At 62.6% G+C, this 226,411-nt stretch carries 222 protein-coding genes, 4 tRNA genes and 1 pseudogene (2 of these 227 cut by a window edge); 84 read left to right on the top strand and 143 right to left on the bottom strand.

Going from position 1 to position 226,411, the window contains the following annotated elements:
- Both O9Z70_RS07455 and dusB read right to left on the bottom strand, forming a co-directional pair.
- Positions 1–587, bottom strand: the 5' portion of a protein-coding gene (locus O9Z70_RS07455) for a two-component system sensor histidine kinase NtrB (RefSeq protein ID WP_286021833.1). 538 nt of this gene lie to the left of the window's left edge; only the first 587 of its 1,125 coding nucleotides appear in the window; its start codon is at positions 585–587; its stop codon lies off the left edge, out of view.
- Positions 584–1,585 carry a tRNA dihydrouridine synthase DusB gene (gene dusB / locus O9Z70_RS07450; protein ID WP_286021832.1) on the bottom strand — a complete coding sequence of 334 codons (1,002 nt, stop codon included), beginning with the start codon at positions 1,583–1,585 and terminating at the stop codon, positions 584–586. The genes O9Z70_RS07455 and dusB overlap by 4 nt, the downstream gene beginning before the upstream one ends.
- A gap of 170 nt (positions 1,586–1,755) precedes the next feature.
- Between dusB and O9Z70_RS07445 the strand changes: the two genes are divergently transcribed.
- Together O9Z70_RS07445 and O9Z70_RS07440 are read left to right on the top strand one after the other, a co-directional pair.
- Positions 1,756–2,952: a bifunctional 2-C-methyl-D-erythritol 4-phosphate cytidylyltransferase/2-C-methyl-D-erythritol 2,4-cyclodiphosphate synthase gene (locus O9Z70_RS07445; RefSeq protein ID WP_286021831.1), complete on the top strand. Its 1,197-nt coding sequence runs from the start codon at positions 1,756–1,758 to the stop codon at positions 2,950–2,952.
- Positions 2,952–3,455 (top strand): CinA family protein, encoded by a 504-nt coding sequence (locus O9Z70_RS07440; protein ID WP_286021830.1) that lies wholly within the window; start codon positions 2,952–2,954, stop codon positions 3,453–3,455. Before O9Z70_RS07445 ends, O9Z70_RS07440 begins: the two co-directional genes overlap by 1 nt.
- Before the next feature lie 8 nt (positions 3,456–3,463).
- On the opposite strand, the gene O9Z70_RS07435 is transcribed toward O9Z70_RS07440, so the two are convergent.
- The 12 genes from O9Z70_RS07435 to aspS all read right to left on the bottom strand — a co-directional run bounded on the left by O9Z70_RS07435 (position 3,464) and on the right by aspS (position 19,116).
- Positions 3,464–3,904 carry a type II toxin-antitoxin system RatA family toxin gene (locus O9Z70_RS07435; RefSeq protein WP_286021829.1) on the bottom strand — a complete coding sequence of 147 codons (441 nt, stop codon included), beginning with the start codon at positions 3,902–3,904 and terminating at the stop codon, positions 3,464–3,466.
- Positions 3,905–4,855 (bottom strand): lipoyl synthase, encoded by a 951-nt coding sequence (lipA, locus tag O9Z70_RS07430; protein WP_286021828.1) that lies wholly within the window; start codon positions 4,853–4,855, stop codon positions 3,905–3,907.
- Between the two features lie 88 nt (positions 4,856–4,943).
- Positions 4,944–5,984, bottom strand: a complete 1,041-nt coding sequence (locus O9Z70_RS07425) for a Gfo/Idh/MocA family protein (RefSeq protein WP_286021827.1) — start codon at positions 5,982–5,984, stop codon at positions 4,944–4,946.
- A 117-nt stretch (positions 5,985–6,101) separates the two neighbouring features.
- Complete coding sequence (lpdA, locus tag O9Z70_RS07420; RefSeq protein ID WP_286021826.1) at positions 6,102–7,541, bottom strand: dihydrolipoyl dehydrogenase; 1,440 nt, start codon at positions 7,539–7,541, stop codon at positions 6,102–6,104.
- Between the two features lie 24 nt (positions 7,542–7,565).
- Positions 7,566–8,213 (bottom strand): SGNH/GDSL hydrolase family protein, encoded by a 648-nt coding sequence (locus O9Z70_RS07415; protein WP_286021825.1) that lies wholly within the window; start codon positions 8,211–8,213, stop codon positions 7,566–7,568.
- Between the two features lie 10 nt (positions 8,214–8,223).
- Positions 8,224–9,564 carry a pyruvate dehydrogenase complex dihydrolipoamide acetyltransferase gene (locus tag O9Z70_RS07410; protein WP_286021824.1) on the bottom strand — a complete coding sequence of 447 codons (1,341 nt, stop codon included), beginning with the start codon at positions 9,562–9,564 and terminating at the stop codon, positions 8,224–8,226.
- 11 nt (positions 9,565–9,575) lie between these two features.
- On the bottom strand, positions 9,576–10,967 hold the full coding sequence (locus O9Z70_RS07405) for a pyruvate dehydrogenase complex E1 component subunit beta (RefSeq protein WP_286021823.1): 1,392 nt from the start codon (positions 10,965–10,967) through the stop codon (positions 9,576–9,578).
- Between the two features lie 88 nt (positions 10,968–11,055).
- Positions 11,056–12,075, bottom strand: a complete 1,020-nt coding sequence (gene pdhA / locus O9Z70_RS07400; protein ID WP_286021822.1) for a pyruvate dehydrogenase (acetyl-transferring) E1 component subunit alpha — start codon at positions 12,073–12,075, stop codon at positions 11,056–11,058.
- Positions 12,076–12,189: 114 nt separating this feature from the next.
- Entirely contained in the window at positions 12,190–12,588 is a 399-nt protein-coding gene (locus tag O9Z70_RS07395; protein ID WP_286021821.1) for an FtsB family cell division protein, read from the bottom strand.
- A 624-nt stretch (positions 12,589–13,212) separates the two neighbouring features.
- Positions 13,213–15,498, bottom strand: coding sequence for an NADP-dependent malic enzyme (locus O9Z70_RS07390; protein WP_286021820.1), 2,286 nt, complete (start codon positions 15,496–15,498; stop codon positions 13,213–13,215).
- Positions 15,499–15,604: 106 nt separating this feature from the next.
- Positions 15,605–17,206, bottom strand: coding sequence for an EAL domain-containing protein (locus O9Z70_RS07385; RefSeq protein ID WP_286021819.1), 1,602 nt, complete (start codon positions 17,204–17,206; stop codon positions 15,605–15,607).
- Positions 17,207–17,340: 134 nt separating this feature from the next.
- Positions 17,341–19,116 (bottom strand): aspartate--tRNA ligase, encoded by a 1,776-nt coding sequence (aspS, locus tag O9Z70_RS07380; RefSeq protein ID WP_286021818.1) that lies wholly within the window; start codon positions 19,114–19,116, stop codon positions 17,341–17,343.
- A 185-nt stretch (positions 19,117–19,301) separates the two neighbouring features.
- On the opposite strand from aspS, the gene rnd reads away from it, so the two are divergent.
- Positions 19,302–20,471: a ribonuclease D gene (rnd, locus tag O9Z70_RS07375; protein WP_286021817.1), complete on the top strand. Its 1,170-nt coding sequence runs from the start codon at positions 19,302–19,304 to the stop codon at positions 20,469–20,471.
- Between the two features lie 99 nt (positions 20,472–20,570).
- Here rnd and O9Z70_RS07370 read toward each other — a convergent pair whose 3' ends face one another.
- The 4 genes from O9Z70_RS07370 to O9Z70_RS07355 are packed head-to-tail and all read right to left on the bottom strand — an operon-like array spanning position 20,571 to position 26,072.
- Positions 20,571–22,112 (bottom strand): Ppx/GppA phosphatase family protein, encoded by a 1,542-nt coding sequence (locus tag O9Z70_RS07370; RefSeq protein ID WP_286021816.1) that lies wholly within the window; start codon positions 22,110–22,112, stop codon positions 20,571–20,573.
- Positions 22,109–24,274, bottom strand: coding sequence for an RNA degradosome polyphosphate kinase (locus O9Z70_RS07365; RefSeq protein WP_286021815.1), 2,166 nt, complete (start codon positions 24,272–24,274; stop codon positions 22,109–22,111). Before O9Z70_RS07365 ends, O9Z70_RS07370 begins: the two co-directional genes overlap by 4 nt.
- Positions 24,275–24,286: 12 nt before the next feature.
- Positions 24,287–24,997: a P-loop NTPase family protein gene (locus O9Z70_RS07360; protein ID WP_286021814.1), complete on the bottom strand. Its 711-nt coding sequence runs from the start codon at positions 24,995–24,997 to the stop codon at positions 24,287–24,289.
- On the bottom strand, positions 24,981–26,072 hold the full coding sequence (locus tag O9Z70_RS07355) for an AI-2E family transporter (RefSeq protein ID WP_286021813.1): 1,092 nt from the start codon (positions 26,070–26,072) through the stop codon (positions 24,981–24,983). Before O9Z70_RS07355 ends, O9Z70_RS07360 begins: the two co-directional genes overlap by 17 nt.
- Positions 26,073–26,207: 135 nt before the next feature.
- Between O9Z70_RS07355 and purM the strand changes: the two genes are divergently transcribed.
- The 6 genes from purM (at position 26,208) to O9Z70_RS07325 (ending at position 29,350) form a co-directional block, all read left to right on the top strand.
- Positions 26,208–27,284 carry a phosphoribosylformylglycinamidine cyclo-ligase gene (purM, locus tag O9Z70_RS07350; RefSeq protein ID WP_286021812.1) on the top strand — a complete coding sequence of 359 codons (1,077 nt, stop codon included), beginning with the start codon at positions 26,208–26,210 and terminating at the stop codon, positions 27,282–27,284.
- Complete coding sequence (gene purN / locus O9Z70_RS07345) at positions 27,281–27,865, top strand: phosphoribosylglycinamide formyltransferase (RefSeq protein ID WP_286021811.1); 585 nt, start codon at positions 27,281–27,283, stop codon at positions 27,863–27,865. Before purM ends, purN begins: the two co-directional genes overlap by 4 nt.
- A gap of 142 nt (positions 27,866–28,007) precedes the next feature.
- Complete coding sequence (locus O9Z70_RS07340) at positions 28,008–28,310, top strand: EamA family transporter (RefSeq protein ID WP_286021810.1); 303 nt, start codon at positions 28,008–28,010, stop codon at positions 28,308–28,310.
- Between the two features lie 5 nt (positions 28,311–28,315).
- Positions 28,316–28,900, top strand: coding sequence for a DMT family transporter (locus tag O9Z70_RS07335; RefSeq protein ID WP_286021809.1), 585 nt, complete (start codon positions 28,316–28,318; stop codon positions 28,898–28,900).
- Positions 28,901–28,945: 45 nt separating this feature from the next.
- Complete coding sequence (locus tag O9Z70_RS07330) at positions 28,946–29,152, top strand: hypothetical protein (protein WP_286021808.1); 207 nt, start codon at positions 28,946–28,948, stop codon at positions 29,150–29,152.
- The gene (locus O9Z70_RS07325) at positions 29,153–29,350 is read left to right on the top strand and encodes a hypothetical protein (protein WP_286021807.1); all 198 of its coding nucleotides are present in this window, start codon (positions 29,153–29,155) and stop codon (positions 29,348–29,350) included. It begins immediately after the preceding gene.
- Between the two features lie 128 nt (positions 29,351–29,478).
- Here the strand turns inward: O9Z70_RS07325 and gatB are convergent, their stop codons facing one another.
- The 4 genes from gatB to tpiA form a co-directional block, all read right to left on the bottom strand.
- Positions 29,479–30,978 carry an Asp-tRNA(Asn)/Glu-tRNA(Gln) amidotransferase subunit GatB gene (gene gatB / locus O9Z70_RS07320; protein ID WP_286021806.1) on the bottom strand — a complete coding sequence of 500 codons (1,500 nt, stop codon included), beginning with the start codon at positions 30,976–30,978 and terminating at the stop codon, positions 29,479–29,481.
- 74 nt (positions 30,979–31,052) lie between these two features.
- A complete protein-coding gene (gene pyrG, locus O9Z70_RS07315; RefSeq protein ID WP_286021805.1) occupies positions 31,053–32,681 on the bottom strand; it encodes a CTP synthase in 1,629 nt (542 codons plus the stop codon).
- 112 nt (positions 32,682–32,793) lie between these two features.
- Positions 32,794–33,297, bottom strand: coding sequence for a preprotein translocase subunit SecG (gene secG / locus O9Z70_RS07310; protein WP_286021804.1), 504 nt, complete (start codon positions 33,295–33,297; stop codon positions 32,794–32,796).
- Positions 33,298–33,442: 145 nt separating this feature from the next.
- On the bottom strand, positions 33,443–34,159 hold the full coding sequence (gene tpiA, locus O9Z70_RS07305; RefSeq protein WP_502870187.1) for a triose-phosphate isomerase: 717 nt from the start codon (positions 34,157–34,159) through the stop codon (positions 33,443–33,445).
- A 159-nt stretch (positions 34,160–34,318) separates the two neighbouring features.
- Between tpiA and O9Z70_RS07300 the strand changes: the two genes are divergently transcribed.
- From O9Z70_RS07300 to lexA, 8 genes are all read left to right on the top strand, one after another.
- On the top strand, positions 34,319–36,193 hold the full coding sequence (locus O9Z70_RS07300; RefSeq protein WP_286021802.1) for a peptidylprolyl isomerase: 1,875 nt from the start codon (positions 34,319–34,321) through the stop codon (positions 36,191–36,193).
- 30 nt (positions 36,194–36,223) lie between these two features.
- Complete coding sequence (gene trpE / locus O9Z70_RS07295) at positions 36,224–37,732, top strand: anthranilate synthase component I (protein WP_286021801.1); 1,509 nt, start codon at positions 36,224–36,226, stop codon at positions 37,730–37,732.
- Positions 37,733–37,930: 198 nt separating this feature from the next.
- Entirely contained in the window at positions 37,931–38,530 is a 600-nt protein-coding gene (locus O9Z70_RS07290; protein WP_286021800.1) for an anthranilate synthase component II, read from the top strand.
- Positions 38,527–39,546, top strand: a complete 1,020-nt coding sequence (trpD, locus tag O9Z70_RS07285) for an anthranilate phosphoribosyltransferase (protein ID WP_502870171.1) — start codon at positions 38,527–38,529, stop codon at positions 39,544–39,546. The genes O9Z70_RS07290 and trpD overlap by 4 nt, the downstream gene beginning before the upstream one ends.
- The gene (trpC, locus tag O9Z70_RS07280; RefSeq protein WP_286021799.1) at positions 39,546–40,358 is read left to right on the top strand and encodes an indole-3-glycerol phosphate synthase TrpC; all 813 of its coding nucleotides are present in this window, start codon (positions 39,546–39,548) and stop codon (positions 40,356–40,358) included. The genes trpD and trpC overlap by 1 nt, the downstream gene beginning before the upstream one ends.
- Positions 40,358–40,840, top strand: a complete 483-nt coding sequence (gene moaC / locus O9Z70_RS07275; RefSeq protein WP_286021798.1) for a cyclic pyranopterin monophosphate synthase MoaC — start codon at positions 40,358–40,360, stop codon at positions 40,838–40,840. The genes trpC and moaC overlap by 1 nt, the downstream gene beginning before the upstream one ends.
- Positions 40,837–42,039 carry a molybdopterin molybdotransferase MoeA gene (locus O9Z70_RS07270; protein WP_286021797.1) on the top strand — a complete coding sequence of 401 codons (1,203 nt, stop codon included), beginning with the start codon at positions 40,837–40,839 and terminating at the stop codon, positions 42,037–42,039. Before moaC ends, O9Z70_RS07270 begins: the two co-directional genes overlap by 4 nt.
- A gap of 92 nt (positions 42,040–42,131) precedes the next feature.
- Positions 42,132–42,845: a transcriptional repressor LexA gene (lexA, locus tag O9Z70_RS07265; RefSeq protein ID WP_286021796.1), complete on the top strand. Its 714-nt coding sequence runs from the start codon at positions 42,132–42,134 to the stop codon at positions 42,843–42,845.
- A 1,196-nt stretch (positions 42,846–44,041) separates the two neighbouring features.
- Here lexA and O9Z70_RS07260 read toward each other — a convergent pair.
- Complete coding sequence (locus O9Z70_RS07260) at positions 44,042–45,850, bottom strand: IlvD/Edd family dehydratase (protein ID WP_286021973.1); 1,809 nt, start codon at positions 45,848–45,850, stop codon at positions 44,042–44,044.
- A gap of 201 nt (positions 45,851–46,051) precedes the next feature.
- Here O9Z70_RS07260 and O9Z70_RS07255 point away from each other — a divergent pair, with 201 nt between their 5' ends.
- Genes O9Z70_RS07255 through O9Z70_RS07245 form a run of 3 tightly spaced genes read left to right on the top strand, consistent with a single transcriptional unit; the run spans position 46,052 to position 48,466 of the window.
- Positions 46,052–46,969, top strand: coding sequence for a 2-dehydro-3-deoxygalactonokinase (locus O9Z70_RS07255; RefSeq protein WP_286021795.1), 918 nt, complete (start codon positions 46,052–46,054; stop codon positions 46,967–46,969).
- Positions 46,970–46,982: 13 nt separating this feature from the next.
- The gene (locus tag O9Z70_RS07250) at positions 46,983–47,594 is read left to right on the top strand and encodes a 2-dehydro-3-deoxy-6-phosphogalactonate aldolase (protein ID WP_286021794.1); all 612 of its coding nucleotides are present in this window, start codon (positions 46,983–46,985) and stop codon (positions 47,592–47,594) included.
- The gene (locus O9Z70_RS07245; RefSeq protein ID WP_286021793.1) at positions 47,591–48,466 is read left to right on the top strand and encodes an SMP-30/gluconolactonase/LRE family protein; all 876 of its coding nucleotides are present in this window, start codon (positions 47,591–47,593) and stop codon (positions 48,464–48,466) included. The genes O9Z70_RS07250 and O9Z70_RS07245 overlap by 4 nt, the downstream gene beginning before the upstream one ends.
- Here the strand turns inward: O9Z70_RS07245 and O9Z70_RS07240 are convergent.
- Positions 48,463–50,571: a ComEC/Rec2 family competence protein gene (locus O9Z70_RS07240; RefSeq protein ID WP_286021792.1), complete on the bottom strand. Its 2,109-nt coding sequence runs from the start codon at positions 50,569–50,571 to the stop codon at positions 48,463–48,465. The two genes, O9Z70_RS07245 and O9Z70_RS07240, sit on opposite strands and share 4 nt — an antisense overlap.
- Positions 50,572–50,671: 100 nt before the next feature.
- Here O9Z70_RS07240 and gltX point away from each other — a divergent pair, with 100 nt between their 5' ends.
- Both gltX and gltA read left to right on the top strand, forming a co-directional pair.
- Positions 50,672–52,087 (top strand): glutamate--tRNA ligase, encoded by a 1,416-nt coding sequence (gene gltX, locus O9Z70_RS07235; RefSeq protein ID WP_286021791.1) that lies wholly within the window; start codon positions 50,672–50,674, stop codon positions 52,085–52,087.
- Between the two features lie 182 nt (positions 52,088–52,269).
- Positions 52,270–53,559 (top strand): citrate synthase, encoded by a 1,290-nt coding sequence (gene gltA, locus O9Z70_RS07230; protein WP_286021790.1) that lies wholly within the window; start codon positions 52,270–52,272, stop codon positions 53,557–53,559.
- On the opposite strand, the gene O9Z70_RS07225 is transcribed toward gltA, so the two are convergent.
- The 15 genes from O9Z70_RS07225 to O9Z70_RS07155 form a co-directional block, all read right to left on the bottom strand.
- Positions 53,535–54,683 carry a lipid-A-disaccharide synthase gene (locus O9Z70_RS07225; RefSeq protein WP_286021789.1) on the bottom strand — a complete coding sequence of 383 codons (1,149 nt, stop codon included), beginning with the start codon at positions 54,681–54,683 and terminating at the stop codon, positions 53,535–53,537. The genes gltA and O9Z70_RS07225 overlap by 25 nt on opposite strands.
- Before the next feature lie 16 nt (positions 54,684–54,699).
- Positions 54,700–55,509 (bottom strand): acyl-ACP--UDP-N-acetylglucosamine O-acyltransferase, encoded by an 810-nt coding sequence (gene lpxA, locus O9Z70_RS07220; protein ID WP_286021788.1) that lies wholly within the window; start codon positions 55,507–55,509, stop codon positions 54,700–54,702.
- A complete protein-coding gene (gene fabZ, locus O9Z70_RS07215; RefSeq protein ID WP_286021787.1) occupies positions 55,506–55,982 on the bottom strand; it encodes a 3-hydroxyacyl-ACP dehydratase FabZ in 477 nt (158 codons plus the stop codon). Before fabZ ends, lpxA begins: the two co-directional genes overlap by 4 nt.
- A complete protein-coding gene (lpxD, locus tag O9Z70_RS07210; RefSeq protein WP_286021786.1) occupies positions 55,979–57,007 on the bottom strand; it encodes a UDP-3-O-(3-hydroxymyristoyl)glucosamine N-acyltransferase in 1,029 nt (342 codons plus the stop codon). The genes fabZ and lpxD overlap by 4 nt, the downstream gene beginning before the upstream one ends.
- 72 nt (positions 57,008–57,079) lie before the next feature.
- Positions 57,080–59,284: an outer membrane protein assembly factor BamA gene (gene bamA, locus O9Z70_RS07205; protein ID WP_286021785.1), complete on the bottom strand. Its 2,205-nt coding sequence runs from the start codon at positions 59,282–59,284 to the stop codon at positions 57,080–57,082.
- A gap of 143 nt (positions 59,285–59,427) precedes the next feature.
- On the bottom strand, positions 59,428–60,564 hold the full coding sequence (gene rseP / locus O9Z70_RS07200) for an RIP metalloprotease RseP (protein ID WP_286021784.1): 1,137 nt from the start codon (positions 60,562–60,564) through the stop codon (positions 59,428–59,430).
- Between the two features lie 29 nt (positions 60,565–60,593).
- Positions 60,594–61,451 carry a phosphatidate cytidylyltransferase gene (locus O9Z70_RS07195; RefSeq protein ID WP_286021783.1) on the bottom strand — a complete coding sequence of 286 codons (858 nt, stop codon included), beginning with the start codon at positions 61,449–61,451 and terminating at the stop codon, positions 60,594–60,596.
- Entirely contained in the window at positions 61,448–62,209 is a 762-nt protein-coding gene (gene uppS, locus O9Z70_RS07190) for an undecaprenyl pyrophosphate synthase (RefSeq protein ID WP_286021782.1), read from the bottom strand. The genes O9Z70_RS07195 and uppS overlap by 4 nt, the downstream gene beginning before the upstream one ends.
- A 33-nt stretch (positions 62,210–62,242) precedes the next feature.
- The gene (frr, locus tag O9Z70_RS07185) at positions 62,243–62,800 is read right to left on the bottom strand and encodes a ribosome recycling factor (protein ID WP_286021781.1); all 558 of its coding nucleotides are present in this window, start codon (positions 62,798–62,800) and stop codon (positions 62,243–62,245) included.
- A 106-nt stretch (positions 62,801–62,906) separates the two neighbouring features.
- Positions 62,907–63,623, bottom strand: coding sequence for a UMP kinase (gene pyrH, locus O9Z70_RS07180; protein WP_286021780.1), 717 nt, complete (start codon positions 63,621–63,623; stop codon positions 62,907–62,909).
- Positions 63,624–63,803: 180 nt separating this feature from the next.
- Positions 63,804–64,730, bottom strand: a complete 927-nt coding sequence (tsf, locus tag O9Z70_RS07175; protein ID WP_286021779.1) for a translation elongation factor Ts — start codon at positions 64,728–64,730, stop codon at positions 63,804–63,806.
- Positions 64,731–64,859: 129 nt separating this feature from the next.
- Complete coding sequence (gene rpsB, locus O9Z70_RS07170; RefSeq protein WP_286021778.1) at positions 64,860–65,678, bottom strand: 30S ribosomal protein S2; 819 nt, start codon at positions 65,676–65,678, stop codon at positions 64,860–64,862.
- Positions 65,679–66,098: 420 nt separating this feature from the next.
- A tRNA-Leu gene (locus O9Z70_RS07165) sits at positions 66,099–66,182 on the bottom strand.
- Between the two features lie 71 nt (positions 66,183–66,253).
- Complete coding sequence (locus O9Z70_RS07160; RefSeq protein ID WP_353057822.1) at positions 66,254–68,731, bottom strand: penicillin-binding protein 1A; 2,478 nt, start codon at positions 68,729–68,731, stop codon at positions 66,254–66,256.
- A gap of 93 nt (positions 68,732–68,824) precedes the next feature.
- A complete protein-coding gene (locus O9Z70_RS07155) occupies positions 68,825–70,048 on the bottom strand; it encodes an N-acetylmuramoyl-L-alanine amidase (protein ID WP_286021777.1) in 1,224 nt (407 codons plus the stop codon).
- 599 nt (positions 70,049–70,647) lie between these two features.
- Between O9Z70_RS07155 and O9Z70_RS07150 the strand changes: the two genes are divergently transcribed.
- Entirely contained in the window at positions 70,648–73,290 is a 2,643-nt protein-coding gene (locus O9Z70_RS07150) for a ribonuclease E/G (RefSeq protein ID WP_286021776.1), read from the top strand.
- Between the two features lie 55 nt (positions 73,291–73,345).
- Here O9Z70_RS07150 and O9Z70_RS07145 read toward each other — a convergent pair whose 3' ends face one another.
- Positions 73,346–73,849, bottom strand: a complete 504-nt coding sequence (locus O9Z70_RS07145; protein WP_286021775.1) for a GNAT family N-acetyltransferase — start codon at positions 73,847–73,849, stop codon at positions 73,346–73,348.
- A 1-nt stretch (position 73,850) separates the two neighbouring features.
- A complete protein-coding gene (locus O9Z70_RS07140) occupies positions 73,851–75,005 on the bottom strand; it encodes a pyridoxal phosphate-dependent aminotransferase (RefSeq protein ID WP_286021774.1) in 1,155 nt (384 codons plus the stop codon).
- Between the two features lie 150 nt (positions 75,006–75,155).
- On the opposite strand from O9Z70_RS07140, the gene O9Z70_RS07135 reads away from it, so the two are divergent.
- From O9Z70_RS07135 to O9Z70_RS07110, 6 genes are all read left to right on the top strand, one after another.
- Positions 75,156–75,998, top strand: coding sequence for a DsbA family protein (locus O9Z70_RS07135; RefSeq protein ID WP_286021773.1), 843 nt, complete (start codon positions 75,156–75,158; stop codon positions 75,996–75,998).
- 84 nt (positions 75,999–76,082) lie between these two features.
- Complete coding sequence (gene aroQ / locus O9Z70_RS07130) at positions 76,083–76,520, top strand: type II 3-dehydroquinate dehydratase (protein WP_286021772.1); 438 nt, start codon at positions 76,083–76,085, stop codon at positions 76,518–76,520.
- 35 nt (positions 76,521–76,555) lie between these two features.
- The gene (accB, locus tag O9Z70_RS07125; protein WP_286021771.1) at positions 76,556–77,047 is read left to right on the top strand and encodes an acetyl-CoA carboxylase biotin carboxyl carrier protein; all 492 of its coding nucleotides are present in this window, start codon (positions 76,556–76,558) and stop codon (positions 77,045–77,047) included.
- A 12-nt stretch (positions 77,048–77,059) separates the two neighbouring features.
- Positions 77,060–78,406: an acetyl-CoA carboxylase biotin carboxylase subunit gene (gene accC / locus O9Z70_RS07120; protein WP_286021770.1), complete on the top strand. Its 1,347-nt coding sequence runs from the start codon at positions 77,060–77,062 to the stop codon at positions 78,404–78,406.
- Between the two features lie 119 nt (positions 78,407–78,525).
- On the top strand, positions 78,526–79,161 hold the full coding sequence (gene aat / locus O9Z70_RS07115) for a leucyl/phenylalanyl-tRNA--protein transferase (protein WP_286021769.1): 636 nt from the start codon (positions 78,526–78,528) through the stop codon (positions 79,159–79,161).
- Positions 79,158–79,934 carry an APH(3') family aminoglycoside O-phosphotransferase gene (locus tag O9Z70_RS07110; protein WP_286021768.1) on the top strand — a complete coding sequence of 259 codons (777 nt, stop codon included), beginning with the start codon at positions 79,158–79,160 and terminating at the stop codon, positions 79,932–79,934. The genes aat and O9Z70_RS07110 overlap by 4 nt, the downstream gene beginning before the upstream one ends.
- Positions 79,935–79,941: 7 nt before the next feature.
- On the opposite strand, the gene O9Z70_RS07105 is transcribed toward O9Z70_RS07110, so the two are convergent.
- The 3 genes from O9Z70_RS07105 to O9Z70_RS07095 all read right to left on the bottom strand — a co-directional run bounded on the left by O9Z70_RS07105 (position 79,942) and on the right by O9Z70_RS07095 (position 81,347).
- The gene (locus O9Z70_RS07105) at positions 79,942–80,439 is read right to left on the bottom strand and encodes a GyrI-like domain-containing protein (RefSeq protein ID WP_286021767.1); all 498 of its coding nucleotides are present in this window, start codon (positions 80,437–80,439) and stop codon (positions 79,942–79,944) included.
- An 83-nt stretch (positions 80,440–80,522) separates the two neighbouring features.
- Positions 80,523–80,879, bottom strand: coding sequence for a DUF2155 domain-containing protein (locus O9Z70_RS07100; RefSeq protein ID WP_286021766.1), 357 nt, complete (start codon positions 80,877–80,879; stop codon positions 80,523–80,525).
- An 81-nt stretch (positions 80,880–80,960) separates the two neighbouring features.
- Positions 80,961–81,347, bottom strand: coding sequence for an NADH:ubiquinone oxidoreductase subunit NDUFA12 (locus O9Z70_RS07095; protein WP_286021972.1), 387 nt, complete (start codon positions 81,345–81,347; stop codon positions 80,961–80,963).
- Positions 81,348–82,057: 710 nt separating this feature from the next.
- Between O9Z70_RS07095 and O9Z70_RS07090 the strand changes: the two genes are divergently transcribed.
- The gene (locus O9Z70_RS07090; protein WP_286021765.1) at positions 82,058–85,756 is read left to right on the top strand and encodes a vitamin B12-dependent ribonucleotide reductase; all 3,699 of its coding nucleotides are present in this window, start codon (positions 82,058–82,060) and stop codon (positions 85,754–85,756) included.
- Between the two features lie 53 nt (positions 85,757–85,809).
- Here O9Z70_RS07090 and greA read toward each other — a convergent pair whose 3' ends face one another.
- The 4 genes from greA to O9Z70_RS07070 all read right to left on the bottom strand — a co-directional run bounded on the left by greA (position 85,810) and on the right by O9Z70_RS07070 (position 88,665).
- Positions 85,810–86,292, bottom strand: a complete 483-nt coding sequence (gene greA, locus O9Z70_RS07085) for a transcription elongation factor GreA (protein ID WP_286021764.1) — start codon at positions 86,290–86,292, stop codon at positions 85,810–85,812.
- Between the two features lie 24 nt (positions 86,293–86,316).
- Positions 86,317–87,039 (bottom strand): J domain-containing protein, encoded by a 723-nt coding sequence (locus tag O9Z70_RS07080; protein WP_286021763.1) that lies wholly within the window; start codon positions 87,037–87,039, stop codon positions 86,317–86,319.
- Entirely contained in the window at positions 87,036–87,758 is a 723-nt protein-coding gene (locus O9Z70_RS07075) for a VWA domain-containing protein (RefSeq protein WP_286021762.1), read from the bottom strand. The genes O9Z70_RS07080 and O9Z70_RS07075 overlap by 4 nt, the downstream gene beginning before the upstream one ends.
- 88 nt (positions 87,759–87,846) lie before the next feature.
- Positions 87,847–88,665, bottom strand: a complete 819-nt coding sequence (locus O9Z70_RS07070) for a potassium channel family protein (RefSeq protein ID WP_286021761.1) — start codon at positions 88,663–88,665, stop codon at positions 87,847–87,849.
- A 162-nt stretch (positions 88,666–88,827) separates the two neighbouring features.
- Between O9Z70_RS07070 and O9Z70_RS07065 the strand changes: the two genes are divergently transcribed.
- The 3 genes from O9Z70_RS07065 to O9Z70_RS07055 all read left to right on the top strand — a co-directional run bounded on the left by O9Z70_RS07065 (position 88,828) and on the right by O9Z70_RS07055 (position 91,575).
- Positions 88,828–89,568, top strand: a complete 741-nt coding sequence (locus O9Z70_RS07065) for a glycosyltransferase family 2 protein (RefSeq protein WP_286021760.1) — start codon at positions 88,828–88,830, stop codon at positions 89,566–89,568.
- Between the two features lie 88 nt (positions 89,569–89,656).
- The gene (gene fliK, locus O9Z70_RS07060) at positions 89,657–91,297 is read left to right on the top strand and encodes a flagellar hook-length control protein FliK (RefSeq protein ID WP_286021759.1); all 1,641 of its coding nucleotides are present in this window, start codon (positions 89,657–89,659) and stop codon (positions 91,295–91,297) included.
- Positions 91,294–91,575 carry an EscU/YscU/HrcU family type III secretion system export apparatus switch protein gene (locus O9Z70_RS07055; RefSeq protein ID WP_286021758.1) on the top strand — a complete coding sequence of 94 codons (282 nt, stop codon included), beginning with the start codon at positions 91,294–91,296 and terminating at the stop codon, positions 91,573–91,575. Before fliK ends, O9Z70_RS07055 begins: the two co-directional genes overlap by 4 nt.
- On the opposite strand, the gene O9Z70_RS07050 is transcribed toward O9Z70_RS07055, so the two are convergent.
- Both O9Z70_RS07050 and O9Z70_RS07045 read right to left on the bottom strand, forming a co-directional pair.
- A complete protein-coding gene (locus O9Z70_RS07050) occupies positions 91,572–92,045 on the bottom strand; it encodes a cell wall hydrolase (protein ID WP_502870170.1) in 474 nt (157 codons plus the stop codon). The two genes, O9Z70_RS07055 and O9Z70_RS07050, sit on opposite strands and share 4 nt — an antisense overlap.
- A gap of 92 nt (positions 92,046–92,137) precedes the next feature.
- On the bottom strand, positions 92,138–92,455 hold the full coding sequence (locus tag O9Z70_RS07045; RefSeq protein ID WP_286021757.1) for a hypothetical protein: 318 nt from the start codon (positions 92,453–92,455) through the stop codon (positions 92,138–92,140).
- Between the two features lie 107 nt (positions 92,456–92,562).
- Between O9Z70_RS07045 and O9Z70_RS07040 the strand changes: the two genes are divergently transcribed.
- A complete protein-coding gene (locus tag O9Z70_RS07040) occupies positions 92,563–92,880 on the top strand; it encodes a hypothetical protein (protein WP_286021756.1) in 318 nt (105 codons plus the stop codon).
- Positions 92,881–92,898: 18 nt separating this feature from the next.
- On the opposite strand, the gene O9Z70_RS07035 is transcribed toward O9Z70_RS07040, so the two are convergent.
- The 8 genes from O9Z70_RS07035 to O9Z70_RS07000 form a co-directional block, all read right to left on the bottom strand.
- Positions 92,899–93,666: a LamB/YcsF family protein gene (locus tag O9Z70_RS07035; RefSeq protein ID WP_286021755.1), complete on the bottom strand. Its 768-nt coding sequence runs from the start codon at positions 93,664–93,666 to the stop codon at positions 92,899–92,901.
- Positions 93,663–94,565 carry a 5-oxoprolinase subunit C family protein gene (locus tag O9Z70_RS07030; protein WP_286021754.1) on the bottom strand — a complete coding sequence of 301 codons (903 nt, stop codon included), beginning with the start codon at positions 94,563–94,565 and terminating at the stop codon, positions 93,663–93,665. Before O9Z70_RS07030 ends, O9Z70_RS07035 begins: the two co-directional genes overlap by 4 nt.
- A complete protein-coding gene (locus O9Z70_RS07025) occupies positions 94,562–95,230 on the bottom strand; it encodes a 5-oxoprolinase subunit B family protein (protein WP_286021753.1) in 669 nt (222 codons plus the stop codon). Before O9Z70_RS07025 ends, O9Z70_RS07030 begins: the two co-directional genes overlap by 4 nt.
- Positions 95,231–95,350: 120 nt before the next feature.
- Positions 95,351–95,527 (bottom strand): hypothetical protein, encoded by a 177-nt coding sequence (locus tag O9Z70_RS07020; protein WP_286021752.1) that lies wholly within the window; start codon positions 95,525–95,527, stop codon positions 95,351–95,353.
- A 201-nt stretch (positions 95,528–95,728) separates the two neighbouring features.
- A complete protein-coding gene (locus O9Z70_RS07015) occupies positions 95,729–95,965 on the bottom strand; it encodes a hypothetical protein (protein ID WP_286021751.1) in 237 nt (78 codons plus the stop codon).
- A gap of 19 nt (positions 95,966–95,984) precedes the next feature.
- Positions 95,985–96,074, bottom strand: a tRNA-Ser gene (locus O9Z70_RS07010).
- Positions 96,075–96,175: 101 nt separating this feature from the next.
- Complete coding sequence (locus O9Z70_RS07005; protein WP_286021750.1) at positions 96,176–97,147, bottom strand: quinone oxidoreductase family protein; 972 nt, start codon at positions 97,145–97,147, stop codon at positions 96,176–96,178.
- Entirely contained in the window at positions 97,144–98,073 is a 930-nt protein-coding gene (locus O9Z70_RS07000) for a TerC family protein (RefSeq protein ID WP_353057821.1), read from the bottom strand. Before O9Z70_RS07000 ends, O9Z70_RS07005 begins: the two co-directional genes overlap by 4 nt.
- 227 nt (positions 98,074–98,300) lie before the next feature.
- Here O9Z70_RS07000 and O9Z70_RS06995 point away from each other — a divergent pair, with 227 nt between their 5' ends.
- Positions 98,301–99,458: an FAD-dependent monooxygenase gene (locus tag O9Z70_RS06995; protein WP_286021749.1), complete on the top strand. Its 1,158-nt coding sequence runs from the start codon at positions 98,301–98,303 to the stop codon at positions 99,456–99,458.
- Between the two features lie 277 nt (positions 99,459–99,735).
- On the opposite strand, the gene O9Z70_RS06990 is transcribed toward O9Z70_RS06995, so the two are convergent.
- The 3 genes from O9Z70_RS06990 to O9Z70_RS06980 all read right to left on the bottom strand — a co-directional run bounded on the left by O9Z70_RS06990 (position 99,736) and on the right by O9Z70_RS06980 (position 104,364).
- The gene (locus tag O9Z70_RS06990) at positions 99,736–100,455 is read right to left on the bottom strand and encodes an invasion associated locus B family protein (protein WP_286021748.1); all 720 of its coding nucleotides are present in this window, start codon (positions 100,453–100,455) and stop codon (positions 99,736–99,738) included.
- Positions 100,456–100,600: 145 nt separating this feature from the next.
- Positions 100,601–104,089 carry a transcription-repair coupling factor gene (mfd, locus tag O9Z70_RS06985; RefSeq protein ID WP_286021747.1) on the bottom strand — a complete coding sequence of 1,163 codons (3,489 nt, stop codon included), beginning with the start codon at positions 104,087–104,089 and terminating at the stop codon, positions 100,601–100,603.
- Positions 104,086–104,364 carry an FAD assembly factor SdhE gene (locus tag O9Z70_RS06980; RefSeq protein WP_286021746.1) on the bottom strand — a complete coding sequence of 93 codons (279 nt, stop codon included), beginning with the start codon at positions 104,362–104,364 and terminating at the stop codon, positions 104,086–104,088. The genes mfd and O9Z70_RS06980 overlap by 4 nt, the downstream gene beginning before the upstream one ends.
- A gap of 270 nt (positions 104,365–104,634) precedes the next feature.
- On the opposite strand from O9Z70_RS06980, the gene recG reads away from it, so the two are divergent.
- Entirely contained in the window at positions 104,635–106,743 is a 2,109-nt protein-coding gene (recG, locus tag O9Z70_RS06975) for an ATP-dependent DNA helicase RecG (RefSeq protein ID WP_286021745.1), read from the top strand.
- A gap of 104 nt (positions 106,744–106,847) precedes the next feature.
- Here the strand turns inward: recG and glmS are convergent, their stop codons facing one another.
- A complete protein-coding gene (gene glmS, locus O9Z70_RS06970) occupies positions 106,848–108,674 on the bottom strand; it encodes a glutamine--fructose-6-phosphate transaminase (isomerizing) (RefSeq protein ID WP_286021744.1) in 1,827 nt (608 codons plus the stop codon).
- A gap of 1 nt (position 108,675) precedes the next feature.
- Positions 108,676–110,028, bottom strand: a complete 1,353-nt coding sequence (gene glmU, locus O9Z70_RS06965; protein WP_286021743.1) for a bifunctional UDP-N-acetylglucosamine diphosphorylase/glucosamine-1-phosphate N-acetyltransferase GlmU — start codon at positions 110,026–110,028, stop codon at positions 108,676–108,678.
- Between the two features lie 141 nt (positions 110,029–110,169).
- On the opposite strand from glmU, the gene O9Z70_RS06960 reads away from it, so the two are divergent.
- The 4 genes from O9Z70_RS06960 (at position 110,170) to O9Z70_RS06945 (ending at position 111,993) form a co-directional block, all read left to right on the top strand.
- On the top strand, positions 110,170–110,958 hold the full coding sequence (locus O9Z70_RS06960) for a hypothetical protein (RefSeq protein WP_286021742.1): 789 nt from the start codon (positions 110,170–110,172) through the stop codon (positions 110,956–110,958).
- 172 nt (positions 110,959–111,130) lie between these two features.
- Positions 111,131–111,205 (top strand) — tRNA-Lys (locus O9Z70_RS06955).
- A gap of 40 nt (positions 111,206–111,245) precedes the next feature.
- Positions 111,246–111,413 (top strand): hypothetical protein, encoded by a 168-nt coding sequence (locus O9Z70_RS06950; protein WP_286021741.1) that lies wholly within the window; start codon positions 111,246–111,248, stop codon positions 111,411–111,413.
- Positions 111,414–111,465: 52 nt separating this feature from the next.
- Positions 111,466–111,993, top strand: coding sequence for a hypothetical protein (locus O9Z70_RS06945; RefSeq protein WP_286021740.1), 528 nt, complete (start codon positions 111,466–111,468; stop codon positions 111,991–111,993).
- Positions 111,994–112,007: 14 nt separating this feature from the next.
- On the opposite strand, the gene map is transcribed toward O9Z70_RS06945, so the two are convergent.
- The 9 genes from map to coaD form a co-directional block, all read right to left on the bottom strand.
- A complete protein-coding gene (gene map, locus O9Z70_RS06940; RefSeq protein ID WP_286021739.1) occupies positions 112,008–112,763 on the bottom strand; it encodes a type I methionyl aminopeptidase in 756 nt (251 codons plus the stop codon).
- Between the two features lie 5 nt (positions 112,764–112,768).
- Positions 112,769–114,409 carry a glucose-6-phosphate isomerase gene (pgi, locus tag O9Z70_RS06935; RefSeq protein WP_286021738.1) on the bottom strand — a complete coding sequence of 547 codons (1,641 nt, stop codon included), beginning with the start codon at positions 114,407–114,409 and terminating at the stop codon, positions 112,769–112,771.
- A gap of 11 nt (positions 114,410–114,420) precedes the next feature.
- Entirely contained in the window at positions 114,421–115,548 is a 1,128-nt protein-coding gene (gene tgt / locus O9Z70_RS06930) for a tRNA guanosine(34) transglycosylase Tgt (protein ID WP_286021737.1), read from the bottom strand.
- Between the two features lie 76 nt (positions 115,549–115,624).
- Positions 115,625–116,251, bottom strand: a complete 627-nt coding sequence (locus tag O9Z70_RS06925; protein WP_286021736.1) for an exopolysaccharide biosynthesis protein — start codon at positions 116,249–116,251, stop codon at positions 115,625–115,627.
- Positions 116,248–117,327 (bottom strand): tRNA preQ1(34) S-adenosylmethionine ribosyltransferase-isomerase QueA, encoded by a 1,080-nt coding sequence (gene queA / locus O9Z70_RS06920; protein WP_286021735.1) that lies wholly within the window; start codon positions 117,325–117,327, stop codon positions 116,248–116,250. The genes O9Z70_RS06925 and queA overlap by 4 nt, the downstream gene beginning before the upstream one ends.
- A gap of 1 nt (position 117,328) precedes the next feature.
- Positions 117,329–117,778, bottom strand: a complete 450-nt coding sequence (locus O9Z70_RS06915; protein WP_286021734.1) for a DMT family transporter — start codon at positions 117,776–117,778, stop codon at positions 117,329–117,331.
- A gap of 125 nt (positions 117,779–117,903) precedes the next feature.
- Positions 117,904–118,416 carry a peptidylprolyl isomerase gene (locus O9Z70_RS06910; RefSeq protein WP_286021733.1) on the bottom strand — a complete coding sequence of 171 codons (513 nt, stop codon included), beginning with the start codon at positions 118,414–118,416 and terminating at the stop codon, positions 117,904–117,906.
- Between the two features lie 189 nt (positions 118,417–118,605).
- A complete protein-coding gene (locus tag O9Z70_RS06905; RefSeq protein ID WP_353057820.1) occupies positions 118,606–119,190 on the bottom strand; it encodes a peptidylprolyl isomerase in 585 nt (194 codons plus the stop codon).
- Positions 119,187–119,681 (bottom strand): pantetheine-phosphate adenylyltransferase, encoded by a 495-nt coding sequence (gene coaD / locus O9Z70_RS06900; RefSeq protein ID WP_286021732.1) that lies wholly within the window; start codon positions 119,679–119,681, stop codon positions 119,187–119,189. The genes O9Z70_RS06905 and coaD overlap by 4 nt, the downstream gene beginning before the upstream one ends.
- 238 nt (positions 119,682–119,919) lie before the next feature.
- On the opposite strand from coaD, the gene O9Z70_RS06895 reads away from it, so the two are divergent.
- Positions 119,920–120,405: a DUF805 domain-containing protein gene (locus O9Z70_RS06895; RefSeq protein ID WP_286021731.1), complete on the top strand. Its 486-nt coding sequence runs from the start codon at positions 119,920–119,922 to the stop codon at positions 120,403–120,405.
- 29 nt (positions 120,406–120,434) lie between these two features.
- Here the strand turns inward: O9Z70_RS06895 and gyrA are convergent, their stop codons facing one another.
- Positions 120,435–123,185, bottom strand: a complete 2,751-nt coding sequence (gene gyrA, locus O9Z70_RS06890) for a DNA gyrase subunit A (RefSeq protein ID WP_286021730.1) — start codon at positions 123,183–123,185, stop codon at positions 120,435–120,437.
- Between the two features lie 306 nt (positions 123,186–123,491).
- On the opposite strand from gyrA, the gene O9Z70_RS06885 reads away from it, so the two are divergent.
- The 3 genes from O9Z70_RS06885 to O9Z70_RS06875 all read left to right on the top strand — a co-directional run bounded on the left by O9Z70_RS06885 (position 123,492) and on the right by O9Z70_RS06875 (position 124,988).
- Positions 123,492–124,025, top strand: coding sequence for a hypothetical protein (locus O9Z70_RS06885; protein WP_286021729.1), 534 nt, complete (start codon positions 123,492–123,494; stop codon positions 124,023–124,025).
- Between the two features lie 266 nt (positions 124,026–124,291).
- A complete protein-coding gene (locus O9Z70_RS06880; protein ID WP_286021728.1) occupies positions 124,292–124,768 on the top strand; it encodes a CAP domain-containing protein in 477 nt (158 codons plus the stop codon).
- Complete coding sequence (locus tag O9Z70_RS06875) at positions 124,758–124,988, top strand: sulfurtransferase TusA family protein (protein ID WP_286021727.1); 231 nt, start codon at positions 124,758–124,760, stop codon at positions 124,986–124,988. The genes O9Z70_RS06880 and O9Z70_RS06875 overlap by 11 nt, the downstream gene beginning before the upstream one ends.
- A gap of 36 nt (positions 124,989–125,024) precedes the next feature.
- On the opposite strand, the gene O9Z70_RS06870 is transcribed toward O9Z70_RS06875, so the two are convergent.
- Positions 125,025–126,188 (bottom strand): D-alanyl-D-alanine carboxypeptidase family protein, encoded by a 1,164-nt coding sequence (locus O9Z70_RS06870; protein ID WP_286021726.1) that lies wholly within the window; start codon positions 126,186–126,188, stop codon positions 125,025–125,027.
- 193 nt (positions 126,189–126,381) lie between these two features.
- On the opposite strand from O9Z70_RS06870, the gene O9Z70_RS06865 reads away from it, so the two are divergent.
- On the top strand, positions 126,382–126,798 hold the full coding sequence (locus O9Z70_RS06865; RefSeq protein WP_502870169.1) for a winged helix-turn-helix transcriptional regulator: 417 nt from the start codon (positions 126,382–126,384) through the stop codon (positions 126,796–126,798).
- Between the two features lie 18 nt (positions 126,799–126,816).
- On the opposite strand, the gene O9Z70_RS06860 is transcribed toward O9Z70_RS06865, so the two are convergent.
- Positions 126,817–127,713 carry a division plane positioning ATPase MipZ gene (locus O9Z70_RS06860; protein ID WP_286021725.1) on the bottom strand — a complete coding sequence of 299 codons (897 nt, stop codon included), beginning with the start codon at positions 127,711–127,713 and terminating at the stop codon, positions 126,817–126,819.
- 182 nt (positions 127,714–127,895) lie between these two features.
- Between O9Z70_RS06860 and O9Z70_RS06855 the strand changes: the two genes are divergently transcribed.
- From O9Z70_RS06855 to O9Z70_RS06845, 3 genes are all read left to right on the top strand, one after another.
- Positions 127,896–128,045 carry a DUF1127 domain-containing protein gene (locus O9Z70_RS06855; protein WP_286021724.1) on the top strand — a complete coding sequence of 50 codons (150 nt, stop codon included), beginning with the start codon at positions 127,896–127,898 and terminating at the stop codon, positions 128,043–128,045.
- Positions 128,046–128,219: 174 nt separating this feature from the next.
- Complete coding sequence (gene trmFO, locus O9Z70_RS06850) at positions 128,220–129,629, top strand: methylenetetrahydrofolate--tRNA-(uracil(54)-C(5))-methyltransferase (FADH(2)-oxidizing) TrmFO (RefSeq protein WP_286021723.1); 1,410 nt, start codon at positions 128,220–128,222, stop codon at positions 129,627–129,629.
- Positions 129,626–130,069 (top strand): YiiD C-terminal domain-containing protein, encoded by a 444-nt coding sequence (locus O9Z70_RS06845; protein ID WP_286021722.1) that lies wholly within the window; start codon positions 129,626–129,628, stop codon positions 130,067–130,069. The genes trmFO and O9Z70_RS06845 overlap by 4 nt, the downstream gene beginning before the upstream one ends.
- A 339-nt stretch (positions 130,070–130,408) precedes the next feature.
- Here O9Z70_RS06845 and O9Z70_RS06840 read toward each other — a convergent pair whose 3' ends face one another.
- The 4 genes from O9Z70_RS06840 to yajC form a co-directional block, all read right to left on the bottom strand.
- The gene (locus O9Z70_RS06840) at positions 130,409–131,251 is read right to left on the bottom strand and encodes a phytoene/squalene synthase family protein (RefSeq protein WP_286021721.1); all 843 of its coding nucleotides are present in this window, start codon (positions 131,249–131,251) and stop codon (positions 130,409–130,411) included.
- A gap of 258 nt (positions 131,252–131,509) precedes the next feature.
- Positions 131,510–131,893, bottom strand: a complete 384-nt coding sequence (locus tag O9Z70_RS06835; protein ID WP_286021970.1) for an Mth938-like domain-containing protein — start codon at positions 131,891–131,893, stop codon at positions 131,510–131,512.
- 112 nt (positions 131,894–132,005) lie between these two features.
- A complete protein-coding gene (gene secD / locus O9Z70_RS06830) occupies positions 132,006–134,561 on the bottom strand; it encodes a protein translocase subunit SecD (protein ID WP_286021720.1) in 2,556 nt (851 codons plus the stop codon).
- Between the two features lie 60 nt (positions 134,562–134,621).
- Positions 134,622–134,969, bottom strand: a complete 348-nt coding sequence (yajC, locus tag O9Z70_RS06825; RefSeq protein WP_286021719.1) for a preprotein translocase subunit YajC — start codon at positions 134,967–134,969, stop codon at positions 134,622–134,624.
- A gap of 202 nt (positions 134,970–135,171) precedes the next feature.
- On the opposite strand from yajC, the gene O9Z70_RS06820 reads away from it, so the two are divergent.
- Positions 135,172–136,035 carry an ATP-binding protein gene (locus O9Z70_RS06820; RefSeq protein WP_286021718.1) on the top strand — a complete coding sequence of 288 codons (864 nt, stop codon included), beginning with the start codon at positions 135,172–135,174 and terminating at the stop codon, positions 136,033–136,035.
- Positions 136,036–136,211: 176 nt separating this feature from the next.
- Here the strand turns inward: O9Z70_RS06820 and O9Z70_RS06815 are convergent, their stop codons facing one another.
- From O9Z70_RS06815 to O9Z70_RS06780, 8 genes are all read right to left on the bottom strand, one after another.
- The gene (locus O9Z70_RS06815; RefSeq protein WP_286021717.1) at positions 136,212–137,489 is read right to left on the bottom strand and encodes a peptidoglycan DD-metalloendopeptidase family protein; all 1,278 of its coding nucleotides are present in this window, start codon (positions 137,487–137,489) and stop codon (positions 136,212–136,214) included.
- A 477-nt stretch (positions 137,490–137,966) separates the two neighbouring features.
- On the bottom strand, positions 137,967–138,485 hold the full coding sequence (rfbC, locus tag O9Z70_RS06810; RefSeq protein ID WP_502870168.1) for a dTDP-4-dehydrorhamnose 3,5-epimerase: 519 nt from the start codon (positions 138,483–138,485) through the stop codon (positions 137,967–137,969).
- Between the two features lie 35 nt (positions 138,486–138,520).
- Positions 138,521–139,429 carry a dTDP-4-dehydrorhamnose reductase gene (rfbD, locus tag O9Z70_RS06805; RefSeq protein WP_286021715.1) on the bottom strand — a complete coding sequence of 303 codons (909 nt, stop codon included), beginning with the start codon at positions 139,427–139,429 and terminating at the stop codon, positions 138,521–138,523.
- A 29-nt stretch (positions 139,430–139,458) separates the two neighbouring features.
- Positions 139,459–140,136: a helix-turn-helix transcriptional regulator gene (locus O9Z70_RS06800; RefSeq protein WP_286021714.1), complete on the bottom strand. Its 678-nt coding sequence runs from the start codon at positions 140,134–140,136 to the stop codon at positions 139,459–139,461.
- Positions 140,137–140,357: 221 nt separating this feature from the next.
- Positions 140,358–141,584, bottom strand: coding sequence for a pyridoxal-dependent decarboxylase, exosortase A system-associated (locus O9Z70_RS06795; protein WP_286021713.1), 1,227 nt, complete (start codon positions 141,582–141,584; stop codon positions 140,358–140,360).
- Positions 141,581–143,143 (bottom strand): acyl-CoA ligase (AMP-forming), exosortase A system-associated, encoded by a 1,563-nt coding sequence (locus O9Z70_RS06790; protein ID WP_286021712.1) that lies wholly within the window; start codon positions 143,141–143,143, stop codon positions 141,581–141,583. The genes O9Z70_RS06795 and O9Z70_RS06790 overlap by 4 nt, the downstream gene beginning before the upstream one ends.
- Before the next feature lie 22 nt (positions 143,144–143,165).
- Positions 143,166–144,056, bottom strand: coding sequence for a hypothetical protein (locus O9Z70_RS06785; protein WP_286021711.1), 891 nt, complete (start codon positions 144,054–144,056; stop codon positions 143,166–143,168).
- A gap of 11 nt (positions 144,057–144,067) precedes the next feature.
- Positions 144,068–144,343 carry an acyl carrier protein gene (locus tag O9Z70_RS06780; protein ID WP_286021710.1) on the bottom strand — a complete coding sequence of 92 codons (276 nt, stop codon included), beginning with the start codon at positions 144,341–144,343 and terminating at the stop codon, positions 144,068–144,070.
- Positions 144,344–144,557: 214 nt separating this feature from the next.
- On the opposite strand from O9Z70_RS06780, the gene O9Z70_RS06775 reads away from it, so the two are divergent.
- From O9Z70_RS06775 to O9Z70_RS06750, 6 genes are read left to right on the top strand one after another with little or no spacing between them, the layout of a single operon-like run.
- Positions 144,558–145,061 carry an acyltransferase gene (locus tag O9Z70_RS06775; protein WP_286021709.1) on the top strand — a complete coding sequence of 168 codons (504 nt, stop codon included), beginning with the start codon at positions 144,558–144,560 and terminating at the stop codon, positions 145,059–145,061.
- Positions 145,058–146,095, top strand: coding sequence for a Gfo/Idh/MocA family protein (locus O9Z70_RS06770; RefSeq protein WP_286021708.1), 1,038 nt, complete (start codon positions 145,058–145,060; stop codon positions 146,093–146,095). The genes O9Z70_RS06775 and O9Z70_RS06770 overlap by 4 nt, the downstream gene beginning before the upstream one ends.
- Positions 146,092–147,198, top strand: a complete 1,107-nt coding sequence (locus O9Z70_RS06765; RefSeq protein WP_286021707.1) for a DegT/DnrJ/EryC1/StrS family aminotransferase — start codon at positions 146,092–146,094, stop codon at positions 147,196–147,198. The genes O9Z70_RS06770 and O9Z70_RS06765 overlap by 4 nt, the downstream gene beginning before the upstream one ends.
- Positions 147,188–147,904: an acyltransferase gene (locus O9Z70_RS06760; RefSeq protein ID WP_286021706.1), complete on the top strand. Its 717-nt coding sequence runs from the start codon at positions 147,188–147,190 to the stop codon at positions 147,902–147,904. The genes O9Z70_RS06765 and O9Z70_RS06760 overlap by 11 nt, the downstream gene beginning before the upstream one ends.
- Entirely contained in the window at positions 147,897–148,901 is a 1,005-nt protein-coding gene (locus O9Z70_RS06755; RefSeq protein WP_286021705.1) for an NAD-dependent epimerase/dehydratase family protein, read from the top strand. The genes O9Z70_RS06760 and O9Z70_RS06755 overlap by 8 nt, the downstream gene beginning before the upstream one ends.
- On the top strand, positions 148,898–150,085 hold the full coding sequence (locus O9Z70_RS06750) for a DegT/DnrJ/EryC1/StrS family aminotransferase (protein WP_286021704.1): 1,188 nt from the start codon (positions 148,898–148,900) through the stop codon (positions 150,083–150,085). Before O9Z70_RS06755 ends, O9Z70_RS06750 begins: the two co-directional genes overlap by 4 nt.
- On the opposite strand, the gene O9Z70_RS06745 is transcribed toward O9Z70_RS06750, so the two are convergent.
- Positions 150,001–151,698 carry an FAD-dependent oxidoreductase gene (locus tag O9Z70_RS06745; RefSeq protein ID WP_286021703.1) on the bottom strand — a complete coding sequence of 566 codons (1,698 nt, stop codon included), beginning with the start codon at positions 151,696–151,698 and terminating at the stop codon, positions 150,001–150,003. The two genes, O9Z70_RS06750 and O9Z70_RS06745, sit on opposite strands and share 85 nt — an antisense overlap.
- A 31-nt stretch (positions 151,699–151,729) precedes the next feature.
- Positions 151,730–151,891, bottom strand: a complete 162-nt coding sequence (locus O9Z70_RS06740) for a hypothetical protein (RefSeq protein ID WP_286021702.1) — start codon at positions 151,889–151,891, stop codon at positions 151,730–151,732.
- Here O9Z70_RS06740 and O9Z70_RS06735 point away from each other — a divergent pair, their 5' ends adjacent.
- From O9Z70_RS06735 to O9Z70_RS06720, 4 genes are read left to right on the top strand one after another with little or no spacing between them, the layout of a single operon-like run.
- A complete protein-coding gene (locus tag O9Z70_RS06735) occupies positions 151,892–153,079 on the top strand; it encodes a glycosyltransferase family 4 protein (RefSeq protein ID WP_286021701.1) in 1,188 nt (395 codons plus the stop codon).
- Entirely contained in the window at positions 153,076–153,978 is a 903-nt protein-coding gene (locus tag O9Z70_RS06730) for a glycosyltransferase family 2 protein (RefSeq protein ID WP_286021700.1), read from the top strand. The genes O9Z70_RS06735 and O9Z70_RS06730 overlap by 4 nt, the downstream gene beginning before the upstream one ends.
- A gap of 23 nt (positions 153,979–154,001) precedes the next feature.
- Entirely contained in the window at positions 154,002–154,916 is a 915-nt protein-coding gene (locus O9Z70_RS06725) for a glycosyltransferase (RefSeq protein ID WP_286021699.1), read from the top strand.
- The gene (locus tag O9Z70_RS06720) at positions 154,916–155,611 is read left to right on the top strand and encodes a polysaccharide deacetylase family protein (RefSeq protein ID WP_286021698.1); all 696 of its coding nucleotides are present in this window, start codon (positions 154,916–154,918) and stop codon (positions 155,609–155,611) included. The genes O9Z70_RS06725 and O9Z70_RS06720 overlap by 1 nt, the downstream gene beginning before the upstream one ends.
- Here the strand turns inward: O9Z70_RS06720 and O9Z70_RS06715 are convergent.
- Positions 155,583–156,830, bottom strand: coding sequence for a glycosyltransferase family 4 protein (locus O9Z70_RS06715; RefSeq protein ID WP_286021697.1), 1,248 nt, complete (start codon positions 156,828–156,830; stop codon positions 155,583–155,585). The two genes, O9Z70_RS06720 and O9Z70_RS06715, sit on opposite strands and share 29 nt — an antisense overlap.
- A 4-nt stretch (positions 156,831–156,834) precedes the next feature.
- Positions 156,835–158,217 (bottom strand): O-antigen ligase family protein, encoded by a 1,383-nt coding sequence (locus O9Z70_RS06710; RefSeq protein ID WP_286021696.1) that lies wholly within the window; start codon positions 158,215–158,217, stop codon positions 156,835–156,837.
- A gap of 163 nt (positions 158,218–158,380) precedes the next feature.
- On the opposite strand from O9Z70_RS06710, the gene O9Z70_RS06705 reads away from it, so the two are divergent.
- From O9Z70_RS06705 to O9Z70_RS06695, 3 genes are all read left to right on the top strand, one after another.
- Positions 158,381–159,487 carry a glycosyltransferase family 4 protein gene (locus O9Z70_RS06705; protein WP_286021695.1) on the top strand — a complete coding sequence of 369 codons (1,107 nt, stop codon included), beginning with the start codon at positions 158,381–158,383 and terminating at the stop codon, positions 159,485–159,487.
- 65 nt (positions 159,488–159,552) lie between these two features.
- On the top strand, positions 159,553–160,584 hold the full coding sequence (locus O9Z70_RS06700) for a glycosyltransferase family 2 protein (RefSeq protein ID WP_286021694.1): 1,032 nt from the start codon (positions 159,553–159,555) through the stop codon (positions 160,582–160,584).
- A gap of 3 nt (positions 160,585–160,587) precedes the next feature.
- Positions 160,588–161,766 (top strand): glycosyltransferase, encoded by a 1,179-nt coding sequence (locus O9Z70_RS06695; protein ID WP_286021693.1) that lies wholly within the window; start codon positions 160,588–160,590, stop codon positions 161,764–161,766.
- 94 nt (positions 161,767–161,860) lie between these two features.
- On the opposite strand, the gene O9Z70_RS06690 is transcribed toward O9Z70_RS06695, so the two are convergent.
- Positions 161,861–163,423, bottom strand: coding sequence for an O-antigen translocase (locus tag O9Z70_RS06690; RefSeq protein ID WP_286021692.1), 1,563 nt, complete (start codon positions 163,421–163,423; stop codon positions 161,861–161,863).
- A gap of 130 nt (positions 163,424–163,553) precedes the next feature.
- Here O9Z70_RS06690 and O9Z70_RS06685 point away from each other — a divergent pair, with 130 nt between their 5' ends.
- Positions 163,554–164,231, top strand: a complete 678-nt coding sequence (locus O9Z70_RS06685; protein WP_286021691.1) for a sugar transferase — start codon at positions 163,554–163,556, stop codon at positions 164,229–164,231.
- 87 nt (positions 164,232–164,318) lie between these two features.
- On the opposite strand, the gene O9Z70_RS06680 is transcribed toward O9Z70_RS06685, so the two are convergent.
- Entirely contained in the window at positions 164,319–165,620 is a 1,302-nt protein-coding gene (locus tag O9Z70_RS06680; protein ID WP_286021690.1) for a polysaccharide biosynthesis/export family protein, read from the bottom strand.
- Positions 165,621–165,776: 156 nt separating this feature from the next.
- Between O9Z70_RS06680 and O9Z70_RS06675 the strand changes: the two genes are divergently transcribed.
- The 6 genes from O9Z70_RS06675 (at position 165,777) to O9Z70_RS06650 (ending at position 171,837) form a co-directional block, all read left to right on the top strand.
- Positions 165,777–167,222, top strand: a complete 1,446-nt coding sequence (locus O9Z70_RS06675) for a GumC family protein (RefSeq protein ID WP_286021689.1) — start codon at positions 165,777–165,779, stop codon at positions 167,220–167,222.
- A 167-nt stretch (positions 167,223–167,389) separates the two neighbouring features.
- Entirely contained in the window at positions 167,390–168,058 is a 669-nt protein-coding gene (locus O9Z70_RS06670) for a CpsD/CapB family tyrosine-protein kinase (RefSeq protein WP_286021688.1), read from the top strand.
- A gap of 28 nt (positions 168,059–168,086) precedes the next feature.
- Positions 168,087–168,986, top strand: coding sequence for a glucose-1-phosphate thymidylyltransferase RfbA (gene rfbA / locus O9Z70_RS06665; RefSeq protein ID WP_286021687.1), 900 nt, complete (start codon positions 168,087–168,089; stop codon positions 168,984–168,986).
- A gap of 14 nt (positions 168,987–169,000) precedes the next feature.
- A complete protein-coding gene (gene rfbB, locus O9Z70_RS06660; protein ID WP_286021686.1) occupies positions 169,001–170,131 on the top strand; it encodes a dTDP-glucose 4,6-dehydratase in 1,131 nt (376 codons plus the stop codon).
- 124 nt (positions 170,132–170,255) lie between these two features.
- The gene (locus O9Z70_RS06655) at positions 170,256–170,930 is read left to right on the top strand and encodes a LuxR C-terminal-related transcriptional regulator (protein WP_286021685.1); all 675 of its coding nucleotides are present in this window, start codon (positions 170,256–170,258) and stop codon (positions 170,928–170,930) included.
- A gap of 205 nt (positions 170,931–171,135) precedes the next feature.
- The gene (locus O9Z70_RS06650) at positions 171,136–171,837 is read left to right on the top strand and encodes a response regulator transcription factor (protein ID WP_286021684.1); all 702 of its coding nucleotides are present in this window, start codon (positions 171,136–171,138) and stop codon (positions 171,835–171,837) included.
- A 282-nt stretch (positions 171,838–172,119) separates the two neighbouring features.
- On the opposite strand, the gene surE is transcribed toward O9Z70_RS06650, so the two are convergent.
- The 10 genes from surE to O9Z70_RS06600 all read right to left on the bottom strand — a co-directional run bounded on the left by surE (position 172,120) and on the right by O9Z70_RS06600 (position 183,082).
- On the bottom strand, positions 172,120–172,893 hold the full coding sequence (gene surE / locus O9Z70_RS06645; RefSeq protein ID WP_286021683.1) for a 5'/3'-nucleotidase SurE: 774 nt from the start codon (positions 172,891–172,893) through the stop codon (positions 172,120–172,122).
- Position 172,894: 1 nt separating this feature from the next.
- On the bottom strand, positions 172,895–174,223 hold the full coding sequence (gene serS / locus O9Z70_RS06640; protein WP_286021682.1) for a serine--tRNA ligase: 1,329 nt from the start codon (positions 174,221–174,223) through the stop codon (positions 172,895–172,897).
- Positions 174,224–174,317: 94 nt separating this feature from the next.
- Complete coding sequence (tatC, locus tag O9Z70_RS06635; RefSeq protein ID WP_286021681.1) at positions 174,318–175,133, bottom strand: twin-arginine translocase subunit TatC; 816 nt, start codon at positions 175,131–175,133, stop codon at positions 174,318–174,320.
- 3 nt (positions 175,134–175,136) lie between these two features.
- A complete protein-coding gene (gene tatB, locus O9Z70_RS06630; RefSeq protein ID WP_286021680.1) occupies positions 175,137–175,778 on the bottom strand; it encodes a Sec-independent protein translocase protein TatB in 642 nt (213 codons plus the stop codon).
- 65 nt (positions 175,779–175,843) lie between these two features.
- The gene (locus O9Z70_RS06625) at positions 175,844–176,056 is read right to left on the bottom strand and encodes a twin-arginine translocase TatA/TatE family subunit (protein ID WP_286021679.1); all 213 of its coding nucleotides are present in this window, start codon (positions 176,054–176,056) and stop codon (positions 175,844–175,846) included.
- Between the two features lie 143 nt (positions 176,057–176,199).
- Positions 176,200–176,865 (bottom strand): SMC-Scp complex subunit ScpB, encoded by a 666-nt coding sequence (scpB, locus tag O9Z70_RS06620; protein WP_286021678.1) that lies wholly within the window; start codon positions 176,863–176,865, stop codon positions 176,200–176,202.
- On the bottom strand, positions 176,862–177,650 hold the full coding sequence (locus tag O9Z70_RS06615) for a segregation and condensation protein A (RefSeq protein ID WP_286021677.1): 789 nt from the start codon (positions 177,648–177,650) through the stop codon (positions 176,862–176,864). Before O9Z70_RS06615 ends, scpB begins: the two co-directional genes overlap by 4 nt.
- Before the next feature lie 358 nt (positions 177,651–178,008).
- Entirely contained in the window at positions 178,009–180,018 is a 2,010-nt protein-coding gene (locus O9Z70_RS06610) for an SPOR domain-containing protein (protein WP_286021676.1), read from the bottom strand.
- A 96-nt stretch (positions 180,019–180,114) separates the two neighbouring features.
- Positions 180,115–181,860, bottom strand: a complete 1,746-nt coding sequence (gene argS, locus O9Z70_RS06605; RefSeq protein ID WP_286021675.1) for an arginine--tRNA ligase — start codon at positions 181,858–181,860, stop codon at positions 180,115–180,117.
- Positions 181,861–181,891: 31 nt separating this feature from the next.
- A complete protein-coding gene (locus O9Z70_RS06600; RefSeq protein ID WP_286021674.1) occupies positions 181,892–183,082 on the bottom strand; it encodes a deoxyguanosinetriphosphate triphosphohydrolase in 1,191 nt (396 codons plus the stop codon).
- Positions 183,083–183,166: 84 nt separating this feature from the next.
- Here O9Z70_RS06600 and O9Z70_RS06595 point away from each other — a divergent pair, with 84 nt between their 5' ends.
- Complete coding sequence (locus O9Z70_RS06595; protein WP_286021673.1) at positions 183,167–183,520, top strand: HesB/IscA family protein; 354 nt, start codon at positions 183,167–183,169, stop codon at positions 183,518–183,520.
- A gap of 68 nt (positions 183,521–183,588) precedes the next feature.
- On the top strand, positions 183,589–184,368 hold the full coding sequence (gene xth, locus O9Z70_RS06590; RefSeq protein ID WP_286021969.1) for an exodeoxyribonuclease III: 780 nt from the start codon (positions 183,589–183,591) through the stop codon (positions 184,366–184,368).
- Between the two features lie 344 nt (positions 184,369–184,712).
- Here the strand turns inward: xth and O9Z70_RS06585 are convergent, their stop codons facing one another.
- From O9Z70_RS06585 to O9Z70_RS06550, 8 genes are all read right to left on the bottom strand, one after another.
- Positions 184,713–185,516 carry a tetratricopeptide repeat protein gene (locus tag O9Z70_RS06585; protein WP_286021672.1) on the bottom strand — a complete coding sequence of 268 codons (804 nt, stop codon included), beginning with the start codon at positions 185,514–185,516 and terminating at the stop codon, positions 184,713–184,715.
- 615 nt (positions 185,517–186,131) lie between these two features.
- Positions 186,132–188,885: a valine--tRNA ligase gene (locus O9Z70_RS06580; RefSeq protein ID WP_286021671.1), complete on the bottom strand. Its 2,754-nt coding sequence runs from the start codon at positions 188,883–188,885 to the stop codon at positions 186,132–186,134.
- 418 nt (positions 188,886–189,303) lie between these two features.
- Positions 189,304–190,047 (bottom strand): DUF2497 domain-containing protein, encoded by a 744-nt coding sequence (locus O9Z70_RS06575; RefSeq protein ID WP_286021670.1) that lies wholly within the window; start codon positions 190,045–190,047, stop codon positions 189,304–189,306.
- A 195-nt stretch (positions 190,048–190,242) separates the two neighbouring features.
- Positions 190,243–191,610 carry a TolC family outer membrane protein gene (locus O9Z70_RS06570; protein WP_286021669.1) on the bottom strand — a complete coding sequence of 456 codons (1,368 nt, stop codon included), beginning with the start codon at positions 191,608–191,610 and terminating at the stop codon, positions 190,243–190,245.
- A 140-nt stretch (positions 191,611–191,750) separates the two neighbouring features.
- Positions 191,751–191,906: a hypothetical protein gene (locus tag O9Z70_RS06565; protein WP_286021668.1), complete on the bottom strand. Its 156-nt coding sequence runs from the start codon at positions 191,904–191,906 to the stop codon at positions 191,751–191,753.
- A gap of 99 nt (positions 191,907–192,005) precedes the next feature.
- On the bottom strand, positions 192,006–192,176 hold the full coding sequence (locus tag O9Z70_RS06560) for a hypothetical protein (RefSeq protein ID WP_286021667.1): 171 nt from the start codon (positions 192,174–192,176) through the stop codon (positions 192,006–192,008).
- Between the two features lie 110 nt (positions 192,177–192,286).
- Positions 192,287–192,360: transfer RNA gene (locus O9Z70_RS06555), tRNA-Cys, on the bottom strand.
- 81 nt (positions 192,361–192,441) lie between these two features.
- Positions 192,442–192,648, bottom strand: coding sequence for a hypothetical protein (locus O9Z70_RS06550; RefSeq protein ID WP_286021666.1), 207 nt, complete (start codon positions 192,646–192,648; stop codon positions 192,442–192,444).
- A 45-nt stretch (positions 192,649–192,693) separates the two neighbouring features.
- Between O9Z70_RS06550 and O9Z70_RS06545 the strand changes: the two genes are divergently transcribed.
- Together O9Z70_RS06545 and O9Z70_RS06540 are read left to right on the top strand one after the other, a co-directional pair.
- Positions 192,694–193,086, top strand: coding sequence for a hypothetical protein (locus O9Z70_RS06545; RefSeq protein WP_286021665.1), 393 nt, complete (start codon positions 192,694–192,696; stop codon positions 193,084–193,086).
- Positions 193,086–193,769 (top strand): SOS response-associated peptidase, encoded by a 684-nt coding sequence (locus tag O9Z70_RS06540; protein ID WP_286021664.1) that lies wholly within the window; start codon positions 193,086–193,088, stop codon positions 193,767–193,769. The genes O9Z70_RS06545 and O9Z70_RS06540 overlap by 1 nt, the downstream gene beginning before the upstream one ends.
- Here O9Z70_RS06540 and O9Z70_RS06535 read toward each other — a convergent pair.
- Positions 193,756–194,298 (bottom strand): hypothetical protein, encoded by a 543-nt coding sequence (locus O9Z70_RS06535; RefSeq protein WP_286021663.1) that lies wholly within the window; start codon positions 194,296–194,298, stop codon positions 193,756–193,758. The two genes, O9Z70_RS06540 and O9Z70_RS06535, sit on opposite strands and share 14 nt — an antisense overlap.
- A gap of 151 nt (positions 194,299–194,449) precedes the next feature.
- Here O9Z70_RS06535 and O9Z70_RS06530 point away from each other — a divergent pair, with 151 nt between their 5' ends.
- Both O9Z70_RS06530 and O9Z70_RS06525 read left to right on the top strand, forming a co-directional pair.
- Positions 194,450–194,929, top strand: a complete 480-nt coding sequence (locus tag O9Z70_RS06530; protein WP_286021662.1) for a thermonuclease family protein — start codon at positions 194,450–194,452, stop codon at positions 194,927–194,929.
- Between the two features lie 242 nt (positions 194,930–195,171).
- On the top strand, positions 195,172–196,296 hold the full coding sequence (locus O9Z70_RS06525) for a patatin-like phospholipase family protein (protein ID WP_286021661.1): 1,125 nt from the start codon (positions 195,172–195,174) through the stop codon (positions 196,294–196,296).
- Positions 196,297–196,347: 51 nt separating this feature from the next.
- Here the strand turns inward: O9Z70_RS06525 and O9Z70_RS06520 are convergent, their stop codons facing one another.
- From O9Z70_RS06520 to O9Z70_RS06510, 3 genes are read right to left on the bottom strand one after another with little or no spacing between them, the layout of a single operon-like run.
- Complete coding sequence (locus O9Z70_RS06520) at positions 196,348–196,584, bottom strand: hypothetical protein (RefSeq protein WP_286021660.1); 237 nt, start codon at positions 196,582–196,584, stop codon at positions 196,348–196,350.
- Between the two features lie 50 nt (positions 196,585–196,634).
- Positions 196,635–196,991 (bottom strand): hypothetical protein, encoded by a 357-nt coding sequence (locus O9Z70_RS06515; RefSeq protein ID WP_286021659.1) that lies wholly within the window; start codon positions 196,989–196,991, stop codon positions 196,635–196,637.
- 2 nt (positions 196,992–196,993) lie between these two features.
- The gene (locus O9Z70_RS06510; RefSeq protein ID WP_286021658.1) at positions 196,994–197,647 is read right to left on the bottom strand and encodes a glycoside hydrolase family 108 protein; all 654 of its coding nucleotides are present in this window, start codon (positions 197,645–197,647) and stop codon (positions 196,994–196,996) included.
- A 406-nt stretch (positions 197,648–198,053) separates the two neighbouring features.
- Here O9Z70_RS06510 and O9Z70_RS06505 point away from each other — a divergent pair, with 406 nt between their 5' ends.
- From O9Z70_RS06505 to O9Z70_RS06480, 6 genes and pseudogenes are all read left to right on the top strand, one after another.
- Positions 198,054–198,782 (top strand): outer membrane protein, encoded by a 729-nt coding sequence (locus O9Z70_RS06505; RefSeq protein ID WP_286021657.1) that lies wholly within the window; start codon positions 198,054–198,056, stop codon positions 198,780–198,782.
- A 129-nt stretch (positions 198,783–198,911) separates the two neighbouring features.
- Positions 198,912–199,109 carry a hypothetical protein gene (locus O9Z70_RS06500; RefSeq protein ID WP_286021656.1) on the top strand — a complete coding sequence of 66 codons (198 nt, stop codon included), beginning with the start codon at positions 198,912–198,914 and terminating at the stop codon, positions 199,107–199,109.
- Positions 199,110–199,203: 94 nt separating this feature from the next.
- Positions 199,204–199,428, top strand: a complete 225-nt coding sequence (locus O9Z70_RS06495) for a hypothetical protein (protein WP_286021655.1) — start codon at positions 199,204–199,206, stop codon at positions 199,426–199,428.
- 21 nt (positions 199,429–199,449) lie between these two features.
- Positions 199,450–199,671, top strand: a complete 222-nt coding sequence (locus tag O9Z70_RS06490) for a hypothetical protein (protein WP_286021654.1) — start codon at positions 199,450–199,452, stop codon at positions 199,669–199,671.
- Between the two features lie 153 nt (positions 199,672–199,824).
- A pseudogene (locus O9Z70_RS06485) lies at positions 199,825–199,989 on the top strand (sunset domain-containing protein); the annotation flags it as partial.
- Between the two features lie 84 nt (positions 199,990–200,073).
- Entirely contained in the window at positions 200,074–202,131 is a 2,058-nt protein-coding gene (locus O9Z70_RS06480) for an acyltransferase family protein (RefSeq protein ID WP_353057819.1), read from the top strand.
- Positions 202,132–202,134: 3 nt separating this feature from the next.
- On the opposite strand, the gene O9Z70_RS06475 is transcribed toward O9Z70_RS06480, so the two are convergent.
- The 10 genes from O9Z70_RS06475 to O9Z70_RS06435 form a co-directional block, all read right to left on the bottom strand.
- Complete coding sequence (locus O9Z70_RS06475; protein ID WP_286021652.1) at positions 202,135–204,369, bottom strand: M14 family metallopeptidase; 2,235 nt, start codon at positions 204,367–204,369, stop codon at positions 202,135–202,137.
- A 64-nt stretch (positions 204,370–204,433) separates the two neighbouring features.
- Positions 204,434–206,572 carry a phage tail protein gene (locus O9Z70_RS06470; protein WP_286021651.1) on the bottom strand — a complete coding sequence of 713 codons (2,139 nt, stop codon included), beginning with the start codon at positions 206,570–206,572 and terminating at the stop codon, positions 204,434–204,436.
- A gap of 5 nt (positions 206,573–206,577) precedes the next feature.
- A complete protein-coding gene (locus tag O9Z70_RS06465; RefSeq protein ID WP_286021650.1) occupies positions 206,578–206,973 on the bottom strand; it encodes a DUF6950 family protein in 396 nt (131 codons plus the stop codon).
- An 89-nt stretch (positions 206,974–207,062) separates the two neighbouring features.
- Positions 207,063–207,653 (bottom strand): hypothetical protein, encoded by a 591-nt coding sequence (locus O9Z70_RS06460; protein WP_286021649.1) that lies wholly within the window; start codon positions 207,651–207,653, stop codon positions 207,063–207,065.
- On the bottom strand, positions 207,650–208,342 hold the full coding sequence (locus O9Z70_RS06455) for a hypothetical protein (RefSeq protein ID WP_286021648.1): 693 nt from the start codon (positions 208,340–208,342) through the stop codon (positions 207,650–207,652). The genes O9Z70_RS06460 and O9Z70_RS06455 overlap by 4 nt, the downstream gene beginning before the upstream one ends.
- Positions 208,342–210,633, bottom strand: coding sequence for a tape measure protein (locus O9Z70_RS06450; RefSeq protein ID WP_286021647.1), 2,292 nt, complete (start codon positions 210,631–210,633; stop codon positions 208,342–208,344). The genes O9Z70_RS06455 and O9Z70_RS06450 overlap by 1 nt, the downstream gene beginning before the upstream one ends.
- A gap of 3 nt (positions 210,634–210,636) precedes the next feature.
- Complete coding sequence (locus O9Z70_RS16325) at positions 210,637–210,897, bottom strand: hypothetical protein (protein ID WP_502870167.1); 261 nt, start codon at positions 210,895–210,897, stop codon at positions 210,637–210,639.
- Positions 210,898–211,001: 104 nt separating this feature from the next.
- Positions 211,002–211,415 (bottom strand): phage-derived protein YdaY family protein, encoded by a 414-nt coding sequence (locus O9Z70_RS06445; RefSeq protein ID WP_286021646.1) that lies wholly within the window; start codon positions 211,413–211,415, stop codon positions 211,002–211,004.
- A gap of 91 nt (positions 211,416–211,506) precedes the next feature.
- Complete coding sequence (locus O9Z70_RS06440; RefSeq protein ID WP_286021645.1) at positions 211,507–212,211, bottom strand: hypothetical protein; 705 nt, start codon at positions 212,209–212,211, stop codon at positions 211,507–211,509.
- Between the two features lie 71 nt (positions 212,212–212,282).
- Entirely contained in the window at positions 212,283–212,519 is a 237-nt protein-coding gene (locus tag O9Z70_RS06435; protein WP_286021644.1) for a hypothetical protein, read from the bottom strand.
- 91 nt (positions 212,520–212,610) lie between these two features.
- Between O9Z70_RS06435 and O9Z70_RS06430 the strand changes: the two genes are divergently transcribed.
- Positions 212,611–213,120, top strand: coding sequence for a lipocalin family protein (locus O9Z70_RS06430; protein WP_286021643.1), 510 nt, complete (start codon positions 212,611–212,613; stop codon positions 213,118–213,120).
- Here the strand turns inward: O9Z70_RS06430 and O9Z70_RS06425 are convergent, their stop codons facing one another.
- From O9Z70_RS06425 to O9Z70_RS06365, 13 genes are all read right to left on the bottom strand, one after another.
- Positions 213,121–213,576: a phage tail terminator-like protein gene (locus tag O9Z70_RS06425; protein WP_286021642.1), complete on the bottom strand. Its 456-nt coding sequence runs from the start codon at positions 213,574–213,576 to the stop codon at positions 213,121–213,123.
- An 8-nt stretch (positions 213,577–213,584) separates the two neighbouring features.
- Entirely contained in the window at positions 213,585–214,040 is a 456-nt protein-coding gene (locus O9Z70_RS06420) for an HK97 gp10 family phage protein (RefSeq protein WP_286021641.1), read from the bottom strand.
- Positions 214,033–215,097: a putative phage head morphogenesis protein gene (locus O9Z70_RS06415; protein ID WP_286021640.1), complete on the bottom strand. Its 1,065-nt coding sequence runs from the start codon at positions 215,095–215,097 to the stop codon at positions 214,033–214,035. The genes O9Z70_RS06420 and O9Z70_RS06415 overlap by 8 nt, the downstream gene beginning before the upstream one ends.
- A gap of 3 nt (positions 215,098–215,100) precedes the next feature.
- Positions 215,101–215,499, bottom strand: a complete 399-nt coding sequence (locus tag O9Z70_RS06410) for a hypothetical protein (protein WP_286021639.1) — start codon at positions 215,497–215,499, stop codon at positions 215,101–215,103.
- A 3-nt stretch (positions 215,500–215,502) separates the two neighbouring features.
- Positions 215,503–215,940 carry a hypothetical protein gene (locus tag O9Z70_RS06405; protein WP_286021638.1) on the bottom strand — a complete coding sequence of 146 codons (438 nt, stop codon included), beginning with the start codon at positions 215,938–215,940 and terminating at the stop codon, positions 215,503–215,505.
- Entirely contained in the window at positions 215,934–216,389 is a 456-nt protein-coding gene (locus O9Z70_RS06400; RefSeq protein ID WP_286021637.1) for a hypothetical protein, read from the bottom strand. Before O9Z70_RS06400 ends, O9Z70_RS06405 begins: the two co-directional genes overlap by 7 nt.
- Entirely contained in the window at positions 216,389–216,865 is a 477-nt protein-coding gene (locus O9Z70_RS06395; RefSeq protein WP_286021636.1) for a hypothetical protein, read from the bottom strand. The genes O9Z70_RS06400 and O9Z70_RS06395 overlap by 1 nt, the downstream gene beginning before the upstream one ends.
- A gap of 1 nt (position 216,866) precedes the next feature.
- Positions 216,867–217,124, bottom strand: a complete 258-nt coding sequence (locus tag O9Z70_RS06390; protein WP_286021635.1) for a hypothetical protein — start codon at positions 217,122–217,124, stop codon at positions 216,867–216,869.
- A 60-nt stretch (positions 217,125–217,184) separates the two neighbouring features.
- Positions 217,185–218,147 carry a major capsid protein gene (locus tag O9Z70_RS06385; RefSeq protein WP_286021634.1) on the bottom strand — a complete coding sequence of 321 codons (963 nt, stop codon included), beginning with the start codon at positions 218,145–218,147 and terminating at the stop codon, positions 217,185–217,187.
- Positions 218,148–218,242: 95 nt separating this feature from the next.
- Complete coding sequence (locus O9Z70_RS06380; RefSeq protein WP_286021633.1) at positions 218,243–219,049, bottom strand: hypothetical protein; 807 nt, start codon at positions 219,047–219,049, stop codon at positions 218,243–218,245.
- Positions 219,050–219,115: 66 nt separating this feature from the next.
- Positions 219,116–220,567: a DUF4055 domain-containing protein gene (locus tag O9Z70_RS06375; RefSeq protein WP_286021632.1), complete on the bottom strand. Its 1,452-nt coding sequence runs from the start codon at positions 220,565–220,567 to the stop codon at positions 219,116–219,118.
- On the bottom strand, positions 220,564–222,015 hold the full coding sequence (locus O9Z70_RS06370) for a PBSX family phage terminase large subunit (RefSeq protein ID WP_286021631.1): 1,452 nt from the start codon (positions 222,013–222,015) through the stop codon (positions 220,564–220,566). Before O9Z70_RS06370 ends, O9Z70_RS06375 begins: the two co-directional genes overlap by 4 nt.
- On the bottom strand, positions 221,982–222,380 hold the full coding sequence (locus O9Z70_RS06365) for a terminase small subunit (RefSeq protein WP_286021630.1): 399 nt from the start codon (positions 222,378–222,380) through the stop codon (positions 221,982–221,984). Before O9Z70_RS06365 ends, O9Z70_RS06370 begins: the two co-directional genes overlap by 34 nt.
- 491 nt (positions 222,381–222,871) lie before the next feature.
- Between O9Z70_RS06365 and O9Z70_RS06360 the strand changes: the two genes are divergently transcribed.
- Complete coding sequence (locus O9Z70_RS06360; RefSeq protein WP_286021629.1) at positions 222,872–223,198, top strand: hypothetical protein; 327 nt, start codon at positions 222,872–222,874, stop codon at positions 223,196–223,198.
- A gap of 278 nt (positions 223,199–223,476) precedes the next feature.
- Positions 223,477–223,659: a hypothetical protein gene (locus O9Z70_RS06355; RefSeq protein ID WP_286021628.1), complete on the top strand. Its 183-nt coding sequence runs from the start codon at positions 223,477–223,479 to the stop codon at positions 223,657–223,659.
- 142 nt (positions 223,660–223,801) lie between these two features.
- On the opposite strand, the gene O9Z70_RS06350 is transcribed toward O9Z70_RS06355, so the two are convergent.
- The 5 genes in view from O9Z70_RS06350 to O9Z70_RS06330 are tightly spaced (at most 21 nt apart) and all read right to left on the bottom strand, a layout consistent with a single transcriptional unit that may run on beyond the window.
- A complete protein-coding gene (locus O9Z70_RS06350) occupies positions 223,802–224,392 on the bottom strand; it encodes a hypothetical protein (RefSeq protein ID WP_286021627.1) in 591 nt (196 codons plus the stop codon).
- Between the two features lies 1 nt (position 224,393).
- The gene (locus tag O9Z70_RS06345; RefSeq protein ID WP_286021626.1) at positions 224,394–224,681 is read right to left on the bottom strand and encodes a hypothetical protein; all 288 of its coding nucleotides are present in this window, start codon (positions 224,679–224,681) and stop codon (positions 224,394–224,396) included.
- Between the two features lie 21 nt (positions 224,682–224,702).
- Positions 224,703–226,067 carry a class I SAM-dependent methyltransferase gene (locus O9Z70_RS06340; protein ID WP_286021625.1) on the bottom strand — a complete coding sequence of 455 codons (1,365 nt, stop codon included), beginning with the start codon at positions 226,065–226,067 and terminating at the stop codon, positions 224,703–224,705.
- Positions 226,068–226,262: a hypothetical protein gene (locus tag O9Z70_RS06335; protein ID WP_286021624.1), complete on the bottom strand. Its 195-nt coding sequence runs from the start codon at positions 226,260–226,262 to the stop codon at positions 226,068–226,070.
- A protein-coding gene (locus O9Z70_RS06330; protein WP_286021623.1) for a hypothetical protein crosses the window boundary here: on the bottom strand, positions 226,259–226,411 show its 3' portion. 21 nt of this gene lie beyond the right edge of the window; the window shows 153 of its 174 coding nt (coding positions 22–174); its start codon lies beyond the right edge, outside the window; the stop codon is at positions 226,259–226,261. The genes O9Z70_RS06335 and O9Z70_RS06330 overlap by 4 nt, the downstream gene beginning before the upstream one ends.

Below are 226,411 nucleotides of genomic sequence, written 5' to 3'. Positions count from 1 at the left end.
TCGCCGAACACTTCCACCCGGTCGATGAGGCCGACAATGCGGTCCGTCTCGTCGCGAATGAGGCGAGCCAGCGGCACTTCCTCGGGCGAAACCGATTGCTCCAGCAATTGCGCGGCGCCCCTTATGCCGGACAAGGGGTTCTTGATTTCATGCGCCAGCATCGCGGCAAGGCCGGTGACCGAGCGCGCCGCCCCGCGAGACAGAATCTGCCGATCGATCTGTTCGGCGATGGTCCGCTCCTGAATGAGCACGGCGACCCGGCCGTCATTGTCGGAAATCGGGCTGGCGAACACATCCGCGACCCGCTCTTCGCCAAAGCGCGAGGAGCCGATGCGCACGCGATATTCGGTCATCGGCGCCCGGCGCTGGCTGACGGTCTCGGCCAGCGAGACGATCGGCGAGCCGAAGGCCAGAAGATCGTCCAGGGCCTGACGGGTCAGCAGGTTCAGCGACGCCGCGAAAAAGGTTTCGGCGGCATAATTGGCGAAGAGGATGCGCCGGTTCTCGTCGAGCAGCAGGACCGGTTGCGGCAGGGCCTGCAATATCGCCTGGCCGGGCACCGCCTCGGCATCCGTGGGCGCGCTCATGCGGCCGCGCTCCAGTCGCCGGCGAACAGGCTGCCGATCAAGGCGATGACGGATTTGGGATCGTCATTGTCCAGCAATGCCTGGCGCGTTGGCTTGTCGAGCAGCAGGCCGGCGGCTTCGGCATACCAGCCGAGATGCTTGCGCGCCGCGCGCAGGCCGATTTCGGTGCCGTAATCGCTCAGCATGTCCTGGTAATGCTGCCGGATGAGCGCGATGAGGTCTTCGCCCCGCGGCGGCGGCGGTGGTTGCTGCCCCGCCAGCGCCGCGCCGATCTGGCCGACGCGCCAGGGTTGCCCCTGCGCGCCACGCCCCAGCATCACGGCGGCGGCGCCGGATTGGTCCAGTGCCGCCCGGGCGCTTTCGGCATCGACGATGTCGCCATTGACCACGACCGGCACCGGAACGGCCTCCACCACTGCCCGCACCAATTCCCAGCGGGCGGTGCCCTTGTAGAATTGCTGCCGAGTGCGGCCATGAACGGTGATCATCTGTGCGCCGGCCGCGACAGCCAGAAGGGCGATCTGCGGCGCATTGAGGCTGTCGTCGTCCCAGCCCAGCCGCATCTTGACGGTGACGGGCCGGCTGGTCGCCCTGGCGACCGCCTCGACGATGCCAAGCGCCTGATCCGGCACGCGCATCAGCGCCGAGCCGGCATAGCCATTGGTCACCCGCTTGGCCGGACAGCCGAAATTGATGTCGATGATGTCGGCTCCCGCCGCTTCGGCAATGCGGGCGCCCTCGGCCATCCAGCGCGGCTCGCAGCCGGCCAGCTGCACCATATGCGGCAGATTCCCCGCGCGGCCCAGCTTGCGGACCATGCCGTCATGCCCGCTGGTCAGGGCGGCGCTCGCCACCATCTCGGACACGACAAGGCCGGCGCCATAACGCTCGGCAATTTCGCGGAACGGACGATCGGTGATGCCCGCCATCGGCGCCAGAAAGGCGCGATTGCGGATTGCGTGGCCGCCGATGCTCAAATCGCAGGCAGTGCCAGACACGATTGCCCCATAAATGCACAGATAACAACAATGCCTGCACAATAGTCAATTTGAAGCGCGGCGCAACGATTTCCCGGTGGGGCCGGCGGGCAAACCAGCCCTGCTCTTGCCGCATGCCGGCCCGGAGGCTAGACCGAGTGACAGTGACGGTTACGTGTCGAAGTGCCCCTATGTCCCAACGTTCAAAATCCATTGCCGTCATCATCGTCGCCGCCGGCAAGGGCGAGAGGGCACAGGCCCATGGCGCGGCGGCGCCCAAGCAATATCAGGCATTGCGGGGCGTGCCGGTGCTGGCGCGCACCGTCAATGCCTTTCTCGCGGTGCCGGAAATCACGAAGATCGTGACGGTGATCCATTCCGATCATAGGGCCCAATATGCCGCGCTGAGGCTTGAGGACGCGCGGCTTCTGCCGGCGGTCGAAGGGGGCGCGACGCGACAGGCTTCGGTGCTGGCCGGCCTGCAGGCGTTGGCGCCGCTGCGCCCGGATATTGTGCTGATCCACGACGCCGCGCGGCCCTTTGTCGATCCCGGGGTGATCGGTGGGGTGATCGCGGGGCTGGAGGGCAATGACGGCGCCCTGCCCGTCTCGCCGGTCGTCGACACGATCAAGCGGTCCGCCGATGGCCGGCAGGTGGCGCGCACCGAGGACCGCAGCCAGCTTTTTGCCGCCCAGACGCCGCAGGGCTTCCGCTTCGCGCAAATCCTGTCGGCGCATCTGCGGGCGGCCAATCAGCCCCGCAATTTCACCGACGATGCCGAGATCGCCGAATGGGCCGGGCTGCGTGTCGCCATGGTCCCGGGCCAGGCCGGCAATTTCAAGATTACCCATGCCGAGGATTTCGTCCGCGCCGAACGCATGCTTCAGGGAGACAGGCTCATGGAAACCCGCACCGGCATTGGCTACGACGTGCACCAGCTCGCACCGGGCGACGCGGTATGGCTGGGCGGGGTCAGAATCCCGCATCATTCCAGGCTCCAGGGCCATTCGGATGCCGATGTGGCGCTGCATGCACTGACCGACGCCATTCTCGGCGCTATCGGGGAAGGCGATATCGGCGTGCATTTCCCGCCCAGCGACATGCAGTGGAAAGACGCCGCCTCGACGCTCTTTCTCAAGCATGCCGGCGAATTGGTGGCGGCGCGCGGCGGGCGCATCGTCAATTGCGACGTGACAATCGTCGCGGAAGCGCCGAGGATCGCAGCTCACGCCCCCGCCATGTGCGCGGTGATCGCCGAAACATTGGGAATTTCGGCGCGCCGGGTGGGGGTCAAGGCGACAACCAATGAAAAGCTCGGCTTCGTCGGGCGGGAGGAAGGGATCGTGGCCATGGCAAGTGCAAGCGTGGAAGTGCCGAGGGTCGATTGATGGCAGCCAAGGCAAAGCCCGATATCGGCAAGCAGATCATCGATATCCTCACCGAGCGCCAGCAGACCATCGCCACGGCGGAGAGCTGTACCGGCGGACTGGTCGCCGCGGCGCTCACCGATATTCCCGGCGCGTCGGCGGCGCTTTATGGCGGCTACGTCACCTATGCCAATGCCGCCAAGTCGCGGATGATCCATGTGCAATCGCGGCTGATCCGCGATTATGGCGCGGTGAGCAACCAGGTCGCCCGCGCCATGGCGGACGGCGCCCGCAATACGGCCAATGTGGATTTCGCGGTGGCGGTCACCGGCATTGCCGGGCCCGATGGCGGCAGCGAGAAAAAGCCGGTGGGGCTGGTCTATGTGGCGGTGTCCTCGGAACTGGCCACCGTGGTCATCGAGCACCGGTTCGGCGATCTGGGCCGGGAGGGCGTCCGCAAGGCGACGGTCAGCGCCGCGCTGGACCTGGTCTTGCAGGTGCTGACCAGCGATCCGCCGCAATAGCGGCCGGGCTAAGCCCCGAACCGGCGGTCCGCCTCGTCGGAAAAGGCGCGGATGATTTCTTCCTGCTTGGCGGCGAAAGCCGGTTCGGCCACGGCGGCGATCAGCGGATTGGCTATCTTGAAGTCGATCTCGAACCGCACCCGCGTCCCCTGCCCTTCAGGCTCAAAGCTCCAAACGCTGTCGAGATAGGCGAAAAGACCGTCGACGGCCTTGGCGCGGATGGTCCGCTTTTGCCGGTCGAGCGTCACGCGGCTGGTATAGGACTGGGTGATCGGGCCAAACGAAATCGTCATCTTCGCCAGCCGGACCTCGTCATTGCCGGCCGGATCGGGCCGCACCGCCATGGCGGTGCAATTGGGAATGAAGCGGGGATAATCGGCAAGATCGGCCACGATGCCGAACATCCGCTCCGGCAGGTGCGGCACGTGGCGTTCGTAGAAACGCTTCATTCAGTGGCCGAGCCTTGCCATGCGGTTGGCCCGGAGCCGGGCAAAATCCTCGCCGGCGTGGTGCGAGGAGCGGGTGAGCGGGCTGGACGACACCAGGAGGAAGCCCTTGGCATTGGCCACGGTGGCAAAAGACTTGAATTCTTCCGGCGTCACGAAGCGCTGGAGGGGATAGTGCTTCTTGGTCGGCTGCAGATATTGGCCGATGGTGAGGAAATCCACATCGGCGGAGCGCAGATCGTCCATCAATTGCAGAACCTCGTTCCGCTCCTCGCCCAGGCCGACCATGATGCCGGATTTGGTGAAGATGGTGGCATCGAGTTCCTTGACCCGCTGCAACAGCCGGATGGAATGGAAATAGCGCGCGCCCGGGCGAACCTTGAGATATTTCGAGGGCACGGTTTCGAGATTGTGGTTGAAGACATCGGGCTTGGCCGCGACCACGATTTCCAGCGCTCCATCCTTGCGCAGGAAGTCCGGCGTCAGGATTTCAATCGTGGTCCTGGGATTGCGGGCGCGGATGGCCTGAATGACATCGGCAAAGTGCTGGGCGCCGCCATCGGCGAGATCGTCACGGTCGACCGAGGTGATAACGACATGTTCGAGGCCGAGCTTTTCGACGGCATTGGCGACGTTTTCCGGCTCATTCGGGTCGAGCGGCCCGGGCATGCCGGTGCGGACATTGCAGAAGGCGCAGGCGCGGGTGCAGATTTCGCCCATGATCATCATGGTCGCATGCTTCTTGCTCCAGCATTCCCCGATATTGGGGCAGCCGGCTTCCTCGCAGACGGTGACGAGATTGTTCTCGCGCACGATCTTCTGGGTTTCCTTGTAGACCGGCGAACCCGGCGCCTTGACGCGAATCCAGTCGGGCTTGCGCAGCACGATGCTGTCGGGCCGATTGGCTTTTTCGGGGTGACGCGGACGGGCCGCAATATCGATGAGCGTGACCATGTCTGTCCTGACTGGGCGGATGCCCGTTATATTGCTCCCTTGAGCGGCCGGTTCAACCCGACCTTAGTGCTGTTGGACGAAAAGGGGCTCAATTCATGACTTCGGCGATGTCGACCCAATCGCCGCCGCGCGATGCCGAGAGGGTCGCCGCCTGCACCAGGGCCAAGGAGCCGAGATTGTCTTCGCCCGAGCTGAAGCCGCGCGGCACCACGCCGCTTTCGAGAACGCTGGCGATCGAGGCCAGCGTGCCGGTGCGGTCGGGAAAGGCGATGGCATCGAGTTTCACCGGCTTCGGCTTGCCATCGAGGGCTTGCAGCGTCAGAACGTCCGGCCCGGCCTTGCCGCGGAAATGGTCGCGGGAAGACCAGGCGATCTGGCCTTCGGCCCCGTCCATGACCCACTCCCCCGCCCAGGGCGTCACCGGCCCGGAATTCATCCAGCTGGCGCGATAGGAAACGATCGTGCCCTTGGCGAATTCGATCGTGGCAACGCCGCTCGGATCGTAGCGGTACGGGCTATCCGGCGGATTCCAGGTCCGGCATGACAGGCGCACGGGCTCGTCACCGAGAACGAAGCGCATCAGGTCGAAGTGATGGATCGACATATCGGCCAATAGCGGATCGGGCATGTCCCAATAGCGATAGCCCTGGCTGGGGCCGTGACGGCGGAAATCGAGCGAGACCATGTTGATCGCCCCGAACTTGCCCGCGGCGATCAAGTCGGCGACGGCAATCGGCGCCGGCTGATGCCGGTAGTTCTGGCTGACCATCAGCACCTTGCCCTGAGCCTTGGCGAGCGCCACCAATTCCTTGCCCTGGGCGATGGTGGTGGTGAAGGGCTTTTCCACCAGCACATTATAACCCAGTTCCAGGCAGCGCTTGACCACCGGGTAATGGGCTTCGGTGCGCAGGGTACAGAGCGCCAGCACCGCTCCGGTGCGGTGCGCCGCCTCCTCAAGGCTGGTGAAACAGAGCTTGGGGTCGATATCCAGCTCTTGCTGCACCCTGCCGGTCGCCTCGGGACTGGTATCCACATAGCCCGCCATCTCAATAGTGGGAACTTTGGGGATAACCTCCTCGGACCAGCTAAAGCCCCAATGTCCCAGACCGATCTGGATTGCCTTGACCATGTGGATAAGTCCTTTCGGTCCTAGTAGCTCCCCGCCGCGTCATTCCCGCGAAAGCGGGAAACCCTGTTCGGAAAACGGAGGCCCCCGCTTTCGCGGGGATGACGCCGTGGGCGGAGCCTAGATGTTCAGCGCGCGCCCATAAGCGTCGAGCACGCTTTCCTTCATCGTCTCGGAAAGGGTCGGATGCGGGAAAATGGTGTGGATCAGTTCTTCCTCGGTGGTTTCGAGGTTCATGGCGACGACGAAACCCTGGATCAGTTCGGTGACTTCGGCACCAATCATGTGAGCGCCAAGAAGTTCCCCGGTCTTAGCGTCGAAAATGGTCTTTACCAGGCCATCGGGCTCGCCCAGGGCAATGGCCTTGCCATTGCCGACAAAGGGGAACCGGCCGACCTTGATCTCGCGGCCGGCTTCCTTGGCCCTGGCCTCGGTCAGGCCGACAGAGGCGACCTGCGGCTCGCAATAGGTGCAGCCGGGCACCTTCGCCTTGTCGAGGCCATGCACTTTGAGGCCGGCGATCTTCTCGACGGCGATGACCGCCTCGTGCTCGGCCTTGTGCGCCAGCATGGGCGGGCCGGCGACGTCGCCGATGGCCCAGATAGTATCCACATTGGTCTTGCCATAGGCGTCGATGGCGATGGCGCCGCGCTCGGTTTTCACGCCGACCGTTTCGAGGCCCAGTCCTTCGATATTGCACTGGACGCCGACCGCCGAGATCAGCTTGTCGCCAGCGACCTGCTGGCTCTTGCCGTCCTTGGTCTCGACATGAGCGATAATGCCGTCCTTGGTCTTTTCCACCTTGGCGACCTTGGCTTCGGTGAGGAATTTGATGCCGCGCTTTTCCAGACGCTTGCGGGCGAGAGCGGAAATCTCGGCATCTTCCACCGGCAGAATCTGCGGCAGCAGCTCGATCACCGTCACGTCGGCGCCCAGCGAGCGATAGAAGGAGGCGAACTCGATGCCGATGGCGCCCGAGCCCATCACCACCAGCGATTTGGGCATGGCGGTCGGCTTGAGGGCCTCGAAATAGGTCCAGATCTTGTCGCCATCGGGCTCGATGCCCGGGAGGACGCGCGGGCGGGCGCCGGTGGCGATGATGATGTTTTTCGCCTTGTAGGTGCCGTCGCCAAGGGCATTTTTGGGCACCGGCCCCTGTGGCTGCACGATCGGCTTTTTGGAGGCCGCGACCTTGATTTCGCCGGGCTTGGTGATGGTCGCTTCGCCCCAGATGATGTCGACCTTGTTCTTCTTCATCAGGAATTGCACGCCATTGTTCATCTGCGCCGCGATGGCGCGCGAACGCTTGACGATGCCGTCGAGATCGAAGCCGAATTTCTCGGCGGTCAGGCCATAATCCTTGGCATGGCCGATATGGCCGTAAATTTCCGCCGAACGCAGCAGCGCCTTGGTGGGAATGCAGCCCCAATTGGAGCAGATGCCGGCCATGTGCTCGCGCTCGACAATGGCCACCTTCATGCCCAGTTGCGCGGCGCGAATGGCGGCGACGTAACCGCCGGGGCCGGCGCCGATGACGAGAAGATCGTATTGGTCAGCCATGAGGGCCTCCGGAGAATTATCGGGTCAGAGACCCAGAATCTGTTTGACGAGCGGCACCAGGCCCTCGCCGATAGCGCGAGTATTGGCCGCATCGAGATGCACGCCGTCGCGCGGATCGGCCTTTGCCACCGTGGCGGCGTCGAAGAAGGCGACACCGGTTTCCTCGGCGTGGCGGCGATAATGGCGGGCAAAATCGTGAGACTCGCGCAGCAAATGGTCAAGACCGCCGAAATTGGACAGCATGTTCTCGTTGGTGGTTTCGACCACATGCGGCGGCGAGACCAGGATGATCTGCGGCGCCGGCTCGGCGGTGCCGGCAAAATGGCCGCGCGTCATTTCGATCAGCCGCCGGGCGCCGCGCGCCGCATAGGCGGCGGAGCCGGCGACGAAGGGCTTCAGATCGTTGGTGCCGAGAAACAGGATAACGAGGTCGAGCGGCTTGTGGCTGTCGAGCAGGGTCGGCAGGATGCGCGCGCCGTTGCGGTCGGCGGCGGCGGTCCAGTCGTCATATGCCGTGGCGCGACCGCCGAGACCTTCGGCGATCACCCGGGCCTGGCTGCCCAGGCCCATTTCGAGCCTGGTCGGCCAGCGGTCTTCATAGGCATGGCGCGGGCCGTCGCCGGGATCGGCGCCATAGGTCAGGCTGTCGCCATAGGCGAGAATGGTTTTCATCGCCCTGCCCCTAGGCCAGCATCATGACCGGATTTTCAATGAGGTCCTTGAACACACCCAGCACTTCGGCGCCGAGCGCGCCATCGACCGAGCGATGGTCGCAGGACAGCGTCACCGTCATGAATTGGCCGATCTTGATCTGGCCGTTTTCAGGATAGACGCGCTCCTCGCCGACGCCGACGGCCAGAATGGTGCCATGGGGCGGATTGATCACGGCGGCGAAGTGCTTGATGCCGAACATGCCCAGATTGGACACCGAGGACGCGCCGCCCTGATATTCATGCGGCGCCAGCTTCTTGTTGCGGGCGCGGGTGGCGAGATCCTTCACCTCGTCCGAAATCTGACGCAGGCTCTTGGTGTCGCAGGACTTCACCACCGGGGTGAACAGGCCGCCGGGCACGGCCACGGCGACGGCGACGTCGGAGCGCTGGTGATAGAGGATCGAATCGCCGGCCCAGGTCGCATTGGCGGCCGGGACGCGCTGCAAGGCGATGGCCCAGGCCTTCATGATGAAATCGTTGACCGAGAGCTTGAAGTCCGGCTTGCCGTCCTTGCCCTTGGGAGCGGAGGCGTTGATCTGCTCGCGCGCCGCCATCAGGGCGTCGATCTTGCAATCAAGCGTCAGGTAGAAGTGCGGCACCGTCTGCTTGGATTCGGTGAGGCGCGCGGCCACGACCTTGCGCATGCCGTCATTGGGCACCAGCTCGTAGGAGCCTTCCTCGTAAAGCGCCAGGACCTGGGCCTTGCTCATGCCTGCCGGCATCGCGCCATTGGCGGCGGCCGCGATCGAAGCGGCAGCCTTGAGCGGGGTCTTGCCGGATCTGGCGGCTTCCACATCGGCCTTGACGACGCGGCCCTTGGGGCCGGAGCCGGTGACAGCGGCGATATCGATGGCGGCTTCCCGGGCGAGGCGCCTGGCCAGCGGCGAGGCGAAGACGCGGCCGTTTTCGGATTTTGCCGGTGCGCCGGCCGGCCGGGCGGGACCTGAATCGGCCTTGGCGGCTTCAGTCACGACCGGACTGGTTTCGGCCTTGTCGGCTTCGGCGCGCGATGTTTCGGCCTGCGGTGTTTGCGCCGGAGCCCCTGCCCCGATGGCGCTGGCATCTTCGCCTTCCTGCAAGAGCACGGCGATGACGGCGTTGACCTTCACATTGTCGGTGCCTTCGGCGACGAGGATTTTGCCGATCTTGCCCTCGTCCACGGCCTCGACTTCCATCGTGGCCTTGTCGGTTTCGATCTCGGCGATGACGTCACCGGAGGAAACGTTGTCGCCTTCCTTGACGTGCCATTTGGCGAGCTTGCCCTCTTCCATCGTGGGGGAGAGCGCCGGCATGGTGATATCGATTGGCATCCCGGGTCTCCTTACGAGCGATAGGTGACGGCATTGACCGCCGCGATCACTTCATCAACGTTGGGCAGCGCCAGCTTTTCGAGATTGGCGGCATAGGGCATGGGAACGTCCTTGCCGGTGACCCGCAGCACCGGCGCATCGAGATAATCGAAAGCCTGTTCCATGACGCGGGCGGCCAGTTCGGCGCCGATGCCGCCCTGCGGCCAGCCTTCCTCCACGGTCACCAGACGGCCGGTCTTCTTCACCGATTCGATGACGGTATCGCTGTCCAGCGGGCGCAGGGTGCGCAGGTCGATCAGTTCGACATCGACGCCGGCGGCGACCAGTTTCTCGGTGGCCTGGGAAGCGTAGCGCATGCCCATGGAGAAAGAGACCACGGTGACATCCGCGCCCTGGCGGGCGATGCGCGCCTTTCCGATGGGCAGCACGAAATCGTCGACCTTGGGCACCAGCCCGGTCGAGCCGTAGAGGATTTCGTTTTCGAGGAAGATCACCGGGTTGGGCGAGCGGATGGCGGCCTTGAGCAAGCCCTTGGCATCGGCGGCGCTATAGGGCGCAATCACCGTCAGGCCGGGAATATGGCTGTACCAGGCCGAGTAATCCTGGCTGTGCTGGGCGGCGACGCGGGCCGCGGCGCCGTTGGGGCCGCGGAACACCATCGGCGCGGCGACCTGGCCGCCGGACATGTAGAGCTGCTTGGCGGCGGAGTTGATAATCTGGTCGATCGCCTGCATGGCGAAGTTCCAGGTCATGAATTCGACGATCGGCTTCAGCCCGCCAAAGGCCGCGCCGACGGCGAGACCGGCAAAGCCGTGTTCGGTGATCGGCGTATCTACCACGCGCTCGGGGCCGAATTCCTGCAACAGGCCCTGGGTGACCTTGTAGGCCCCCTGATATTCGGCGACTTCCTCACCCATGATGAAGATGTTCTCGTCGCGACGCAGTTCCTCGGCCATGGCCTCATTGAGGGCCTGACGCACCGTCATCTCCACCATTTCGACGCCCTCCGGCAGGTCCGGATCGGCCTGAGGCTCGAATTTCGGCGCGGCGGGCACGGCGGAAGCGGCGGCGCTCTCGGTGCCCTTCTCGGCGGCGACCACCGGGGCCTCGGCCGGCTCGGGCGCGGTTTCGGCCACCGGGGCGGCGGCGCTGCCGGCGCTTTCGCCTTCGGCCAGGATCACGGCGATGGGAGCGTTGACCTTCACGCCCTCGGTGCCCTCGGCCACGAGGATTTCGCTGACCACGCCTTCATCGACCGCTTCGACTTCCATGGTCGCCTTGTCGGTTTCGATTTCGGCCAGCACGTCGCCGGACTTCACGACATCGCCGACCTTTACCAGCCATGTGGCCAGCTTGCCTTCTTCCATGGTGGGAGACAAAGCGGGCATGAGAATTTGAGGCATTTATCGGCTCTCCAGCAATACGGCGCCGGGCATTTTCGGCCACACGGCGAAACTCAATATGTTCGAATGATCCGGCGGACGCCGAAACTCATGCTTCGATAGTGATGTCGGTCCAGAGCTCGGACGGATCGGGCTCGGGATCGCTGGTGGCGAAATCCGCCGCCTCGGTGACGATGGCGCGAATCTCGGTCTCGATCTTCTTGAGGTCTTCCTCGGTGGCGGCGCCGGCTTCCAGCAGCCGGGCGCGAACCTGCTCGATGGGATCGCGCTCCTGGCGGAACTTGGTGACCTCGTCCTTGGTGCGATACTTGGCCGGATCGGACATGGAGTGACCGCGATAACGATAGGTCAGCATTTCGAGAATGTAGGGGCCATTGCCGGAACGGGCATATTCGATGGCGCGCCGGGCGGCATCGTGGACCATGCGCACATCCATGCCATCCACCTGTTCGCCCGGAATGTCGAACGAGGCGCCGCGTTTGGAAAAATCGGTGGTCGCCGCGGCGCGCTCGATCGAGGTGCCCATGGCGTATTTGTTGTTTTCGATGATGAAAACGACGGGCAGCTTCCACAGCTTGGCCATGTTGAAGGTTTCGTAGACCTGGCCCTGATTGGCGGCGCCATCGCCGAAATAGGCCAGTGATACCGAACCGTCGCCCTTATATTTGGCAGCGAAGGCCAGCCCGGCGCCGATCGGCACCTGCGCGCCGACAATCCCGTTGCCGCCGTAGAATTTATGCTCGTTGCTGAACATGTGCATCGAGCCGCCCTTGCCTTTCGACAGCCCGCCCTGGCGGCCGGTCAGTTCGGCCATGACGCCCTTGGGGTCGAGACCCATGACCAGCATATGGCCGTGGTCGCGATAGCCGGTGATCTGGGCATCCTTGCCCTTCTCGCTGGCCATGGTGATGCCGGTGACCACGGCTTCCTGGCCGATATAGAGGTGGCAGAAACCGCCGATCAGGCCCATGCCGTACATCTGGCCGGCCTTCTCCTCGAACCGCCGGATCAGCAGCATTTCGCGGAAAGCTTCGAGATCCTGCTCGTTGGTGAACTGGGGGACGTTGGGCTGCGTCTTGGCCTTGGTGGCCGTCGCCTTGCGCGCCATTCTACACTCCGCTTGGGTCGGGGAATTTGCCGCCGGGCCGATGTGGCCACGACGCGCACTATATCGCAAGGTCCGAAACAATAAAATTGCCCGGAACTTGATCTTAAAACCTTATTAGAGCGTTGAATCCGCTTCTATAATCGAAATTAACTGATCATCGATTAATTCTACGAATTGACCAGAAATAGGTTTACCATTCTCTGGGTTGATCATGATCAGCACGTCATCGGCATGCGCCATGTTCAGCAGGGCGCGGGCGCGTTCGGTGACCAGATCGGGATCGAGATGGCGCGGATTCATCAAGGAAACCCGGTGCTTGAACGCCTCGATTTCCGCCTGCAATGCCGAACTGCGATCCTTGAGGATTTCAATGTCGGCCTGGATTTCCTTGCGACTCTCGATGCCGAACTGGCCGGAAATCGCCGAATAGCCCAGATAGAACTGAAAGGCGAGCAGCGTCGCCGTCAGAGCGAGCGGTCGCCAGAATGGTGGGCGTTTGAGACGGGTGGACATAGGCGGACCAATTTCGGATCAGCCGATCATGGCGGATGAGGATTAATGTGAGGTTGAGGAAAGCGCTCCGGGGGTGAGGTGGCTATCATTACTCGTCACCCTCGCGCTTGACGCGAGGGTTCTGTGATCGTTGGTTCTGCCGCAAGAGCCCTCGCGTCGAGCGCGAGGGTGACGAACGGGGGAAAGGCGCCATCCCTCGTTTGACCACGATGTCATTCCCGCGGCAGCGGGAACCTCGGTTTATAAAACGGAGACCCCCGCATTCGCGGGGGTAACATCGGGAATAATGTGGCGATGGGTGAAATGGACGGTGAGCAATCACCGCTCGTCACCCTCGCGCTCGACGCGAGGGTTCTGTGATCGGTGGTTCTGCCGCGAGAGCCCTCGCGTCGAGCGCGAGTGTGACGAACGGGGGAAGCGGCGCCATCGAAACCATGGACGATAGCCCTGCCTCGCTTGACCACGATGTCATTCCTGCGGCAGCGGGAACCTCTGTTTATAAAACGGAGACCCCCGCATTCGCGGGCGTGACACCGAGAAAGAGGCGGCGATGGGTGAAATGGACTGTGGGCACTCGCCACTCGTTACCCCCGCGCTTGACCAGCTCAGACCGGGCAAAACGGCTCAGGGATCGAGGCCCACGGCTTCGGTGGCGGCGATGGCCGCCATGTTGACGATGCCGCGGCTGGTGACCGATGGGGCCAGAATGTGCGCGGGGGCCCGCGGACCCATGAGGATCGGGCCGACCGCCAGGGCATTGTTCATCTCCTTGAGCAGGGTCATGGAGAGATTGGCGGCGTCCAGATCGGGGAAGATCAGCAGATTGGCTTCGCCGTGCAGGGCGGTTTCGGGAATATAGCGCTCGCGCAGGGCTTCGTTGAGCGCCAGGTCGCCCTGCATTTCTCCTTCGGCGATGAAGTCCGGGGCAATGGCCCGCAATTTGGCATAGGCCTCACGCATCTTGAAGGCGCTGTCGCCGTCGCGGGAGCCGAAATTGGAATAGGAGAGCAGCGCCGCGCGGGCTTCGATGTTGAAGCGCTTGAGATGGCTGCGCGCCTGTAGGGCGATGGCGACGATCTCGTCGGCGCTGGGACTGGGGTTCACATAGGTATCGGTGAAGAAGAAGGCGCCGCGCTGCATGATCAGCATGGAGAGCGCCGAAACATCGTTGACGCCGTCCTGCAAGCCGATGACCGAGCGGATATCGCGCACATGCTTGATGTAGCGCCCTTGCAAGCCGCAAAGCAGCGCATCGGCGTCGCCGCGCTTCACCGCCAGGGCGGCGATCACCGTGGTATTGGTGCGCACGATGGTGCGCGCGGTATCCGGGGTGACGCCATTGCGGCCGACCAGCGAGTGGAACAGGCTGACATAATCGCGGTAGCGCGGATCGTCTTCGGGGTTGATGACCTCGAAATCCACGCCCGGCCGGATGGTCAGGCCGAAGCGCTCGATGCGGGCTTCGAGCACGGCCGGGCGGCCGATCAGGATCGGGCGGGCGATCCCTTCCTCCAGCAGTACCTGGGTCGCCCGCAGGACGCGCTCGTCTTCGCCATCGGCAAAGGCAATACGCTTGCCCTGCCCCTGCGCGCGGTCGAAGATCGGCTTCATCACCAGGCCGGAGCGGAAGACGAAACGGTTGAGGCTGTCGAGATAGGCATCCCAGTTCTCGATCGGCTTCTTGGCCACTCCCGATTCCATCGCCGCCCGCGCCACGGCGGGCGCGATACGCAGCATGAGCCGCTGGTCGAAGGGATTGGGAATGATGTGGTCCGCCCCATAAACGGCCGGCGCGCCGGATGGCGAGACTTCCAGCCCCGGCTCGTGCGCCAGCCCGGCAATGGCGCGCACCGCCGCCAGCTTCATTTCTTCGTTGATCGTGGTGGCATGGACGTCCAGCGCCCCACGGAAAATAAAGGGGAAGCAGAGGACGTTATTGACCTGATTGGGATAATCGGAACGGCCGGTGCACACCATGGCGTCGGGCCGGACCTCTTTGGCCAATTCGGGCAGGATTTCCGGATTGGGATTGGCCAGCGCCAGGATCAGCGGCTTGGGCGCCATCCTGGCCAGCATTTCCGGCTTCAGCGCGCCGGCGGCGGAGAGCCCGAGAAACACATCGGCGCCCTCGATCACCTCGGCCAGCGAGGTCGCATCGCTGGTGCGGCGGAATTGTCCGCGCCACTTGTCGTTGACGTCGTTGCGCTTGTGGGTCAGCAGCCCATCCTTGTCGGCCACCCAGATATTTTCGTGCCTGGCGCCCAAAGCCACCAATACGTTGAGACAGGCAATGGCCGCGGCCCCTGCCCCCGATCCGCAGATCTTGACGTCCTCGATCTTCTTGCCGGCCAGTTCCAGGCCATTGAGCACCGCAGCGCCGACAATGATGGCGGTGCCGTGCTGGTCGTCATGAAAGACCGGGATGGGCATGCGCTCGCGCAGCGCCTCCTCGATCTCGAAGCAATCGGGGGCGCGGATGTCTTCGAGATTGATGCCGCCGAAAGTGGGCCAGAGCGGCGAGACCGCGTCGATGAATTTTTGGGGGTCGGTCTCGTCGATTTCCAGGTCGAACACATCGATGCCGGCGAATTTCTTGAACAGAACCGCCTTGCCTTCCATCACCGGCTTAGATGCCAGCGCGCCGATATTGCCGAGGCCGAGCACGGCGGTTCCATTGGATATGACGGCGACGAGGTTCTGTCGCGCAGTGTAGCGTGCCACCGTTTCCGGCTCCCGGGCGATTTCCTCGCATGGCGCCGCCACGCCGGGCGAATAGGCGAGCGCCAGGTCGCGCTGGTTCCCCAGCGGCTTCAGCGGCTGGATTTCCAGCTTGCCGGGCTTGGGAAATTCATGGAAATGCAGCGCGGCATCGCGCAGCGCATTGCGTTGTTCGTTATTATCGGTCGACACGTAAAATCCTCCCCGCCGGCTGGAACCGCCGCGTTGGTGCCATCAATCGTCAGGATTGGAAAGGGGCGAGAAGCCCTTGCTTGCCGTTGCCGGCAAAATTGCGGCGTCAGGCCGCCGTCGCGGCGGCAGCATCGGCTTCGATCCGGGACTTGGCCGGCAGACCCAGCGCCAGGGCCAGTTCCTTGAAGGCGCCGATCCTGAGCGCGGGAGCGAAAATGTAGCCCTGGGCGTGCAGCACACCGCGAGCGCGCAGATAGAGCGCCTGCTCCTCGGTCTCGACGCCTTCGGCGACGATCTCGCAATCCAGGTCCTTGGCCATGGCGATGAGCCCGTCAAGCACCGGAACCTGGCTGGTGCCGGGCTTGATCATGTCAACGAAGATGCGGTCGATCTTGATGACGTCGACGCCCAGCGTCGCCAGATAGGCCAGGTTCGAATGGCCGGTGCCGGCATCGTCCATGGCCAATCTGGCGCCCAGCGCATGCAGGCCGGAAATGACGCTGGTGGTGGCCATGGAGTTGTTCAGCGGCCGCCGCTCGGTGATTTCGAACACCAATTGGCGGAAACTGATCGGCGATTGCCCGAAAATGGCCTGGACGTCCTCGACAATGCCGGAATCGCGGAAATGGCCTTCGAACAGGTTGATGGAAATCTTCAGGTTCGGCAGGGTCCGGCTGAGATCGCCGAGGTCGTTGCGCACCTGCTGCATCAGCGACAGGGTCATGGGAATGGCGAGGCCCGTCACCTCGGCATAATCGATGAAGGCACCGGGCATGATCACCTGGCCATTGCGCTTCTCCCAGCGGCACAGCACTTCGCAGCCCACCAGCTCGCCGGTGCGCAAATTGATGACGGGCTGGTAATAGGGCTTGATCTCGTGGCGCTCGATGGCCCGCTCCAGGTCGAAGGCCGGCACCCGGGACCGCCGCACATAATTCAGGCTGAACAGCAGGAACGCCGCGCTGGCAATGCAGGCGAGGATGGTGAAGACCGCATCGAGATCGGCATATTTGGCCCGCACCATGGCGAAGGGCACTGCCAGTTCGACCTTGATGGGAAATTGCCCGGCATAGCTCTGGGCGCTGACATATTCGGTGCTGGACGCCCGCCGGTCGAAGCCGGCGGAATCGCCGATGGTGACGATGGGCAGGCCATTGGTCAGCGTGACGCGCATCATCGCGGCGTCCTGCAAGGTGGCGGACAATGCCGCTTCCGAATGACCCAGCAACGGCACGAATGCCGAGACCTGCCGCGTGTCGCTGAAGGTCTGGCTGATCTTGAGCGCCGGCATGACCATGTCGGCGAATTTCACCACCGTGATGGTCTCGGTGAGGCCGGGAACCGGCAGGGATTGCGACACAGGTGAATGCACCACCATGCGGCCATGAGCGTCGCAATATTGTACGCCATCACGATTTTCGACCAGGAATTGCTTGATGTTCAGACTGGCCTCGATGGCGGTCTGGGCATTGGTCACGAAGGTCGGCGTACAGAGGGAGGGGCTGCCGGCGATCACCTTGCGCAGGGCGGCGACGCCGTCCATCACACTTGTATTAATGTGTGAGCTTGTCGTTTCAACATATTGCTGGGTTATGGCTTTTTCCCGATAGCGGACATAGGCGTCCAGCAAATAGTCCACGGCGACAATCGGCGAAAATGCCAGAATGGCGCCGATCAGCATCAGGACATGGGAAAAATTCGACTTCACGCCACGAATCCACTCCAGCGAGGTGCATTCAAGCGATAGCAATGAAGGCTTTAACGGCGCATTAACGCTGGTTAATCGGCGCTAACTCTATAAGCAAAAAGGGGCAGCGCGGGGCTGCCCCTTTTTCGGAACGATCAGCTCTGGATATTGAGCCGGATGCCCAGCTCGCGCAATTGCTTGGGCGAGGCGGCGCTGGGCGCGCTCATCAACAGGTCCTCGGCCTGCTGGTTCATCGGGAAAGCCGTGATCTCGCGCAGGTTCTGCACGCCGCACAGCAACATGACGATGCGGTCGATGCCGAAGGCCGCGCCGCCATGCGGAGGCGCGCCGTATTGGAAGGCCCGATAGAGGCCGCCGAACTGCTCCTCGACTTCTTCCCGCGACTTGCCGGTCAATTCGAACGCCTTGACCATGGTTTCCGGCTCCTGATTACGGATCGAACCGGAAGCGATTTCAAAGCCATTGCAGACCACGTCATATTGATAGGCCTTGAGCGATAACGGATCGGCGGAATTCAGCCCATCGATACCGCCTTGCGGCATGGAGAAGGGATTATGGGCGAAGTCGAGGCGCTTTTCTTCCTCGCTCCATTCGTAGAACGGGAAATCGACGATCCAGCACAGGGCGAATTGTTCGATATCGACCAGGTTGAGGTCGAAGCCGGCCTTGTTGCGGGCCTCGCCGGCGAACTTGAAGAATTTTTCAGGGCGGCCGCAGACGAAGAATACCGCATCGCCATCGGCGAGCCCGAGCTGGGCGCGCACGGCTTCGGTGCGGTCTTCGCCGATATTCTTGGCGATGGGGCCGGAGCCCTGCCCGTCCTTGAAGAAGATATAGCCGAGGCCCGGCTGGCCTTCGCCCTGCGCCCAGGCGTTCATGCGGTCGCAGAAGGCGCGCGAGCCCCCGGTCGGCGCCGGAATAGCCCAGACCTCCACCTTGGGATCGGCCTCGATCTGGCTGGCGAAGACCTTGAAGCCGGAGCCGCGGAAATGCTCGGTGACGTCCTGCATTTCGATCGGGTTGCGCAAGTCGGGCTTGTCCGAGCCATATTTGCGCACCGCCACATCATAGGGAATGCGCGGCCAGTCCCGGGTGACGCGCTTGCCATCGGCAAATTGCTCGAACACCTCGGTCATGACCGGCTCGACGGTGTTCCACACATCTTCCTGGGTGACGAAGCTCATCTCCAGGTCGAGCTGGTAAAACTCGCCCGGCAGGCGGTCGGCGCGCGGGTCCTCATCGCGGAAACAGGGGGCGACCTGGAAATAGCGGTCGAAGCCGGCAACCATCAGCAGTTGCTTGTATTGCTGCGGCGCCTGCGGCAGCGCGAAGAATTTCCCCGGGTGAATGCGGCTCGGCACCAGGAAGTCGCGCGCCCCTTCAGGAGAGGAGGCGGTGAGGATCGGGGTAGAAAACTCGGTGAACCCGGCCTCGTCCATGCCGGTGCGCATCGCTGAAATGATCCGGGTGCGCTTGAGGATATTGGCATGCAGCTTTTCGCGGCGCAGATCGAGGAAGCGATAGCGCAGCCGCACGTCTTCGGGATATTCCTGATCGCCGAATACCGGCAGCGGCAATTCCCTGGCCTCGGAGAGCACTTCGATCTCGCGGATGAAGATCTCGATGGCGCCGGTGGGAATATTGGTGTTCACCGCCCCTGCATCGCGCAGCTTCACCTCGCCGTCGATGCGCAGCACCCATTCGGAGCGGACCTTTTCCGCCAGCGGAAACGCGGCCGAATCCGGGTCAATGACGCATTGGGTGATTCCATAATGGTCGCGCAGGTCGATGAAGAGCAGGCCGCCATGGTCGCGGACGCGATGTACCCAGCCGCTGAGGCGGACATTATTGCCGGCATCGGCAGCCGTCAGGGCGCCACAGGTGTGGGTGCGGTAGCGATGTATGGTCATGGCGAAGCTCGGAATTGCAAAGAAAAAGGCCGGAATCTCGGGCGGGAAAAGCGCATGGCCACAAGCCAATGTCAAGCAGCGGGGCATAACGGCTTTCGGCGCTTTACCGCAAGGAAAATCGGCGGTGGAGCAATCGGACCACACCTGCTAGGAAGAATATTGACTTTTTTAGGACGGTAACCGGTATGGACCCGATTGTTTCCACAGACTCGCTCGCCGCGTTCTGCGAGCGGGCTGCCCAATTCGAATTCATTACGGTCGATACCGAGTTCCTGCGCGAGACTACCTACTGGCCCCGGCTCTGCCTCATTCAGGTGGCGACGGATGAAGAGGCGGTGCTGATCGATCCCTTGGCGCCCAATATCCAGCTGGCACCATTCTTCGCGCTGCTGGCCGATCCGAAAGTCACCAAGGTGTTCCATGCCGCGCGGCAGGATATCGAGATTTTCGTCAAACTGACCGGCGCCGTGCCGCATAACATTTTCGATACGCAGATCGCCGCCAGCGTCTGCGGCTTCGGTGACAGCGCCTCCTATGACAGCCTGGTGCGGTCCATCTGCAAGGTGGAACTCGACAAGTCCTCGCGCTTCACCGATTGGTCGGCCCGCCCGCTCTCCGACAAGCAGCTTTCCTATGCCCTGGCCGATGTCACCTGGCTGCGGGACATCTATCGCGAATTGCGCCAGCAGGTCGAGGCAACCCGGCGCTGGGACTGGGTCGAGGACGAACTGGCGACCTTGCGCAGCATCGACACCTATGTCGTCCGGCCCGAACTGGCCTGGGAACGGCTCAAGATGAAGCTCAACCGGCCCCGCGACCTGGCCGCGCTCAAAGTGCTGGCGCAATGGCGCGAGCGGCGGGCGCAGGAGACGGACCAGCCCCGCAGCCGGGTTCTCAAGGACGATGTGATCGCCGAACTGGCGGCGCAGCGGCCGCTGACCGCCGAGGCTTTCGAGAAGCTGCGTGCCGTGCCGCGCGGTTTCGGCCGCAGCAGCGCCGCCGCCGAGATCATGGCACTGCTCAAGGATGTCGAGGCGCTGCCCAAATCGGCGCTGCCGGCGCTGCCCGAGCGTTATCGGGGCCCCTCGCCCAAGGGGGCCGTGGGCGACCTTGTCCGCGTATTGTTGAAGGCCGTGGCGGAGCAGCATGGTGTGGCGGCCCGCATTATCGCGACCTCGGATGAAATCGATGCGCTGGTCCTCGACGACGAGGCGGATGTGCCGGCGCTCAAGGGCTGGCGCCGCAAGCTTTTTGGCGACAAGGCCCTGGCGATCAAGCATGGACGCCTCGGCCTGGCCGCGACGCGCAAGGGAATAATCGAGTTCGAAGTCAACCAGGCCGAGGCGGCGGAGTAGATTTGGGTTCTGCCCTCTCCTGGCGGGGAGGGCGCATCCAAGATCACCGCTCGTCACCCCTTGCGCTTGACGCGAGGCTGACGACTTGGGAGGGGCGTCTTAGCCGACCTGGACGCGCGATTCCGGGTGACCGGCGATCTCGGCGAATTGGCGCAGGCGGTTGCGCAGGTGGTCGCCGTTGAGGAATGCGAAGTCGGACGGAATGTGCAGAACCAGGGTCGGGCCGTCGATGCTGAACCGGATACGCGGCAAGATGCCCGGCATGGCCGCCGTCATCGGATAGGCTACCCGGAACAGCGAGCCGAGCAGCCGGGCGCGGGCGGTCAATTCCCGCGAGCCCAGCGGCGCCAGAGCTTTCGCCGCCTTGCTCTTGAGGCCATCGTAGCGGATGGCCACGGTCTGGGCGAGGAACGAGCGTCCGGGATGATCCACGCCGGTCAGCGAGCCATAGGCGACGGAATCGACGCTTTGCGGGCCGCGATAATCGGGATGCGAGCGCCAACCGATATCGGCGAGCAGGCAGACCACCGTTCGCAGGCGCAGATCGGCCGGAGTTTCCACTATGCCGACGGCGTCCAGATATTGTCCGGTAAATTCGATCAGGTCGTTGCCATGGGCCGGAGAGCGCGAGCGCAGGACCGATAATTCCTCCGCCCCCTGGATCAGCGGGTCGATGGCGCGCTCGGCTGGATCGAGCATGGCATAGAGATATCCCTCGCGTACTCCGAGGGCAGAAAAAACCACGCTGCCGAATTGGCCGACCCGCAGCACCTCGGCGAGAACGGCCGCGCCGAACGGCACCAGGTCGCGGCGCGAACTGCTGACGCTGCCGGAATCGGGATAGGTCTTGAGCGAGTCGGCGGCGACTATCGCATCGCAGAATGCCAGCATGTGGTCGGCGGGCACCACGTAATCCTGCACCATGTGCAGCGCATATTTGGCGCGCGCCTGATGCAGCCGCGCCAGGGAGCGCCAGGTTCCGCCAATGGCGGCGAAACGGCCGCCGGGCGTCACATCGGCCAGTGCCGAACCGGCCAGGCGCTGGCGGACCAGGCCGGCGGCTTTCAGGGGCGATCTGCCGGCATCGTCCTGCAAGCGGATGACCCCGAGTTCGAAACTCTGCCCATTGGCGTCGGCGCCATTGGCAATGGCGGACAGTTCAAGGCTGCCGCCGCCCAGATCGCCGACCATGCCGACAAAGTCGGGAATGCCGGCCACCACGCCCATGGCGCCGAAATGGGCTTCCTCCTGGCCGCTCAGCACGCGCACCGGCCGCTCTATCACCGCCTCGACCGCCGCGACGAATTCGGCGCGATTGGTGGCGTCGCGCACGGCCGATGTGGCCAGGACATAGACCTTGCCGACCCGCATCATGCGTACCACCAGCGCGAAGCGCCTGATGGCATCGAGGGCGGTGGCCATGCCGGCATCCGCCAGCCGGCCGGTCGTGGCGATGCCCCGGCCCAAGGCACAGGCAGATTTTTCGTTGTAGAGCGGCGTCAGGGCGCGGGCATGGCGTTCATAGACGACCAGGCGCACCGAGTTGGAGCCGATGTCGAGAACAGCCACCGGACGGGCGCCCTTTATGCGGCCCTGCGCGGTGGGATCGGCATCGACGCCCCAGAACTGAGTCAAATTCACGCCTCGTCAGTCTCCACCATGCCGGCACTGCCGCGACCCGACAGCGAGGGATTGGTCATGAAATAGTCATGGGCGTTGAAAGGCTCGTCGCCTTCCGCCAGCCGTACCCGGTGAGAGCTTCCGTCAGGCAAGACTTCCCAGCTTTGCTCATTGTCCTTCAGATAGGCGACCAGGATCTGGTCGACAATCTGTTTGTGCACGGTCTTGTTGAGAATCGGCACCATGACCTCGACGCGGCCATCGAGATTGCGCCCCATCAGGTCGGCGGAGGAAATATAGACCTTGGCCCGCGGCGACGGCATCATCTCGCCATTGCCGAAGCAATAGATGCGGGAATGTTCGAGGAAGCGCCCGACTATGGATTTGACGCGGATATTGTCCGAAAAGCCCGGAATGCCCGGCCGGAGGCAGCAAATGCCGCGCACCAGCAGATCGACTTTCACGCCGGCCTGGCTGGCATCGTAAAGCGCATCGATCACCTGCGGGTCCACCAAAGCGTTCATTTTTAGCAGGATATGGGCGGGCTGGCCGCCACGCGCCAGCTCGATCTCGCGGGCGATATTGTCGATCAGGGTCTGCCGCAGATTGACCGGCGAGACGGCAAGCGTCTCCAGTTCCGTGGGCCGGGCATAGCCGGTGATGAAATTGAAGACCCGGGCCACGTCCCGAGTAATGGCCGGATCGATGGTGAAATAGCTGAGGTCGGTATAAATCTTGGCGGTGATCGGGTGATAATTTCCGGTGCCGATATGGCAATAGCTGACCAGCTTGCCCTTTTCGCGCCGCACCACCTGGCTGAGCTTGGCGTGGGTCTTGAGCTCGATAAAGCCGAAGACGACCTGCGCCCCGGCCCGTTCGAGGTCGCGGGCCCAGCGGATATTGGCCTCTTCGTCGAAGCGGGCCTTGAGTTCGACCAGGCAGGTCACCGACTTGCCGGCCTCGGCGGCGATGATCAGCGCCTTGACGATGGGGCTGTCCGAGGAGGTACGATATAGCGTCTGCTTGATGGCGACCACTTCGGGATCGCGCGCCGCCTGCATGAGGAACTGCGCCACCACGTCGAAACTTTCGAACGGGTGGTGGACCAGAATGTCCTTGGCGCGGATAGCGGCGAAGCTGTCGCTGTTATAATCGCGGATGCGCTCGGGGAAGCGCGCCAGGTAAGGGGTGAATTTGAGGTCGGGACGGTCGATATCGCAAATCTTGCGCGCGTCGGCGAGACCCAGAAAGCCTTGCACCTCGAACAGGTCGGCGGCCTTGACGCCCAATTGCTCGCCAATCTGCCGCTTGAGCGCGCGCGGCATCGAGCGCTCGATTTCCAGCCGGATGACCTGGCCGCGGCGGCGCTGGCGCAAAGCCGTCTCGAACTCCACCACCAGGTCGGCCGCTTCGTCGTCGATCTCGATTTCGCTGTCGCGAATGATGCGGAAGGCGCCCGAGCCGACCACTTCATGGCCGGGGAACATCTTGTGGAAAAAGAGTTTGACCAGCGTATCGATGGTCACGACCTCGCTGCGGCCCTCCGATACCAGCCCGGCCGGCAGGCTGATGAAACGGTCGAGATTGCCCGGAATCCTTACCAGCGCGGTCAATGGCTGGTCGCTATCGGGACGCCTGAGTTCGAAAGCCAGCGCCAGGCCAAGATTGGGAATGAACGGGAACGGATGCGCCGGATCGACGGCGATGGGGGTCAGAACGGGGAATATTTCTTCACGGAACAGCTTTTGCAGATAGCCGATCTGCTCGGGATTGAGGTCGTCGGCCTCATGGATCACGACGTTCTGCGCAAATAATTCCTCGCGCAATTCCGTCCAATGGTCCTGCTGCTCCAATTGCAGATGCTGCGCCAGGGTGGCGATTTCTTCCAATTGCTCGCTGGGGGTGAGCCCGTCGGCGCTCTGCTTGGACAATCCGGCGCGGATCTGTCCTTTGATGCCGGCGACCCGCACCATGTAGAATTCGTCGAGATTATTGGCCGAGATCGACACGAAACGCAGCCGTTCGAGCAGCGGATGGGAGACATTGCCCGCCTCCTCCAGCACGCGCATGTTGAATTGCAGCCAGCTCACCTCGCGATTGACGAAGCGCGCCGGGCTCTTGCGCAGCTCCTCGACATCGGGACCGGGGGAACCGGCTTCAGCGAACTCGCTCACATCATCCATTTTCTCGGCGTCCTAATCCTGTTCCCGGAGGGCCCCGTGCATGTCCTGCCGGTGCGCCAGAGCCTCCGCCGCCACATTGCGGGTAATGGCCGACCCTTTGGCAAGGGCCAGCCGGTCCATGAGATCGACAAGGGCCGCGGCTTCCTCGGGGCTGCGCTCCATGCGGCGCACCACGTAGCCGACGACCTTGGGATCGACTTTGATCTGTCGGTCCGCGAAGAGTTTCACCAACATCTGTGACAGTTCGATGTCGTCGCTGACCTCCATGCGGAACATCGGCGCCCGCCGTACGCGGGAACGGGCATCATCGGTCCGCAGCGGCCAATGTGCAATATCCTCCCGCGCCGTCAATAACAGGCTGCGTTCGCCGCGCATGGCCTGATTGAGCAGGTGGAACAGGGCGTGTTCGTCATAGCCCATCCGGTCGACGTCCTCGATCAGCAGCGGCAGGCCGCCGCCGGCCGAGGCGATGGCTGAAATGGTTTGCGGCGTCGCCACGAGGGCGTGGCTGCGATCCACGAAAATCCGCGCCAGATGCGATTTGCCGGATGCCGATGGCCCCACCAGCAGCGTCATGCCATCCGGCCAATGCGGCCAGGCCAGAATCCGGCCATGGGCCAGCGCATTGCCCTCGCCGACCAGAAAATCGGCTTCGGCAAGCGAGGGTTCATGGCCCAGATCGAGCGGCAATTGCCGCGGTCCGTTTTCAGGCAGCGGCATCATCACCCGGCTTGCTGTCGTTCGGACCGAGATAGAGCGAGCTTGCCTTGTATTTGCGCACGCCATAGCGCACCAGAACCGAGGCGATGGCCGCCATCGGCACGGCGAGCAGCAGGCCGACAAAGCCGAAAACGGCGCCCAAGGCCAACAGCGCGAACATCATCCATACCGGATTGATATTGATCGATGAGCCGACGAGTTTGGGATAGAGCACATTGCCTTCGATGAATTGCCAGAACAGGAAAATGCTGGCGACGCCGGCGACCATCCACCAATTGGGCGCGAACTGGACGATGGCGATGCCCACCGAGAGACCCAGGCCCAGGGTGAAGCCGGCAAAGGGAATGAAGCTCATCAGGCCGGCAATGAGGCCCACCGCGAGGCCGTAATTCAGCCCGATGAGACTCAGCGCCGTGGCGTAGAAGGCGGCATCGATCAGCAGCACGCCGCCCTGCCCCCGGATCACGCCGGCCATGGAGCGGTCGATGTCGCGGAGAATGCCCTTGATCTCGGTCTTGTGCTCGGTCGGCAATAAGCCATCGATGCCGCGGACCATGCCCTCCCAATCGAGCAGCAGATAGAAGGCCACGACCGGCGCCAGCACCGTGAAGCCCAGGACCGCCGCCCCGGTCAGGCCGATATTGACCAGCTCGGCGGGCAAGGTGGCAATGAAGCCCAGGGCATTCCGGGTCAGATCGTTGATGCTGGCCTGCACCTGCACCGCCCGTTCCGGCCCCAGCCAGGCGTTGATTTCGGGGGAATAGTGCGTGGCCAGTTCCTGAAGGTCGCCGACATAGGTGGGCAGGCGCTGGATCAGGCCGATGATCTGCTGGCCGATCAATGGCACAAAGATCGAGAACAGCGTGATGACGACGGCGATCATGCAGAGCAGCACAACCACCGTGGCCCAGACGCGGCTGAACCGCCATTTCTGCAATTGGTTGACCAGCGGGTTGAGCAGATAGGCCAAGGCGGTTCCCACCACGAAGGGCAGCAGGATGCCGCGGAAAACCCACAGGACCAGGACCAGCCCGATCAAAAGACCAATCCAGACGAGCACTTGATTTCTGAGCATCATGGCGCCGGGCGGCCCTTGCGTCTGAGTAACCGAAAAGCTATCAGGCCGTCTAACGGCCAGCACCGAAAAATTCAACCAACCCGGTTCGCGCGCACCACGCTGCGCCCGCAATCCCCAGCATTGGCATTGAGGCTCATGTCCGACGCGCAAAACCTGCCACCAAACGGGCTTTCATACAAGCAGGCAGGCGTCGACATAGACGCGGGCAACGCGCTTGTCGAAGCGATCAAGCCCGCCGTCCGCTCGACGCGCCGTCCCGGCGCCGATGGCGAGATCGGCGGCTTTGGCGGGCTGTTCGATTTGAAAGCCGCCGGATTCAGGGACCCGGTTCTCGTCGCCGCCAATGACGGCGTCGGCACCAAGCTCAAGATCGCCATCGATACGGGCAAGCACGACACGATCGGCCAGGACCTGGTCGCCATGTGCGTCAACGACCTGATCGTGCAGGGCGCCGAGCCGCTGTTCTTTCTCGACTATCTGGCCACCGGCAAGCTGGACGTCGCCCAGGGCACGGCCATCGTCGAGGGCATTGCCCATGGCTGCCGTCTGGCCGGCTGCGCGCTGCTCGGCGGTGAAACCGCCGAAATGCCGGGCATGTATCACGGCGATGATTACGATCTGGCCGGCTTTGCCGTCGGCGCCGCCGAACGCGGAAGTCTGCTGCCACGACCCGATATCGCCGCCGGCGACGTGCTGGTGGCCATCGCCTCGTCAGGAGTGCATTCCAACGGCTATTCGCTGGTGCGCAAGATTGTCGAGCTCTCCGGCCTGGCCTGGGACGCGCCGGCACCCTTCGCGCCAGGCCAGACACTGGCCGAAGCGCTGCTCGAACCCACCCGCATTTACGTCAAGCCGCTGCTCGCCGCGCTCAAGGCCGGTCTTGATATCAAGGCCCTCGCCCATATCACCGGCGGCGGCTTCATCGACAATATTCCGCGCGTCCTGCCCGGACACCTTGCCGCCGATATCGACCTGGCCGCAATTTCGGTGCCGCCGGTTTTCGGCTGGCTCGGCAAGACCGGCGGCATGAGCGAGCGGGAAATGCTCCGCACCTTCAATTGCGGCGTCGGCATGCTGGTGGCGGTGGCGCCGGACGACGCCGAGAAACTGGTCGCGGCGCTTACCGCCTCCGGCGAAAACGCCGCCGTGATCGGCCAACTCACCGAGCGCGGCGACGACGCCGTCAGCTTCCGGGGCAAGCTCGCGCTGTGAACCGCAAGAAAGTCGCCATCCTGATTTCCGGCCGTGGGTCCAACATGGCCACATTGATCGATGCCGCCAAGGCGCCGGATTACCCGGCCGAAATCGTGGGCGTGCTCTCCAACAGGGCGGCCGCGCCCGGTCTGGCGGTCGCCGCCGATCATGGCATCGCCACGGCGTCTCTGGCCCAGAGCAAGTTCCTGACGCGCGAAATGTTCGAAGACACCATGACCCAGGTGCTGGAAAGCTGGGAGACCGATTATATCTGTCTGGCCGGCTTCATGCGCATATTGGGCGCGGACTTCGTCAATCATTGGCAGGGGCGGATGGTCAATATCCACCCTTCCCTGCTCCCGGCCTATAGGGGCCTCGATACCCATGAGCGCGCTTTGGCGGATGGGGCCACCGAACATGGCTGCACCGTGCATTTCGTCACGCCGGGCCTGGATGAGGGACCGGCCATTCTACAGGCGCGCGTTCCGGTGCTGGCCGAGGATAATGTGGAAACGCTGGCCGCAAGGGTGCTGGTCGAGGAACACCGCATCTATCCCGAAGCGCTGCGGATGCTGGCGGCAGGCGAGGTCCGCTTCTAGGACTTTTGCGATCTGGGGCGGCATTCCGGCGCTGCGATGGGCTTTTCCCCAACGGCCGGGCGTGTGGCGGAGTCCAGCGTCAAAATCGGTTCGACCATTGTTGCCGGCAGGCGTAGCGTGCGCGCTCTATCAGGGGGATCGCATGAGTCTGCGTGACTGGATTTTGATTATTCTGCTGGGCGCCATCTGGGGCTGCTCCTTCGTCTTCAATGCCGTGCTGATCCGCGAGATCGGGCCGCTCTGGGTGACCACGCTGCGCGTGAGCATCGGCGCCCTGGGCTGCTGGATCTTTCTTGTGGTCCGGCGCAAGCCGGTGCCGCGCGATCCCAAGCTCTGGCTGCAATTGGCCGGGCTCGGCGTCATCGCCTATGCCATTCCCTTTGCCCTGTTCCCGCTGGCCCAGGCCATCTGGCCAGCGGCGTCGCCGCGATCATCAACGCGCTGACCCCCATGGTCACCGCACTCATCTCGCATTTCTGGATCGGCGGCGAGAAAGCGTCGCCGACCAAGTTCTCCGGGGTTTTCGTCGGCTTTATCGGCGCCGCCATCCTGGTCTCGCCGGCCCTGTCCGCCGGCGGAAGCTCCCAGCTCTGGGCCATCGGCGCCTGTCTCGGCGCCACCTTGTGCTATGCGCTGTCGCTCAACATCACCCGCAGCTACAAGCATATCGAGCCGACCGCCCTGGCTTCCATCGCCCTGACCGGAGCGGCGATCATCGCCATGCCGATCGCTTTTCTCGCCGAGGGCGCGCCGGTCATGACCCGGCCGGAAACCTGGGGCGCGGCCTTGGCCATCGGCCTGTTGTCGACCGCCTTCACGTTTCAGATCATGTATCGAATCCTGCCGCGCGTCGGCGCCACCAATTTCGCGACCACCACCTTCATCGCGCCGATTTCGGCGCTGACGATCGGCATCACGGTTCTGAACGAGACCATCCTGCCGATCCAGATCGTCGGCATGCTGGTGATCTTTTTCGGCCTGCTGTTCATCGATGGCCGCATCCGGCAAATCTGGCGCCGCCGCCCGGCTTCATAGCGGAACGTTTCGCGCCTCCAGCCGTTGGCCGGCTGGAGGTTTGCCATGCCCGAACCAAGACCCGATATCGACCCGCGACCGATCCCCGAAATCGTGCCGCAGCCCGAACCGGCGCAACCGCAGCCGCTCGATCCGGTCCCGCCGCGGCCGAATGAAGTGCCCAATCCCGATCAGCCGGTAGAGGAGCCCCCGCCCTCCCCGCAGGAACTGCCGCCCGATCCGGGCCATGACCCACGGCCAAGGGAGGTTTAGATGCGCGATCCGCTCGAACGTTCGCCGGAAATGCCGCGACAGCCACACGATCCGGTGCCGCCCATGCCGGTCAATCTGCCCACCGAGGACACCGACAATCCGCACAGCACGCCACTGCGCCATGATGTCGAAGATCAGCCCATCGAGCCCCACCGGCCGCCCGAACCGGAAAATGATGCCAATCCAGAAGATCGATAGGCGTCATTTCGACCGGCTTATTGCCTTAATCGCGCAGATATTGTTGCCAGAACACTGGAACGGGCAGAAAGTCGGCTGCCTTGTGCTTTTGCGTATCATATGGATACGCGCCGAGACTAAACTAGTTCCTATTCGAGGCCGAGCTTCTTCTTCATCAACTCGTTGAGGGCCTGCGGATTGGCCTTGCCGCCGGAAGCCTTCATGGCCTGGCCGACGAACCAGCCGATCATGGTCGGCTTGGCCTTGACCTTCTCGACCTGGTCGGGATTGGCGGCGATGATTTCGTCGACGATCTTCTCGATGACGCCGAGATCGGTCACCTGCTTGAGGCCGCGCCGCTCCACGATATCGGCCGGATCGCCTTCCGGCTCCTCGGCGATGAGGATTTGCAGCACGTCCTTGCCGCCCTTGGAGGAGATCGTGCCGCCGGCGATCAGGTCCACCAGTCCGGCGATCTGTGCCGGTTGCAGGTGCGTTTCCCAGACCGCGAGGCCCTGGCTGTTGGCATAGGCGGCGACGTCGCCATTGAGGATATTGGCGACGGCCTTGCCATCGCGCTTGCTCCCGCCATGGGCCACGCAGGCCTCGTAATAATCGGCGGTTTCGCGGTCGAGCGTCAGCACCATGGCGTCGTAGGGCGTCACGCCATAATCGGCAATGAAGCGCGCCTGCTTCTCATCCGGCAGTTCCGGCAGGTTCTGCGCCAGGGCGTCGACGAAGGCATCGTCGAATTCCAGCGGCAGCAGGTCCGGGTCGGGGAAGTAGCGGTAATCATGCGCCTCTTCCTTGGAGCGCATGGAGCGGGTTTCGCCATTCTTGGGGTCGAACAGGCGGGTTTCCTGATCGATGGAGCCGCCATCTTCCAGAATATCGATCTGCCGCCGCGCTTCATATTCGATGGCCTGACCGGCAAAGCGGATGGAATTGACGTTCTTGATCTCGCAGCGGGTGCCGAATTCCCCACCCGGCCGGCGCACCGAGACATTGACGTCGGCGCGCATGGAGCCCTGCTCCATATTGCCGTCGCAGGTGCCGAGATAGCGCAGGATGGTGCGCAGCTTGGAAAGATAGGCCTTGGCTTCCTCGGACGAGCGCAGGTCGGGCTTGGAGACGATCTCCATCAGGGCCACGCCGGAGCGGTTGAAGTCGACGAAGCTGATATTGGGGTGCTGGTCATGGATCGACTTGCCGGCATCCTGTTCCAGATGCAGCCGCTCGATGCCGATCTCGATCTGCTCGCCATCGACGTCGAGCAGCACCTTGCCTTCGCCGACAATCGGGTCCTTGAACTGGGAGATCTGATAGCCCTGCGGCAGGTCCGGATAGAAATAATTCTTCCGGTCGAACACCGAGCGCTTGTTGATCTCTGCCTTGAGGCCGAGGCCGGTGCGCACGGCCTGGCGCACGCATTCCTCGTTGATTACCGGCAGCATGCCGGGCATGGCCGCGTCGACGAAGCTGACATTTGCATTGGGCGGGCTGCCGAATTCGGTCGAGGAGCCGGAGAACAGCTTGCTCTCGCTGGTCACCTGCGCGTGGACCTCCATGCCGATGATCACTTCCCAATCGCCGGTCGAACCGGAAATCAGGCGCTTCTTGTCGGGGGTGCGGGTATCGACGAGGGTCACTTGGCAGTCCTGAAAGTCGGAAATTTCAGCTTGAGTGCTTAGCGGGCTTGCCCAGGCGTTGCAACAGGGCCGGGCTAGACCAGCCGGCTCTGATCCATGGCCGCGGCGATGAAGCTGGTGAAGAGCGGATGCGGCTCGAACGGCTTGGATTTGAGCTCGGGGTGGAATTGCACGCCGATGAACCACGGATGGTCGGTGCGCTCGACGATCTCGGGCAAGGTGCCGTCGGGCGACACGCCGGAAAACAGCAGGCCGTTCTTTTCCAGCACCTTGCGATAATCCATGTTCACCTCATAGCGGTGACGATGGCGCTCGGAGATGCGGGTCGAACCGTAAATGTCGGCGACGCGGGAGCCCCGGGTCAATTGCGCCGGATAGGCGCCGAGGCGGAGCGTTCCGCCCAGATCGCCTTCAGCGGAGCGGTTCTCCGTCTCGTTGCCCTTCACCCATTCGGTCATCATGCCGACGATCGGCTCCTTGGTGGGGCCGAATTCGGTGGACGAGGCGTTCTTGATGCCGGCAGTATTGCGGGCTGCCTCGATACAGGCCATCTGCATGCCGAAGCAGATGCCGAAATAGGGTACGTCCTTGGTGCGGGCGAAGCGGGCCGCCTCGATCTTGCCGGCGGAGCCGCGTTCGCCGAAACCGCCGGGCACGAGAATGCCGTGGACATGTTCGAGGTAGGGCGCGGGGTCGTCGCGCTCGAATACCTCGGAATCGATCCATTGCAGATTGACCTTGACCTTGTTGGCAATGCCGCCATGGGTCAGGGCTTCGCTGAGCGACTTATAGGCATCCTTGAGCCCGGTATATTTGCCGACAATGGCGATATTCACCTCGCCTTCGGGGTTGTGATAGCGGCGGGAAACCTCGTCCCAGGCCGACAGGTCCGGCTCGGGCGCATCGGCAATGCCCAGGGCGGCGAGGATTTCGCGGTCGAGGCCTTCCCGATGATAGGTCACCGGCACATCATAGATGGACGCGACGTCGAGCCCCTGGATGACGGCGCTTTCACGCACATTGCAGAACAGCGAGAGCTTCTTCTTCTCGCCCTCGGGAATGGGCCGGTCGCAGCGGACCAGCAGCACGTCCGGCGCGATGCCGATGGAGCGGAGCTCCTTGACCGAGTGCTGGGTCGGCTTGGTCTTCATCTCCCCCGCCGAGGGGATATAGGGCATCAGCGTCAGGTGCAGATAGGCGGCATGGCCGCGCGGCAATTCATTGCCCAATTGGCGGATGGCTTCGAAGAATGGCAGGCCTTCGATATCGCCGACCGTGCCGCCGATCTCGACCAGCACGAAGTCGAAATCCTCATTGCCATCGAGCACGAAATCCTTGATCGCGTCGGTAACGTGCGGAATGACCTGCACGGTGGCGCCCAGGAATTCGCCGCGACGCTCCTTGGCCAGCAGGTCGGAATAGATGCGGCCCGAGGTGATGTTGTCGCGCCTATTGGCGGAACGGCCGGTGAAGCGCTCGTAATGCCCCAGATCCAGATCGGTTTCCGCGCCGTCGTCGGTGACGAAGACCTCGCCATGCTGGGTCGGCGACATCGTGCCGGGATCGACATTGAGATAGGGGTCGAGCTTGCGCAGCCGCACCTTGTAGCCGCGCGCTTGCAGGACGGCGCCGAGCGCCGCCGAAGCAAGACCTTTGCCAAGGGAGGAGACCACGCCTCCGGTGATAAAAACGTACCGAGCCATGGGCGATCACCATAAGCACATCGTGAACGATTCGCAGAAGGGGGAATCCCGCTCTACACAACAAGAAGAAGGGGATGTCGCCATCCCCTTGTTCGTCTCGCCTCGCGGCGGATCAATTACCGGTCGGCGTCGACGGCGTCTGGCTTTCGGCGGCGGGCGCCTCGGGAGCCGGAGCCATCATCATCGTATCGGCGGGCGGCGCCAGTTCCGTCTCGGCCGGAGCCATGGGAACGGGCAGGTCACCGCTGGTCGTCTCGGGCGCGGCAGGCGTCTGGGCCTCGACCGGCAAGGGCAGATCGCCCTGCAACGCGTTGAGCGCATCGAGAACCGTGCTCGGCGCCGCATCGCCCGGCGCCGTGATGGCGCTATCGAGAATGCCCGTAGTGGTGCGGTCCAGATCGTTGAGAATAGTCAGGCCGATGGCCGAGGCGAAAAACAGAACGGCGAGAATGGCCGTGGTGCGGGTGAGCAGGTTTGCCGAGCCCCTTGCCGTCATCAGCCCGCCGCCGCCGCCACCGCCGATACCCAGCGCGCCGCCTTCGGAACGCTGGAGCAGGATGACGATAATCAGCGCCAATACGATCAGCAGATAGGCGACGAGCAGAACGTTGGCCATGAAATTCTTGTCTTCGCGTCAGTCCGGGTCCGGGCGTCAGCGATCGGCCCCGGTTATGAAAGGATGCGGGGTCATACACCCCTCGACCGGCAAATACCAGCCGGTCGCGGCGAATTTCGCCCCGACCGGACAGCATGCCGCTCAGCTATACGGCGGAGATAATCGTATAGAAGTCCTTTGCCAAGAGGCTGGCGCCGCCGACCAGTCCCCCATTGACGTTTTCGATGCTCAGAATCTCACGCGCATTATGCGGTTTCATCGAGCCGCCATAAAGAATGCGGATGGATTCGCCGCGCTCGGAGCCGAAGCGCTCGACCAATCCGGCGCGGATGGAGGCGTGCATGGCGGCGATGTCTTCCACCGAAGGGGTTCGGCCGGTGCCGATGGCCCAGACCGGCTCATAGGCCACGACCAGTTCATGCTGTTCGGCGGCGTCGGGAATCGAAGCGGCCAATTGGGCGGCGATCACGGATTCCGCGGTGCCGGCGTCGCGTTCGGCCTCGGTCTCGCCGACGCAGATAATGGGCTTGAGCCCGGCGCCGATGGCTGCTTCCGCCTTGGCGCGCACCTCGTCGTCGGTTTCACTATGGCCGGCGCGGCGTTCGGAATGGCCGACAATGACGAATTGAGCCCCCGCATCGGCCAGCATGCCGGCGGCGATGTCCCCGGTATGGGCGCCAGAGGCATCGGTATGGCAATCCTGTCCACCGGCGAGAATGCCGCTGGAGGCGCCCTGCGCGGCCACGGCGGCGAGCAGGGTTGCCGGCGGGCAGACCACGACGACGGCCCGTGGCGCCGCGCCGGCGGTCATCAGCCGGGCGAGTTCAGCCAGTTCGTCCAGCGAGTGGGTCAGCCCATTCATCTTCCAATTTCCGGCGATCAGCGGTGAAAGGGTCGTCAATCTTGCTACTCCTGCCTCTTGCGCCGGAGAGGGGTTTGCCCTAACCCCGGCAGTCGAATTGTCTTTAGTCCGGCCCGCCCCCTGGGGTAAAGCCTCGGCCCCGAAACTGGAACGTTTGAAATGCTCGATGGTTTGCGTGATTTTGCAAAATCCTGGCCCGGGAAAATCCTGGGGGCGTTTCTGCTGGTGGGCGTAGCCGGATTCGGCATCAACAATGTCATCATAGACCTGGGAAGCAATACTGTCGCCCGTGTCGGCAATGAGGAGATCAGTGCCCGCGAATTCCTGCGGGCATATCAGAGCCAGGTCAGCGCCATCACCACCCAGCTTGGCTCGGTGCCCACCACCAGCCAGGCGGAATCCATGGGCCTGCCGACCGCCGTATTACTGCGGCTCTCGGAGGGTGCGGCCCTGGACGGGCTGGCGAACCAGTTCGGCCTTGGCGTTTCCGATGCCAAGCTCGGGCAGATGCTGCGTGAAGATCCGTCTTTCCATGGCACGCTGGGCACGTTCGAGCCCGCCATTTTCAGCCAGACCCTGCAACGGGCCGGCTGGACCGAAGCCGAATATTTCGCGGCCCGGGGCAGCGAGGCCCGGCGCGAACAATTGGCCGATACGCTGTTCGCCGGTGCGACCCTGCCCGCAATCGCCAACGATCTCATCAACGATTACGCGACCGCCACCCGGACCATCGATTATATCGCGCTCAACGAAACCAATATCGAGACGCCTGCCGAGCCCGGCGAAGCGGAATTGGCGGCCTATCTGGCCGACCACCAGTCCGAATACCGCACGGTGGAAACCCGCAAGGTCAAGCTGCTGGATTTGTCGCTGGCTTCGCTCGCTGCCACCAAGAGCTTCGATGAGAGCGCGATCAGCGCCGAATATGAGCGCATCAAGGACAATCTGACCACACCGGAGCGCCGCACCATCGAGCAGGTGGCGCTGAATACGCCGGAGCGCCAGGCGCTGTTCGAGCAAGGCCTGGCTGCCGGCGACGATTTCGGCGCCCTTATCGCCCAGGCAGGGGTGACGCCGTCCAGCCTGGGTACGCTGGCGCGCGCCCAGGTGACCGACACCCGACTTGCCGATGCCGCATTCGCCCTCGACGAAGGCGCGTTCGCAATCATCGACGGCATTGGCGGCAAGCGCGCCGTGCATGTGGCCGAGATCGAAGCGGAGGGGCAGCCCTCGCTCGACGAAGTGCGCGCCGAAGTCATCGAGCGCCTGGGAACGGCTTCGGCCCGCAACGAGATCAGTGACGTGCTCGACCAGATCGAGGAATTGCGCGCCGCCTTCCAGCCGATCGAAGCCATTGCCGGCCGCTTCGGCCTGACGGTCCATGAGGCCGACGTGACCGTGTCGGGCGCCGAATTGTCGGTGCTGCCCAATCTGGCGCCTGCCGATTATCCGCGCGTCGCCCAGGCGATCTTTCAGGCACAGGACGGTCAGTTGATCCCGAGCGTTGCCCTGGGGGGCAATGCGCATGTGTGGTTCGATCTCGAAGCCGTCGAGCCGGCCCGCGATCAGACATTGGCCGAAGTGCGGGACGAGGTGACGGCCGCCATCAACGAACAGCGCGCCAATGAGGCGTTGCTGGCGCTGGGCGCCCAGATCGTCACCCGTCTCGAAAATGGCGAGGCCCTGGCCGATATCGCGCTGGAGCTGAACCTGTTCCCCCAGATCAGCACGCCATTTACCCGGTTCGGCTCCGAGGACGGCACCATCGACAGCACCCTGGCGGCGGCGGCCTTTGCCGGCGGCCCGGATCACAAGGGCTCCACGGTGACCGAAACCGGCGAGTTCATCGTCTTCGAGGTGGTCGACATTTCCGAGCCCGACGAACCGCTGGCGGCCCAGGCGCTGGCCAGCATCAATAACGAGGCGCGGACCGGGCTCTATTCGGAATTCGTCTCGGCCCTGCGCGACGATGCCGGATTGCGGGTCAATCAGCAGACGCTGACTCAGCTTCTCATCCAGAACTTCGGCGAATAGGCCGAAGGCAAATGACGGAACCCGACCAAAATGGACGCTGACTTTTCCAAGCACTTTACCGCGCAATACGATGCCGGAAAGTCTGGAATCGTCTGGCGCCGCGTCGTGGCCGATCTCGAAACGCCGATCGGGACCTATCTCAAGCTGGCGAGCGACCGGAACCATTGCTTCCTGTTCGAGAGCGTTCAGGACGGAACGACCCGCGGCCGCTATTCCATTATCGGCCTGCTCCCCGACCTGATTCTCAAAGTCGAAAACGGCACGGCGGCGATCAATCGTTCGGCGCAGACCGCGCCCGATGCTTTCGAGCCGATGAGCGACATGCCGCTCGATGCCCTGCGCAAGCTGGTGGCCGAAAGCCAGATCGAGGTTCCGCCGGGCCTGCCGCCGCAATCGGCCGGGGTCTATGGCTATCTGGGCTACGAGATGGTCCGCTATATGGAACATCTTCCCACCGACAAGCCCGATGCCTTGGGCACGCCCGAAGCGGTGCTGATACGGCCCTCGCTGCTGGCGATCTTCGACACGGTCAAGGATGAATTATATCTGACGGCGCCGGTCTATGTGCGGGCGGGCATTAGCGGCCAGCAGGCCCTGGAAGCCGCCGAAAACCGCATCGACGATGCCATCGCGCGATTGTCGCGGGCGCTTCCGGCGACCCCTGCCCTGCCCGATCTCGAATCCATCGCCGTCAGCAGCGATACAACGCCCGACGACTATTTCGGCATGGTCGCCAGGGCCAAGGAATATATCGGCGCCGGCGACATTTTCCAGGTAGTGCTGAGCCAGCGTTTTTCCGCCGACTTCACCCTGCCATCGACGGCTTTATACCGGGCACTCCGGCGGACCAATCCCAGCCCTTACATGTATTTCCTCGATTTCGGCGGCTTTGCAATTGCCGGATCGAGCCCGGAAATCCTGGTGCGGGTACAGGACGGCGAGGTCACCATCCGGCCCATTGCCGGCACCCGCAAGCGTGGCGACACCCCCGCGCGCGACAAGGAATTGGCGGCGGAGCTGCTGAGCGATCCCAAGGAGCTTTCCGAACACCTGATGCTGCTCGATCTCGGCCGCAACGATGTGGGCCGGGTGGCGCAGACCGGGACGGTCAGGGTGACCGACCAGTTCTTCCTCGAATATTATTCTCACGTCATGCACATCGTCTCCAATGTCGTCGGTGTGCTCGACCCGCAATATGACTTCGTCGACGCGCTTTCAGCCGGCTTTCCGGCCGGCACCGTCTCCGGCGCGCCGAAAGTGCGGGCCATGGAAATCATCGACGAGCTGGAAAGCTCGCGGCGTGGCATCTATGGCGGCTGCGTGGGCTATTTCGGCGCCGATGGCACCATGGATACCTGCATCGTGCTGCGCACCGGCATCGTCAAGGACGGCAAGCTGCATGTGCAGTCCGGCGCCGGCATCGTCGCCGATAGCAAGCCGGAGCTGGAACAGCTGGAATGCGAGAACAAGGCGCGGGCTCTTTTCAGCGCCGCCGAGGAAGCGCTACGCTATGCCGGCGAGGCAGGAGTGGGGCAATGACCGGAATTCTCGTAGATCTCATGGTAAGTTTGTCGAACCAGCAGGTCGATAAGGCCATGGCCGCAAGCCCATCCGCCGACCGGCTCGGGATGAGGCCTGTGGAGGATTTTCGATGGCGGGGCTGGTTCTGAAACAGGGGTTCCCGCTGGCGCGGGAATGACCCGGTGGTTGGAAACAGACTGCTGAGGACCAGACAATATGACCCGCCTTCTCGTCATCGATAATTACGACAGTTTTACCTACAATCTCGTCCACTTCCTCGGAGAATTGGACGCCGATGTCATCGTCAAGCGTAACGACAAGATCACGCTTGAGCAGATCGCCGCCATGGCGCCGGAGGCCATCGTGCTGTCGCCCGGCCCCCGCACGCCCAATGAGGCGGGCATCTGCCTGGCAGTGATCGACCGTTTCCAATCCAGCATCCCGATTCTGGGCGTATGCCTGGGCCATCAGGCGATCGGGCAGGCGCTGGGCGGTGAGATCGTCCGCGCGCCGAGCCTGTTCCACGGCAAGACCAGTAGGATCGAGCACAATGGCCAGGGCCTGTTCCGCGGCCTTAATGCCGGGTTTGAGGCCACGCGCTATCATTCGCTCATCGTCCGCCGGGAGACCCTGCCGGAAGCGCTGGAAGTGACGGCGGCCACCGATGACGGCTTGATCATGGGAATGCAGCACCGGACCATGCCGCTGCATGGCGTACAATTCCATCCCGAGAGCATCGCCTCGGAAAACGGCCATGCGCTATTGCAGAATTTCCTCAACATCGCCCGCGATTTCAACGGCAGGAAGGCTGCGTGATGGATATCAAGGCCGCTCTCAACAAGATCGCCGAACGCCAGGACCTGACCGGCGAGGAAATGCGCGCCGTGATGCGCATCATCATGGCGGGCGAAGCCACGCCGAGCCAGATCGGCGCCTTTCTCATGGGCATGCGCATCAAGGGAGAAAGTGTGGGCGAAATCGCCGCCGCAGTTTCCATCCTGCGCGAGCAGATGGTGCCGGTGGCGGCGCCGGACAACGCCATCGACATCGTGGGAACCGGCGGCGACGGCGTCGGCAGCCTCAATATCTCGACCGCCACGGCGCTGGTGGTGGCGGCGGCGGGCGTGCCGGTGGCCAAGCATGGCAACAAGGCCCTGTCGTCCCGCTCGGGCTCGTCGCAGGCGCTGGAGGCGCTGGGCGTGAAGCTGGACCTGACGCCCGCCGAAATCGGCGACACCATCGCCAAGGTGGGCATCGGCTTCATGTTCGCGCCCGCCCATCATCCGGCCATGCGCCATGCGGGCCCGGCACGCGCCGAGCTGGGCGTGCGGACGCTGTTCAACCTTCTGGGACCGCAATCCAATCCCGCCGGGGTGCGCCGCTACCTGCTGGGGGTCTATTCACCGCAATGGGTGGAGCCGGTGGCGGCGGCGCTGCTGGCCAATCGGGCGACCAAGGCCTGGGTGGTGCATTCGAGCGAAGGGCTGGACGAGCTGTCCACCTCAGGACCGAATTTCGTCGCCCAGATCGCCGATGGCGACCTGCGCAGCTTCGAGATCCACCCCGAACAGGTGGGATTGACGCTGACCGATCCCAAAGACCTGCTGGGGGGCGACCCGGCAGACAATGCAGCCGCCATCGTGGCCTTGCTGGAAGGTGCGCCGGGCGCCTATCGTGATACGGTGCTGCTCAATGCCGGGGCGGCGCTGGTGGTGGCGGACCGGGCGGCAAATATCGAAGATGGTATTGAACAGGCGCGCGCCGCTATCGATAGCGGCAAGGCCAGCGACACTCTCGCCCGCCTCGTGGCGGTTTCGAACGGACGAGCGTAATGACCGATATTCTCAAGCAGATCGAAGTTTATAAGCGCGAGGAAATCGCCGCGGCGAAATCCATGCGGCCCTGGGCGGAGGTGGTGGCAAAGGCGCATGACCAGCCGCCGCCGCGCGGTTTCGTCAAGGCGCTCAAGGACAAGCGCGCCAAGGGCCAGTATGGCCTCATCGCCGAGGTGAAGAAGGCCAGCCCCTCCAAGGGACTGATCCGGCCCGATTTCAATCCCGCCGCCATTGCCCGCGACTATGAGACCGCCGGCGCCGCCTGCCTTTCGGTGCTCACCGATGCTCCGAGCTTTCAGGGCTCGCCGAGCTATCTGATGGAAGCGCGCGCCGCCACCGCGCTGCCGGTTTTGCGCAAGGACTTCATGTTCGAGACCTATCAGGTGGCCGAGGCCCGCTCCTGGGGGGCGGATTGCATCCTGATCATTCTGGCCTCTGTCGACGACGATGCCGCGCGCTATCTGCTCGATTCGGCGAAGGAATGGGGCATGGATGCGCTGGTGGAGGTGCACGAGCAGATCGAGCTGGATCGGGCACTGGCGCTCGACGCCAAATTCATCGGCATCAATAACCGCAATCTGCGGACCTTCGAGACGACGCTGGACACCACCATCGCCCTGGCCGCCGGTATGCCCTCCGACGTGCTGCTGGTCAGCGAGAGCGGCATCGTCACCCATGACCAGGTGAAAATGCTGGACGAGCGCTGCGGCGTCGGCACCTTCCTGGTGGGCGAGAGCCTGATGCGGCAGGCCGATGTGGTCGCCGCGACCCGGGCGCTGCTGACGGGTGCGCCGGAATTGGTCCAGTAATGGCTGCGGACGACCTCACGCATCTCAACGAGAAGGGCGAGGCCCATATCGTCGATATCGGTGACAAGGCCGTTACCCGCCGCCGGGCCGTGGCGCAGGCGCGGCTGAGCGGAGAAGCGGCGACGATCGCGGCCATCCTGGCGGGCGATCTCAAGAAGGGCGACGCGCTGGCCGTGGCGCGGGTCGCGGGCATCATGGCGGCCAAGAAAACCGCCGAGCTCATTCCGCTCTGCCATCCGATTCCGCTGACCAAGGTGCGCGTGGACATCGCGCAGCGCGACGCGAATACCGTGGAAATCCTCGCCCTTGCCGAAACCAATGGCCAGACCGGTGTGGAAATGGAGGCGCTGGTGGCCGCATCGACCGCTGCCCTGACCCTTTACGACATGGCAAAAGCCCTGGATCGGGCCATGGTCGTCTCCGATATCTGCCTCGTGGAAAAATCCGGCGGCAAATCGGGCGATTTCGGGCGCGCGCCATGAGCCTTTTGCCGGTCGAGCAGGCGCGGGCCGCCATTCTCGCGCGGGTGCCGCCGGTCACCCCGGAAGAGGTGGCGCTGGCCGAGGCCGTCGGCCGGGTTCTCGCCGCACCGCTCATCGCCGCGCATGACCAGCCGCCCTTCGCTGCCAGCGCCATGGATGGCTATGCCATGCGTGCCGCCGATGTGACGTCCGCGGCAAATCTGCGCGTTATCGGCATGTCGCAGGCCGGCGCCGGTTTCGCCGGTGCGGTCGGGGCGGGCGAAGCCGTCCGCATCTTCACCGGCGCCCCGGTACCGCCCGGCGCCGATACGGTGATCATGCAGGAAGAGGCGGTGCGGGACGGCGATACCGTGCGTTTCACCGCCCCGGCCCGGCCGGGTCACAGCGTCAGGCCGAAAGGCCACGATTTCGCCACGGGCGATATCTTGATCGAGGCCGGATCGCGCCTGACGCCCATGCAGATCGCCGTTGCCGCGGCGGCCAATCAGGCCGGCCTCACCGTGGCGCGGCGGCCGCGCATCGGCCTCGTGGCCACAGGTGACGAACTGGTTCTCCCCGGAACGCCGCTCGGCCCCGACCAGATCGTGGCCTCGAACAGCGTCGGCCTCGCCGCCATGCTGGCGCCTTATGCCGAGACGATCACCGATCACGGCATTATCGGGGATGATGCCGGCCGGCTCCGCCAGAGCCTGGCCGATGCCTTCGACGCGGGGCCCGACATTCTCATAACCACCGGTGGCGCCTCGGTGGGCGAGCACGACCTGGTTCAGGACGCACTGAAATCGCTGGGGGTGACGCTGGATTTCTGGCGCATAAACATGCGGCCGGGCAAGCCGCTGATGTTCGGCACGCACGGCAAAACCCTGGTTTTCGGACTGCCGGGAAATCCGGTTTCGGCCATGGTGACCGCCATCGTCTTCATCAAGCCGGCTTTGCGGGCCTGGCTGGGCTATCGGGAGCCCGAGCATTGGCGCCTGCCGCTTGCCGGACCGACGCCGCCCAATTCGGCCCGCCGCCATTTCATGCGCGCCCGCCTGCGCCAGACCGGGACGGGACCGCAAATAATGCCGGTCTCCCAGACCGATAGCGGCCATACCTCCTCGCTGGCCTATGCCGACATGCTCATCATTCAGCCCGAACACGATCCCGGGGAGCAGGAGGGGGCGATGGTCGCGGCGCTTCCCATCGACGCATTCTAGCGGTTTGTAGCGCCTGAGCGGGGATGTTGCAGAACATAACTGGAACACGTATAGTCGTTCCGTCTATGTTCCGATTCTGGGGTTTGGGGCCAATGCTGACACGCAAACAACACGAACTGCTGATGTTCATCCATGAACGGATGAAGGAAAGCGGTATCCCGCCCTCCTTCGATGAAATGAAGGACGCCCTCGATCTTGCCTCCAAGTCCGGCATCCACCGGCTGATCACCGCGCTGGAGGAGCGTGGCTTCATCCGCCGGCTGCCGAACCGGGCCCGGGCGCTGGAAGTGATCAAGCTCCCCGATTCGATGAATCCGTCGCTGGGCGGCCGCAAGGCGCGCTTCGAGCCCGCAGTGATCGAAGGCCTTCTGGGCAAGGTTGCAGCGCCGCCGGCGCGGGGTGGCGCGGGGGAGGATTATGCTCGTCCGGTTTCCATTCCGGTCATGGGCCGGATCGCCGCCGGTACGCCCATCGAGGCCATCCAGACCCATTCGCACACCATCGCCGTCCCGCCTGAAATGCTGGGCGCGGGGGAGCATTACGCCCTCGAGGTCCGCGGCGATTCCATGATCGATGCCGGCATTTTCGACGGCGACACCGTGCTCATCAAGAAGCAGGATACCGCTTCGACCGGCGAGATCATCGTCGCGCTGGTGGATGAGGAGGAGGCCACGCTCAAGCGCCTGCGCCGCAAGGGCAATACCATCGCGCTGGAAGCGGCCAATCCGGCTTACGAAACCCGCATTTTCCCGCCGGACCGGGTACAGGTGCAGGGCCGGCTGGTCGGGCTGCTGCGGAAATATTAGCGGCCTCTGGGTCCACGAGCCATCGGCTCCTGCGCCTCTCCCCTGCCCGCGGTCGTGCACACAACCGAGCGCGGACCCTTGAGGCAGGTTATCGCCGAGCGGGTGGTGGCACCCCCTTCCCAGTCCGTCACCCTCGCGCTCGACGCGAGGGCTCTTGCGGCACCCCCACAAACACAACCCCCTCGCGTCAAGCGCGAGGGTGATGAACGGTGATTGGCCCACAGTCCATTTCGCGCGCTGATCTCGCATTTTTCCCAGTGTCACCCCCGCGAAAGCGGGGGCCTCGGTTTTCTTAACAGAGGTTCCCGCTGTCGCGGGAAGGACGCCGTGGTTGAGAAAGGCGATCCTGCCCTGCAGTCCCCCTTCTCTCCGACAGACATCCCCAATCAGGCCCCAAAGCCACATCTTATCCTTGGGTAGCCGCTTGCGCACACCAAGCGCAGGCACTGGAGGACGGCAATGCCTATAGTGCGGGCCCCTTCCCAGTTCGTCACCCTCGCGCGCGACGCGAGGGCTCTTGCGGCACCTCCAGCCCCCTCGTATCAAGCGCGAGGGTGACGAGCGGCGATTGGCGCAGTCCATTTCGCGCGCTGATCCCGCATTTTTCCTAGGGTCACCCCCGCGAAAGCGGGGGCCTCCGTTTTGTCAGCAGAGGTTCCCGCTGTCGCCAGAATGACGCCGGTTGAGAAAGGCGATCCTGCCCTGCAGTCCCCTCTCCTTCCCCGCGGATAGCGCCTCCCTGCTTGCAAGTGCGAAGGAAGCCGCTTCCGCCTCCTCCTCCAACTTATCCTCTCTCCTCTCGCTATCCCCTATCCTTGCCCCATCGTTCCCTGAGGCGCGGTCATGACGAGTGGTCGGGGGGCGATGGCAGGTGATATGGGGTCGCCCATATCTGACGCCATTTTTCTTGTCGCAGACCCATAAGCCGGGCTGCGGATCGCTCGGGCGGCGGCTGAATCGTTCGTCCAGGCAGAGTCGTGCGGCAGCAGCGCCGGCGTCTCACCCAGTCGATCAATACGGGCAGGAATGCCGGTATAGGCAAGGAAGATGGAACGCTGGCCTGTCACCCCGGCGGGGCGACGACCTCACCCTTTGCGCACCCTTTTTTTCGAGGTTCAGCCTCGCCGGGGTAGCCTTCATATAAAACCGGCCCCGCTTGTATCGGGGCCGGTCGAAATCGCCTGCGGTAAGCGCAATCAATGATTGTCGCGCGGCAGGCCCTCGGTCTGGGCGATGCGCTGATATTTGACCGCGGGGCGCAGCACGGCGCCGCTGCCGAGCTGATCGATGAGATCGCGCTGGATTTCCTGCCACGGGGTCTGGTGCTTGGGGAACTTATAGCCGCCCTCTTCTTCGAGAACCCGCCGGCGCTGCTCGATCTCGGCGTCGGAAATCAGGATATTGGCTTCGCCCTTGTTGAGGTCGATCCGCACCTTGTCGCCGGTCTTGAGGATGGCGAGATTGCCGCCGGCCGCCGCTTCCGGCGAGGCATTGAGGATCGAGGGCGAACCGGACGTGCCGGATTGGCGGCCATCGCCGATACAGGCGAGCGCATGCACACCCTTCTTGATGAGGTAATCGGGCGGCCGCATATTCACCACTTCCGCCGCGCCCGGATAGCCGATGGGGCCGGCGCCGCGCATGAACAGCAGGGTATTCTCGTCGATGTCCAGCGATGGATCGTCGATGCGCTGGTGATAATCCTCGGGGCCGTCGAAGACCACGGCCTTGCCCTCGAACATGCCGGGATGCGCCGGGTCGTTCAGATAGCGCTCGCGGAATTCCGGGCTGATCACGCTGGTCTTCATGATGGCATTGTCGAAGAGATTGCCGCGCAGCACCAGGAAGCCCGCTTCGGCCTTGAGCGGATTGTCGAAGGGCAGGATGACCTTGTCGTCCTCGATGGGCGTGTTGCGGCAATTCTCGCCGATGGTCTTGCCATTGACGGTGGGCGCGTCCTCATGAATGAGGCCCTGCTTCATCAATTCATTGACCACGGCCGGTACGCCGCCGGCATGATAATAGTCCTCGCCCAGATATTCGCCGGCCGGCTGCAGATTGACCAGCAGCGGCACGTTATGGCCGTGCTGCTGCCATTCGTCGATATCGAGGTCGATGCCGGCATGGCGGGCAATGGCGTTGATGTGGATTGGCGCATTGGTCGATCCGCCAATGGCGGAATTGACCACGATGGCATTGAGGAAATTCTGCTTGGTGAGAATGTCCGAGGGCTTGAGGTCCTCATGCACCATGTCGACGATGCGCTTTCCGGTGCGCCAGGCCATTTCCTGGCGGTCGCGATAGGGCGCCGGAATGGCCGCCGAACCCGGAAGCTGCATGCCCAGCGCCTCGGCCAGCGAGTTCATCGTGCTGGCCGTGCCCATCGTGTTGCAATAGCCGGTCGACGGCGCCGAGGAGGCGACCAGTTCGATGAATTTGGGATAATCGATCTCGCCGGCGGCGAGCATCTGGCGCGCCTTCCACACAATGGTGCCCGAGCCGGTGCGCTCGCCCTTGTGCCAGCCATTGAGCATGGGCCCGACCGAGAGCGCGATGGCCGGGATATTGACCGTGGCGGCGCCCATCAGCATGGCGGGGGTGGTCTTGTCGCAGCCGATGGTCAGCACCACGCCGTCCAGCGGATAGCCATAGAGCACTTCGACCAGGCCGAGATAGGCGAGGTTGCGGTCGAGGCCCGCCGTGGGGCGCTTGCCGGTCTCCTGGATCGGATGCACCGGGAATTCGATGGCGATGCCGCCCGCTTCCCTGATGCCGTCGCGAACGCGTTCGGCCAGCACCATGTGATGACGGTTGCAGGGGCTGAGATCGGAGCCGGTCTGGGCAATGCCGATGATTGGCTTGCCCGATTGCAGCTCTTCGCGCGAGACGCCGTAATTCATGTAGCGCTCCAGATAGAGCGCGGTCATGTCCGGGTTATCGGGATTGTCGAACCAGGCGCGCGATCTTAATTTGCGGCTGCCCGCGCCGCTATTGTCTGCCGTCATCATCTCTATCCTAATTTGTCCGTTGCCCGGACTCGGAGGCCTTGCTGAAAGACGTTCTAGCACGCCAGATCGCGGTGTGAATGTCGTTCAGTGGAAAAATCATACAATTCCAAAAGCAGTACGTCGATGGTAGAAATCTGCCTCAAAGAGCGTTCGATGTTACCGCTGCGGCGAGGCGGCTTGAAGCAATGAGGATGTGGTTTGGCTGAATTTGCGACTTGGATAGCGGTGGACTGGGGCACATCCAATCTGCGGGCCTGGGGCATGAGCGCCGATGGCGCGGTGATTTCCTCGGCAAATTCCGACAAGGGCATGGGCAAGCTGGCCCCGGCCGAGTTTCCGGCCGTGCTGACTGAAGTGGCGGCGGAACTCTCCCCCGCCCCCGGGACCGTCGATGTGCTGATTTGCGGCATGGCCGGGGCGCGGCAGGGCTGGCTGGAAGCCCCCTATCTCGACGCCCCCGCAGACCTGCGGGATCTGGCCGCCCATGCGGTGCGCCCGGCAATGGAGAACGCGGCATTGTCCGTCGCCATCCTGCCCGGCATCTGCCAGCGGCAGGGCGGCGAAGACGTCATGCGCGGCGAGGAAACCCAGCTTCTGGGGCTGGCTTCCTTGGCGCCGGACTATGCCGGCCTGGTCTGCATGCCCGGGACGCATTCGAAATGGGCGCGGCTGGACGGCACCCGTATCGAGAATTTCACCACCGCCATGACCGGGGAAATGTTCGACCTGCTCAAAACCCATTCGGTGCTGCGCCATTCGCTCACCGGACCGCTGGATGGCCCGGATCGCGCCGAAGGCTTTCGCGCCGGCGCCGCCGATGGATTGGACCGTCCCGACAATCTTCTGGGCCGGCTGTTCGGCGTCCGCGCGGCCGCCTTATTGTCGGACCGTCAGCCGGACTGGAGCGCCGGTTACCTGTCGGGGCTGCTCATCGGCACCGAGATCGCCGCCAAACGGAAGCAGATCGGCGCCGCATCGGTGCCGCTGATCGGCTCGCCGGCGCTCTGCGCGCTCTATTGGCAGGTGCTGGACATGTCCGGCGCCAGCGGGCATCCGGTGGATGCCACCGAGATCGTGCTGGCCGGTCTCAAGGCCGCGCGCCAGCATCTTGCGTAAGGAAATGCCAAGCATGACACATCGCCACATCATCGCCATTCTGCGCGGCCTCACCAATGAGGAGGCCGTGCCGGTCTGCTCGGCACTGGTGGAAGCCGGCATCACGCTGATCGAAGTCCCGCTCAATTCGCCCAATGCGGTGGAGAGCATTGCCCGCGCCGCCGGGACCCTGTCGGACCGCGCCGAAATCGGCGCCGGCACGGTGCTGTCGCCGGAAGATGTACGGGCAGTGGCGGGCGCGGGCGGCACCTTCATCGTGTCGCCGGACACCAATGTGGCGGTGATCGAGGAAACCGTGCGGCTCGGGCTCAAATCCTATCCGGGCGTCTTCTCGCCCAGCGAAGCATTCGCCGCCATTCGCGCCGGAGCCACCGGATTGAAATTCTTCCCGGCCGAAGTGCTGGGCGCCAAGGGCATCAGGGCCATGAAGGCGGTGCTGCCGCCTGCCCTGCCCCTCTATGCCGTGGGCGGCGCCAATCCGGATAATTTCCACGAATTCTTCGCCGCTGGCTGCACCGGATTCGGCCTGGGCACCTATATTTTCAAGCCGGGCATGAGCGTGTCCGAAACTGCCGAGCGGGCCGCCCTGGCGGTGGCTGCCTATGACAAGGGAGCGCAGACATGAGCGATGAAGCCAAGCTGCTGATCGATAGCCGATGTGCCTTGGGCGAAGGCCCGTTCTGGCACGATGGACGCCAGCAATTGTTCTGGTTCGACATCAACAATCAGACGCTATTCGCCGCCAGTGCCGATGGCGTGGCGGCCGGGCAATGGCATTTCGACGAGATCGTGGCGGCCGCCGCCATCATCGACAACGACAATCTGGCGCTGGCGGCGGAGACCGGGCTCAAGCGCTTCAACCTCATCAGCGGCGAGATGCAGCACCTGGTGGATATCGAGCGCGATATTCCGGCCAATCGCACCAATGACAGCCGCGTGCATCCCTCCGGGGCGTTCTGGATCGGCACCATGGTCAAGGAAGAGGGGCCGAGCAATGGCGCGGTCTATCACTATCGCGCCGGAGCCTTGACGCGGATCAGGTCGGACGCCGCCATTCCCAACGCGACCTGCTTCTCGCCGGATGGCCGCATCGCCTATTGGACCGATACGCCGACCCAGAAAATCCTCAAATGCGGAACCGACCCGGAAACCGGGCTGCCCAGGGGTGAATGGTCGCTATTCGCCGACGTATCGAGCCATCGCGGCTATCCCGACGGGGCCGTGGTGGACAGCGAAGGCTTCCTGTGGAATGCGCGCTGGGGCGGCTCATGCGTCATCCGTTATGCGCCCGATGGCCGGATCGACCGCATCGTCGAAGTGCCGGTCAGCCAGGTCACCTGCCCGGCCTTTGGCGGCAAGGACCTCAAGCGCCTCTTCATCACCAGTGCCAGCAAGACCTTGTCGCCCGAGCAGCTTGCCGCCGAGAAGGTCGCGGGCGGCGTCTTCCATATCGACCTGGATGTGCCGGGCCAGCCGGAAGCCCGGATAGAGCTTTAAAGCCGTGGCGCAACTCGCCATGGCCGGTTGAGATTGACCATGGCCGGACGGATATCGAAGCGTCCGGCACTGGCATTCCAATGCAGCCAGTGCACGCCGCCGCCCGCCAATTGTGACGGGCCGATCAGCCCATTGCCGGCCGCACATGAATTCGGCGGACGAATTCGGGCAATCAGCAGATCGTGACGTCCGCAATCCTCGGCGAAAGCTGCGGCGTTGCGGACGATGGCGATGGAATAATCCGGCGTCTGGACGATGCAGCCGATGCCGTCGCAGACAGCGCCGGAATGCGTGCGGGCGATCTCGGTCTGGTAATGGCGGCTCCAGACATTGACGGCGAAACTGCCGGTTCGGCCGCTGGCCAGGCCCATGCCGTCGCCATCGCGGATAGCGACCGCCTGCGTCGTATCGGCAATGAGCACGTCCGGGCGGGGTTCGAGGCCGAAGGCGAGGATTGCGGGCACCAGCAGCACCGGAGCCAACAAGCGCCATCGGGTTGTCAGGAAAGCGAACCAGGCCAGCGCCGCGAGGCCCGCAACCAGGGTCCAATCGGCAAGCAAGGGGTTACCGGTCAATCCCTCGCTCCAGCCGGCCACCAGTTCCGCAATCAGCAGCATGCCATCGATGCCCCAGCCCATGAGCTGAAAGCACAGGCCGTCCAGTCCCAGGGGCATGACCAGCATGGCGGCGACGCCGGCCCACATGATCAGCCCGACAAAGGGCAAGGCCATGACATTGCCCAATACGCTCAATGGCGCGGTTTGCTGGAAATGATAGGCGGAGAACAAGAGCGTAGCGAGGCCGGCGATGAAACTCGTCCAGGCCGTGGCCGCCACCAGATGCCCCAGCCGTTCCAGTTTCGTCTTCGCGCCGTCGCGCTTCCGGGGCGTCTCGTAAACGCCGATCAGCGCCACGACAGCGGCAAAGGAGAGCTGGAAGCTGGGGCGGAAGACGCTCGCCGGATCGATCAGGATGATGAGGATGGCGGCGATGGCCACATTGCGCATGGTCAGCGCCCGCCGCCCCGCCAGCACGGCGCCGAAGACCAGCGCCAGCATCAGAGTGGAACGGAAGGCCGGAACGTTGTCCACGCCGCCGGCCAGCAGCAAATAGAGGAAAGCCGCGACGATACCCACCATGGCGGCGATCTGCTTGACCGGCCAGGCCACCAGCGCCGGGATGAAGGCCAGCAGCAGCCGCACCAGCCAATAGATGCCGCCGGCGACGATGGAGAGGTGCAGCCCCGAGATCGAATAGATATGGGCGAGCCCCGAGGCGGCCATGACGTCGCGGGTGTCGTCGTCAATATCGCTCTGATCGCCCATCACCATGGACTTGCCGATGGCGGCGCTGGGACCATCGAGCGCCAGATCGATGCGGCCGGCGATATAGCTGCGCAGGCCCTGAACCTGCCGGGCGAAATCGGCGTCATTGCCGAGGCGGATACGCTCGACCGCCCCGGTCGCCGAGCCATAGGCGCCGACGCCGATGAAATAGGAATGGAACTGGCCATCATGCGAGCCGGGCAGGACCGGACCCGGCACCGGCGCCAGACGGAGCGCGGCCCGCAGGTGATCGCCGGGCCGCAATTCAGGTTCCGAAGGCAGCGACAGCCGGGCGCGTCTGATATCGACCGGGCGCGCGCCGTCCTGCGGCGTCAATTGCGATACCAGGATCCGCTGCCGGCTGTCATCGGCCGAGAGAACCGCATCCACCTGCGCCTCGAAAGTGCCATAGGCGGGAAAGGCGAGCATTTGCGTGCCGAACAGCAATGCATGGGCGGGCAGCAGGCAAAAGCCCAGCCAGAACGCCGCGAATTGGACGGCGAGGCGCATGGCGGCAAGGGATTTGAAATATGCGGCCCCGGCCAGGAGCGCACACCCCAGAACCCCGCCGGCGGCCAGCGCCAGCCATCCCGGCTCGTCGGCCAATATGGCATAGACAATGAGGCCGGCAATCATGCTGAACGGCAAGAGCACGAACAAGCGGCGATATGCGGCTGCGCCGGCAAAGGCGTCGGTGAAGCTGACCGCCATCCGCAGCAGCGGATTGGCGCCGCCGGCCAGCGGCGGCCAATGCCGCCGCGCCGATTGATCCGGCCCCATCCCCCAAGCCTGCTGGCCAGCCACCACGCGCCCCCACCCTTGCGCTCAAGCCCGCCTATGCTACACACGGCCCGCAATTCCTCAAAATATCTCGGTCGCCATGTCTCAGGTCGTCACTCGTTTCGCCCCCTCGCCTACCGGTTATCTTCATATCGGCGGCGCTCGCACGGCCTTGTTCAACTGGGCCTTTGCCAGGAACAAGGGCGGCAAGATGCTGCTGCGCATCGAGGACACCGACCGGGAACGCTCGACCGAGGCGGCCGTCACGGCGCTGATCGAGGGGCTGAAATGGCTCGGTCTCGATTGGGAGGGCGAGCCGATCAGCCAATTCGCCCGCACGGCGCGCCATGCCGAAATCGCCCATGAACTGGTGCGCAAGGGGCATGCCTATTATTGCTATTGCTCGCCTGAAGAACTCGGCCAGATGCGCGAGGAGGCCCGCGCCGCCGGCAAGCCGCCGCGCTATAACGGCTATTGGCGCGACCGCGATCCGTCCGAGGCTCCGGCAGGCGTGAAGCCGGTAGTCCGCATCAAGGCGCCGCTGTCCGGCGAGATCGTGGTGCATGACCAGGTGCAGGGCGACGTGGTGTTCAAAAGCGAGAACCTGGATGATTTCATCATCCTGCGCTCGGACGGGACGCCGACCTATATGCATGCCGTCGTGGTGGACGATCATGACATGGGCGTGACCCACATCATCCGGGGCGACGATCACCTGACCAATGCCGCCCGGCAGATCGTCATCTACAACGCCATGGACTGGACCGTGCCGGACATGGCCCATATTCCGCTGATCCACGGCCCGGACGGGGCGAAGCTGTCGAAGCGCCATGGCGCCCTGGGCGTCGAGGCCTATCGGCAGATGGGCTATCTGCCCGAGGCGCTGCGCAATTACCTCGCCCGGCTCGGCTGGAGTCATGGCGATGACGAGATTTTCTCCACCGAGCAGATGGTGGAATGGTTCGGCCTGGAAGCGCTCAACAAGGGTGCGGCACGCTTCGATTTCGTCAAGCTGGAGAATATCAACGGTCATTACATCCGCGAGGCGGAGCCGGCCTATCTCTATAAGGTGATGGTCGATACAGCCCGGGAAGTGGGCCGCGAGGACGACGCAAAAGGCCTGATTGCCAATCCCGACACCGTGCTCGCCGCCCTGCCCGAATTGCAGCCGCGCGCCAAGACGGTGCTGGAGCTGATCGACCTGGCCCAGTTCATTTATGCGGTGCGGCCGATCCAGCCGGACGCGGCGGCGGCGGCATTGTTGACCGAGGATAGCCGTGCGGTGCTGGCCGGCATTGCCGATACGTTAGGGGGGCTTGCCGAATGGTCAGTGCCCGAGATCGACGCGGCCATGCGTAGGCTGGCTGAGCAGCAGGGCCTCAAGCTCGGCAAGCTGGCCCAGCCGCTGCGCGCCGCCCTGACCGGACGCACCGTGTCTCCGGGCATTTTCGAGGTCATGGTGCTGATCGGGCGCGAAGAGAGCATGGCCCGACTCGGTGACCAGGCGAGCCGCTGAGTGGCCTGCGGGAGCCGGGCGCTGCCCAGCCATCTGGATTAGTCATACTTACCTATCGGTTGCTTGCGAAGGGCAAGACCTGATACCTCTGCACGAGAAATCGGCGCCTCCAGGCGCCGGCCCGCGCCCCCGGGAAACATCTGTCGTTCGCGCTGGGGCGCAGGCCAAACGAGGAGAGCTCAATGACCGAAAAAGTCGCCAAACTCGTCATCGGAGACCAGACCCACGAATTCCCGATATTGAGTGGTTCGGTGGGCCCGGATGTGATGGATATCCGATCGCTCTATACCAAGACGGGCCTGTTTACCTACGATCCCGGCTTCACGTCGACGGCGGCCTGCGACAGCGCCATCACCTATATCGACGGCGACAAGGGCGAGCTTCTCTATCGCGGCTATCCCATCGAGCAATTGGCCGAAAAATCCAATTATCTCGAAGTCTGCTATCTGCTGCTCTATGGCGAATTGCCGAGCAAGCAGCAATTCGTCGAATTCGAGGAATTGGTGACGCGCCACACCATGGTGCACGACCAGATGCAGTATTTCTATCGCGGCTTCCGCCGTGACGCGCATCCCATGGCCATCATGACCGGCGTGGTCGGCGCCATGGCCGCCTTCTATCACGACTCGACCGATATCAACGATCCCGAGCAGCGCGAGATTGCCTCGATCCGCATGATCGCCAAGATCCCGACCCTGGCCGCCATGGCCTATAAATATTCGGTCGGCCAGCCCTTCGTCTATCCGCGCAACGATCTCGATTACGCGTCGAACTTCCTGCATATGTGCTTCTCCGTTCCGGCGGAGGAATACAAGGTCGATCCCAAGATCGCCCGCGCCATGGACCTGATCTTCACTTTGCATGCCGACCACGAGCAGAATGCCTCGACCTCGACGGTGCGCCTGTCCGGCTCGTCCGACGCCAATCCCTTCGCCTGCATCGCGGCAGGCGTGGCCTGCCTGTGGGGCCCGGCCCATGGCGGCGCCAACGAGGCGGCGCTCAACATGCTGCGCGAAATCGGCACGGTGGACCGCATTCCCGAATTCATCGAGCGCGCCAAGGACAAGAACGATCCGTTCCGCCTGATGGGCTTCGGGCACCGCGTCTACAAGAACTTCGATCCGCGCGCCACGGTGATGCAGCAGACCGCCAAGGAAGTGCTGGCCATTCTGGGCGTCGAGAACAATCCGACCTTGCAGGTGGCGCAGGAGCTGGAGCGCATTGCGCTCGAGGACGAGTATTTCATCGAACGCAAGCTCTACCCGAATGTGGACTTCTATTCCGGCGTCATCCTCGATGCGATCGGTTTCCCGACCTCGATGTTCACCGTGCTGTTCGCCGTGGCCCGCACCGTGGGCTGGATCAGCCAGTGGAAGGAAATGATCGGCGATCCGCAGAAGAAGATCGGCCGTCCGCGCCAGCTCTATAACGGCTCCGTGGCCCGCGATTACGCGCCGATCGGCAGCCGCTGAGACCGCCAGATGGTCAGGACCCGCTCGGCCGGGTCCTGCCTTCCATGCGGCGGCAGGCCCGTCTCCATCACCTTCGAAAGCTCGCCAAAGGCATCTAGCTGATCCTGGCGGGCTTTTCTGTTGGCCAGAAGGGCCAGAGCGGCGGGCCCGGCGCTGTCGACCGAGAGCGTGGCAGAAACCAGTTCGGGAACGACGCTGCGCCCGAGAATGATGTTCGGCAGCGAGACCGGCGGACGGCCGAGCCGGTCGAAAATGCGGGCCTGATGACCGTCGAGCGCATAGAGCACCAGCATGGGCACGCGGGCCAGGGCCAGTTCCAGCGTCACCGTGCCGGAGACGCAGATGGCGCCCAAGGCCTGGGCATAAAGCGTCTGGCGGTCCGCGCGCCGGTGCAGCAGCGTCACCGGGACCGGCCAATGCGCCAGTTCGGCTTCCAGCCTTGGCCGCAGCCGCGGCAAGGTCGGAATGACGAGGCCGGAGACTTCAGGCAAAGCAGCGAGATCGGCTGCCATGGCTTTCAGCACCGGCAGATGGCGGCGTAATTCGCCCTCCCGGCTGCCCGGCAGCAGAATCACCGGACCGCTTGCGGGCGCCGTGGCAGTAGCCAGTTTATCGGCAAGGGCCGGATGGCCGACATAATAGGTCGGCGGGCCATTCAGCCGCTCCATGACTTCGGGCTCGAAGGGCAATACGGCCAGCACGGCATCGAAAACGGGCTTGAGCCTGGCGGCCCGTTCAGGATTCCGGGCCCAGACCGATGGCGCCACATAGAGGATCAATGTGCCTTTATAGCCGCGCCTGCGCAGGCGGCCGGCCAGTAATCTCGCGAAATCCTGGGAATCGACCAGCACCACGATGTCGGGCCGGCCGGCAAGGATGGCCCTGGCGGTCTGCTCCAGCCGCCACAGCAGGCGCGGCAGATTGAGGATGACATCGGTGACGCCCATGACGGCGAGGTCGGACATGGGATAGAGCGAAGCCAGGCCCTGCCCCGCCAATTCATCACCACCGATGCCGGCAAGCTCCAGCGATACGTGCTGACGCAGCCGCGCCACCAGATCGGCGGCGATGCGGTCTCCGGACGGCTCGCCGGCCAGGATGAAAAGGCGCAGCGGCTCGGCCATCTTCTATTCCTGCAATTTATTCGCTCTCGTGCCCGTTACGCGGCAACAGGATGGGCCGGTCGCTCGCTGTCTGGATAAAATCGACTACGTCCTGCACCAGCACATCGCCTTCGAACGATTTGGCGGTCGTCTCGACCCGCTCGGCCAGCGTACCTTCTCCCACGAAAATCTGGCGATAGGCGGCGCGCAATTGATAAATGGCTTCGCGCTGGAATTTGCTGCGCTTGAGGCCGACCAGGTTGAGGCCGGTGAGCACGGCGCGATTGCCGACCGCCATGCCGTATGGAATCACGTCTCCATCGATCATGGATTGCGCGCCGATAAAGGCATGGGCGCCGATGCGGGTGAATTGGTGGACGACGCAGGTGCCGCCAAAGATGACATTGTCGCCGACATGCACATGACCGGCAATGCCGACATAATTGGCCATGATGACATTGTTGCCCAGGATCGCGTCGTGAGCGACATGGGCATTGGCCATGATCAGGCAATCATTGCCGATCCGGGTCAGCATGCCGCCGCCTTCGGTGCCGGGATTGATGGTCACCGATTCGCGGATGGTGCAGCGCTCGCCGATTTCGAGCCGCGAATCCTCACCGTGGAATTTCAGGTCCTGCGGCTGATGGCCGACAGAGGCAAAGGGAAAGATGCGAGTGCCGGCGCCAATCGTGGTGCGGCCCTCGACGACGGCATGCGAAACCAGTTCGACATTGTCGCCCAGCACGACATTCGGGCCGATTATGCAATAGGGCCCGATGCGGACCCCTGCCCCCAATATTGCCCCGTCCGCGACGATCGCGCTCGGATGGACGCGTGCTGCGGTCACGAATCGGCACCAACGATCATTGCGGTGATTTCGGCTTCGGCGATGACTATGCCCTTGACCTTGGCCTCGGCCTTGTAGCGGCCGACATTGCGGCGGCGATGGATCTTGGCGATGTGGAATTCGATGGTGTCGCCGGGGCCGGCGGGCTTGCGGAAGCGGGCCTTGTCCACGCCCAGCATCAGCACGATATTCTTCTTGCCGCCGGTGGAATCGTGCTTGATGACGATGGCGCCGGCGGTCTGCGCCATGCCCTCGATGATCAGCACTCCCGGAAAGATCGGATTGCCGGGAAAGTGGCCGAGAAAGATGGGCTCGTTGAAGGTGACATTCTTGATGCCGATGGCGGATTCGTCGCCATCGATATCGACGATGCGGTCGATCATCAGGAAGGGATAGCGGTGTGGCAAGGCTTCCAGGATTTCGGCAATGCTCATGGCATTGAGCTCAGTAGCGCTGGTGACGGTCTCGTTCATCCCCGCTTTTCTCCCTTGGATAATTTCCGCAACACGGCGAGTTCACGCCAAAAATCTCTTATATCCTGCGCCGGCGCCCCGGCAAGTTTGGAGCCCGGCGGCCAGTCCTTGGTGACCGCCGCCCGGCCATGGATCACCGAGCCGCCGCCGATGGTCAGGTGACCGGACGTGCCGACGCCGCCGCCCATCAGGACCCCGTCGCCGACGATAGTGGAACCGGAAAGGCCGCTCATGGCCGCGATCAGGCAATTGCGGCCGATCCGGCAATTGTGGCCGATCTGCACGAGGTTATCCACCTTGGTGCCATCGCCCAGTACAGTATCGCCCAGGGCGCCGCGGTCGATGGTGCTGTTGGCGCCGATTTCGACGCGGTCCTGGATGATGACGCGTCCGAGTTGCGGGATTTTGCGATTGCTTTGACCCAGGTCCAGCCAGCCAAAGCCCTCGGTTCCGATGCGGACGCCGGAATGAATGATCACTTCATTGCCCAGATGGGCGCAATCGATGGTGCAATTGGCGGCGATGACGCAATTGCGCCCGATGGTCACGCCGGCCCCGATGACGCTATTGGCGCCGATCACCGTGCCGCGCCCGATCTCGACACCAGCCCCGATAACGACATTGGCGCCGAGAATGACGTCTCGTTCGTAGATCGGCGGACCGAGTTCGTCGCGAGCGCCGGCGATGATCGATTTGGTGCTGGATGGATAAAGAACGTCCAGAATGCCGGCAAAAACCTCATGCGGCTTGGCGGCGGTAACGGCGATACTGCCCGCCGGCACAAGGTCCCGCAGGGCCGGCGACACGATCACCACTCCGGCATTGGTCCGGCGCAAAATCTCGGCATAGCTCGACTGCGCCGCCAGGGCGACGTCGCCGGCCTCGGCCAGGTCCAGTTCAGCCGCGCCGGCAATCACCTGCCCGGCTTGTTCAATGGTTTCGGCAAGGTCGCCCCGCCCGATCTGGGCAAGCAGCGCGCCTACGGCAACAGGGCCGGCAAAGCGGTGGAAACGGGTATCGACCATGACGCCACTTAAAAAGAAAGAGCCGCGGGGCGGTCGCCCCGCGGCTCGAAAAACTCTCTCACACTGCCTTTGTCAGAGCAAGGTGGAGATGGTGAACTGGAACACCTGAGTGCGGTCGTCGGTCGACTTGTTGAGCACATGGGCAAAGTCGCCACGCAGCGGCCCGAACGGCGAATCCCAGATGAGCGACGCACCAACCGAGGCGCGCCAGGGCTCGTCGTTGCTGCCGATAGTTGCATTGGACCCGTTGAGGGGGCCGCTGCTGATGATGTTGCTGGCATCGCCGATCCAGGCAGCATCCACCCAGACAGCACCCGACAGGCCATAGTTTTCAGGCAGGCCCGGGATCGGAAACTCGATCTCGCCGGAAATGCCGGCAAACATCGTGGTGCCCAGATATTCGCCGCTGCCAAGGCGCGGTCCATAGCCACGGCCCTGAAAGCCGCGCACGAGCTGCGAGCCCGGCGTGAAGGCCTCCACGGCGTGAACACCGCCGCCGCCGAGATTATTGATCACCCCGGCCTGGCCGCGCACGCTGGCCACCATGCCGCTATCTTGCAGCAATGGCATGAAGTAACGGGCGCGGGCCTCGCTCTTGAGCAGGTGATCCGTGGTGCCGGTATAATTCAGGTTGATATATTGCTGGCTGAAGGTCGCGTAGAGGCCTTCCGTCGGCTTCTTGAGATTGTCGACGCCGTTCCAGACCAGGGTATAGCCGGTGAACGCCTTGTGGAATTCCTGACCATCGTTGACCAAATTGGAGTCAGCGGCAACAGGCGGGGTAGCGGTGGCGTCGCCATCCCTGACCACCTTGTATTCGTAGCCGCCAAACACGCTGGCACTCAGGGCGCTGGTCAGCGGAATGCCGAAGCGAACTTGGCCGCCGGTGACTTCCGAACCATAGAAGCTGGCCGAGGTCTCGTCATAAATGCGGTGATAGGCATCGACGCCGGCCGACATCTTGAGGCCCATGAAGCGGGGCTCGGTGAAGGAGAAGTCAAAGGTGCGGCCGGATTGCGAGGCGCCGATGGCGGCGCGCAGATATTGGCCGCGGCCCAGGAAGTTGCGCTCGGTCAGCGACAACTCGCCCAGGATACCGTCATTGGTCGAGTAACCGGCCGTCGCGCCGTATTCGCCGGTCGACTTCTCGACGACGTTGATGTTGAGAACGATCTTGTCCGCTGCCGAGCCCGGCGCGGTGGAGATTTCGACGCGCGAGAAGAAGTCGAGCGCTTCGATGGCATTGCGGCCACGCACGACCATGGAGCGGTTGAACGGGTCGCCTTCGGCAAAGGCCAGCTCGCGGCGGATCACGAAATCGCGGGTCTTGACGTTGCCGGTGATGTTGACGCGCTCGACATAGACCCGGGCGCCTTCGTCCACCAGATAGGTGACGTTGAAGGTATTGGTGGCGACATCGCGGTCGAGGCGGGCGCGCACGTCGGCGAAGGAATAGCCCTGCGCCGTGGCCTCATAGGCCATGTCCTCGATGGATTTCTGCAGGTCGGCCACCGAATATTGGCCGCCCTGGCCCGTCCGGACCGTGCCGCGCAGCACATCGGTGTTCAGGCCGTTGATGCTGGTCTCGATCCCGACATTGCCGAAATCGTAGCGCTGGCCTTCATTGACCGTGACATTGATGAAATAGGCATTGCGGGCCGCGTCATATTCGGCGACCGAATTCACCTGCGCATCGGGATAGCCGCGATTGGCGTAATAGAGGCGGATACGCTCGCGGTCGACGGCCATCTTTTGCTCGTCATAGGTGTCGTCGCGCACCAGCCAGCTCAGGATGCCGGTTTCCTTGGTGAGCATGGTGCCCTTGAGGTTGTTGGCCCCAATAGCGTTGTTGCCGGTGAAGTTGATCCCGGCAATGCCGGCGCGCTCGCCCTCGTTCACGGTGAAGATGACGCGAATGCGGCCGTCCGCGGTCTGCTCGGTGCGCGCAGTCACGGAAACGGACATGAACCCTTCGCGGTCATAGGCCTGGCGGATGCTTTCGATATCCGCGGCCAGGCGCTGCTGGCTGAAGATGCCGGAGCTCGAAATGTCGACCATCGCCAGAAGCTGGGAATCGGGGAAGCGCCGATTGCCCTCGAACAGAACCGCTGCAACCAGCTGCTCCTGCGCCTGGGCCATTGCAACGCCGAGGACGGGAAGGCCAGCCGCCATGGGAGCGGCCCCGAGTATGGCGATCGCGGAAACCGCGCCACGCATCAGCTTGGTGGGGTGGATCATATTGTTATTGCCTTCTGCACCGGCCCAGGGAATCGCCATGCACAGCTCTCCCCCAAGCTAACTCCATTGAAGTGTTTTACTGTTTTTTTAACCAGGAACAAGCGGCCAGTGGCCTCGCGGTTAGCAATTCATTGGTGCCCTTGTATTCGTGCAACACCTTGCCAACCAAGGTTAACAATGGGTTAGCGCAGAATCCCGAAATGGGCGAATATCGTGTCGTTGAACAAGGTGAATACCATCAGCGCCAATACGAGCGCAAATCCGAAACGGAATCCCATCTCCTGCACCCGCATGCTGAGCGGGCGGCCGCGCAAGGCTTCGGCGAAATAGTAGAGCAGATGCCCGCCATCGAGCATGGGGATGGGCAACAGGTTGAAAATACCGATATTGAGCGATAGCAGCGCCATGAGATTGATGAGCGCCACCACGCCCAGCGTCGCCACTTCGCCGGAGACCTTGGCCACTTTCACCGGCCCGCCCAATTGCTCGACATCGCCGCGGCCGACGAAGAAATCGCCGATAAAGGCGGCGGTGCGCTGGATGATGAAGCGGATTTCCTCCACCGTCATGCCGATCGCTTCCACCGGGCCCGGGCGATAAAGCGTAACGTCGGTTTCCTCGACATTGCGGCTGACGCCGATGCGGCCGATTCTCTGATTGTTGCCGAACCGATCCTCGACCTGCACCGCCTCGGGCACCAGCGTCAGAACCATGGCGGTGCCGCCACGGTCGAGATCCACGGCAACCGGCCGCTCCGGGCTGGTGGCGACGTAACGCTGGAAATCCTCGAAACCGCGCACGGCATAGCCATCGACGGCAATGATCTGGTCGCCGGACTGGAAGCCGGCCGATTCCGCCACCGAACCGGCCACGACCTCGCCGATGACCGGCGGGATCGTATAGCGGCCATAGCCGAGCAGCAGCGCATAAAGCACGAGAAAGGTCAGCAGCACATTGGCGGCCGGTCCGGCCGCGACGATGGCGATGCGTCGCCAGACCGACTTGTTGACGAATAGGCGCGGCGCCAGGGCCGGATCGATATTCCTGGCGATTTCGGGATCGGGAACGCTGGCCTCGTTCATGTCGCCGAGAAACCGCACATAGCCGCCCAGCGGGATGGCGGAGATGCGCCAGCGCGTGCCATGCTTATCGTTCCAGCCGATGAGTTCACGCCCGAAGCCGACCGAGAAGGTCTGGATGGCCACGCCATTCCAGCGCGCGACGAGGTAGTGGCCCATTTCGTGCACGAAAACGATGATCGTCAGCACCGCCAGAAAAGGAATGACGTAGGACAAAAGCCAGAAAACGAAATCCACCATGAAGCTTCCAAATAGGGCGCCGCGCAGCGCTACCAGTAGAGCAGCCCTTCGGCCACCGAGCCGAATCCAGCATGCAATCCGCCGACGATAAGGACGAAGAACACGCCGAATGTTAGGCTGTCCAGGCGATCCATCAGCCCGCCATGGCCCGGAATGATGTCGCCGCTATCCTTGATGCGGAAATGGCGCTTGATGGCGCTTTCGGCCAGATCGCCCGATTGGCCGAGTATGCTGATCGAGGCGGAAAGGATGAGGCCGATCCAGAACGGTGAATCGGTGACGAACAGCCACACGACCAGCCCTGCCCCCGTGCCGAGGGCAAGCCCGCCCAGCGCTCCCGACCAGGTCTTGGAGGGCGAGATATCGGGCGCCAGCTTCTCGCCGCCGATCTGGCGTCCGGTGAAAAAGGCCGCGGAATCGGTCATCCAGACCACGGTGCCGAGATAGACGCCGGCCCAAATGCCTATAACGCCGTCGCCGCGCATAGCCAGAACCGAGACGATCAGCAGGCCGAAAAGCAGCAGCCCGCCGATGCGCCAGGGCAAGCCGTCGCGCCCCATGGCCAGGGCGAGGATGCAGGCCAGGGCAATGACGCCCAGCGAGGCGAGAAAACCGAGCAGCAGATAGACGAAGCCCGAAACCGCCACCAACCCCACCAATATCATGCTCACTGGGGTGAGCGGCGCGCGGGAGACCATGGCCTCCCATTCCCTATAGGCGCCGCCATAGACCGCGCCAACGACAGCGGCGAAGAGATAGCTGCCGATATAGAGCGTCGTCGCCGTCAGCGCGATCAACACAATCGCCGAAGCCAAACGCGGGCCGATATCGGACCAGGACCGGCCGGGCGGGGTTGGCTTGGAAACGGGGCCTTCGGGTCTATTCAACGCCCCTGATCTCCTATGCCACCAAAGCGCCGGTCGCGCATCGTATAGGTTTCCAGCACCCGCACGAAGCTGGTCTCGTCGAAATCGGGCCAGTTTTCCTCGACGAATACGAATTCCGAATAGGCCGCCTGCCATAACAGAAAATTGGACAGCCGCTGTTCGCCGCTGGTGCGGATAATGACATCGGGGTCGGGCAGGCCGGCGGTCATCAGCGCGCCGGCCAGATGGGACTCCTCGATCGCCTCCGGGTCGAGGCGCCCTGCGGCCACTTCCCGGGCCAGGTGCCGCGTGGCGGCCACGATCTCGGCCTTGCCGCCATAATTGAAGGCGACGATCAGCGTCAGGCCGCTATTCTGCGCCGTCTTGGCCTCGACATCGTCGATCAGCCGCGCCAGGGACGGCTCGAGCCCGTCGCGGGTGCCGATAATGCGAACCTTGACATTGTTGCCGATGAGGCGCTGCAAATCCGATGCAACAAACCGCCGCAAGAGATTGAAGATGAAAGAAACCTCATCGGTCGGCCTCGTCCAGTTCTCGGACGAGAAACTGAAGACCGTGAGGTAGGAGACGCCATAGGCGATGCAATGCTCGACCAGGCCGCGCAGCGCCTTCACGCCCTCGACATGGCCTTCGGTGCGCCGTTTGCCGCGGAGCTTGGCCCAACGGCCATTGCCGTCCATGATCACGCCAAGATGCGCCGGGATGCGTAATCCCGGTCCGGTCTCCGACTTCAAACTCGCGGCGGGTTCCCCTGCCATCGACGCCCTCCCGGCTCGGGATCAGCGGGCCGGTCAGACCTGCATGATCTCCTGTTCCTTCTGCGCGACGATCCCGTCGATCTCGGAAACCGCGTCATCGGTCGCCTTCTGCACCAGATCCGATTGCTTCTTGGCATCGTCCTGGCTCATGTCGCCGTCCTTCTCCGCCTTTTTCAAGGCATCCATGCCGTCGCGGCGAATATGGCGCACCGCGACGCGGGCCTGTTCGGCATAATTATGGGCGACCTTGGCCAGTTCCTTGCGGCGTTGTTCGTTGAGCTCGGGCAATGGGACGCGGATGACCTGCCCCTCGCTCATCGGGTTGAGGCCGAGGCCGCTGTCGCGAATGGCCTTCTCGACGGCATTGGCCATGGAACGGTCCCAGACCTGCACCGAGAGCATGCGCGATTCCGGCACGGTCACAGTAGCCACCTGATTGAGCGGCATGCGCGAGCCATAGGCTTCCACCGTGACGGGGTCCAGCAGGCTGGCGCTGGCGCGACCGGTCCGCAGGCCGCTCAACTCGTCTCTGAGCGAGGAAATCGACTTCTGCATCCGGGTCTTGAGTTCGCTGAGATCGTAGCTGGCCATGGTCTTCGTCCTTCCAGTCCCTGACCGGACGCCGGCAATATTTCCGGGGCCGGTTCTTCATCTTATCGCAGACGGATCATCGACCCGCCATCAGGCATATTCCAAATTACTGCCGGCCCACGAGCGTCGAACGGCCCCTGCCCGCCAGAACGCCGGACAAGCCGGCCTGGTCGTCCAAGGCATATACGATTATCGGCATGGAATTGTCGCGGGCAAGCGCGAATGCAGCCGTATCCATGACCTTGAGGTTCTTGCTGATCACTTCGTCGTAGCCGATCCGGCTATAGCGCGTGGCATTGGGGTCCTTCATGGGGTCGGCCGAATAGACGCCGTCCACCTTGGTGCCCTTGAGCACCACGTCGCATTCCAGCTCGATGGCGCGCAATGTCGAGGCGGTATCGGTGGTGAAGAACGGATTGCCGGTGCCGCCGCCCAATACCACGACGAAACTCTCTTCCAGCGCCAGCTTGGCGTCGCGCGCGGTGAATGTGTCGGCGACGGATGGCATGGTGGCGGCGCTGAACGGCTTCGATTTCACGCCCTGGCGGGAAATGGCGTTGCTGAGTGCCAGCGCATTGATCATGGTGCCGAGCATGCCCATGAGGTCGGCGGTCACCCGGTCGGTGCCGTCGGCGGCCCCGGCCATGCCGCGGAAAATATTGCCGCCGCCAACCACGATGGCGACCTGGATGCCGCTGCGCGCGACTTCGGCGATCTGGGCGGCGACCGCTTGCAGGAAAGGCGGTTCGATGCCGAACGAATTATCCCCCGCCAGCGCCTCGCCCGAAACCTTGAGCAATATGCGCTTATAGGCAGACGTCATCGGTGGACCCCTTGATCAAGATATGCGGGCCACCGAATCCGGCGGACCGGGCTGACCCTATGGCAAAATGCCCCTCGAAAGAAGGCGAAGTTGCGCAAGAAATGAATAAGAATGAAACGCTCGATCCGCAGAAGCGGAGAGCAACAGGCGGACCGTGAGGCCCGCCTGGAAATATTCGGCTTACTTGGCGCCGGCGGTAGCGGCGACTTCGGCGGCGAAATCACTTTCGGCCTTCTCGATGCCCTCGCCGAGCGCGTAGCGCACGAACTTGCTCAGCTTGATCGGCGCGCCGGCATCCTTCTCGGCATTCTTGATCGCATCGGCGACCTTGGTTTCGCCATCGATGACGAAGACCTGGCTGAGCAGGGTGACTTCCTCGAAATATTTGCGCATGCGGCCATCGACCATCTTCTCGGCGATGTCGGCGGGCTTGCCGCTTTCCTTGACCTGCTCGAGAATGATGGCGCGTTCGCGGGCCACCATTTCCTGGTCCAGATCTTCGGGCGAAATCGCCTGCGGCTGCGCGGCGGCGATATGCATGGCGAGCTGCTTGCCGAGCGCGGACAGGGCGGCCTTGTCACCGCTCGATTCCAGCGCGACCAGAATGCCGATCTTGCCCAGGCCCGGCTTGACCGAATTGTGGACATAGCTCTCCACCACGCCGTCGGTGACTTCGACGGACTGGGTGCGGCGCAGGTTCATATTCTCGCCGATCTTGGAGATGGCTTCCGTCAGCTCGGCCGACACCGAATGGCCGGTGCCCGGGAAAGGCATTTCGCCCAGCTTGACGACATCGCCATCGGCGTCCAGCGCCAGCTTGGCGACGCTGGCGACAATGTTCTGGAACTGCTCGTTGCGGGCCACGAAATCGGTTTCGGAATTGACTTCGACGACGGCGGCCTTGGTGCCGGCGGTAGCGACGCCGACCAGACCTTCGGCAGCGACGCGATCGGCCTTCTTGGCAGCCTTGGCGAGGCCACGGGTGCGCAGCCAGTCGATGGCCGCTTCCATGTCGCCATTGGTTTCGGCCAGAGCCTTCTTGCAGTCCATCATCCCGACGCCGGTCGAGTCGCGGAGCTGCTTGACCATTGCAGCAGTGATTTCCATGGGTTCACCTCTTGGCGCCCCTGGTGGGGCAGCATTGTCTAAATGAATCCGGTCCGTTCGCCGGACCGCTAAATGCCTGCGGGAAAGGCGGAAGCCGCCTCTCCTCGCAAAAGCACGTCGAAACGACGCTTAGTTGACGCTCGCCTCGCCTTCGGCCGCCGGGGCCTCGGCCGGCACGACTTCAGCCGGTGCGTCTTCAGCCGGCAGGTCTTCGACCGGCGCTTCGGTGGCGGCGCCGATGTCAGCGCCGAGAGCGCTGGACGAGCGGCCGATGCCGTCGATGGCGGCGCGCGAGATCAGCGACACGTAAAGCTCCAGGGCGCGGCTGGCGTCGTCATTGCCCGGAATGGCGTAATCGACGACGTCGGGGTCGCAATTGGTGTCGACAATGGCCACGACCGGGATACCCAAGCGGCGGGCTTCCTTGATGGCGTTGGCTTCCTTGTTGGTGTCGATCACGAAGAGCAGGCTCGGCAGGTTGCCCATATCCTTGATGCCGCCCAGGTCGCGTTCCAGACGCTCCTGCTCACGGGACATCATCAGGCGCTCCTTCTTGGTGCGCAGGGCGAGGTCGGTCTCGCTCATCGATTCCAACTCGCGTAGGCGGGCGATGGAGTTCGAGATAGTCTGCCAATTGGTCAGCGTACCGCCGAGCCAGCGGGAATTGACATAATACTGGGCCGATTGCTTGGCGGCATCGGCCACCAGCGGCGCGGCCTGGCGCTTGGTGCCGACGAACAGCACGCGGCCGCCATCGGCGACGGTGTCGGACACCAGTTGCAGCGCGCGGCTGAGGGCCGGCACGGTCTGGCTCAGGTCGAGAATGTGGATGTCGTTGCGAACGCCGAAAATATAGCGTTCCATCTTCGGGTTCCAGCGATGCTTCTGGTGGCCGAAGTGGACGCCAGCTTCCAGAAGCTGACGCATGGAGAATTCAGGCAGTGCCATGATGGGCTGCTCCTTTACCGGTTGATGCCTCCACGAAGCCTCGCGACGGATACCCGCCACCGGATGGATTTCCGCATTTGGGAAAGCCTGCTTCGTGTGTGTGATCACGCCCGGCGCAATACCGGACGCGAGGGCCATATAGGCGAGCATGGGAAAATACGCAACCCAGTAGTCCGGATCCGGCTCCGCTTGCCCCTGCCGATCGGTAAAATTCTCACGAAAATGTCAAGCAACGGCTATCGGATAGATGGCATTGTTCGCTCATAGACCCGTTGTGACATACGGGGCCAGGGGTGAAAGCCCCCCGAGGCGGGAGAGGTCGAGCTCATGGCTTGCCGCTCCCGCGTTTTCGTTGGGACAGGCCGCCGGGCCACGGCGCGATCTGCCGGGCGCCCGCCATATCGCATGAATCATTGAGAATGGTGCCCCCCGCGAGACTCGAACTCGCACGCCTTGCGGCGGAGGATTTTGAGTCCTCTGCGTCTACCATTCCGCCAGAAGGGCACGGGCGGTTCCTATCTCACAACCGCATTCGGCGCAACTCAAACGAGCGGATTTTCACTCGCCATTCAATGCTATTGCCAACGGCTCCGGCCCAGATTGGGATCGAGGAACGTGCCATTGCCGCCGGGCTGCGTGGTGGTGATGCTGGAGCCATATTGCTGCTGCATCAGCAGGTCGCGCTGATAGGCGTCATAGGCCGCGACATCGACCCCGATCACCGAGGTCATGAGGTTCGGCCCCGTTCCGGGCTTGAAGGCCTCGCGGATGCCGGATTCGCCCTCGAAGGCCTGGACGCCGCTATTGGAATTGATCCATGCCGTATGCATGCCCGGCGGCACGTTGAACGGCGTCGCCGGCTTGCCCTGCAATGCCTTGGCCATGAAATCGGTGAAGATCGGCACCGCCACGCCGCCGCCGGTCGAGGCGGAGCCCATGGAGCGCGGCTGGTCGTAGCCCATATAGACCCCCACGGCCAATTCCGGCGTGAAGCCCACGAACCAGGCATCCTTGTAATCATTGGTGGTGCCGGTCTTGCCGGCGACCGGGCGGTTCAGCGCCCGCGCGGCGGTGCCGGTGCCGCGCAGCACCACGCCTTCCATCATCGAGGTGATCTGATAGGCGGTCATCGGATCCAGAACCTGCTGGCGGTTATCGAGAATGCGCGGTTCGCCCTGCCCGTGCCAATCCGCCGCCGCACAGCCGTCGCAGACCCGCTGATCGTGGCGATAGACGGTCTTGCCGTAACGGTCCTGAATACGGTCGATCAGGGTCGGCACGATCTTGCGCCCGCCATTGGCGATGGTCGCATAGGCGGCCGTCATCCGCATCGCCGTGGTCTCGCCGGCCCCCAGCGACATGGCGAGAACCGGCTGCATATCGTCGTAAATGCCGAACAATCTGGCATAATCGGCGATCAGCGGCATGCCGATATCGCGCGCCAGGCGCACGGTCATCACATTACGGCTGCGCTCGATGCCCCGGCGCAGCGTTTGCGGTCCATAGAATTCCTGCGCGTAGTTCTCCGGCCGCCATACCGTGCCATTGCTCATGCGCACCTCGATCGGCGCATCCAGCACCACCGAGGCCGGCGTATAGCCATTATCGAGCGCGGCGGCATAGACGATGGGCTTGAACGACGATCCGGGCTGGCGCAGCGCTTGGGTGGCGCGGTTGAACTCGCTTTCGGCGAAGGAAAAGCCGCCCACCATGGCGAGAACGCGGCCGGTGCGCGGGTCCATGGCCACCAGGGCGCCCTCGATTTCGGGCACCTGCTCGAGCGTATAGATGCCGTCCTTGCCCGCCACATGCGAGACATAGACGACGTCCCCGGTTTTCAGGATGTCCTGCACCGGCTGGGAAACCCATTTGATCTCGGGGCCGGACAAGGTGCCTTCGACCCGTTCCGCCGATATGCCGCCATCCACGTCATTGTCGGGCCGGAGCCCGATACGCGCCTGATTGCCGCCCGCTTCCAGCACCACGGCGAGTTGCCATTCCGGCACATCGCTCAGCGGCCTGATGGCGGCGACGGCTGCCCCCCAATCCTCGCCGAGTTCCACGCTGGCCACCGGGCCGCGGAAGCCGCGCGTGTGATCGTATTGAACCAGTCCATCCATCAATGACCGGCGGGCATATTCCTGCAAACGCGGCTCCAGCGTCGTGCGCACCGACAGACCGCCCCCATAGAGCTGGTCCTCGCCATAAAGCCGCGCCAGGGCCCGGCGCACATCCTCAGTGAAATATTCGGCCGAATAGAGCTGGCTGCCGGCCGCCCGGGGAATGACGTTGAGCGGCTCCTGCCGGGCAGCGACGGCTTGCTCGTAGGTCACGTAGCCGTTCTCGACCATGCGGTCGATGACCCAATTGCGGCGTTCGATGGCCGCCTCGGGGCGTCGGAACGGATGATAATTGTTCGGCCCCTTGGGCAAGGCCGCGATATAGGCGGCTTCCGGCAAGGTCAGTTGATAAAGCGCCTTGTCGAAATAATTGAGCGCCGCCGCCGCCACCCCATAGGAATTGAGGCCGAGGAAAATCTCATTGAGATAGAGTTCGAGAATCTTGTCCTTGGAAAAAGTGGATTCGATCCGCAAGGCCAGCACCGCCTCCTGAATCTTGCGGTCCCAGGTCTGTTCCGAGGTGAGCAGGAAATTCTTGGCCACTTGCTGGGTGATCGATGAACCGCCGCCCTGGATGGAATTGTTCCCGTCCAGGCGCGCCAGGACATTGTCGCGCAGCGCCCGCACCACGCCGTCGATGGCGATGCCGTTGTGGTTGTAGAAGTCCTTGTCCTCGGCCGAGAGGAAGGCTTCCACCACCAGCGGAGGGATAGTCTCCACCGGCTGGAACAGCCGCCGCTCGCGCGCATATTCGGCCAATAACGTGCCATCCGCCGCATGAACGCGGGTGGTCACCGGCGGCTGGTAATCCTGCAGCACAGTATAGTCCGGCAATTGCGCCGTGACGGAGGCGAGATAAATCCCCGCGACGCCGACACCGGCGAGCGCCATGAACATACCGAAGCCGAAAAGCCAGCCGAGCAGACGAAACATTATTTACCCCGCGTCGCGCACGGCCAGGACGGAATCATAGCAGAATCCGGCTGGAAACGTGATCACTTTGCCTTGGATGCAAGCCGGCTTCGCTCATGGCTCTTCCTGCAAACTGTCGAAATATGTCGATATTCCGCGCGCAATCGCCTCGGCCGTGCGGTCGCGCCAATCCGATTGCATGAGATTGGCGATATCGCTGGCATTGGAGAGAAAGCCCAGTTCCACCAGCACGGACGGCACGTCGGGCGCTTGCAGCACGAAGAAATCGGCCTGCCGCACCGGGAAGCGCCGCAACGCCACGCTGGGTTCGAGTTGATGCACGATCGACTGCGCCGCCATGAAGGATTGCACCCGCATCTCGCGCCGCATCAGATCGAGCAGGATGTCGACGACTTCGGGCGCCATGGGCGGCATGGTGAAGCCGGCGATCACGTCCGACCTGTTCTCGGTATCGGCCAGCACCTTGTCGAGCACGTCGGTGGCATTCTCGTCGCGCGTATAGACGCTGGCACCGCGAATTTCGGGTTGCTGGAAGCTGTCGGCATGGATGGAGATGAACAGGTCCGCCTTATTGGCCCGCGCCAGCGCCACGCGCTCTTCCAGCCGCAGATAGGTATCGGTCTGGCGCGTCAACGCCACATCGAAGCGCCCGGATTCAACCAGCAATTCCTGCAAGCGCAGTGAGAAGGCCAGGACGATATCCTTCTCGCGGACACCCTCCGCCGTCTCCGCGCCGCTGTCGATGCCGCCATGGCCGGGGTCGATGACAACCAGCGGCTTGGTGGCAATGGGCAATTCCGAGCCGCCGGCCGGGGTCGAAACCGCAGGCGCACCCGCCGAGGCCGCGCGGTCGCGCTCGACATTGGCGGCAAATTCTTCCGCGGTCGCGGGAATGATGTCCACCACCAGGCGCGCCGGCTGCCCATCAAAGGGGTCCAGTACATAAGCCTGCTGCACCTGGGCCGGGGCGGACAGCGTCAATGTGGTCCGCACCCGGTCGGCAGCCGCCTGCTCGATGGCGTAGCTGGAAACGAGCTCCGCCTCCGCCGGATTGCCTTCGGCTTCCGGGACGGAAAAAGTTCCGGCGCGCAGGTCGACAGCCAGTCTGTCCGGCTCATCCAGGGAGACGAAGGAAAATTCGGTGCGGGCGGCCAGGTCGATCACCAGCCGCGCCCGGTCGGGCGCAACGGTGATCCGGGCATCGATCACATTGGGCAGGGCCGGTGGGCTGGCCTCGTCCTGGGCATGCACGATGCCCAGGAAAACCAGGACCAACAATGGCAGCAGCGCCAATCGAGTCAGAAATTGTCTGGTCAAAACGCGACCGGCTCCCGCAGTTCAATGGCCTCGATGTCACCCGCCCGGGGCGATTCTTCGGCAACACGCAGCTTTATGCGATGATTTGCATTCATGGCAAAGAAATGTCCGTGCAAATGCGTGTTCCTCCAAGCCTTTCGAGTTTCCTGTTGCCATTCCGGCCCAATTTTCTTACACGCTAGTAAGGAAGGCGCGTGTGTTGCGCGGCCATTTTCGGAGCCCGTATCGGCGCTCCCTATGGCGGCAACAGCCTGGACGGATTCGCAAGCGGCGGTGCCGGTCCCGGTTGGACGTTGCGGTTTCAGCGCCCTGACTGAAGAATTTCGGCTCTTTCGAGCCGGACGGTGGCCGGTCACTGGCCCGCCACCCAATAGGAAGAGGTCAAATGGCCCGCAGGCGAACAAAACGCGACGCGATCGAATTTGCCGATTGCCGCTTTGTATCGCCCTCGATGCCGGCCCTGGCCATCAATACACTGGCGCTGAACGTGAGAGGTTCGCGCCCAACAACACTCAACCCATTCGCCCCGCAATGCGCCACGCCCAGGATGCCGCCCAGTCGGCGTCCTCTTGTCGGCGCGCGGGTGCGCGGAGTTCATTATGGCGACCAAGAGAATGCTGGTGGATGCCATCCACCCAGAAGAAACACGGATTGTCGTTACCGCCGGTAACCGGCTTGAGGAATTTGACTTCGAATCGGCGACCCGCCGCCAATTGCGGGGCAATATCTACCTCGCAAAGGTGACGCGGGTCGAACCGAGCCTGCAGGCGGCCTTTGTCGAATATGGCGGCAACCGCCACGGCTTCCTCGCCTTCAGCGAAATCCATCCCGATTATTACCAAATTCCAGTGGCGGACCGCGAAGCCCTGCTGCGCGACGAAGAGCATGACGACGATCATCACGACGACGCCGACGACCACATCTCGGTGCCCGAAGGCGTAGTCGAGCCCGATGCCGAAACCGATCCCCAGGAACCGGGCGATGCCAGCCATATCGAGCAGGCGCCGGTCAACAGCGAGCCGGTGGAATCCATTGGCGGCGCCGATGCGTTGGAGGAAGTGCCCGAGCGCCGCCGCTCCAGCCACAATCATCGCCAGTACAAGATCCAGGAAGTCATCAAGCGCCGCCAGGTGATGCTGGTGCAGGTGGTCAAGGAAGAGCGCGGCAACAAGGGCGCGGCTCTCACCACCTATCTGTCGCTCGCCGGCCGCTATTCGGTGCTGATGCCCAATACCGCCCGTGGCGGCGGCATTTCGCGCAAGATTACCAATGCCGCCGACCGCAAGCGCCTCAAGGAAATCACCTCCGATCTCGAAGTGCCGCAGGGCATGGGCATCATCCTGCGCACGGCTGGCGCCTCGCGCACCAAGGCCGAGGTCAAGCGCGACTTCGAATATCTGATGCGCCTGTGGGAAAGCGTGCGCACCCTGACGCTGCAAAGCCAGGCGCCATGCCTCGTCTATGAGGAAGGCTCGCTGATCAAGCGAACCATCCGCGATCTCTATAACAAGGACATCGATGAAGTTCTCGTCGCGGGCGACAACGCCTATCGCGAGGCCAAGGACTTCATGAAGATGATCATGCCGTCCCACGCCAAGAACGTGAAGCCCTATGGCGAGGAACAGCCGCTATTCTCCAAATTCGGGGTCGAGAACCAGCTCGATCAGATGTTCTCGCCGGTGGTGACCCTGCCCTCGGGCGGCTATATCGTCATCAACCCGACCGAGGCGCTGGTCTCCATCGACGTCAATTCGGGCCGCTCCACCAAGGAGCACAATATCGAGGACACGGCGCTCCAGACCAATCTGGAAGCCGCCGATGAAGTGGCGCGGCAATTGCGCCTGCGCGACCTGGCCGGCCTCATCGTCATCGACTTCATCGACATGATGGAGAACCGCTCCAACCGGGCGGTGGAGCGCAAGCTCAAGGATTGCCTCAAGGACGACCGCGCCCGTATCCAGGTGGGCCGCATCTCCCATTTCGGCCTCATGGAAATGAGCCGCCAGCGCATCCGTTTCGGCGTGGTGGAAAGCTCGACCCACAAGTGCCCGGTCTGCGACGGCACGGGCCTGGTCCGGTCCACCGAAAGCCTGGCGCTGATGATCATGCGCCATATCGAGGACCACGTCCTGCGCAAGCAGGGCCAGTCGATCAACGTTCGCGTACCGGTCGAGGTCGCGCTCTATATCCTCAATTTCAAGCGCGAGACGCTGACGCAGCTTGAAAGCCGGAACAATCTCTCCATCACCATCACCGCCGATGGCAAGCTCACTGGCCACCAGTTCCAGATCGAAAAGGGCGAGACGCGCGTTTCGGCCTATGCCGACCAGCGCGCCACGGCCCATGTGCGCGTCGATAGCGCGGTGATCGAGGATGCCGGCGACGACGAGCCCGAATTGGACGAGGGCGAAGAGGAAGCCGAGGCTCGCACCGATAATGGCGATGCCGACGGTAATGGCCGTCGCCGCCGTCGCCGTCGCCGCCGGGGTGGCCGCAATGGCGAGCAAGCCTCCCGGCAGGACGCCCAGGCCAATGGCGAGGCCGAGTCCGGCGAACCCGACGAAGCCGATAGCGAGGACAATGCCGCTCCTGCGGCTGCGGAAGCTGATGGCGAAGGCAATGGCGACGACGAGGGCGATCAGCGCCGCCGCCGCCGTCGTGGCCGCCGCGGTGGCCGCCGCAACCGCCGCGAGAACGGGGACGAGGTGCCGGCTGAAGCGGCTGTCGAAGCACCGGCAGACGCCATTGTCGAGCATGTCGAGCTGGAGGCCGCCCCCCCGGCCGAACCGGTTGCTGAAGAAGTACCGGCCGCCGAGCCGACGCCTTCAGCCGAGGAAAAGCCCAAGCGCAAGCCGCGCGCCCGCAAGAAGGTTGCCGAAACCGAGGAATCCGCCCCCGCTGAAACCACGCCGGTCGACGCTGTAAGCGAAGCACCTGCCGAACCGGCGGCTGCCGAGGAAAAGCCCAAGCGCAAGCCACGCGCCCGCAAGAAGGCTGAGCCCGTCGAGGCGACGCCGGAAACTGCTGTCGCCGAAGCGGCGCCGGTCGATGAGCCGAAGGTCGAGGAATCCGTTGCGGCGGAGAAGCCTGCGCGCGCGCGGCGCACCAGGAAGGAATTGCCGCCAGAGGGTGTGGTCGTCTCCTCCAGCGCCAATACCGAAGAGCCGGCGGAACAGTCCGAAAACGAGCCTGAGCCGAAGAAGAAGGTCGGCTGGTGGCAGCGCCGCCTTGGCCTCGGCTAAAACGACAAGGGCGGCCTTCGGGCCGCCCTTTTCTTTCGGATCGTGGAATGAGCGCTTATACCGGCCGATAGCGAAAGACGATATCGGCCGGATCTTGCCGCTCTGCGTGATCGTCCCGTACACCGCCCAGCCGTTCGGCTACGCGGATCGAGGCCATGTTCCGCTGATCGACATAGCTGACCAGGCTGGTCAGGTGCAGCGCCGCGAAGGCCCAGTCGCGCATGGCCATGGCGGCCTCGGTCGCGTAGCCCCTGCCCTCATATCCCTCGTAAAGCAGCCAGCCGAGCTCCTTTTCGGGAAAGAGCGGTCCGTCATTGATACCGATCTCGCCAATGCAGGTGCCGGTTTCCGCCAGTTCGACCATTAGCGATCCATGACCATGCAGACGCCAAAGCGCCACGCCATGGCAGAACATGCCCCAGGCGCCGCGTTGATCGAACGGTCCGCCCATATAGGCCGCGCGTGGCGACGCCATCAGCGCCTCGAATGCCGGATAGTCCGCTATCAGCGGCGGTCGCAGGATCAGCCTGTCGGTGCGAATTATCGGAATATCGGGCAATTCAACCGCCCGCCCGGGTGAATCGGCGCAGCCGTTCCAGCGCCTCTTCGACGCTGGCCCTGGTGCCGGCATAGCTGAACCGCACGAAGCCGGCGCCGTCCGTGCGGTCGAAATCGATTCCGGGGGTCGCGGCCACGCCGGCCTCGGCTAGCATCGCCTCGCAAAAACTCATGGAATCGTTGGAGAACCGGCTGATGCCCGCATAGGCATAGAAGGCGCCGTCGCCCGTCACCGGCAGTTCGAAGCCGATTTCCCGCAATCCGGTCGCCAGCAATTGCCGGTTCACGGCATAGCTGGCCTTCTGTTCCTCGGCATAATCGCGTTCTTTCAAGGCAGCCGTCGCCGCGATCTGGCTCAGCGTCGGCGCGGATATGAACAGGTTCTGTTGCAGAATTTCCGCCCGCCGGATCAGCGCCTCCGGCAAAACCATCCAACCGATGCGCCAGCCGGTCATGCAGTAATATTTGGAAAAGCTGTTGATGACGATCGCATCCCGGGTAAGTTCCAGCGCGCTGACCGAGGCTCCGCGATAATCGAGCCCGTGATAGATTTCGTCCGAGATCAAGGTGACCCCGAGCCGGGCGCAGGTGGCGACGATATCGGCCAATTGCTCCCTGTCGACCGCCGCGCCGGTCGGATTGGCGGGGCTGGCGAACAGCAAGCCGTCGAAAGCCTGTCTGGCATGAGCCACGGCGATGGCTTCTCCCGTCAATCGCCAGCCATTGGCGCCGCGCAGCGGAATTTCGGCAATGCCAAATCCGAGGCCCAGCAGCGTATTGACATAGGCCGGATATCCCGGCCGGGTAATGGCGATCCGTGCGCCCGGCTTGAACGCCGTGTGGAATGCCAGGATGAACCCCGCCGACGACCCCATTGTCGCCAGGACAAGCTCGGGATCGACGGCGATTCCGTGCTGTTCCTGATAATAGCGCGCCAGCCCTTCCCGCAGCTCGATCATGCCCTTGGCATTGGTATAGCCCTGCGGTTGCGGCAGCGCCCTGGCGACGGCCTCGATGACGCGCGGCGCCGGGGGCTGGCCCGGCTCCCCCAGTTCCAGGTGACAGATGCTGCGCCCCTGTTCCTCTAGGGCTTTGGCGCGCTTGAGGATGTCCATGGCATAAAACGGCATCAAGCCGCTGGGGGCGGTGTCAGTCATGTCGGCTCCGGGATCATCCCTCGGGACTAGCCCGAAGCGCCGCCAGTCTCAACAACAATTGACAGGGGCGGAAAACCCCGCGCTGCGAAGCGGGTGGCAGTTTGCCCGGGGTCTGCTAGAAGACCTGCACGCACTCGACCGGAGCCGTTCATGAATCGCCTTTCTATCGTGCTGGCCGCTGTCGCCGGCATTCTCGCCGGGGCCCTTGGCTTCTCCTTGTTGAACCAGCCCCAGCCGGAAACCGATGCCGTGGCCGTCCGCGCCATCGTGGAACAGGTGCTGGCCGAACAGGTCGCCGAAGCGCCGGCGCCGGCAATGGTCGATCCCGCCGCTCTCAATCCGCTGATCGAGGACTTCCTGATGAGCGATCCGAAAGTGTTGCAGCGCCTTTCGGTGGCGCTGGAGGACACGTTGCGCGTCGAGGAAGAGGAACGCACCAAGGTCGCGATGACGGATTTCCGCGACGCGATTTTCCACGCCCCCGACCAGATCGTCATCGGCAACCCCGATGGCGATGTGACCCTGGTGGAGTTCTTCGACTATAATTGCGGCTATTGCCGCGCGGCCTTGCCGGACATGGCCGCCCTGCTCGCCGAAGACCCCAATCTGAAGGTCATTCTCAAGGAATTCCCCATTCTTTCCAACGAATCCATCGATGCCGCCCGCATCGGGGTATTGGTCAGCGAGACCGAGGCCGATTACTGGACCTTCCATCAGACCCTGTTCTCCAGCCGCGGCAAAGTCGACAAAGCCGTGGCCTTGCAGGCGGCGACCGAGCAAGGATTGTCGCCGATCGATCTGGAACTGCGCATGGGCGAGGAGCAGGTGGCCCGCACCATTCAGAAATCCTACGAGATCGCCCAGGCCCTGGGCATTACCGGCACCCCGACCTATATCATCGGCAACGAAATCATTCCCGGCGCCATCGGGGCCGACGAATTGCGCAGCCGGATCGCCAATATGCGCGAATGCGGCAGCACCCAATGCAGTTAAGCCGGCACATTGCTGGCATTTCCGGTGTATTTCGTGTAACCGCCCTTGCGCCGGTCGAAAGCGCCGGTGCACAAGGCAAGAACCATGACTAAACGCGTTCTCGTTCTCAACGGCCCGAACCTGAACCTGCTCGGTACGCGCGAGCCGGACACCTATGGGGCCGAAACCCTCAAGGATATCGAGGCGCTATGCTTAAAGGCAGCCGCGGAATCCGGTCTAGCCGTTGATTTCCGCCAATCCAATCATGAAGGCGAATTGGTCACCTGGATTCAGGAGGCCCGCGAGACGGCGGACGCCATCCTGATCAATCCGGCCGCCTATTCGCACACTTCGGTGGCTATTCACGACGCCCTGCGGGCCGTGGGTCTGCCCGTCGCCGAAGTGCATCTTACCAATATCCATCAGCGCGAGGCGTTCCGGCACCATTCCTATGTGTCGTCGGTCGCTTTCGGCGTCATTTGCGGCTTTGGCAGCCTGGGGTATAAACTGGCCCTGGACGCTTTGGCCCAGAAACTCAAATAACGCTTCGACGCGAGAAGCCGGGAGACCGACACAAAATGACCAAGCCATCGGTGGATCAGGAACTGATCCGCGCCATCGCCGAATTGCTCAACAAGGAAAACCTCGCCGAGATCGAAATCGAGCAGGAAGACCTTCGGGTTCGCGTCACCCGCTCCTATCCCAACGAAGCGCCGACCTATGCGCATGCGCCGGTCCAGTATATGCCGGCGCCCGCCGCCGCCCCTGCCCCGAGCGCGCCGGCCGGTTCGGTGCCTGCCGCTGCCCCGGCCAAGGCCGAGGACCTCGCCGCCAATCCCGGCACCCTGACATCGCCGATGGTGGGCACCGCCTATCGCGCGTCCGAACCCGGCAAGCCTGCCTTCGTCGAAGTCGGCGCCAAGGTCTCCGAGGGCCAGACCGTCCTCATCATCGAGGCGATGAAGACCATGAACCAGATTCCGGCGCACCGTTCGGGCACCATCACCCGTATCCTCGTGGACGATGCCCAGCCGGTCGAATATGGCGAGCCGCTCGTCGTCATCGAATAAGGGGCTTCTCACGTGTTCCAGAAAGTCCTCATCGCCAATCGCGGCGAAATCGCCCTGCGCATCCTGCGCGCCTGCAAAGAACTGGGCATCGCGACCGTAGCGGTCCATTCCACCGCCGACGCCAACGCCATGCATGTGCGCCTGGCCGATGAAAGCGTCTGCATCGGCCCCAATGCGGCCAAGGACAGCTATCTCAACATTCCCTCCATTCTCGCTGCCTGCGAGATCACCGGCGCCGACGCGGTGCATCCGGGCTATGGCTTCCTCGCCGAGAATGCCCGCTTCGCCAAGATCTTGTCCGAGCACAACGTGACCTTTATCGGTCCGTCGGCGCATCACATCGAGATCATGGGCGACAAGATCACCGCCAAGAGGACTGCGGTTGAGCTCGGCATCCCCGTGGTTCCCGGTTCAGCCGATGCGGTCGAGACCGAACAGCAGGCGCTCAAGGCCGCCAAGGACATCGGTTATCCCATATTGATCAAGGCGACCGCCGGTGGCGGCGGACGCGGCATGAAGGTGGCCCAGTCCGAATCCGAGTTGCTGGTCGCCTGGTCGACGGCCCGTTCCGAGGCCAAGGCCGCCTTCGGCAACGATTCCGTCTATATGGAAAAATATCTCGGCAAGCCGCGTCACATCGAGGTGCAGGTCCTCGGCGACGGTCAGGGCAATGCCGTGCATCTGGGCGTCCGCGACTGCTCGCTGCAACGCCGCCACCAGAAGGTCTGGGAAGAGGCCGGCGGCCCCACCATCACCCCGGAGGAACGCGACAAGATCGGCGAAATCTGCGCCGACGCCATGCGCAAGCTGAAATATTCCGGCGCCGGCACCGTCGAATTCCTCTACGAGAACGGCGAATTCTATTTCATCGAAATGAATACGCGCCTGCAGGTGGAGCATCCGGTGACCGAGCGTATCACCGGCATCGATATCGTCTATGAGCAGATCCGCGTCGCCTCGGGCGAAAAGCTCTCCATGACCCAGGACATGGTGCAGTTCTATGGCCATGCCATCGAAGTGCGCATCAATGCCGAGGACCCGCAGACCTTCGCGCCATCGCCCGGCACCATCACCTTCTACCATCCGGCGGGCGGCGTCGGCGTCCGCGTCGATTCGGCGGTCTATCAGGGCTATAAGATTCCGCCCTATTACGACTCGCTGATCGGCAAGCTGATCGTTTATGGCCGCACCCGCGAGGAATGCCTCAAGCGCCTCAGCCGCGCCGTGGACGAATTCGTGGTCGATGGCGTCAAGACCACCCTGCCCCTGTTCCAGCGCCTGATCAGGGAGCCGGATATCCTGGCGGGAAACTACGACATCCACTGGCTGGAAAAATTTCTGGCGGCCAATAAGGCCTAATGGATGGGCCACCGGGACTGGCCCGGTGGCGATGGAGCGATGGCTTTGCGCATAGTCCTCCGAACCGCGTCATTGCCGGGCTTGCCCGGGCAATCCGGCCTTCTCATGCGGTGACGCCCATGGTCCGCCACACCGATCCCTTTACCGTCGAGATCACGCCTGAACTGATCGTCCGCGCCTATCGCTCCGGCATTTTCCCGATGGCCGAGGATGCCGCGGACGAAGATCTGTTCTGGGTGAGCCCCGAGCAGCGCGGCATCGTGCCGCTCGATGACTTCCACGTTTCGCGAAGCCTGCGCAAGGCGATGCGCAAATCGGGCTGGACCATTCGCGTGGACACGGACTGGGACGCTGTCGTCGACGGCTGCGCCACGATCGGCGCGGATCGGCACACCACCTGGATCAACGGCACCATCCGCGCCGTCTATGGCAAACTGTTCCATCGCGGCATCGCCCATACGGTCGAAGTGTGGGACGGAACGGAGCTGGTCGGTGGCCTCTATGGCCTCGCCATCGGCGCTGCCTTCTTCGGCGAATCCATGTTCCATCGACGCACCGACGCCTCGAAAATGGCCATGGCCCATCTGGTGGAGCGGCTCCGGGCTGGCGGCTTCCAATTGCTCGACACCCAATTCCTCACCGACCATCTGGCTTCGCTCGGCGGTATCGAAATCCCCCGGGCGGAATATGAAGACCGCCTGGGCCGGGCCCTGAGCTTGGCGGGCGACTGGAATGAATGGGACCGCCGGCAATGACCAGACCCGTCGACTTGCCCGAAAGCCTCGCACCGCTGCAAGAGCTGCCTTGGAAGGCCGTGACGATCGGACGGTCGAACTGCGACGTCTGGCGGATTGCGCTGGCCGATGGAAATTCGGTCTTTCTCAAGACCGAGCCTGTCCACGCGCTGGCCGAGCTGCCCGGCGAAATCGAACGGCTGAACTGGCTGACCGGCATGGGCTTCAAGGCGCCACGGGTCATCGATGCGGAACAGACCGCCGAACGTCTCTTCCTGCTGATGAGCGCCGTTCCCGGCGAGGACCTGACCCTCCATATGGAACGGCCCACCGAATTCGTCGGCGCCTATGTCCAGGGCCTCAAGCGCCTCCATGCGCTCGATCCCACCAATTGCCCCTTCGATCACAGCCTCGATGCGCGCCTCGCCGAGGCCGAGCGGCGGCTGGTGGCGGGAAAGGTGGATGAGAGCGATTTCGATACCGAACGCCGGGGCTGGAGCGCAGGGCAGGTGCTGGACTGGCTGCATGCCAACCGGCCCGAAGCCGGCGAGTTGATTCTGACCCATGGCGATGCCTCCGCCCCCAATATCATGGCGCAGGACAGCCGCTTTTCCGGCATTGTCGATTGCGGCCGCCTGGGTCGGGCCGATCTCTGGCAGGACCTGGCGCTGGCCTGCCGCAGCATCGCCTATAATATCGGCAAGGAGCATGTCGCTCCGTTCCTGGCCGCCTATGGCGTGGAATGGGACGAGGCGAAATACCGCTATTATTGCGCGCTGGACGAGATGTTCTAGCCGCTCCCTAGTCGGCCAGCTTGAAGGCCAGCGTCGTCACCCATTCGTCCAGGTTCGGTACTTCCGCCGGATCGCTCTCGTAAAGTTCCAGCCGGCAAGCGAAATGATCGCCGTCGGCCGCCTCGACCATGTCCAGCGGCATTTCCGCCAGCTTCAACCAGCCGATCAGCATGCCGGTCACCGTCATCAAATGGTCGGGATGGCCGTTCCAGGTCAGCGTGACGAAGCGGCCCGCCGGCAAGGTGCCGATCTTCACATTGCCCTCTTCCGGCCCGGCATGTTCGAGCGCTATCCCGGCCTCGACATCCAGCGTATCGGCCATGTCGATGCGGCGATAATTGTAGAAGGCGGCGCCGATGGGCTTCAGCCCATGCTTGGCGACATAGTCGAAAACCTGCGGAAAGCCCTCATTGGCGGGGCGTTGCATCTGATCCATCGGCACGGTGAATCGGACAAAGGCATAGGCCTGTGCCGGCCGCTCGATGATTTCCGGTAAGCTCAACATATCGTCTCTCCTCAGCGCGGCCACTCGGCCCGTACCGGTGCGACGAGAGACAATCGCCGATTTCGACGGAAGCGGAAAAAAACCTATCGCTGCTCCGGTGGCGGGACATTGGTCGAAACCTTGCACTCGATCAGCCACACGTCATAGACCGCGTGGTCCACGGCGTTGAGCGCCGGGCTATCGGCAAACATCCAGCCGGTGAAGATGCGCTCGCCGGTGCCATCGAGGCTCATCTGGTTCACTTCCAGAAAGGCCGAAATACGTTGCAGCGTGTCGCTGGCCGGCCGGTTATAGCAAGCGCGCGGCGTGATCTCGAGCGCGCCGAACAGCACCGTTTCATTGATATAGACATCGAAGCGGGTGATGCGGCCGGTGATCTTGTCGAGACCGGCAAAGGTCGCCACCGGATTGGCCATGGGTTGCGCCTGTGCCGGCAGCATGGGCAGGCCGCAAGCCAAAACGGCCGCTGTCAGCAGCGGCCGCAGAAACGGAGCAAGGACTGGTCGCAACGCGCCCTGCCCTTATTCGGGAGACCAGGCTTGATAATCGCCGGTCACGCGCGGGCGCTCACCCTTGTTGAGCAGGCTGCCGTCCGGACGATAGGCGGCGGCGGTGCCGGTCAGGTTCGGCAGATGCGGCTTTTCCCACGCATGCGGCTCATATCTGGCATCGGCGGGCACCACGTCGGTGCGGTAATGCATCCAGCCGTTCCAGCCCGGCGGAATGGCGGAGGCATCGGCGAAGCCGCCGGCATAGGTCACATAGCGGCGGTCGTGCTTCTGGTCATAATAATAGCGATTGCCGAACTCATCCGAGCCGACATAGGCGCCGAACCGCTTGATCCAGAGCCGCGTGCCCCAGGTATTGCCCCCCCACCAGGAGAGGATTTCAGTCAGGAATTGCTTGATACCGGATTGGGCCACAGGTCGATTCCGAGATTGGGGACGTCGATTGGCTGCGGTTTAGCATGGCTGGCCGAGGGAGCCTAGACCTTCTTGGCGCCTGCGGCATCAAAGTCGCGATCCCGCAACACGCTTCCGGCGCGAACCGGATATGGTGTGGCGGCCACCCCCGGATTTGCCCAAAATTGTTCGCTTGACACCATTTCGTCCTGCTTGATTCTGCCATTCGCCCCCATGGTTAACCATCCGATAACGCGGCCAGAGCGGGGGGCAAACAGCAAGGATTCGCCGCATATTACGGCAGGAACCTGACCTCACGTTTCCATCCGGCGACCGATAGGAACAGCCGTTCAAATCTGCGTCCGAGCGCGCTGATTTCCTTGCACTTTGTCCCCGCAATTCACATATTGTCCCTACTATACCTTGTTTCGGAACCCGGCTGCGGCACTAGGTGTTGTGATTTCTGACGTTGACGCGCCCCATGAATCGGGGAAGTCTTATCGGCGGTCCGGAACCGTCCCGACAGACGGCCGGAAAGTCCTCGAAATCCAACGGCAGACAGCAAGATCGTCGCGGGTTCGGGGCACGGGGCAAATTTTCGAAACCCGCACCTCCCGCGGATTTCGATTAGTAAAAGCGTCAAACAGCAACGGACGAAGCCGAACCAGCGGCTGGCGGGCCTTTATGTGCCTGCTTATTTGGGGATTACGACGAGAATGCGCATCGAACGCCGGTTTACCACTGCCAATGCGGATCGCTACGGCTCCATCGAGTTCCGCTCGGCCACCAGCGAAATCCGGAACCCCGACGGGTCCGTGGTTTTCAAGCTCGACGACATCGCCGTGCCCGCGACCTGGTCGCAGGTGGCCACTGACATCATCGCCCAGAAATATTTCCGCAAGGCCGGCGTCGCCAAGGTCTTGAAGAAGGTCGAGGAGAATTCCGTCCCCTCCTGGCTGTGGCGCTCCGTTCCTGACGAGGCCGCGCTGGCCAAGCTGCCCGAAGCCGAGCGCTACGGCCCGGAAATGGACAGCCGCCAGGTGTTCGACCGCCTGGCCGGCACCTGGACCTATTGGGGCTGGAAGGGCGGCTATTTCGACAGCGAGGACGACGCCTGCGCCTTCTTCGACGAACTGGCCTTCATGCTCGCCACCCAGCGCGTCGCGCCCAATTCGCCGCAATGGTTCAATACCGGCCTGCATTGGGCCTATGGCATTGACGGTCCCGGCCAGGGCCATTTCTATGTCGACCCGTTCACCCACAAGCTCGTTCAGTCCAAATCGGCCTATGAGCATCCTCAGCCGCATGCCTGCTTCATCCAGTCCGTCGACGACGACCTGGTCAACGAAAACGGCATCATGGACCTCTGGGTCCGCGAGGCGCGCCTGTTCAAATACGGCTCCGGCACCGGCACCAATTTCTCCAAGCTCCGCGGCGAAGGCGAAAAGCTCTCGGGCGGCGGCAAGTCCTCGGGCCTGATGAGCTTTCTCAAGATCGGCGACCGCGCTGCCGGCGCCATCAAGTCGGGCGGCACCACGCGCCGCGCCGCCAAGATGGTGGTGATCGACATCGATCACCCCGATATCGAGCAATATATCAATTGGAAGGTGAAGGAAGAGCAGAAGGTCGCCGCCCTCGTCACCGGCTCCAAGGTCGTCTCCAAGCATTTGAAGGCGATCATGAAGGCCGCCGTGAACTGCGAAGGTTCGGGCGACGATTGCTTTGACGTGGCGCTGAACCCGGCGCTCAAGCGCGAAGTCCGCGCCGCCAAAAAGGCCCTGGTGCCGGAAAACTACATTTTCCGCGTCATCCAGTTCGCCAGGCAGGGCTATACCGACCTCGAATTCCCCATCTACGACACCGATTGGGACAGCGAAGCCTATCTCACCGTTTCCGGCCAGAATTCGAACAATTCCGTCCGCGTCACCGACGAATTCCTCAATGCCGTCGAGAATGACGGCGACTGGAACCTCATCGGCCGCATCAAGGGCGACGTCACCAAGACGCTGAAGGCCCGCGACCTCTGGGAACAGATCGGCTACGCGGCCTGGGCCTCGGCCGATCCGGGCATTCAGTATCACACCACCATCAATGAATGGCACACCAGCCCTGCTGCCGGCCCCATCGTCGCGTCCAATCCGTGCTCGGAATATATGTTCCTCGACGATACGGCCTGCAATCTCTGCTCGGTCAACCTGCTGCCCTATCGCAACCAGGATTCGAGCTTCGACACCGCCGCCTTCGAACACACTGTCCGCCTCTGGACCGTGGTGCTCGAAATCTCGGTGATGATGGCCCAGTTCCCCTCGCGCTCCATTGCCGAACGCTCGTTCGAATATCGTACGCTGGGCATCGGCTACGCCAATATCGGCGGCCTGCTCATGACCTCCGGCATTCCCTATGACTCGGCCGAAGGCCGCGCCATTGCCGGCGCCATCACCGCCATTCTGACCGGCGTTTCCTATGCCACCTCGGCCGAAATGGCCAAGGAGCTCGGCCCGTTCAAGGATTACAAGCGCAATGCCAAGCACATGCTGCGCGTCATCCGCAACCACCGCAATGCCGCCCATGGCAATGCCGATGGCTATGAGGGTCTTTCAGTCAATCCGGTCGCTCTCGACCATGCCGGCCTGACGGATGAGGGCCTCTCCACCCGCGCCAAGGCCGCCTGGGACGAGGCGCTGGCGCTGGGCGAGAAGCACGGCTACCGTAACGCCCAGGTTTCCGTTATCGCCCCGACCGGCACGATCGGGCTGGTGATGGATTGCGATACCACCGGCATCGAGCCCGATTTCGCGCTGGTGAAGTTCAAGAAGCTGGCCGGCGGCGGTTATTTCAAGATCATCAATCGCGCGGTGCCCCCTGCCCTGCGCACCCTGGGCTATTCGGAAGACCAGATCGCCGAGATCGAGGCCTATGCGGTCGGCCATGGCAATCTCAACCAGGCGCCGGGCATCAATCCGGCGACCCTGCGCACCAAGGGCTTTACCGACGAGAAGATCGCCGCGCTCAACGCCGCGACCGCCTCGGCCTTCGACATCAAGTTCATCTTCAACCAGTGGACGCTGGGCGCCGATTTCCTCAAATCCCTCGGGGTCACCGACGAGCAGCTCAACGACTTCTCCTTCGACCTGCTCTCCTTCCTGGGCTTCGGCAAGAAGGATATCGAAGCCGCCAATATCCATGTCTGCGGCGCCATGACGCTGGAAGGCGCGCCCTTCCTCAAGGAAGAGCACCTGCCCGTTTTCGATTGCGCCACGCCTTGCGGCAAGATCGGCAAGCGCTATCTGTCGGTGGAATCCCATATCCTGATGATGGCAGCCGCCCAGCCCTTCATTTCGGGCGCCATCTCCAAGACCATCAATATGCCGAACGACGCCACGGTCGAGGACGCCAAGAACGCCTATATGCTGTCCTGGCGCCTGGCCCTGAAGGCCAATGCGCTCTATCGCGACGGCTCCAAGCTGAGCCAGCCGCTCAATTCCTCCGTGCTCGCCGCCGCTGACGACGAGGATGATGAGGATACGGTAGAAACCCTCGCCGCCCTGCCCGCCGCCGCCCGCACCGAAGTCATCGTCGAGAAGATCGTCGAGAAGGTGTTCCGCGAACGCGAAAAAATGCCGGATCGCCGCAAGGGTTATACCCAGAAGGCAGTCGTGGGCGGTCATAAGGTCTATCTTCACACCGGCGAATATGTCGATGGACGGCTGGGTGAAATCTTCATCGACATGCACAAGGAAGGCGCCGCCTTCCGCGCCATGATGAACAATTTCGCTATCTCGATCTCGATCGGCCTGCAATATGGCGTGCCGCTGGACGAATTCGTCGAGGCCTTTACCTTCACACGCTTCGAGCCGGCCGGCATGGTCGCGGGCAATGACCGCATCAAGAACGCCACCTCGATCCTCGATTACGTGTTCCGCGAACTGGCCGTCAGCTATCTCGACCGGGATGACCTGGCCCATGTCAATCCGGACAGCCCGACTTCGCTCGGCAAGGGCGTTGCCGAAGGCCAGGACGCGCGCAGCGCTGCGCCCGCCCCTGCCCCGGTGCCCGCCGAGCGCTTTGTCTCCCGCGGCATGACCCGCGGTAAGACCGCCAATGCGTCGCTGATGCTGGTCCCCACCGCCGAAGCCGGCCGCTACGTCCCCCAGGCGGCCAGCACCTCGACGGTGACGGCCCTGCGCGGCGCCACGGCGCTCAAGATCGATCCGACGCCTACCGCGCTCAACACGGCCGAGCTCGTACCGATCCCGGCGCCGCCGCCGAGCAAGGATGCCGGCCTGTTGCGCGCCGAGGCGCAAATGAAGGGCTATACCGGCGATCAATGCACCGAATGCCACAATTTCACGATGGTCCGGAACGGCACATGTCTGAAGTGCGACACCTGCGGCACGACGACCGGCTGTAGCTGAGGTCAGGCATTCCCCACATTCAGGCGGGAGCGGTCGCTGCTCCCGCCTTTGCTTCAACCGATCGCCACGATCTCCACCTCGCCCGCTCCCACTGGAGCCGCCTCACCGACACCCTTGCCGATCAGGGCCCGCGCGATCGGTGAGGAGAAGGAGATCGAGCCGGCCCTGGGGTCCGCCTCGTCTTCGCCGACAATGCGATAGGTCTGCACCCTGCCGTCATCGCGTTCGAAGGTCACCATGCTGCCGAAGGTGACGATGTCGGTATTTTCGGGCGGCGGCGCCACCTGCGCGGTCCGCACCCGCTCGGCGAAATAGCGGATATCGCGGAAGGGATTGGCCGCTTGCCGCCGCCTTTCGCTGACGTCCTCGATGGTCATCGCCGCATCATAGGCGAGTTGCGCCTCCTGGAGTTGGCGCTCCAGGGCGGCAAGCCCCGCCGCGGTCACCAGATTCGGTCCCTCCGGAATGGGGCGATCCGGCAGCAAGGTCTCCGAGGCCGCTTCCGCACTGTCTTCCTTAGTGAAGGCGACGCTCATCGGTCCATCTCCATCGGCCCGCAATCAGTCACGGCCAGCCCTTTCCAGCAGCAGGTCCCGCGCTTCATTGATCTTGACCGCCAGGAATTCCGAGCCGCCCCGATCCGGGTGCACGGCCTTCATCAATTCGCGATGCGCCGCCCGGATTTCCTCCGGGCTGGCGCCCGGTTTCAGGCCCAGCACGGCATAGGCTTCCGCCACCGGGTCCGCCGCATCACCGAAGGATGTCTCACCGGCCTGGCCGCCTCCCGCTTCCTGTTCGGCAAAATATTCGCGCCAGCCGGCGCGATTGGTGTCGAGCCAGCTTTCGAGCAGATTGACGCTTTCGGCGTCATGCCGGATCTCGATGATCAGCGTGCGCGTTTCATATTCGTCCAGATCCATCAGGTCCCAGCCGGCAAACTGGCCATCCACCACCCGGCCGGATAATTCGCCGGTATCGTGATCCAGTTCCATCGCCAGGAACCGGCTGCGCACCTTGGAAATATTGCCGCCACCGCCGCTGACCTGGTCGAAGGAGAACTGCCCCAGCCGTCCGCGCAACAGCACCGAGGCCGCGACCGCGCCCAGGATCATGGCGATATCGATGCGCCGCAGCAGCAAGCCGGTCAGCGCCGCCAGCGCCGCCACGCCGCCGACGATCCAGCGCAGGCTCCGCATCAATACGCGACGGTCCATCTTGCGCAGCGCCTGAAACAGCCAGAGCGCGAGGAGAAGGCCGAAGCCGACGATAAGAATCCAGCTCATTTGCCCTCGATCTGCGCCAGCAAGGCCTTTGCCGCGCCACCCGCCTGCAAGCGCAGATGCGCCTTGCCGCCGCTGGCAAAAGCCGCCACGGCCTTCAGCAGCGCCGCCAATTGCCCCGGTGCCGAGCTGTCGAAGCGCGCATAGGCGCCTTTGGACAGCCGGGCGAATTCGCGGAACGCCGCTTCGACACGGCTATCGCTACCTTCCTGGAACACGAAGATCGGCAGCCCGAGCAGGCCGAGTTCCCCGGCCTTGGCGCAGAGCGCGTCGACATCTTCCTCGATGGCGTCGCCGACATAGACCATGGCATTGATCCGCCGCTTCTGATGCTCGTCGCGCGCATGGGAAAACACCTTGCCGATCTGCGTATTGCCGCCCTGGCAGGCAATACCGCTCATCAGGCGCGCGAGCGCCGAGGCGTCCTTCACCCATTTGGAGGCCCGGCACTCGCCCAGCCCGCGGAAATACAGCAATTGCACCTGCAAATGGGCGTCGCGCGGAATCGCCTCGAACATCCCGGCCTGCAACGAAACCGCCATGTCCCAGGTCGGCTGGCGGCTCATCGTGGCATCCATGGCGAATAACAGCCGCCCGTCCTCGCTGGCATTGGGCCGGGCGAGCTGTCCCACCTTCTGCACGAAGGCGGCGACCTCGTCGCTGACCTTGCCCTGCTGCTCTACGACGCCGTCGCGGCGTGTCGTCGGATTCTTCTCGCTCATGCCATCGAATATGTGGCCCCCGGCTCGCCCCGGCAAGGGAGCAGGCGGCGGAAATCCTGCCGGACGGGATTTGCGGACCGGGCGGGGGTCAATTGTCCCCGCTATCGGGAATTTTAAGCAAATGGCCGCAGGCCTTGCAATGCACCGCGTCCGGCTCGTGGCGGGAGAGACCGCATTGCGGACAGGGAAAGGTGATCTTGTTCGGCCGGAAAATGAGCTGCGCCAGGCGCACGAACAGCGAAATGCCGATGATCATGACGATGATCGACACCAGCTTGCCGAACGTGCCCGGCAGCACGATGTCGCCGAAGCCGGTCGTGGTCATGGTGGTGACGGTGAAATACAGCGCGTCCACATAGCCGGAAATGCCGGAATCGCGCTGGGCGAAGGCGGTATAGACGAAGCCGGTGACCACGAAGAGGAAGACCAGCAGGTTGATCGTCGCCTGGATCGGTTCGCGATAATCGGCAAGGCCGCGCTTTTCCAATGGACGCCAGACGGTGCCGGAGCGGGTCAGCGTCCACAGCCGCAAGATGCGCAGGAAGCCCAGATTGAACAGCCAGGCCGGCGCCAGCAGGGTGATGAGGATGAAGATATCCACGATGACCGGCAATTGATGCAGCCAGCGCAGGGGATGGGTCGAGGCCAGGCCGCGCGCCAGCAGGTCGATCGCCAGAATGGCGGCGATGGAATAGTCGATCCACAAGAAGCTTGAGGAATCGCGCAGCAGCGGCGAAGCGATGAAGAAGGCGATGATGGCCAGATCGACCACCAGGACGATCGCCTGGAACCGCACCGCCTTGGGCGATTGACCGTGATAGAGGAGGCGCAGCCGGGACCGCAGGCGCGCGAACCCGGTCGGCTCGGAGCTTTGGCTGTCCGCCGGTGGAATAGGGCTGGTCGGCATTGGCGCTGTCACCTTCGAGTCGCGCCAAAGCCCGGCGCAGCATGAGGAGGGCCCATTCCGTCGCGACATTCAAGAGGCGTGACGAACGAAGGTTGCCGCCGAAAGCGCGGCAGGCTATGTGCTGCCCCACTTGGACCGGCAGGGGCCGGCATGAGGATCGCTATGAAACTCGCCTTTGTCATTCCCGCCTATAACGAAGAGGCGCTGATCGGCAAATGCCTCGAATCCGTGCAGGCGGAGATCGGGCGCTCCGGCGCGGATGCCGATATCATCGTCGTCAATAATGCCTCGACCGACCGCACCGGCGAAATCGCCCGGAGCTTTGCCGGCGTAAAGGTGGTGGATGAGCCCAAAAAGGGGCTGGTGAATGCGCGCGACGCCGGCTTCGCCGCCAGCGAAGGCTATGATCTGGTCGCCAATATCGACAGCGACACCATCGTGCCGGAAGGCTGGCTCGATGTGGTGCGGCGCGAATTCGGCAAGGATGACAAGCTGGTCTGTCTCAGCGGGCCTTATATCTATTACGACATGGCGGCGCATAATCGGCTGCTGATCGGCCTGTTCTATGGGCTGACATACCTGATCTACGTGCTCAACCGCTTCGTGCTGCGGGTGGGCTCGGTGGTTCAGGGCGGTAATTTCGTCTTCAAGCGCGCCGCCTGGGAAGCCGTCGGCGGCTATGACCGCTCCATCGAGTTTTTCGGCGAGGATACCGATGTGGCGGTGCGCCTGTCCAAGGTCGGCGGGGTGAAATGGACCTATGCCCTCAGGATGAAGACCTCCGGGCGCCGGCTGGAGAAGGAAGGGGTATTCCGCACGGCGGGCACCTATACGCTCAACTTTTTCTGGGTGACCTTCCGCGGCAAGCCGGTCACCAAGGCGCATAGCGACATCCGCTCCTGACCCGGTGCCTGGCGCCATGCTTCCGCGAATAAGCGAAATGGGCTAGACTCTGGCGGCCGCAAGCAGGCGGTCGGGGCCGGTCTGGCAGATGAGCATAGCGTCGCAATTGCCGCCTATTCCCTTGGCGCAGGCCAGCGCGATGTTGCGCGCCATGGCGCAGGTCAATGGCCAGAACGTCGAGGCGCGGGTGGTCGGGCAATTGCCCGATGGCGCCATTCAGGTGCAGATCGGTCGCCAGGTAATGAGCCTGCACTTGCCGGCGCCGCAGCCGGTGGGCACGACGCTGACATTGGCGGTGCAGCAGGCGGAGGGACAGGTGCGGATGGCGTTGCTCGCTATACGCCCTCCCAGCACCCCGACCGGCAGCAACGCCATGCCGGCGGCTGAAGGTCCGGCGACCTCGGTCCAATTATCCGCCGCCGCTTTGTCCGGCCGGGACGCGCCGCTGCCGCCAATCGCGGGACAGGCGGCATCTGCCACCACTCCGCTCGTCTCCAGCTCAACACAATCAGCGGTCCTGTCGTCGGCACCGGCCCTGTCCCAGTCGATCCCGGCAGCTTCCGCGGAACCGGCCGCGCCGCCGGGCATGTCGGTGGCCGGCGCAGCGGGGCGGCCGGCCATCCCCTATGCCATTGCCGCGCCGGCCATGGGGCCAGGCCCGGCAGCGGCCATTGCCGGTTCGGCCACTACCGCGCTGCCGCCGGTGCCGCCATCGGCCGCTGCGGGCAATATCGGCCAGCAAGGATCGTCGTCCATCGCGCAGAATGCGACCGGCATGACGGCGGGGGGTCAGGGAGCGCCGTTAGCGGCGATGCCGACCGATTCCCGCGCGGTGCTGACGCAAATGGTGCAGCAGGCCTTGCCGCGGCAGGATAGCGTCGTCGGATTGACCATGGCGCTGGCCAATGTGGTCGGCCGGGTGGCGCTGCCGGAAGCGGTGATGAAGGCGGCGCAGCAGGTTCTGACTCAGCGATTGTCGCTGGACGGCGCTGGCCCCGATGGCGCGGCGCTGCAAAAAGCGGTGAGGAATTCCGGGATTTTCCAGGAGGCGATGCTGGCGGCCGGGCTGGGCAAGGCGGCGGGCGGCGACCTGAAATCGACGCTGCTTGGGCTCCAGCGGCAATTGGGCGGCTGGCTGGGCGACCAGGATGCGGTGGAACAGGTTCGCGCCATTCCGCCGCCCTTGCGTGGCATGATCCCCCGGGCCAAGGCGGAAAACCCGATGCTGGGCGACCTGCCGGACGATTCCCAAGCGGTGGGAAAGGTGCTGCTGGACCGCACCGAGGCGGCGTTATCCCGGCTGCGGCTGCACCAGCACGCCTCGCTGCCCGAGCCAGTGGCACGGCACGAGGCGCAATGGAATTTCGATATGCCGGTGGTTTTGGGTGGACAGCAGAGCCTGCTGCATATGCAGATTCATCGGGATGCGGAGGGTGACGCCGAGCGCCCGGAAGATCGCGGCTGGCAGGTGCGCTTTGCCATCAATCTGAGCGAATGGGGAGAAGTGGGGGCGCAGATCTCCCTGCGCGGCGCGGCCACGGGCGTGCTGCTCTGGGCGGATCGGGAGGACATCGCCGCTATGCTCGGCGCGGGAGTGGACGACTTGCGGCAGCAGATCGAGGCGGCGGGGCTGCTGCCGGGCGCCATCGTGGTCCGGGCCGGCGCGCCGGCGGCACCGGCACCGGCGCCGGCCGCGGCGTCCGGCAATATCGTGGATGCAGTGGGATGAGCGATAGTGCAGCCGACAAGAGCAGGACGCTGGCGGTGGCGCTGCAATACGAGCAGGGCTCGCGCGAAGCGCCGCGCGTGGTGGCCAAGGGCAGAGGACTGATTGCCGAGAAGATCGTCGCGCTGGCCGCCGAGAACGGCGTGGTGATCGAAGCCAATCCCGTTCTTGCCGAGGCCCTGAGCGGGGTGGAACTGGATGAGGCCATTCCGGTGGAGCTTTACGAGGCCATGGCCGTGGTGATCGGCTATGTGCTGCGCCAGACCCGGCAGCGGCTTTAACGCACGCTGCGCTTTTCGTAGAATTCGTTGCCGCCCGCTTCGAGCACATAGAACATGTTGTTATAGGGAAAGCGCAGGCCGGCAGTGTGGAAATGCTGGGCGTTCTGCACGCCGGGATGGCGGGCGCCGCGCAGCACCTGGTCAGACACCTGCGCGGCCAGCACGGCGCCGCTATCGGTCATCGGCTTGGTGAGCACGCCCTGGGCGAACTGATTCTTCTGGCCCACCACTTCGCAGACGGTCTTGGGATAGCGGGCATCGTGGAGCCGGTTCATCACCACCGTGCCCACCGCCAGCATGCCATCGGCGCTGGACCGGTTGGATTCGAAATACATCGCCCGCATCAGGCATTCCTTCTCGCTCATGCGGTTGAACGCGAAGTTCATGCCGAGAAACGAGCAGCCGCCGAGGCTGGTGGCCAGGACGGCGAGGACGGCGAAGCGCGCAACGGCGCTGGCAAGGCGAGGCATAGGCATATTCCAGGCTGTGACAAAGATGTCGCTTGGCCTGAAAATGCGCCTCTAGGCTTAAGGAAGGGCTCAGGAAGAGGGTAAACGAGCCATTAGCGCCGCATGAGTCGCGCCAGCAGCAGGACCGTGCCGATCACGGCAATGGCCGGCAGGGGATCGCGGCGGACGGCGCGGGCGCTGCGCCAGGCCTGATTGCCGGCGAATTCGGCCAGATGCCTGCTCTGCTTTGCCGCCTCGCGGCCGAAATCGGACAGATGCTCGCCCCAATCGTCGGCGGTGTGTCCGGCCTGACTGGATAGCGAGCGGCCGATACGCCGCATATCGCGCTGTAGATTTTCGAGCCTGGCCTCCAGGCTGTTGGGGTCCCGGTGTGGAAGTCCGAGGCTGGCGAGAATATGATCAAGGGACATGAGACGCTCCGTGCTTTCGTGGACAACGGAAATAAGTGTAGGGAGTTCCGTCTGCCCTTGATCCATCGCCCGGCATCGCCATTTTATTGAGTAACGGAGATGCCTTGATGAGCAAGAGCGCAGATCGGCTTAACCGCCTGTTCGACAAGCTGGAAAGCAGGACTCCAGCCATGGCGGCTAAGTGGCTGGCTCGCATCCGGCGCCCGGGAGCGCGATGGATACGCATTCCGCTCGGAATCCTGCTCGTGCTGGGCGGCATATTCAGCTTCCTGCCGGTCCTGGGCATCTGGATGCTGCCGCTGGGCCTGCTCTTGCTGGCGATCGACCTGATCTTTCTGCAAGGCCCGGTGAACATGGTCGTTCTGCGCGGCACCCGGAAATGGACGAATTGGCAGCGGTCCCGCCGCGACAAGAAGAAGGGATAGGATTAGGCGCGGTCCGCCTTATCCAGGGCTGGTTTCCGTCTCCGCTGCCGCCGGCGCGATGGTGATCCCCTCGCCTTCCAGCGCGTCGCGGATTTCCCGCGCCAGGTCCACCGCGCCCGGCGTGTCGCCATGCAGGCAGATCGAGCGCGCCGCCGATTTCAGCACGCTGCCGTCGATGGCCAGAATTTCACCATGCCGCGCCAGGCGCAGGCAGCGATCGATCACCGCATCGACATCGTCGATCACCGCCCCGGCCTCTGCCCGCGGCACCAGCAATCCATCCGCATTATAGGCCCGGTCGGCATAGGCTTCGCGGATCAGCGGCAGACCCACCGCCTTTGCCGCCTTCACCTGCTCGCTATTGTCGAGCGCCAGCACCGCCATTTTCGGGTCCATGGCATGGATACTGGCGAAAATTCCCACCGCGAATTCCAGCTCCTCGGCCGCCTGGTTGGCCAGCGCCCCATGCAGCTTCACATAGTCCAGCGGCACATCGACCTCACCCGCAATATGCCGCACCAGGAACAATTGGCTCCTGATCTGTCCCAGCAATTGCTCGAGCGGCATCGCCACGCGAAAGCGCCCGAAGCCCTTGCGGTCGACATAGCCCGGATGCGCCCCGGCCCTTACGCCCCGCGCCTTGCAGATTTTGAGGATATGCCGGATCGTCGCGGCGTCGCCCGCATGGCCGCCACAGGCAATGGAGGCGCTGGAGACGATTCTCAGCAGGTCGTCATCGTGACCCATGCCCTCGCCGAGATCGGCGTTGAGATCGATGCTGGTCATGCCCGGCCGCTCCGCAACATCCGATGCGCACGCTCCACCGACATCGGCGCGAATGCAACCACTTCGCCGGGCCGCATCTGCGCGAAGCGGTCGAGATCGGCGCCGATCACGGTGCCGATACGCGGATAGCCCCCGGTGGGCTGATGGTCGCGCATCAGCACGATGGGCGTGCCGTCGCCCAGAATCTGGATATCGCCGGGCTGTACAGGATCGGATACCAGCGACAGGATGCTCTCGCCGCCAAAGACCCTGCCCTCATCGGCCAGCCGCACCCCCATCCGGTCCATAATCGGGGTAATCCGAAACCCGCCCTTTACGAAATCCTCCTGCACCTTGGGCGAAAACCAGCTCCAATGCAGCCCCCTTATGAACCGGATCGGTCCGTCCTCGGCATCCGGCCTCCGCACCTCTTCCGGCAATGTGCCCACGCCGGAAAATGCCAGTTCATCGCCCGCCACCAATGCCCGACCGTCCAATCCGCCCAGCCTGGCCCGCATATTGGTCGCATGGCTCCCCAGCACCGGGTCCAGGTCCAATGCTCCGCCAAATCGCAGATAGCCGTAATTGCCCGAAGCTCCCGGCGTCACCGACAGCCTGTCTCCCGCAGCCAGCAGCGCCGAGCCGGGCCAGCTCGCTTCCCGGCCATTGATCCGCACGACGAAGGCGCCGCCATCCCAGCCGATCCGCAATTCTCCTTCGGCCAGCACCAGATCGAGGCCCGCCTGGGTGAATTCCACGCCCGCCCTATGGGTTGCACCAGCCAGCAGTCCGGCGCGCCGATAGGCGGCACGATCCATCGGGCCCGAAGCGCTGACGCCATGAGCCAGCATGCCGTGCCGTCCCTCATCCTGGATCGTCGTCAGCGGCCCCGCCCGCTTTATCCGTATCAACGCGCTCATCGCAACGCCTCGAAGCTGACCATATCGCCTGCCTTGAGCTGTGTCGGCGGCAGGCGCGCCGCATCGAAATTGCGGAATTCCGTGCGCCCGATCACATGCCAGCCGGTGGGGATGTCGGTCGCCGTAATGGCCGTCTGTCCTGCCGCGAACAGCACGCTGCCCGCCGGCACCAGCGGCCGCACCTGCTTGCGCCGTGGCAGCGTCAGATGGTCAGGATGAAACCCGCAATCGACAAAACCCGGCGCAAAACCAGTGGCCAATACCCGCAAGGGCGCGGCGCAATGCTGTTCGATGAAGGTTGCCACGCTCAAATTCAGGCTCGCCGCCACCGCGTCGAGGTCCGGCCCGTCCGCGCCGCCGAATTGCACCGCGATCCGGTGCGACGCCGCAGCGTGGCGGGATGGCCTGGACAATCTGAGGGAAATCTCGCCGGCCAGGCGAACCGGCTCGGCCTTTGCCGGATCGTAAATCAGCAGCACCGAAACCAGGCTCGGCACCATTTCCACCAGCCCGGCGACCGGATCGTCTTCCAGAGCGCGCGCCAGGGACAGCGCCGCCGCATTGGCCGCATCGTCCAGCCGGCTGCCGAACCGCACCAACAAGGCGCTGTCGCCCAGCGGCACGATAAGCGGCCGCTCCGGCGCGATATTGTCTATGTCACTCATCTTGGCCCCATTTCGACGGGACGCAGTCCTTAAGACCGCACCGCGTCCCGTCAAGCCGTCAGCAATGGCCAGAGGCCGCAATCAGGCAATAAACCGTCAGGCGAAAAGCTGGATCATCATCTAATTGGGGTCGCGTCCCTCCTGCTCGACCACCGCTTCGAACAGTTCGCGGGCCGAGCCGGGGCCGATGGCCTCGATGGCCACCGCCGCGATGGCTGCGAACAATTCCGCGATTTCCTGGGGATCGGTGATTTCGGCGTCGTCGTCTTCAGCGTCGGCGTTGATCAGGGTAAACACAATAGCGCGCCTCCACGAAAGCGGGATGCGGATGGGACGGACCCGGATATTCCGCAAGGTCCCGCGACCATAAATGCCTGTAGCCAAGAAGGCCACAGGCGAGCCTACAAGCATGAGTGTGGGCCGATTCCGGTTACCGTTTAAATAACGGATTGTCCCGCCGCGGGTCAGAACCCGGCTTGCTTCGCCCTGTTCGAGGACTTAGTCTTCGCCGGCTTCGAGCCGATCGAGATAGGATTCTATGTCGTCGAGCGTCGCCGAAAACGGCTTGGGCGCATCCCCATAGACGATCGCGAAATTCTCGTTGTCCCGCAGCGCATGCCCGCCGGGCTGACCCAGCGTCTTGATCTTATCCGATGTCAGGATGGTCAGCCCATATCGCGCCGCCACCCGTTTCATGCGCCGCATGCGCGAAGCATCAGATTCCTTGCGGCTCATTTGCCCGTCCCTGCCAGAATGGCGGGTAGGGAGGGATTCGAACCCCCGGAAGGCTTGCACCTTCGCCGGTTTTCAAGACCGGAGCAATCAACCGCTCTGCCACCTACCCGTGCCCTGTGCCTTTAGCGGCGGCGGCGCGGGCTGTCCAGTCATTGCGCAGCTGGCGGCGTCGATGGGAACGCCGCCCCAAATCCATGCGCGCGACAGCCGCTAGGGCAGCAGCAGCACCGATCCGGTCGTCTCCCGCCCCTCCAGCGCCCGATGCGCCTCGGCGGCGTCCGCCAGCGCGAAAGTGCGGCTGATCTCCACCTTGATCGCCCCCGACAATATGGCGTCGAACAGCGCCTTGGCGCCCTCCAGCAGGTCCTCGCGCTGCGTGAAATAGGTCGCGCCGGTGGGCCGGGTCACATAGAGCGATCCCTTCCGCGCCAGAATGCCGAGATCCGGTACGCTCACCGGGCCCGATGCATTGCCGAAGCTGGCCAGCAGGCCGCGCGGGCGCAGGCAATCCAGCGAGCCCTCGAAGGTCGCCTTGCCGACGCCGTCATAGACCACGTCGACGCCCCTGCCCCCGGTGATCTCCTTCACCCGCGCCGGAAAATCCTCTTTTTTGTAGTCGATGGCATGGTGGCAGCCATGGTCCAGCGCCAGCGCCACCTTTTCGGGACTCCCGGCCGTGCCGATGATTGTCGCGCCCAGCGCCCGCGCCCATTGCGTGGCGATCAGCCCGGTGCCGCCCGCCGCCGCGTGCCAGAGGATCGTCTCGCCCTGCCGCACCGGCCAGGTCTTGAACAGCAGGTAATAGGCCGTCAGGCCCTTGAGCAGCACCGCCGCCGCCGTCCGCTCGTCCACGCCATCGGGTATCGGCACCAGCCTGGCCGCCGGCACCAGCCGCTCCTCGGCATAAGCGCCGGTTACGCCCTGATAGCAGACGCGGTCGCCAACCTTGACCTCGCTGACACCCTCGCCGATTTCCGTCACCTCGCCCGCCGCCTCGTTGCCGGCGACGAAAGGCAATGGCAGCGGATAAAGCCCGGAGCGCTGATAGGTGTCGATGAAATTGAGCCCGATCGCCGTCTGGCGCACCCGGACCTGGCCCGGTCCCGGCGCCGTCACCGGCCAGTCCTCGACACTCAGAACCTCCGGGCCGCCGGTGGAATGTACTGCAACAACGCGACTCATTTCGTTCCTTTCGGCTTGCGCGGCGCCGATTTGGGCCGCGATTGCGCCCGCGCCGCCGGGCCGGATTTCGGGCGCTTGGGCGCGGGATTGGCCGGCGCCTGCCGCGCCCTCGCCGCCGCCCCGCTGCCCACTGCCGCCAAGGCCGCCTGCGAGGACACCGCGCCGGTATCGCCGGTGAAGGGGGTGAATTCGGCAGTGCCGCCAGGTGCCAGCCTGCGTCGTTTGGCGACAATATTGATCGCTTCGACCAGCACCGAGAAGGCCATGGCCGAATAGATATAGCCCTTGGGAATATGGAAGCCCAGCCCATCGGCCACCAGCGTCACCCCGATCAGCAGCAGGAAGGCCAAGGCCAGCATCTTGGTGGTCGGATGCTCCGCCACGAAGCGCGCGATCGGCCCCGAAGCCACGAACATCACGCCCACCGCCACCAGCACGGCGGCGATCATCACCCCCACCTGGTCCGCCGGCACCATGCCCACGGCGGTGATGATCGAATCGATGGAGAACACCATGTCGATCACCACGATCTGCACCAGGATGGCCTGCAATGTCACCTTGGCGGCGTCACCGAGGCCGGGTTCGCGCGGCTCCTCGATGGCGGTGTGCATTTCGTGCGTCGCCTTGTAGATCAGGAAGGCGCCGCCCAGGATCAGGATGATGTCCTTCCAGGAGAAGCCCAGCCCGAACGCCTCGAAGACCGGGTCCTGCAATTGCACGATCAGACTGATGAGGAAGAGCAGGATGATGCGGAAGACCAGCGCCAGCCCGATCCCCAGCTTGCGGGCGAATTCGGCCTGTTGGCGCGGCAGCCGCGACACCAGCACCGAAAGGAACACGATATTGTCGATGCCCAGCACGATTTCCATGATCGTCAGGGTGACGAAGGCGGCCCACACATTGGGGTCGGCCAGCATTTCAAGCATCGGATACTCCGTGGTTCCGAGTCTGGTGGGCGTCAGCTTATGCTGCCCCTCTGGCGCGGTGAAGCGCCATTGCCTGTATTTTCCTCGCCTGCGGCATAGCGCGGAATAGCAGTTCGCCCCACCGGCTGGTATCGCCGCAATGGCCAATGCTAGGCTCCGGTTCCATACCGATCAGCGAGTTTTTCGATGGAAGTCCTCTCCCCGCTCACCACCGCTCCGGCCCCGGCATGAAACAGGACGCCGATATCATCGTGGTCGGCGGCGGACTGGCCGGCCTTGCCGCCACGACCAGCCTGGCGCGCAGCGGCCGCGACATCATCCATCTCGCCCCCGCCGCCCCGCCCGACCGGCGCACCTCGGCGCTGATGATGCCCAGTGTCGATTTCCTCCGGCAAAGCGGCCTCATCGACGATCCGGCGGATCTCGGCCACGCCCTCACCGCCATCCGCATCATCGACGCCACGCCGCGCCTCATCCGCGCGCCCGAAACCCTGTTCGACGCCACCGAGATCGGGCTGGCGGCCTTTGGCTGGAATTTCGCCAATGCCGCCCTGCTCGCCCATTTCCAGGCCGTCGCCCCCGCCGAGCGCATCGAGACCCGCAACACCGCCGTTACCGATTATCGCCGCCAGGGCGATCTGGGCGTCGTTACTCTCGCCGATGGCGCCGTTCTGCGCGCGCCGCTGATCGTGGGCGCCGATGGCAAGAAATCCCTGATCCGCACCCGCGCGCGCGTCGGCACACGCGAGCATCGATTCGCCGAATCCGCGCTGGTCTGCGATCTTGAGCTCGCCCGCCCCATTGGCGGCGCCTCGATCGAATTCCACTATCCCCATGGCCCTTTCACCCTGGTGCCGGCCGGCGGCAAGAGGGCGAACCTGGTCTGGATCGACGAGGAACAGGTGCTGCGCGCCGCCCAGGCCGGCGGCCCCGAAAACCTGCGCGATGCCATCCTGCACAAATCCCAGCGCCTTTTCGGCAAGATCGAGCTGGCTTCGCCCAGCTTCATCTTCCCGCTCAGCACCCTGGCCGTGGACAGCGCCGGCCGGGACGGCGTGACGCTGGTCGGCGAAGCGGCCCATGCCTTTCCGCCCATCGGCGCCCAGGGCCTCAATCTCGGCCTGCGCGATGTCGCCGATCTCGTCGCTGCCGTCGCGGCGGCCGATCGCGGCCGCGCCGATTGGGGCATTGCCGCCAGCGCCGATTACGCCAGACGCCGCGCCGGCGACCTCGCCCGCACCGGCACCGTGGTCGACACCCTGTTCCGCTCGCTCCTGGCCGACATGCTTCCCAGCCAGACCCTGCGCGCCGGCGGCCTCTGGGCTCTCAAGCTCCTGCCCCCATTGCGCCGCAAGGCCTTCGCCATCGGCATGGGCGAGCGCTAGGGCGGCTCTGGCTTTGACGGAATCGGCGTCTCACCCCGCTCGTCACCCTCGCGCTTGACGCGAGGGTTCTTTGCTTGTGGGTCTGTCGCAAGTGCCCTCGCGTCAAGCGCGAGGGTGACGATCCGAAAAGACATGCCATCTACGCCATAGGCGCTAGCCTCGCGAGGGGAAGGACGCGGGCGTCACCGCTTCCGTGAAAGCTGAAACCCTCGGGCCACCCCAACGCGAAACGGGCGCGGTTTCCCGCGCCCGTTTCGAAATTCTTCATTCGTCCAGCTTATTCGGCCGGAGCCTCGGCAGGCGCGTCGCCTTCGGCGGGTGCGGCGGCGCCGTCATCCGACAATTGCTGCCGCAGCTGCTCGGCGCGGTCCTGCAACACCTGCTCCAGCGCGTTCTGACCCGATTCCTGCTGCTGCAATTGTTCGAAGGTCAGCGCTGCGTCGCCATCATAGGTGGCGGTGAAGCCGGCCAGGTTGATGTCGATGGTCAGGTCCTGGTTCTGGCGGTTCTTGGCGGTCAGCTTGAGCGTATTGCCGCGCTTGAGCGAGGTGACATATTGCTCGTTGATCACCAGCTGCGTCGAGCAGGACTGCGTGTCGCACAGCATATAGGGCACGCGCACCGGCTTGGCATTGTCGATCTGCCAGGTCAGCCCGAAGGGCAGCAGCACCCCCAGCGGCACGGCGGCGACGGCCAGGAGGCGCGATTCCTGGCCCGGATCGTCGCGCAGCAGGAACGAGCCGAGGAACTGGCCATTGGCCAGCACCACCTGGCGCATCAGGCAGGCTTTCTGCCCATCGGGCAGCGGATCGCAAACCTTGAGCCAGTTCTGCGAGGCCAGCCCGTCGACAGCGGCGGAAACCTCATCGACGGCGCTCGACTCGGCCGGGGTTTCGTCCGGCGTTTCCGCGGTCGCGTCCTGCGCAAAGGTCGAGAGGGGCGCCAGCATGAATGCGGCCGCTGCCACACCGGCGACGAGGTGCTTGCTGAAGATCATAGAAATGTCCTTGCCTTCCTTGGCGGTCCGGCGGCGCGAAGCCACCTTCGAAACTTGTCAGCCCTTCAAGGGCTTAAATCGGGCAATAACATGACCGACGACCCTTGCCAAAAGATTATGCAAACCATGCCGCCATTCGGCCACATCATGCGCCGCTTTCCGCCAGTTTCGCCAGCTTCGACAGGATAGCCGCCGCCCCTTTGAGTCGGTGCTCGGCGCTCGGCCAATTGCGGGCGAATACCAGTTTCTGATCGGGCTTGATGCGCACCTGGTTGCCCGGATCGCTCACCAGCTTCACCAGGCCCGCCGGATTGGGGAATTCGTTGTGGCGCAGCGTGATCACCGCGCCCTTGGGCCCGGCATCGACCTTTTCGACATTGGCCTGCCGGCACAGCGTCTTGACCAGGATCACCTTGAGCAGGGCCTCCACCTCCTCGGGCAGCGGCCCGAAACGGTCGATCAGCTCGGCCCCCGCCGCATCGATATCGCGCATGTCGTTGAGATCGCCCAGCTTGCGATAGAGCTGCATGCGCAATTGCAGATCCGGCACATAATGCTCGGGGATCATCACCGGCATGCCCAGCGAGATGGCCGGGCTCCACTCGTTGCGGTCCTCATATTCCTCCTCGCCCGACTTGAGCGCCGCCACCGCTTCTTCCAGCATGGCCTGGTAAAGCTCGTAGCCGACTTCGCGGATATGGCCCGATTGCTCGTCGCCCAGGAGATTGCCCGCGCCTCTGATATCGAGGTCGTGGCTGGCGAGCTGGAAGCCGGCGCCGAGGCTTTCCAGCGATTGCAGCACCCCCAGCCGCCGTTCCGCCGTATCGGTCAATTTCCGGTCCGGCGGCACCGTGAACAGCGCATAGGCGCGCTGCTTGGCGCGGCCGATCCTGCCCCTGATCTGATAAAGCTGCGCCAGCCCGAACTGGTCGGCGCGATGCACGATCAGCGTATTGGCATTGGGAATATCGAGCCCCGATTCCACGATCGTCGTCGCCAGCAGGACATCGAACTTGTTGTCGTAGAAGGCGTTCATGATGTCGTCGAGCTCGCCCGGCGGCATCTGCCCATTGGCAATGACGAAATTGACCTCGGGCACCTGCTGGCGCAGGAATTCGGCGATATCGGGCTGGTCCTTGATGCGCGGCACCACATAGAAACTCTGCCCGCCGCGATATTTCTCGCGCAACAGCGCCTCGCGGATCGATAGCGCGTCGAAAGGCGAGATGAAGGTGCGGATGGTGAGCCGATCCACCGGCGGCGTCGCCAGCAGCGACAGGTCGCGTACGCCGGTCAGCGCCAATTGCAGCGTGCGCGGAATCGGCGTCGCCGTCAGCGTCAGCACGTGCACATTGGCCTTCAGCTCCTTGAGCCGCTCCTTGTGCCCCACGCCGAAATGCTGCTCCTCGTCGATGATCAAGAGGCCGAGATCGTTGAACTTGATGGATTTGCTGAGCAGCGCATGGGTGCCCACCACGATATCCACCTGGCCATCGGCGAGCCCGTCCTTGGTGGCTTTCAGCTCCGCCGCCGGGACCATGCGCGAGGCGTGGCGCACCCTGACCGGCAGGCCCTTGAAGCGGTCGGAGAAGGTCTTGTAATGCTGCCGCGCCAGGAGGGTCGTCGGCACCACCACCGCCACCTGCTTGCCGCTCAGGGCCACCGCGAAGGCGGCGCGCAAAGCCACTTCGGTCTTGCCGAAGCCGACATCGCCGCAGACCAGCCGGTCCATGACCTTGCCCGAGGTCAGGTCGTCGAACACCGCTTCGATGGCGGTGAGCTGGTCCTCGGTTTCCTCATAGGGGAAGCGCGCCGCGAATTCTTCGTAGGCGCCGGGATTGAGGTCCACCACATCGGCCTTGACCAGCAGCCGCTGAGCCGCCAGCTTGATGAGCTGCTCCGCCATTTCGCGGATGCGCTGCTTGAGCTTGCCTTTCTTGGCCTGCCAGGCGACGCCGCCCAGCTTGTCCAGCGCCACGCTGGCATCGTCGGAGCCATAGCGCGTCAGCAGCTCGATATTTTCCACCGGCAGGTAGAGCTTGGTGTCGCCGGCATATTGCAGCTCGACGCATTCATGCGGCGCCCCGCCGGCCTCGATGACCTTGAGGCCGATAAAGCGCCCGATACCGTGATCGACATGCACCACCAGATCGCCGGCCGACAGCGACGCCGCCTCGGTCAGCGCATCGGAGGCCTTCTTCTTGCGCTGCGGCCGCAGAATGCGCTCGCCGAGGATATCCTGCTCGGACAGCACCAGCAGGTCTTTGGTCTCGAAGCCGGTTTCGAGCGGCAGCACCACCAGCGAGGTGGTCGCGGCGCTGGTGGTGGCGGCATCGCGCCAATTCTCCGCCAGGCGCGGATTGGTAAGGCCGTGGTCCTTCAGAACCTGGGCCATGCGGTCGCGGGTGCCGGCACTCCAGCAGGCGATGATGGCCCGCCGCCCGTCGCGGCGCTCGGCCAGCAGGCGATCCACCACCGCCTGGAACAGATTGACGTCCGAGGCGGCGCGCTCCGCCGCAAAGCTCGGAGCGATATGGCCGCCGGCATCGTCGCCCGGGCTGGTCTGGGGCGAGAGGAAGGGCGAAAGCTGGATCACCGAAGCGCCGGCCAGGGAGGCCGGAGCCACGTCCAGATCGTAGAGCAATTCCGGCTTGATCGGCTTATAGGGCGCGCCGCCACCGGCCACGGCCGGCGCCAGCCGCGCCGCCTCGCGGGCATCGTAATGGTCGCGGATTTGCGCGACGCGCTCGGCATAGGCCTCGGCGACCTGATCGTCGAATACGAAGGGCGCGTCCCCGACATAATCGGCCAGCCGGTCCATATGGTCATAGAAGAACGGCAGCCAATGCTCGGTGCCGGAATAGCGCGAGCCGCCGCTCACCGAGGCATAGAGCGTGTCGTCCACCGTATTGCCGCCGAAACTGGCGGTATAATTCTGCCGGAAGCGGCGGATGGTCTGGTCATTGAGCACCAATTCGCTCATCGGCGTCAGGTCGATGCGCGTGAGCGTCCCCGTGGTCCGCTGGCTGTCCGGATCGAAGGTGCGGATCGATTCCAGCTGGCTGCCGAAGAAATCGAACCGCAAGGGCGCGTCCGCGCTGGCCGGGAACAGGTCGATCAACCCGCCACGCACCGCGAATTCGCCGCTTTCCCGCACCGTCGGCACGCGCAGATAGCCATTGTTCGCCGCCCAGGCCACCAGCTTGTCGCTATCCACCACCCGGCCCATGACCGCCGAGAACGACATGGTTTCCACCACATCGCGCGGCGGCAGCTTCTGGATCAGCGCATTCACCGCCGTCAGCACGATGGCGCCCCTGGCCTCGCCGGTCAGCGCCGCCAGCGTGTTCATGCGCGCGGCAATGGTGACATTATTGGGCGAAACCCGGTCATAGGGCAGGCAATCCCAGGCCGGCAGCGTCAGGATGGCGTGTCCGGGCAGCATGGCGCCCAGCACTTCCGCCAGCCGCAGCATCCGCCGTCCGTCCCGCGCCACGAAGACCAGGCTGGCCGCATCCTCCGGCGCATCCTTGAGCCGCTGCTCGACCATGCGGGCCAGCACCATGGGCTGCATACCGTCCGGGACATTGGAAATGGTCCGGACCGGCGGATTGATCTTGGATATGTCGTTCATTGGTCGATCCGCGCCTGATGCTCCGCGATGACGAGATCGAGGAAATCGCGGTCCACATGCGCCGGCGGCTCCTCCTGCCGCATCACCCATTTGAGCAGCGGCGGATCTTCCTCATTCATAAGCGCCTCAAGCCGGTCGAGTTCCGCCGGGCCATAAAGATCCACATTGGCATCGGCGAAGGGCCCCAGAATGAGGTCCATCTCCTTGGTGCCACGGTGCCAGGCGCGATAGCGCAAGCGCTTTCGGCGAATGGCAATGTCCTCACCGGCCGTCATTGAGACATCCATGATCATAATTCGTTCTCGATTTGGGCGTGTTCTTTACGCGCCTTGCGAGAGGTTGTCACCACATCCGCCGGCCTCTTCTCGTCCGGGGTCGCCACCGGACTGCTCCCGCAGTCCACCCGGATGGGCCAGAATTGTCGCCGTCTCGGATCGTCCCCCTGGCGCGCGACGCGAGGGTGACGCACGCCATGGTTTGCCGAACGTCCCAGCCATTGTTCCCAGCCGCTGCCCCCAATACCCTCTCCCTCAGGAGAATCGCCCTTGTCCCGCCCGGAAACCCTAGAGCCGCTATTTCGCTCGCTGCACACCGTCAAAGGCGTGGGCGACAAGCTGGCTGCCCTGCTCACCCGCTATTTCGGCGCGCCGGATGGTCAGGACGCCATCATTCTCGACGTGCTCATGCATATGCCGTCCGGAATGGTCGACCGCCGCCGCCAGGTCGGCATTGCCGACGCCCATCTCAACCAGGTGGTCACCCTGCGCCTGCATATCGACCGGCACCAGCCGCCGCCGCGCGGCAAGCCGTATGTGCCGCACCGCGTCTTCGCCCATGACGATAGCGGCGATATCAGCCTGGTCTTTTTCCGCGCCCAGGGCGGCTGGGTGGAGAAAGCGCTGCCGGTGGGCGAGGAGCGCTACGTTTCCGGGCAGATCGGCTTCTTCAACGGCGAAAAGCAGATCACCCATCCCGACTACATCGTCGAGCCGGACAATTTCGCCAGTCTGCCCCTGGTCGAGCCGGTCTATCCGCTCACCAATGGCCTGTCCTCCAAGGCCCTGGCCAAGCTGGTCCGCCAGGCCGTCGAGGTACTGCCGGATATCCCCGAATGGATTGACGCCGCTACCATGGCCAGCCGCAAATGGCCGTCCTTCACCCAGGCCATGCGCATGGTCCACTTGCCGGACCAGCCGGACGAGTCCGAGCTTTGGGCTCCGGCCCGCCAGCGTCTCGCCTATGATGAATACCTTGCCGGCCAGATCACCCTGCAACTGGTGCGCTCCACTATGGTCTCGGCGCGAGGAATTGCGCGGGTTTTTAGCGCTGATGCGACGCTCAACGTTAGCAGTCTGTTACCCTTTGCGCTGACCGGCGGTCAGCAGGCGGCCCTTGATGACATCCTTGCCGACCTGCGGGCGCCCGACCGGATGAGCCGCCTGCTCCAGGGCGATGTCGGCTCGGGCAAGACCGTGGTGGCGCTCATGGCTATGGCCGCCATGGCCGAATCCGGCGCCCAATCCGCCCTCATGGCGCCGACCGAATTGCTTGCCTCCCAACACTTTAGGACGATCAAGCCGCTCTGCGACGGGGCCGGGATCGGCTGTGCCCTGCTCACCGGCAAGATGCCCGCCGCCGAGCGCCGCGCCATCCGTGCCGGGCTCGCCGATGGCTCCATCTCCATCATCGTCGGCACCCATGCCCTGTTCCAATCCGATATAAAATTCAAGGACTTGGGATTAACCGTCGTCGACGAGCAGCACCGCTTCGGCGTCCATCAACGCCTTGCCCTGTCCGACAAGGGCCGCCACACCGACCTGCTGGTCATGACCGCCACGCCGATTCCCCGAACCCTGGTGCTGACCCATTTCGGCGACATGGAAGTCAGCGTGCTGCGCGAGAAGCCGGCCGGCCGCCAGCCCATTGATAGCGCGGTGCTTTCCATCAACGATTACCCCCGCGTCATCGCTCGCCTCCAGGCCCGTTTGGCCGAAGGCGCCCAGGCCTATTGGGTCTGCCCCCTGGTCGAGGAAAGCGAAACGCTGGAAGTCGTCAGCGCCGAGGACCGCTTCGCCGAGCTCCGGCAGGTCTTCGGCGATCAGGTCGCGCTGGTCCATGGCCGCATGTCCGCCGCCGCCAAGCAGGCGGTGATGGAGCGGTTTAAAGCCAATGAAATCAAGCTATTGGTCGCCACCACCGTTATCGAGGTCGGTGTCGACGTGCCCAATGCCACTATCATGATCATCGAGCATGCCGAGCGTTTCGGCCTTGCCCAGCTGCACCAGCTTCGCGGCCGCGTCGGCCGTGGTTCGCAGCGCTCGGCCTGTTTATTGCTGTATAAAGAACCACTTAGCGAAACGGCGAAGGCTCGTCTCGAAACCATAAAATCCACCGAGGACGGTTTCGTGATCGCCGAACGCGACCTCGAATTACGCGGCCAGGGCGACCTGCTCGGCACCAGGCAATCCGGCATGCCCGGCTATCGCCTCGCCGTTCCCGACGTCCACCGCCACCTGCTCGAATTCGCTCACGACGATGCCAAGAACCTGCTGGCCCGCAATCCCGGCCTCACCGGCCCCGAAGGCGATGCCATCCGTATCCTATTGTATTTATTCCGGAAACACCTGGCCATTCCGTTGATCCGCGCGGGATAGTGGGGGCGTCTCGCGCCCACCGCCGCCGCCGAACCCATGGTTCGACAAGCTCTCGGCGATGGCGCTGCGCCGGGCTCGATTTATCCTCGCCCTGCCCCCGCGTACTATTCCACTGTCACTGACTTGGCCAGATTACGCGGCTGGTCCACATCGGTGCCCATGAATACCGCCGTGTGGTAGGCCAGCAATTGCACCGGAATGATCGCCAGGATCGGCGCGACGAAGGAATGGACATGGGGGATTTCGATGATGTCGGCTACGCCATGGCCCACGGTTTCGGCGCCTTCCTCATCGGTTATGACAATAATCTTGCCGCCCCGTGCCGCCACTTCCTGCATATTGCTCAGGGTCTTGTCGACCAGTTCATCCGATGGCGCCACCACGATCACCGGCATGGCCTCGTCCACCAGCGCGATCGGCCCATGCTTTAGTTCACCTGCTGCATAACCTTCCGCGTGTATGTAGCTGATTTCCTTTAGCTTTAATGCGCCTTCCATCGCCACAGGGAACATCGCTCCACGGCCGAGATAGAGCACATCCTTGGCCTTGGACAGGCGCTTGGAAATCTCCACGATCTGCTCTTCCGCACCCAAAGCCGCCGAAACCGCCGAAGGCAGGGCCGTCAGCGCCCGCACCATTTCCTCCTCCTGCGCGGCGCTTAACACGCCCCGCGCCCGACCCGCGGCGATGGCGAGGCTCGCCAGGGCGGTCAGTTGCGCGGTCAGCGCCTTGGTCGAGGCCACGCCGATTTCCGGGCCGCACAGGATGGGGAAAACCACCCCTGATTCCCGGGCAATGGTGGATTCCAGCGTATTGACCAGGCTCGCCACATGCTGGCCCTGCCCGGCGCAATAACGCAGGGCCGCCAGCGTGTCCGCCGTCTCGCCCGATTGCGAGATGAACAGCGACAGCCCGCCTTTTTCCAGCGGCGGTTCGCGATAGCGGAATTCACTGGCCACATCGATATCCACCGGCAGCCGCGCATAGCGCTCGAACCAGTATTTGGCGATGGCGCCAGCGTAATAGGCCGTGCCGCAAGCGCTGATCGTCAGCCGGGAAAGTTCAGCGAAATCAAAGGGCAAGTTCTCCCGGATCGCCACTTTCTCGGCGCCCATGTCCACATAATGGCTCAGCGTGTGCGAGATGGTCTCGGGCTGCTCGTAGATTTCCTTGGCCATGAAATGCCGGTGATTGCCCTTGTCCACCAGCAGGGCCGAAGCCTGGGACACCATCTGCTCGCGCTGCACCAGCGCGTCGCGGCCATCGCGGATGCTCACCCCCCGGGGCGTGATCACCGCCCAGTCGCCGTCCTCGAGATAGGTCAGCCGCGAGGTGAAGGGCGCCAGGGCCATGGCATCCGATCCCAGATACATTTCCGTCGTGCCATAACCCACGGCCAGCGGCGCGCCATGTCGCGCGGCGATCAGCAAGCCGTTCTCGCCCTTGAACATGAAAGCCAAGGCAAAGGCGCCCTTGAGCTTTTTCAACGTCCGCGCCACCGCCAGCTCCGGGTCGGCGCCCCGGTCCAGTTCGCGCGTCACCCATAGCGCCACCGATTCGGTGTCCGTCTCGGTCTTGGGCAGATAATTATCCGCTGCCAGATCGGCCAGCAGCTCGCGGAAATTCTCGATAATGCCGTTATGGACTACGGCCACGCGTTCGGTGGCGTGGGGATGGGCGTTGTTCTCATTGGGCGCGCCATGGGTTGCCCAGCGGGTGTGGCCGATGCCCACATGCCCGTCCAGCGGCTCCATGCCCAGCCGGGTCGCCAGGTTCCCCAGCTTGCCCTCGGCCCGCCGCCGCGCGATGGCGCCGCCTTCCAGCGTCGCCACGCCGGCGCTGTCATAGCCCCGATATTCCAGGCGCTTCAGCGCATCCACCAGGCGGCCTGCCACCGGCGCATCGCCGACAATCCCAACAATTCCGCACATCTTACTTCCCCTTGGCAGCCTTCTTGGCCAGCGCCCGCTCTTTCAGCCGGAGCGCATAGCCTGGTTTGTTCTCCTGCCGCGCCCGCCCCATCGCCAGGGCATCGGCGGGCACGTCCGCAGTGATGACGCTGCCCGACGCGGTATAGGCCCCGTCGCCAATCGTTACCGGTGCCACCAGCGAGGTCTGCGAGCCGATAAAGACCTTGTCGCCGATAATGGTCTTGTCCTTGTTCACGCCGTCGTAATTGCAGGTGATGGTCCCGGCGCCGATATTGGTCTCGGCGCCGATTTCGGCATCGCCCAGATAGCTGAGGTGCCCCGCCTTGGTCCCGGCGCCGATCCTGGATTTCTTCACCTCGACGAAATTGCCCAGATGCACGTTCGGTCCCAATTCCGCCCCGCCGCGAATCCGCGCGAAGGGCCCGATGCTCGCCCCCTCCCCGATCACCGCATCCTCGATGTCGCAGAAGGCGCGGATTTCGGCATTGTCGGCGATTTTTACCCCCGGCCCGAATACCACATTGGGGAAGATGGTCACATCGCGCCCGATCTCGGTGTCCCAGGAAAAGAACACGCTTTCGGGATCGCGCAAGGTCACGCCGGCCTTCATGACATCATCGCGGCGCAGGTCCTGGAACAGCTTTTCCGCCCGCGCCAATTGGCTGCGGTCATTGACGCCCATGACGTCATTTTCCGGCGCGACGCCATAGCCGACCTTCTTGCCGGCGGCATTGGCGAGGTTCACCATATCGGTGAGGTAATATTCGCCCTGCGCATTGTTGCTGTCGATCTTGTCGATCATCTCGCGAAACACATCGGCGCGAAAGGCCAGGATACAGGCATTGCACAGCCCGATCCGGCGCTCGTCCTCGCTGGCATCCTTGTGCTCGCGAATGGCCAGCAATTTCTCGCCTTCGGTAATGAACCGGCCATAACCCGTCGGATCGGCCGGCTCGAATCCCAGGATCGCCACGTCCAGCCCGTCATCCAGCCGATCCAGAACCGCCCGGAAATTGTGCCCACGCAGCAAGGGATGGTCGCCATAGACCACGGCGACGTAGCCCTGGGCATCCGCGAACAATTGCCGCGCCATCGCGGCGGCATGGCCGGTCCCCCGGGCCTCCGATTGCTCGAAATGCACCACGTCCGGGTCCAGCGCCGAGACCGTGTCGCGGGTGGCCCTGTGCCGCGGTCCCGTCACCAGCGCGATCCGGCTCGATCCCGCCTCGCGGGCCGCGCGCGCCACATGGCCGATGATCGGCAGCCCCCCCACCGGGTGCAGAACTTTGGGCAGCGAAGACCGCATCCGCGTCCCCTCGCCGGCCGCGAGAATGATGGAAAGCAGTTCGGTCATCGCGCATACTCCGTTCCGGCCGCTTTTCCGCCGGTATTTTCACAATTTTATGGCACAGGAGAGTTGGCGAACCGATAACGAAGGGCCCAAGCTACAATCTAGCGCGCCATACGATTCGGGCGTCATGGCAGGTTTTTTTCGGTGGCTAAAGCATCTGAGCAGTTTCGACAATCGGACGTGACCCTTTGGGGCCTGATCGCGCTTGTCTGTGCCGGCCTGGCCGTTTTCGGCTCCAATATATCGCTGCTGGTGCCGCAAAGCATTATCGGCGGCCTGCATCAGCCGCGCGTCGCCGGCGCCTCCATCGAGACCTTGCGGCTCGAGGTGGGGCAATTGCGCGATGACACCAGCCGGCTCAGGCACGAGAACGAATTGCTGCTCAGCCGGTTCGCCCTACAGGAAAAATCCGGCAGCGAAATTGTCCGCCGGGTCGGCGCCCTGGAAGTAACGGTGCCGCAAATGGTTGAAGCACAGCCGGAATCCAGGCCGGTCGACCGAGCGAGCGTGACCGCCTCCATCGGTAGCGGCGAAATCCTGTCCTTCGATGCCGAGGGCGGCTCGGTATCCGTTCGCCAATCCATCCTGCCCCAGGCCATGCCCGCGATCGACCAGCCGCTTCCGGTGCCGGTTTCCGCGCCGGCCGCTTTGGCGGTTGCCGATCAGAATGCCTATGGCATTGCCATCGGCGCGGCCGTGCCCTTCGAACAGGCGCCCGCTATGTGGAATGACCTCACGCTGAAACTCGGACCCTTGCTGTTGGATCTGGCGCCGCTGCTGGCCGATGCGGCCGACGGGAATGACAAGCGCATCCTTGCCGGGCCGATTTCTGAACTGGCCGAAGCCACGGCGCTCTGCCAGCGTTTCGAACGCATTTCCATCGCCTGCATGCCTATGCCCTATGACGGAACGCCGCTGGCGCTGGCTCCATAGACCCATGGCCGGAGCAGATGAAAACCGGCTTTCGGCAAGGAACGGCGCAATATCAATGACATGGGAGCGATCATTTGCTTTTTCGAGATCGCCGCATGTCGCGCTAAGGCGGTTGACAGGCGACGAACTCCGTTTATGTTCCGCCGCGAACGCCATACGGTGTTCCTTTCAGGCGCCGGTAGCTCAGTGGTAGAGCATTCGACTTTTAATCGAATGGTCGCGGGTTCGAACCCCGCCCGGCGTACCACTCTCTCCAATCCGCGGCGTTCCGGACAATGGAGCCAGTCATGCCGCAATCTTGCATAGATCCCTACGCCGAACTGGACAATCGGGCCGATGCCGGCGAGCTCTCCGAGGAGTTCCGCAAGCCGGCGCGTATCCTGTTGGCGCCGCGCCGCGACCTGCCGCATACGCAAACCGGAAACACCGCCATCCGCAAGCGCAATCGGATTTGAGAATCAGCGACTTGTCGTAATATCGGCAACGAGCAACGCGGCTGGGGGAAATATGTCTCAGGATACGACGGACCTGCTCAAGGTTCTTGCAGTGACATTGCTGATTTTCGCCGGCAGCACGCTGATCATGCTTTATGCCATCCTGCTGCTGGCGCAATATGGCGCCAACCTGCCGATGGTTGGCTCCCTGCCGCTCCATGCGCCACCGGAACTGGTGCCGATTCTGGCCGGCAGCGGCGTCTTCGCCACGCTGGCGGCCGTGCACGTCACCGCATCGGGCCTCGCCCTGCTGCTGAACAGCAATACGATAGACATGGCCCTGCTGATCACCGCCAAGGCGGTCACGGTCGTCATCATGGCCCTTATCGGCTTTGCCGGCGGCCACATGATCTATCTGCAATTGACGGAAAACACCGCGCTCAACCTCAATCTGCTGTTGCCGGCATTGATCGCGCTGGTCGGCTTCCTGGCCCTGTCGACGCTGGTAAGCGTGCCGGCCCTGCGCCGCCTGGGCAATCTGCGCTTCGTGCTGGGCATAGGGGCCATCGTCCTCGGTCCGCTCTTGCTGATCTGGCTATAGCGCCAAAGTTCGGATCAGGCGGCCAGCGTCACCACCACCGCGCCACGCGGCGTCGCCACCAATGTATGCTCATATTGGACGCAAGGCGCCGGCGGCTCGGCCACCAGCGTCCATTCATCGTCGGCCGATTTCTGCTCGGCCATCTGCCCGCCCAATGACAGGAACGGCTCGATGGTAAATACCAGCCCATTGCCGATGCGGCGGCGCTCCGAGCGGTCCGGCCAGGTGGGGATTTCGCCCGGTTCATCGTGCAGGCTGTCGCCCACGCCATGGCTGGCCAGGTTTCTTATCAGCGTATAGCCGCCCTTCTTGGCCACCTTGCCGATGGCAGTGCCGATATCGGCGAGCGGCGCACCGGCCCTGACGGCGCGGATGCCGGCCCACATGGCTTTCTTGCCATCGCGGCACAGCGCTTCGAGCCGCTTGTCGGCGTGGCCCAGCAGGTAGGACGCGCCGCAATCGGCAAATACGCCGTCCCTGGCGGCGGAGACGTCGATATTGACCAGATCGCCCTCGCCCAGCACCCGTTCGCCCGGAATGCCGTGGGCAATCTCTTCATTGACCGAGATGCAGGTGGCGCCGGGAAAGTCATAGGTGAAGATCGGCGCCGAAACCGCGCCGTTCTCCGCCAATATCTTCGCGCCGATTTCGTCCAGTTCCAGCGTGGTCATGCCCGGCCGCATGGCCGCAGCCATGGCGTCGCGCGCCACGGCACAGATGCGGCCGATGGCCTTGAGCTTTTCGAGCTGCTCTTCGGTGGTGATGGTCACGCCGCTTACGCCTTGTTGGCCTGGTAATAGGCCAGCAGGCCCTGGGTGGAGCTGTCATGGCCCTCGCCGCTCGCTGCGCCCTCTACCTTCGGCAATAAGGCCTTGGCGAGCTGCTTGCCCAGTTCCACGCCCCATTGGTCGTAGGAATTGACGTTCCAGACCACTCCCTGCACGAACACCTTGTGCTCATAAAGGGCAATCAGCGAACCCAGCGTTTCCGGCGTCAATTGCGGATAGAACAGCGTGTTGGACGGACGATTGCCGGGGAAGACCTTGTGTGGGGCCAATAGCTTGATCCGGTCTTTTTCGAGGCCCTCGGCCTTGAGCTCGGCCACGACCTCATCCTTGGTCTTGCCCAGCATCAGCGCTTCGGACTGGGCCAGCACATTGGCCACCAGCTTGTCGTGATGCGGCGGCAGGTGCTCATGCGGCCGGGCGGCGATGAGGAAGTCGCAGGGAATGATGTCGGTGCCCTGATGGATAAGCTGATAGAAGGCATGTTGGCCATTGGTGCCGGGCTCGCCCCAGACGATCGGGCCGGTCGGCCATTCGACCTTCTTGCCCGCCAATGTCACCGACTTGCCGTTCGATTCCATGTCCTGCTGCTGCAGATAGGCCGCAAACCGGCTCAACCGCTGGTCATAGGGCAGCACGGCATGGGTCGAGAATCCCCAGGCATTGCGATACCACACGCCCAGCAGCGCCATGATCACCGGCAGGTTCTCTTCCAGCGGCGTTTCAAGAAAATGCCGGTCCATCGCATCGGCGCCGGCAAGGAATTTGGCAAAATTATCGTAGCCCACCGCCAGCGCGATGGGCAGGCCGATGGCCGACCACACCGAATAGCGGCCGCCGACCCAGTCCCAGAAACCGAAGATACGATCTTCGCGAATGCCGAACCTGGCGCAGGCCTCGATATTGGTCGAAACGGCGGCAAAGTGGTTGGGCACGGCCTCCTCGCCCAGCGCCTCGGCGATCCATTGCCGCGCCGAATTGGCATTGGTCATGGTTTCGTCAGTGGTGAAGGTCTTGGAAGCGACGATGAACAGCGTCTTTTTGGGGTCGAGGCGCTTGAGGATGTCGTGGATATGAGCGCCATCGACATTGGACACGTAATGCGCCCGCAGGTCGGGGCGGGTATAGGGCTCCAGCGCCAGCGTCACCATGGCCGGGCCGAGGTCCGAGCCACCGATGCCGATATTGACCACATCGGCGATCTGCTCGCCGCCATGGCCGCGGATTTCGCCGCTGCGCACCGCATTGGTGTAATTCTCTATGGCCTTCAAGACGCCGCGCACATCCGGCATGACGTCATTGCCATCCACCTCGACCGGGTGGTCGCCCTGATAGCGCAGCGCCATGTGCATCACGGCGCGATCCTCGGTAATGTTGATGTGCTCGCCCTCGCACATCTGGGTGCGGCGCTCTTCGACCCCGGCGGCGCGTGCCAGCTCGAACAGGGCCTCCAGCGCTTCCGCATCGATCCGGTTCTTGGAATAGTCGAGCAGGATACCGGCACCATTGGCCGAGAAGCGCTCGAACCGCTTGCTATCCTCGGCGAACATTTCGCGCATCGTCGTCTCGGCAAGACGCTTGCGATGCTTGCTGAGCGACGTGAAACCGCTATCCCGTGACCCCTTGGCCATATTCTTTTCCTCTACAGAACCGGCAGGTCGCCGGCAGCCCATGCCGCCCGCGTCTCCGCCGCAAAATCATTGATCCGGCCGGCCTCGATGGCCGCGCGGGCGCCCGCAGTCAATTCCTGATAATAGGCCAGATTGATCTGCGAAAGCACCATGGCCCCCAAAATCTCCTCGGTCTTGACCAGGTGATGCAGATAGGCCCGGCTCCAGCGCCGGCAATTGGGATTGGGCGACGCCTCGTCCAGCGGCCGATGATCATCCCTATGCCGGGCATTTTTCAGGTTGATGACACCGAAGCGCGTATAAGCGTGGCCGTGCCGCCCCGCCCGGGTCGGGTGCACACAGTCGAACATGTCGATGCCGCGCTCGATGCCGCCCAGAATATCGTCGGGCTTGCCGACGCCCATCAGGTAGCGCGGCCGGTCCCATGGCAGTTCCGGCGTGATGTCCGACAGCACCCGGAACATGACCTCCTGCGGCTCGCCCACCGCCAGCCCGCCAACGGCGTAGCCGTCGAAGCCGATGGATTTGAGCCCCGCCGCCGAACGCGCGCGTAATTCCGGGTCGTCGCCACCCTGCACGATGCCGAACAGCGCCCGATTGGCCTGGTTGTTGAAGGCAATCTTGGATCGATCCGCCCAGCGCAGCGACAATTCCATTGCCCGCTCGATTTCCTGGCGCTTCGCCGGCAGAGCGATGCATTCGTCGAGCTGCATGATGATGTCGCTATCCAGCAAGGTCTGGATTTCTATCGAGCGCTCCGGCGTCAGCTCGTGGGTCGAGCCGTCGATATGAGACCTGAAGGTGACGCCCTGCTCGGTGAGCTTGCGCAGCTTGGCCAGCGACATGACCTGGAAGCCGCCGCTATCGGTCAGGATCGGCCGCTGCCAGTCCATGAACACATGCAGCCCGCCCAGCGACGCCACGCGCTCGGCGCCGGGCCGCAGCATCAGGTGATAGGTATTGCCCAACAGAATATCGGCGCCGGTTTCGCGCACCTGTTCGGGATACATGGCCTTGACGGTGCCGGCCGTACCCACCGGCATGAAGGCCGGCGTGTTGATCTCGCCGCGCGGCGTATCGATATGGCCGCGACGGGCCATGCCGTCGGTGGCGGTGAGGAAGAAGTTGACCTGTTTCATGGGGCGGGTTCTAGCCGTTCGCCGCGCCGCCGACAATGTCCCCCGCAAGCCAGGGCGATGAGAAGACGTCAAGCACCTAACCGACCGCCGCCATCGCAGCCATGCCCAGATTGACCACGCCGAACAGCAATAACCCGGCGATGATAAGCCCGATTGCGCAGATCGCCAGCCCGATTATGGCACCCAGCCCATCGCGATTGAGCATGGCAAAGGCCAGGATGCACAGGCCCACATTGGGCACGGCGTTGATGAAGGGAATGGGCAGCGTCATGAAGACGCTGACCGCCATGGTGAATATTCCATAGGGGATAGTCGCCGCCGCGCCGGTCAGCCACCGCCACCGTGGCCTGGAGAAACGCGCAATGATCGCCGTAACTTTCGCCACCTGCTCACTGGCCTTGAGCAATAGCGCCAGCGGCAGTTTGCGTCGCCCGATAATGCCGGGCAGCCGGATCGGTCGGCCCAGGACCATGAACAGCGCGACGGCGAAGGTCGTCCAGGCGATGGTGCCGCCAAATCCGGGCGGTCCTGGAATCATGTTGAGCAGCGTCAGCATGAGGATCAGCAACCGATGGGAATGGTCTCCCATCGTCTCGATCAGCCGGGCGAAAGTGAGCTGTGGCGCATCGCTTTCCGCCACGCGCCGCAACCCGGCGACAATACGGTTCGTGTAGTGATTTATCGGGCGGTAACGCGCCGTCACCGCTTATCCTCGGGATGCGGCGCCCGGTGCAACAGCGATGCATCGCCGTAGGAGTAGAAGCGATAGCCCTCGCCGATGGCGTGCGCATAGGCCGCCTTCATCGTCTCTAGTCCGGAAAAGGCGCTGACCAGCATGAACAGGGTGGATTTCGGCAGATGGAAATTGGTCATCAGCACATCCACGGTGCGGAAGCGGAAGCCCGGCGTGATGAAGATGTCGGTATCGCCGATAAAGGGCTGCAATTCGCCGGTGGCGCGGGAGGCCGTCTCCAAGAGACGCAGGCTGGTCGTGCCCACGGCCACTACCCGTCCCCCGGCGGCGCGCCGGGCGCGGATGCGCTCGACGCTGGCCTGATCGATTTCGCCCCATTCGGAATGCATCACATGGTCGTCGGTGTCGTCGGCCTTCATCGGCAGGAAGGTGCCGGCCCCCACATGCAGCGTCACCCGCTCGATGCTGACGTCCATCTCCGCCAGATCCTGCAGCAGCTTCTCGGTGAAATGCAGGCCGGCCGTCGGCGCCGCCACGGCACCGTCCTCAGCCGCATAGACGGTCTGGTAATCGACCTTGTCGCGTTCCTCGACCCCCCGCTTCGCCCCGATATAGGGCGGCAGCGGCATGGCGCCGTGTGACTTTATGGCCTCGTCGAGTTGGGCGCCGCCCAGGTCGAATTCCAGCGTGACCTCGCCGGTCTCGCCCTTGCCGGCAAGGCGCGCCAGCAGCGGTTCGGCCTCGCCATTGCCCAATTCCAGCGCATCTAGAAGCGCCAGCTTCTTGGCCGGACGCGCAAAGGCCCGCCAGGAATGGGCATCGACCCGCTTATGCAGGTTGAACGACACCCCAGCCCGGCTGTCACCGCGAATACGCGTGCCTTTGAGTTCCGCCGGCAATACCCGCGTATCGTTGACCACCAATACGTCGCCGGGGCGCAGCAGGGTCAGCAGGTCGGGGATGTGCCGGTCTTCGAACGGCTCGCCCGGCTTCACCAGTAGCAGGCGGGCGCTGTCCCGCGGCTCGGCCGGATGCAGGGCGATCAGTCTTTCGGGAAGGTCGAAGTCGAATTCGGAAACGCGCATCTTAAAGCACCCGGATCATCACGGCGCCGATGACCAGCAAGGCGGCGCCGGCGAGGCGGCCCATGGAGATTTCGCGCACCGCCATGCCCATGAAGCCGATCTTGTCGAGAAACAATCCACCAAGCAATTGTCCCGCCACCGACAGGGCCATCACCGCCGCCGCGCCGATCATCGGCGTCAGCGTGATGTTGGAGAAGACATAGAACGCGCCGAGCAGGCCGCCAGCCACGAAGGTCCAGGGCGCCGGCGCGCCAAAATTGATCGGTGTACCGCTCCAATGGCTGAAGAAGAAAGCCAGGGCCCACAACACCACGCCGCCGGCCAGGAACGACACTGCCGCTGCCGCGACCGGTACTTCAAGCGCCCGCCCCAGATAGGCGTTAATCGGAGCCTGCGCGGCAATGCAGGCCCCGGCCACGACGCCCATAAGCGCCCAAAGAACACTATCCATTTTCAAAGCAAAACCTGAGCGACGACACCAAGAGCGCGCGAATGCGCTACCACGCCCTGCCATAACGCCCTGCGTCAAGCTCAGGCCCAGAACGAAACTGGCGGCCGCAGCCGCCAGTCCCGGAATTATTCCGCGATATCGGCCGCGACCTTCACCGACACCATCTGGTCCGGATTGATCACCGGCTCGCCGCGCTTGATCTGGTCGACATTTTCCATGCCTTCGATCACCTCGCCCCACACCGTATATTGACGGTCGAGGAACGATGAATCCGCGAAGCAGATGAAGAATTGCGAATTGGCGCTGTTCGGGTCCTGGGCGCGGGCCATCGACGCGGTGCCGCGCTTATGCGGCTCGGCGCTGAATTCCTGCTTGAGGTTCGGATATTGCGAACCGCCGGTGCCGGCGCGCGACGGATTGAACTCGGGCGAATTGGCATTGCCGAACTTCACGTCGCCGGTCTGGGCCATGAAGCCATCGATCACGCGGTGGAACACCACACCATCATAGGCGCCTTCGCGGGCCAGCTTCTTGATGTGCTCGACATGGCCGGGCGCCACCTCGGGCTTCATGGCGATGACCACCTTGCCCTTGGTGGTTTCGATGACGAGCGTGTTTTCGGGATCGGCATAGGCCATGAACGGTCTCTTTCGCTTGGAGAAATGTGCGCGGGATGTAGGATGATTGGGCGGGAAGCGCAAGGTTCGCACCAGTCTCGCGCCGACCTCATCCCTAGACCTTCGAAGGAGGAAGTCGGGCCCGCGACCACGAGGCCTATGAGAGGCTGGATAGCCTTCAGGCCCGCCCGAGCGCTGCCCTGGCGCGTCTTATTTATATTCGATCGACGCTTTGACGATCTTGTCCGGATTGGCCACGGCGCCGTTCTGCTCTTGCGGGCCTTGTTCCAGCGCGTCGACTGCGTCCATGCCGGACACCACCTTGCCGAATACCGTATATTGGCCATTCAGGAACGTGGCGTCGTCGGTGGTGATGAAAAACTGTGAATTGAACGAATTGGGGTCCTGCGACCGCGCCGCGCCGACAGCGCCGCGCACGAAGCTCTCGGCATTGAACTCGGCCTGCACATTGGGCAGTTCGGAACCGCCGGTGCCGGCCATGCGCAGATCGTAATCGGGGCTATCGGCATTGCCGTTCCGCACGTCGCCGGTCTGCGCCATGAACCCGTCGATGACCCGATGAAACACCACGCCGTCATAGAGGCCCTGCTCGGTCAGCGTGACGATGCGCTCGACATGCAGGGGCGCGAGTTCGGGCAGCAATTCGATATCCACGACGCCATCTTCCAGTGTCAGGATCAGATGCGGCGCACCCTCCTGGGCAAAGGCCGGAGCGGCGAACAGGGTCGCGCTCAGCGCGAGGGCGGCGAAGGTGCGGCGGGTCAGCTTGATCATTTGGATTGCAGGGCCTTGAGTACGATTGGCGGTACGAAAGCGGAGATGTCTCCGCCCATTTCAGCGATCTGACGCACCAATGTGGCCGAGATATGCCGTACGGGCGGGCTGGAGGGCAGGAACACGGTTTGCAGATCGGGTGCCATTTGCGCGTTCATGCCCACCATCTGCATCTCGTAATTGTAGTCCGTGGTGTCGCGCAGGCCACGAATGATCAGCCTGGCGCCGGCATCGCGGGCGGCATTGACCATCAGCCCTGAAAAATCGACGATGCGGAATTGCGTATTGGTGCGGGCGCCGATTGCCGGCAGCACCTGTTCGAGCATCGCCACGCGATCCTCGTGGATGAAGAGCGGATTTTTCTTGGTGGCGCTGATCCCCACCGCCACCACCAGAGTGTCGACCAGCTTGCAGGCGCGCTCGATCACGTCGAGATGGCCATTGGTCAGCGGATCGAAAGAACCGGGATAGAACCCCACCAGACCGCTCATGCATCCCCCCTTCCCTTGTCGTCAGAAAGGTTTCTGTCATGCTCGCCGCAAGGTGGCAAGACTTCGGCCCGTGCCTTTGGCGACCAGCCGTCGGAATTCTCGGAAAGCAGAACAGGCTATGCCGCAGCGGTGCCGGTAATTGCCATTGACCTTTCGCTAAGCCTGTCCGCAGCCCTGGCGGGCAAAAAAGCTCGGCTCCCGATATAACGACATCTGCATTATTACGTGGGCGTCAAATATGCGATCTTATTTCGACGGCATGCTGCGCTATTTCGAATTTTCCGGCCGCAGCACCCGCCGCCAATATTGGTTGTTCTGGCTATTATCGCTCATCCTGTCCGTAGGCGCCGCCTTTGCCGATTATTACCTGTTCGGCAGATTGCTCGATCCGCGCCATGCAGGCCCTTTGGCCGCCTTTGCCGGCATCATCCATATGATCCCGCTGGTCACAGTCACCGTGCGCCGTCTGCATGATATCGGCCGCTCCGGCTGGTGGTATTTTATCCAGCTCATCCCGATATTGGGCAGCCTGGTGCTGCTCTACTGGATGATCTGTCCCTCCGAGCAATGGGACAATGCATATGGCCCCGCCCCGGGGGAGCAGCCAGCCGGCTCATGGCGCCCCGCCCCGCGCAGCACCATTCCCCGCCAGATTCGCATGGGCAGCAATTCAGCGCGCCCCGCTCACCTGTCCGAACACAGCGAAATCCAGCGCTTTATCTGACGAGAAAAAGGGCGCCGGAGCGCCCTTTGTTATTCTGCGATCGGCTCGACCGGCGACGCTTCGTCACCGTCGTCCTCGTCGTCTTCCGGCTCGCTGATGCGTTCCACCGACACGACTTTCTCGCCCTCGGCGGTATCGAACACGATCACGCCCTGGCTGCCGCGCGAGACGATGCGGATCGGCTTGTCGCCCCCCACCGGCAGGCGGATGGTCTGGCCGCCATCGCTGATCAGCATGATCTGGTCTTCGTCTTCGACCGGGAAGCTGGCCACCAGATTGCCATTGCGCTTGTTGACCGCCATGGCGACGATGCCTTTGCCGCCGCGCCCGGTAATCCGGTATTCGTGGCTGGAGGTGCGCTTGCCATAGCCATTTTGGGAAATGGTCAGGATGAACTGTTCGATAGCGCCCATCTGGGCGTAGCGTTCCTGGCTGAGATGGCCCGCCACGACATCGTCGGTCTCATCGGAAGCCCCGTCATCCGCCTCGCCGCGCATGGCCCGGCTCATCTTGAGATAGGCGGCGCGCTCTTCGGCGATGGCGTCGGAATGGTTGATGACCGCCATCGAGATGACCACATCATCCTTCGCCAGCAGAATTCCGCGCACACCCATGGAATCGCGGCCCTTGAACAGGCGCACGTCGTTCACCCGGAAGCGGATGGCCTGCCCCAAGGCCGTGGTCAGCAATACGTCATTATTGCTCGTGCAGGTCTCGACGCCGACGATCTCGTCGCCCTCGTCCAGCTTCATGGCGATCTTGCCGTTCTGGCGCACTTCGACAAAATCGGCCAGCGAGTTGCGGCGCACCGTGCCCCGCGTCGTCGCGAACATGATGTCGAGATCGCCCCACGAGGTTTCATCCTCGGGTAGCGGCATGATCGAAGTGATGCGCTCGCCCTGCTCCAGCGGCAGGATATTGATCAGCGCCTTGCCGCGGGCATTGGCAGCCGAAAGCGGCAGCCGCCAGACCTTGAGCTTGTAGGCGATGCCCCGGCTGGTGAAGAATAATACCGGCGTATGCGTATTGGCCACGAAGAGGCGCGAAACGAAATCCTCCTCCCGCGTCGCCATGCCCGAACGGCCCTTGCCGCCACGGTTCTGCGCCCGGTAGGTGGAAAGCGGCACCCGCTTGATATAGCCGCCATGACTGACCGTAACGACCATGTCCTCGCGCGCGATGAGGTCTTCATCGTCGAAATCGGCGGCGTGGTCGGAAATCTCGGTGCGGCGCGGCGCGCCGAACTGTTCGCGGATACTTTCCATTTCCTGCCGGATAATGCCGCGCACCCGTTCCCGCGACCGCAATATATCGAGGTAATCCTCGATTTCGGTGCCAAGTCCGTTGAGCTCGTCGCCGATCTCGTCCCGGCCCAGAGCCGTCAGGCGGGCCAGCCGCAATTCGAGAATGGCGCGCGCCTGCTCTTCGGACAGGTTGAAGGTGCCGTCGTCATTGATCCGGTGGCGCGGATCGTCGATCAATTGGATCAGCGGCTCCACATCCGCTGCCGGCCAGCGGCGGGTCATCAATTGCTCGCGCGCCGTCGCCGGATCGGGCGCGGTGCGGATCAGCGCGATCACCTCGTCGATATTGGCGACCGCGATGGCCAGGCCGACCAGCACATGGGCGCGGTCGCGCGCCTTGTTGAGCAGGAACCGGGCCCGCCGCGTCACCACTTCCTCGCGGAATTCGATGAAGCAGTCGAGAATCTGCTTGAGATTCATCAATTCCGGCTTGCCGCCATTCAGCGCCACGAAATTGCAGCCGAACGAGCTTTGCAGCGGCGTGAAGCGATAAAGCTGATTCAGTACCACGTCGGGCAGCGCATCGCGCTTGACCTCGACCACCACCCGCATGCCTTCGCGAGAGGATTCGTCGCGCAGGTCGGCGATGCCTTCGATGCGCTTGTCGCGCACCAGTTCGGCAATCTTCTCGACCATGGACGCCTTGTTCACCTGATACGGAATCTCGGTGATGACGATGGCCTCGCGCTCCTTGCGCACCTCCTCGATGGTGGAGCGTCCGCGCACGATGATCGAGCCCCTGCCCGTCTCATAGGCCTGCCTGATGCCGGCACGACCGAGAATGATGCCGCCGGTGGGGAAATCCGGGCCGGGCAGATGTTCCAGCAATTCCTCGGTGGTGATGAACGGATTGTCCAGCACCGCCAGCGCCGCATTGATGGTTTCGGCAAGGTTGTGGGTGGGAATATTGGTGGCCATGCCCACGGCGATGCCACTACCGCCATTGACCAGCATGTTGGGGAACCGCGCCGGCAACACGGTTGGCTCATGCTCGGAGCCATCGTAATTGGGGCGGTAATCCACCGTATCCTTGTCGAGGTCATCGAGCATGGAATTGGTGATGCGCTGCATGCGCACTTCGGTATATCGCATGGCGGCGGGCATATCGCCGTCGACCGAGCCGAAATTGCCCTGACCTTCCACCAGCATCTGGCCCATGGAAAATTCCTGGGCCATGCGCACCAGCGCCATATAGACGGCGCTGTCGCCATGCGGATGGTATTTACCGATAACGTCGCCGACCACGCGGGCCGATTTGCGGAACGGCTTGTTATATTCGTAGCCGTTCTCGCTCATCGAGAACAGGATGCGGCGATGCACCGGCTTGAGGCCGTCGCGCACATCCGGCAGCGCGCGGCTCACGATCACGCTCATGGCGTAATCGAGATAGCTCGTGCGCATTTCGTCAGTGATATAAATCGGAGTGATGTCCGAGGACGGCGCACCACCGCTCACATCTTCAGGCGTATCTGTCACGGGGTGATTCTACATTGGTTCTTGTTACCTGACAGATAGGCGATTCCAGTCCGGATTACCAATTTTCAGGGCGTTCAATCTGTGGAGATCAGCCCTGGCCGCTGGCGGTATCCACCGAACCGGACGGGCGCATCAATATGTCCGCAGAAAACTTGCTCTGTTGGGCCCGACTCCGGGGCCGGCATTGTGTCGCCTGCGGCTGGATCACATTCCGCGGAAATGGCCGCGCCAGCCGCGTGCAAATTTGCTATCGAGGATTCGCCGAACAGCCGGGGGGCTGGTTTCGCTATTTGGAGGCGCTGCGCCATGACTATGCCCGGACCCCTGACTCGTGCCCTAGCACTGGCGGGTCTCCTGTTTTCCGCCTTTGCCGCGGCCGGCCCGGCAATGGCCGCGCCAGCCGATATCGCCTTGCTCAAGTCCTATATCGGCGAATGGCGCGGGCGCGGCATTATGATCGGCGCCACCCAGGAGCCGGTCACCTGCCGCCTGTCGCTGACCCAGGGCAATCAGGACAAGGTGAACTATAATGGCCATTGCACCCTGGCCGGCAACAATTTGTCGGTTGCCGGCACCATGGCCTATATCGATGCCAATAAGCGCTATGAGGCGGTGATGACCTCCAACGCCACTTTCACCGGCGTCGCCATAGGCCAGAAACGTGGCCAGAACCTCATCTTCAACCTGCGCGAGCGCGAAAAAGACGAGGCCGGCAAGGACCTCAACATCACCGCCCAGATTCAGCTCAGCAAGGCCGCGATCGAAGTGGCGTTCGAAGTGATCTATGTCGAATCCGGCGACAACCTCCGCGCCGAAGTGCCGTTCAGCCGCCAAGATTGAGCAATGTCCGGATCCGTCCTCAAGCCAGGATAAGCATTCGATCAACCATACGAGAATTCTGCCAGCTATCGATGCGGCCCGGCTGGCAGCCCGCCCACAATGCTGCCGCTTTTGCGCGGTTTCTGGCCTCGAACATTGCGATATGGCGCGCTTGAGCTTCGGGCCCGCCGATCGATCACGAAAGCGGCATGAGAGACGGTATTAACGCCGGCGAAAATGTCACCTGCTATTGAGCGAGAACGTATTTTTTCTTCAGAAAGAATGACATGACAATACGCCCGATCCTGCTGAGCGCCGCCATGGCATCGGCCCTGCTCCTGGCGGGATGCGCCGCCATCGGAGGCGGCAATGCTTCGCCTGGGGCTTTGGCCCCCGCGCTCTCGGCCCGCATGGATCAGCCCAATGCTTCGCTCGACAGCGTGCAGGCCGTCAATCTCATCAATGCCTATCGCGCGACGCGCAACATGCCGCCGCTGACCGCCGATGCCGGCCTCAACGGCACGGCGCAGGCACTGGCCAGCCAATATGCCCAGACCAACAACGCGCCCACCAAGCCGCAGGCCCTGGCGCAGATGAAACTCTCGGCCGGCTATTCCAGCTTCGCGGAAACCTTCTCGGGCTGGCGCAATAATGCCGCCGATGCTGTGGGCCTTGCCGCCCAGGCCAGCAAGGCGGGCGTGGCCGTGGCCTATAATCCATCCTCCAGTTACGGCACCTATTGGGTCCTCGTTCTTGGCGATTGAGCCAGAAATCATCGATGCCAGGGGGCTCAAATGCCCCCTGCCCGTGCTGAAGCTGGAAAAGCGACTGGCCAGCGGGGCGCCGGGCAAAATGTTGATCGTCCTGGCCACCGATCCAATGGCGAAAGTGGATATTCCGCTGCATTGCCGGCAGAACGGGCATGATTACGCGCTGGAAGAAGCCGATGGCGTCATGCGCTTCACGGTGACGCGAAACCGCTAGAGCGCCTCACCTTCCGAGATTTGTAAAAACCGGATTTCAGAGGTCGGCCGGACGCGGACGCGGCATGGGTACGTTCATGCCACCGATCGTCGTCAGGCCTGGCCGCAGCATCTCGTCGATATTGGCGCTTTCGATGGTCGGCGCCGCTGCCGGAAACAGGGGAACATGTGGCGGACGCGGGCGCGGCAGAGCGATATTGTTACGGATTCGACCCAGATTGACGGCGACATGTTCACGCGGAACGATCTCGTCGGTCAGGTAGCTCGGCTGGTCCTTGAGGCCCATGGGAAAGGCGGCTTCCTGCGCCTTCACATAAGCGGCCGATTCCTTGCCGCAGATCAGTGGCCGCATGTCGGTGGGGGTGCTGCCGACGGCATTGGCCAGTGTCAGCACGGTCTGGCCAGTCGGGCCCGTATTGCCGCTCAAGGCATTGACGAACAACTCGGCGGCGCGCTCATTGCGTTCGCGGCCCGATGAGCCGCCCAGCACGACCGCAAGCAGTTGCCGCCCGCCACGATCCACCGTCGCGACGATATTGAGGCCGGAGGCGCAGACATAGCCGGTCTTCATGCCGGTAGTGCCGACAAAGCCTTCGAGCAGGCCATTGTTGGATTCGAGCTTGGCGGTCCCGAGCTTCACCACGCCGGTCGAAAACATGGGCATGTATTGGGGGAAGGTCTGCTCGATATACAGCGACAGAATCGCCAGATCGCGCGCGGTGGTCACCTGGGCCGGATCGTGCAGGCCGTGCGGATTGACGTAATGCGTGCCGGTCAGGCCCATGCGCGAGGCCACTTCGTTCATCATGGCCACGAAGCGCTCTTCGCTGCCGCCCACGGTTTCGGCGATGGCGACGGCGATGTCATTGGCCGATTTGACGATGAGGATATAGAGCGCGTCCTGGAGCGACACCGCGCTATCCACGGCCAGGCCGGACTTGCTCGGGGCCTGATTGAACGCCTTGCGGGAAATGGTCACCGAGGTGTCCAGCGTTACATTGCCCTTGGCCAATTCCTCGAACACCACATAGGCGGTCATCAGCTTGGTCAGCGAGGCCGGATGCCAGGCCTGGCCGGCATCCTGAGCATAAAGCACTTCGAGATTGGCGCGATCGACAAGCAGGAGCGGCGTCGCCCAGGCGGGCGCGAAGCTGGCAAGCGTCAGCAGCAGAGCCATGGCAAGGCGGCGGGCAAAGGTCAAACCGGATGACTCCGTGGCAGAAAGAGGACGGCGCTTCTCTTAACAGCGGCCTAACGCAACCTCAAGGAAGGCAGGCCGGACTGACGGCCATGTGAAGGCGTCCCAGTTTCGGCGCGACATTTTCGCCGCACTGGTCACAAGTAGTAACTGTGTCTATATTTGTGCCTGAGTAACCGAAACAAGGAGCCACAAAGTGTCACTGACCGATACGTCGCAGGTAGCAAACTGCTCGGCCATGTCCGATGTGCTCAATCGCATCGGCGATAAATGGAGCGTTATGGTGGTCGGGATTCTCGGCCGCAATGGCATATTGCGCTTCAACGAACTCAAGCGCCTGATCAATGGGGTGTCGCAGCGCATGTTGACGCTGACGCTTCGCAATCTGGAACGCGATGGGCTCGTGACCCGCACCATCTATCCCGAAGTGCCGCCGCGCGTGGAATACAGCCTGACCGAGTTGGGCAAAACATTGCAGGGCCCGATTGCCGAATTGTGGGATTGGTCGGCCGAAAACCACCACGCCATCATCGAGGCGCGCGCCATTTACGATTCCCGCGAGAATGCCGTGGCTGCCGAGCAAAGCCGCAAGATTGCCTATGCGCGCGGCTAAGCCACGGCGGGCCGGCGCTTAGGTCTCGTTCTGCGCCATATGCGCGAAGCGGTTAACCTCGGAAGGCTGGCTGGCGAGGACTGCGCGGCGGGCCTCGCTCCGCCGGCTGTTCGGCAGGTTCAAGGCGGCCACCAGGGTGCGGTATTCCTGGCGCGCGCTCATATGCGACATGGATGGAAGGCCACCGAGCAGGTCTTCATCCAGCGGATCGAATACCGTCATGCCGGAGGAAAAGAGCGAGCGGAAAATGACGCGCTCGGCAATGCCATCGGCCACGCGGCAACCCAGGCGCATGGCGATGCGATCCAGCATGGTCTGCACCTGACGCATATTGCGCGAGGACAGCATGGAAATGCGGTTGCGCACCAGAATCCAGTCGATATTGCGGCCATCTATGGCCAGCCGCTCCGACCGGGCACGCTGCACCAGCCGGGCATAATGGCTGAGTTCACGCGGTTCGCCAGTGATCGGATCAACCTGGGCAATGACGCTGAGATCGATGAGACTGTCATTGACCGGGGTGATCAGGGTGTCGGCCAAAGAATGGGCGAGACGGGTCAGATTGGTATCGAAGCCCGGGGTGTCGATGATGATGAAATCGGCTTTGCCCTCGACTTCGCCGATGGCCTGGCGGAACAGGTCGAACTCGATGCGATGATTTTCGCGCACCGAGTCCCCGCGCGCCAGCGGCAGGTGGAAATGGGTGGTGTGGGGAACGTTGACCCCGCGGGAGCGCGCCCAGTCGCGGCGGTTGCGGACATAATGGGTCAGCGTCTGCTGGCGGCTGTCGGCATCGATGGATGCCACCTTATGTCCTTGATAAAGCAGGAAAATAGCCAGATGAAAGGCCGTGGTCGATTTGCCCGAACCACCCTTTTCGTTACCGACAACAATGACATGCGCGCCGTGCCGCAATGCCGATTCCTCAAATCACTTCGCGCCGGAGTGTGTTGATTTGGCACTGATTGTACAAGGAAAATCATCGTCAGCGTTAAACCGCCCTGCACAAATCGCATAGCTTCGTTGAGCAATCCCCATCTGCTCAAGGGCGATGGTCCTGTCTATATTGGCTCCTGTAAGCGACAAGGAGAGATTCAATGGACATTCGCAAGACTTTCAAGAAGTGGGCGGCCTACCAGCAGACCGTGCGTGAACTGACTGCCCTCGACAATCGTCAACTCAACGATCTGGGTATTTCGCGCTCCGATATCAGCCGGCTTGCTCGTGATCATGCCAATTCGCTGTAAAATCGACGGCACGATTACTTCAAACCGAACGCCCGCCTCTCTCTGAGACGCGGGCGTTTTCTATTTTTACCGGCAGAGACGGGCAAATTGTCGGTTTTTGACGTTTCGGCCAATCGGCTAGCAGACTGTTAGCGTCAGCGCGCCTCAAAGCGCCAATTCCGACAATGATTGCGCATGTTCGCGGCGCTTGATATCTCGCTGGTCATGTCAAACGAAATTCATATCATCGGGGGCGGCCTCGCCGGCTCCGAAGCCGCGTGGCAGGCCGCCGAGGCCGGCACGAAAGTCATTCTGCACGAGATGCGCGGCGTCAAAGGCACCGACGCCCATCACACCGACGATTTCGCCGAACTGGTCTGCTCCAACAGCTTCCGTTCGGACGATCACGAGCAGAACGCCGTGGGATTGCTGCATGAGGAAATGCGGCGCTGCAATTCGCTGATCATGCGAGCGGCCGACCAGCACAAGCTGCCGGCGGGCGGCGCGCTGGCAGTGGATCGGAACGGCTTTTCGGCGGCGGTGACCGAGATCATTTCCAACCACCCCAATATCACCATCGTGCGCGAGGAAATCGCGGGCTGGCCGCCGGCGGATTGGCAGCATGTCATCATCGCCACCGGGCCGCTGACCTCGCCGGCGCTGGCGGCGGCGGTGCTGGAACAGACCGGCGAAGATTCGCTGGCCTTTTTCGACGCCATCGCGCCGATCGTGCATTATGACAGCATCGACCATGACATCGCCTGGAAACAGTCGCGCTATGACAAGGTCGGGCCCGGCGGCACGGAAGCGGATTACCTCAACCTGCCGATGGACCGCGACCAATATCACGCCTTTGTCGAAGCGCTGAAGACGGCGCCGCTGCACGAATTCAAGGATTGGGAAAAGGTCCCCTATTTCGACGGCTGCCTGCCCATCGAGGTGATGGCCGAGCGCGGGCCGGAAACACTGCGCCACGGGCCGATGAAGCCGGTGGGGCTGACCAATCCACGCAATCCGACCGTCAAGCCCTATGCCATCGTGCAATTGCGCCAGGACAATGCGCTAGGCACGCTGTGGAACATGGTCGGGTTCCAGACCAAGATGCGCTATGGCATCCAGACGGAAATCTTCCGCATGATCCCCGGACTGGAAAACGCCCAATTCGCGCGGCTCGGCGGATTGCACCGCAACACGTTCATCAATTCGCCGAAGGTGTTGGCGCCCGATCTTAAACTGAAAGTCGATCCGCGCATCCGCTTTGCCGGACAGGTGACGGGCGTGGAAGGTTATGTCGAAAGCGCCGCCGTGGGACTGATCACCGGACGGATGACGGCCGCCGAGGCGAAGGGCGGCGCGCTGGCGCTGCCGCCGCCAACGACGGCGCTGGGCGCGCTGATCGGGCATATCACGGGAGGCCATATCGAGGCCGAAAGCTATAGCGGGGCGCGCAGCTTCCAGCCGATGAACGTCAATTTCGGCCTGTTTCCCGAGGTGAATATCAGCAAGCCGGAAGGCGTCACACGCTGGCGCGGCCCGGAAAAGACCAAGGCCAAGCGCCGGGCGATCACCAGCCGGGCGCTCGAAGACCTCAAGGGCTGGGCATGAACTCAGAGGCGCTGGCGCAGATCCTGCACGACGGCATCCCGCTATCGCGGGCCATGCACGTGTCGGTGATCAGCGCCAGTGCCGCAGAAGTGGTGCTGGAGGCGCCGCTCGATCCCAATATCAATGTGCATGGCACCATGTTCGGCGGCAGCGTCGCGACCTTGGGGCTGCTCGCCGCCTGGTCGCTGCTGCATCTGCGGCTGGAAGCGGAGGGTATCGCCAATCAATTGGTGATCCAGAAAACCGCGATGGATTATCTGCTGCCCATCCAGGGCCGGGTGCGGCCGGCGGCACGGCTGGAGGCGGCCGATTGGCAGAAATTCCGCCACATGCTGGAGCGACGCGGCAAGGCCCGGGTGACGGTGACGGCGGAAATGCTGTTCGAGGGCAAAGTCGCGGCGCGGATGGTGGGGGAGTTCGTGGCGATGGTGGAGCGGTAGGCGTTTCCTGGCACGAGGGCCTCGTTACCAGTCCTCCCTGGTCCGGGGTGTTTACATTGGCCTGCCTGCTTCGGCAGCAGGGTCGGAGATTCCTTCCCGCCCTCCCCCTTGAGGGGAGGGTAGCGCAGCTTGGCCCGGAGGGCCGTAGCGAAGCTGGGGTGGGGGTGGCGGAGCAGGGACGAGACTGCCGATTATGTAGGAACCGCAGCACCCCCACCCCGTCCCTCCCCTCAAGGGGGAGGGGGCGAAGGAGCCTGCCGTTCCAAGCCAAGCTGCCTGAGAGTTCTCAATGCAAACACTTCCTCTCCGAAGAAAGGCTTCCGTGAAAGCTGAAGCACCTTAGCGGTTTCGCCAGGCCCACCAGGTCAGCCGCGTGATCTTGCGCCAATCGGCCTCATCAGCCGGTGGTGTGAAGGGGTTGGTGGATTTCCGCTTCCAGTCGGAAAGCTGCTGTTCCAGCAGGGCCATAGCCGCGAAGGCGGGGCGCAGGCGGGGCGGCAGGGCGGCGATGGCCTGGCGGGCCTTTTGCAGATGGTCCTCGGCCAATTCGGCGATCTGGCCCAGGGCGGCATGCAGGCCCTCGCTCTCCTGGCCGCGAAACAGTTCGATTTCTTGAACGCCATTGGCTTCCAGAATGGTCCAGGGAAGCATGATGCGGCCCTGCGACGAGACGTGGCCGAGGGCGCGGAGGTGGCCGATCATGGCCTGGGCGACGCCGAGATGGCCGGCGGCATCGCCCTGCTCTACCACCTCGCCGCCATTGAGAATCATGGCGGAAAGCTGGAACAGGGTGGAGGCGGTTTCGCCTGCATAGCCCTCGAAGGTTTCGAGGTCCGGCATGGGATCGTCGTAAAGGTCGAAGCGGCGGGCGCCGATCAGGCGTTGCAGGGTTCCGCCGGGAAGGGCATAGCGGCCCATAGTGTCGAGAAGCGCGGCGGCCAGAGGGTTCTGGCGCACTTCGCCATGGCCGGTGCCGGCCAGGGCATCGTTCCACCATTGCAGGCGGATCTCGCCGGGCTGCGGGCCGGAGACGCGCTCGCGGATGGCGGCGATATCGGCGTTGAAGGCAAGAATGGCAGTGATATGGGGACGCGCCTCCGCCGGCAGGACCAGAGTGGCGAGATAGCGGTCGCGATCATGTTCGCGGAGGGTTTGGGCGACGAAATCGGGGCTATCGGGCATGGCTAGGCTCGTGCGCCGAGAGTTTGGGGTTGCGGCCATTGGACGATCCGCAGTTCTGGTCTCAGTCCCTCCCCTCCAGGGCGAGGCCGGATATGTAGGAGCCGCAGCACCCCCTCCCCGGCCAGCCATTGGAGCATAGCTCCCATGGCCTTCTCGCCTCTGATCGTCCCACTGGGACGATCAGCCCTGCGGGATGGCTCGAAGCCCTCAAGGGGGAGGGAGGCGAAAGGGCCGGGGACAGTTTGAATGACCATCACCCTAGCGCGCCTTTTCGACGGCGATGAGGGCGGCGGCGACGGCGCGGTCTTCGGCGAGGAGGACATTATAGGTGCGGATGGCGCCGCCGGTCTGGGTGGGCTCGACGATGACGCGGCGCTCGCGGAAGGCGGCGCGAATGGCGGGGTCTATGGCGACGATATCGGGGCCGAGGCCGAGGAGCAGGACGTCTAGTCGGTCGGCCAGGTCGAGAACGGGTTGCAGGCTGGCCAGGGTGAGATTGGCGGCGGTGCCGACATTCCAGGCGCGCATGCCATCGGGCAGGCAGAGCAGCGAGCCCTTATGGGACATTTCGGCAAAGCGGAAACCGCCATTGCCATAGGCGTCGATGCCGACCTGACGGGGGAAATGGCCGGAGGAATTCATCTGCTCAACCACGGCGTCATTCCCGCGAAAGCGGGAACCTCTATTGCTCCGGTCATCTTGAAACCGAGGTCCCCGCTGCCGCGGGGATGACCCGGCATGATTGTCCCCTGCCCTATACAGAGGCTCCATCGGCAGATTTTTTCCTGGCCTCCTTGTCTCCGTCCTCGCCGGATTTCTGCTTGAGGCCGAAATTGATGAGGATGGGGCCATTGATGATGACCGAGGAATACATGCCGACGATGGAGCCGAAGGTCATGGCGATGGTGAAGCTGCGCAGGGCCTCGCCGCCGAAAAAGACCAGAGGCAAGAGCGCCAGCAGCAGGGTGAACTGCGTCAAGGACGTGCGAACAATGGTCTGGTTAATCGACAGATCGATCAATTCCGGAAGCGGCATCTTGCGGTATTTGACCAGGTTTTCGCGCACCCGGTCGGATACCACCACGGTTTCGTTGAGCGAGATACCCACCAATGTCAGAACCGCCGCGATGGAACTGAGATTGAACTCCATGCCGGTCAACGAGAACAGACCGATGGTCATGATCAAGTCGTGCGACGTGGTGGTGACCGCCGCCATGGCGAATTGCCATTCGAAGCGGAACCAGATGTAGATCAGGATACAGACCATGGCGATGATGACGGCGATGGTGCCGGTCCAGGCCAATTCGCCGGAGACGGTGCCACTCACGGCCTCGACGCGACGAATCTCGTAGTTCTCGATGGCGAGCGCCTCCTGAACCTTTTGAACCGCGACCTGATCGGCCGACTGACCGCCTTCCTGCGCCTGCACGCGCACCAGAACGTCCTGCGGGGTGCCGAAGCCCTGAACCTGGATTTCGCCCAGATCGAGATTGGTCAGCAATTCGCGCACCTGACCGACATCGGCGGGGCCGCCGACATGCTGCACCTCGATGGCGGTGCCGCCGACGAAGTCGATGCCCAGATTGAAGCCCTTGGTGAAGGCCGAGCCGATGGACACCAGCGTCATGACGATCGAGAACGCGATGACATAGCGCGAAATCTTCATGAACGGGATCTTGGTGCCGTCCGGGATGAAGCGGAAATGCTGGATTTTCAGCTTTTTCGGGCGGACGCGCTTATACCAGAGATTCACCTGGTAGGAGGTGACGGTGTAGGAGGTGAAAAGCGAGGTCAGGATGCCGAGGCCCAGCGTCACAGCGAAGCCCTGAATGGGGCCGGAGCCCATGAAGTAGAGCACCACGGCCGCGACCAGCTGGGTCAGGTGCGAGTCGATAATGGTGGCCCAGGCGCGCTCGAAGCCGGCATTGATCGATTGCAGCGGCGATTTGCCGGAGCGTTGCTCTTCACGCATTCGCTCATAGATCAGCACGTTGGCGTCCACGGCCATGCCGATGGTGAGCACGATGCCGGCAATGCCGGGCAAGGTCAGCGTGGCGCCGAGCGTCGAGAGCGCGGCGAAGATCAGGATGACGTTGAGGACCAGCGAGACGTTGGCGAAAATGCCCCAGACGCCATAGGCGATGATCATGAAGGAAACGACCAGCACCGAGGCGACGATGCCGGCGGTGAGGCCGGCCTGGATGGAATCGGCGCCGAGGCTGGCATCGACCGTGCGTTCCTCGATGACGTCGAGGCTGGCGGGCAGCGCGCCGGCGCGCAGCAGCACGGCAAGGTCGTTGGCCGATGCGGTGGTGAAGGAGCCGCTGATCTGGCCCGAGCCGCCGGTGATCGGCTGCTGGATGACCGGGGCGGTGATGACGGTGTTGTCGAGGACGATGGCGAAGCGCTGGTTGACATTGCGCGAGGTGATCTCGCCGAAGGTGATGGCGCCGCGGGTGTCGAACTTGAAGCTGACGACCGGGATGCCGCGCTGCTGGTCATAGGCCGGCTGGGCATCGACCAGGGATTCGCCGCCAAGGGCCACGTCTTCATAAAGCAGTTCGCGGGTGCCGTCCTGGCTGGGCAGGATCATGGTGCCGGCGGGCAGGCCCTGGATTTCGGCCTGATCGGCCGTCATGCCCGGATAGACCATGTGGAAGGTCAGGCGCGCGGTCTGCGAGATGATGTTCTTGAGCCGCTCGCTGTCGCCGAAGCCGGGTACCTGCACCATGACGCGGGTATCGCCCTGGCGCTGGATGGTGGGTTCGGTGGTGCCCAATTCGTCGATACGGGAGCGGATGACTTCCATGGACTGGGCGACCAGCGAGCTCATGCGCTGATTGATGCCCTCGGGCGTGAGGCTGATGGTGAGCCGGCCGTCCGCCGCTTCGGCGAAGCGCAGCTCATCGACGGCGGCGCCGGAGAACATGAAGTCGCTGAGGGAATTCTGGAGACCGCGAATGACGGTTTCCGCCTGCGCCTTCTGGGTCGGGTCGGTCAGCTCGATGGTAATGGTATTGCTGGCCACATCGGTGGTGATGATGTTGCCGATGCCGTTCTGGGTGGCCAGGGTATTGCGGGCGTCGCGGCGCAAATCGCTCAGGCGCTGGGTGACGATGCCCTCGCGATTGACCTCCAGCAGCAGGTGCGAGCCGCCCTGCAGGTCGAGGCCGAGAACCAGGCCCGGCTTGGGCAACCAATCCGGCAGCGCGTCCTGGATGGACTGGGGCAGGAAATTGGGAGCGGCAAGCAGGATACCCGCGATCGTAACGAAGAGAATGACGAATACGCGGAACGGCGACTGGTTCATAAAGGACGTCCTGAAAAGGCAGGAGGCCGGAGCCCTGAGGCCCCGGCCGGATTGGGCCGCTTAAGCCGACTTGTTGTCGTTGACCGGCTCGGACTTGGACCGCACATCGGCCACCATGCCGCGCACGACCTTGACCTTGACGCCCTGGGAGATCTCGACTTCGAGGTCCTCGCCTTCAGCCACTTTGGTGACCTTGCCGACGATGCCGCCGGTGGTGACCACGGTGTCGCCGCGGCGGATGGCGCCCAGCATGGCCTGCTGCGCCTTGAGGCGCTTCTGCTGCGGGCGGAAGATCAGAAGCCAGAAGATCAGCACCAACAGGGCGATCGGCATGAGCTGAATGAAAATGTCAGCCATGCCGCCAGGGGCCCCAACCGCATCCTGTGCATAGGCGGGCGTTACAAACATCAAGCGATCTCCTAAGTGTTTTTCTTTTTCGTATCGGGTGGAATGGGGCAGCGCGGCGCCGACGAGTCAGGCGGTGGACGCTAATGGGCTTGTCTGCACTTGCGCCCCGGCCAAAATCGCGCGGACTATACATTTGGGTAAACATGATTGCAAAGCCAATCCGGGTGCGGCAATCACGACAAATAAGTGAAGGACGAGAGCGGTGACGACCAAGGATTATCTGGGCAGGATTGCCGAAGCGCTGGAGACGATCGCGCAGGCGCTCAACCCGGAGGCACAAGCCCGTTCCTTCATCCTCGGCCAGGAAAATGCCTATCACTGGCAGGGCGAAACGGGAACCCTGCTGGCGGTGCCCAGGGTCAGCCGCGTACCGCTCGGCATGCTCAAAGGCATCGATCGGGTCCGGGATATTCTCCTGGCCAATACCGAGCAGTTCGCGCGCGGCCATGGCGCCAACAATGCGCTGCTGTGGGGCGCGCGGGGCATGGGCAAGTCGTCGCTGGTCAAGGCCGTGCATGCCGATATCGAATCGCGGGACGGCTTCGAGCGGCTGGTGCTGATCGAAATCGCGCGGGAGGACCTCGAAACCCTGCCCCGGCTGATGCGCGCCATTGCCGGACAGGACGCGCGGTTCATCGTGTTCTGCGACGATCTCAGCTTCGACAGCGGCGAGACCAGCTATAAATCGCTCAAGACCATTCTCGATGGCGGGCTCGAAGGCCGGCCGGACAATGTGCTGTTCTATGCGACCTCCAACCGGCGGCATCTGATGCCGCGCGACATGATCGAGAACGAACGCTCGACGGCGATCAATCCCGGCGAAGCGGTGGAGGAGAAGGTGTCGCTGTCCGACCGGTTCGGGCTGTGGCTGGGCTTCCACAATTCGGACCAGGACAATTACCTCGCCATGGTCTCGGCCTATGCGGAATTCTACGGGCTGAGCCTGGACGCGGAAACTCTGCGGGCCCGGGCCATCGAATGGTCGGCGACGCGCGGCGCACGGTCGGGGCGCGTGGCGATCCAGCTGGTGCGGACATTGGCGGGGGAAGAAGGCAAGGCGGTCTAGCGGGCTGGTAACGCTCGCTCCAATCGTCACCCTCCCCCAAGCGATGGGAGTGGAGAACAATGAAGATCAGCCGCATGCGGGGCCCGCGACCGGGATGAGTTCTCACAAGGCAGCAATCTAAAACAAAAAGGCCGGGCGCTATGCCCGGCCTTTTTCGATGCTGGAGGTCTGCCGGTTTAGCTGGCGAGCAGCGGGACCGGGTCGACGGGGGTGGCGCCCTTGCGCAGCTCGAAATGGAGCTGGGGCCGGGAGACGGAACCGGTCTGGCCCACAGTGCCGAGGGAATCGCCGCGATTGATCACCGCACCCTTGGCGACGCTCATATCCTTGAGATGAGCATAGGCCGAGACATAGCCATTGGGGTGGCGGACCAGGATCAGGTTGCCATAGCCCTCGACGCCGGAGCCGACATAGATGACGGTGCCGTTTTCGGCGGCCTTGACGCTGGAGCCTTCCGGCACGTCGATATTGATGCCGGTACCGCGCGAGGCGGCGAAGTCGGTGATGACCCGGCCCGAAACCGGCCAGTGGAACTTGTCGCTGCCCGACATGGCGGGTTCGGCGGCAGGCTGAAGGGAAGCCTGCTGCACCGGCGCAGGCGCGGGCGTCGCCGTTGCCGGCGGCGCGGCCGCCTGAACGGCCGGAGCCGGGGCCGGGGCCGCCGGCGCGGCAAGATTGGTCGGGCGCATATCCGGCAATACGGCGCCGGTGGCGGCCGGGGCGAGGCTGGCCATCTGGGTGATCGGGGCACTGGTATTCAGATCGCCGCGCCCGGGAATGATCACCTTCTGGCCGACCACAATCTTGTCGGGCGAAGCCAGGCCATTGGCCTGGACAATGGCCTGGGTGGTCACATCGTATTTGCGGGCGATGGTGTAGAGCGACTCGCCGGCGGCGATGGTGTGGGCATAGCCATTGCCGTTCCCGGCGGCCGTTACCGGCACGCTGGAATTGACCGGCAGGGCGGAGGCGGAAGGATTGGCGCCCAACGCGACGGCCGGAGGGGTGGCCGGTAGCGGGGCAAGGGTCTGCTGAGCGGGCATGGCTTGCGTGGCTCCCATGGAGGTCGGGGAATTGAGGGCAGGCAGGGCTTGAGTCTGGACGGAGGGGGCGGGAGCCCCCATGCCGATCGGGGACGTACCGGCGGGCTGCACGAAGCCATTGCCGACAGGCGCCGGCGGCAGCGTAGTGCCACCACCGCTCCAGCCGCCGCCGACCGGCGCGGGCGGCAGATATTGCGAGGCGGCCACCTGCGTCGATTGCGGCGCCCCGAGACTGGGCGGCATCGGCTGATTGAAGGTGGCGGGAGCCGACTGGGCGACGGAGCCGGTTACGGTGGAATCGCCGAAGGAGCGGCTTCCCAGGCTATTGCAACCGGAAAGACCGACCGCCGCCACGATAATTCCGGCAATGGCGACCGCTCTTTTGGGCCGCGAAGAGACGCGAATACTCATCGGCTTACTCATACGCAGGTACTCAACAACTGATTGCGAGGTTAGCCCGGTAAGGTAAAGACGAGTTTAAAGCCGATGCGATTTGAGTGAAATCGTATGGGGGCGATTCAGGGAGCGGTAAGGTTAAGGGAAAGAGGGCGGCGGTCGGCGGAGCGAGGGCCGGACTGCGGATGGTGCAGAAGCCGCAGCACCCCCCTCCCCGGCCCTCGCCTCAAGGGGGAAGGAGCGAAGGGCTTACGTTCCAAGACAACTTGTCTCGAAGTGGCCGATGTAAACATTCCCACTCAAGCCGCAGGTAGTAGGGCAAGCGGTTTAGGCGTTGGTTGCCGCAGTCTGCAGGCTCCCACTCCTGATCGTCCGCCGGCTGACCGGGCGTCGTGGCTGTCGTTCGAGCGACATTGCGTTTGCCAGTTCAACCCCATGCGGCGCTCCCCAATGGCCATGCCGCATTGCCAGTGGGTGTCAGGCACCGAAAGTTCAAAGCAATGGTGCCGGCCGGGCCGGCAAGGCGGGAGCGACAGCATCCTTGGCCGAGAGCTGAATATGCAGCCCCCCCAGAGGCCAGGCGATATCGATCTCGGGGTCGTCCCAGCGGATGGCTCGTTCGCTGTCACGGTGCCAGTAGTCGGTGGTCTTATAGAGAATCTGGGTGTCATCTTCGAGAGCGAGAAAACCATGAGCGAAGCCCGGCGGAATCCACAATTGCAGATTGTTGTGAGCGCTGATCTCGATGCCCGCCCAGCGGCCATAAGACTCCGACTTCTCGCGCAGGTCCACCGCCACATCGAAGACGCGACCGGCGATGACACGGACGAGCTTGCCCTGTGCGTGGGGCGGCAATTGGTAGTGGAGGCCGCGCACCACCCCTTTTCTGCTGATGGACTGATTATCCTGCACGAAAGGCGCAGAGACGCCGGTGGCCTCGATAAACTGTCGGGCATTGAAGCTCTCGAAAAAGGCACCTCGTTCATCTGCATGGAGGGCGGGCTGAAACAAGACGAGCCCTTCCAGCAGATAGGGTGATGCATGCATTAGCCTTGCCCCCGCCTGAGCCGGATCGAGTCTTGTCCATCGCGATTTATGCTGTCGATGATTGTCTGCCGTGCGCCCTCCTGCCAGGAAGGGAAGATGCATCCCAAAGCCGTTTCGAGCTTCGTGGTATCGAGCCGTGAATTGGCCGGCCGCAGTGCCACCTGACCATATTGTTTCGCCGAAATAGGCCTTATGACGCAAGGCAGGATCCGCCCGTTTTCTCGCGCGCATTGGACGATGAATTCCGCATAGTGGTACCAACTGGTCGCGCCGGACGCGGCCAGATGATAGATACCAGCATGGATGGGCCTGCCTTCGGCGATGCGTTTCAGCGTCTGGACCGTTGCCGCCGCGATTATCGCGGCACTGGTCGGAGCGCCAATCTGGTCGTCGACCACGCGGAGACACTCGCGCTCCGCGGCAAGGCGCAGGATGGTAGTGATGAAATTCGCGTGGCCGGGCGCATGCACCCAACTGGTGCGAAAGATCACAGCGTTGCCGCCGCGCTCTGCGATCGCAAGTTCACCCGCGAGCTTGCTCAGGCCATAAATATTGAGAGGAGCTGTCGCATCATTCTCCCGGTAAGCGCTTGCCTTCCGCCCGTCGAAGACATAATCGGTGGAATAGGAAATCAGCCAATCGGCACCGGCAGCCGCCAGTTCGCGGACCGCCTCACTGTTGACCCGGTGAGCGCGTGCTGCATCCGTCTCCGCATTGTCCACCGCCGTCCACGCGGCGGCGTTGACGATGACGTCGGGACGGATGCGGTCAATTGCTGCGGCGGCAGCTCCAGGAACGAGCAGATCGGCATCCTGTCTTGCGAGCGGCACGATGTGCCAGGCGCTTGGCAGTCGAGCGAGAAGTGCCGAGCCGACTTGGCCGTTGGAGCCGACGAGGGCAATGCGCATCGCGTGGTCTCCGCTGATCGGCCGACAGTTCAGTGGACGGCGTTCCCTGGAGCGACGTTGCGATAGATGGCTGCAGCCTCGGTCCGATTTCGCGCGCCCAACTTGCTGATGATGTTATGGAGGTGAATTTTGACCGTATGTCCTGAAAGATTGAGATCGTTGGCGATGGACTTGTTTTGCAGGCCCCGCTGAACCATTTCCAGAACCTGCATTTCGCGCTTGGTCAGAACCCGCAGATGCGGCGGGACGGGCTGAACTTCTTCCGGCTCTGACACGGACGGCAAGACTTCCGCCGGTTTTTCAATAGCCGCCCCGAGCAGTGCCCGGGGGAAGTACTCAATGCCCTGCAGCAAAAGCCCGAGAATTGACAGCGAGATATCGTGACGCACCTGGACTGGAAAAACGCTGCGGACGAGCGTGGAAGTCACCAGGCGTATCGCCAATTCCCGCTCGGCATGCAGTTCGTTGTCCAGCACCGCCGTCATGGCCATGGGATGATAGCGGAATAGGTCGGAGGCACATCGCTCGACATCGGCGATGAAATCGGGATGTACGAGCAGCAGGGATACCGTGCTCGGAAATATGCGGATGGCTTGATCAACATGCGCCACCTCTTCGATCATCGTCCAGGGAAAGGCATCTTCGGCAGCTTGCTTTAGCGCAGCCGACACCACCCCAGGCGGCGTTATGAAGACAATGGTCCTCAAGCGTTCCTGCCCACGCCGGCCTGGCAAGACGCGACCAGTATGTGTGTCCATGTAGACCATTTGATCCAAGCACCCCTAAAGTCTTGCAACGAGGCTAATGGCGAATGGAGAAACCTGGCAATTGACCGAAGGAGGGTAACTAGACGTAGCTCTTTCGAGTTAGCCCATATGTCTGGATGAGCCAAAAATACTGCTTCAGAGGTAGATGCTGATCTAAGGTACTAGACCAGGCACTCGCGCGGTGCCGGGTGCCCCAGAAAAGCCGTGGGGCTTGCCGTCAGTCCATAAGCGCCAGACTGAAAGAGTACGACAAGGTCGCCGACGCCGGGATCGTTGAGGGCAACGTCGTCCCCCAGCAGATCGAGAGGCGTACAAAGACACCCCACCACATTCACTCGTTCCATCATAGGTCCGGCCATCCTGTTGCCCACAGCAATTGGATAGTTACGCCGAATTGCCTGGCCGAGATTACCCGAGGCCGCGAGCTGATGATGCATGCCGCCATCGACGACGATATAGATCTTGCCGCGCGAAACCTTCCGATCAATGACCCGACTGACATAGATCCCGGCCTCGCCCACGATATATCGGCCGAGTTCTACGGTGACTTGCGCCTCGGGCATTTGCCGGGCAGCGACGGTGTCGATGAGGTCAGCCAGGTTTTTGCCCACATGCGCCAGATCCAAGGGCCGGTCACGTTCGAAATAGGGAATGCCGAAGCCGCCACCGAGATTGACATAGCGGATGGGCATGGGACAAAGCGGCGCCAGGGACGCGATCAACTCCAGCGACTGGCGCTGCGCCTCTGCAATCACTTCCGCCTGCAGGTTTTGTGAGCCGGCAAAGATGTGGAAGCCGATCAGATCGAGGCCCGCCTCGCCAATAAATGTCACGAGGGCTGGCACCTGTTCGGCGTCCACGCCGAATTGCTGTGCTCCGCCACCCATGCGCATGCCGGAGCCGCGCACCACGAAATCGGGATTGATCCGAACGGCCACGCGAGGGCGAATACCCAAACGCGTTCCGATTTCAGCGGCGCGCCGGGCCTCAGACGACGATTCCAGCTCGATGGTCACGCCCGCCGCCACCGCGCAGGACAGCTCCGCATCAGTCTTGCCCGGTCCGGCAAAGCTGATTTCCGAAGCAGGTGTCCCCGCATTGAGCGCCAGATGCATTTCGTGGACTGACGCGACGTCGAAGCCGTCGACCAGCCCGGACAGATGGTGGATGAGCGCAGGCATGGGATTGGCCTTGACCGCATAGGCAAGCCGCACCATGGGCGGCAGCATGTTGCGCAGACGAGCAACGCGCGCGGCAATCAGCGCGCGGTCATAGGCAAAGAACGGAGTGGAGCCGACCCTCTCGGCCAGGCGGTCGACCGGTATGCCGCCAACCAAGAGGCAGTTGTCGCGAACCGCGAAGTTCTCGATGGCGGGATGCATGCTCATGCAAGAAGCTCCTGGCGCAATAGAACGCGATCAAACTTGCCATTGGGCGAACGCGGAATGGAGAGGCGCTCGATGACTTGGCTCGGCACCATATAAAGCGGCAGGCGCTGCTTCATGCCGGAGAGAAGCGCCACCGTATCCAATGGGCCGGAGCCAGCAGGGCTGGCCACCAACACCACGCGCTGTCCGAGGCGTTCATCCTCAAGGCCGAAGGCCACGGCATCATGCACGAGGCACGTCTCGAACGCCGCTTCCTCGATTTCCGTTGGGCTAACACGATAGCCGGATGTCTTGATCATCTCGTCGCGGCGGCCGATATAGTAGAGGTAACCTTCCTCGTCACATTTTACGATATCGCCGGAAAACACGGCCAGTTCCGCGGCGCGCCAAGGCTGCTGCCGGTCGGGGACGGGGCGGAAACGCTCTGCCGTACGCGCTATATCGTTCCAGTAGCCCTGTGCCACGAGGGCCCCGCGATGCACCAGTTCACCTTCTTCGCCAGGGCTGCATGGGGTGCCATCCGGGCGAACCACCATGATCTCGACATTCGGGATGGCCTTGCCGATGGAGTCCGGGCGGCGGTCGATTTCGGCCGGATCGAGGTAAGTCGAGCGAAAGGCCTCGGTGAGGCCATACATGAGATATGGCCGCGCCTGGGGGAACTTCGCGCGGAGTTGACCCAGAAGCTGTCTTGGCATGCGGCCGCCGGTGTTGGCGAAATAGCGCAGAGTATGACGAGCGGCGTCCGGCCAGGCGATATCGGCCAGTTGTATCCAAAGTGGCGGCACTGCCGTAATGCCAGTCACGCCGTGACGGGCGCACAGGCGCGGCACGTCCTGTGGCAGCACATAGTTGAGCAAAATGACGTGAGCGCCCACCTGGAAGGCAGTCGTGAGCTGGCTCAATCCGGCGTCGAAACTCAGCGGCAGGGCCGCCAATATGACATCGCGCGAGGAATTGCCCAGATAATGGCTGACGCTCTCCGCGCCGGCGAGAAGATTGCGGTGGCTCAGGGCCACCCCCTTGGGCCGCCCCGTGCTGCCGGATGTATAAAGAATGGCGGCGAGATCGAGATCGATTGGATCATTGGACACGAAAGCATCGCTACCCCTCGCCTCATGCCAGCCGTGGACCTCGACGGCGCCAAAGGCGGGCAGGTCTGCCTCATCGATAGTGACGACATGCCGGAGATCTGTCGCCGGCTCCAGGCAGGGGGCCAGAAGCGCGAGCCGATCGGCAGAAGTCACGAGCACCTTCGCGCCACTGTCGACAAGAATATGGGCTGCCTGCTGCGCCCGCAGCAGCGGGTTGATGGGCACGAAGATGCCACCCGCAGCCGAAGTCGCAAACATGGCGACTACCGTTTCCGGCCGCTTGTCAAGATAGATCGCTACCCGGTCATGCCGGACGAGGCCGAGGCCTGATAGCACGGCCCCCGTCTCGCTCGTGCGCTTCCAGAGTTCGGCATAGTCGAGGGACACGCTGCCATATGTCAGAGCAAGACTTGTCGGCCGTTCAGCGGCCATGTCGCGCAGCAGATGATGGAACCCCGTTTTCATCCTGGCTCGTTCCTAACTGGCCTCACCACGATACGCAGGTAAGTTCGCTATAAAGGTAATCGATTGCCTCGGGGCCAAGGTCTGCGCTGCGGAACATCTTCGGGCGATGTCCGGGCAGCAGCCGCGAAAGAAGCGGGCGATCCCGAACGAGCCGCAGTTCCATGAGAGTGAATAGAATGCCATGCTGGAGCAGGAGATGCCGGAATAGCTGCCCCCGGCCTTTGCGGAAGAGCGCAGGGTCGCTCACGTGGAGGAGCGTAGCAAAGAACGGCAGGTTCTTGCGCCGGTCTCGCCTGAAGATGACGTAGCAATAGCGGTCGACATCGACCAGCATCACATGTTCCGCCGCGCCAGCAGAACGGTGATCGCGGAAAATCCTGAGATCGGAACCGGCAAGGCGGCCGGCGATGCTGGCGTGATCGGTGACCAGCCGCATCCCCCCTATTGAAAGCATCGAGGCCATATTTGGAATGAGCGCCGTGGTTGTATCCAGCTTGCGAAAACCCAGCCGGAGATTGAGCGGCTGCACAATGCCGCTCGGGGAAAGGTCCGTGAAGCAATAGCCCGGCTGCGCGAGCACAGCGCGGAGCAATCTCAGGCTGTGCACCCTATAGTCCGGCAGCACGCAAAAGGCCGCGATGTTGCAGAACCGGACCGTGCCGGCCTGCCTGTCGCGTGTTGAATAAAAGGCCAGTTGAACGCCCACGATCCGCTCGCCATCGCGAAGCATAAAGCCGTGGTTCGGCCCGTCGACCTGCCAGCTCGGCGACATCATCGCTACCCAGCGATGCGCGGGAATGCGCGCATTGAGACTCTGATGCAGAAACAAGCCGACGGCCGGAAAGTCGGCGGGCAATATGGGATGCAGCGCGACGATCCCGCACCGGTCCGTCTCCGCCGATATCTCCGCCACGTCCGGCACGGTCAGGCCGTTGCCGGCAATGCCGCGCCCCTGTGCGCCTCGACATAGACCACCAGCGAGCCGATCGTTTCGAAAAGCTCGCCGCCAAAATCCTCATCGGGAATGGTCAGGTCGAATTCGCGCTCGATGGCCATGGCAAGTTGCAGGACAGCAAAGGAATCCAGTTCCGGCAGGTGTCCGAGGAGCCGGGTGCTTGCGGTAAGCCGTTCGCTGCGCTCGCCCAGACCCAGGGTATCGCCGACGATATGTTTGATGGCCTCAAGTACGGGCGTCCCCACGCTGTCTCTCCTTGTCCAAATTCGCGGCGCTGGCATCGTATCGACCAGTAACTCGCCAAGTTTTGCTCCCCCCTGCCCCCAACTCCATCGCCCAAAACGGCTAGACCATGAGGGCTAACAACAAGCGGGTTTGCCGCGTCTAGTCTTTGCGCCGGCAAGGTCGGGGCATGGCCCCACTGGCCGCAGGGAAATCGGCCGGGAAGGACGCGATCCGATGATAACCGATGTCGCCTTGGGCAAGGATGTGGTGCTCTACCACCCCGACCTCATCAACCTCTATCGATGCAGCATCGGAGCTGAGTCACGCATAGGCACCTTCGTGGAGATTCAACGCGGTGCCATCATCGGCGCGCGCTGCAAAGTGTCGAGCCATTGCTTCATCTGCGAAGGCGTGGTGCTGGAAGATGGTGTCTTCCTGGGCCATGGCGTCATGTTCACCAATGACCGTTACCCCCGCGCCCTCAACAGGGATGGCAGCTTGCAATCTGCCTCTGACTGGACGCTGGAACCGACACGGGTGCGCCAGGGAGCGTCCATAGGCAGCAATGCAACCATCCTGCCGGGCGTGACCATTGGCGCATTCGCGCTGGTCGGCGCCGGTTCGGTGGTGACCCGCGATGTTCCCGATGGCGCCATCGTAGCCGGCGTGCCCGCCAGAATCGTGGGCAGCACCGCAAGGGAAATGGATCAGCAACAGAGCGCGGGGGGCATAGCATGATCGGTATCGGCGTCGTGGGCTACGGCTATTGGGGGCCAAACCTGGTTCGCAACCTCAATGACTTGCCCGAAGCAAAACTGCGCTGGGTCTGCGATCTTCAGACCGAGCGGCTGGCGGGGATGCGCCGCCGTTATCCGTCTGTCGAAATCACCGAGGACTACCAGAAGCTGCTGGATGATCCTTCGGTCGATGCGATTGCCATCGCAACGCCTGTCGCCACCCATTATGCGATGGCCATGCGCGCCCTGAAGGCGGGCAAGCATGTCTTCGTCGAAAAGCCGCTCGCCAGCAGCATCGAGGAAGCGGAGCGGCTGGTCGAGGAAGCCGCGCGGCGCGGGCTCGTTCTTGCGGTGGATCACACCTTCATCCACACCGGCTCCGTGCGCAAGATGCGCGAAATCATCCAGTCCTCTCTGGGCCAGCTCTATTACTACGACTCCGTCCGCATCAATCTTGGTCTCTTCCAGCACGACGTGAACGTCATCTGGGACCTGGCCGTGCATGACCTCTCGATCATGGATTATCTGCTTCCTGAAAAGCCAGTGGCCGTCAGCGCCACCGGCATGAGCCATGTGCCGGGGGAACCGGAAAACATAGCCTATCTGACGCTTCATTTCCCCGGCCGGATGATCGCCCATATCCATGTCAACTGGCTCGCCCCGGTCAAGGTAAGACGGACACTGGTGGGCGGCAGCGACAAGATGATCGTCTATGACGATCTCGAGCCGAGCGAGAAAATCAAGGTGTACGATAAGGGGATTACCCTGTCGGGCCTGCCAGCACGCCGGGGCGACAAGGTCCGCCAGATGCAGGTCGGCTACCGCACCGGCGACATGAACGCTCCCCAACTGGACATGACCGAGGCCCTCGCGCGCCAATTGCGCGAGTTTCTCACCTGCATCGAAGCGGGAAGCCAACCTCTTGCCGATGGTCATGCCGGGCTGCGTGTCGTTCGCGTGCTCGATGCCGCCACCAAGTCGCTGGGCCTGCAAGGTGCCGTCGTCGAACTTGAGCATGATCGGCTACCCGCATGATACCCCTCCTCGACATCCAGGCCCAATACAAGCAGATCGGCGCGGAGCTCGAAGCCAGCGTCGTCAATGTCCTGCGCTCAGGCCGCTACATCCTTGGCGAGGAAGTCGCCAAATTCGAAGAGCAATACGCCGCCTATTGCGGCACCAAACACGCGATTGCCGTCAATAGCGGCACCAGTGCCCTGCATCTGTCGCTGCTCGCAGCGGGCATCGGCCGCGGGGACGAGGTCATCACGACGCCGTTCACCTTTGTCGCCACGGTGGCCGCGATACTTTACGCTGGGGCCCGGCCAGTCCTGGTCGATATCGATCCCCTCACCATGAACATTGATCCGGCCAAGGTGGAGGCGGCAATCTCCCCCGCGACCAAGGCAATCGTTCCTGTCCATCTTTATGGGCAGATGGCCGATATGGAGCCCCTGCTCATGCTGGCCGACAGGCATGGCCTGGTCGTTATCGAGGACGCATGCCAGGCTCATGGCGCCGAGTATAACGAGCGCCGCGCCGGAAGCCTTGGTCTTGCCGGGGCGTTCAGCTTCTATCCTGGCAAGAACCTCGGAGCATGCGGAGAGGGTGGCGTATTGGTGACCAATAACGACGCCGTCGGCAAGGCCGCGCGTTGCCTGCGCGATTGGGGCCAGGAAGAGCGCTACAATCACATCGCCCAGGGCTTCAACTATCGCATGGACGCGGTTCAGGGGGCAGTGCTCGGCGTCAAGCTCCGGCATCTCGATGCCTGGACCGAACAGCGGCGCCAGCATGCCGCTCGTTATGACAGTCTGTTGGGCGGCATAGGCACGATCCAACTGCCTTACGTCGCTCCCGGGCACCGCCATGTCTATCACGTCTATGCCATTCGGACGCGGGACCGGGCACATCTGCGCGAAGCGCTCGCCGCCGAAGGAGTACAGACTGGGTTGCATTATCCGATTCCCGTGCATCTCCAGCGCGCCTATGCAGATCTCGGCTATAGGCGCGGCGACTTTCCCCTGGCCGAACGGGCCGCCCGGGAAGTGCTTTCGCTTCCAATATATCCCGAGTTGACACCCAGTCAGATCGACGCAGTGGCCAGCGCTGTTTCCAGGGATGTCCATGTCAGTTGATGAGGCACGACAGGGGCGGCGCGTCGCCGCCGTGCATGGCAAGGCGGGTATCGCCGAAGCTGGCTTTGAAGCGGGCCTCATTGTCAGCCTGCGTGAAGAGTATGGGCTAAAAGGCCTGGTAGAACTTTACGGTCGCTTCGCGCAAGGCGACGGCATGGTGGACGCGCTGATGCGCAGCGCGATCATCGCCGCCGCCGCCCGCGCCTGCGGTCCGGGATTGAAAGTCGGCAGCGGCGCAGCATTCAAGCATGTCGATACCTTCGAAATTGGCGAGGGCGTTTTCATCGGCGCACAGGCCAATATCCAGGGACGGTTTGACGGACAATGCCGCATAGGGCGCGGAAGCTGGATCGGTCCGCAGGCCTTCCTTGACGCACGTGACCTGGTAATCGGCGAGCATGTGGGCTGGGGGCCCGGTGCCAAGTTGCTTGGTTCCGCCCATGTGGCCGCCCCCATTGATCGCCCCATCATCGAAACCGACCTGCATGTCCGACCGGTTGTCGTCGGCGATTGGGCCGATATCGGCACCAATGCAGTGATTCTGCCGGGCGTGACCATCGGCAAGGGCGCCATTGTCGGTGCCGGGGCCGTTGTGACCTCGGACGTGGCGCCATTCTCGGTGGTGGCCGGCGTGCCGGCAAAGTTTCGGCACTGGCGGCGTGCCGAAGACAAGAATCCTGGCGTCAAGGAGGGGGATCATGGGTGAGCGGATACTTGTGACTGGCGGGGCCGGGTTTATCGGCTCGGAGCTCGTGTCGCAATTGGTGGGACTGGGGCGCGAAGTTGTGGTTGCGGACAATCTCGTCAACGGCCAGCGCGCCAATCTGGCCGGCATCGATAGTGCGATGTGCCAGTTGGCGGTGGTGGATATTCGGGATCAGCAGGCCATGGCGCCGCTGATGCAGGGCGTTTCAGTCGTCTACCACTTGGCCTGTCTCGGCGTCCGCAACAGCCTGCACGATCCCTTGGAAAATCACGCCGTCAACGCGACGGGCACGCTCGGGCTACTTGAGGCTGCGCGCCATGCTGGCGTCCCGCGCTTCGTCTATGTCTCGAGCTCGGAGGTCTACGGGACCGCGCGCTGGGCACCGATGACCGAAGATCACCCGACCTTCCCCATGACGGTCTATGGCGCCGGAAAGCTTGCCGGCGAATGCTATGCCCGCGCCTACCATCAGAGCCATGGCTACCCGACTATCGTCGTGCGCCCGTTTAATAGTTTTGGGCCGCGCAGCCATCATGAAGGCGACAGTGGCGAGGTCATTCCAAAGTTCATGCTGCGGGCCATGGCAGGAAAGCCCATGGTCATCTTCGGCGATGGCTCACAGACGCGCGACTTTACCTTCGTCGCCGATACGGCACGCGGTATTCTCCTTGCCGGCATGACCGATGCCGCCGTGGGCCGCACCATCAATCTCGGCCAGGGTAGCGAAGTCACTATCAACGCGCTTGCCGGCAAAATCGCCGCCGCTCTCGTCAAACCAGGCGCAGCCATTATTCACGACGATCCTAGACCGGGGGACGTCCTCAGGCTGATCGCCGACAGTTCGGTAGCAAGAGAAATCCTTGGCTTTTCGCCCGGAGTTTCGCTTGAGGACGGCCTAAACCGGCTTCACCAGTGGTATCTCAAGAGCGGTGTGTCCGCCGACCAGATGCTCACCGCTGAGCGTGTGCACAATTGGAAAGTGGAGCAGGCAAGATGAGCACGTCCCTACGCAATATTCCAATTGCCATGCCGGTCCTCGGCGAAGCTGAAGTGGAAGCTGCAGCGCGCGTCATCCGTTCGGGGTGGGTTACCCAGGGGCCGGAAGTCGCCGCGTTCGAGCAGGAATTCGCCGACAAAGTCGGCGCGCCCCATGCCTGCGCGGTTTCAAACTGCACCACCGCTTTGCATCTGGCCCTGCTGACCGTCGGGGTTGGACCCGGCGACGAAGTCATCACCGTGAGCCACAGCTTCGTTGCCACGGTCAACGCCATTCGCCATTGCGGAGCGATACCCGTCTTCGTGGACATCGAGCCCAATGTCTACAATATCGATCCCTTGCTGATCGCCAACGCCATCGGGCCGCGGACCAGGGCTATCCTCTGTGTGCACCAATTGGGCATGCCATGCGACATGGCCTCGATCATGGAGGTCGCCAAAAGTCGGAGGATACCGGTCATTGAAGATGCTGCCTGTGCCACGGGGAGCAGCATCATCTGGCAAGGGCGACCCAGTAGTGTGGGCGCGCCTATCGGCGACATCGCCTGCTTTTCCTTCCATCCACGTAAGGTCATCACAACTGGCGATGGCGGCATGCTAACCACGGCCAGCGCGGAATATGACCAGAAATTCCGTCTCTGGCGGCAACATGGCATGTCTGTGTCAGACCGGGAACGCCACAGCTCACACTCGGTGATTTTCGAGAGCTATGTTTCGGTCGGATTCAATTACCGTATGACCGATATCCAGGCCGCCATCGGTCGCGAACAACTGCGCCGGCTGGACGACATCGTCGCGAAGCGGCGCCACATCGCCGACCTCTACCGGCTCTATCTCAAGGATTTTTCAGACCTCCAATTGCCGTTTGAGCCTTCCTGGGCACGCAGTAATTGGCAGAGCTTCTGCGTGTTGTTGCCACGCAAGCTGGATCAGCGTTTTGCCATGCAACATATGCTCGACCAGGGCATCTCGACGCGCCGGGGCGTCATGAACGCGCACCGCGAGCCTGCCTATGCGGGGCCTGGAAGCGCCCGCATCGGCAGCCAGCTAAGCCGGTCGGAATACGCCCAGGATCACGCCATCATGCTACCGCTGTCGAGTCAGATGGAGGAAGAGGACGTTGCCCTGGTGGCCGAGGCACTCAAGGGCGCCATGGCCTCTGTCAGGACTGTCGAACTGGCTTGATCCCGAAGCGAAACAACCGCCTGCCCGCGCCTAGTTGCGAGAAGGCTATCGGCGTGCCGCAGCGCCAGTTCCAATATCGTCAGCGTCGGATTGGCGCTGCCGGCGGTGGGAAATACGGCCGCACTGGCAACACTGAGATTGGGCACATCGTGACACACCAGATCCGGACCGACGACGGATTCCGTGGGATCGGTGCCCATGCGCGTGCTGCCGGACGGGTGAGCATAGGCATCGGCCAAGTCAGTGAAGGCCATATCTCCATCTGTTTCGGCGACGCGCCAATCAAGTGGGAAATCTTTCTCAAGGCCGGCCCGCTTCCAATAGGACTGCAAGCGGCGCGCCACAGTGCGGAACGTTGCCTCATCAGACGCTCGTGGCCGCCAATTAACTGCCGCCATGGGCATGCCCATCGCATCGGTTTCTGACGCCAGCACGATACGATTGTCCCGGTGCGGCGCTTGCTCGATGGCAATCTGCAGGCCAAGCCGCACATCGGCCGGCATGTAAACCTGTCGCCGGAGTAATCGCCAATAGAGCGATTTTGCGACAAGTGGCAATTCCGGAGCCAGAGCAAACAATTCCCTGAGATCGACCCTGCCTCGCTGCAGCCCGCGGGCCATGGTCTTGATATGGGCAAGCTTGCTCGCGGAGAGGTCCATTGCCGCATAGGCAAACGCGCTGGGCGCACCACTTTCGCGCTGCGCGGCGGTGGTGAAATCCAGGTGCAGACTGCGCCGTGTGCCATCAACGAAGTGATAGCCGAACAGGAGATTGCCTTCGGCTTGATCGCGACGCTCTATGGTGGCGACCTCAGCCTTGAGATGGTCCTGGAAATATCGTCCCAGCACATTGCTGCGGGCAAATGCATAACCATCCGACTGCCGCTCCAGCCACAAAAGCAAGCGCGTCGTTTCAATAGTGCCGGCCGCCACGACGAAGTGGTCCGCTGTGACGAATGTAGATTTGCCTCCAAGGCTTCTCGCCTCGACCCCTCGTAAAATTCCGTTTGCCCGGTCGAGCTCGAAATTCGTCACGGTGGCGCCAAGCCAGATCTCAAGTCCGCTCAGCCGCTCGAGTTCGGAGCGCCAGATGGTTGCGAGATTGCAGCGGCGAAAGCGTATCCATTTGGCCAGCCTTCCGTCGAAATCAGGATCATCCGGCCGAAAGGCAGCATTGAGGCCGCTCACTTCGAGCGCTTCCTTGCCGAAGGGACTATGCGTCACCCCGAAAACGTCTTCGACCCGGGCCTGGTAGCGCTGCAGTTCCTCATAGGCCAAGGGCCATCCGGCAAGACCCAGATGAGGGCGCGCCGCCGTATCTTCGGCATAGATCGGAACGAGGCGCCCACCCCAGCGTGACGAAGATCCGCCCAGGCCCCGATAGCGGCCATCCATGGCGCGCGAATAGCGACCTTGAACGTCGACGATCCTGTTTAGATCATGGGTTTCCTGCTCGAAGCCGTCCTTGCCGCTTTCGAGCACAACAACGCTCCGCCCCGCCTCGGCAAGCCTCCGGGCGATGAACAATCCCGCCATGCCACCGCCGATGACGCAGAACTCGGCGGCAACACGTGTCACCTGTTCCGGAGCTGACAACAAATCCCTGATCGGCATGACGTGCCCTCGCGCGCGGTTTGCTTGCCTATCAATCGTCCGGGCCGGCACCGGCAATGAATACCCCATCCGGTCTATGGCCCAGCTGCCGCCCCTTCCGCTTCAATGCATTGGCCACGAAGCCGGCTTTCGGTGTCAGGTGACCGAACAGCCAGGTCAGGTATAGGAGGTTCAAATCGGCAAGCCACGTCACGTGCTCATCCTGGTGGAGAACCTGCCTGTGCCATTCGATCGGCGCGTCTGGCAGGAAGCGCTGGCCCTGCAGGAGGCCGGCCATGTTGTTTCGGTGATCTGCCCCAAGGGCAAGGGCTACAACGACAGCTTCGAGCTGCGCGAGGGCATACACATCTACCGCCACGACCTCGTCGAGGCCACGTCGGCCAAGGGCTACCCGGCCGAATACATCACCGCTCTTTGGCATCAACTGCGCCTGTCATTTTCAGCGCGCCGGCGCCAGCGGATCGATGTCATTCAGGCGTGCAATCCGCCGGACCTGATGTTCCTCATCGCCCTGTTCCACCGGCTGTTGTTCGGCACGCGCTTCCTCTTCGATCATCACGATCTCAGCCCCGAACTCTACTTCAGCCGCTTCGGCCGCAAGGACGTGTTCTATCGTGTGCTGGGCCTGCTCGAGAAACTGACATTCCGACTGGCCGACGCCAGCATCGCCACAAACGAGACGTTCCGCGACATCGCCATCGTGCGCGGCAACATGAAGGCCGACCGCGTATTCGTGGTCAAGAGCTATCCCGACCCCGCAAAAACCCACCGCTGCCCACCCGAACCGGCCCTTGTCGGTGACGGAAAGTGCATCGTGGGCTATGTGGGCATCATGGGGGCTCAAGACGGCGTCGAAACGCTCGTTCGCGCCATGGATCACATCATTTACGCGCAGGGCCGGACCGACATCAAAGCCGTGCTGGTCGGAGACGGGCCGGAATATGAAGGGCTGCGCGCTCTCGCCAAGACGCTCCGCCTCGGCGATGCTCTGCAATTCACCGGCTACCTGACCGGCGCGAAGATGATGCAGCACTTGTCGGCGTTTGACATCGGCGTCATCCCCGACCCCCCGAACGGCTGCAATGAAAAGCTCTCGATGAACAAGGTGTTCGAGTACATGATGCTCGGCATACCCTTCGTGCAGTTCGACCTGGCGCAGGCCCGCCGGGAAGCCGGTGAGGCGGCGCTCGTCACCATGCGTTACAGCGCGGCGGCTCTGGCCGACAACATTATCGCGCTTGCCGATGACAGTGCACGCCGTCGACTTATGGCAACAACCGCCCGCAGGATCGCCGGGCGCGACTTCCGCTGGTCCACCCAGGCCACGCGTTACCTTGCGGCGATAGATTCCATTTTTACCGCCAGCGAGGTTCGCCCGTGATCAGTGTCATCATTCCTCATCTCAACCAGCCGGAGGCTCTCGCCTCCGGGCTGGAGGCGCTCAACGCCCAACAAGGCGTATCATTGCCCTACGAGATCATCGTAGTTGACAACGGCTCGCATCAATTGCCAACGGAAATCTGCAGCAGATACGGCAAGGTGGTTCTGCTCGTTCAGCCGGTGCCCGGCCCCGGCCCCGCGAGAAACCTGGGGGCAGCATCCGCCAAGGGCGATATCCTCGCCTTCATCGATGCTGACTGCATAGCAGCACCCGGCTGGCTCGCGGCCATGGAGCAGCATTTCAACGAAGCGCCCGATGATACGCTGATCGGTGGAGACGTTCGCATTCTTCAGCGCGAGCCCGGCCGTCCGACCATGCTTGAGGCCTATGAAAGCGTCTTCGCCTTCCGCATGAAGAAATACATCGAGGAAAAGGGCTTTACCGGTGGCGGGAACCTGGCCGTGCGCAGCTGGGTATTCCGCAAGGTCGGCGACTTCCTTGGCATCAATATCGCCGAGGACACCGAGTGGGGCCTGCGGGCCAGCGCCATGGGGTACCGGGTGCGCTACGAGCCGCGCATGATCGTGCATCATCCGGCCCGGCGTAACTTCCCCGAACTTGCTGCGAAATGGGATCGGCATATCGCCCATGATCTGGGCGAGATCAGGCAATCGGTCAATTGGCGGCCTCGCTGGATACTTCGCGCACTGGCGGTACTGGTTTCCCCCCTTGCTGAAGTGCCGCGCATCGCAGCATCGGATCGCCTGCAGGGCCTCCGCGCCCGGTGCCTCGCCATGGTCGGCGTGATCCGCATCAGGCTCTATCGCGGCATCACCATGCTGACCGCGGCACTTGGCGACGTGGATGCGCGCACTGCGGCCCGCTGGAACCGGCCCTAGGAGAACGGACCGTGACAGTTCATATGCGAAACATGGAAGGAACCGGGCTCGCGGTCATCAATCTGCCGCTGAGCATCGTCATTGTCACCTATAACAGCGCCGACGTGCTCGTCGGGCTCCTCGACTCCCTGGCGCCAGCGCTCCGCAATGTGCCCAATGTGTCGATCATCGTTGTCGACAACGACTCCACCGATGACTCGACCGAGATCGCCGAGCATCATCCCGTGGGCGTCCGCGTTCTCCGAACAGGTCGAAACGGCGGCTATGCCGCTGCGATCAATGCCGCCGCCGCCACCGTTGCGCCCGATGCCGCCATCCTTGTTCTCAACCCCGATATCCGCCTTTTGCCCGGCTCCGTCAGTCGCCTTTTACAACGCGCAATCGAGCCGGATATAGGCGTCGTCGTCCCGCAGATGCGCGACCTCGACGGCACGATCGCCATGTCACTGCGCCGCGAACCATCGCTGCTTCGCATGTGGGCCCACGCGCTCCTCGGCCCCATACGCGCCGCGCGTCTGGGAACAGGCGAACTGATTGCCGACGCCGCCGCTTATCGGAGGAGCCGCGAAGTGGACTGGGCGACAGGCGCCGCCTTGCTGATCACCCCACAGGCACGGGCGCGTGTCGGCGCCTGGGATGAGAGCTTCTTTCTTTATAGCGAAGAGGTGGACTATCAGCGCCGCGTACGCACCAACGGCCTCAGGGTCGTCTATGAGCCCAGCGCATGCGTCACGCATATCGGTGGCGCCTACATGCGGAGCCCGATGCTCGCCGCCCTGATGACCCGCAATCAGATCCGCTATTTCCGCCGCCATCACGGTCGCGTTGAAACGACGCTTTTCCGATCGGCCATCATCGTTTTTGGCCTGCTACGCGCCTGGAAAAGCCGCACGCACCGTGCCGTGCTCCGCGCGGCCATCACCCCCAACAGCCAGTGATGGACAAGTCTATCCACGGGGGCGGCGGCGCGTTGACGATCATCAACTTCCACGGAATCGGCGAGCCGGCCCGTGTCCTGGAGCCTGGCGAAGGCCCCTTCTGGCTTAGCCGCGACCAGTTCTGCACCGTCCTCGATCGCATCGCGTCCCGCCCCGACCTGCACCGCTTTGCGATAACCTTTGACGACAGCAACACATCTGACCTGACCATCGCCGTTCCCGAACTGCAAAAGCGCGGGCTGACAGCCACATTCTTCATCCTGACCGGTCGGTTCGGCTCGCAAGGCTCGCTGGATGAGGCCGGTGTAAAGGAAATCACAGCCTCCGGCATGGAAATCGGCAGCCACGGCATCGACCATCTCGACCTGACGCGTCTCAATCCTCCAGAACTCGGTGAGGAGCTGAGTCAATCGAAGGCGGCGCTGGAGGACATATGCCAGACGCCTGTCGAAGCCCTGTCTATTCCTTTCGGCCATTATGATGCCCGGGTGCTGCGCGCCATACGTGCCGCTGGATATCGAACGGCCTACAACAGCGACGGGGGCGGCGCATATCAGGTCCAGTTCCTGCGCCCGCGCCGATCCTTACGGCGGGACATGACGATGCACGATTTTGACCGTATCCTGGCAGGCGAACCTGGCCTGCTGCGCCGCCTGCGCCGCGCCGTCACGAGGACAGTGAAGCAGCTGACGTGACCTTTTCCATCGCCGATTCCGGCAAGGAGAGTTCGGCATAGAGCGCATTGGCGCGGGCAATGCGCTGCTCCCAGAGGCCCGTGCGCTGCACATGCCGGTGTGCGGCCTGCCCCATTGCTATCCGCAGGGCCTTGTCCATTACCAGCCGACGCATGGCGGTGGCGACGTCCTCCGCCAGCGCCTCCGGCGTTGTGACCGGCAGCCGGATGGCACAACTGTCATGTGTGGACGCAGATGGCCCACCGCGGTCGCAGACGATGAGTGGCAGGCCGTGTCCCATCGCCTCGATCACCACACTCCCACCGGCTTCGCGGTAGCTGGGAAACACGAACATATCCGCTTCGCCGTAGAACCGTTCGACCTCGTTTCGCGGCCTACGTCCGTGAAAGGTGATGCTGGCGGTCAGTCCGAGTGTGCTCGCAAGGGCCTCGCAGGCGGCCCTCTCTGGCCCCTCGCCGACCACATCGAGCCTGAGCGAGAGGTCGGTGCACTTGGCCATCGCCCTGACGACGTCACGCACTCCCTTGCTGCGCACCAGGCGCCCCACGAAAAGCGCGCGGACCGGTCCTTTTCTTCCGATCCGGTCCATTGGGGGCGGCGGCGCGGAAGCCAGCGCGGTGTCGGCCATGACCTCGAAGCGCGAAAGGCTCAAAGCGGAGAGTTTGTCCGCCACGTAAGGCGCGATCCCGAGTACGCATGCGGCCTGCTCATATGTACGGCGAAGCAATGGGTCGTATGCGAGCCGCAAACCATCTAACTGCCGAAGCCTGACATACCAGGGGTCAGTGTCCTGGGCGCCTTTGAACGCCGATGGCGAGTCGAGCCCGCCACCGATCGGCCCGATGACCATCTTCAGCCCTAAGCCGGCAGCGGGGGAAGGGTAGCGCATCGCCACTGGAACGGGCTGGTGCACCACATCGAAATGTTCACCTCGCGCTAATGCCCTACGGATCCATCTGCGAGCCTGATAATAAAAAGCCAAATATCCTGGCGCCAGCATGCTGTTGAGCCGTTCGGCCTTCCCAAGAAAAGGGGGCTCCACCCACTCGATTACCCTCACCCCATCAAGTTGATCCGCCGCTGGTTTGCGTCCACGCTTGTGGTAAGTGAGCAAAGTCACCTCATGGTGCTCGGCAAGACCCCTTGCCCACTGATGAGCGATCCAAGCCTCGCCTATATCCGTGCCATCGCATGTCGGCGCAACCAGCAGTATGCGCATCGTTTCACACCCTTTTTTGCTGAATCGTCGGCCGCGGCCCCGGGCTGCGCGATAGCTCCAGATGACGCCGGCGCTGTCTGGTCTCATTCCCCGTGCGTGTGGCGGTCTCGGCATCGAGCATCCACATGCCGCTGCCCAAGAGAAACAAAAAAAGCACGTAGGTCGAATTCCAGAAGTGCACGCTGAATCCGGCCACAATGAATGAGGTGATGGAGATGAGATAAGCCGTCTTGTAGTCGGCCGTCTTCCTGTCATCTGTGCTGCTAAGACCAATAGAAACTAGCAACCAGACCACGGCCGTCAGCAATGAGATGAAGGCCGGCAATCCGTGCCGTATCGCCGGCACGATCCAGAACATGTCGATGCTGGGCGGCATCCAGGCGGGTCGCACCCATTCGCCAAAACCGGTCCCAAACAGTGGATGCAGGGATATCGAATCCCAGCCGTAGTTCCAGATCAGGAGCCGATAATAGGCAGTCCAAGGATCGAAGGCGAACCGCGTCAGAAGCTGAGGGACCGGCTGGTTCGAGGCGACTTCCAGTACGAGGTAGGCGAAAAATGCGATGGCCCAGAGAATGCGCCAGCGCGCCGCAATATTCCTAAAAATAAAGCTCCATGCCAGCAGTGCTATCTGCAGACCGATAGACAGCAGAGGACCGGACGACCATGACATCATGCCCGTAGCGACCACGATCAACGTCATCACCCAGCGCCTGGCAAAGGATGTGTCCCGGCCGAGAACACCGTGCGTGATTGCCACAATTCCACCGCAGAAGACACCAAACAATATTGGGTGATCGAACGGGCCCTGGACCCGCATGAAACCTAAGCGCAGTTCAGTGACCGTCGGAGCAACGGTGGGCAAGACAGTCGCGAAGAGGTCAAGCATTGCCTTATTGCCGGTCACCGTCTCCACGATGGCGAAGGGCAGCATCGCGCTCACGACCAGGAACAATACCCTTACCGACGCCCGGAAATCCGCTGCCGAGCGCACATAGCAGCGACCGACGAGATAGGATATGAACGTCTCGGCGAAGAGAACCCCACCTGACCCCACCGCATTCGCTCCGTGTACGGCGATCAGGGCGATTGAACACCACATGCAATAGAAGATGAGAAGAAGGTCGGGAACCCGGATGGGTCCCGCCTTGCCGGAACCCCAGGAAGCGAGGCAGGGAACGGCCAGGACAATCAACGCAATCCGATGCATCGAGAGATCGATCGGGCCGACCGTTACTTGCCAGGGCACCACCAGTGCGACGACGAGAAGGACAATCGGCCACGCAGGCCACCGGTTGCTCTCCCCTGCCGCCTTTTCACTTCCTGGCCGCGACCGAGCCTCCAACATTTCCCAATTCCCGACCGCTCTCGACGATTTCATGTTCATCCAGGCCCAATCTCGGTCTCAACATGTCTCAGGGCCAGGATTTAGAGTGCGGCCCTAGCGGACCATAGCTCGCTGGAGCGCACGCCCGGGATAGCTCCTTTGATCAAAGGACCGCATCCTGGGTCATGCTACTCTTCCACCTTTCCTGGTTGATCGAGCCACCATGTTGGAAATCAAACTCAACAATGCCCGATCGATGGCACGGGGGGCTCTCATGGAGCTGAAGGCAGGTGTGAACCGCTATCAGCGCCGCCAGCTTTCGGTGCCCCAACACGGTGAGGCGAAGAGCAACGAACCTGCCGTCTACTTCCTAACACCCGATTATGGTGCCCCCGCGGGCGGCATACGGGTCATCTATCGTCACGTCGATATTCTCAACGCTTTTGGTATACCGGCGGCGGTCGTGCACCAAAGGCCCGGCTTCAGGTGCGATTGGTTCGACAACAGCACACGCGTTCTCAATGTCGGACAATGTCGTCTTAAAAGGGACGACCTGCTTGTATTGCCAGAGACGGAGGGAGACCTTTTCAAGAGGCTTTCTCCTGGAACCCGACATGTCATCTTCAACCAAAACGCTCATCTTACCTGGCTGCGAGATTCAGCCTATGTGTCGCGACACATAGCTGAAAACCCATGCCTTGCCGGAATTGTGACCGTCTCGCAGCATAGCGCGGATATGCTGTCCTTTGCTTTTCCCGCCCTTGACGTCCAGCGCATTCATCTCGGCATAGACGAAACGCTCTTTTACGACGATCCGACCCCGAGAGGCCAAAAAATCGCCTACATGCCCCGCAGGGGAGGCGACGATGTCAAGCAGGTCCTGGAACTGCTGCGCAACCGCGGCGCATTGACCGATTGGACCATTGTCGCGCTGGATGGCCTCAAGCATGAAGAGGTTGCATCGCATTTGCGAACAAGCCGCGTCTTCCTGGCCTTTACCTACCAGGAGGGTTTCGGGCTTCCGGCAGCTGAAGCCATGGCGTGCGGCAACTATGTCATTGGCTATCACGGCCATGGCGGCCGTGAATTCTTCGGTGCAGGTTTCAGTGCGCCAGTGGAAGCGGGCGATGTTCTCGGCTTTGCCCGACAGGTCGAGACAGCGATCAAGTCCGACGAAGGTGGAGGCTCTTCGATACGATCGCGGGGCCGCCAGGCCGCCGCTTTCATCAAAGCACATTATGGAATGGAGAGAGAAGCTGGGGACGTGATCCGCACCTACAGTGCTTTCCTTCAAAAAAGAGAGCCGAGATTTATCGAGGCAGCCTTGTGATGGGGCCGGTGCTCGACCGCACAATCCGGGTGCGCGCTCCGCAGCCAGTGGCCGCTTCGGTCCCAATGGCAAGGATCAGCGTCGTCATTCCCTGTCATAACTATGCCCGCTACTTGCCGGCAGCCGTGGACAGCGTGCTGTCGCAGGAAGGCGTCAGCGTGGATATCATCATCGTGGATGATGCCTCAAGCGACGAAAGTGCGGATGTAGCGACCAGCTACATGCGTCGCGATAGCCGGGTTCGTCTGATCCGGCACGAACAAAATGCCGGTCCCGTGGTTACGTTTAACCATGGTCTTGAGTACGTGCAGGGCGAGTTCCTCGTTCGGCTCGACGCCGACGACCTTTTGACGCCCGGCTCGTTGCAACGCGCCGTCGCTGTGGCTCGAAGATTTCCCAGTGTCGGTCTGATCTATGGCCATCCGCTGCATTTTTCCGGACCAATGCCCCCCCGCTTTCGCGACAAGGTCGCCGCGTGGACAGTTTGGCGCGGTATTGACTGGCTGGCGGATCGATGCCGGTCGGGATTCAACGTCATAACCTCCCCCGAAGTCATGATGCGCATGTCGGTCGTTGAGCGGGTCGGCGGTCAGCAGCCGCTGGAGCATACTCATGACATGGAGATGTGGCTGAGGCTCGCCGCGTTCGCCGATGTCGCCTACATCCACGGCGCTGATCAGGCCTGGCATCGAGAGCATCCTGCAAGCCTCTCCGCCCGCAAGGTGGACAATTATCGCGACCTTGTAGAGCGACATCTGGCCTTTGAGACTCTCTTTGCGGGCATTGCCGGGAAGAATCCAGAAATTGCCCGGCTACGAGAAAGCGCCATGGAGGCTATCGCTCGCAGCGCACTGCATGCGGCTATCCATTGCTACGACCATGGCCTTGGCAGTTCGCCCGCCGTCGAGCGCTATCTTGATGTAGCGCGGCGCGTCGGGTGCCCAACTAACCTGCCGGAATGGAAAATGCTGCAACGGCGGATTATCGTAGGACCCGAACGGGCACCGCGCCATCCGGCCGTGATGATAGATCGCATAGTCCGGCGCTTCGAGAACGCCTCGAAGTGGCGGCGGTGGCATCGAGAGGGGATATTCTAGGACATGAATATTCTCGTCTATCCGCATCAGATGGTTATTGGTGGAAGCCAGATCAACGCGCTCGAACTGGCCGCCCGTATAAGGGATCGGGGACATACGGTAACGGTCGTCGCCCCCGACGGGCCGCTCGTTGAGATGGTGACGCAGTTGGGCCTGCCTTACTATCAAACGGTATCGGACAGTGACGAGGTTTCGTTGCGAACAGGCTTCCAACTCGCAGGTCTTGTCCGGCGTCTAGAGATAGACGTCATCCACGCCTATGAATGGCGCCCCGCTCTGGAAGCAAGCTATGTGCCGCATTTCCTGAGCGGAGTTCCCCTCGTCGTCACCGTTCTTTCCATGAGCGTACCCAACTTCATTCCCAAGCACCTGCCGCTGATCGTTGGGACGGCTGAACTCGGCGCGATGATGCGGAGCAAGGGGCGTCCCCGCATAGAAGTGATGGAGCCACCGGTCGATGTCGAGATGAACCGCAGCGGTGACATTGCCCGCGCCCGAAGCGTGTGGTCGTTTCAGCCAGACGAAATAGTTGTGGCGGTGATCTGCCGTATGACCAGCGACCTTCAAAAGCTCGAGGGCGTTCTTGAGGCGATGGAGGTGATCGGCGACCTCGCCCAGGACGCGCCGCTTCGCTTTCTTGTGGTGGGCGGTGGTGAGGGCATTGAGGAGGTCACGCGCCGGGCAGAAGAAGTGAATAGTCGCTTCGGACATCCCATAATCGTGGTTGCTGGACCGATGTCAGATCCGCGGGAAGCCTACGAAGCAAGCGATATCGTGTTGGGTATGGGGAGCTCAGCTCTTCGAGGCATGGTTTTCGCCAAGCCCCTGGTCGTGCAAGGGTCAAACGGCTTCTGGCGACTCCTAGATCCCGATTCCGTCGATTTATTTCTATGGCAGGGTTGGTATGGTGACGGGGGCAACGGCCCTGGGGATTTGCGCGCTATTTTGAGACGGCTCCTTTCGGACCGGTCAGAGCTTCTTGCGCTGGGTGAGTTCGGCCGTGAACTGGCCGAGCGGCGATTCAGCCTCGACCACGCTGCCGCCACGACCGCTGCGATCTTGGAACAGGCTGTATGCAACGCCAAAACTGGGTCAAATCTGTCGTCATTGGCACGGTCGGCAGCGTCCTATGGAAAGTGCCTCATCAACGACATGCGCCGGCGCGCTGGCGCCGTGGTCTGATATCGGCCAGTCACTACAAGCTCGTATAGTGGCTCCAACACCTTATGTTTTGTCGATCCCACCCCCGTTACCGACAACCGCTTGAATGGCGAATTCAGGCCGCCGGATTGGCACCCACCGAGCTGAGGAGCGATCGGATTGGCTTGGGCAACGCGCCCGCAGGCACGAGGCGTAAGAGCGCGAAGAGCGAGAAAAGGCCCGTGACGCATGTCATGGCGAGGCCTAGAAGGGTGGCCCACCAGAAGGGCAGGTAAGCAAATCCGGCAAAGGCAACCGCGCAGCAGAATCCAAACAGCGCCATCAAGCCGAGGTTCTGGACCGGGAGGACAAAACCACAGTTTCGCCTGACGATGACATACACCAGCATGCCATGACAGACATAGAGGCAGAGGAACGCCGCCCCGGCCCCATCGACGCCAAACAAGGGCATGAGAGCGGCAGCAAGTCCAACATGGATCACCGTCGCAACGACTTCGGTGGCGATGAACATCTTCTGCCAGCCCTTGGCAACGATGATATAGCCCATCGGCCAGGTGATGACCCGTAGCATCATCCCTAGCGACAACCAGCGCAGCAGGCTGGCGGCAGGGCTGAACCCAGGGGCGTAGAAGACAGTGACCAGCAGGTGCGAAAAGGTGATGGTGGCGATCACGCCCGGTCCGGCCAGCAAGAGGCTGACTTGCGTTTGTTCACCGACTAGCCTTGTGACCGCGGCATCGTCACCAACAACGGCAGTGAGGCGCGGATAGAAGTCTGTGCCCATCGACTGCAGGACAACCCCGACATAGAGGCCTGCAATAGCCCATGCGGCCTGATAAAATCCGGCGGCTTCAATCCCAGCCTCCTGCACCACCAGCATCCGGACGGCATAGGCGGCCCCCATGGTGAGAAAGCCGCTGACCGTGAAGGCCACGCCGAGCCTGAGTAGTTCGCCCAGTTCTCCCGGCACACTCCCGGCCAATGACCCGACGATGTCGGCGCGGCGGCTATACCAGCGCGCCGTGACCCACCCCGCCAGAGCAGTCAACACCAGCATCGGCACGATGGCTGCCTCGCGCCAAACGAGCAATATCGGCACCGCGATCGAGACAGCCGCGATCGACGTGATGATGTTCAGCTTGGCAAGATCAAGAATTCGCCTCGTGCCCTGCAGCAAAGCGGCTTCGCTGCCGGTCAGGATACGGAAAAGCACAACCAGCCCGAGCACGGCAAGACCAAGGGCATAGTCCGCCCCGCCAAACGTGAGGACTGCGATGGGTATTGAGAGCGCGGCAAGCGCAAGAGCGCCGACCAGTCCGAGCACAATTGATGTCCGTTGAACGGTTCGGACTGTCGCTGCCATCCGTATTTTGTCGCCGCTACCTTCTGCCTTCGCGATCTGACGGATACCGGACTGGCTTACGCCCAATCCTGCGAGGGCGACGACGACATCGACAACCGATGACAGCAGCGCCACGGTGCCCACACCCGTGGGCCCAAGCAGCAGCGCAATGGTCTTCATCCTAATCAGCGCAAAGAACATCGCGACGACCGAGGACGCACCGATCAGGGCGGTGGAATGCAGGATGTCCCGGTAGCTGGAGGTTCTGTGTTCTGTGACAGCCCGCCCATCCGACATCTGCATTTCCTTGAGCTGGGAGTTGGCAATACCGGCCACCCCTCCACGCTATTCGAGAATGATCGATGCGCCGATAGCTCCAATGGGCGGCATCATTTGCACCGTCAGTTGGCGAAGATCGCCCCAGCTTCGGTCGGCAGAAGGCCGGCGTTGTTGGGGATCACGAAAAATGTCGTCGCACGAAGAGTTCACTACGCTGGCGGGGCATGCATCGCGGCAGACTATCCTGCCGCTGGCGCCGTCAACCGGCTATCTGGTCATCAAGCGCGCATATGATATTCTGGGAGCCTTGCTCCTGGCGCTTTTGGTGCTGCCCTTATTGCTTGTTATCGCTTTTCTGATCCGCCTCGATGGCGGCACAGCGCTCTACTATCAGGAGAGGCTGGGGCGCGATGGAAAAATTTTTCGGTTCTGGAAATTACGGACCATGGTCCCTCAGGCCGAAGAAGCCCTGGTGCGGCATCTGGAGCGTGACCCGAAGGCGAAGGCGGAATGGGATCGCACGCAAAAACTGCGCTGCGATCCGCGCGTGACCAGGATTGGCCGGCTCCTCCGCAAGCACTCGATCGACGAGCTGCCCCAATTGTGGAACGTCCTGATCGGCGACATGAGCCTTGTGGGTCCCAGACCGATAATGGTCAACCAACAGAGCCTATATCCGGGAACATTATATGGCGACCTTCGGCCGGGCATTACCGGGCTCTGGCAGGTAACGGACCGCCACTTATCGGCCTTTGCTGACCGAGCGCGCCTTGATCGTATCTATGCCGAGCAGGTCTCCTTGCGTACGGATGCCTTGATCATGCTTCGCACGCTGCGCCCCCTGTTCGTCGGCACCGGGTGTTAGATCCTCGCTCGGCACGACGAGTTATGGTGCCACATTCGTTGGTTGCGCTCGGTCCACCGGCGCGATCACCGGCTCATAAAATCCCCGTCAGGGCGGAAGCTGAGCCAGGTCATCCGGTGTCGTTTCGGGCACCACGGCGGCTGTTTTCGACACTTTAAGAACGTCACCCGGGAGCAGCATGGTTGTCTCATCCGCTATAATTTCCGTAGCCCCCCCCATCTGCCGGACGATGGAATAGTGCAACCCGGATGGCTGGCCCGGCGTGGTCACCGGATCAGAATCGAGGTCGAGCAACAGGCGCTGCGAGGTCCATTGCTGCAACAGCATCTGGTCTATCTTGGCTTGCTCGTCCTGGATGGCGAGAGCGGCCTGTGTTTGACTCGAATCCTCCAGCTGTGCCGCCTCACGCTGCGCCTGGCTGAGTGCCTGCTGGGCGCGCAGGATTGCCGTAGTCTGGGTCAGTTGATCAAACCGCATATCTGCAATTTGGCGCTCCAGATCGGAGCGCCGAGAGGCTGTTACAAGGCCTTTTTCGACCAGCGACTGGACGCCGCTCAGTTCTTCCGAAGCTTTGGTCAAGAACTGCTCGACGTCGCTCAGGCGAATTCTGAGAGTCTCGATTTCCTTGTTGAGGAGGACGATGAGGTCATCCAGAGCCTCCGTCTGGCGCACCACTTCCCGTTGACGCGCAAAAAAAATGCTCTCCTCGTCCTTCATGGCGGCCTGGGCCATCCCGGCATCGGGATATCCGGTTACCTCCTTGGGGAAAGTGATCTCCTGGGCGCCGCCGGCCTCAGCCATGAGTCGAGCGATACGGACCCGGCTAAGCAACAATCCATCGTCGGCGGAGCGCAACTGGGAGGCCAGCCGCAGCCGTTCGGCCGTCATGCCGGCGGTTTGTTTTTGTCGCTCACCGCCTCCGAGAGCGAGGGCCTGCAATACGGTCATCCCTTGTCGGAACTCGAACGAGCCAGGGGAGGTGACATCTCCGACGACATACACGGGTGGATAGGAGACGATTTCGATGGAAGTCTCGGGGGCGGTGACCAGCCCGAGTTGCTCCTTGAGGGCCGTAGCCACTTCGAGCGCCATCTGCTCGCTATTCTTGTCACGAGTGGATATCTGCCCGATGACTGGCACTGGCATCGTATCATCGTCGGAAATCATGAAGTCGCCGCTGAAGGCGTCCCACCGTTCATAGCCCCCCTTCAGGGGAACCCATTGGATCACCGTCAGCCGGACCTTGGTCTGTGGCCACAACTCCGCCGCTCCCGCACCAGTCAAGTGGCATAGCGAGGTGAATGATACGACCGCCAGCAGCGCACCTCGATACCGACGGGAGCGGCGCCATGCCGCTGCGGTGAAATTTGTAGATCGATCAATGAACATAATTGCAACTAGGCTCCAGCCGCACCGGAACTAGATCACAAGCCCCTCAGTCGCAGAACTAGCCCATGCTGGCTATGTTCGCCTGCAACCCGGCAGGCTTTTATCAGCATGGTTGAGGCGTCTTTCATCCGAACGGCCTCGATCGAGGGCACATACATGACGCATGATGACCTGCGCTTCTATTCCTACCTGTTTGTCAGGCGGCTTCCGCTCATGACCGCCATTGGCGCCGTGACCGGTGCCGCCGGGCTCGCCTATGTCTTGTCGCTGCCCTCTTCTTACGAGGCCACCGGGACCATATTGGTGAAGTCCCCGGAAATACTGGCCACACTCGCTCCAACCACAGAGTCCATCGGCGCGCTGGCTCGTCTGCAGGTGATGCAGCAGGAGTTGCTGACCTATGACGCGCTGCTTGCCCTGGCCAAGCAGCACAATCTCTATCAAGACGCCGAGGTTCTGTCCTCGGACAGCCTTGTCGCCGATCTGCGCGACCGAATTGCCTTTAGTCCCGTGTTTTTCGGCGGCAATGCGAACGCGCTGGGTTTCTCGGTATCCTTTACCGCCGAAGAGCCGGAGCTGGCCGCTAAGGTCACCAATGACCTTATCCAGGCCATTCTCCAGCGCGACCTGAATGAGCGCGCCTCGCGCGCTGCCGTCGCCGTTTCCTTCTTCGAAGGCGAGGTTGCAAAACTCGGCGAGGACCTCACAGCAATCGAGGGCCGGGTGCAGGCCTACAAGACCGAGCATTTGGAGGCCCTGCCCGACACGCTTGAGTTTCGGCGGCTGTTGCAGATAAACCTGCGCGACCGCCTCCTGGTGCTGGAAAGGGAACAGAGTTCGCTGCAGACCCGGCGCGCGAACTACATTCAGTTCTATAGCGGCACCGACCCACCCGCAGTCGGAGCGGACTTGCCACCCGAGCAGCGGCAGCTAGAAGAGCTCAAGCAGGCGCTCGTCAGCCAGCGCATGCTGTTCGCCGAAGACAGCCTGGCGATCCGTTCATTGAAGTCACAGATTGCCACGGCTGAAGCAAAGCTTGGGTCATTGTCGATTGTCGCCCCCGGCATCGAGGATATTCCGGCGCGGGACATGCAACTGGCCGACATGGACACGCGGCTTGATGCGATAGCGCTGGAGCGCGAAAGCCTGCAGCGCAACGATGCCGAACTCGCCAATTCAATCGCGGCGACACCGGCCAATGAAGCAGCACTCAGTGCGCTGGAGCGCGAATACGACGACGTCCGGACCCTTTATGCGGCCGCCGCCGCCCGCCTGGCCTATGCCTCGACCGGCGAGCAGATCGAGAGCGGGCTCAAGGGCGAAAGGCTGATTCTGATGGAGGCGGCCCGTCCGCCGGAAAAACCCTCCGGCCCCAAGCGCCTCCCGCTCGCAATAGGCGTTGCCGCAGCCGCGCTGGCCGCTGCTCTTGGCGCCGCCTTCCTGCTCGAGCTGCTCAATCGCAGGGTACAGCGTGCGGCGGACGTGGAAAGGGCCCTGGAGATCGAAGTGCTCGCCAGCATTCCAAATATTCCCGTCCGGCCACCTATTCGCTTCAAGTTACCCAGCTTGCCGCTCCACGGGATGGGATCTGTACGCTCATGAATCGCCATGCTTCAGCGAGGCCCGACCAGCCGGCAACACAATCCGCAGAGTCTGTGGCGCCCGCAGCAAATGCCGAGCGCCGTGACGGGCCTAGGGCGCCCGCCCCTATCCTCTCGCCATCGGCTCATATGCTCTGGGAGCGTTGGGACGAGCTGCCCGAGTTCAAGATGAACACCTGGCGGCTTGCCAGGCATCGGATCGTCGCGGCCACGCGTACGCACGACACTCACCTTGATATCGACGTCCTGCGAACCAAGCTGATGGGCATGATCCGGCAAAATGGCTGGAGAACCCTCGGGATTACCTCGCCTCGCGGAGGATCGGGCAAGACCACGCTAGCGCTCAATCTAGCTTTCAGCTTTGCTTGGCAGGCTGATTTCAGGGTGGGCCTGCTGGATCTCGACCTGCGGCGGCCCAAGATAGCGCGGGTACTTCACTGCGAGCAGTCCCACGACATCGAGGGGTTTTTGCGTGGCTATCGCTCCATGCCCCAGAGCATCATCCGCCATCGCAACAATCTCGTTGTCGCGACAAACGCCGTTCCCGTTCCGCAAGCCGCCGAGCTCCTGATGGAATGCGTCCCGGGCGCCGCGATTTCCCGCATGCGAGAAAAACTCGGTCTCGACCTCATCCTTTATGACCTGTCGCCCATGCTAGCCAGCGACGACGCGCTTGCGGTGCTTCCGGGATTGGATGCCATGCTGCTGGTGGCAGCCGCGGGCGAAACCACTATGCGCGAACTCGATATCTGCGAGCGCGAGCTTTCACGGCCCGGCAAGCTCGCCGGAATCGTGCTCAACAAATGCCGCTTCCTGCCGGAACGGTTTGGCTATTGATGCGCACGCACCAGAGAAAGACGGGCAAATGAAAGGCATCATCCTGGCGGGAGGCAACGGCACACGGCTCTATCCACTCACCCTCGCCGTCTCCAAGCAGATACTGCCCATCTACGACAAGCCCATGCTCTACTATCCGCTGAGCGTGTTGATGCGGGCCGGCATTCAGGAAATCTTGGTGATCTCCACCCCCCGCGACCTGCCAGCCTTCCAGTCCCTGTTGGGCAGCGGCGAACAATTTGGGGTGTCGTTCTCCTATGCCGAGCAGTCCGAACCCGAGGGGCTGGCTCAGGCCTTCATCATTGGCCGGTCTTTCATTGGCAATGACAGTGTCGCCATGGTCCTGGGCGACAATATCTTCTTCGGCGAAGGCTTGGCGGAGCTAACCCAGGCCGCGGCGGCTCAGATGCAAGGCGCGGCGGTGTTTGCCTATCGCGTCGAGGATCCGGAGCGCTACGGGGTCGTCACCTTCGACCCCTGCAACGGCAAGGCAATTTCCATCGAGGAGAAGCCCAAGGTGCCCCAGTCCGAGTGGGCTGTGACGGGCCTCTATTTCTACGACAATGACGTGGTCGACATTGCCGCCGATATCCGGCCCTCCGCCCGTGGCGAACTCGAAATCACCGACGTCAACAACGCCTATCTGCGGAATGGCACCCTCAGGGTTTACCAGCTCGGTCGCGGCTATGCCTGGCTGGATACCGGCACGACCGAGAGCCTGCACGATGCCGCATCCTTCGTCCGCACGGTTGAACGCCGACAGGGCGTGCAGATCGCCTGCCCTGAAGAAATTGGTCTAGAGATGGGCTGGGTAACGCCCGATGTGCTGCTGTCACAAGCGGACCAGCTAGGGAACACCGACTACGCCTCCTACCTGCGCCGCCGGGTTGCGGAAATTACCGCCACCGGCGCGCTCCGGCTGCACTAGTGAGGGGAGCCAGCATGAACTATCTGATAACCGGAGGCGCAGGCTTCATCGGGTCGGCGCTGTGCCGGCTCCTTGCCGGGAATGCAGAAAACCGCGTCGTCGTTCTCGACAAGCTGACCTATGCCGGATCGATGGGCAGCCTCCGCTCGCTTAAGGGCAAGTCGAATTTCCGTTTCGTCCGGGGCGACATCCGAAACCGGAGCCTCGTCAGCAGCCTGTTGGCCGACGAAAACATCGACACCATTATCCATCTTGCCGCCGAGAGCCATGTCGACCGTTCCATCGATACGCCGGCGCTGGCCATAGACACGAACGTCATGGGGACGCTTGTGCTGCTCGAAGCAGCACTTGCCCACTGGCGTTCCCTCCCGCCTCCGGGTCAACAGGCCTTTCGCTTCCACCACGTATCCACCGACGAGGTTTTCGGTGATCTGGGGCCCGACGATCCATGCTTCACCGAGCAGTCACCCTACGCGCCTTCTTCGCCCTATGCCGCTTCCAAGGCCGCTGCCGACCATCTGGTCCGCGCCTGGCACCGCACCTATGGGCTTCCAGTCGTCTTGACCAATTGCACCAACAACCACGGCGCCTTCCAGTTTCCTGAAAAACTCATTCCCATCACTATTCTCAATGCCCTGCAAGGCATCAACATTCCGGTCTATGGCACCGGCAAGAACGTGCGGGACTGGCTGCATGTGGAGGACCATGTCCGGGCGCTTGCCCTGGTAGCAAAATCTGGCCGGCCCGGTGAGAGCTATAACATTGGGGGAGAGGCGGAATGCTCCAACCTGACGCTGGTGGAGACCATCTGCGACGTCCTGGACCAGCGGAGGCTTGGCGGCGCAGGCTTTTCATACCAGAACCTCATCACCTTCGTAACAGATCGGCCGGGCCACGATCGCCGCTACGGTCTGGACATCAGCAAAATAAAAATAGAACTCGGCTGGGCACCCACCTATACTCTTAAAACTGGGCTTGAAAGGACGATCGATTGGTACCTTCAAAACAGCTGGTGGTGGCGTCCCATTCGGGAGAAGCGTTACCAGGGCGCACGCCTCGGTTTGGAGCGAGCCCAATCTGACGCCTTACCCAATGGTGCTTCCCATGTAGCGACAGCGCCGATTTTGGTCGGGAATCGAGTTTAATCGCATTAGTAACTAGAACTTGATATAGTCGCTCTAGCTGGCCGCGTTACTGAGAAGTGTCGCTACTTTCGATGTGGCCACAATAAGCAGAAGCGCAACGCGGACAGGCATTGCAGAGGAGACTATGAGACAGTCAAAATCCACGGCTCTGGTAGCGGATTGTCAGGAACTGTTCAGCCATTCTCTTGCCAACCTGCTTGAACATCGCGTCGGCTTTGCCAAAGTTGTAACCACCACGCATTTCGCCGAAGCACTGCGTCACCTGATGAACAGTGCCGCTATATCTCTGGCAGTTTTTGATCTGAAGCTGCCTGACATGGATGGCTTCTCCAGCATCGCCGACTTGCGGGTGTCCCATCCTGAACTGCGCATCGCCGTCAGCGGGAGATCCCATCATCGAGAGGACATATTACATGCCCTTTCCGTTGGCGCCCATGGTTATATTCCGCGCTCCCTGACGATCTTTGAAACCATACGGGCACTCTCAAACATTACGTCGGGACAGATTTATGTACCCCCCACGGTCTCTGACCTGATCGAAGAGAAACTTTTCGATCAGGCAGTTAATGCTCCGGCAGCAGCTCCTGTCTCGCCTTTTACCGTCGATCAGCTGACGGCCCGTCAGTACGAAGTCATGATGCTGATCGCTGAAGGAGAGAGCAATAAAGGCATAGCCCTGAAACTGGAGCTTTCTGAAGGCACCGTAAAAACTCACGTCCATGCGCTGTTCAGGACCTTGAATGTCCATGACCGTATCGCCGTCGCGGCCATCGCTGCTTCACTTTCCAAGCGCCGATAGTCTAGCCCGCGCCTTATACCTGGCTTACACCCCTCCCCATCACATCAGCCAATAGGTATAATCCAAATCTGATATTGGCATGGCGATCTAAATATGTTCCTATTTACTAAGTATTAACCCTTGCAATCAGGAAGGCCCCAAATACTTTGGAACCTGCACTCCGTGGGAGGCCAACATCATGCGGGCTCGGCCCGAATTTTGTATAGTGTTAATTGACGCCTTCGAGATGCGTCGTGCCGGCATTGCTGCCCTGTTGAAGCCATGGGCCATAGCCCTCAATGCTTTGGTCGTCTCGCGGGGTCCTGACGAGCTTGAATCGGGCCTGCCAGAGGGTGTTCGGTCAATCTTCGTGCTCTTCAGCATTGGGGGCATGTCGCTGAAATCGAAGCAGGTACACGATTGGGTTGGCGCGATCTGCACCGAGCTCCCCGATGTTCCCTGTATCGTTCTGTCCGACCGAACCGAGCCCGAAGAAGCGGTGGCGGCGGCGCGCATGGGCCTAAGTGCATTCATTGCCACCAGTATCGATCCGCAGGTTGCATTGCAGGCATTCGCCTTGGTAATTAATGGTGGGACCTATTTTCCGCGAAACGCTCTGCTGCAGGCGTGGGAACCGCAACAAGAGGCCTATCCCGACTGTGCCGAAAGCAGCGCCCTGACGCCGAGACAGTCACAGGTCCTCCAGCGTTTGCGTGTGGGTTGTTCAAACAAACTAATCGCTCGCGACCTTTCCCTGCAGGAGTCGACCGTGAAGGTGCATGTCCGCGAAATTTTGCGCAAGCTCGGCGCCCGGAACCGCACCGAAGCAGCCCTTTTGGCCGCACGTAAGGGCATTCATCGGACCGCTATCGCCTCCCCTTCGGACGAGTGGCCCTCCCCTCCCACGGTGCAGGCCTCGGCGCACTAATCTTCCGATCACGCACTTTCAGCGCGTGGTTTGATCCGCCTCAATCTCGCCCTGGTGAACCGCACCGTGTTTGCCGGAGACTCCAACTCCTGAGCAGGATGGAGCATGACGAGCAAGACGACGAACAAGTTTTCAGTAGAAGCCCGCACCCGCAAGATGAACTCTTCAGCCAACAATTTTTGAAGGGAACCGCCCAATATCGGAAGGGGGCGACCTCGGCCTTCGACAGAAGCCCCTGAGCTCTCATGGTGAGCTTGTCGAACCGCGAGGGCGCGGCACCGACTATCGCTGCTTGAGGGCGATCTGGCCCAGGCGTTGCAGGGCGCCGCGATGGGTTTGTTGCAGGCCGAAGGGGGTGACGGTGATGGCGTTGCCGCGGCAGAGGGTTTCGAAATCGGCCTCCGGATCGAGCGGCAGCGGCGTTTCCGGGATGGCCATGAAGAATTCGCCCTCGTTGTCGCTGGGATAATAGCGGATGGGCGAGCGGGAAAAGCGCTGATGGGCGACGGCGGACAGGCCGGTGACTTCGGTGGGGCCGCAAAAGGGGAAATTGACGTTGTAAAAGACATCGTCATTGCCATGGGCGGCGAGAATGGCATCCACGACCTCGGCGCCGAAGCGGGCGGCATTGGCCCAATCGGGATTATGGGTGATTTCATAATCCATGGACTGGCTCATGGCGATGCCGATGGCGCCTTGCAAGGCCCCTTCCCGCGCCCCGGCCGCCGTGCCGGAGCAATTGACGATGTCCCCGAGATTCTGGCCGGCATTGACGCCGGAGAGCACCAGATCGGCGGGCTTGTCGCCAAGCAAATGGGTCATGCCGGCGACGACGCAATCGGCGGGCGAGCCGCCCTTGACGGCGAAACGGCGGGGACCATGCTCGATATAGGAGAGCTCGCGACCGAAGCTGAAGCGGTGTCCGGCCCCGGACTGGTTGCCATCGGGAGCGATTATCCACACATCGTCGGACAGCGCCCGGGCGATTTCGGCCATGACCGCCAGACCCGGCGCATCCACGCCATCGTCATTGGTGAGCAGGATGCGCAAGGCCATGTCAGCGACCGCCAATGGCGGTCAGGCCATTCATGTAAGATTGCAGAACATCGGGAACGAGCACCGAACCGTCTTCCTGCTGGTAGTTTTCCAGCACGGCGATCAGGCAGCGGCCGACAGCGGTGCCGGAGCCATTGAGGGTATGGACATAGCGCGGCGCCTGCTTTTCGCCGGCGGGACGATAGCGCGCCTCCATGCGGCGGGCCTGGAAATCGCCGCAGACGGAGACCGAGGAAATCTCGCGATAGGTATCCTGGCCGGGCAGCCAGACTTCCAGATCATAGGTCTTGCGGGCGCCGAAGCCCATGTCGCCGGTGCACAGGGTCATGACCCGGTAATGCAGGCCCAGCTTTTGCAGCACGGTTTCGGCGGCGGCGAGCATGCGCTCATGCTCATTGACCGCTTGCTCGGGCGTGGTGATGGACACCAGTTCGACCTTGTTGAACTGATGCTGGCGCAGCATGCCGCGGGTATCGCGCCCGGCCGAACCGGCCTCGGAGCGGAAGCAGGGCGTCAGCGCGGTGAAGCGCAGCGGCAGTTCTTCCTCGGCGAGGATCGATTCGCGGACGAGATTGGTGAGCGGGACTTCGGCCGTGGGGATGAGGGCCAGGCGGCTCTCGCCATGTTCGGTGAAGAAGAAGTCGCCATCGAATTTGGGCAATTGGCCGGTGCCGTACATGGCCTCGTCGCGCACCAGCACCGGCGGCACCACTTCGGTATAGCCGAATTCATTGGTGTGCAGGTCGAGCATGAACTGGCCGAGGGCGCGCTCGAGGCGGGCGACCTCGCCCTTGAGGACGACGAAGCGGCTGCCCGAGAGCTTGGCGGCGATTTCGAAATCCATGTTCTTCTCGGCGACGCCGATTTCGAAATGTTCCTTGGGCGCGAAGGCGAAGGCCGGCTTGGGCGGGCGAATCCTGGCGGCGGTTTCGGGCGAGCCGTTGGGGCCGAAATATTCGACATTGCCGCTTTCGTCGTCGCCGACCGGCACATCGTCGAAAGCCATGTTGGGAATGGCCGAGAGGGCGTCGCGCAATTCCTTTTCCACGGCGCGTTCCTCGGCTTCGCCGGCCGGGATGAATTGCTTGAGGCGCGAAACCTCTTCCATCAGTTCGGCGGCCCGGGCCTCGTCCTTCTGGGCCTTGGCCTGGCCGATCTGTTTGGAAAAGGCGTTGCGTTTTTCCTGGGCCTCGTTGAGGCGCAGGATGACCTGGCGGCGGCGTTCGTCGATGGCGATGAGATCGGCGGAGCGGACGGACACGTTCTTGCGCCGCGACATGGCCTGGTCGAAGGCTTCAGGATTGTCTCTGATCCACTTGATATCGAACATCGCTGTTACGGGCTCCCGCCCGCCTCTGGTTACAAAAAATCGGCCACCCTGGCCCGCGCGAGGCATGGTGGCCGGGACGAGCGGATCGCGGCGATCAGGATTCGGCGGACGCTTCGGCGGCCAGAGCCTTTTCGCGCCGCTTTTGCACCATGCGAACCGACAGGATGGACAGCTCGTAAAGGCCGTACATGGGGATGGCAAGACCGATCTGCGAGATCGGATCGGGCGGGGTGATGAAGGCGGCGACGGCGAGAATGCCGACAATGGCGTAGCGGCGGCCCTTCTTGAGCTGCTCGACATTGATCAGGTCGATCTGCGCCAAGAGCGTCAGCACCACGGGCAGCTGGAAGCAGACGCCGAAAGCCAGAATCAGCGTCATGGCGAGGCCGAGATATTCAGACACCTTGGCCAGCAGCCGGATTTCCTCGGTCTGCATATTGGCGAAAAAGCCGAGCGCCATGGGCAGGACGATGAAATAGACCATGGCGGCGCCCAGCACGAAAAAGATCGGCGTGGCGATCAGATAGGGCACCAGCGCCTTGCGTTCGTGCTTGTAGAGACCGGGCGCGACGAAGCGATAGATCTGGGTGGCGAGGAAGGGGAAGCCGAAGAACACCGCGCCGAAAAAGGCGAGGTTGAGCTGGGTGAAGAAGAATTCCTGCGGCGCCGTATAGATCAGCTCCATATCGCCCGGATTGGGATAGATGGAGCGATAGGGATTGAGCAGGATGTCGAAAATCTGCCCGGCGAAGATGAAGCAGACGACCATCAGCACGGCGATGGCGACGGCGCTGCGGATGAGGCGCTTGCGCAGTTCGATGAGATGCTCCAGCAGCGGCGCTTCGCTGCCGGCCAGTTCATCCTCGGGCTCGACCTTGCTTTGGTCTTCGATCTGCTTGGTTTCGGCCATAGCTTAGCTCTTTTCGGCCGTTTCGGCAGGTTTCGGGCGCAGGGCGCGGGGCTTTTTCACGGCGGCCGCGGGGGTCGCCGCAGCGGCAGGCTTGCTGCGCGGCTTGCGGGCCGGCTTGGCGGCAGCGGCCTCCGCCTTGGACGCGGCAGGCTTTGCTGCGGTCTTTGCCGGTTTGGCGGCGGCAGCGGCTTTCGGCTTGGCCGGCTTTTTCGCCGGCGCCGCCTTGGCGGGCGCCGCAGCCACGGTTGTCGCGGGCCCGGGCTTGGCGCCGGTTCCGGAGGCGGACTTGGCCGGCGTCATGCCGGCCTGCTGCTTGATGGCATCGGCGACGCTTTCGACCTTGGGATCGGTAGGCTTGAGCGCGCCGGTGGGGGATTGCTGGCCGTCCTTGCCGATGGCGTTGAATTCCTTGCGGATTTCATCGGCGGTCTTTTTCAGCGGATCGGTGATGGTGCTGCGCAGATTGCGCACTTCATCGAGCCCGGTGGACTTGTTGATCTCGCGCTGGAACTCGCGGCCCATGCGCTGAATCTGTCCGATGACCTTGCCGACCCGCCCCATGACGACAGGCAGGTCCTTGGGGCCGATGACAATCAGCGCCACGACGCCGATCACCAGCATCTCTGTCCAGCCTAGGCCGATCATCGCATTAGTCTCCGCGGGGCAGGAAACTGCCCCCAATTGGTCGGGTCAGGACGGCAGGACGCGGATCAGGCGTCCTTGCTTTTTTCCGCTTCGCGGGCTTCGACTTCGGCATTGGTCTGAATCCGCTCGACCGGCTTGTCGTCGTCCTTCATGCCCTTCTGGAAGGCTTTGATGCCCGAGGCGACCTCACCCATCATGCCGGAAATCTTCCCACGGCCGAACAGCAGGATAACGACGACGGCAACGACGAGGATGCCCCAAATAGACGGCGCGTGCATGATAGTCTCCCTAACACTCCGGATACGCTGTTACGCGCTATAGATAGACCGAGAAATAGGTTTAATCGCGCACAAACACAAGAACGTGTTCCATATCATTGCCGTCAGCGGCGAAATGAAGCGGTGGCGGGGGGCATCGGCCCTCAAACATCGTCATCTTCGTGGTCGCCGGGATCGGACGGATCGAGCGGATCTTCGTCTTCCCGCAGCGCGCCGTCGAAGGGCAGCGGAATCTGCAGGTCGGGCGGCAGGCGGCCGGAAAGCAGGCCTGAGCCCTTGAGTTCATCGAGGCCCGGGAGGTCGGACAGGTTTTCCAGCCCGAAATGATCGAGAAAGGCTTCGGTGGTGCCATAGGTGACGGGGCGTCCCGGCGAGCGGCGGCGGCCACGCATGCGCACCCAGCCGGCTTCCATCAACAGATCGAGCGTGCCCTTGCCGGTGGCGACGCCGCGCACTTCCTCGATTTCGGCGCGCGTGGCCGGCTGGTGATAGGCGATGATGGAGAGGGTTTCGAGGGCGGCGCGGGAGAGCGGGCGCGTCTCGTGTTCCTCGCGCCGCAGCAGGAATCCCAGATCCTCGGCAGTGCGGAAGGCCCAGCCGTCGCCACGCCGGACAAGGTTCACCCCCCTGCCCGCATATTGGGCCTGGAGTTCGGCCAGCAATCCGCCCACATCGGCGCCTTCGCCCAGATAGGGCGCGATGTCGGAAGCGCGGAGCGGCTCGGCCGAAGCGAAGAGCAGCGCCTCGACTATGCGCAGATGACGGCCCAGCACCTCGCCGATTTCGTCTTCCGTCGCCTCGTCGTTCACGGCTTGTCGCTCCGGCGGCGGCGCAGGAGCAGCGGGCCGAAGGTTTCGGTCTGGCGCATGTCGATCTGCCCCTCCCGCACCAGTTCCAGGGTGGAGGCGAAGGACGAGGCGCGCACCGTGGCCCGCTCGGCGGGGCTGGCGAGATAATCGACGAGATAGGCATCCAGCGACAGCCATTCGTGACTCTCGCCGATGAGCCGTTGCAGAATGTCGCGCGCATCCTGCAGCGACCAGACGGTTCTGGCGAGGGGGGAATATTCGACAACGATGCCGCGTTCGCGCTGGATCGAATAGGCCTTGAGCAGGTCGTAAAGGCTGGCCTCCCAATTGGCGCGGCGGGCAATTTCCAGCGGCTCGGGAGCGCCGCGCGCGTAAATCTGGAAACCCAGGCGGGGCCGGTTCATCAAGCGGCTGGCCGCGGCGCGCATGGCTTCGAGGCGCTTGAGGCGGAATTGCAGCATGGCAGCGAGCATTTCGCCGCTGGGTTCCTCGTCGCCCGGCGCCTGCGGCACCATGAGGCGGCTCTTGAGATAGGCGAGCCAGGCGGCCATGACCAGATAATCGGCCGCCACCTCGATACGGCGCTCGCGCACCTTGTCGATGAAGGCCAGATATTGCTCGGCCAGGGCCAGGACCGAAATGGTGGCCAGATCGACCTTCTGCCGCCGCGCCAGATCGAGCAACAGATCAAGCGGGCCCTCATAACCCTCGACGTCGACATGCAGGACTTCATCCGCCGGAGGCGGCGGCGGCGTATCGAACCAGTCGGTTTGGGCGCTCGTCATCTGGAGATAGGGCCTCTGGCGGGATGACGCATCCTTGGCCGGGGATGGGGCTAGCGTCAAGCGAAGGGGAGGCTCGGAGTTGGCCGACCTCGTCCTTCGACAAGCTCAGGATGAGGTCTATGGGGAGGTCCGAGGGAGGCCTGCGCTTAACGGCGTAGCCAAGGCCGGGACTACCGGATGTGCAGAAACCGCAGCACCCCCTCCCCGGCCCTCCCCTCAAGGGGGAGGGGGCGAAGGAGCCGCCAGCCGCCAAATCTCTTTCTCTCCTAGACCTCATGGTGAGCCTGTCGAACCACGAGGTCGCGGGCACGGAGCTATCGGCCTCGTCCTTCGACGGGTTCAGGAGGCTCAGGGCGGTCTAGAGCAGCAGGCAGTCGCCGCCGGCGGCTTTGATGTTGGTGCAGATATTGGCAGCGGCGTCGCGGGAGGAAGCGGGAACCAGGACGCGGTAATAGATGCCGCGCTCGCCGAGATCGACACGCTGGATTTCGGGGCTGGCGCCGCCGAACAGGACGCCAAAGCGCGTGGTCATCGCTTGGGCCGATTGCCGCGCCGCTTCCTCATTGCGCTGCGAGGCGAGCTGCACATAGGCGGAAGCGTCGCCGGTCGTCGTCGCCACCGGCTGGGCGGCGGCCGGTTGCGGGGCGGTCACGGCCAGCGGGGTTGTCGCCGGAACGGCTGACGCGGCCAGGGCGGCGGCAGCGACCTGGGCGAAATCGTCGGGGCGGCTCACCGGAACGGTCACGGTGCGGCCCTGGATCACGGCGCCGGAGGCGTCGGCGACAGGCACGGTCGCGCCGGAGGCGACCGGCGCGGCCTGCGGACCGGATGTCGCTTCCGGCACCGTCTCCGTCGCGGCTTCCGCCGCTGCGATAGTGCTGGCGATCAGGTCGGGCGTGGAGAAATCGGCGCCGGGCACTTCCGGCACATTCGGGCGCTCGACCGGCAGAATGGAGCCACCAGCCATGCTTTCGTCGCCGCTGATGATGGTGCCGTCCGGACGCACGGTGACGGTGCGCACCTTGCGATTGACTAGGCCGTCCTGGTTCGGATCGATCGAGGTGCCATCGTCCGAGGTCAGGACATTGCCGGTGGCAGAGGGAGAAATGGCCTCGTTCAGCGCCGCTTCGTCGGACTGATCACGGGGAACGATCTGTTCGTCCGCCGCATTGCCGGCTCCGGAAATTTCGTTGAACACCACCGATTCATGGCCACTGGCCTCGGCGGGCTCGGGTACGTTCTTCACGGTCGCGGTGTCGGCGACAACCAGGGGAGCCGGACCGGAGGGCGCGGCGTCCTGCCCCAGGACCCAATAGAGGCCGAATCCGGCAATTCCCAGCAGGCCGACAGCGACCAACGGGCCGGCAACGGCGCGGGACAGAGCTGGCCGGCGCCGGGGTTCTTCCGCGATGTCGGCCCTGTCCTCGGCCATGGCGTCGGGCCGGTCATAAGCGGGATCGACCCATTCCACCCGCGCGCCGGTCGCGGCGGCGGCGGCCAGGATGGCATCGTCCACCGAGCCCGGCTCGGCCTGTTGCGCCGGCGCGGCGCCGTCCTCGACCGGGGCGGCGGCCGGCAGGGTCGGCGTCGCCAGGCTGCGCAGCGCCGGGCTGGGCGCGCGCGCGATTTCGGCTTCGTTCTGGGCCTTGGGCACAACGGGACCGAGCAGACGCTCGATATCGGAAAGCGGGTCCGAGGGATCGGGCTCGGCGGTCGGCGAAATGCCGGAGAAAACCGGCGCGGAAACGGGTTCATCCGGCACCGTTTCCGGCTCCGGGGCCACGATGACGGGCTCCGGTCCTATGGCGACCGCTTCGCTGATGGTTTCCACCGCCGGCTGGGACGCGGCCGGCGCACCCAGGCCGAAGACCGGCGGCACGCCGAAATTGTCCTCGCCGCGCGCCGGGCCGGGCATGACGGGCACGGGCTCGGCGGGGGGCAGGTCATTGGCCAGTTCGGCGGCGATAAGATCGGCCAGGCCGTCATAATCCAGCGTCGCGCCATCGGCGGGCGGCTCGGCGGCGGCGGGCGTTTCGGCCGGAACCGAGGGTTTAGCGGAGGGCAGCGGCGTGGCGGGGCCGGCAGCGCGGGAAGCCGCATTGCCGATGGCGAAATCGAAATTGAACGGTTCGGCCTCGGGCGAGGCCTGACCGGCAGGCGGCATGCCGGGAATGCGAATGGCAGCGGCGGAATTTTCCGTCGCTTGGCTCGCCTCGCCACCCGGAATGCGGACGGGTGCGGGCTTGTCGCCGGTCAGTGGCGGCGTGGAGGGAGGCGTGTGGACATTCTGATCGGTGCGGGCATCATCGGCCATGAGCCGGGCAAGCTCGGCAATAAGATCGTCCGGTGCTTCGTTCGGTGCGGCCATTGATTACGGTTTCGCTGACGTCATCTGGCAGCGCCCCTTTAGTTCGGAACAGCCCGTCAGGGCCGGCTCGCGAGTGTTCACACTATTGCGCCCGAATTATGAAAGCTCTTCGGGCGAGCTCACTCCCAAAATCCCCAGACCATTGCGGATCACCTGACGTATGGCGTCCACGAGCGCGAGTCGAGCCAGTGTCAAATTCGCGTCGGAAGGGTTAACAAAGCGTAAATCACGATCATCCCTGCCCTTGGCCCAGAAGCCGTGGAAGGCCGCCGCCAGATCGTGGACGAAGAAGGCGATGCGGTGCGGCTCATGGGCCAGGGACGCTGCCGCGACCGTGCGCGGCCAGGCGCCCAGCAGGCGAATGAGCTCGATATCGGCGGCGCTGTCCAGCCGCTCGATCTCGGCCGCGGCGAGGGAGGCGGCGGAAATATCGAGCTCGGGCATGTCGCGCTGGGCGGTCCGGAAGACCGAGCAGGCGCGGGCATGGGCGTATTGGACATAGAAGACCGGGTTGTCGCGAGTCTGTTCCTTGACCAGCGCGAAATCGAAATCCATCGCCGCATCGTTGCGACGGAACAGCAGCATGAAGCGGGTGGCGTCGGAGCCGACCTCGTCGACCACATCGGCCAGGGTGACCAGATCGCCGGAGCGCTTGGACATCTTGAACGGCTCGCCGTTCTTGAGCAGACGGACGAGCTGGCAGATGCGGACGTCCATATCGGCCTCGCCATGGGACACGGCCTTCACCGCCGCCTGGAGGCGCTTGACATAGCCGGAATGGTCGGCGCCCAGCACATTGATCATATGCTTGAAGCCACGCAGATATTTGTTGCGGTGATAGGCGATGTCGGCGGCGAAATAGGTGTAGGAGCCATCCGACTTGACCAGCGCCCGATCGGTGTCGTCGCCGTAATCGGTGGCGCGGAACAGGGTCTGTTCGCGGTCTTCCCAATCCTCGGGGGCCTTGCCCTTGGGGGCTTCGAGCCGGCCCTCATAGACCATGCCTTCCTCGCGCAGCCAGGCCAGGGTTTTTTCGATATCGCCGCCGGGACCGTGGAGCTGGCGTTCGGAGAAGAAGACATCGTGATGGATGTTGAGCTGGGCGAGATCGGCCTTGATCAGCACCATCATGGCGGCCAGGGCGGCCTCGCGGGCGATGAGGACAGATTCTTCCTCGGGCATGTCGAGCAGGGCGCGGCCATGTTCGGCGGCCAGCGCCTGGCCCACGGCAATGAGGTAATCGCCGGGATAGAAGCCGGGTGGAATCTCGATGGCCTCGCCCACGGCCTGGTGATAGCGCAGCAAAGCGGAGCGGCCGAGAATGATGGTCTGGCCGCCGGTATCGTTGATGTAATATTCGCGGGTCACGTCATAGCCGGACCAGGTCATGAGCGAGGCCAGGGCGTCGCCGAAAACGGCGCCGCGGGTATGGCCGACATGCATGGGGCCGGTGGGATTGGCCGAGACGAATTCGACATTGACCCGCTCGCTCTGACCGATATCGGAGCGGCCGAAATTGTTGCCTTGCGCGCCGACCGCCTTCAACACCTGATGCCAGATGGCATTGGAGAGACGGAAATTGATGAAGCCGGGACCGGCGACCTCGACGGCTTCCACGTCGGGCGCATGGGCGAAGCGGCCGGCAAGGCCAAGGGCCAGTTCGCGCGGATTCTTGCCCAGGGGCTTGGCGACGACCATGGCAGCATTGGTGGACAGGTCGCCGTGGCTGGGATCGCGGGGCGGCTCCACCACAATGCGCGCCAGCAGGGCCGCGTCGAGCCCCGGATGATCGGCGCGCAGGGCCTCGATGACCCGAGTGGTGAAAAGGGCGAAGATATCCATGGCAAACCTACGGGGATTGGGTCGGGCCGGGTTAACGGAATTCCGGTCGAGCGTCAAACAGGCGCTGGTATTCGTCGAGAGCGTAGGGATCGGTCATGCCGGCGATGAAATCGGCGACGATGCGGGCGCGATCATGGCCGCCAGCCGCCCTGCCCGCCTCGCCCCAGCGCCCGGGCATGTCGGCATCGGCCATGTAGCGGGCAAAGAGCCGCTCCACCAAAGCCTCGCTTTCCAGCACCGGCACCATGACGGCGTCGTGACGATAGACGCGGGCGAAGAGGAAGTGCTTGAGGGCGGTTTCGGCAGCGGCATTGGCGGGGGAAAAGGTAACCAGGGCCTTACCGGAAAGGCGAACGTCTTCCGCCGAGGCGACGCCGGAAGCGGCGATATTGCCGGCGCTGGTGGCGATGACGTCTTCGACGGCGCGGGTGATCATGCGGCGCTGGACCTCGTGCGTCTGGCGCTTCACCGGAATCCCCGGATAGCGATGCAGCACCTCGCTGACGATGGGGCCGGCCATGGGAACGTCGAGAAAATCTTCGAGCCCGATCAGGCGGGCGCGCAGGGCGTCATCGATATCGTGGGCGTTATAGGCGATGTCGTCGGCAATGGCGGCGACCTGGGCTTCGAGACTGGCATGGGTGGCGAGCCGCAGATCGGCAGGCACCGGAATGGCGTCGAGACCGCCGGGCAGGCCTTCATCGGCAAAACGGCCATAGGGGGAGCCATCGGGGTGAAGCAGCGGCCCGTTATGCTTGAGGATGCCCTCCAGCGTCTCCCAGGTGAGATTGAGGCCATCATGCTCGGCATAGCGGTTTTCGAGCAGGGTGACGACGCGCAGGGCCTGCATATTGTGATCGAAGCCGCCAAAGGGAAGCATGGCGCGATGCAGCGCACGTTCGCCGGCATGGCCGAAGGGCGTGTGGCCGAGATCGTGGCTGAGCGCCACCGCTTCGGCCAGATCTTCGTTCAGATGCAGCGCGCGGGCGATGGAGCGGGCGATCTGGCTGACTTCGAGCGTATGGGTCAGCCGGTTGCGGAAATGGCGCCCCTCGTGGTGGAGGAAAACCTGGGTCTTGTGCTGGAGGCGGCGAAAGGCGGTCGAATGGATGATGCGGTCGCGATCACGCTGGAATTCGGAGCGCGTCGGACTGGGGCCGGTGCCATAAAGCCGCCCGAGGGACTGGCTTGGCTTGCTGGCATAGGGGGCGGTTTCGCTCATCTCGGTTCGCGGGCCTTTGCAAGAGCGCTCGGAGCGCCTATCTTAGCGGCAGCGTTATGACATTACGACTGCCCGGAAAACCCCATGACAGACGCCGCTCTTGCCGACCACCCCGCCGTAACTCTTTCCGACCGCGCCGCCAAGCGGGTGGCGCGCATCATCGCCAAGGAACAGCCCGGCACCGTGCTGCGCATTGCGGTGGCGGGCGGCGGCTGCTCGGGATTCCAGTACGAATTCAATCTCGTCCAGGAGGCTCCGAGCGCCGACGATCTGGTGCTGCAAAAGGGCGAGGCGACGGTGCTGATCGATTCGTTGAGCTTGGAATTCATGGGCGGCGCGGAAATCGACTTCGTCGACGATCTGGTGGGGCAATCTTTTCAGATCAGGAATCCGAACGCAGTGGCTGGCTGCGGCTGCGGCACCAGTTTCGCGGTTTAGCGCTCGCATTCGCCAGTGGCATCGGCGATATATCCCATGCCGATCTGACCTGAGGATGAATTATGGCCCTGCGCATCGCCACCTGGAACATCAACGGCATCAAGGCGCGGATCCAATTGCTGCTGCGCTGGCTGGACGAGGAAAAGCCCGACATTGTCGGCTTGCAGGAAATCAAGTCCATCGACGAGGGCTTTCCGCGCGCCGAAATCGAGGCGCTGGGCTACAATATCGAAACGCATGGGCAGAAAAGCTGGAACGGGGTGGCGCTGCTCTCGAAACTGCGCTTCGACGAGGTGCATCGCGGCCTGCCCGGAGAAGATGCAGACGAACAATCGCGGCTGATCGAGGGCGTGTTCTCGACCTCGGCCGGAGCCATTCGCGTCTGCAATATCTACCTGCCGAACGGTAACCCGGTCGATACGGAAAAATTTCCCTACAAACTGCGCTGGATGGACCGGCTGAACCGCTTTGTCGAGGAGCGGCTGGTTCTGGAGGAGCCGTTCGTGCTGATGGGCGATTTCAACCTCATCCCGGCCCCGATCGACGCGCATGATCCCGATGCCTGGTGGGGCGATGCGCTTTACCGGCCGGAGAGCCTGGAACGGTTCCGTATCCTGCGCAATCTGGGAATGACGGACGCGCTGCGGGCGGTATCGGCCGAGCAGGCGTTCACGTTCTGGGATTTTCAGGCCGGAGCCTGGCGGCGCAATGCCGGCATCCGCATCGACCACCTGATGCTGTCGCCGCAAGCGGCGGACCGGCTGGACGAGGTGAGCGTACACAAGGACGTGCGCGGCTGGGACAAGCCGAGCGATCACGTGCCGGTGGAAGGGGTTTTCAGCTTCTGAGGCTGGGCGGCAGCAGGCTATCGATGGCGCTGCCCTTCCTGGATCGTCATCCTCGCGCTTGCCGCGAGGGCTCTCGCGGCAAAATCCACAAACATAGCACCCTCGCGTCACGCGCGAGGGTGACGAGTGGAGGACGCGGGGTGATTCCGGCTTCTTTTCACAATGTCATTGCCGCGAAAGCGGGAAGCCCTGTTTGACTCGCCGGAAGGAGGAAACGGCGTTTCCCGCTTTCGCGGGAATGACGAAGTCAGAAACTGACTGAACTGGAACTAAGGTGAAATGCTCCAGCCTTGCCTCACGGCTTGAGCGCGAGAGCGCGGCAGCCGCAAGAGAGATAAAGCCGCTCAGAATTCGATACCGATCTCGACGCTCATATTGGCCATGGCATGGGCAGCGGCTCGGTCTTCCGGGCTGGCGACCGAGATGGCGCGGTTGAGTATTTCCTCGGCGATCGCCTGATCGGAGGTGCCCAGACAGGTCTCGTGGGCGACGTTGAGCCACATCAGGCCCTCGGCGGCGCGCGGCGGATAGGTGTCCATACCATTGAATAACAGATCGCCCAGCGCGGCCTGGGCCAGGCAATGGCCCTTATTGGCAGCCGATTGCAGCCAGCGGGCGCTCAGGGTCGGGCTGACGCCCAGGCCATCTTCCTGCTGATAGAGCAGGCCGACGCGATATTGCGCCTCGGCGTCGCCGAAATAGCTGGCGGCATGCAATAGCATGCGATGATATTCGCCCGGGTCCTGCTTCAGCCCGACTTCAGGCGCACCTTCGCGAAAATAATCGCCCAGCTTGACGAAGGAGCGCGCGACGATGTCGGCCTCCAATCCGCGCGGAGCCGTATCGGCATGCTGGATGGCGATCTGCGAATAATAGCCGAAGGCCTTGACCGGGTCCTTGTCGACGCCCTCGCCATTTTCATACATGGAGCCAAGCTGCCACAGCGCCAGCGGCCTACCGGCCTCGGCATCGCTTTCGAGCGCCGAGATGAAGGTGTCGTTGGGCAGGCCGACGCTGTCCATGGAGGTGAGGCCATCCATGGAGCGCGCGAAATCGGACGCCGCGTCAATGGCCGTCTGTGCCTGGGCCGGAGCGGCAGCACAAAAGGCCAGAAGCATGACTGTGGCGGCATGGGACAAGGTCCGCATGATACTCCTTTCGCCCATGAAGCCATGGGCGGGCACAAAAGGCGGTTTCCAAGGCACTGGACCCGCTGCGGCGACGGACGCTACCGGAGCGCCGCTGATGTTCTTCGGTAATCTTGCCCGGAATAAAAAGGCGGGCAAAGCTATGTCTAAACAATAGGTAAACATGCTTTGTGGCGGCATTCGGCCAAACTCCATGCCGGCCAATATGCAACCGGCGGAAGTGGCGGTTCGGCCACACTCGGCATTGCCAGCAATCCGCATCCTTGCGTCCATGCTCACCATTTCAGGCGGACATCCTGCCGCCATTCGTCCAGAAATCCGGGGGAAGTCAGCATGCCGCCCGGCTGCGACACGCAGCAGGCCGATCAGCCGGCACCCGCCCCCGAATGCCCAATCCATCAGACGCCCGGCGGAAACAATGCTTGCGCAACGCTCCCCATATCGTCGTCCGGGGTCTGGTTTAGGGTAAGATTGTGGCGGGAAATCTCGCCAAAGCATTGACGCCCGCCGCCGAGCGGCGGAATCCGGGCGCTTGTTGCGGAATCGTCACAGAGACAGGTTTGTGCCTTTGCCGGGGCGAGTTCATCCGCCCTCGGCTGGCGATCTCGCGGCTCTTCAGCTCAATCGCTTCAGCGCTTCCAGGATTTTCTCCCGGCGCGCCATGGCCGCCTCGCGGCGGGCCTTTTGTTCCTCGATCACCTCTTCGGGCGCCTTGGCGGCGAATTGCTCGTTGCCGAGCTTCTTGTCGACCTGGGCGATTTCGGCGTCGAGCTTGCCGACTTCCTTTTCGAGGCGGGCCTTTTCGGCGCCGAGATCGATGACGCCGGCCAGAGGCAGGGCATAGGTGGCGTCGCCGACGACGAATTGGGCGGATTCGCCGGGCACCTCGTTGCGCGGCGAGATTTCTTCGAGGCGGGCAAGGCGGGTGATGAGCGAGGTGCCGGCGACGAGGCGGGCCAGGGTCTGCTCCCCTGCCCCGGTCACCACCAATTGCAGCTTGGCGCCGGCGGGCACGTTCATTTCGGCGCGAACCGAGCGAATGTTGGAGATGACATCGACCAGCCAGGCCAGCTCGGCGTCGGCCGCGGCATCTTCCAGGCCCGAAAGGTCCGGCCATTCGGTGAGAATGAGCAGATTTTCACGGGCCGGCCCGAAGGCGCCGGTCTTTTCCCAGAGCTCTTCGGTGACGAAGGGCATCATGGGATGCAGCATGATCAGGATCTGGTCGAGGGCCCAGGCGGCGCTGGCGCGGGTCTCGGCCTTGGCGGCCTCGTCCTCGCCGTTGAAGACCGGCTTGGCGAATTCGACATACCAGTCGCAGAACGTACCCCAGACGAAATCATAGGCGCTATTGGCCGCTTCGTTGAACTTGTAGTCTTCGATGCCGGTGCGCACGGCCTGCATGGCGCGGGCGGTGGCGCCGATGATCCAGCGGTTCAGCGGCAGCTTGTTGGCGCGCGGATCGTAGTTTTCGATACGACGGGCTTCGTTCATTTCGAGGAAGCGGGCGGCATTCCACAGCTTGGTGACGAAGTTGCGATAGCCTTCGACGCGGGAAATGGCGAGCTTGAGGTCGCGGCCCTGCGCCGCCATGGCGGCGAGGGTGAAGCGGGTGGCGTCGGCGCCGTATTCATCGATGAGCTTGAGCGGGTCGATGACATTACCCCTGGTCTTGCTCATCTTCTGGCCCTTTTCGTCGCGGACCAGCGCATGCATGTAGACGGTGTGGAAGGGTTCCTTGTCGAGGAATTCCAGACCCATCATCATCATCCGGGCCACCCAGAAGAAGATGATGTCGAAGCCGGTGACCAGCACGCTCGTCGGATAATAGCGCTGCAATTCCGGCGTCTCGTCGGGCCAGCCCAGGGTCGAGAACGGCCAGAGGGCCGAGGAGAACCAGGTGTCGAGCACGTCGGGATCGCGGGTGAGTTGCACCGGCCTGCCATAATGCCTGTTCGCGGCGTCCTGCGCTTCGGCCTCGCTCTGGGCGACGAAGGCCTCGTTGTCCGGGCCATACCAGGCCGGAATCTGATGGCCCCACCAGAGCTGGCGCGAAATGCACCAGGGCTTGATGTTTTCTAGCCAGGCGAAATAGGTGTTTTCGTATTGCTGCGGCACGAATTTGGTGCGGCCCTCGCGCACCGAGGCAAGCGCCGGCTCGGCCAACACATCGGCCTTGACCCACCATTGATCGGTCAGGAATGGCTCGATGACGACGAGTTTGGACTTCTCGTCATGCGGGACCATGACCTTCTTGTTTTCGATATGGTCGAGGCCGCGAGCGGGGTTTTCCTCGGCCAGCGCGGTCAGATCGGCGACGATCGCCTTGCGGGCCTCGAAGCGATCGAGCCCGCGATAGCTGGCGGGGATGAAATCGGCATCGACGATGGCACCGCGCGTGGTGAAGACGTTGATCGGCTCAAGGCCGGCGCGGGCGCCGACGTCGAAGTCGTTGAAATCATGGGCCGGGGTGATCTTCACCGCGCCGGTGCCCAAAGCGGGATCGGCATATTCGTCGGCAACGATGGGGATGCGGCGGCCGACAAGCGGCAGTTCGATGAACTTGCCGATCAGCGAAAGATAACGCTCGTCTTCCGGATGCACGGCCACGGCGACGTCGCCCAGCATGGTCTCCGGGCGGGTCGTGGCGACGATGATGTAGTCGCGCGTCTCGGTGCCGGTGACATTGCCCTCTTCGTCGGTGACCGGGAAGTCATAGGTGACGCCATCGGCCAGCGGATAGCGCAGGTGCCACATATGGCCCTTGACCTCGATATTCTCCACTTCGAGGTCCGAAATCGCCGTTTCGAGGCCGGGATGCCAGTTCACCAGGCGCTTGGCGCGATAGATGAGGCCGCGCTGGTGCAGTTCGACAAAGACCTTGATGACGGCGCGAACCATCTGGTCGTCGGGCGCGCCGCGCTGGCCCATGGTGAAGCGTTCGCGGGAGAAATCGGCGGAAGCGCCGAGGCGCTTGAGTTGGTTCATGATGGTGCCGCCGCTTTCGGCCTTCCACTCCCAGACCCGCTCGATGAAGTTTTCGCGGCCCAGGCTGCGGCGGTCGACCTGCTGGGCGGCGAGCTGGCGCTCGACGATCATCTGGGTGGCGATGCCGGCATGATCGGTGCCGGGCTGCCAGAGCACGTCCTTTTTCAACATGCGGTTGAAGCGGATCAGGATGTCCTGAACGGTGTTGTTCAGCGCATGGCCGATATGGAGCGAGCCAGTGACATTGGGCGGCGGAATGACGATGGTGAACGGCTCGGCGCCAGGCTTTGCCCCGGCCCCAGCCGCGAAAGCGTTCGCCTCGAGCCAGGCATCATAGATGCGGGCTTCCACGGCGGCGGGTTCATAGGTCTTTTCAAGCATCGGGTCACTCGCAACAACAGCGACCCGCCAGGCAAGAGAATGGCGGGTCGGAACAGGTCGGCAGACTTCAAGCAAATGCGCGGTTCGCGGTCAACAAAAAGGCTGTCGCATTGCCGTTCTCATGGTTCGACAGGCTCACCATGAGGGCTTGGAGGATGCCGCGCTTGCGCACCGCGCCGGCTCCGTCATTCGAGCGCAGCTCTCATGGCCTTCTCGCCTCAAATCTCTCCACCGGAGAGATTTGCCCAAAGGGACGGCCCTGCCATTCGAGCCTAGCTCTCATGGCCTTCTCGCCTCAAATCTCTCCACTGGAGAGATTTGCCCAAAGGGACGGCCCTGCCATTCGAGCCTAGCTCTCATGGCCTTCTCGCCTCAAATCTCTCCACTGGAGAGATTTGCCCAAAGGGACGGCTCGAAGTCATTCACCGCGCGAGATGCGGGCGAGTTCCTTTTCCACCATGCGCTCGACCACGGAAGGCAGATTTTCGTCCAGCCATTCCTTGAGCATGGGACGCAGCATGTCGCGCATCATGGCCTCGATGGTGAGGCCGGGATTGCCGATGCCCATGGCGCTGAGCTTGCCGATGGAGCTGCGCACGGCGGCGCGGGTGGCCGGCTCGAGAAGTTCTTCGGCCATGTCGCTGGTCAGGGTGGGATCGGGAAGCGGCGGCGCCTGTGCCGGAACCGGCTCCGGATCGAAGGCCGGCGCGGGCTCCGCTTCGGCCTGCGCAGATTCGGCCAGCGCCATGAAATCGGGCTCAGGCTCGGCCTGGGGCTCAAGCTCGCCGCTGGGTAGCGGGTCGAAGCTGGGCAGTTCGTCGTCGACGTCAAAAGCGACGTCTTCCGCCTCCACCAATTTGGGGCTGTCTTCTTCCGTCGCGGTATCGGCCAGAATGGCATCGAAGCTGAAGCCGCCGGTTTCCGTGCTCTCCTCGACAATCTGCGAGGACGACAGCGCCAATGGCTCGATGTCGTCCAGCATGTCGGACAGATCGCGGTCGGCCTGATCGCTCAGCGGCTTGGCGGGCGCGGCCTGCATCGGCGGCGTGGCCTGGAGGGCGGGCCGGCGCGGCGGCGCCGCCGCATCGTCATCGGCAATAATCTGCCGAATGGACGAGAGGATTTCGTCCATGGACGGTTCTTTGGGAGCCGGCTTGTTCATCGGTGCCTCTTACTCATGCGTCCGGACGAATGCCGCCGCGGCCGCATTGCCCTGATTCGTTAACAACAGCTTAGACTCATGGGCCGGGATAAGGAATCATCCCAAGGCGGAACTATTACGTCTTCCACCAAAAGTTATGGCCGGGACGAGCCCGGCCACCACAAGATGTCATCGCCGTTCGTCTATTCGGCTTGTCTATTCGGCGACGGTGCGCAATTCCTGCCATACATCCTCGACGGCCTGGCTATAGGGCAAGGCGGTCTTGACCTGTACCGGCAAGCCGAGATCGGCGGCGGTCAGCCGGCCCAGGGCGCTCAGCAGCGAAAAGGTGGCCAGCACCTTGTTGTTGGACGCCGTGATGAGGCTTTCCTTGGCACTGGTCAGGTCGGCCTGGGCATTGAGGACGTCGAGCGTCGTGCGGGTGCCCAGGTCGCGCTCCTGAATCACCCCGGCGAGCACGGTGTCGCTCGATGACACGCCGGCCTGGGCGGCGCTGATCTGCGCATCGGCGCTCTGGATGCCGGCCCAGGCGGCGATGACCGCCTCGCGCACCTGATCATAGGCGGACATGGCGTCCACCTCGGACTTGATCTGGCCGAAATTGGCCTGGCGCACGGCGGAGCCGGTCCGGCCGCCCGAATAGATCGGCACGCTTATCCTGAAGCCGACCTGGGCGCTGATGCCGTCCTGGGATCCGCCGGCAGGCCCTGTCCAGGAGCTGCCCAACGACCCGGAAATGCCCGCGGTCGGACCGAAGCCGGCCAGCGCCAGGTCCACGCCGGCCTGGGCGGCGCGAATGCTCGCCTTGGCCAGGAGAATACCGGGATGGCCGGCTTCAGCCTCGGAAATGGCGGCATCCAGCGAACGGGGAATCAGATTGCCATAATTATGGCCGGTCGAAAGGCCCTGCGGCCGAGCGCCGACCAGCCGCTGAAAGGTGGCCTCGGCGCTTTGCAGGCTGCCAAGCGTCGCCTGATAGGCGGCCTGGACCTGCGCCAGCCGCGCCTCGGCCTGGGCGACGTCGATGCGCGTGCCCTCGCCGACCTCGAGCCGATCCCGCGCCGATTGCAACTGAGCCTGGAAGAAGCGGATGTTCTCTTCGCGAAGCGCCAGCATTTCGCGGCCGCCCAGGACGTTTATATAGGCCTGAATGACCTGGTACAGCACCGTCTGCTCGGTGGTCCTGATCTGGAGCTCGGCGACCTCCACTCCGGCGCGCGCCGCTTCGATCTGCGCTGTGGTGGCGCCGCTGTCGAAAATATTCTGGCTGTAGTCCAGGCTGGCGCTTAACGGCAAGGCGCCGGGGGTCCAGCTTCCATTAGTCAAGCTGGTTCTATAGGCGCCTGACACCGACGCCGAAATATTCGGCATCATGCCGGACTTGGCCTGGACGATTTTTTCAGCCGACGACTTGGCATTGATCAAGGCCGCCTGGAGGTCCGGCGCATGATCGTAGGCCGCCGCAAGCGCCTGCGAAATAGACTGCGCCTGAGCGGGGACGATCGCCCCGCACGCAGCAAAAAGGGCAAACAGGCTTGCCCCGAGAAACTCGCGATACTTCATCAACCCGCCTCCAGACCCCATCACATTAACGCCCGGCAGATGGGGAGTACAACCGACCCAGGCAATTCCTACCAAACTTTAATCATCTCTTCATCGGCCAACGTGGCCGGGATGCAACAGAAACCGCCTTAAACACGAATTCATCCACAGCCCGGCTCCTGCCCGGCGCCAAGGTCGGGAGCGCTGTCGCCAGCACCGATGCCGGCAGGTGTGATGAAATATTGAGAAAGGGAAGCAGCGCCGGTGGCAAGCTGGCTATCCATTATGGCCCGGCGTGCGGCAGCAAAATCGACCATGGAAAACGCCCGCCTCGCTCAGTATATGCCGGGCGTGAATATGCCTAGCGCGCCCGCTTGGCAACCAGCGAAGCGCGCACGCGACAATTTATGTCGCGATCAGCGGGGTTTCCGGGGATCTTTCGTTTTATCGGAATGGTCGCCATCCACCGGCTGATCCTGCTCGGTGCCGTCGGGCCGCCGTCCCAGATCGTCGATATTGTCGTCATGCTGTTCGCCGGGATCGGTTTCGAGCGGCGTAGGCTTGGACTTTTCCTTGGCTCCGGACATCGTACTCTCCTGAGGTCTGCTCGGAAAAGCAACCTCCAGAGGCGGGAGATGTTCCATGCCGCCGCCCGTGGCAGCGAGAAAAGCCCATCTCGTCGGTCAATTCGACGATTTGGAGGCCGCGTCCGGAATCGAACCGGAATAGACGGATTTGCAATCCGCTGCGTAACCACTCCGCCACGCGGCCTCACGCCCGGCTTATCTGGGGTTTCGCGTTGCCCGTCAAGACCGCCCTGCACACATCATCCGCTGTGTGTGCAAAATTGGTTCACGAGGCGTTCGCTTTGCCTTTGCCCGCGCATACCGGCTGACCATCTACCCAGCCGCAATAGCTCAGCACTTCATCACCGCGTCTTTGACCGAACGGCGCGCCGCGATAGCCGCAGCCTTCGCATGAATAGATCGGCGCCATGGGGGTCACCTTCTGATTGCTGCGCTCAAAATCAGGTCCGGAGGGGACAAATTCGGTTGGCATGGGCATCCTATGGCGGTTGAGGGAGTCGCGTGCCATTATGACCGAATGTCCCGCGTACCAAATACCGAATCCGTAGAACAGGAAGCCCAGCGCTTTCTTGATCAATTCGACGGCTATGTTTATGCTTGGTCCGCCGATCCGGAGGCGGTTGTGGATGACGCCATCATCGTAGGCATTGGCGGCACCAGCGCCGAAATGCTCATGGCTGGCCTGCCCTATGCCGAGCCCGCCGCATCAATCTACTGGCCAGCCCGATCGCCTGCCAATGGCGCCTTCGGGGTGGGAAGCGAGATGGGGCCGTGGTCCGTCATGGAAGCATTGCGGCGCGCTCATTTTCTACGGCAGCGAATGGACTATGAGCGAGTGGTCGTAACCCTGGAAGAAGCAGGCATTTGGCGACCGGAATATGGCCGCCTTGCCGATCAAGAGGGATATTGATGTGCGGGCGCTTCACCAATGAAATGACCTGGGCCGAGTTGCACGCGCTCTATTCCATCCATGATGCACCGCCGCCCACATCTAACGTTCAGCCGCGCTTCAACATCGCCCCCACCCAAGAGGTGGATTTTGCGCACCTCGACAAGGCCGGAAACATCGAACTCGATCGCGGTCGCTGGTGGCTGGTGCCCTTCTTCATGAAGGAATTGCCGAAGGCGGCCATGTTCAACGCTCGCATCGAGACAATCGATTCCTCCGGCGCATTCCGCGAAGGCTTCAAGTCGCGCAGATGCCTGATCCCGGCCGACGGCTATTTCGAATGGACCATCAATGCCGAGGATGGGAAGAAAGACCCATGGCTTTTGCAACTGCCGGGCGGTGCCGGCTTCAGCTTCGCCGGGATCTGGGCGCACAATGACAATCTGGGCGTCACCAGTTGCACCATTATCACGGCGCCGGCGGTGCCGGAGATTGAGCACATCCATACCCGGATGCCGGTCGTTCTTGCGCGCGAAGCCTATGGCACCTGGCTGGACACGCGCATTCAGGGTTCGGACGCCAAAGCGTTGCTGCTCGACGCGCAGATCGATAGCCAGTTGGAATTCCATCGCGTCGATCGGGCCGTGAACAACAGCCGATATGAAGGCACGGACACCAAGAAGCCGCTGATCAACTCGCTTTAGTGGCACTCCATCGGCCGGTAACACCGTCGGCCTCGTCCATTGCTTCCCCCTCCAGCCGGCGCCGGTAAAGCTCCTCAGACAATTGGCTCATCAGGTTCTTGGCCGGGCCCGGCACTGAGCCCTGGCGCATTTCTTCATCGAACTGCATGGCGAGAGTCTTCATCAAGGCTCGCAGGAATACGGCATCTTCGCCATAGATGCTGTTCGGCACCGGCGCTACCAGGACCTTGGCGGCAATGATCAACACTTCGGTTTCGATGTCTCGAGGAACGGGGCTGGCAACACATTCCCACCAGGCTTTAGTGGCCGCGTCGGCGGAGTCCTGCTTGCTGTTGGTGCTACCCTCTTTTTTGAACCATCCCGGCCACACCACGTACCATCGCCACCAGGGAATGCCGGTTTTGTCGCCGACGCCATGCGTTCCGGTCAGTTCGATCTGCGCGTACCGATCAGTGCAGTGCGCACCCATTGGATAGGCCTTAAACCCTCTTCCGTCCCTGCGCCACTTCAGGCGTGCTGGCACCTGCATTTCGTCGCCATACTCCTCAAATGGCCCGACTCCTATACCGTGAACAAATTGAGAACAAGATCGATCCCCAATCACAAATGCATCGCTGCTACGAAAGGATTTCTAAAGCCGTGCCGGGCATCTTCTCGCCATGAGAACCGGGAACCGCGATTTGATCACCCCTGCCCTCGGTGTGGCCGCGCTTCTCGCCGTCTGCACCTTGGGCTGGGTTGCTGCTGACACTTACCTGCCCGGCGGCGGGCAGATCGTCCAAGCCGCGCATGCAGCGCCAGCCGTAGCGGAGCGGCGCGTTCATTTCAGCATGTGCGGCAGAAACCGCCATACCTGCATTGTTGACGGGGACACTATCTGGCTCGATGGCCAGAACCTGCGGCTGCAAAGCTACGATACGCCTGAGCCCTACAATGATATTTGCGGCGGCCAGGCCGAGGTGGCGCTGGCACACCGCGCTAGTGCCAGGCTGCTCGATCTGCTCAACGCCAATTCCTTCACGGTCCAAACCTCGGGGCAAGACCGTTATGGTCGCGTCCTGGCAACGATCCGCATCGGCGGTCGGGACGTGGGAGATATCCTCATCGAGGAGGGACTGGCCCGCCGCTGGCCGGACGGCCATGAATGGTGGTGCGAATAGCGCCGTTCCCCGCACAGTCATTCGGGCCTGGACGTCTCCTTGCCCCTTCCCGCTATCTCGCCAGTTGCAATGCTTGTGCTCACCAAAGCCAACGAGAAAGGCGGCACCAGGATAGCCGCACCCAAGCCGACCGTGGCGTGCATTTGCACAAGATCAACCAATTGGCCAACTCATCCATCTAAAGAGCAGCATTTTAGCAAACGTTGCATTAGGTTGGCGCTGACTCTTAGAGAGGTGAAACGATGCAGGTGCGTTTGCTGGTCCGTACGTGTGCGATTATTGGGGCTACGCTGCTGCTGGCAGCGTGTGCGGGAACCATGTCGCCGCGTAAGGCGCTGGCGCCAGAATTGGTGGCCAGTACCGTCATCGCGGGAAACCAAACCATCCGCCACTGGGGAGACGATCCCGAATTCGTCGCCATCCATTCCCGCATAAAGCCAGGCGATGACGGTATCGTTGACTACCTGACCCTGTCGGGCGGCGGCATCAATGGCGCCTACGGCGCTGGTTTTCTGGTCGGCTGGACGGCCAGAGGCGACCGCCCCGAATTTGAAGTCGTCACCGGCATCAGCGTGGGCGCCATGATGGCCCCTCTAGCCTTTATCGGCCCCCACTATGACGGGCGCCTGCAAGCTGCATTTTCGAGCCTTACCCAGCAGACCAACATGCGGGTCGATTTCCTTTCGGCCCTGTTCGGGGCACCATCGGTGTTGAAAAACACGGTCATTCTCGACGCCATAAGGCAGTTAGTCGATGAGCGGGTACTAGATGAAGTGGCGGCCGGCCATCGGCAGGGAAGGCGGCTCTATGTCGGCACCACGAACCTCGACGCGCAACGGCCGGTGGTATGGGATATCGGCGCCATCGCGGTCAGCAACATTCCCAACAAGCTTGAACTGGTGCATCGCATCATCCTGGCCTCGACCGCGGTTCCAGGTGTGTTTCCCCCGGTATTGCTGGAAGCAGAAGCCCAAGGCCAACGCATCGATGAGTTGCATGTTGACGGCGGCGTAACCCAGCAGGTCCTTCTGATGCCCGGCGGTTACAAGGGCGGCGGCAGCACTAAAAAGCTCTATGTGCTGTTCAACGGCGTGGTTGACCCTACCCCAGCCACCGTCACCAGGCTGGCAAGTCTGGATCTTCTCGAGCGCGCTGTACCGACGCTGTTGAAATATCTCGGCCGAGCCAATCTCGAGCAATTGGCCAATACCGCCGCACGCAACAATATCGCATTCCGTCTATCGGCCATCCCTGGCGCTTTCCCGCAGAGCGAGAGTATTCTGGGCGACAAGGTGTGGCTGGAGCGGCTATTCGACTTCGGCTTCGCCAACGGCAAGGCAGGCATATGGCAGAACACGCCGCGATAAGCGTCTTGCTGGCTGCGAAACTCGCTTGCTGTTCCTCCGAAGAACAATGCTCTAAGGCCGGTTATCCACAATCCGCTCCACCCGGTCCAACCGCTGGGTAAGAGCACGTAATTCGCCGCCCTGGCGGACCTGCTCGATCAGCGTATTTGTGGCCGTTTCCAGCGTTTTCTCAACCGCGCGAAGACGGCCATCGAATGTCGCCCAGCCTATAGTCATCGTCACGATCAAACCTCCGAAGGTGAGGACATGGCCGAGATTGATGGTGAGGTCGAATTTTGGTGCGGTCATAGCCGAGCCTTGGCCTAAGAGGGAATTGGGGCGGCCGGAGCCGCCCGGTGTTATTTGCCGGTTAACCGTTCCCATAGCGTGCGGGGCTGATGTGCGGCGGTGCGGGCGCTTTCTTCCACCAGCGTGCGGGTGGCATCGGGAATGCGCGGCATGGCCACCTGATTGCCGTCGATCACCACCTGCGGGCGGATCGTGGACCGGAAAGACCAGGCATAGCCCCACAACGCCGCAGCGATAGGCGCCAGCGCTCCGAGCGTTACCGACTGCCAGTTGCCCGTCATAATGCGGTTGATGGCGTCCTGAGTGCCTGGAGGCAGTGCCAGGTAGAAGGTGTAAAGCGTGCCGAACAGGCCGCCGAGTTCGAGAGCGCGGCGAGCAAACCAGCCAACGATGACGTTTTGGAACATGATCAGAACCTCACTTGGGTGATGAAAAAGGCCGCTACGAGAGCGGCCAGAACGATTGCTGCGATGACAAAGGCGGGCGTTCTGCCCCGTTCAGGCGGCAGCGAGTCGATGGGCTTGGCCGGCGGCACAGCCTCGCGCGGAGGGGATTGGGTCATCGACAGAGCTTCGGCGCGCACCGCAGCGACACGGCGCGACCAACCCTTTCCGAAGGTGGGCCAGTTGGATAGGCGCTCGAGGAAGGCCAGCCGGTGGGAGCACAACTCGTTGATAAGCAGTGAGGCCGGATGCTTTGCGATGGCCGCCAGCGTGATCGGACCGACCTTGCCGTCCGCGGCCACCCCGAGGATGGTTTGCAGGGTAATGACCGCCCTACCCGGCCCGCTGTTCACGGCAAAGTCGAACAATGCCAGGTCGAGGCCGGCCGGCAGATCATCGCCGCGCACCGCGTCCCAATAGCCATCCCGGTAGATGCGGTGCAGATCGGCATCAGTGATGGCGCGGAGCTGCTCCTTGGTCGCGCCCGGCCTGTAACGGCGATAGGTTGCAAGCGTCACGCCCTTCATGGTGGCGCCGCCGGGGTCGGAAGGATGATCGGACCAGCCGCCCTCATGGACAAGCGTTGCCTCCAGCGCGAGCTGGAAGTTGTTTTTGGCCATGCCGGCCTCCTGTGATGTTGGGTATTACGCAGGCCCTCTCACGGAGGGCAGAGAAGGCTGATGAAAAGAGCGTGGCAAGCCTTCCAAGCTCGAAAAAGGCGCTCCTCTCAGAGGCGGAGCCTATATCTTGGAGTCCACGGCATCGCCCAGGGCGGACCTTATGTTATTCTATTTGTTAGCATTCCGTCGTTTTTGGGCGGCCTACTTGGCTCGCTGGTAGTCGCCTCAAGCAAAGGCGAGTCTTCGAATTAACTTTGATTGACACGCCTGCCCTTTCGCCGCTACGCCTCTGTACAAGTGGCGAAAATGACACTGAATCATGTCTATTTGACTTCATAACTCGCTAAGTTCTGGACTCTGCAAGTATTCCCCACATACTTGCATTTCCACTGGAGGAGCAGAGAGCATGAAAAAGGTATTTATTGCCGTAACGGCATCCACCCTACTGAGCACCGCCGCGTTTGCGGCTGACTTTGGCGTCATCAATCAGCCAGCACCGGCCAACTATATTCCCGCTTCAAATTGGACCGGTTTGTACGCTGGTATTTTCGGCGGCGTGGCAAGTTCTAATCTCGATTTAGGCATTCTGTCAGGAGGCACCGGCGTCCTGGATATCGGGTTCACTGGCGGGGGCATGCTGGGCGGAGTTCAAATTGGTGCAGACTACCAGTGGGACAATTTCGTCCTTGGCGCGGTCGCTGATATCGCGCTGACCAACATCGGATCCGAGGTGAATTTCTCGGTGCCAGGCGCCGCTCCATCGATCGACGGCACCGTATCTTCGCGCCTCACCCACATCGGCACCCTTCGGGCGCGCGCCGGCTTCCTGCCAACTGAAGACGTTCTTATCTACGCACATGGTGGTGTCGCTTATGCTGGCACCGAACAAAATGCGAGCATCAGCATCGGCGGTGTTCCGACCGCTGCGACCGGCCTTCTCAACCCTAACCATTGGGGTTACACAGTGGGTGCAGGTCTCGAATACCGAGTGACCGAAAGCATTTCATTCCAGACCGAGTACGCCTACGTCAATCTGGGCACCCAAACGATTTACAGCGATCCGGGGCTGGGCATCGATCTCGATCAAAGCCTGCATCACCACCAGGTTAAGGCCGGGGTGAATTTCCGCTTCTAAGGGCGCACTCCCATGCAGAAGCGACGGGGCCTCGGCATTTAGCCGGGGCCTTTTCTGTATTCTCTGGGTCGCAATTTAGCCCTTCCTTTAGAGGCGGGGACCACGGTTCGTCCAAATTAGGAAAACTGTATGGCTAGCTACAAAATCACCCTTCGAACGGGCCAATCGTTTATTGCCGATGATCCGCGAGGCATTGAGAAAATCTCCGAAGAGCTATGCACTGATGGCTTCGTGATCGTGAAGCGTCGCGGCTCCGTGTATTCTGGCCAGACGACGTTGATTTCTGTTCTTGAGCGAGCTGTCGTCAGCATCGAGCCGGCCGAGTGAGGCCGTACGGCGCCCCGACTATACGGCTTTCAACCAAGAATGATTGCTTACCCCGTCCTGTCGTGGCTCAATGCCTAAGCACAGGGAGGGTTGGATGCAGGTGAACGTCTTCATTTCCAAGGGCAATGCCGAACACGCACCGACCCTGCTTGTGCTGCCCTACGGGCCGCTGGCCGCGATCCCCAGGCATCTACAAGGCCTCGAATGGCGACATTTTGCCGTGACCTCGCCCGACGACAAACTGCTGGGCGCCAGGGCGGCGGAGATCGAGGCGGATATTGCCGAGGACGGATATGCTCTGGTGAAGCCGACAGGATGACAGCGCCATTGGAGGCTCATCGTGGCTGTTGTGTTTCAGGTCATTGATCTCAGAACGGACGTGATCGGTGCGGCGGTCGAAGTTCAGAACGCCACATCGCCTGAGGATGCCGCGCGGCAGGTGCTTGGCATTGACGTATTCAGGAGCGGCAACAAGCGCGACCTCGTTGCCCGGGTCTATTGGCAGCAAATGTCAGGACCAACGAACATGGTCAGGCTCTACAGCAAAGCTGTAGAACGGTAGGAACAGCCCCCAAAAAGCCGTGCCAGCATTGCGAAACGAGATTATCTGTGTGCAAATCACGCGGGGGTAACTGATATGCGCAATCTGGTTTTAGTCTTCACTGTCCTTGCCGTTTCTTTTGGGGGGACCGTGTTTTCGTCAACGGCGGCTAAAGAGTGCAACATCAAGGGCAATGTGAGCACCCGAGGCGAGCGCATCTACCATGTGCCGGGGCAGCGCTATTACAACGCGACCAAGATCAGCCCTTCGCATGGAGAGCGTTGGTTTTGTTCAGAGGAAGAAGCCAGGGCGGCGGGGTGGCGAAGGTCGAAGGTTTAGCAGCTCGCCCATCGAGTGAACGAAGTTGTTTTAGGCCATACGGACTTTCTGTTGATAAGGACCGGCAAAGAAAAGCCTACCTAAGTGAATGGCCTCGCGCCTGACGGGTTTACTTGCTGCGCTGCATGTGGCTTAGGTTTTCCACTTCTGCTTGGGGGTCTTGTGGAACCGACATCTACCTATCGTGCCGATATCGATGGGCTGCGCGCTGTCGCAGTTCTGGGGGTTCTGCTTTACCATTACGGGGCAACTTGGCTCCCAGGCGGCTTCACCGGAGTCGATGTGTTCTTCGTCATTTCGGGCTACTTGATCACCGGAATCCTGCGCCGTGAGATCGAAGCGGGCGAATTCTCGCTGCTGGGCTTCTATGATCGGCGCATCCGCCGCATTTTCCCTGCGCTGCTGGTCGTCCTTGTTACAACGATGGTGGCCGGCTGGTTCTTGCTCATGCCCGGCGATTATGCTGATCTGGGCGAGAGCGCCGCGTACGCTGCATTCGGGCTCGGAAACCTGTTCTTCTTCTGGAACACTGGATACTTCGACCAAGCCGCCGATCTGCAGCCGCTTCTACACACATGGTCGCTGGGTGTCGAAGAGCAGTTTTATGTCGTTTGGCCGATGGCCTTACTGGCGCTTTTCGGCCTTACGAAGTCATGGAAGGTCACAGCCTTTGCCACAGGATTTCTGGTCATTTCCGGCTTCATCTATGCCGCTGTCCAAACCGCTTCTGACCCTACCGCCGCTTTCTACCTGCCTCACCCGCGCGCATGGGAGTTGGGCGTTGGCGCCCTGTTAGCCTTTGCCCCGACGATTACTCATCGCGCCCTTTCTGAGGCAGCGCGGGTCATTGGGTCTCTCCTTATTGCCTATAGCCTCCTGGCCATCAGCGCGGCTGATCCGTTCCCTGGGCTCAACGCCGTGTATGCCTGCGTTGGTAGCGCCCTGCTGATCTGGCCTTCCGCATCGCCAACACTGATCGGTCGCGTTCTTTCGCTCAGGCCGGTCGTGGGCATTGGTCTGATCAGCTACAGTCTTTACCTATGGCACTGGCCGGTGCTGGTGCTTTTTCGTCACTGGAACAATGGCGCACCCCCGACACTGCGAGCGGCCTTTGCACTTGCTATTGTCTCGGCTCTCCTAGCCACGTTAAGCTGGTGGTTTGTTGAGCGGCCATTCCGTTCGCGCCAGATAAACAGAGCATTTGCCTTTGGGAGCGTTATTGCGGCAACCTCTCTGGTTGCCGTTGCCAGCGTAACTTTACTATCCACGGGCGGCGCAGCTAGTAGGCTGAACCCATCCGCCGCAGCCCTAACCGCCGGCGAGGATACATGGCGGTATCGTTGCCCTTATACGGCCAAGCCAGAAGGGTTGAGCCGAGAGCGCTGCGTGCTCGGAGTAGATTGGGAATTGGCCGATGAGCGATGGATAGTTTGGGGTGACAGCTACTCCTTGCATCTGGCCCAACTACTCGACTACGCAGCTCCGAGCGGCGTTTCGATCCTCATTTATCACGAGTGCCCTGCCATCGTAGGACAGCGCATAATGCGCCATTTCCCCTCTGACCCCGCCTATAACGAGGGGTGCAGCGCAACCCGCGATGAGATGGTCCGTTTCCTGCGCTCCAACGCCAAGGTGGATAAGCTTGTGCTCAGCTCGGCTTGGACATCGCGTCTTCCAGACCTATACCCAGCCGGACAACAAGGCAGCGACCGAACTGTCCAACTGGGTGCAGAGTTGCTGCAGCAGGGCCTTCTCGACTTGCAGAGCGACATCGAGCGTCCATTGGAAATAGTAGTCTTGGGTGACTTGCCTTTATGGCCTAACCGACAATCCCCGGTAGACTGTGCCGTAGCTCGCATGCAACCGATCTTGCGAGCACCGTGTCCATCTGATCTGACGGGAATACCCACATCGGCGTTTCTGGCGAGGAACGGGGCGGCCTATGATGCGATAGAGACTGTGACCAGGGCTTCTGACCTCATTAGAATGGAGCCGCTCGGGAAGCGGCTGTGCTCCGAAGAGTACTGCCGCTTCTGGTTAGCGGAAGAGTTCATCTACCGCGACGACGGGCACTTCAGAACGAACTTGCCAGCTCGCGCTTTAGAGCAACTCGCAACTATTCTTCGTCTGCATGAAATATGAGCATCACTTCCATATCTCGCCCCAAATCGATGCTGCACTCGAAGAAGAGAAGGCTCGAAAGGAGACGCCATCGCTAGGCGTGAACTTAAGATAGGCGTCGAACCGTGCCAGCGAGGCAGCCCCTGCTACACAATACATTGCTGGTTGAAAGCGGATTGGGGCGTGCGGCCCGACAGGGATGGCAGAGTAAAATGGAACCGTGACGCGCTCATCCACCCCGCCGCTGGCGACGAAATCGGTTACAGCTTCTCCATTGCTGGCCAGGAAGGCTCCCCGCCACAGGGCGTCTTGGCCAAACGTGTTCTTCAACACTACTCTTCCGGCAGTGGCGCCAAAGATAAGAGTTGCAGCGCCATGCATTTCCAGCACCCCGAAGCCATCGATTGTGAAAACATCTAACGGCAACACCGACTGGGGGGACGTGTTTATGCCGACAGGAATATTGGCGTTGCTTCTGTACCTTCGGATGAACGGGGCCCCTGCCGATACTTGTTTTGCACTCCTTCCAGTTGCGTACATAAGCAGAAAATTTCCGTACCAACGTAGCGCCTCGGTCATGTCCGTAGGGCCAAACTGAGGCCCGTCGAGGAATGCCCATTCAGGATTCGAGGAATTGAAACCGCGATCCGCAAAATAATTGAATGCACTAGGCAGTCCGTTTGATCCGAACTTGAAAGTTTCATTCGGCTGTATAAGCTCACTAATCAACTTTACAACGTCTTGGCGGGCATTGCGAAGAGGGAAGTCCGGGCCGTAGACGATGTATTTGTCCGCTCCTGATGGAGAGGCATAACTATGCATGTCCACAATCGCTGTTGCCGTGGGATAGGTGGATGCAAGTTCTTGATAATACTGCGTTTCTGGCTCGGAAGCAGCTGACGTGCCCCTGTAGTCGTAGTCGAACGGGTTGGTGCCGCCGCCTCCAAAACTGAACCACCGGTAGTCAAAATTTCGGTTTAGGTCGACGCCATTACTGTTCTGGCGCAATCGCGGCGACTGGCTTACACCCCAAGGATTGACCATGGGGACCACGATCCAGCGCACCCGCTGACGGGCGAACCCAAGAAACGAGTCCTCCCGCCAACGATTTTCCAGTTGTTTGAAGAACAGGTAGGGCGCGAGCTGCGACATGATCTCGCCGCCATGGATGTTGCAGCCGACGACAACGGTTCGGTCATAACCGCCTTCCGGCTGAAACGTGTACTTCCAGATGTCGTAGGCGCCCGAGGCGTCCTTGCCCATGGAAGCCCGTGAGACCCAGCCGGGATTGGCCGTGCGAATGCCTTCCCAGAGGGCGAGGAACTCATTGTAGCCTGCAGTCGCGGTATCGATGTACGCCGACGCGGCGGTTTGAGACGGCGGCGTCCAAATCGCATTGCTGACGTAGTTCTCGGCCGGGACAGCGCCAATCTTTTCCTTGATGTCGAGCAGACCAGGCCCGTCACTGGTCAGCTTCGGTGCCGACACCGCGCCATTCGCCAGCGACGTATCCCAATCCTGCCAGGTCGACCCGTTCCATGCTCGCAGCTGACCGTCTACGCTGTTGTAGTAGATAGTGCCCATGGCAGGATCTCCGCCGGCCGCAGCCGTCGCAGTGGCGTCACTTGAGAATGAGCCAAGCACCTTCGACAGAACTGCCTCACGCGCCGCGTTCGCATCGCTGGCGCTCTGTGCGGCGGCAGCCTCCGCCCCAGCAGCAATGACCATGCGATAGTTCTCACCATCACGGACGAACAGGACGACAGCTGCCCATTCTCCAGCAGATAGCGGATTGCCTGCCAGGTTCAGAACGGGTCGCGGTGCCTCGCCGCCTACCGCAAGGGTCATCGGGCCCGTATTTGGCGTGGTGACAATGGCAAAGAATACCTGCGCGTCTGCGGGATTAACGCCAGACTCGACCGCGCCGGCCTGCGCCGTGCCGCTTCCGGACAGCGCCACTCGGGCAAAGGTGTCAGGAAAACCCCTGCCCTTTACCCAGGCACCACCATCGCGGCTATAATAGCCGTTGTTGGCGGGGTTGGGGTCAGAAAGGACCACGCCGCCATAAAGCTCGGTCGGCGGGGTCACGCCATTAAGCGCCGCCAGAGTGTTGCGCGTGACGGCCTGCCCACCACTGTTCTGAATTTGCTTGAGCAGAGCGCGGATTTCGGGCTTGTCCGGCTCATGCGCACCGCTATGCGGATCGTTCTTGATCGCGTTGTCACGGTAGACGTCATCGATTGTCTGATTTGGAGCCATTGTTCGCCTCAAAACGAAAAAGCCCGCTCAGTGGCGGGCTGGATAATGGGTGATTTGTTGGTGGTTAGGTGACTGTGAAGCCGCCTGTTGCGACGGGCGCAGCCCCATCGCCGGATGCGTTGATTGCGACAATCCAGCCGAACTTTGCTCCGGCAGACAGGCCCGTTACGACCCGGCTATCCGGCGCATTTGGCAGGCCATACTCGGTCGCCGCAGGCACGCCGCCGGGGAACGTGTTGACGGTGTTGATGTAGATAAGTGCCCCGACGTAGTTCGGACTGTTTGGCGCGAACCAATCAAAGGTCGCCTCCCCCGCCCCGCCAGATGCCGTTGCTCCGGTTACCGGCCCCGGCGGTGTGGATGTTGCCGATATGACGACGCTGGCCGGGTTAGACGCGACCCAATTGCTGGCGTTAGCCGTCGCCGTCCTGAACTGCACCTGAGCTTCGTAGGCATCACCAGGGGGCAGGCCGTTGATCCAGAGAAAGTCCTGAGAGGCAGGAACGCCTAGCTCGCTCCAATCAGTCGCCCCTACCCTGCGATAGCGGATGCGTTTCAGCAGACTCGCCCGGGACGGCGGGTTAAATGCCACATAGAGCGCGCCAGCATCTGGCGACGAAAGCGTTACTCCGGTTGGGTCGGTAATGTCGTCGGTGACGGTGACATCCGAGATCGCGGACGGCTCGGGTTCGTCATAGAGCCCGTCGAATAGCCAATCCGCCTGCTGGGTCAGCTTCCCCGTCACGGTAACGGACATGCCATCCGGCGCCAATTGGAAATCGGCCAGCTCATAAGTACCGACAATATCGAACTCGGGACAATCCACCGCGAATGTGCGGCTGTCGTCGCCATCAGCCGGCATCAGCAATAGGCCGTAGAGCTTCAGGTTGAGCGTGATATCCAGTGGCGACCGCATCGCGCGCAAGGTGCGTTTCCCGACCGCACAAGCCTGTGTGTGGTTAGGAATCCAGTGCGCGGCCACAGAGGCTTGATTGTAGGCGTTCCCATCGTTGATCGTGACCGCAGCAGAGGGGAATTGCCGATAGCCAGCGGCCGCCTCGACATATTCGACGGACAGCGCGTTCTGTTGCGTCTCTCCGTCCTGTCCCTCACCCAACTTGATCGAATTGATGTGATGGGCCCGGATGGTGACTTGCGGCTCCATCCAGCGGCCGAGCTTGAATCCAACCTTTCCGTCCGGACGGTCGTAGAACCAGGCATCGCAGGCCATGGCCAGTTGCTTGCGAACTTCCTCCCGGGTCTGGCTGAAGAAGTAGGTTCCGCACAACTGCCAGCGCGGGATCCAGTCGCCGCCGCGCGTCCGCATGAGAACATCAGCGACATCGGCCTCGTAGGCGACTTCATCCCAGTCGACCTCCTGTCCAAGTCCGTCCGAACTGGTGATCCAGTCCGCGATGACGAGGGCAGCGTTCGTGGTCCAGCGGCGAACGTTGTCGCGCGGATCGAGCACCTTGGATGCGCGATAGACCGACGAGACGGTCGGCTCACGGCCGGAAGAATAGACCTTGGCGAAATCCTCGGGCTTGGGATTGCGGCAAACCATAACCGAGCCAGCGATGCCTTGGAGCCGGTGATTGGATGTCCACTCTGGGAATGCCGCCGCCAACCAGGGGTGGGATGTCTGCCCGGGCGTTCCCAAGAAATGGCTAATGCGGACCATGGATGATCCGTCCGAAGTGAACCGGCTCTGCGTCACATAGCCGTCGCCGTTCAGCGTCACCTCAGTTTCATCGAGATAGACGCTTTCGACGGCGTCGATTTCACCGGTGTTGTAGAGAACGGCAACGTATCGCCTGCCGTTTTTCAGCTTCCAGAAGGCCACCGGGCCGCCGGTTCGGACGCGGCCATAAGACCTCGATCGATCCTGAATTGACTGCCGCAGATTGACGATGCGGGAGCCCGGATCCTGCGCCTGGCTGTTCTGCTGGGGCCGCAGGGCATTGGCCAACATCGTGACGCCGACGCCGATGGCCAGATTGAGCAAGAAACCCGGCAACGCAGCCATGACCGCATTGCCGATCAGACTGGTCAGTACAGCCGTTGGCGCCAGCAGGCCGGCAGCGCCGCCGTAACCCATCCAACCAAGGATCGCGACCGATACGGGATCGGCGTGCGCCGCTGTCGGCAAGGCAAAAAGCATCGTCCCGCCCAAAAGGACGGCCCGGAAGGCTCGCAAAAGCATGGATGCTATCCCCTCACCGCCCAGGCAGCGACAATTTCGGGCCGATCAAACATCATCAGCCCGTCGAGTGTTTTTGCAGCCCAGCGATCACCGAGGCACAGGCCGCCGAACTCGAGCTTGCGGAGACGCAAGACGCCGATATCGCCGCGGATGGGCGCAATGGTTCGCGCGAGCCCGGCAATCTCGCAGCACGCCGCCACAACCGGCTCATGGCCCTTATCCAACCCAGTCAGCGCCACGCAGCTTTCTCGATCACGATACCGCCCCCGCAGATGCGCCGCACCGTCAACGCCGAGCCGATCCAGCACGTAGTCAGCCAGCACCATCAGGCAATCCGTCTCGCCCCAGATAAAATCTGTCGTCGCCCACCGGCGAAGGTGCTGGGTGACCAGATCAGACAAGGCCAACCCATTGCGCCGCCACGGCCACAACGAGACCTGCGAAACACAGGCGAATGACGAACTGATCGTGAGGCAATGGGCGCTTCATATCAGGCTCCGAAAAGCGGCTGGTCATCGAACCCATGGACAGGGGCAAATTCGAGCCCCATGTCGCCCGGGAAGCGGCGCTGCTGATCCGCTGTCGTGTAGCGGCCATTGATGGGCTTGGACCGCAGCGGAAATGGACCTTCGCAAACGAGGGTCACGGATCGCTCCTGCGGCCCAGTGAAATTGTAGATCAGCCGCCGCATGGTATTGGTGCGGAACTTGATGGGTTGCCAGATAGGGGCAAAAATCTCTTCGAGCTGGCCGAAATACTGAAAGTAGAGGCGACACTTCCGGCCATCGATCGCCGCTACGCCATACTGCCGGATAGCGGAAAGAATGTCGTCGCGGCTCGGGTCATAGACATAGGACAGAGATGCTTCCCATGTGGGCGCCGTGCCGTTGCTCGACACTTTGATGTCGCCCATGCGCAGCAGCGAACAGCCGATCCACTCGGTGCCGTTGGCGTCCTTGAACACGCCGTTCTCTCCTGGGTAGAGCCGAATGAAACCCTCAGCCGTATCGAGTTCAAGCAAGAGCGCCGCCCCAACAGCTTCGTCGCTGAGGCGCTGTGCAATTTCCTCTGGAATGTTCATTCGCGACCCGGCCCGATCCATTCCACAAGCGACAGCTTCATGCGGGAGACAATCGACGGCTCGATGCGCGCCGAGCCTTCCAAATCTCCCTCAAGGGCGGCGAGACAGGTGGCGTTCAGGTTGATTTCGTCGTCTGGCGTCACGGCCCGGCGCAGTGGCGTTTCGAAGTGGAGCACTGCATTCTCCCCGCGTCCTTCGATACCAACTGCCTGATATGGCCAGTCATTGATCGAGAAAATGTGGCCGGTGCTGATGAAATTTCCGAGATAGTCGGCATTGATGCGGATCGAAGTCGAGCCGGCGGGAGCAACATCGAGGATCGGCGCGCACATACCTTGGCCATAGCCGGATCCATCCGAGAAGAACGATCCATCGCTGTGAGGAATGGGGTGCCCGTTATATGGCGAGCCAATGTCCCCCCAAGTTGGACGCAAGGGGTCAAACATCTTGACCCTGAACACATTGTAGCGCCCCCGAGCCTGAGCGATTACGCCCCGCCATGATCTGATCTTATCCTTGCGAAACGTGCCGAAGTCAGGTTTGCCGACCCATCGCGGCTGATTGCCGAACACCACCTGGCCAGCACCGGTGACGCCGGACTGACCAGCATTGCCGCGCCAATCAATCTGCCAGTCAAAGGACGTGGCCCAGAAGTGGCGCGTATCGAGCTCGATGATTTTCCGGTCCATCAGCCGTACCGCTGCTGCTGGGCCATCTGATCGACCGCCTTTGAGACCGGCTCCACCATTCCGCGTGTGATCTGGACAGATTGACCAGCAGCTTCTTGGAGCAACTGAGCGAGCAGTTCGGGAGACAGGCGGACCTCAAGGACGGTGCGGCCACCATCGGACTGTCCGCCGGAGCGCGTGGTGTCAACAATACGCTCCTTCGGGTGGACCATGGCGAGATAACCGCCCTTGCCGTCCATGCCGCCGGATCGAGCGCCATCGCCCGTCCATCCGCCACCATCGAAGGATGGGACCCCGAACAGCCCCATGAGGTTGAAGCCGCCTCCGCCCATCCCGCCGCCAAAAGCGTTCTGGAACAGATTGCGCACAGCCATATCGATCAGCATGTCACCGATGCCCAGCAACTTGTCGCTGATGGTGTCCAGGATATCGCCTCCCCTCGCCCAGGTTTTGAGAACGCCGGAAACGCCATCCTGCACCGAACCCCACAGGGCCGCATTGTCGTTGGCGGCCTGGGTCAGCATCTTGGTTTGCGCTTCGGTGGCGGCCATTTGCTCGGCCAGCATCGCCAACTCGCTGCGCATTGCTGGCGTGAGCTTGATATTGTCGTTCGCGGCCTTGTTGAGCAGGTCTTGCTCATAGCGCATGCGGGCCGCAGCTTCGGCGGTCATGCCGAGGGCCTGTTGCTCAAGGGTCTGAGCGGCGATGAATTCGTGGGCACCGCGAACCAGCTTGGCGTAGGCGTCAGCCTGCTTCTGGGCCTCCTTGCTGAGGCTGGTCGATGTCCCCGATCCCATCCCTGACCCTGCGTCGCCGCCAATCTCGAAGATGCGTTTCATCTCGTCCATGGTCGGGAATGAGCCCGTATCCATGTCCAGTTGCTTCCCGAAGGCGACAGCCCACTTCTCTGCGGCCAGGCGTCCGGCTGAGGCGGCGTCCTGCGTAAGAGAGTTGTGGACGCCGGTGGCCCATTTCGGGTCCATATCCCCGCCTTCTGACATACCGATCATGTCAGCAATGCCGATGGCGCGGAAACCGGCACGGATGCCGTTGATCAGGTTGGCGTAGTTCTCATAGATCGTCGCAAAGGCTCCCATGAACCCGGCCGCAATGCCGGTGGTGAGCCAGTCGAACGTCACGGCAAGAGCCTCTGCACCGTTCCACATGAACGTGAAGAAGCCATTTGCCTTGCCGCCAACATTATCAATGCTATCTGCGAGGCCGTCAGTTGCAGTTGCCGAGTCCCAGAGCTTCAGCGCTACATCGCCAAGGATGATGGCGAGAACACCGATCCCGGTGCCAGCGATAGCAAGACGGAGGCCAGCGAGCGCCGCCGACATGGCCGCGGTGGCAACTGTTGCGAGACCGACCGACGCGACATAGTTCACGCCCATCATTGTGATGTATGCGCTGCCCCAGTAGACCATTCGCTCAAAGTTTTCGGACACCACAACGGCGAACTGTATAAAGCCATCAGCGCCAGCCCGAACCGCGTCAGCCATCTCGATCAGCTTTTCAGCCAATGAGCCGGATGAGTTGGCAGCCTGGTCCATGCGGCCAACAATTTCCATAATAGTGTTGCGCCAGATTGTTCCTGCGTCAGCCAGCGTAGCGGGCATCTCGCCGGCCTCTTTGCGCAAGTCTTCGAGCGACCCGATCAACCCGTCAACGATCACGTCGCCAGTCACTTTGCCATCGACCGCCAACTGGCGAAGGCCGGTTACGGTGGTCCCCATTGCCTCCGCTACAGCTTCCAGCACACGAGGGCTTCGAGACATGATCGTCTCGTATTCCATCGCCCGTAGTTTGCCAGTCGAAATGGAGCGCGACAGGGCGTTGAGCACCACGTCTGCGTCTTGGCCCTTCGTTGCGGTTGTCACAAGAGCGTGGTTCAGCGCCTCGCTGAAATCGGCAGCCTGATCCGCATTCTTACCGAGGTCCCGCAGGACCGCCGCGTTTCGCGCATAGGTCGTCACGGTCTTTTCGAGCGGCGAATACGAATCCCGCGCCATCTGGCCAAGGCGAGCCATAAGCCCTCCCGCCGCATCCATATCCTTGATGGCCGCGCCAACTTGGGATTGAAGGTCGCTCCATTCATCAGCATAACCCCCCAGTGCAGCGATGCTGAACGCACCAGCCAGTGCGACACCGACCCTGGTAGCAGCTTTGACCAAACTGCCCGCGACACCTTCGGCACGCTCGCCTGCACCAGAAAATTTGTTCAGCCTATCCGTGGCGACAACAACGCCGTCCGAACGGATAGATAGGCCGAGACTAGCAAGTTCAGTCATGCGCTACCTCATCGCCGCCCTGAAGGCGTCTCTTGCTGAATTGCCGGTGTCTGGTGCATCGCCGTCTGGCCGAAGGATGCTTAGATAGGCTCGGTCCATGGCCCGGATAACCTGGCGGAACACGTCTGCCTCGTCCTCTGGCCAGTCCCGAACATGCCGGGCTATCGAGGATGAAGGGATCGGACCAGGTCCATTCATCCCGGCCGGCCGATCAGTGCCGATCTCGAAGAAATCAGCTAACCACGGTTCGGTGCCGGGCAGCATTTCGGGCGGATAGAGATGGTCGGGTATCTGCCAGCCCTTCTCCGCCAGCTCATCACGTCGCGCTGCTGCGTTCTGGTTATCCAGATGCCACAGCAGCGCCTCGATTAGTTTTTTTCCGTCGCGTCCTTCTGATCGGCAATGCCGCGGTCTGCGACCTGGGAGGCCCAGACCACGGCGTCGGCGAAGTCGCGGAAGTCGGGATTGGTAAGCCATTCATGCGCCAGAGCCGGATCGTACTTCACCGGCTTGCCGCCATCGGTCAGGCCATCCCAATCGAGCAGCACGGCCTCGTGCAGCACTTCGGTTTCGATCTGGATGGTGGTCTCGACGGTCAAGCTTCCATCGCGCAGGCGCTCATTTCGCGGGACCGCACGCTGCTTGCGGGCACGGACGGCGACGACGCGTGGCGAGGAAGCGCCGCGGACGCGCAGGCGCAGGTCGCCCATGTTCGGAATTGCGTCGATCCACTGCCCTTCCGTGATGAGGGCTGAATCCTTGCGCAGCGATTGAATGTCCATGATGTTCTCCGGGGCTCAGATGGGCTCTGGTGCCGGGAGCGCGCGAACCCCAACGCGCTCCCGGCCAGCCTGGTTGAGGCAGGCTGTTCGGTTAGATCGTCAGTGCCGGGGCGATAGGCTGAATCGGGAAAGTTGCGAGGCGATTGGCCGAGGAATCGCCGCCCGATTTCACACCGAATAGGGCGAAACCGGCGAACAGGTCCGTTTCGCCCACCGGCACGGCAGTCGCGGTATGCGTGCCCGTGCCAGCACCGGAGGTATCGATGGGCGAGCCTCCAGGAGTAGCGGCGACCGAGAAGCTATCGGCGGCAGCATCGACCACGTAGTAGGTCGTTCCTGCCGTCAGGCCGGTCGGCAGAGTGCCGGTCGTGGTGAAGACGATGGGCGTGCCATTGGGCAGGCCGTGCGCAACCCAGCCGACCACAGCGGGCTCGGCGTTCGAGATGGTGACGGCGGCCGTTTCCTCGCAATCGGCGCCCCAAACGGCTCGGAACGGATAGGGCTTGCAGGCCCGTCGCGCCGCGGCGAACAGCATTTGGCCCGGATCGGACAGGTTCGGCACGAACTGGTTGCTCATGATCGGGAACGAAATCGTCCCCTTGGCATACACTGTCGTGTTGTTGTCGATCAGGGTCTGGCTGACCATGGCCTGCTCAGCGCCGAGATCGCCCGAGGTCTGCCAGCCCAGTATACGGGTCCAGGTGATACCGGCGAAGTCGGTGGCCTCGTATTCGGTCTGATAGGCGATGGGAGCGTTGCCGATATAAAGCGCGCTGCCAGCGATTTTTTGTAGCATTTCTGTCTCCTGGACATGAAAAAGCCCCGCAGCGAACGGGGCCGGTTGAATCCGGTCAGCGCCGGGATTCGTTACGAGCGTTTCGCTCGGGGTTTCTTGACGGGCGGCATGGGCGGGTCGCCAGCATCGATCTGGATCGCCTCGCCTTGCCCCGCCAGTTCCTCGTATTCGGTGGTCGCTGTCTTGGGCTTGAGCCCGACCATTTCAGCAGCGCCCTTCACCAGATGGCCAGCGGCGGCCGCTATGCGCCCTTCGAGAACTGCGTCGACCACTGCTTCGCGCCGCTCCTGACATTCTTTGCACGTCATTTTGACGCCTCCTTGTACTTCCGCCCCGCGGTGTCTTCTGGAACCGCCCATCCGGCCCAACGTTTGGCCTGCTTCAACAGGAGACCCATCCATGACCGACGTGACCGCCATCCCGAGTCTCGACCTGAGCCATTACCTCGGCCGCTGGTATGAAATCTGCCGCCTTCCCCTGAAGTATGAGGACGAAGCCGCGACCAATATCACCGCGACTTACTCGCTCAACGAGGATGGAACCGTCCATGTGGACAATCGGTGCTTTGACGAGGACGGAAAGCCGGTCCAGGCGCTCGGGCAGGCCTCACCGGTGGATGAGGCAAACTCCCGGCTAAAGGTGACCTTCCTCCCCGAATTCATCCGCTGGATACCGTTTACCAGCGGCGATTACTGGGTGCTGAAAATCGATCCAGACTATCGGGTTGCTCTGGTTGGCACTCCTGACCGCAAGAACTTGTGGCTGTTGGCACGGGGCCCCGATCTTTCTGAGGCGACCCGTGAGGAATATCTTGCCGAGGCAAGGCGGCAGGGGTTCGATCTATCGGACCTCATTACTCCGCGCCATACCGGCCGCGAGGTCACCGACGCGATGATTGAAAACGCGTAGTCAGGCGTAGGTTTCGAGCTCGATCAGCACCGGGGCCTGCAGGTGCGTGCCGACAAAGACCGGGCCAACGGAAGGCGCCTTCATCACCCGCACCCGGACGTCCTGAAACGACATCCACAGGTCAGTCTCGAAGTGCTGGGCCGCCTGCCCCGCAACCTCAATGGCCCTGGCAGAACCCTGCGATACGGTGCCGAACACGTCGATCTGGAGCACCCCAGGCCGCCGGTGCGGGTCGTTGCTGCCAATGAACTGTCGCTGTGTGGCGTTTGGCGTCCAGGTCACCCGGAGGTAACGCTTGAGCGGATCGGGCGTGTATGAAGTCTCAGGCTCCCCATCCGGCTTTTTGGGCAGCGGGCCATCGGTCCAGACAATGGTGAATGTGCTGGCCATTGGAAGGGCGGCAACGCGGGCCCGGATGGCTTCGGATATCTTGGTTTCGATGCTCGGTACGGTCATGCGGCCTCCTACAGTCCGAACGCTGCTTTGACCTTGGCGGCCTCTTCCTTGACGATCACAGGCCACCGCTGAGCGGCCAGCGTGACCCATGGCTTCGGCACAGTGCCATTGGCCCCGAAATGGACCTGCGCGCCGTACTTAGCCGTGTAGCCCAGATAGAGGGTGCCGCCGCCATCCCAGCCGTTGATGACAAGAATGATGCCGGTCATCTCGTCTGCGCTAACCGGCGCGCCGGGATTGTCCCGGATCAGTTGCGGCATGGCAGATGTCGACGCCACCAGAGACGCCCGGAGGAAACCGGTTCGCTGATAGCCAGACGGCGACGGCGGCGCTTCATAGACCAGCCGATTAAGCTCGGCTTGCATCTCTTTCACCAGGTCTTGGGCACTGCCGCGTAAAACAGCCTCGATAGCTTCCGGGACACGTTCGCACCACGAGCCGATGGTGGCGCTGAAGCTATCCACCGACGCGCGCCCGGTACTTGCGCAATGCCTGCGCGGTGAAATCCACCGATAGCTCGAGCAAACATTTGCAATTCACGATCTCGCTCGCCGGCAGGTTCGGATCGTGGGGCCCGGTGCACTGGTGCCCGCTGGGCAACGTGAATAGCTTCCCGAACGGGATCGTCTTCCCGACCATGGCGAGATGGCCGTCGCGCGGCGCCCGGCTGACGGTGCGTTGCCACGTCTTGGTCAGGTCTTGAGCGTCCAGCTTCCCAGCGTCGATCTGCTGCTGGAAGGCGTCGGTCTTGGCTTTCGCCAGCGCGATATTCGTTTCGGTCAGCGCCAGATTGTCTGCCCGGTATTTCAGCGCCCGATTCGAATAGGCCGTGACGATCCGATCAACGGCATCCGCGGGGACTGACCCGCCCTGCTCCAGCGCCCGGCGCACATGGCCATCGAAGCGCTTGTCCCTGAGCTGGTAGCCCAGATAGTCGCGCATGGCTTGCGTATCGCCAGCGCGAAGGCCGCCATAGATCTTGTCGAGCGTCTGCACGCTGGATGGCGTTAGGCCCAGCACCCCGCCCTCGCGGAAGCCGGTGCGCCTGTTGATGCGCCCCACCAGCCCCAGAGCCGTCTGGCGCGGGTTTTGGCCACGTGAGAGGCCATCCACCAGCACAGAGCGGGCAACGGTAAGCTGCTCGCCCACCAGATCATCCACCAGCGAGGCGGCATGCTGCCTCATCGCCTGCTCGGCCGGCATGTTGCGGACGCCCCACGAGAAATGAACCCGGTTGCCATCTGGATCGATCAGCTTCGGCATGGAGCCGACCACGGCCTGGCCGCCGGCATTGTAGGCGGACACGATCGCGCCTTCGAACCGAGCGAACCGGTCGGCATCGATGTTGAGCAGCGCCATGGCCCGGTCGAGATTGCCGCGCTCCAGTTCCGCGACCAGATCCTTGAGCACGACAGCCGAGGTGATGGCCCGGATGGCGTCTAGCCATTCGCGGGCAAGAGTGGACTCCCATTCAATGGCAAGGTTGAGCAGCAGTTCGCGGGGGGAGAGGCGCTTGAGCATTGCCTACCTCCGCACCACAGCGTCATACATGACCGTCACACCGGCCGGCGCCAGCGTATCGAGCTTACGGATGGTCCATGCTTCCCCACCGACATAGCTGTCGCCCGAGAAGGCACCATTGAAGATCAGCACGTCGCCGACCGCCGGCGTGATCGAAAGCCCCTGCAGTGACATGAGCGCCTGCCGGTCTCCGGTTAAAATGAGCGAACCATCAATCCGCTTTTCATCCATCGGCAGGATGGCCAGCGTTACGGGATGGTCGGTGATCACTTCCTCGGCTTCTTCCCAAGGATTCGCGGGTGGAATGATGACTATGCGGCGGATCGCACCCGTCTGGCCGAATTCCTCGATCAGTTCATCCGCGTCCTGCTGGCTTTCCAGATAGTCGAATTTTTCCGCCATCCCCTACACCCTCAGAACGCACACAGATGCGCCACCAGCGGCACGAAGCTGACCGGCAAGCAGTTGGTCGATAATCTCGATATCAGGCCGCACCGACGCGGCGCTGGTCGCCTCGGCGTACTCCAATTCCTTGGCGAGGGGTCCGACCTGTTTTTTCTCGCGCCTCACCACCTTGGAGGCAACATAATCGGGAGAAAGCGAGCCAGGCGCCGCCAATTCACGTTGCGCAGCTTCGATGATTGCGAAGCGAACCGGCTCCGGTGCCTGGTCATTGTCCCAATCGGCGGCCCAGCGGCCGTTGCCGATGCTGGCGACATAGCGCTGCCCTCGGATGATTGCAGCAGCCTTCGCCTCATCGGTGCCGGTCCACGTCTGGCCGGCCGCGACGAGATAGGCATCGGAGTCCTGCACGGTGACGGCCGGATCGGTGTAGCTCAGCATGCAAAATCACCATGAGAGATGGTCTGGACCCTGCCGAAAGCACTCGAACCATGCTCCTTGGCCGCCTCAATAGACTGCGCTGCCGTAGCGCCGGCATAGAGGGCGCCAAAGGCCGTTGCCGAGCCGCCGCCAATGGAAAAATACGGAGCGTCGTAGGTCTCGACGCCCTTTGCGCAGATGATGCGAACGGGGCCGCCCGGCGATACCGCCAGAACGATGAAGCTGTTGCCGCCATCCGGCAGAGCCTCCGCATGGGGCATGGTCTCGGGGTTGGCCCCGGCATTCACCCAATCGAGAAAGCCCAGAGCTTCGGGTGCGCCGCCAGCTACGCCGTACAACGTTCCGTCTGGGCCTTTAGCGAGCTTCTCGGCCCAGCCATGGCGAGCATCACCCATCCATGAGCCGGAGTCAGCAGCCATCACGCCGTCGCGGTACGCTATGGTGGTCATCAGACGTTGGCCCGGCTCGCCCGGTCATCGACCGTGGCCTGAATAATGCTCTTGGCGCGCTCGACGGGAGTGCCGTTGTCGGTTTCAACCACCGGCCCGCCCGACAGTTCGGCGGCCAGGGCCAGCAGTTCATCATCGGTCATGGCTTCCCATGCGTCGGGAATAGGCGTCGGGATGCCATCGGGGGTTTCGCTCACAGGCTCACCGCCGCCGGCAAGCGCTTCGAGCGCCGCGACGATCTCGGGCTTCTTGGCCGGCAGGGCATCGCCCAGCACCTTCTTCGCGGCGGCCCTGAATGTCATGAAATGGCCGTTTGACAGCGCCAGGGCGTCGGTAGCGCCGACCAATTCGGGCGCAGCGACATCCGCCGGCTTGTCCGCCTTGGGCTTGGCCACCTTCTCGGCGATCACCGGCGCCGTCGAGTTCAGCAATGCCGCTTGCTCGCGGCGCATACGGTTGAATGATGCAAGACCCATATCACTCGCCCTCGCCCTTGAGGGCGGCGAGCATCGCGTTGAATGCGGTCGCAATGTCCCCGGTTGTCGCCTCGGCAGGCTCTGCGATGGGATCGACCTCATCGAGCGCAGACACGTCGATCTTGTCGGCCAGACCGCCCTCAAGGGCGGACACGTCGCTCTGGAGCTGGTTGTAATCGTTCTGGTCGGGCACGTTGACGTCAAGCCAATCGTAAAGCGCCCGGAGAGACCGGGGCAAACCGGTACGGGGAGCAGCCATTGCAGCCTCCTATGTGCTGAAAAGGGGAGGAAGGGGGCGACCTAAGCCGCCCCTCTTGGATCAGGCCGCTGCGATGCGGTGCACGAACTGGACCATACGCACGTTCTTATTTTCATAAACGCGCTGCCAGTTGGCCGAGTTGGCCGCCTCCAAGTTCGTCGGGGCCGCGCCGGCCACCGAAGCTCCGAGCCACTTCACGCCGCGCGGATGCAGCACGAAGTGACGGCGGTTGATGAGGATGTCATCACCCTGGAGGCTGTCGCGGTCGGTTTCGGTCGGGACGGGAGCATTGCCCTCGCCCAGCCCGAACGCCCCCTGCCCAAACAGGTAGGAGGTGTAGACCCCGTTCGACACCGGCATCCCGTCATCCACAATGACGCGCTTGCCGAGATAGGTCGGGATCGTCGGGCGACCTTCGCTGTCGGGCAGGAAGTCGATCAGGTTGTTCTTCACCAGAAGGGCAACCGTCGCCGAGTGCATCGCAAAGCCGGTCAGGCCGCCAGCGGCGTCACCCAGTTTATAGATCGCGTCGACCGTCGCTTCCGCGCTGATGACGGCGGCCGCGCCGCTTTCGCCGCTGATGTCGTGCTTGTTGCCCGCCATGCTGGCAGCGCCAAACACGCCAGTGAGCGAGGAAATCAGCAGCGCCTGCCAGCGACGAGCCCAGTAGGCTGCGACCAAATCACCAATCGCGGCCATGGGGTCATCGCCCGAAAGCGCCTTGGCGAGGTCGTTGGCACCCCACGCCTTACCGCGAACATGCAGAACGGCCACGTCCTGCTCGGCAGTGATGGCATTAACCGAAAGCGGCGAGGAATCAGACAGAACCTCGTCGTCACCGGAAAGGTCCTGCCAGAAGGGCATGGCGATGGTCGTACCGCCCTTTTCGCCAAGGATGTTGAGGCCCGGCACGGTCTGAATGATGCCGGACTGATAGAACGCCGAAAGTGCCGCAGTGCGTTCGATCACGTACGGATTGAACACCTCGGGCACGATGACGTTGGCAATACGAGTAGCAGCCATGATAATTCTCCTTGAACTGGCTGGTTTCGCTGTGAAATCAGCCGGTCATCGACACGGCTGCGGGGATTGAGGGCCTCGCCCTCGGTGGGTGGCGCCTAAGCGCCGATGCGCTGGCTGATCTGGCTGTCGCTCAAACCGGCCGCACGCATGAATTGACGGGCCTTGTCGGGATCGGTGCGAACCAACTCACCCTGACGGGTCAGGTTGTGGCTGTCGGAAGCCCACGGGTTCTTCTCGCCGGTGCCGCCGCGCCCATTATTGCCCTTGGCGTCAGGCCCGCTCGGCTTGGCCACATAGTCCTTGCCGTCGTCAGACGCGGCCCAGTCCTGAACGAACTTGGCGAGCGAGAGCGGTCCCATGTCGGTCTCGACTACGGCCTGAAAGTTGCTACCGTCTTCCTCGAGCTTGATGGCACCAATGGCCTTGAGATACGGAATCAGCTTGGCCTTGTGCTTGGGATCGATCGAGGCGTCGTCCATCGCTTTGGATAGCCCATCATCGATCGTTACCTTGCCGATGGTGCCGCGCAGTGCGGCGATTTCCTCGTCCTTCTTATCGAGGTCGGCCTTATGCTTGCGCTCGAGCTGCTCGCGGACGCGCGTCACCTGTTCGTCGGTCTTGGGCGGCTCCTTGCCCTCGGCCTGCTGTTTCAGCGCCTCATAGGCCTCTGCATCGAAATCGTCCGGCAGACCGTCGATCCGGGCCTTGAGGCCTTCGACCTCCGCCTTGTACTGATCGCGCTTGCGGACGTTCTCCCGATTGGCGGTCACGAGGCCGCGCACCTTGGGATGGTCGTCAATGCCATCGAGATCGAGAACGAACTTGTCGCCATCCTCGACGTAAAAGGCGCGGTGCTCTTCGGGCAGATCTTCGATGCTGTCCAGAATGGTCTTTAGGCCCATCGGGCTTTCTCCTTGGGTGATTGCCCGACTCGCGGGCATAAAAAAGCCGCCCTGAGGCGGCGGGGGTTATTTGTCTATTTGTTCCGGGTCCGGTTGCCGGTCGGGCAACACATCACCCGGATCGGCATCGCGCCCGAACTGTTCCTGATCCATCAGCGCCAATTCTTCATCGGCGGTGCGGTCTTCCGGCACGACGCCCCCAGCCTTGAGCCGGTCGAACGCGGACTTCCAGGAAATAGCGGCCGACTGCCACGCCGACACGATGGCCGTGATGGTCTGGGCATCTAAGTCGTGGTCGAAAAAGTCCAAGTTAGGCGTGACCTTGACCTTCTCCGGGTCAGCGCCGATCCAGATCGCGACGTTCCGCAGCGCCTTTTCCAGCCCCGAAGCCGAAGTCATGGCGATACCTTTGAGCGTGGAATGCTGGCTATCGAGCCGGACGCGCTTGGCTTCACCGCTTTCGTTCGCGTTGCCCTTTTCGGCCAGCATCTGCGCACCGAACATCACCGCCCGGTCATAGGCCTTCTGGATTTCGTCGTGCTGGGCAGACGCGCCGGCACCGGAGAACTCAAGGAACTCGCCTTTGCCGTCCTTGGGCAGCACCCAGATGTTCGTGCCACCAATGCCCTGGGGCACTTGGCCGTTCTTGATCGCCTCCTGCGGATCGTCATAGCCCGACACCATCGGCGTGGGCTCGGACGTGTAGTGCAGCGTCTGTCGCAGATCGGCGTCGAGTTGATAGATCCTCACCGAGAGCTTGGCGAGGCCATAGAGCGGCACGTCATCAGGATCAGGCGTCAGATCGTTCGAGCCAACAAAGACCATTGGGAGAAATCCCAACGGCCGCTGTTTCCGGTCCGAGGCCTCGACGACTTCGCCAACCTCCCAGCCCTCTTTCCCCTTGGTCCAGACCCGGGCGCCGTAGCGGCCATCCTCGACAAAGCATTCGCGGTATTTCTCAACCGCCTTCCATTCGTTCGTCGCGCGGTCGCGTTCATAGCCGCTCTCATCCAGCACCACGAAATCAGCGACGTTTTCCTCGTCCTGATCCCAGTTGATGATGGACTCGGCAATGTAGCCGGCGAGATACGGCGAACCATCGGACGCAATACCAGGCAAAAGCCCATAGCGCCCGGTCAGCATGACCTCCGTGGCGATCCGCCGGTGCAGTGCTTCGAGGGTCAGCCCGTCTCGCGTTGCCTTTTCGCGCAGCGGCTCGAGTTCGGGCGGCAGCTCAATTTCGGCCGCTTGATCGAGGATTGTGCCGACTGCGCCCCGGACGGTGAGCGCGACGAGATCGGGAAATTCAGCGCGGGCCTTATATGCATCGTATGCAGCCTGGGCCAAGGCTCGATGCGAACCGTCCTCCATGAGCTTCGCAAGGCCGTTCTTGAGAGGCAGGTATTTCTGCCCGGCCCGCTTTATGTCATCCTCACCCTCAAAGGCGTTGCGCAGTAGCTCCCATGATGGAGCGAAGGCGTCGTATTCTGGGTGATGAACGGAGATGTCGAACGTCATAGGAACCCCGTGAACACGGTTGAGGCGGCAGGCGCCGAGACTTCGATCTTGATGTTATCCGCCGCGATCACCGCGTCAGCCAGGTTGTGCGACTTCACGCCCAAGTCCTTCTTGAGCTTCACCTTGGGCACGACGCGCTTCTTGCCCTCGCTCTCGACCCACCACGGCACGCATAGCTCGGTGAACAGCGCATCGAGCTTGGCCTTGCCCATGCCCGAGGAGAACGAAAGAATATCCTCTGGCTTGATCGACTGGCCCCGCGTCACGGCGTTGAAGGTCAGCATGGCGCGCCGGGCCGTATTGGCCCAGGCCTGCGCCTTTAGGTTGAGATATTCGTCTTTGTTCAGCGGACTGTTGCTGTTCGCGGAATCGCTGGGCTTGTCCGCGTCCATGACGGCGCCGCCGGCATGGAATGCGAAGTGCTCGACCCTGGCGCCGGCCGTTTCGTTTTGCTCATCGATATATCCGCCGACGAAAGCGCCCACACCGATAGTGTCATAGGACACCGTGGCATTGAGCAGCTTCGCCTTGGCCCATACCTTCTTGGCGTTCTGGACGAGCTCGTCCTTGCCGCTCGACCAATCCTCGGCATCGACAAACACGCCATCGATCTTGTCAGCCGTCGCGCTCTTGTCCTCGCCGTCATCGGCAGGGTCGAAGCCGACGATGTTTCGGCCCGTCAGATCGAGTTTCAGAGCCCTATGAGCGTCAACGCAGGCATCGAGCCAGCGGCGCTTGAATATTGAAAGCTCGCTATCCCCAAGCGGCACACCGCCGTAGACGTGCTCGAATAGCTCTGGGTTGCTCTCCTGCATCGCGGCGATGTCGCGCAGCGCCTTCTGGGAGAGGAACGGGTTGTCGGTCCAATCGATTTTCCGCACTACGGTGTGCGGCGGCGCGTTGATGACGAAATGCTTCCAGACGTAATCGGTGACATATTTCGGGTTGAACAGCAGGATCGTCAGGCTGTCCTCTTTGCGGATCGTCGGGCCGATGACGGTCCACTGATCCTCGGTCAGCTTCTCCGCTTCCTCGACCCAGAGAATGTCCACATCTGACGTACCCTTGATGTCTTCAAGGTTGCGCTCAATGCCGTAGAAAATGAACTCCGAGCCGGTCGCCTTGTGGATGATCGTCGTTTTCTGGACGTCGAAGGCGGCTTGCAGGCCCAGGTGAACAATCGCCCATTTCAGTTCGGTATAGACCGATTCCTGAATGCGGTTCTGAAAGCGCCGGATGCACAGAACGCGCATCTTGACGCCGACATGATCGACCAGTCGCACCAGTTGGCAGGCGGTGTCTCGCGTCTTTGAGCTCGACCGGCCGCCATGCAGGACGGCAATGTCGGCCTCGCCAAGAAAGACCTGCTCCCAGAAGTCCCAAAGCGCCGGGTTTGTGAGGTAGGTGCTTTCCTCTAGCTCTTTTCGCCGCGCAGCCGTTGACGCCATGTCTTGTCTTCCGCCTGCTCCCAGCCGCCAGGCTCGCTCACCTCTGTCTTGGCTGGCGCATGCGAGCCCTGCATTTTGTTCGCCTCTGCAATGGCAGCGATGGCAACACGAGGGTCAGCCTTGGCCTGCGCATCGTGGATGGTCTTGAGCGATGCAAGGCGATCAGCGGCGGTCCATTCGGCCTTTTCGGAGATGCGCTCGACCAATTCAGCCACGCGGGCTTCGATGTTCACATTTGTTGACAAACGCGATGCTGCCGACCGGCTCGGTTTGTACCCTGCCCGCTCATATGCTTCGGCAGCACTTGCGCCTTTGGCGAGTGCCTGCGCAAATGCTTCATGCTTTGGGTTTGGGAGGATGGGCATGTGGGTTGACCGCGTAAACTCAGTTTCCGTGAGCTATCGGAAAGAGATCGATTTTGAGCCTATCAATTACCCAAAGGTTTTGCGTGCCCGGTGGGGGACTGGCGGCATGCAGAGGGGCGCGGATTGGCAGATGAACATTCGGCCATCTGACTTCGCTAAACTTGCAAAACTTATGTACAAGCTGGACCCAGAAGCGGCGACGAAGGCATTTGCGGCGGCCCCGCCCAGGAAGCGGAAGCCAGTGGCTAAAGAATGAAGCCCGGCCTTCCACCGGACTCGACACGGGTTACGCCGCGTTGCGGATTGGCCTTGGTTGTTATGCCAAGGGCTGGGGAATGGGGTTAGGGCAAAGCTGGCTGGAACTCGCCTGCTGCTTATGGAAATTGACGATAATGCGAGCTTATTCATGGGTTTCCCACAGGAGTAGCTTGCTCTGGGCAAAGCCCATAACTACACACCGCCTCGGGCGATTTTTGCCCCGAGGGATAAATATGAAAAAAGCTGTTGCAGCTCTATCGCTTGCCTTGCTGGCAGCAGGAACCATAAGCGCTTCCGCGCTCGATCGACGTGTTGTGATCAACAACACATCATCCTACACGATCATGGAATTTTACGCTTCAAACACCGGGAGCGAATCCTGGGAAGAAGATATTCTCGACAGCGATATCCTGCCTGCTGGTGGCAGCGTCACGATCAACATCGATGACGGCTCGGGCTATTGCAAATATGACTTCCTTGCGGTCTTCGAAGACGGCGACGAAGTAATCTCTGCCGACAACAATGTTTGCGAACTGAGCGAGTTCAATTTCACGAACTAGCGGTAAACAACTGGTAGCCAGACCGCAGGTGCGCTGGCTACCAGCGCCCGTCCCCGCGCTCCAATGCACTTACCTGCTGAGAGAGATTGAGGCGGAAGCTCCCTATTGCGCTTCGGGAGCCTCACGAGCCAGCAGGGGCTTTCGCAACCTGCGCGCATAGGCCCGCCCGCCTCAAATTGAATGGGTGCAGCGCCAAACCAGATTTATTTCGAACCGCCCCAAGGTTTTGTCACATTCAGCCGTCTAACCTTAGCATGCCAACCAAAGGAGAAACGAGCATGAAGAAGATACTCACCGCCGTCGCGCTGGCCAGTGCCCTTTCGCTGAGTGCCTCAGCACCTGCCATGGCAAAAATCAAGGATCACCCTAAGATTCAGGACGGCTCCGCTGGCTACCACCTGGGCTGCGCCATTGGATGGATGCTCGGAATCCAGATGTGTGGCGAACTTTTGATGGAGTAGCCTGGAAACTCGGTGCCGGCCCTGCTTGGGCTGGCATCCTGCGCAGCTTGAAATCAAAAAGGCCCGGTTGCCCGGACCTTGTTCGTTCAGACGATAGTCTGAAAATGGAATAATGCCTTTATGCCGCTGTTCGCTGATTTGGTCAAGCGGCGAGGGGTTCCTTCTTAGTTGTCCCCAATAGCCCGAAGTGGTGAGCCAGCGCGTTCAGCGCCAGGCGCACATCACCAACCATGTGCCAATGCTGCTCATCCCGGCAAACGATATAGTCGAGGGCAGCATAGAGGTTGGCGCCCCGGTTTCTATGCAGCCCTTGTTCAGCCGCTATAGCACCCATGACGCCGCCCTGCCCGTCACGGTTCGGCCCCATGTACGCCTCGATCGCTCTTTTGCACCAACGGGCATAATCCTCGGTTTCCACGCCGCCGCCAGCGCCGCCCGATTGTTTGGTGCCGTCCGGTGCGCTGATCGCCCGCTTGTATTTGTCATAGACGGCCAAAAACTCGACGGCAGCGTCATATTGTGCGTTGCTGATTAGCGCCTTCCTGTCCATCAGGTTCAGCCTGCCTATAAAGGTGGCGGCCTTCTGATCGCGGGCATCTTTCTCGGATAGCCCGAACATCTTCATGCGCAGCAAAATGGCATCCATATTGGCCGGCGCGGCCCCTGCTCTCGAAACTCGACCCGATGGAGTGCGCTTCACCCCGATTTTCCGTTTCCGGCCTGCTCTTGCCATGTCAGTTTCCTTTGCGCTTGCGGATCTCATCGAGGGCCTGCTGCATCACGTCGCGCAGCGCATCGGCCAGGGTGGAGGGTTGTGATAGATCGGCATGGAAGCCTGCGTCGAAAGGATCGCCCGGCTTCTCGATGAGGTGAATGTGCTCGCTCTCCACTGTTGGGGCGCATGACGCATCGCAGCTCACCTGGCACTCTCCCAGCGAATACCACCAGCCGGGCAGCTTGGATTTGAACTCTGCGATTGCCATTTGCAGATCGTCTTGGGGTGCAGTTTGCCAGCCGGCCATGTGTCTCTGTCTCTCTGGTGGTTAGGAGGTGATGCGAAGAAGACCGGTGGGCACGTTGGTGCCGGCGTCGGCGAAGCTGCCGACCGGCAGGTCGCGCCACTCGCCCTCCAGCTCTTTGTGGTCGTAGTGGGCCGTGGCCGGCAGGATCGACACGAGTGTGCCGCCGGGCTTCAAGAATTTCAGCGCATGCCGGACGTGTTTGACGTAGTGACGGCCGTAGAACGGCGGGTTCATCACCACGGCGTCGAATTCGGCCCGCGGCGGGCATTCGAGGAAATTGGCCGTAACGACGCGGTGGCCCTTGGCTTTCGCCTGGGCAGCTCGGCCGGCGTGATATTCGATGCCAAGCGACTGATGGCCGTATTTGGTCGCCATGTCGAGGATTCGACCGTCACCGCATGAAGGCTCAAGAATGCGCAGCGGCTCAACCTGGTGGCGGTATTCGGTGATGTCGTGGACGCGGGCAAACTCCAACGCTGCGGCAATCACCTTGCCCGGAGACCAGTAGAATTGCAGGTCTTTGGCGACGGCGGTGCTGGGCTGGCGCTCGGGGTTTTCGGGGTCCACGTCCGGCAGCACGTCGCCATAGAATTCGGCCAGCCCGCGATTGATGTCGAGCAGCGCAGTCGGGCCGAAATACAGGTGGCCATTGCCGTTATCGTAGCGTTTCAGCCAAACGTCGCGGCCGATGATGGTTTCCGTTTCATCCGAATTGGCGCGCTGGCGCGCTGTATCGCCCTTCGGAACCTCTCGGGTAACGCGCAGCGCTTCACCATCTTCGAGGATCATCGCCAGCTCGTTGTACGTCATGAGCGGCTTTCCCTGATAGGCGGCGAGCGCATTTAGGATGTCGCGCAGCCTGTCCCGGCCGTAACTGCCATGGGGCGATCCATAGCCGGCGACATTGTGCAGGATCACCCGCTTGGGCAGACCCTTGACGCCAATCTTGACCTTGGCGTGGGACTTGTAGGCCGGGTCCAGATCAACAAACGCTTCGGCCAGACCCCGCAGAATGTGCTTGCGTGGGTCGGCATAGTAGTGCGCGAAAGTCGAGCGAACGATTTCGGCGGTGAGCGGCGGCGGATCGGCAAGTGTTCGCTCGAACAGCCGCTTGTCGTTGGCCGACGCGATCATGTCGATGTTCAGGCGGTTGTAGATCGCCTTCCAGCCCGATTTGAGCAGGTTCTTGCGCATGTCGTTGGCGTTGACATAGGACCTGCCGCGCAGCACCGGCTCGGCATAGGTTCCCATGACGCAGCCGGCCATTTCGATGGCGCCGCAGGCCGTCTCGTAGGCCGCTACGGCGGCCTCGGCGCTGGCGACCTTCTCCTCGTATTCTTCGATGAGGTCGAGAACTGTGCGCGGGGTTGCGAGCGCGGTGTTCACTCACCCTCTCCTTTCGCTTTCCTGGGGGACGTGCTCTGAGCAGAAATAGAGCCGCTTGCCGTGCTCATCGGTGATCCCAAATGGCGCATGCTCGAAGCCGCAGACCTCGCATTGCGCAATCATGGCCCGGGGCGTGAACAGAACACCGTCCTTCATGAATTTCGGACCAGACTGGCGCAGGACTGCGGGCATCATCGATACGGCCTCCGAACCGGCTCTGGGATGGGCTGGGGCTCGCGCTGATCTTCCGTCAGCATGGCGATCTGGCGCTGGATGCGTTCGACACGGCGGCGAAGGCCGGGGACTGCTGGGTCGAGATAGGCCAGTTCATCACGAAGGGCATC

The sequence above is a fragment of the Devosia sp. YIM 151766 genome (assembly GCF_030285925.1).
Classification (GTDB): Bacteria; Pseudomonadota; Alphaproteobacteria; order Rhizobiales; family Devosiaceae; genus Devosia.
Note: the sequence above shows the minus strand (reverse complement) of the source record. Positions and strands in the feature narration are given on the sequence as shown.

Bases quoted from the DNA above. Each gene is read 5' to 3' on its own strand.
- O9Z70_RS06455 (WP_286021648.1), bottom strand. From the start codon at position 208,342: ATGGACCGGAAAATCATCGAGCTCGATACGCGCCACTTCTGGGCCACG.
- uppS (WP_286021782.1), bottom strand. From the start codon at position 62,209: ATGGCAGGGGAACCCGCCGCGAGTTTGAAGTCGGAGACCGGACCGGGA.
- O9Z70_RS07270 (WP_286021797.1), top strand. From the start codon at position 40,837: ATGAGCCTTTTGCCGGTCGAGCAGGCGCGGGCCGCCATTCTCGCGCGG.
- mfd (WP_286021747.1), bottom strand. From the start codon at position 104,089: ATGAACGACATATCCAAGATCAATCCGCCGGTCCGGACCATTTCCAAT.
- aat (WP_286021769.1), top strand. From the start codon at position 78,526: ATGGTCCGCCACACCGATCCCTTTACCGTCGAGATCACGCCTGAACTG.
- O9Z70_RS07025 (WP_286021753.1), bottom strand. From the start codon at position 95,230: ATGAGTGACATAGACAATATCGCGCCGGAGCGGCCGCTTATCGTGCCG.
- O9Z70_RS06575 (WP_286021670.1), bottom strand. From the start codon at position 190,047: ATGAACAAGCCGGCTCCCAAAGAACCGTCCATGGACGAAATCCTCTCG.
- O9Z70_RS07030 (WP_286021754.1), bottom strand. From the start codon at position 94,565: ATGAGCGCGTTGATACGGATAAAGCGGGCGGGGCCGCTGACGACGATC.
- O9Z70_RS06915 (WP_286021734.1), bottom strand. From the start codon at position 117,778: ATGGATAGTGTTCTTTGGGCGCTTATGGGCGTCGTGGCCGGGGCCTGC.
- O9Z70_RS06815 (WP_286021717.1), bottom strand. From the start codon at position 137,489: ATGAGTATTCGCGTCTCTTCGCGGCCCAAAAGAGCGGTCGCCATTGCC.
- O9Z70_RS07335 (WP_286021809.1), top strand. From the start codon at position 28,316: ATGGTCACCGCACTCATCTCGCATTTCTGGATCGGCGGCGAGAAAGCG.
- O9Z70_RS06700 (WP_286021694.1), top strand. From the start codon at position 159,553: ATGGCAAGGATCAGCGTCGTCATTCCCTGTCATAACTATGCCCGCTAC.
- trpE (WP_286021801.1), top strand. From the start codon at position 36,224: ATGGACGCTGACTTTTCCAAGCACTTTACCGCGCAATACGATGCCGGA.
- O9Z70_RS07225 (WP_286021789.1), bottom strand. From the start codon at position 54,683: ATGGCCGAGCCGCTGCGCCTTTTCATCCTGGCCGGCGAGCCGTCCGGA.
- O9Z70_RS06380 (WP_286021633.1), bottom strand. From the start codon at position 219,049: ATGGGCCTAAAGACCATTCTGGACAGCATCGAAGATCTGCCCGAAGAG.
- lexA (WP_286021796.1), top strand. From the start codon at position 42,132: ATGCTGACACGCAAACAACACGAACTGCTGATGTTCATCCATGAACGG.
- O9Z70_RS06430 (WP_286021643.1), top strand. From the start codon at position 212,611: ATGACCGACGTGACCGCCATCCCGAGTCTCGACCTGAGCCATTACCTC.
- lpdA (WP_286021826.1), bottom strand. From the start codon at position 7,541: ATGGCTGACCAATACGATCTTCTCGTCATCGGCGCCGGCCCCGGCGGT.
- lpxD (WP_286021786.1), bottom strand. From the start codon at position 57,007: ATGGTCGATACCCGTTTCCACCGCTTTGCCGGCCCTGTTGCCGTAGGC.
- O9Z70_RS07160 (WP_353057822.1), bottom strand. From the start codon at position 68,731: ATGTTTCGTCTGCTCGGCTGGCTTTTCGGCTTCGGTATGTTCATGGCG.
- O9Z70_RS06365 (WP_286021630.1), bottom strand. From the start codon at position 222,380: ATGCCCATCCTCCCAAACCCAAAGCATGAAGCATTTGCGCAGGCACTC.
- O9Z70_RS06765 (WP_286021707.1), top strand. From the start codon at position 146,092: ATGATACCCCTCCTCGACATCCAGGCCCAATACAAGCAGATCGGCGCG.
- O9Z70_RS07360 (WP_286021814.1), bottom strand. From the start codon at position 24,997: ATGATGCCGCTGCCTGAAAACGGACCGCGGCAATTGCCGCTCGATCTG.
- O9Z70_RS06470 (WP_286021651.1), bottom strand. From the start codon at position 206,572: ATGCTTTTGCGAGCCTTCCGGGCCGTCCTTTTGGGCGGGACGATGCTT.
- O9Z70_RS06385 (WP_286021634.1), bottom strand. From the start codon at position 218,147: ATGGCTGCTACTCGTATTGCCAACGTCATCGTGCCCGAGGTGTTCAAT.
- O9Z70_RS06695 (WP_286021693.1), top strand. From the start codon at position 160,588: ATGAATATTCTCGTCTATCCGCATCAGATGGTTATTGGTGGAAGCCAG.
- O9Z70_RS06655 (WP_286021685.1), top strand. From the start codon at position 170,256: ATGAGACAGTCAAAATCCACGGCTCTGGTAGCGGATTGTCAGGAACTG.
- greA (WP_286021764.1), bottom strand. From the start codon at position 86,292: ATGAGCGTCGCCTTCACTAAGGAAGACAGTGCGGAAGCGGCCTCGGAG.
- O9Z70_RS06610 (WP_286021676.1), bottom strand. From the start codon at position 180,018: ATGGCCGCACCGAACGAAGCACCGGACGATCTTATTGCCGAGCTTGCC.
- O9Z70_RS06505 (WP_286021657.1), top strand. From the start codon at position 198,054: ATGAAAAAGGTATTTATTGCCGTAACGGCATCCACCCTACTGAGCACC.
- O9Z70_RS06835 (WP_286021970.1), bottom strand. From the start codon at position 131,893: ATGAATTCCTCCGGCCATTTCCCCCGTCAGGTCGGCATCGACGCCTAT.
- pgi (WP_286021738.1), bottom strand. From the start codon at position 114,409: ATGGCCAAGGGGTCACGGGATAGCGGTTTCACGTCGCTCAGCAAGCAT.
- O9Z70_RS06680 (WP_286021690.1), bottom strand. From the start codon at position 165,620: ATGTTCATTGATCGATCTACAAATTTCACCGCAGCGGCATGGCGCCGC.
- tsf (WP_286021779.1), bottom strand. From the start codon at position 64,730: ATGGAAATCACTGCTGCAATGGTCAAGCAGCTCCGCGACTCGACCGGC.
- O9Z70_RS06685 (WP_286021691.1), top strand. From the start codon at position 163,554: ATGTCGTCGCACGAAGAGTTCACTACGCTGGCGGGGCATGCATCGCGG.
- O9Z70_RS06415 (WP_286021640.1), bottom strand. From the start codon at position 215,097: ATGCTCAAGCGCCTCTCCCCCCGCGAACTGCTGCTCAACCTTGCCATT.
- O9Z70_RS07440 (WP_286021830.1), top strand. From the start codon at position 2,952: ATGGCAGCCAAGGCAAAGCCCGATATCGGCAAGCAGATCATCGATATC.
- rfbD (WP_286021715.1), bottom strand. From the start codon at position 139,429: ATGCGCATTGCCCTCGTCGGCTCCAACGGCCAAGTCGGCTCGGCACTT.
- O9Z70_RS06525 (WP_286021661.1), top strand. From the start codon at position 195,172: ATGCAGGTGCGTTTGCTGGTCCGTACGTGTGCGATTATTGGGGCTACG.
- O9Z70_RS06790 (WP_286021712.1), bottom strand. From the start codon at position 143,143: ATGAAAACGGGGTTCCATCATCTGCTGCGCGACATGGCCGCTGAACGG.
- O9Z70_RS06405 (WP_286021638.1), bottom strand. From the start codon at position 215,940: ATGCTGAGCTACACCGATCCGGCCGTCACCGTGCAGGACTCCGATGCC.
- gltX (WP_286021791.1), top strand. From the start codon at position 50,672: ATGTCTCAGGTCGTCACTCGTTTCGCCCCCTCGCCTACCGGTTATCTT.
- O9Z70_RS06570 (WP_286021669.1), bottom strand. From the start codon at position 191,610: ATGAAGTATCGCGAGTTTCTCGGGGCAAGCCTGTTTGCCCTTTTTGCT.
- O9Z70_RS06745 (WP_286021703.1), bottom strand. From the start codon at position 151,698: ATGCCGATCAGGGATTTGTTGTCAGCTCCGGAACAGGTGACACGTGTT.
- O9Z70_RS06770 (WP_286021708.1), top strand. From the start codon at position 145,058: ATGATCGGTATCGGCGTCGTGGGCTACGGCTATTGGGGGCCAAACCTG.
- O9Z70_RS07300 (WP_286021802.1), top strand. From the start codon at position 34,319: ATGCTCGATGGTTTGCGTGATTTTGCAAAATCCTGGCCCGGGAAAATC.
- O9Z70_RS07250 (WP_286021794.1), top strand. From the start codon at position 46,983: ATGACACATCGCCACATCATCGCCATTCTGCGCGGCCTCACCAATGAG.
- purM (WP_286021812.1), top strand. From the start codon at position 26,208: ATGTCCGACGCGCAAAACCTGCCACCAAACGGGCTTTCATACAAGCAG.
- O9Z70_RS07075 (WP_286021762.1), bottom strand. From the start codon at position 87,758: ATGAGCGAGAAGAATCCGACGACACGCCGCGACGGCGTCGTAGAGCAG.
- O9Z70_RS06995 (WP_286021749.1), top strand. From the start codon at position 98,301: ATGAAACAGGACGCCGATATCATCGTGGTCGGCGGCGGACTGGCCGGC.
- O9Z70_RS06600 (WP_286021674.1), bottom strand. From the start codon at position 183,082: ATGAGCGAAACCGCCCCCTATGCCAGCAAGCCAAGCCAGTCCCTCGGG.
- tatC (WP_286021681.1), bottom strand. From the start codon at position 175,133: ATGGCCGAAACCAAGCAGATCGAAGACCAAAGCAAGGTCGAGCCCGAG.
- rfbB (WP_286021686.1), top strand. From the start codon at position 169,001: ATGAACTATCTGATAACCGGAGGCGCAGGCTTCATCGGGTCGGCGCTG.
- O9Z70_RS07240 (WP_286021792.1), bottom strand. From the start codon at position 50,571: ATGGGGCCGGATCAATCGGCGCGGCGGCATTGGCCGCCGCTGGCCGGC.
- O9Z70_RS07140 (WP_286021774.1), bottom strand. From the start codon at position 75,005: ATGACTGACACCGCCCCCAGCGGCTTGATGCCGTTTTATGCCATGGAC.
- O9Z70_RS06580 (WP_286021671.1), bottom strand. From the start codon at position 188,885: ATGCTTGAAAAGACCTATGAACCCGCCGCCGTGGAAGCCCGCATCTAT.
- O9Z70_RS06595 (WP_286021673.1), top strand. From the start codon at position 183,167: ATGACAGACGCCGCTCTTGCCGACCACCCCGCCGTAACTCTTTCCGAC.
- O9Z70_RS06500 (WP_286021656.1), top strand. From the start codon at position 198,912: ATGGCTAGCTACAAAATCACCCTTCGAACGGGCCAATCGTTTATTGCC.
- O9Z70_RS07040 (WP_286021756.1), top strand. From the start codon at position 92,563: ATGAGCAAGAGCGCAGATCGGCTTAACCGCCTGTTCGACAAGCTGGAA.
- tgt (WP_286021737.1), bottom strand. From the start codon at position 115,548: ATGAAACAGGTCAACTTCTTCCTCACCGCCACCGACGGCATGGCCCGT.
- O9Z70_RS06535 (WP_286021663.1), bottom strand. From the start codon at position 194,298: ATGCAGGTGCCAGCACGCCTGAAGTGGCGCAGGGACGGAAGAGGGTTT.
- O9Z70_RS06705 (WP_286021695.1), top strand. From the start codon at position 158,381: ATGTTGGAAATCAAACTCAACAATGCCCGATCGATGGCACGGGGGGCT.
- gltA (WP_286021790.1), top strand. From the start codon at position 52,270: ATGACCGAAAAAGTCGCCAAACTCGTCATCGGAGACCAGACCCACGAA.
- rnd (WP_286021817.1), top strand. From the start codon at position 19,302: ATGGACCCGATTGTTTCCACAGACTCGCTCGCCGCGTTCTGCGAGCGG.
- O9Z70_RS06670 (WP_286021688.1), top strand. From the start codon at position 167,390: ATGAACACCTGGCGGCTTGCCAGGCATCGGATCGTCGCGGCCACGCGT.
- O9Z70_RS06945 (WP_286021740.1), top strand. From the start codon at position 111,466: ATGTCTCAGGATACGACGGACCTGCTCAAGGTTCTTGCAGTGACATTG.
- O9Z70_RS06550 (WP_286021666.1), bottom strand. From the start codon at position 192,648: ATGCCAACCGAATTTGTCCCCTCCGGACCTGATTTTGAGCGCAGCAAT.
- serS (WP_286021682.1), bottom strand. From the start codon at position 174,223: ATGTTCGATATCAAGTGGATCAGAGACAATCCTGAAGCCTTCGACCAG.
- O9Z70_RS06775 (WP_286021709.1), top strand. From the start codon at position 144,558: ATGATAACCGATGTCGCCTTGGGCAAGGATGTGGTGCTCTACCACCCC.
- O9Z70_RS06565 (WP_286021668.1), bottom strand. From the start codon at position 191,906: ATGGTCGATTTTGCTGCCGCACGCCGGGCCATAATGGATAGCCAGCTT.
- O9Z70_RS07050 (WP_502870170.1), bottom strand. From the start codon at position 92,045: ATGCCTCGCCTTGCCAGCGCCGTTGCGCGCTTCGCCGTCCTCGCCGTC.
- tatB (WP_286021680.1), bottom strand. From the start codon at position 175,778: ATGATCGGCCTAGGCTGGACAGAGATGCTGGTGATCGGCGTCGTGGCG.
- coaD (WP_286021732.1), bottom strand. From the start codon at position 119,681: ATGAGCGGTCTGGTGGGGTTCTATCCCGGTTCTTTCGATCCGCTGACC.
- O9Z70_RS06855 (WP_286021724.1), top strand. From the start codon at position 127,896: ATGGACATTCGCAAGACTTTCAAGAAGTGGGCGGCCTACCAGCAGACC.
- O9Z70_RS07290 (WP_286021800.1), top strand. From the start codon at position 37,931: ATGACCCGCCTTCTCGTCATCGATAATTACGACAGTTTTACCTACAAT.
- O9Z70_RS07005 (WP_286021750.1), bottom strand. From the start codon at position 97,147: ATGAGTCGCGTTGTTGCAGTACATTCCACCGGCGGCCCGGAGGTTCTG.
- moaC (WP_286021798.1), top strand. From the start codon at position 40,358: ATGGCTGCGGACGACCTCACGCATCTCAACGAGAAGGGCGAGGCCCAT.
- O9Z70_RS06990 (WP_286021748.1), bottom strand. From the start codon at position 100,455: ATGATCTTCAGCAAGCACCTCGTCGCCGGTGTGGCAGCGGCCGCATTC.
- O9Z70_RS07330 (WP_286021808.1), top strand. From the start codon at position 28,946: ATGCCCGAACCAAGACCCGATATCGACCCGCGACCGATCCCCGAAATC.
- O9Z70_RS06440 (WP_286021645.1), bottom strand. From the start codon at position 212,211: ATGCTACAAAAAATCGCTGGCAGCGCGCTTTATATCGGCAACGCTCCC.
- O9Z70_RS06495 (WP_286021655.1), top strand. From the start codon at position 199,204: ATGCAGGTGAACGTCTTCATTTCCAAGGGCAATGCCGAACACGCACCG.
- pyrG (WP_286021805.1), bottom strand. From the start codon at position 32,681: ATGGCTCGGTACGTTTTTATCACCGGAGGCGTGGTCTCCTCCCTTGGC.
- O9Z70_RS07015 (WP_286021751.1), bottom strand. From the start codon at position 95,965: ATGAGCCGCAAGGAATCTGATGCTTCGCGCATGCGGCGCATGAAACGG.
- O9Z70_RS07045 (WP_286021757.1), bottom strand. From the start codon at position 92,455: ATGTCCCTTGATCATATTCTCGCCAGCCTCGGACTTCCACACCGGGAC.
- surE (WP_286021683.1), bottom strand. From the start codon at position 172,893: ATGGCCTTGCGCATCCTGCTCACCAATGACGATGGCGTGGATGCGCCG.
- rseP (WP_286021784.1), bottom strand. From the start codon at position 60,564: ATGGTGGATTTCGTTTTCTGGCTTTTGTCCTACGTCATTCCTTTTCTG.
- yajC (WP_286021719.1), bottom strand. From the start codon at position 134,969: ATGTTTGTAACGCCCGCCTATGCACAGGATGCGGTTGGGGCCCCTGGC.
- glmU (WP_286021743.1), bottom strand. From the start codon at position 110,028: ATGACCGAACTGCTTTCCATCATTCTCGCGGCCGGCGAGGGGACGCGG.
- O9Z70_RS06755 (WP_286021705.1), top strand. From the start codon at position 147,897: ATGGGTGAGCGGATACTTGTGACTGGCGGGGCCGGGTTTATCGGCTCG.
- O9Z70_RS06980 (WP_286021746.1), bottom strand. From the start codon at position 104,364: ATGACGGCCGGTGAGGACATTGCCATTCGCCGAAAGCGCTTGCGCTAT.
- O9Z70_RS06435 (WP_286021644.1), bottom strand. From the start codon at position 212,519: ATGACGTGCAAAGAATGTCAGGAGCGGCGCGAAGCAGTGGTCGACGCA.
- O9Z70_RS06585 (WP_286021672.1), bottom strand. From the start codon at position 185,516: ATGCGGACCTTGTCCCATGCCGCCACAGTCATGCTTCTGGCCTTTTGT.
- rpsB (WP_286021778.1), bottom strand. From the start codon at position 65,678: ATGGCACTGCCTGAATTCTCCATGCGTCAGCTTCTGGAAGCTGGCGTC.
- O9Z70_RS06515 (WP_286021659.1), bottom strand. From the start codon at position 196,991: ATGTTCCAAAACGTCATCGTTGGCTGGTTTGCTCGCCGCGCTCTCGAA.
- O9Z70_RS07260 (WP_286021973.1), bottom strand. From the start codon at position 45,850: ATGACGGCAGACAATAGCGGCGCGGGCAGCCGCAAATTAAGATCGCGC.
- O9Z70_RS06715 (WP_286021697.1), bottom strand. From the start codon at position 156,830: ATGCGCATACTGCTGGTTGCGCCGACATGCGATGGCACGGATATAGGC.
- O9Z70_RS06375 (WP_286021632.1), bottom strand. From the start codon at position 220,567: ATGACGTTCGACATCTCCGTTCATCACCCAGAATACGACGCCTTCGCT.
- O9Z70_RS06895 (WP_286021731.1), top strand. From the start codon at position 119,920: ATGCGATCTTATTTCGACGGCATGCTGCGCTATTTCGAATTTTCCGGC.
- argS (WP_286021675.1), bottom strand. From the start codon at position 181,860: ATGGATATCTTCGCCCTTTTCACCACTCGGGTCATCGAGGCCCTGCGC.
- O9Z70_RS06400 (WP_286021637.1), bottom strand. From the start codon at position 216,389: ATGACCACCATAGCGTACCGCGACGGCGTGATGGCTGCTGACTCCGGC.
- O9Z70_RS07135 (WP_286021773.1), top strand. From the start codon at position 75,156: ATGAATCGCCTTTCTATCGTGCTGGCCGCTGTCGCCGGCATTCTCGCC.
- O9Z70_RS16325 (WP_502870167.1), bottom strand. From the start codon at position 210,897: ATGCTGCCCGGCACCGAACCGTGGTTAGCTGATTTCTTCGAGATCGGC.
- O9Z70_RS06905 (WP_353057820.1), bottom strand. From the start codon at position 119,190: ATGATCAAGCTGACCCGCCGCACCTTCGCCGCCCTCGCGCTGAGCGCG.
- O9Z70_RS06475 (WP_286021652.1), bottom strand. From the start codon at position 204,369: ATGGCTCCAAATCAGACAATCGATGACGTCTACCGTGACAACGCGATC.
- pdhA (WP_286021822.1), bottom strand. From the start codon at position 12,075: ATGGCGCGCAAGGCGACGGCCACCAAGGCCAAGACGCAGCCCAACGTC.
- O9Z70_RS07405 (WP_286021823.1), bottom strand. From the start codon at position 10,967: ATGCCTCAAATTCTCATGCCCGCTTTGTCTCCCACCATGGAAGAAGGC.
- O9Z70_RS07410 (WP_286021824.1), bottom strand. From the start codon at position 9,564: ATGCCAATCGATATCACCATGCCGGCGCTCTCCCCCACGATGGAAGAG.
- O9Z70_RS07035 (WP_286021755.1), bottom strand. From the start codon at position 93,666: ATGACCAGCATCGATCTCAACGCCGATCTCGGCGAGGGCATGGGTCAC.
- O9Z70_RS06625 (WP_286021679.1), bottom strand. From the start codon at position 176,056: ATGCACGCGCCGTCTATTTGGGGCATCCTCGTCGTTGCCGTCGTCGTT.
- O9Z70_RS07105 (WP_286021767.1), bottom strand. From the start codon at position 80,439: ATGTTGAGCTTACCGGAAATCATCGAGCGGCCGGCACAGGCCTATGCC.
- fliK (WP_286021759.1), top strand. From the start codon at position 89,657: ATGAGCATAGCGTCGCAATTGCCGCCTATTCCCTTGGCGCAGGCCAGC.
- lipA (WP_286021828.1), bottom strand. From the start codon at position 4,855: ATGGTCACGCTCATCGATATTGCGGCCCGTCCGCGTCACCCCGAAAAA.
- O9Z70_RS06950 (WP_286021741.1), top strand. From the start codon at position 111,246: ATGCCGCAATCTTGCATAGATCCCTACGCCGAACTGGACAATCGGGCC.
- O9Z70_RS07325 (WP_286021807.1), top strand. From the start codon at position 29,153: ATGCGCGATCCGCTCGAACGTTCGCCGGAAATGCCGCGACAGCCACAC.
- O9Z70_RS06750 (WP_286021704.1), top strand. From the start codon at position 148,898: ATGAGCACGTCCCTACGCAATATTCCAATTGCCATGCCGGTCCTCGGC.
- O9Z70_RS06560 (WP_286021667.1), bottom strand. From the start codon at position 192,176: ATGTCCGGAGCCAAGGAAAAGTCCAAGCCTACGCCGCTCGAAACCGAT.
- O9Z70_RS06540 (WP_286021664.1), top strand. From the start codon at position 193,086: ATGTGCGGGCGCTTCACCAATGAAATGACCTGGGCCGAGTTGCACGCG.
- O9Z70_RS07435 (WP_286021829.1), bottom strand. From the start codon at position 3,904: ATGAAGCGTTTCTACGAACGCCACGTGCCGCACCTGCCGGAGCGGATG.
- O9Z70_RS07445 (WP_286021831.1), top strand. From the start codon at position 1,756: ATGTCCCAACGTTCAAAATCCATTGCCGTCATCATCGTCGCCGCCGGC.
- O9Z70_RS07110 (WP_286021768.1), top strand. From the start codon at position 79,158: ATGACCAGACCCGTCGACTTGCCCGAAAGCCTCGCACCGCTGCAAGAG.
- O9Z70_RS06450 (WP_286021647.1), bottom strand. From the start codon at position 210,633: ATGACTGAACTTGCTAGTCTCGGCCTATCTATCCGTTCGGACGGCGTT.
- O9Z70_RS07340 (WP_286021810.1), top strand. From the start codon at position 28,008: ATGAGTCTGCGTGACTGGATTTTGATTATTCTGCTGGGCGCCATCTGG.
- fabZ (WP_286021787.1), bottom strand. From the start codon at position 55,982: ATGAACGAGACCGTCACCAGCGCTACTGAGCTCAATGCCATGAGCATT.
- O9Z70_RS07070 (WP_286021761.1), bottom strand. From the start codon at position 88,665: ATGCCGACCAGCCCTATTCCACCGGCGGACAGCCAAAGCTCCGAGCCG.
- O9Z70_RS07150 (WP_286021776.1), top strand. From the start codon at position 70,648: ATGGCGACCAAGAGAATGCTGGTGGATGCCATCCACCCAGAAGAAACA.
- O9Z70_RS06425 (WP_286021642.1), bottom strand. From the start codon at position 213,576: ATGACCGTACCGAGCATCGAAACCAAGATATCCGAAGCCATCCGGGCC.
- frr (WP_286021781.1), bottom strand. From the start codon at position 62,800: ATGGCCAGCTACGATCTCAGCGAACTCAAGACCCGGATGCAGAAGTCG.
- O9Z70_RS07395 (WP_286021821.1), bottom strand. From the start codon at position 12,588: ATGTCCACCCGTCTCAAACGCCCACCATTCTGGCGACCGCTCGCTCTG.
- O9Z70_RS06840 (WP_286021721.1), bottom strand. From the start codon at position 131,251: ATGCCCGATAGCCCCGATTTCGTCGCCCAAACCCTCCGCGAACATGAT.
- O9Z70_RS06345 (WP_286021626.1), bottom strand. From the start codon at position 224,681: ATGGCCGGCTGGCAAACTGCACCCCAAGACGATCTGCAAATGGCAATC.
- O9Z70_RS06795 (WP_286021713.1), bottom strand. From the start codon at position 141,584: ATGAGCATGCATCCCGCCATCGAGAACTTCGCGGTTCGCGACAACTGC.
- O9Z70_RS07415 (WP_286021825.1), bottom strand. From the start codon at position 8,213: ATGAAAACCATTCTCGCCTATGGCGACAGCCTGACCTATGGCGCCGAT.
- trpC (WP_286021799.1), top strand. From the start codon at position 39,546: ATGACCGATATTCTCAAGCAGATCGAAGTTTATAAGCGCGAGGAAATC.
- aspS (WP_286021818.1), bottom strand. From the start codon at position 19,116: ATGACCATACATCGCTACCGCACCCACACCTGTGGCGCCCTGACGGCT.
- aroQ (WP_286021772.1), top strand. From the start codon at position 76,083: ATGACTAAACGCGTTCTCGTTCTCAACGGCCCGAACCTGAACCTGCTC.
- O9Z70_RS06395 (WP_286021636.1), bottom strand. From the start codon at position 216,865: ATGGGTCTTGCATCATTCAACCGTATGCGCCGCGAGCAAGCGGCATTG.
- O9Z70_RS06510 (WP_286021658.1), bottom strand. From the start codon at position 197,647: ATGGCCAAAAACAACTTCCAGCTCGCGCTGGAGGCAACGCTTGTCCAT.
- trmFO (WP_286021723.1), top strand. From the start codon at position 128,220: ATGTTCGCGGCGCTTGATATCTCGCTGGTCATGTCAAACGAAATTCAT.
- O9Z70_RS07055 (WP_286021758.1), top strand. From the start codon at position 91,294: ATGAGCGATAGTGCAGCCGACAAGAGCAGGACGCTGGCGGTGGCGCTG.
- O9Z70_RS07090 (WP_286021765.1), top strand. From the start codon at position 82,058: ATGCGCATCGAACGCCGGTTTACCACTGCCAATGCGGATCGCTACGGC.
- O9Z70_RS07080 (WP_286021763.1), bottom strand. From the start codon at position 87,039: ATGAGCTGGATTCTTATCGTCGGCTTCGGCCTTCTCCTCGCGCTCTGG.
- O9Z70_RS06460 (WP_286021649.1), bottom strand. From the start codon at position 207,653: ATGAACATTCCAGAGGAAATTGCACAGCGCCTCAGCGACGAAGCTGTT.
- O9Z70_RS07100 (WP_286021766.1), bottom strand. From the start codon at position 80,879: ATGCTGCCGGCACAGGCGCAACCCATGGCCAATCCGGTGGCGACCTTT.
- O9Z70_RS06760 (WP_286021706.1), top strand. From the start codon at position 147,188: ATGTCAGTTGATGAGGCACGACAGGGGCGGCGCGTCGCCGCCGTGCAT.
- secG (WP_286021804.1), bottom strand. From the start codon at position 33,297: ATGGCCAACGTTCTGCTCGTCGCCTATCTGCTGATCGTATTGGCGCTG.
- O9Z70_RS07365 (WP_286021815.1), bottom strand. From the start codon at position 24,274: ATGGATGATGTGAGCGAGTTCGCTGAAGCCGGTTCCCCCGGTCCCGAT.
- O9Z70_RS06725 (WP_286021699.1), top strand. From the start codon at position 154,002: ATGCGAAACATGGAAGGAACCGGGCTCGCGGTCATCAATCTGCCGCTG.
- O9Z70_RS06845 (WP_286021722.1), top strand. From the start codon at position 129,626: ATGAACTCAGAGGCGCTGGCGCAGATCCTGCACGACGGCATCCCGCTA.
- O9Z70_RS07000 (WP_353057821.1), bottom strand. From the start codon at position 98,073: ATGCTTGAAATGCTGGCCGACCCCAATGTGTGGGCCGCCTTCGTCACC.
- tpiA (WP_502870187.1), bottom strand. From the start codon at position 34,159: ATGAATGGGCTGACCCACTCGCTGGACGAACTGGCTGAACTCGCCCGG.
- O9Z70_RS06445 (WP_286021646.1), bottom strand. From the start codon at position 211,415: ATGGACATTCAATCGCTGCGCAAGGATTCAGCCCTCATCACGGAAGGG.
- queA (WP_286021735.1), bottom strand. From the start codon at position 117,327: ATGCGCGTTTCCGAATTCGACTTCGACCTTCCCGAAAGACTGATCGCC.
- O9Z70_RS06615 (WP_286021677.1), bottom strand. From the start codon at position 177,650: ATGACGAGCGCCCAAACCGACTGGTTCGATACGCCGCCGCCGCCTCCG.
- pyrH (WP_286021780.1), bottom strand. From the start codon at position 63,623: ATGACGTCTGCCTATAAGCGCATATTGCTCAAGGTTTCGGGCGAGGCG.
- O9Z70_RS06710 (WP_286021696.1), bottom strand. From the start codon at position 158,217: ATGAACATGAAATCGTCGAGAGCGGTCGGGAATTGGGAAATGTTGGAG.
- O9Z70_RS06675 (WP_286021689.1), top strand. From the start codon at position 165,777: ATGACGCATGATGACCTGCGCTTCTATTCCTACCTGTTTGTCAGGCGG.
- O9Z70_RS06355 (WP_286021628.1), top strand. From the start codon at position 223,477: ATGAAGAAGATACTCACCGCCGTCGCGCTGGCCAGTGCCCTTTCGCTG.
- O9Z70_RS07355 (WP_286021813.1), bottom strand. From the start codon at position 26,072: ATGATGCTCAGAAATCAAGTGCTCGTCTGGATTGGTCTTTTGATCGGG.
- O9Z70_RS06880 (WP_286021728.1), top strand. From the start codon at position 124,292: ATGACAATACGCCCGATCCTGCTGAGCGCCGCCATGGCATCGGCCCTG.
- O9Z70_RS07065 (WP_286021760.1), top strand. From the start codon at position 88,828: ATGAAACTCGCCTTTGTCATTCCCGCCTATAACGAAGAGGCGCTGATC.
- bamA (WP_286021785.1), bottom strand. From the start codon at position 59,284: ATGGCGATTCCCTGGGCCGGTGCAGAAGGCAATAACAATATGATCCAC.
- O9Z70_RS06520 (WP_286021660.1), bottom strand. From the start codon at position 196,584: ATGACCGCACCAAAATTCGACCTCACCATCAATCTCGGCCATGTCCTC.
- O9Z70_RS07425 (WP_286021827.1), bottom strand. From the start codon at position 5,984: ATGGTCAAGGCAATCCAGATCGGTCTGGGACATTGGGGCTTTAGCTGG.
- O9Z70_RS06370 (WP_286021631.1), bottom strand. From the start codon at position 222,015: ATGGCGTCAACGGCTGCGCGGCGAAAAGAGCTAGAGGAAAGCACCTAC.
- secD (WP_286021720.1), bottom strand. From the start codon at position 134,561: ATGAACCAGTCGCCGTTCCGCGTATTCGTCATTCTCTTCGTTACGATC.
- O9Z70_RS06335 (WP_286021624.1), bottom strand. From the start codon at position 226,262: ATGATGCCCGCAGTCCTGCGCCAGTCTGGTCCGAAATTCATGAAGGAC.
- rfbA (WP_286021687.1), top strand. From the start codon at position 168,087: ATGAAAGGCATCATCCTGGCGGGAGGCAACGGCACACGGCTCTATCCA.
- O9Z70_RS06545 (WP_286021665.1), top strand. From the start codon at position 192,694: ATGTCCCGCGTACCAAATACCGAATCCGTAGAACAGGAAGCCCAGCGC.
- O9Z70_RS06390 (WP_286021635.1), bottom strand. From the start codon at position 217,124: ATGGCTGCTCCCCGTACCGGTTTGCCCCGGTCTCTCCGGGCGCTTTAC.
- O9Z70_RS06410 (WP_286021639.1), bottom strand. From the start codon at position 215,499: ATGGCGGAAAAATTCGACTATCTGGAAAGCCAGCAGGACGCGGATGAA.
- O9Z70_RS07245 (WP_286021793.1), top strand. From the start codon at position 47,591: ATGAGCGATGAAGCCAAGCTGCTGATCGATAGCCGATGTGCCTTGGGC.
- O9Z70_RS06885 (WP_286021729.1), top strand. From the start codon at position 123,492: ATGACTATGCCCGGACCCCTGACTCGTGCCCTAGCACTGGCGGGTCTC.
- O9Z70_RS06360 (WP_286021629.1), top strand. From the start codon at position 222,872: ATGAAAAAAGCTGTTGCAGCTCTATCGCTTGCCTTGCTGGCAGCAGGA.
- O9Z70_RS06910 (WP_286021733.1), bottom strand. From the start codon at position 118,416: ATGGCCTATGCCGATCCCGAAAACACGCTCGTCATCGAAACCACCAAG.
- O9Z70_RS06350 (WP_286021627.1), bottom strand. From the start codon at position 224,392: ATGGCAAGAGCAGGCCGGAAACGGAAAATCGGGGTGAAGCGCACTCCA.
- O9Z70_RS06720 (WP_286021698.1), top strand. From the start codon at position 154,916: ATGGACAAGTCTATCCACGGGGGCGGCGGCGCGTTGACGATCATCAAC.
- accB (WP_286021771.1), top strand. From the start codon at position 76,556: ATGACCAAGCCATCGGTGGATCAGGAACTGATCCGCGCCATCGCCGAA.
- glmS (WP_286021744.1), bottom strand. From the start codon at position 108,674: ATGTGCGGAATTGTTGGGATTGTCGGCGATGCGCCGGTGGCAGGCCGC.